The sequence below is a fragment of the Streptomyces rugosispiralis genome, assembly GCF_024505145.1.
Taxonomy (GTDB): Bacteria; Actinomycetota; Actinomycetes; order Streptomycetales; family Streptomycetaceae; genus Streptomyces; species Streptomyces rugosispiralis.
Map to the genome: position 1 here is coordinate 170,977 of NZ_JANIAA010000004.1, position 230,686 is coordinate 401,662.

General features: G+C 72.6%; 171 protein-coding genes, 5 pseudogenes and 2 riboswitches (2 of these 178 running past the window's edge). Of the genes and pseudogenes, 102 read left to right on the plus strand and 74 right to left on the minus strand.

The window, feature by feature from the left end:
- On the minus strand, positions 1-678 hold the 5' portion of the coding sequence (locus NP777_RS09480; protein ID WP_256649644.1) for a LysR family transcriptional regulator. 261 nt of this gene lie to the left of the window's left edge; the window shows 678 of its 939 coding nt (coding positions 1-678); the start codon lies at positions 676-678; its stop codon lies beyond the left edge, outside the window.
- A 144-nt stretch (positions 679-822) separates the two neighbouring features.
- Between NP777_RS09480 and NP777_RS09485 the strand changes: the two genes are divergently transcribed.
- Entirely contained in the window at positions 823-2,130 is a 1,308-nt protein-coding gene (locus NP777_RS09485; protein WP_256649645.1) for a CitMHS family transporter, read from the plus strand.
- A gap of 27 nt (positions 2,131-2,157) precedes the next feature.
- Positions 2,158-4,242 carry a D-(-)-3-hydroxybutyrate oligomer hydrolase gene (locus tag NP777_RS09490; RefSeq protein ID WP_256649646.1) on the plus strand — a complete coding sequence of 695 codons (2,085 nt, stop codon included), beginning with the start codon at positions 2,158-2,160 and terminating at the stop codon, positions 4,240-4,242.
- A 56-nt stretch (positions 4,243-4,298) separates the two neighbouring features.
- Here NP777_RS09490 and NP777_RS09495 read toward each other — a convergent pair whose 3' ends face one another.
- The 6 genes from NP777_RS09495 to NP777_RS09520 all read right to left on the minus strand — a co-directional run bounded on the left by NP777_RS09495 (position 4,299) and on the right by NP777_RS09520 (position 13,286).
- Positions 4,299-5,363: a zinc-dependent alcohol dehydrogenase family protein gene (locus NP777_RS09495; RefSeq protein ID WP_256649647.1), complete on the minus strand. Its 1,065-nt coding sequence runs from the start codon at positions 5,361-5,363 to the stop codon at positions 4,299-4,301.
- Positions 5,364-5,447: 84 nt separating this feature from the next.
- Positions 5,448-7,853, minus strand: a complete 2,406-nt coding sequence (locus tag NP777_RS09500; RefSeq protein ID WP_256649648.1) for a GH92 family glycosyl hydrolase — start codon at positions 7,851-7,853, stop codon at positions 5,448-5,450.
- A gap of 220 nt (positions 7,854-8,073) precedes the next feature.
- Positions 8,074-8,865: an SDR family NAD(P)-dependent oxidoreductase gene (locus NP777_RS09505; protein WP_256649649.1), complete on the minus strand. Its 792-nt coding sequence runs from the start codon at positions 8,863-8,865 to the stop codon at positions 8,074-8,076.
- 275 nt (positions 8,866-9,140) lie between these two features.
- Positions 9,141-10,319 carry an amidohydrolase family protein gene (locus NP777_RS09510; RefSeq protein WP_256649650.1) on the minus strand — a complete coding sequence of 393 codons (1,179 nt, stop codon included), beginning with the start codon at positions 10,317-10,319 and terminating at the stop codon, positions 9,141-9,143.
- 3 nt (positions 10,320-10,322) lie between these two features.
- Complete coding sequence (locus NP777_RS09515; protein ID WP_256649651.1) at positions 10,323-11,681, minus strand: glutamine synthetase family protein; 1,359 nt, start codon at positions 11,679-11,681, stop codon at positions 10,323-10,325.
- 390 nt (positions 11,682-12,071) lie between these two features.
- The gene (locus NP777_RS09520) at positions 12,072-13,286 is read right to left on the minus strand and encodes a CdaR family transcriptional regulator (RefSeq protein WP_256649652.1); all 1,215 of its coding nucleotides are present in this window, start codon (positions 13,284-13,286) and stop codon (positions 12,072-12,074) included.
- 169 nt (positions 13,287-13,455) lie between these two features.
- Here NP777_RS09520 and NP777_RS09525 point away from each other — a divergent pair, with 169 nt between their 5' ends.
- From NP777_RS09525 to NP777_RS09535, 3 genes are read left to right on the plus strand one after another with little or no spacing between them, the layout of a single operon-like run.
- Positions 13,456-14,853, plus strand: coding sequence for an MFS transporter (locus tag NP777_RS09525; RefSeq protein WP_256649653.1), 1,398 nt, complete (start codon positions 13,456-13,458; stop codon positions 14,851-14,853).
- A complete protein-coding gene (locus NP777_RS09530; RefSeq protein WP_256649654.1) occupies positions 14,850-16,136 on the plus strand; it encodes an NAD(P)/FAD-dependent oxidoreductase in 1,287 nt (428 codons plus the stop codon). Before NP777_RS09525 ends, NP777_RS09530 begins: the two co-directional genes overlap by 4 nt.
- A 27-nt stretch (positions 16,137-16,163) precedes the next feature.
- A complete protein-coding gene (locus NP777_RS09535; protein ID WP_256649655.1) occupies positions 16,164-17,309 on the plus strand; it encodes a glycoside hydrolase family 88/105 protein in 1,146 nt (381 codons plus the stop codon).
- Between the two features lie 55 nt (positions 17,310-17,364).
- On the opposite strand, the gene NP777_RS09540 is transcribed toward NP777_RS09535, so the two are convergent.
- The gene (locus NP777_RS09540; protein WP_256649656.1) at positions 17,365-18,444 is read right to left on the minus strand and encodes a PQQ-dependent sugar dehydrogenase; all 1,080 of its coding nucleotides are present in this window, start codon (positions 18,442-18,444) and stop codon (positions 17,365-17,367) included.
- 322 nt (positions 18,445-18,766) lie between these two features.
- Here NP777_RS09540 and NP777_RS09545 point away from each other — a divergent pair, with 322 nt between their 5' ends.
- The 7 genes from NP777_RS09545 (at position 18,767) to NP777_RS09575 (ending at position 25,466) form a co-directional block, all read left to right on the plus strand.
- Positions 18,767-20,602 (plus strand): discoidin domain-containing protein, encoded by a 1,836-nt coding sequence (locus NP777_RS09545; protein ID WP_256649657.1) that lies wholly within the window; start codon positions 18,767-18,769, stop codon positions 20,600-20,602.
- A 77-nt stretch (positions 20,603-20,679) separates the two neighbouring features.
- Positions 20,680-20,826: a pyrroloquinoline quinone precursor peptide PqqA gene (gene pqqA, locus NP777_RS09550; protein ID WP_256649658.1), complete on the plus strand. Its 147-nt coding sequence runs from the start codon at positions 20,680-20,682 to the stop codon at positions 20,824-20,826.
- A 10-nt stretch (positions 20,827-20,836) separates the two neighbouring features.
- Positions 20,837-21,736, plus strand: a complete 900-nt coding sequence (gene pqqB, locus NP777_RS09555) for a pyrroloquinoline quinone biosynthesis protein PqqB (RefSeq protein WP_256649659.1) — start codon at positions 20,837-20,839, stop codon at positions 21,734-21,736.
- Positions 21,733-22,512: a pyrroloquinoline-quinone synthase PqqC gene (gene pqqC, locus NP777_RS09560; RefSeq protein ID WP_256649660.1), complete on the plus strand. Its 780-nt coding sequence runs from the start codon at positions 21,733-21,735 to the stop codon at positions 22,510-22,512. Before pqqB ends, pqqC begins: the two co-directional genes overlap by 4 nt.
- On the plus strand, positions 22,509-22,793 hold the full coding sequence (gene pqqD, locus NP777_RS09565; RefSeq protein WP_256649661.1) for a pyrroloquinoline quinone biosynthesis peptide chaperone PqqD: 285 nt from the start codon (positions 22,509-22,511) through the stop codon (positions 22,791-22,793). Before pqqC ends, pqqD begins: the two co-directional genes overlap by 4 nt.
- Positions 22,790-23,896 (plus strand): pyrroloquinoline quinone biosynthesis protein PqqE, encoded by a 1,107-nt coding sequence (gene pqqE, locus NP777_RS09570; RefSeq protein WP_256649662.1) that lies wholly within the window; start codon positions 22,790-22,792, stop codon positions 23,894-23,896. The genes pqqD and pqqE overlap by 4 nt, the downstream gene beginning before the upstream one ends.
- Before the next feature lie 91 nt (positions 23,897-23,987).
- Complete coding sequence (locus NP777_RS09575; protein ID WP_256649663.1) at positions 23,988-25,466, plus strand: SDR family NAD(P)-dependent oxidoreductase; 1,479 nt, start codon at positions 23,988-23,990, stop codon at positions 25,464-25,466.
- Between the two features lie 81 nt (positions 25,467-25,547).
- On the opposite strand, the gene NP777_RS09580 is transcribed toward NP777_RS09575, so the two are convergent.
- Positions 25,548-26,810, minus strand: coding sequence for a glycosyltransferase family 4 protein (locus NP777_RS09580; protein ID WP_256649664.1), 1,263 nt, complete (start codon positions 26,808-26,810; stop codon positions 25,548-25,550).
- Positions 26,811-26,985: 175 nt separating this feature from the next.
- Here NP777_RS09580 and NP777_RS09585 point away from each other — a divergent pair, with 175 nt between their 5' ends.
- Entirely contained in the window at positions 26,986-27,690 is a 705-nt protein-coding gene (locus NP777_RS09585) for a response regulator transcription factor (RefSeq protein ID WP_256649665.1), read from the plus strand.
- Entirely contained in the window at positions 27,690-29,102 is a 1,413-nt protein-coding gene (locus NP777_RS09590; RefSeq protein ID WP_256649666.1) for a sensor histidine kinase, read from the plus strand. The genes NP777_RS09585 and NP777_RS09590 overlap by 1 nt, the downstream gene beginning before the upstream one ends.
- 166 nt (positions 29,103-29,268) lie before the next feature.
- Here NP777_RS09590 and NP777_RS09595 read toward each other — a convergent pair whose 3' ends face one another.
- From NP777_RS09595 to NP777_RS09605, 3 genes are read right to left on the minus strand one after another with little or no spacing between them, the layout of a single operon-like run.
- Positions 29,269-30,087, minus strand: a complete 819-nt coding sequence (locus tag NP777_RS09595) for an SAM-dependent methyltransferase (RefSeq protein WP_256649667.1) — start codon at positions 30,085-30,087, stop codon at positions 29,269-29,271.
- The gene (locus NP777_RS09600) at positions 30,084-30,380 is read right to left on the minus strand and encodes a DUF397 domain-containing protein (protein ID WP_137981375.1); all 297 of its coding nucleotides are present in this window, start codon (positions 30,378-30,380) and stop codon (positions 30,084-30,086) included. Before NP777_RS09600 ends, NP777_RS09595 begins: the two co-directional genes overlap by 4 nt.
- Positions 30,381-30,382: 2 nt before the next feature.
- Positions 30,383-31,240, minus strand: a complete 858-nt coding sequence (locus NP777_RS09605) for a helix-turn-helix domain-containing protein (RefSeq protein WP_256649668.1) — start codon at positions 31,238-31,240, stop codon at positions 30,383-30,385.
- Between the two features lie 225 nt (positions 31,241-31,465).
- Here NP777_RS09605 and NP777_RS09610 point away from each other — a divergent pair, with 225 nt between their 5' ends.
- The gene (locus NP777_RS09610) at positions 31,466-31,933 is read left to right on the plus strand and encodes an ATP-binding protein (RefSeq protein ID WP_256649669.1); all 468 of its coding nucleotides are present in this window, start codon (positions 31,466-31,468) and stop codon (positions 31,931-31,933) included.
- A 24-nt stretch (positions 31,934-31,957) separates the two neighbouring features.
- Here the strand turns inward: NP777_RS09610 and NP777_RS09615 are convergent, their stop codons facing one another.
- The gene (locus NP777_RS09615; protein ID WP_256649670.1) at positions 31,958-33,250 is read right to left on the minus strand and encodes an MFS transporter; all 1,293 of its coding nucleotides are present in this window, start codon (positions 33,248-33,250) and stop codon (positions 31,958-31,960) included.
- A gap of 237 nt (positions 33,251-33,487) precedes the next feature.
- Positions 33,488-33,826 (minus strand): winged helix-turn-helix transcriptional regulator, encoded by a 339-nt coding sequence (locus tag NP777_RS09620; RefSeq protein WP_256649855.1) that lies wholly within the window; start codon positions 33,824-33,826, stop codon positions 33,488-33,490.
- A gap of 142 nt (positions 33,827-33,968) precedes the next feature.
- On the opposite strand from NP777_RS09620, the gene NP777_RS09625 reads away from it, so the two are divergent.
- Entirely contained in the window at positions 33,969-34,853 is an 885-nt protein-coding gene (locus tag NP777_RS09625) for an NAD(P)-dependent oxidoreductase (RefSeq protein ID WP_256649671.1), read from the plus strand.
- A gap of 30 nt (positions 34,854-34,883) precedes the next feature.
- On the opposite strand, the gene NP777_RS09630 is transcribed toward NP777_RS09625, so the two are convergent.
- Entirely contained in the window at positions 34,884-35,921 is a 1,038-nt protein-coding gene (locus NP777_RS09630; protein WP_256649672.1) for a Glu/Leu/Phe/Val dehydrogenase dimerization domain-containing protein, read from the minus strand.
- A 112-nt stretch (positions 35,922-36,033) separates the two neighbouring features.
- Between NP777_RS09630 and NP777_RS09635 the strand changes: the two genes are divergently transcribed.
- Positions 36,034-36,498 carry an Lrp/AsnC family transcriptional regulator gene (locus tag NP777_RS09635; protein WP_256649856.1) on the plus strand — a complete coding sequence of 155 codons (465 nt, stop codon included), beginning with the start codon at positions 36,034-36,036 and terminating at the stop codon, positions 36,496-36,498.
- 66 nt (positions 36,499-36,564) lie between these two features.
- Here the strand turns inward: NP777_RS09635 and NP777_RS09640 are convergent, their stop codons facing one another.
- The 4 genes from NP777_RS09640 to NP777_RS09655 all read right to left on the minus strand — a co-directional run bounded on the left by NP777_RS09640 (position 36,565) and on the right by NP777_RS09655 (position 42,645).
- Positions 36,565-37,704, minus strand: a complete 1,140-nt coding sequence (locus tag NP777_RS09640) for a DMT family transporter (protein WP_256649673.1) — start codon at positions 37,702-37,704, stop codon at positions 36,565-36,567.
- Positions 37,705-37,801: 97 nt separating this feature from the next.
- Positions 37,802-39,361, minus strand: a complete 1,560-nt coding sequence (locus NP777_RS09645; RefSeq protein ID WP_256649674.1) for a bifunctional phosphatase PAP2/diacylglycerol kinase family protein — start codon at positions 39,359-39,361, stop codon at positions 37,802-37,804.
- Positions 39,362-39,474: 113 nt separating this feature from the next.
- Positions 39,475-41,799: a glycosyl hydrolase family 95 catalytic domain-containing protein gene (locus NP777_RS09650; protein ID WP_256649675.1), complete on the minus strand. Its 2,325-nt coding sequence runs from the start codon at positions 41,797-41,799 to the stop codon at positions 39,475-39,477.
- A 249-nt stretch (positions 41,800-42,048) separates the two neighbouring features.
- Entirely contained in the window at positions 42,049-42,645 is a 597-nt protein-coding gene (locus NP777_RS09655; protein ID WP_256649676.1) for a TetR/AcrR family transcriptional regulator C-terminal domain-containing protein, read from the minus strand.
- Positions 42,646-42,757: 112 nt separating this feature from the next.
- Here NP777_RS09655 and NP777_RS09660 point away from each other — a divergent pair, with 112 nt between their 5' ends.
- The 13 genes from NP777_RS09660 (at position 42,758) to cobM (ending at position 58,025) form a co-directional block, all read left to right on the plus strand.
- Positions 42,758-44,251, plus strand: coding sequence for an FAD-dependent monooxygenase (locus NP777_RS09660; RefSeq protein WP_256649677.1), 1,494 nt, complete (start codon positions 42,758-42,760; stop codon positions 44,249-44,251).
- Between the two features lie 181 nt (positions 44,252-44,432).
- Positions 44,433-44,603 (plus strand): hypothetical protein, encoded by a 171-nt coding sequence (locus NP777_RS09665; protein ID WP_256649678.1) that lies wholly within the window; start codon positions 44,433-44,435, stop codon positions 44,601-44,603.
- Between the two features lie 281 nt (positions 44,604-44,884).
- Positions 44,885-45,412, plus strand: a complete 528-nt coding sequence (locus tag NP777_RS09670) for a helix-turn-helix domain-containing protein (RefSeq protein WP_256649679.1) — start codon at positions 44,885-44,887, stop codon at positions 45,410-45,412.
- The gene (locus tag NP777_RS09675) at positions 45,399-46,061 is read left to right on the plus strand and encodes an ImmA/IrrE family metallo-endopeptidase (RefSeq protein ID WP_256649680.1); all 663 of its coding nucleotides are present in this window, start codon (positions 45,399-45,401) and stop codon (positions 46,059-46,061) included. The genes NP777_RS09670 and NP777_RS09675 overlap by 14 nt, the downstream gene beginning before the upstream one ends.
- Positions 46,054-47,238, plus strand: a complete 1,185-nt coding sequence (locus tag NP777_RS09680; RefSeq protein ID WP_256649857.1) for an MAB_1171c family putative transporter — start codon at positions 46,054-46,056, stop codon at positions 47,236-47,238. Before NP777_RS09675 ends, NP777_RS09680 begins: the two co-directional genes overlap by 8 nt.
- A gap of 194 nt (positions 47,239-47,432) precedes the next feature.
- Positions 47,433-48,692 (plus strand): cytochrome P450 family protein, encoded by a 1,260-nt coding sequence (locus tag NP777_RS09685; protein ID WP_256649681.1) that lies wholly within the window; start codon positions 47,433-47,435, stop codon positions 48,690-48,692.
- A 298-nt stretch (positions 48,693-48,990) separates the two neighbouring features.
- Positions 48,991-50,874, plus strand: coding sequence for a methylmalonyl-CoA mutase small subunit (gene mutA / locus NP777_RS09690; protein ID WP_256649682.1), 1,884 nt, complete (start codon positions 48,991-48,993; stop codon positions 50,872-50,874).
- Entirely contained in the window at positions 50,874-53,102 is a 2,229-nt protein-coding gene (gene scpA / locus NP777_RS09695; RefSeq protein WP_256649683.1) for a methylmalonyl-CoA mutase, read from the plus strand. The genes mutA and scpA overlap by 1 nt, the downstream gene beginning before the upstream one ends.
- Positions 53,102-54,154 carry a methylmalonyl Co-A mutase-associated GTPase MeaB gene (meaB, locus tag NP777_RS09700; RefSeq protein ID WP_256649684.1) on the plus strand — a complete coding sequence of 351 codons (1,053 nt, stop codon included), beginning with the start codon at positions 53,102-53,104 and terminating at the stop codon, positions 54,152-54,154. Before scpA ends, meaB begins: the two co-directional genes overlap by 1 nt.
- Complete coding sequence (locus NP777_RS09705; protein WP_256649685.1) at positions 54,147-54,905, plus strand: (2Fe-2S)-binding protein; 759 nt, start codon at positions 54,147-54,149, stop codon at positions 54,903-54,905. Before meaB ends, NP777_RS09705 begins: the two co-directional genes overlap by 8 nt.
- 122 nt (positions 54,906-55,027) lie before the next feature.
- Positions 55,028-55,912 carry an acyltransferase gene (locus NP777_RS09710; RefSeq protein WP_256649686.1) on the plus strand — a complete coding sequence of 295 codons (885 nt, stop codon included), beginning with the start codon at positions 55,028-55,030 and terminating at the stop codon, positions 55,910-55,912.
- A gap of 50 nt (positions 55,913-55,962) precedes the next feature.
- Positions 55,963-57,258: a precorrin-6y C5,15-methyltransferase (decarboxylating) subunit CbiE gene (gene cbiE, locus NP777_RS09715; protein ID WP_256649687.1), complete on the plus strand. Its 1,296-nt coding sequence runs from the start codon at positions 55,963-55,965 to the stop codon at positions 57,256-57,258.
- On the plus strand, positions 57,255-58,025 hold the full coding sequence (gene cobM / locus NP777_RS09720) for a precorrin-4 C(11)-methyltransferase (protein WP_256649688.1): 771 nt from the start codon (positions 57,255-57,257) through the stop codon (positions 58,023-58,025). The genes cbiE and cobM overlap by 4 nt, the downstream gene beginning before the upstream one ends.
- Before the next feature lie 105 nt (positions 58,026-58,130).
- Here cobM and NP777_RS09725 read toward each other — a convergent pair whose 3' ends face one another.
- Positions 58,131-59,279 (minus strand): cobalt-precorrin-5B (C(1))-methyltransferase, encoded by a 1,149-nt coding sequence (locus NP777_RS09725; RefSeq protein WP_256649689.1) that lies wholly within the window; start codon positions 59,277-59,279, stop codon positions 58,131-58,133.
- Between the two features lie 59 nt (positions 59,280-59,338).
- Between NP777_RS09725 and NP777_RS09730 the strand changes: the two genes are divergently transcribed.
- Complete coding sequence (locus NP777_RS09730) at positions 59,339-60,097, plus strand: cobalt-precorrin-6A reductase (RefSeq protein WP_256649690.1); 759 nt, start codon at positions 59,339-59,341, stop codon at positions 60,095-60,097.
- 34 nt (positions 60,098-60,131) lie between these two features.
- Here the strand turns inward: NP777_RS09730 and NP777_RS09735 are convergent, their stop codons facing one another.
- Genes NP777_RS09735 through NP777_RS09745 form a run of 3 tightly spaced genes read right to left on the minus strand, consistent with a single transcriptional unit; the run spans position 60,132 to position 63,963 of the window.
- Positions 60,132-61,763 carry a precorrin-2 C(20)-methyltransferase gene (locus NP777_RS09735; protein ID WP_256649691.1) on the minus strand — a complete coding sequence of 544 codons (1,632 nt, stop codon included), beginning with the start codon at positions 61,761-61,763 and terminating at the stop codon, positions 60,132-60,134.
- A complete protein-coding gene (locus NP777_RS09740; RefSeq protein ID WP_256649692.1) occupies positions 61,760-62,410 on the minus strand; it encodes a precorrin-8X methylmutase in 651 nt (216 codons plus the stop codon). The genes NP777_RS09735 and NP777_RS09740 overlap by 4 nt, the downstream gene beginning before the upstream one ends.
- On the minus strand, positions 62,407-63,963 hold the full coding sequence (locus tag NP777_RS09745; protein WP_256649693.1) for a nitrite reductase: 1,557 nt from the start codon (positions 63,961-63,963) through the stop codon (positions 62,407-62,409). Before NP777_RS09745 ends, NP777_RS09740 begins: the two co-directional genes overlap by 4 nt.
- A gap of 131 nt (positions 63,964-64,094) precedes the next feature.
- A riboswitch (cobalamin riboswitch) is annotated at positions 64,095-64,180 on the plus strand.
- 53 nt (positions 64,181-64,233) lie between these two features.
- On the opposite strand from NP777_RS09745, the gene cobN reads away from it, so the two are divergent.
- On the plus strand, positions 64,234-67,878 hold the full coding sequence (gene cobN / locus NP777_RS09750; protein ID WP_256649694.1) for a cobaltochelatase subunit CobN: 3,645 nt from the start codon (positions 64,234-64,236) through the stop codon (positions 67,876-67,878).
- 66 nt (positions 67,879-67,944) lie between these two features.
- On the opposite strand, the gene NP777_RS09755 is transcribed toward cobN, so the two are convergent.
- Positions 67,945-68,199, minus strand: a complete 255-nt coding sequence (locus NP777_RS09755; protein ID WP_256649695.1) for a hypothetical protein — start codon at positions 68,197-68,199, stop codon at positions 67,945-67,947.
- A gap of 319 nt (positions 68,200-68,518) precedes the next feature.
- On the opposite strand from NP777_RS09755, the gene NP777_RS09760 reads away from it, so the two are divergent.
- Positions 68,519-69,517: a cation diffusion facilitator family transporter gene (locus NP777_RS09760; RefSeq protein ID WP_256649696.1), complete on the plus strand. Its 999-nt coding sequence runs from the start codon at positions 68,519-68,521 to the stop codon at positions 69,515-69,517.
- Positions 69,518-69,552: 35 nt separating this feature from the next.
- On the opposite strand, the gene NP777_RS09765 is transcribed toward NP777_RS09760, so the two are convergent.
- Positions 69,553-69,681, minus strand: coding sequence for a hypothetical protein (locus NP777_RS09765; RefSeq protein WP_256649697.1), 129 nt, complete (start codon positions 69,679-69,681; stop codon positions 69,553-69,555).
- A gap of 167 nt (positions 69,682-69,848) precedes the next feature.
- Complete coding sequence (locus NP777_RS09770; protein WP_256649698.1) at positions 69,849-74,456, minus strand: cation-translocating P-type ATPase; 4,608 nt, start codon at positions 74,454-74,456, stop codon at positions 69,849-69,851.
- Between the two features lie 105 nt (positions 74,457-74,561).
- Between NP777_RS09770 and NP777_RS09775 the strand changes: the two genes are divergently transcribed.
- Positions 74,562-74,882 carry a hypothetical protein gene (locus tag NP777_RS09775; RefSeq protein WP_256649699.1) on the plus strand — a complete coding sequence of 107 codons (321 nt, stop codon included), beginning with the start codon at positions 74,562-74,564 and terminating at the stop codon, positions 74,880-74,882.
- 41 nt (positions 74,883-74,923) lie between these two features.
- Here the strand turns inward: NP777_RS09775 and NP777_RS09780 are convergent, their stop codons facing one another.
- Positions 74,924-76,369, minus strand: a complete 1,446-nt coding sequence (locus tag NP777_RS09780) for a lipase maturation factor family protein (protein ID WP_256649858.1) — start codon at positions 76,367-76,369, stop codon at positions 74,924-74,926.
- A gap of 297 nt (positions 76,370-76,666) precedes the next feature.
- On the opposite strand from NP777_RS09780, the gene NP777_RS09785 reads away from it, so the two are divergent.
- The 20 genes from NP777_RS09785 (at position 76,667) to ccrA (ending at position 131,303) form a co-directional block, all read left to right on the plus strand.
- A complete protein-coding gene (locus NP777_RS09785) occupies positions 76,667-77,707 on the plus strand; it encodes a 3-oxoacyl-ACP synthase III family protein (RefSeq protein WP_256649700.1) in 1,041 nt (346 codons plus the stop codon).
- 38 nt (positions 77,708-77,745) lie between these two features.
- A complete protein-coding gene (locus NP777_RS09790) occupies positions 77,746-79,464 on the plus strand; it encodes a 3-hydroxyacyl-CoA dehydrogenase family protein (protein WP_256649701.1) in 1,719 nt (572 codons plus the stop codon).
- A 633-nt stretch (positions 79,465-80,097) separates the two neighbouring features.
- Entirely contained in the window at positions 80,098-82,974 is a 2,877-nt protein-coding gene (locus tag NP777_RS09795) for a helix-turn-helix transcriptional regulator (protein ID WP_256649702.1), read from the plus strand.
- 216 nt (positions 82,975-83,190) lie between these two features.
- A complete protein-coding gene (rfbA, locus tag NP777_RS09800) occupies positions 83,191-84,063 on the plus strand; it encodes a glucose-1-phosphate thymidylyltransferase RfbA (RefSeq protein WP_256649859.1) in 873 nt (290 codons plus the stop codon).
- 13 nt (positions 84,064-84,076) lie between these two features.
- Positions 84,077-85,051 carry a dTDP-glucose 4,6-dehydratase gene (rfbB, locus tag NP777_RS09805; protein ID WP_256649703.1) on the plus strand — a complete coding sequence of 325 codons (975 nt, stop codon included), beginning with the start codon at positions 84,077-84,079 and terminating at the stop codon, positions 85,049-85,051.
- A 137-nt stretch (positions 85,052-85,188) separates the two neighbouring features.
- Positions 85,189-98,337 carry a type I polyketide synthase gene (locus tag NP777_RS47720; protein WP_391858475.1) on the plus strand — a complete coding sequence of 4,383 codons (13,149 nt, stop codon included), beginning with the start codon at positions 85,189-85,191 and terminating at the stop codon, positions 98,335-98,337.
- A complete protein-coding gene (locus NP777_RS09820; protein WP_449343545.1) occupies positions 98,334-103,331 on the plus strand; it encodes a type I polyketide synthase in 4,998 nt (1,665 codons plus the stop codon). The genes NP777_RS47720 and NP777_RS09820 overlap by 4 nt, the downstream gene beginning before the upstream one ends.
- Positions 103,332-103,392: 61 nt before the next feature.
- Positions 103,393-113,541, plus strand: coding sequence for a type I polyketide synthase (locus tag NP777_RS09825; protein WP_256649705.1), 10,149 nt, complete (start codon positions 103,393-103,395; stop codon positions 113,539-113,541).
- 38 nt (positions 113,542-113,579) lie between these two features.
- Positions 113,580-119,891: a type I polyketide synthase gene (locus NP777_RS09830; protein WP_256649706.1), complete on the plus strand. Its 6,312-nt coding sequence runs from the start codon at positions 113,580-113,582 to the stop codon at positions 119,889-119,891.
- A gap of 90 nt (positions 119,892-119,981) precedes the next feature.
- Positions 119,982-120,767, plus strand: a complete 786-nt coding sequence (locus NP777_RS09835) for a thioesterase II family protein (RefSeq protein ID WP_256649707.1) — start codon at positions 119,982-119,984, stop codon at positions 120,765-120,767.
- 35 nt (positions 120,768-120,802) lie between these two features.
- Positions 120,803-122,035 (plus strand): activator-dependent family glycosyltransferase, encoded by a 1,233-nt coding sequence (locus NP777_RS09840; RefSeq protein WP_256649708.1) that lies wholly within the window; start codon positions 120,803-120,805, stop codon positions 122,033-122,035.
- On the plus strand, positions 122,032-122,628 hold the full coding sequence (locus NP777_RS09845; RefSeq protein WP_256649709.1) for a dTDP-4-dehydrorhamnose 3,5-epimerase family protein: 597 nt from the start codon (positions 122,032-122,034) through the stop codon (positions 122,626-122,628). Before NP777_RS09840 ends, NP777_RS09845 begins: the two co-directional genes overlap by 4 nt.
- A 162-nt stretch (positions 122,629-122,790) precedes the next feature.
- Positions 122,791-123,705, plus strand: coding sequence for an ABC transporter ATP-binding protein (locus NP777_RS09850; RefSeq protein ID WP_256649710.1), 915 nt, complete (start codon positions 122,791-122,793; stop codon positions 123,703-123,705).
- 22 nt (positions 123,706-123,727) lie between these two features.
- Positions 123,728-124,465: an ABC transporter permease gene (locus NP777_RS09855; RefSeq protein WP_256649711.1), complete on the plus strand. Its 738-nt coding sequence runs from the start codon at positions 123,728-123,730 to the stop codon at positions 124,463-124,465.
- Position 124,466: 1 nt separating this feature from the next.
- Positions 124,467-125,729, plus strand: a complete 1,263-nt coding sequence (locus NP777_RS48065; protein WP_256649712.1) for a sensor histidine kinase — start codon at positions 124,467-124,469, stop codon at positions 125,727-125,729.
- Positions 125,726-126,388 (plus strand): response regulator, encoded by a 663-nt coding sequence (locus NP777_RS09865; RefSeq protein ID WP_256649713.1) that lies wholly within the window; start codon positions 125,726-125,728, stop codon positions 126,386-126,388. The genes NP777_RS48065 and NP777_RS09865 overlap by 4 nt, the downstream gene beginning before the upstream one ends.
- A 92-nt stretch (positions 126,389-126,480) precedes the next feature.
- Positions 126,481-127,464: an NAD-dependent epimerase/dehydratase family protein gene (locus tag NP777_RS09870; protein WP_256649714.1), complete on the plus strand. Its 984-nt coding sequence runs from the start codon at positions 126,481-126,483 to the stop codon at positions 127,462-127,464.
- Positions 127,464-128,450 (plus strand): aldo/keto reductase, encoded by a 987-nt coding sequence (locus NP777_RS09875; RefSeq protein ID WP_256649715.1) that lies wholly within the window; start codon positions 127,464-127,466, stop codon positions 128,448-128,450. Before NP777_RS09870 ends, NP777_RS09875 begins: the two co-directional genes overlap by 1 nt.
- Positions 128,444-129,850 (plus strand): NDP-hexose 2,3-dehydratase family protein, encoded by a 1,407-nt coding sequence (locus NP777_RS09880; RefSeq protein WP_256649716.1) that lies wholly within the window; start codon positions 128,444-128,446, stop codon positions 129,848-129,850. The genes NP777_RS09875 and NP777_RS09880 overlap by 7 nt, the downstream gene beginning before the upstream one ends.
- A gap of 112 nt (positions 129,851-129,962) precedes the next feature.
- Positions 129,963-131,303, plus strand: a complete 1,341-nt coding sequence (ccrA, locus tag NP777_RS09885) for a crotonyl-CoA carboxylase/reductase (protein WP_256649718.1) — start codon at positions 129,963-129,965, stop codon at positions 131,301-131,303.
- A 14-nt stretch (positions 131,304-131,317) separates the two neighbouring features.
- Here the strand turns inward: ccrA and NP777_RS09890 are convergent, their stop codons facing one another.
- The gene (locus tag NP777_RS09890) at positions 131,318-132,712 is read right to left on the minus strand and encodes a hypothetical protein (protein ID WP_308405072.1); all 1,395 of its coding nucleotides are present in this window, start codon (positions 132,710-132,712) and stop codon (positions 131,318-131,320) included.
- A 156-nt stretch (positions 132,713-132,868) separates the two neighbouring features.
- Between NP777_RS09890 and NP777_RS09895 the strand changes: the two genes are divergently transcribed.
- The 6 genes from NP777_RS09895 (at position 132,869) to NP777_RS09920 (ending at position 141,075) form a co-directional block, all read left to right on the plus strand.
- Positions 132,869-133,735: an Fpg/Nei family DNA glycosylase gene (locus NP777_RS09895; RefSeq protein ID WP_256649719.1), complete on the plus strand. Its 867-nt coding sequence runs from the start codon at positions 132,869-132,871 to the stop codon at positions 133,733-133,735.
- Between the two features lie 146 nt (positions 133,736-133,881).
- Entirely contained in the window at positions 133,882-135,093 is a 1,212-nt protein-coding gene (locus tag NP777_RS09900) for an FAD-dependent monooxygenase (protein ID WP_256649720.1), read from the plus strand.
- Between the two features lie 320 nt (positions 135,094-135,413).
- Positions 135,414-136,739: an NAD(P)/FAD-dependent oxidoreductase gene (locus NP777_RS09905; RefSeq protein WP_256649721.1), complete on the plus strand. Its 1,326-nt coding sequence runs from the start codon at positions 135,414-135,416 to the stop codon at positions 136,737-136,739.
- 17 nt (positions 136,740-136,756) lie between these two features.
- Positions 136,757-138,592, plus strand: a complete 1,836-nt coding sequence (locus NP777_RS09910; RefSeq protein ID WP_256649722.1) for a transketolase — start codon at positions 136,757-136,759, stop codon at positions 138,590-138,592.
- Positions 138,593-138,720: 128 nt separating this feature from the next.
- Positions 138,721-139,809, plus strand: coding sequence for an NAD-dependent epimerase/dehydratase family protein (locus tag NP777_RS09915; RefSeq protein ID WP_256649723.1), 1,089 nt, complete (start codon positions 138,721-138,723; stop codon positions 139,807-139,809).
- A gap of 198 nt (positions 139,810-140,007) precedes the next feature.
- Positions 140,008-141,075 carry a phosphatidylinositol-specific phospholipase C domain-containing protein gene (locus NP777_RS09920; RefSeq protein WP_256649724.1) on the plus strand — a complete coding sequence of 356 codons (1,068 nt, stop codon included), beginning with the start codon at positions 140,008-140,010 and terminating at the stop codon, positions 141,073-141,075.
- A gap of 7 nt (positions 141,076-141,082) precedes the next feature.
- Here the strand turns inward: NP777_RS09920 and NP777_RS09925 are convergent, their stop codons facing one another.
- Entirely contained in the window at positions 141,083-141,319 is a 237-nt protein-coding gene (locus tag NP777_RS09925; RefSeq protein ID WP_256649725.1) for a dodecin, read from the minus strand.
- 108 nt (positions 141,320-141,427) lie between these two features.
- On the minus strand, positions 141,428-141,889 hold the full coding sequence (locus NP777_RS09930; protein ID WP_137981408.1) for a universal stress protein: 462 nt from the start codon (positions 141,887-141,889) through the stop codon (positions 141,428-141,430).
- 106 nt (positions 141,890-141,995) lie between these two features.
- Between NP777_RS09930 and NP777_RS09935 the strand changes: the two genes are divergently transcribed.
- Both NP777_RS09935 and NP777_RS09940 read left to right on the plus strand, forming a co-directional pair.
- Positions 141,996-142,847: a metallophosphoesterase family protein gene (locus tag NP777_RS09935; protein WP_256649726.1), complete on the plus strand. Its 852-nt coding sequence runs from the start codon at positions 141,996-141,998 to the stop codon at positions 142,845-142,847.
- 218 nt (positions 142,848-143,065) lie between these two features.
- The gene (locus NP777_RS09940; RefSeq protein WP_256649727.1) at positions 143,066-144,358 is read left to right on the plus strand and encodes a cytochrome P450; all 1,293 of its coding nucleotides are present in this window, start codon (positions 143,066-143,068) and stop codon (positions 144,356-144,358) included.
- Here the strand turns inward: NP777_RS09940 and NP777_RS09945 are convergent.
- The 4 genes from NP777_RS09945 to NP777_RS09960 all read right to left on the minus strand — a co-directional run bounded on the left by NP777_RS09945 (position 144,321) and on the right by NP777_RS09960 (position 148,605).
- Entirely contained in the window at positions 144,321-145,091 is a 771-nt protein-coding gene (locus tag NP777_RS09945; RefSeq protein ID WP_256649728.1) for a bestrophin-like domain, read from the minus strand. The two genes, NP777_RS09940 and NP777_RS09945, sit on opposite strands and share 38 nt — an antisense overlap.
- Before the next feature lie 34 nt (positions 145,092-145,125).
- Positions 145,126-145,278: a hypothetical protein gene (locus NP777_RS09950; protein ID WP_256649729.1), complete on the minus strand. Its 153-nt coding sequence runs from the start codon at positions 145,276-145,278 to the stop codon at positions 145,126-145,128.
- Between the two features lie 820 nt (positions 145,279-146,098).
- Complete coding sequence (locus tag NP777_RS09955; RefSeq protein ID WP_256649730.1) at positions 146,099-146,962, minus strand: crotonase/enoyl-CoA hydratase family protein; 864 nt, start codon at positions 146,960-146,962, stop codon at positions 146,099-146,101.
- On the minus strand, positions 146,959-148,605 hold the full coding sequence (locus NP777_RS09960; RefSeq protein WP_256649731.1) for an acyl-CoA dehydrogenase family protein: 1,647 nt from the start codon (positions 148,603-148,605) through the stop codon (positions 146,959-146,961). The genes NP777_RS09955 and NP777_RS09960 overlap by 4 nt, the downstream gene beginning before the upstream one ends.
- A 102-nt stretch (positions 148,606-148,707) precedes the next feature.
- Between NP777_RS09960 and NP777_RS09965 the strand changes: the two genes are divergently transcribed.
- A complete protein-coding gene (locus NP777_RS09965) occupies positions 148,708-149,448 on the plus strand; it encodes a PaaX family transcriptional regulator C-terminal domain-containing protein (RefSeq protein WP_256649732.1) in 741 nt (246 codons plus the stop codon).
- A 33-nt stretch (positions 149,449-149,481) separates the two neighbouring features.
- Here the strand turns inward: NP777_RS09965 and NP777_RS09970 are convergent, their stop codons facing one another.
- The 3 genes from NP777_RS09970 to NP777_RS09980 all read right to left on the minus strand — a co-directional run bounded on the left by NP777_RS09970 (position 149,482) and on the right by NP777_RS09980 (position 152,966).
- Positions 149,482-150,486 (minus strand): LacI family DNA-binding transcriptional regulator, encoded by a 1,005-nt coding sequence (locus tag NP777_RS09970; protein WP_256649733.1) that lies wholly within the window; start codon positions 150,484-150,486, stop codon positions 149,482-149,484.
- Between the two features lie 58 nt (positions 150,487-150,544).
- A complete protein-coding gene (locus tag NP777_RS09975; protein ID WP_256649734.1) occupies positions 150,545-151,663 on the minus strand; it encodes an acyl-CoA dehydrogenase in 1,119 nt (372 codons plus the stop codon).
- Between the two features lie 76 nt (positions 151,664-151,739).
- The gene (locus NP777_RS09980; protein ID WP_256649861.1) at positions 151,740-152,966 is read right to left on the minus strand and encodes an acyl-CoA dehydrogenase family protein; all 1,227 of its coding nucleotides are present in this window, start codon (positions 152,964-152,966) and stop codon (positions 151,740-151,742) included.
- 75 nt (positions 152,967-153,041) lie between these two features.
- Between NP777_RS09980 and NP777_RS09985 the strand changes: the two genes are divergently transcribed.
- From NP777_RS09985 to NP777_RS10015, 7 genes are all read left to right on the plus strand, one after another.
- Positions 153,042-153,827 carry an SDR family oxidoreductase gene (locus tag NP777_RS09985; protein ID WP_256649862.1) on the plus strand — a complete coding sequence of 262 codons (786 nt, stop codon included), beginning with the start codon at positions 153,042-153,044 and terminating at the stop codon, positions 153,825-153,827.
- A gap of 87 nt (positions 153,828-153,914) precedes the next feature.
- A complete protein-coding gene (locus NP777_RS09990) occupies positions 153,915-154,559 on the plus strand; it encodes a TetR/AcrR family transcriptional regulator (RefSeq protein ID WP_256649863.1) in 645 nt (214 codons plus the stop codon).
- A 35-nt stretch (positions 154,560-154,594) separates the two neighbouring features.
- Positions 154,595-155,752 carry an acetyl-CoA C-acetyltransferase gene (locus NP777_RS09995; protein ID WP_256649735.1) on the plus strand — a complete coding sequence of 386 codons (1,158 nt, stop codon included), beginning with the start codon at positions 154,595-154,597 and terminating at the stop codon, positions 155,750-155,752.
- A 151-nt stretch (positions 155,753-155,903) separates the two neighbouring features.
- A complete protein-coding gene (locus NP777_RS10000) occupies positions 155,904-156,326 on the plus strand; it encodes a septal ring lytic transglycosylase RlpA family protein (protein ID WP_256649736.1) in 423 nt (140 codons plus the stop codon).
- Positions 156,327-156,339: 13 nt separating this feature from the next.
- Positions 156,340-156,975, plus strand: a complete 636-nt coding sequence (locus tag NP777_RS10005) for a cell wall protein (protein WP_256649737.1) — start codon at positions 156,340-156,342, stop codon at positions 156,973-156,975.
- Positions 156,972-157,832, plus strand: a complete 861-nt coding sequence (locus NP777_RS47730) for a MauE/DoxX family redox-associated membrane protein (RefSeq protein ID WP_305889562.1) — start codon at positions 156,972-156,974, stop codon at positions 157,830-157,832. The genes NP777_RS10005 and NP777_RS47730 overlap by 4 nt, the downstream gene beginning before the upstream one ends.
- Before the next feature lie 150 nt (positions 157,833-157,982).
- Positions 157,983-158,852: a ribonuclease BN gene (locus tag NP777_RS10015; RefSeq protein ID WP_256649738.1), complete on the plus strand. Its 870-nt coding sequence runs from the start codon at positions 157,983-157,985 to the stop codon at positions 158,850-158,852.
- A gap of 39 nt (positions 158,853-158,891) precedes the next feature.
- Here the strand turns inward: NP777_RS10015 and NP777_RS10020 are convergent.
- A pseudogene (locus NP777_RS10020) lies at positions 158,892-159,422 on the minus strand (acetate--CoA ligase family protein); the annotation flags it as partial.
- A gap of 151 nt (positions 159,423-159,573) precedes the next feature.
- Between NP777_RS10020 and NP777_RS48465 the strand changes: the two are divergent.
- The 4 genes and pseudogenes from NP777_RS48465 to NP777_RS10040 all read left to right on the plus strand — a co-directional run.
- Positions 159,574-159,639: pseudogene (locus NP777_RS48465) on the plus strand (aldehyde dehydrogenase family protein); the annotation flags it as partial.
- Between the two features lie 109 nt (positions 159,640-159,748).
- A complete protein-coding gene (locus tag NP777_RS10030) occupies positions 159,749-160,180 on the plus strand; it encodes an aldehyde dehydrogenase family protein (protein ID WP_256649740.1) in 432 nt (143 codons plus the stop codon).
- Between the two features lie 50 nt (positions 160,181-160,230).
- The gene (locus NP777_RS10035; protein ID WP_256649741.1) at positions 160,231-160,974 is read left to right on the plus strand and encodes a Mut7-C ubiquitin/RNAse domain-containing protein; all 744 of its coding nucleotides are present in this window, start codon (positions 160,231-160,233) and stop codon (positions 160,972-160,974) included.
- A 70-nt stretch (positions 160,975-161,044) separates the two neighbouring features.
- Positions 161,045-161,224 (plus strand): hypothetical protein, encoded by a 180-nt coding sequence (locus NP777_RS10040; protein ID WP_256649742.1) that lies wholly within the window; start codon positions 161,045-161,047, stop codon positions 161,222-161,224.
- 280 nt (positions 161,225-161,504) lie between these two features.
- Here the strand turns inward: NP777_RS10040 and NP777_RS10045 are convergent, their stop codons facing one another.
- From NP777_RS10045 to NP777_RS10055, 3 genes are all read right to left on the minus strand, one after another.
- Positions 161,505-162,350, minus strand: coding sequence for a glutathione S-transferase C-terminal domain-containing protein (locus NP777_RS10045; protein WP_256649743.1), 846 nt, complete (start codon positions 162,348-162,350; stop codon positions 161,505-161,507).
- 166 nt (positions 162,351-162,516) lie between these two features.
- Entirely contained in the window at positions 162,517-162,651 is a 135-nt protein-coding gene (locus NP777_RS10050; protein ID WP_256649865.1) for a cell envelope biogenesis protein OmpA, read from the minus strand.
- A gap of 38 nt (positions 162,652-162,689) precedes the next feature.
- A riboswitch (SAM riboswitch) is annotated at positions 162,690-162,835 on the minus strand.
- 122 nt (positions 162,836-162,957) lie between these two features.
- Positions 162,958-164,103, minus strand: coding sequence for a PP2C family protein-serine/threonine phosphatase (locus NP777_RS10055; protein ID WP_256649744.1), 1,146 nt, complete (start codon positions 164,101-164,103; stop codon positions 162,958-162,960).
- Positions 164,104-164,188: 85 nt separating this feature from the next.
- Here NP777_RS10055 and NP777_RS10060 point away from each other — a divergent pair, with 85 nt between their 5' ends.
- Positions 164,189-164,977 carry an Fpg/Nei family DNA glycosylase gene (locus NP777_RS10060; protein WP_256649745.1) on the plus strand — a complete coding sequence of 263 codons (789 nt, stop codon included), beginning with the start codon at positions 164,189-164,191 and terminating at the stop codon, positions 164,975-164,977.
- Between the two features lie 156 nt (positions 164,978-165,133).
- Here the strand turns inward: NP777_RS10060 and NP777_RS10065 are convergent, their stop codons facing one another.
- Together NP777_RS10065 and NP777_RS10070 are read right to left on the minus strand one after the other, a co-directional pair.
- On the minus strand, positions 165,134-166,111 hold the full coding sequence (locus NP777_RS10065) for a CU044_5270 family protein (RefSeq protein ID WP_256649746.1): 978 nt from the start codon (positions 166,109-166,111) through the stop codon (positions 165,134-165,136).
- A complete protein-coding gene (locus tag NP777_RS10070) occupies positions 166,108-166,704 on the minus strand; it encodes an RNA polymerase sigma factor (RefSeq protein WP_256649747.1) in 597 nt (198 codons plus the stop codon). The genes NP777_RS10065 and NP777_RS10070 overlap by 4 nt, the downstream gene beginning before the upstream one ends.
- Before the next feature lie 104 nt (positions 166,705-166,808).
- On the opposite strand from NP777_RS10070, the gene ctaD reads away from it, so the two are divergent.
- Together ctaD and NP777_RS10080 are read left to right on the plus strand one after the other, a co-directional pair.
- Positions 166,809-168,473, plus strand: a complete 1,665-nt coding sequence (gene ctaD / locus NP777_RS10075) for an aa3-type cytochrome oxidase subunit I (RefSeq protein ID WP_256649748.1) — start codon at positions 166,809-166,811, stop codon at positions 168,471-168,473.
- A 2-nt stretch (positions 168,474-168,475) separates the two neighbouring features.
- Positions 168,476-168,823 (plus strand): hypothetical protein, encoded by a 348-nt coding sequence (locus tag NP777_RS10080; RefSeq protein WP_256649866.1) that lies wholly within the window; start codon positions 168,476-168,478, stop codon positions 168,821-168,823.
- On the opposite strand, the gene NP777_RS10085 is transcribed toward NP777_RS10080, so the two are convergent.
- The 6 genes from NP777_RS10085 to NP777_RS10110 all read right to left on the minus strand — a co-directional run bounded on the left by NP777_RS10085 (position 168,810) and on the right by NP777_RS10110 (position 175,366).
- A complete protein-coding gene (locus NP777_RS10085; protein WP_256649749.1) occupies positions 168,810-170,684 on the minus strand; it encodes a transglycosylase domain-containing protein in 1,875 nt (624 codons plus the stop codon). The genes NP777_RS10080 and NP777_RS10085 overlap by 14 nt on opposite strands.
- A 138-nt stretch (positions 170,685-170,822) precedes the next feature.
- Positions 170,823-172,205: a sensor histidine kinase gene (locus NP777_RS10090; protein WP_256649750.1), complete on the minus strand. Its 1,383-nt coding sequence runs from the start codon at positions 172,203-172,205 to the stop codon at positions 170,823-170,825.
- Positions 172,206-172,207: 2 nt separating this feature from the next.
- A complete protein-coding gene (gene cseB, locus NP777_RS10095; RefSeq protein ID WP_256649751.1) occupies positions 172,208-172,963 on the minus strand; it encodes a two-component system response regulator CseB in 756 nt (251 codons plus the stop codon).
- Positions 172,960-173,802: a hypothetical protein gene (locus NP777_RS10100; protein WP_256649752.1), complete on the minus strand. Its 843-nt coding sequence runs from the start codon at positions 173,800-173,802 to the stop codon at positions 172,960-172,962. The genes cseB and NP777_RS10100 overlap by 4 nt, the downstream gene beginning before the upstream one ends.
- Positions 173,803-174,016: 214 nt before the next feature.
- Positions 174,017-174,637, minus strand: a complete 621-nt coding sequence (locus tag NP777_RS10105; protein WP_256649753.1) for a LuxR C-terminal-related transcriptional regulator — start codon at positions 174,635-174,637, stop codon at positions 174,017-174,019.
- A gap of 297 nt (positions 174,638-174,934) precedes the next feature.
- Positions 174,935-175,366 (minus strand): hypothetical protein, encoded by a 432-nt coding sequence (locus NP777_RS10110; RefSeq protein WP_256649754.1) that lies wholly within the window; start codon positions 175,364-175,366, stop codon positions 174,935-174,937.
- Between NP777_RS10110 and NP777_RS10115 the strand changes: the two genes are divergently transcribed.
- The 4 genes from NP777_RS10115 to NP777_RS10130 all read left to right on the plus strand — a co-directional run bounded on the left by NP777_RS10115 (position 175,365) and on the right by NP777_RS10130 (position 181,696).
- Positions 175,365-175,658 (plus strand): hypothetical protein, encoded by a 294-nt coding sequence (locus NP777_RS10115; RefSeq protein ID WP_256649755.1) that lies wholly within the window; start codon positions 175,365-175,367, stop codon positions 175,656-175,658. The two genes, NP777_RS10110 and NP777_RS10115, sit on opposite strands and share 2 nt — an antisense overlap.
- 78 nt (positions 175,659-175,736) lie before the next feature.
- On the plus strand, positions 175,737-180,242 hold the full coding sequence (locus NP777_RS47735; protein ID WP_305889563.1) for an HAD-IC family P-type ATPase: 4,506 nt from the start codon (positions 175,737-175,739) through the stop codon (positions 180,240-180,242).
- 92 nt (positions 180,243-180,334) lie between these two features.
- A complete protein-coding gene (locus NP777_RS10125) occupies positions 180,335-180,574 on the plus strand; it encodes a DUF6296 family protein (protein ID WP_201847968.1) in 240 nt (79 codons plus the stop codon).
- 123 nt (positions 180,575-180,697) lie between these two features.
- The gene (locus NP777_RS10130) at positions 180,698-181,696 is read left to right on the plus strand and encodes a sigma-70 family RNA polymerase sigma factor (protein ID WP_256649756.1); all 999 of its coding nucleotides are present in this window, start codon (positions 180,698-180,700) and stop codon (positions 181,694-181,696) included.
- On the opposite strand, the gene NP777_RS10135 is transcribed toward NP777_RS10130, so the two are convergent.
- The 4 genes and pseudogenes from NP777_RS10135 to NP777_RS10150 all read right to left on the minus strand — a co-directional run bounded on the left by NP777_RS10135 (position 181,598) and on the right by NP777_RS10150 (position 184,700).
- The gene (locus tag NP777_RS10135) at positions 181,598-182,014 is read right to left on the minus strand and encodes an STAS domain-containing protein (protein ID WP_256649757.1); all 417 of its coding nucleotides are present in this window, start codon (positions 182,012-182,014) and stop codon (positions 181,598-181,600) included. The two genes, NP777_RS10130 and NP777_RS10135, sit on opposite strands and share 99 nt — an antisense overlap.
- 102 nt (positions 182,015-182,116) lie before the next feature.
- Complete coding sequence (locus NP777_RS10140; protein ID WP_256649758.1) at positions 182,117-182,818, minus strand: glycoside hydrolase family 75 protein; 702 nt, start codon at positions 182,816-182,818, stop codon at positions 182,117-182,119.
- Positions 182,819-182,969: 151 nt separating this feature from the next.
- Positions 182,970-183,807: pseudogene (locus NP777_RS10145) on the minus strand (class II fructose-bisphosphate aldolase).
- Positions 183,808-183,910: 103 nt separating this feature from the next.
- A pseudogene (locus NP777_RS10150) lies at positions 183,911-184,700 on the minus strand (SIS domain-containing protein).
- Positions 184,701-184,833: 133 nt separating this feature from the next.
- Between NP777_RS10150 and NP777_RS10155 the strand changes: the two are divergent.
- The gene (locus tag NP777_RS10155) at positions 184,834-185,619 is read left to right on the plus strand and encodes a DeoR/GlpR family DNA-binding transcription regulator (RefSeq protein WP_256649759.1); all 786 of its coding nucleotides are present in this window, start codon (positions 184,834-184,836) and stop codon (positions 185,617-185,619) included.
- Positions 185,620-185,652: 33 nt separating this feature from the next.
- Here NP777_RS10155 and aroQ read toward each other — a convergent pair whose 3' ends face one another.
- Both aroQ and NP777_RS10165 read right to left on the minus strand, forming a co-directional pair.
- Positions 185,653-186,126, minus strand: coding sequence for a type II 3-dehydroquinate dehydratase (gene aroQ, locus NP777_RS10160; RefSeq protein WP_256649760.1), 474 nt, complete (start codon positions 186,124-186,126; stop codon positions 185,653-185,655).
- A gap of 77 nt (positions 186,127-186,203) precedes the next feature.
- Positions 186,204-188,027: a coagulation factor 5/8 type domain-containing protein gene (locus tag NP777_RS10165; protein ID WP_256649761.1), complete on the minus strand. Its 1,824-nt coding sequence runs from the start codon at positions 188,025-188,027 to the stop codon at positions 186,204-186,206.
- Positions 188,028-188,468: 441 nt separating this feature from the next.
- On the opposite strand from NP777_RS10165, the gene NP777_RS10170 reads away from it, so the two are divergent.
- The 3 genes from NP777_RS10170 to NP777_RS10180 all read left to right on the plus strand — a co-directional run bounded on the left by NP777_RS10170 (position 188,469) and on the right by NP777_RS10180 (position 192,579).
- Positions 188,469-189,641, plus strand: coding sequence for a DUF1996 domain-containing protein (locus tag NP777_RS10170; protein WP_256649762.1), 1,173 nt, complete (start codon positions 188,469-188,471; stop codon positions 189,639-189,641).
- Positions 189,642-189,723: 82 nt separating this feature from the next.
- The gene (locus NP777_RS10175; protein WP_256649763.1) at positions 189,724-191,472 is read left to right on the plus strand and encodes a discoidin domain-containing protein; all 1,749 of its coding nucleotides are present in this window, start codon (positions 189,724-189,726) and stop codon (positions 191,470-191,472) included.
- Positions 191,473-191,538: 66 nt separating this feature from the next.
- The gene (locus NP777_RS10180) at positions 191,539-192,579 is read left to right on the plus strand and encodes a LacI family DNA-binding transcriptional regulator (protein WP_256649764.1); all 1,041 of its coding nucleotides are present in this window, start codon (positions 191,539-191,541) and stop codon (positions 192,577-192,579) included.
- A 130-nt stretch (positions 192,580-192,709) separates the two neighbouring features.
- Here the strand turns inward: NP777_RS10180 and NP777_RS10185 are convergent, their stop codons facing one another.
- A complete protein-coding gene (locus NP777_RS10185; RefSeq protein ID WP_256649765.1) occupies positions 192,710-194,017 on the minus strand; it encodes an ROK family protein in 1,308 nt (435 codons plus the stop codon).
- A 182-nt stretch (positions 194,018-194,199) separates the two neighbouring features.
- Here NP777_RS10185 and NP777_RS10190 point away from each other — a divergent pair, with 182 nt between their 5' ends.
- The 7 genes and pseudogenes from NP777_RS10190 to NP777_RS10220 all read left to right on the plus strand — a co-directional run bounded on the left by NP777_RS10190 (position 194,200) and on the right by NP777_RS10220 (position 201,782).
- On the plus strand, positions 194,200-195,519 hold the full coding sequence (locus tag NP777_RS10190; RefSeq protein ID WP_256649766.1) for an ABC transporter substrate-binding protein: 1,320 nt from the start codon (positions 194,200-194,202) through the stop codon (positions 195,517-195,519).
- A 13-nt stretch (positions 195,520-195,532) separates the two neighbouring features.
- Positions 195,533-196,531, plus strand: a complete 999-nt coding sequence (locus tag NP777_RS10195; RefSeq protein ID WP_256649767.1) for a carbohydrate ABC transporter permease — start codon at positions 195,533-195,535, stop codon at positions 196,529-196,531.
- Positions 196,524-197,399, plus strand: a complete 876-nt coding sequence (locus NP777_RS10200; RefSeq protein ID WP_256649768.1) for a carbohydrate ABC transporter permease — start codon at positions 196,524-196,526, stop codon at positions 197,397-197,399. Before NP777_RS10195 ends, NP777_RS10200 begins: the two co-directional genes overlap by 8 nt.
- Before the next feature lie 89 nt (positions 197,400-197,488).
- On the plus strand, positions 197,489-198,853 hold the full coding sequence (locus tag NP777_RS10205; RefSeq protein WP_256649769.1) for a GH1 family beta-glucosidase: 1,365 nt from the start codon (positions 197,489-197,491) through the stop codon (positions 198,851-198,853).
- 190 nt (positions 198,854-199,043) lie between these two features.
- Positions 199,044-199,523, plus strand: a pseudogene (locus NP777_RS10210) (glycoside hydrolase family 16 protein); the annotation flags it as partial.
- 90 nt (positions 199,524-199,613) lie between these two features.
- Positions 199,614-199,976, plus strand: a complete 363-nt coding sequence (locus NP777_RS10215) for an L-rhamnose mutarotase (protein ID WP_256649770.1) — start codon at positions 199,614-199,616, stop codon at positions 199,974-199,976.
- 219 nt (positions 199,977-200,195) lie between these two features.
- A complete protein-coding gene (locus NP777_RS10220; RefSeq protein ID WP_256649771.1) occupies positions 200,196-201,782 on the plus strand; it encodes a S1 family peptidase in 1,587 nt (528 codons plus the stop codon).
- 113 nt (positions 201,783-201,895) lie between these two features.
- Here NP777_RS10220 and NP777_RS10225 read toward each other — a convergent pair whose 3' ends face one another.
- On the minus strand, positions 201,896-202,660 hold the full coding sequence (locus tag NP777_RS10225; protein ID WP_256649772.1) for a uracil-DNA glycosylase: 765 nt from the start codon (positions 202,658-202,660) through the stop codon (positions 201,896-201,898).
- Entirely contained in the window at positions 202,657-204,402 is a 1,746-nt protein-coding gene (gene polX / locus NP777_RS10230) for a DNA polymerase/3'-5' exonuclease PolX (RefSeq protein ID WP_256649773.1), read from the minus strand. Before polX ends, NP777_RS10225 begins: the two co-directional genes overlap by 4 nt.
- 131 nt (positions 204,403-204,533) lie before the next feature.
- Here polX and NP777_RS10235 point away from each other — a divergent pair, with 131 nt between their 5' ends.
- The 3 genes from NP777_RS10235 to NP777_RS10245 all read left to right on the plus strand — a co-directional run bounded on the left by NP777_RS10235 (position 204,534) and on the right by NP777_RS10245 (position 208,974).
- On the plus strand, positions 204,534-205,688 hold the full coding sequence (locus NP777_RS10235; protein ID WP_256649774.1) for a baeRF2 domain-containing protein: 1,155 nt from the start codon (positions 204,534-204,536) through the stop codon (positions 205,686-205,688).
- A 214-nt stretch (positions 205,689-205,902) separates the two neighbouring features.
- Positions 205,903-208,668 carry a glycoside hydrolase family 2 protein gene (locus tag NP777_RS10240; protein ID WP_256649775.1) on the plus strand — a complete coding sequence of 922 codons (2,766 nt, stop codon included), beginning with the start codon at positions 205,903-205,905 and terminating at the stop codon, positions 208,666-208,668.
- A gap of 147 nt (positions 208,669-208,815) precedes the next feature.
- Complete coding sequence (locus NP777_RS10245) at positions 208,816-208,974, plus strand: hypothetical protein (protein WP_198276654.1); 159 nt, start codon at positions 208,816-208,818, stop codon at positions 208,972-208,974.
- Positions 208,975-209,072: 98 nt separating this feature from the next.
- Here the strand turns inward: NP777_RS10245 and NP777_RS10250 are convergent, their stop codons facing one another.
- A complete protein-coding gene (locus NP777_RS10250; RefSeq protein ID WP_256649776.1) occupies positions 209,073-209,789 on the minus strand; it encodes an HdeD family acid-resistance protein in 717 nt (238 codons plus the stop codon).
- 149 nt (positions 209,790-209,938) lie between these two features.
- Between NP777_RS10250 and NP777_RS10255 the strand changes: the two genes are divergently transcribed.
- Positions 209,939-210,316 (plus strand): DUF2267 domain-containing protein, encoded by a 378-nt coding sequence (locus NP777_RS10255; RefSeq protein WP_256649777.1) that lies wholly within the window; start codon positions 209,939-209,941, stop codon positions 210,314-210,316.
- A 20-nt stretch (positions 210,317-210,336) separates the two neighbouring features.
- Here NP777_RS10255 and NP777_RS10260 read toward each other — a convergent pair whose 3' ends face one another.
- From NP777_RS10260 to NP777_RS10320, 13 genes are all read right to left on the minus strand, one after another.
- Positions 210,337-210,768, minus strand: coding sequence for a TIGR03668 family PPOX class F420-dependent oxidoreductase (locus tag NP777_RS10260; protein WP_256649778.1), 432 nt, complete (start codon positions 210,766-210,768; stop codon positions 210,337-210,339).
- A 16-nt stretch (positions 210,769-210,784) separates the two neighbouring features.
- The gene (locus NP777_RS10265; protein ID WP_256649779.1) at positions 210,785-211,612 is read right to left on the minus strand and encodes an LLM class F420-dependent oxidoreductase; all 828 of its coding nucleotides are present in this window, start codon (positions 211,610-211,612) and stop codon (positions 210,785-210,787) included.
- Between the two features lie 141 nt (positions 211,613-211,753).
- Positions 211,754-212,395, minus strand: coding sequence for a C39 family peptidase (locus tag NP777_RS10270; RefSeq protein WP_256649780.1), 642 nt, complete (start codon positions 212,393-212,395; stop codon positions 211,754-211,756).
- Positions 212,396-212,463: 68 nt separating this feature from the next.
- On the minus strand, positions 212,464-213,303 hold the full coding sequence (locus NP777_RS10275) for an SDR family oxidoreductase (RefSeq protein WP_256649781.1): 840 nt from the start codon (positions 213,301-213,303) through the stop codon (positions 212,464-212,466).
- 139 nt (positions 213,304-213,442) lie between these two features.
- Entirely contained in the window at positions 213,443-214,261 is an 819-nt protein-coding gene (locus NP777_RS10280; protein ID WP_391858476.1) for a SigB/SigF/SigG family RNA polymerase sigma factor, read from the minus strand.
- A 259-nt stretch (positions 214,262-214,520) separates the two neighbouring features.
- Entirely contained in the window at positions 214,521-215,441 is a 921-nt protein-coding gene (locus tag NP777_RS10285) for an AEC family transporter (protein ID WP_256649782.1), read from the minus strand.
- 193 nt (positions 215,442-215,634) lie between these two features.
- Positions 215,635-217,917: a beta-glucosidase BglX gene (bglX, locus tag NP777_RS10290; protein WP_256649783.1), complete on the minus strand. Its 2,283-nt coding sequence runs from the start codon at positions 217,915-217,917 to the stop codon at positions 215,635-215,637.
- A 213-nt stretch (positions 217,918-218,130) separates the two neighbouring features.
- Entirely contained in the window at positions 218,131-218,811 is a 681-nt protein-coding gene (locus NP777_RS10295; protein WP_256649784.1) for a GntR family transcriptional regulator, read from the minus strand.
- 160 nt (positions 218,812-218,971) lie between these two features.
- A complete protein-coding gene (locus NP777_RS10300; protein ID WP_256649785.1) occupies positions 218,972-220,459 on the minus strand; it encodes an aldehyde dehydrogenase in 1,488 nt (495 codons plus the stop codon).
- Positions 220,456-221,331 (minus strand): alpha/beta fold hydrolase, encoded by an 876-nt coding sequence (locus NP777_RS10305; RefSeq protein WP_256649786.1) that lies wholly within the window; start codon positions 221,329-221,331, stop codon positions 220,456-220,458. Before NP777_RS10305 ends, NP777_RS10300 begins: the two co-directional genes overlap by 4 nt.
- Before the next feature lie 76 nt (positions 221,332-221,407).
- On the minus strand, positions 221,408-221,959 hold the full coding sequence (locus NP777_RS10310) for an amino acid synthesis family protein (protein WP_256649787.1): 552 nt from the start codon (positions 221,957-221,959) through the stop codon (positions 221,408-221,410).
- Positions 221,956-222,564 carry an amino acid synthesis family protein gene (locus NP777_RS10315; RefSeq protein WP_044580908.1) on the minus strand — a complete coding sequence of 203 codons (609 nt, stop codon included), beginning with the start codon at positions 222,562-222,564 and terminating at the stop codon, positions 221,956-221,958. The genes NP777_RS10310 and NP777_RS10315 overlap by 4 nt, the downstream gene beginning before the upstream one ends.
- Positions 222,557-223,696, minus strand: a complete 1,140-nt coding sequence (locus NP777_RS10320; protein ID WP_256649788.1) for an LLM class flavin-dependent oxidoreductase — start codon at positions 223,694-223,696, stop codon at positions 222,557-222,559. Before NP777_RS10320 ends, NP777_RS10315 begins: the two co-directional genes overlap by 8 nt.
- Positions 223,697-223,916: 220 nt before the next feature.
- Here NP777_RS10320 and NP777_RS10325 point away from each other — a divergent pair, with 220 nt between their 5' ends.
- On the plus strand, positions 223,917-224,834 hold the full coding sequence (locus NP777_RS10325) for a flavin reductase (protein WP_256649789.1): 918 nt from the start codon (positions 223,917-223,919) through the stop codon (positions 224,832-224,834).
- 81 nt (positions 224,835-224,915) lie between these two features.
- Positions 224,916-226,343: a purine-cytosine permease family protein gene (locus tag NP777_RS10330; RefSeq protein WP_256649790.1), complete on the plus strand. Its 1,428-nt coding sequence runs from the start codon at positions 224,916-224,918 to the stop codon at positions 226,341-226,343.
- An 81-nt stretch (positions 226,344-226,424) separates the two neighbouring features.
- On the opposite strand, the gene NP777_RS10335 is transcribed toward NP777_RS10330, so the two are convergent.
- Complete coding sequence (locus NP777_RS10335; protein WP_046088239.1) at positions 226,425-226,919, minus strand: Lrp/AsnC family transcriptional regulator; 495 nt, start codon at positions 226,917-226,919, stop codon at positions 226,425-226,427.
- 99 nt (positions 226,920-227,018) lie between these two features.
- Between NP777_RS10335 and NP777_RS10340 the strand changes: the two genes are divergently transcribed.
- Complete coding sequence (locus tag NP777_RS10340; protein WP_256649791.1) at positions 227,019-227,483, plus strand: DUF2000 domain-containing protein; 465 nt, start codon at positions 227,019-227,021, stop codon at positions 227,481-227,483.
- Here NP777_RS10340 and NP777_RS10345 read toward each other — a convergent pair.
- Positions 227,455-228,423: a ketopantoate reductase family protein gene (locus NP777_RS10345; RefSeq protein WP_256649792.1), complete on the minus strand. Its 969-nt coding sequence runs from the start codon at positions 228,421-228,423 to the stop codon at positions 227,455-227,457. The genes NP777_RS10340 and NP777_RS10345 overlap by 29 nt on opposite strands.
- Before the next feature lie 55 nt (positions 228,424-228,478).
- On the opposite strand from NP777_RS10345, the gene NP777_RS10350 reads away from it, so the two are divergent.
- The 3 genes from NP777_RS10350 to sthA form a co-directional block, all read left to right on the plus strand.
- Positions 228,479-229,111: a CGNR zinc finger domain-containing protein gene (locus tag NP777_RS10350; RefSeq protein WP_256649793.1), complete on the plus strand. Its 633-nt coding sequence runs from the start codon at positions 228,479-228,481 to the stop codon at positions 229,109-229,111.
- Positions 229,112-229,280: 169 nt separating this feature from the next.
- A complete protein-coding gene (locus NP777_RS10355) occupies positions 229,281-230,009 on the plus strand; it encodes a YoaK family protein (protein ID WP_256649794.1) in 729 nt (242 codons plus the stop codon).
- Positions 230,010-230,094: 85 nt separating this feature from the next.
- Positions 230,095-230,686 carry the beginning of a Si-specific NAD(P)(+) transhydrogenase gene (gene sthA / locus NP777_RS10360; protein ID WP_256649795.1) on the plus strand. It continues 812 nt past the right edge of the window, so 592 of the gene's 1,404 nt are visible here — the first part of the coding sequence; it begins with the start codon at positions 230,095-230,097; its stop codon lies beyond the right edge, outside the window.

Genomic DNA, 230,686 nt, shown 5'->3' on the forward strand with positions numbered 1-230,686 from the left:
CACGTTCGACGCCTCGGCCGTCGGGTTCGCCTCCATCCCGGCCTGGGCGAAGGCCGCGTCGGTCATCCGGCGCACGCTGGAGTCGGTGCCCACCGCGAGGAACGGCTCCCGGCCCAGCTCCTCCCAGGTCACCTCCGCCCGCTCGGCCAGCGGATGGTGCTCCGGGAGCACCGCGTCGAAGCGGTCCCGCACCAGCGGCCGCAGCCGTACGCCCGGGGCGCGCCGCGCCACCGTGCTGACCGCGAAGTCGGCGTCCCCGTCGACCACCCGGTCCAGCACCGAGCGCTCCAGCCCGTCCAGCAGCCGTACGGTCATCTCCGGGCGCCGCGCGCGGAAGGCGGAGATCACCGGCGGGAGCAGCACGGCCGCGACCGAGGGCAGGGTCGCCAGGGCCACCGCACCGCGCTCACCGGCGCCGTACCGCCCCAACTGGGCCAGGCCCGCGCGGTGCGCGGAGAGGATCTGGTCGGCGATCCGCAGCGCCTCGGCGCCCGCCGGGGTGAGCCGCACATTGCGGGTGTCCCGCTCCAGCAGCCGCATCCCCAGCGTCCGTTCCAGATCGGCGACCGCACGGCTCAGCGACGACTGGGACACATGCAGTTCGGCGGCGGCCGCGGTGAAGCTCACGGCCCGTGCGACCGCCGCGTACGCGGTCAGCTGGCGCAGGGTGACGTCCATGGTCCGTGAGCGTAGGCGCGGCGGCCGGGCAGGGGAACTGTTGCGCGAAACGCATGGATAGATCTGTGTTCGATGCTGGACGCGGATCTTTCCCCGCTCGGAAACTCTTCGGCAGCACCCGACCGGACGAGGAAGCGAGCGGCCATGCTGGCAGCACTGGGGTTCTGCACGATCGGCGGCTTCCTGCTGCTCACCATGACCAAACGGGTCTCGGTGCTGGTGGCCCTCGTCCTCACGCCCGTGGTCACCGCGGTCATCGGCGGATACGGCGACGAGCTGGGCCCGATGGCGCTCGACGGTCTTTCCAAGGTCGCCCCGACCGGCATCATGATCGCCTTCGCGGTGCTCTACTTCAGCCTGATGATCGACGCGGGCCTCTTCGAACCGCTGATCCGCGGCATTCTCCGCGCTGCCAAGAACGACCCGGTACGGATCACCGTCGGCACCGCCGTGCTGACCGTATGCGTCGCGCTCGACGGGGACGGTGCCTCCACCTTCCTCATCACCATCTCCGCGCTGCTCCCCGTCTATCAGCGGCTCGGGATGAGCCGGCTGGTGCTCGCCGGGGTGGTCGGCCTGGGCGCGGGCGTGATGAACATGATCCCGTGGGGCGGGCCGACGGCCCGCGCCGCCGCGGCCCTGAAGATCGACACCTCCGACATCATCACGCCGCTGCTGCCCGCCCTCGCCGCCGGTATCGCCTGGGTGCTGCTCGCCGCGTATCTCATCGGACGCCGTGAGCGGCGGCGGCTCGGCGCCCTCGATCCCGCGCCACGGGCCGAGGTGGCGGTCGGGGACGGCCCCGGCACGCCGCGGGTCGCCGCCCGCCCCGGTCTCGCGCTCACCGTCTTCAATCTGCTGCTCACCGTGGCCCTGCTGGTCTGCCTGGTGCTGGAGGCCATGCCGCTGCCGGTGCTCTTCGTCTTCGCCTTCGTCCTGGCGCTGCTGGTCAACCACCCCCGCTGGGAGGACCAGCAGGAGCTGCTGGAGAAGCACGGCAAGAGCGTGGTGCTCGTCATCACCATGATCTTCGCGGCCGGGGTGTTCACCGGCATTCTCGGCGGCACCGGGATGATCGGGAAGATGGCCGAGGCGCTGGTCGACGTCATCCCCGACGGGCTCGGCGGCCATCTGCCGGTGCTCGTGGCCGTCACCAGCATGCCGCTGAGCCTCGTCCTCACCCCGGACGCCTACTACTTCGGGGTGCTGCCGGTGCTCGCCGGGACCGCCGACGCCTTCGGCACCGACCACGCCGAGATCGCCCGCGCGGCCGTCCTCGGCCAGATGACCACCGGCTTCCCGTTGAGCCCGCTCACCGCCGCGACCTTCATCCTCCTGAGCATGAGCGGCGTACAGCTCGGGGAGCACCAGCGCTTCATCTTCCGCTGGGCCTTCGGAACCACGCTCGTGATGACCGCCGCCGCCCTCGCGACGGGCGCCCTGCCGCTCTGACCCGCTCCGATCAGTGAGGACCCGTCCATGCCGTCCGCACCCCGGCTGTCCGCCCTGCCCCTGGCCATCGCCCTCACCACGGCCCTCGCCACCCCGCTCGCACACGCCGCCGGCCCCGCGCCGTCCGCCCTCCCCTCCTTCGCCGGCGAGTTGACGGCGCGGCGCTACGACGGGAGGAGCGACGATCTGCTCACCGCCGGACTCGGCTTCACCGGGCTGCGCGGGCCGATGCCGCGGGCCGCCGACCCCGACCGGCCCACCGCCGCCGAGCTGCGCCGCCAGGCCATCTGGGGTTCGGCCGGGCTGTCCGCGGGCTCCGGCGGCGGTCTCGGGCGGCTGTACGGGCCCGATGTCGACCGGGGCCGACCGGTGCCCGGTGACGGCAAGGTCGCGGGTGTCGAGTACCGGGCCGTGGCGGGCACCGGCGCCCACAGCGTGAGTTTCGTCGTCCAGGTCCCGGACGACATCGACCGCGACCGGCCGTGCGTCGTCGCCGCGCCCGCGACCGGGCTCGGCGGCGTCTACAGCATGGTCGGCACGGCCGGGGCCTGGGGTCTGCACCACCGCTGCGCGGTCGCCTACACCGACAAGGGGATGGGCCCGGCCTTCGACGACCTTCACTCGGGCACCGTCATGGCCTACGACGGAACCACCGGTCCACGCGCGGAACTTCGCGGCCGTACCGCCTTCGACGCCGGGCTGAGCGACGCCGAGCGCGCCCGCTTCGACGCGGCGCACCCGTACCGCGTCGCCTACAAGATGGCCCACTCAGGGGCGAATCCGCAGGCCACCTGGGGACGCGATGTGCTGCGCTCGATCCGGCTCGCCCTCGCCGTGCTGAACCGCGACTGGCGCGACGGGGCGCCCCCGGCGGGCTACACCCCCGCCTCCACCACGGTCCTGGCCACCGGGGTCTCCAACGGCGGCGGCGCGGCCGTCGCCGCGGGCGAGGCCGACCGCACCGGGCTCATCGACGCGGTCGTGGCCTCCGAACCGCAGCTGAACCTCGCCCCCCTGGACGGGATCCGGGTCCGTCAGGGCGGGCGGGCGGTACCCGCCGCCGGATTGCCCCTGATCCGGTACAACGCGCTGGCCTCACTCCTCCAGCCGTGTGCCGCGCTCGCCGAGCCCACCGCGCCCGGCTACGCGGGCGTGGACGTGTCCGCCGCGCGGCGCCGCTGCGCCGCCCTCGTCGGCGACGACCCGCGGCTGATCCCGCGCCGGGACGCCGAGCGGGCGGGCCCGGACGGGCTGCCGCGCCTCGCCCAGGACGCCCTGGTACGCGCCGGATTCCAGCCCCAGTCGGGGTATCTTCAGGTCTCGCACTACGATCCGCAGACCCCCGCCTCCTATGCGATGAGCTTCGCCCGCGCCTCGGTCGACGACGCGCTGTGCGGCTACGGCTGGGCCCGCACCGACTCCTCCGGCACCCCGGTGCCGTACCGCCGGGCGGAACTGGCCGGCGCCTTCGGCACCAGCTCCGGCCGGGCGCCCGCCCCGGGCGCGCTGATCGACGAGAACTCGCCCGGCGGACCCGTGGCCGACACCCACTCCGTCGGACCCGGCGGCGAGCACGACTACAACCTGCGGGGAGAGGCTTGCGTCTACCGGCTCGCCTTCCCCCGGACCGGGGCGCCGCGCGCCGAGCGGGACTGGGCGGCACGGCTCGCCGAGGGGCTGGACGAGACCCGGCGCGACGGCGATCTGCACGGCAAGCCCGCGCTGATCGTGCAGGGCCGCGATGACACCAGGGTGCCGGTCAACCACAGCTCACGCCCGTACCTCGGGCTCAACTCCCGAGCTCGGGGCGGGCCGGGCACCGTCAGCTATGTCGAGGTCACCCACGCCCACCACAGCGATTCCCAGGCGGCCGGGTTCGACAACCGGTATGTACCGCTCGGCTACTACTACCAGCAGGCGCTGGACCTGATGGGGGAGCGGCTGTGGGGGCGGGCCGAGCTACCGCCCAGCCAGGTCGTGCGCACGGTGCCACGCGGCGGTGAGCCGGGGCACGCCCCCGAGCTGACCCGGGCCAACGTCCCGCACATCGCCTCCGATCCGGCGGCCGGGGACCGCATCCGGGTGACCGGCGGGACGGTGTGGGTGCCCTGACCGGATCTTCCACGGGTCGTCGCGCGGGCCCGCGGCGGGGGCGCGGGGGCGTGTGGTCAGTCCCCGGCCAGGGGCGGGCGGTGCGGTTCGATGACCGTGACCCCGCCCCGGCCCCCGGAGGCCATCGTGGACAGCGCCTCCGGGACCGCGTCCAGCCCGATCACATCGGTGACCAGCAGATCCGGCCGCAGCGAACCGGCCTCGACCATCTCCATCATCGGGCCGTAGTCATGGGCGGCCATGCCATGGCTGCCCAGCAATTGCAGCTCCAGCGCGATGACCCGGTCCATCGGGATCATCGGGGTTCCGGCGGCCGGGGGCAGCAGCCCGACCTGGACATGGCGGCCGTGGCGGCGCAGGCTCTTGATGGACGCCGCGCAGGTCCGCGGGGAGCCCAGCGCGTCGAGCGAGACATGGGCGCCGCCGCCCGTCGCGTCCGCGACCGCCTCCGCCACCGAGCCCAGGGTGGACGCCACGTCCACGCACACCGCCGCGCCGAACCGGGCCGCGAGGGCGAGCGCCTGCGGCGAGATGTCCACCGCCACCACCCGGGCCCCGGCCGCGGCGGCGATCATCACCGCGGAGAGGCCCACCCCGCCGCAGCCGTGCACCGCGACCCACTCGCCAGGCGCCACCCGGCCCTGGGCGACGACGGCGCGGAAGGCGGTCGCGAAGCGGCAGCCCAGACCGGCGGCGGTGGTGAACGACAGCTCGTTGCGTATCCCGACCAGGTTCACGTCCGCGTTCTCGATCGCCACGTACTCGGCGAACGAGCCCCAGTGGGTGAAACCGGGCTGCGTCTGCCGCTCGCACACCTGCTGGGCGCCCTCCGCACAGGCGGCACAGCGCCCGCAGGCGCAGACGAACGGCACGGTGACCCGCTGCCCCGGGCGCCAGTTGAGGACGTCGGGGCCGACCTCCTCCACCACCCCCGCCAGCTCATGGCCGGGGACGTGCGGCAGCCGGATGTCCGGGTCGTGCCCCATCCAGCCGTGCCAGTCGCTGCGGCACAGCCCGGTGGCCTCGACGCGGATCACCGCGCCGCGCGGGGAGGGAGCGGGGTCCTCGACGCTCCGGACCTCGGGCCGGCGCCCGAACTCGTCGAACACCACAGCACGCATGGACACCGCTCCCTCGCTCGACCACATCCCCCATGGCCCGTGGGTCCAGGCGGGCCATAGAACCTACACCACAACCGGCCGGTATCAGCCCTTGCGGGTGGCGCCCACCGACGGCGGCTCCGCGCCCCGGCCGGTGCCCCAGGACGACGGCTCGGTGGACAGCCGGTGGGCCAGCTTTCCGCCGTGGGCCACCTGGTCCCAGTCCAGCCAAGTCCGCGCCACGTTCCGGCCGTTCAGCGAGACACTCCGGACATACCGCTTGGCGTCGCTCGCGCCCGGCGCGGTGACCGTGAGCGTGCCGCCCTGCCGGGTGCCGTAGTGCCCGATACGGACCACGGCCGAGGAGAACTGCGGGCTGGAGAGGGCGAGGAAGTCCCCGCCGCTCATCGTCGGGTACAGGCCCAGTGAGGAGAAGACGTACCAGGCCGACATGGTGCCGAGGTCGTCATTGCCGGTCATCCCGTCCGGCCCGGTGGTGAACAGGGTCATCGCCGCCCGCACCACGGTCGCCGCCTTCGCGGGCGCGCCCGCCCACAGATACATGTACGGGGCGTGCAGATCGGGCTCGTTGTTGGGGTTGTAGGTGGGCTTGCCGTAGTAGTCGTACGGAGCGGAGATCCAGTCCTCACGGGCGGTGCCCGCGGGGTCGGTGAGCAGCTTGCCGTAGGCGAAGAAGTCGTCGAGCCGCTTCTCGGTCGCGCTCCTGCCGCCCATCAGCCCCACGAGCCCGGCCGGGTCCTGCGGCACCAGCCACTGGTACTGGTAGGCGCCGCCCTCGTGGAACTGCCGGCCCGCCTCCACCGGGTCGTACGGGGTCACCCACGCGCCGTCGGCCGTGCGCGGCCGGAACTGCCCGATCGAGGCGTCCCACAGCGTGCGGTACGTCTGGCCGCGCTCGGCGAACATCCGGGCGTCGGCGCGGTGTCCGAGCCCGCGCGCCATCAGGGCGAGCGCGGCGTCCGCGGCCGAGTACTCCAGGGTGGCCGAGGCCGGGTGGACGCAGTCGTTGTCGCCGCCCTTGTCGGCGCAGTCGGTGCCCAGCTTCAGCCCCGAGGGGACGTAGCCCAGCTCGCGGTAATAGTCCACGCCGGAACGGCCGTTGTAGGGCGAGTCGGCGGGCGGGGTGCTGGTGGCGTTCTTCTTCAGCAGCGCGTACGCCTCGTCCTCGTGCCCGGCCAGCAGGCCCTTGGACCACGCCTCAACGAGGAACGGGGTCACCGGATCACCCGTCATGATGTTGGTCTCGCTGTTGGCCAGCGCCCAGCGCGGCAGCCAGCCGCCGTCCCGGCCGATGGCGACCACCGACAGCGCGACATCGCGGGCCACCCCCGGCTCCACCATCTCCAGGAACTGGTTCTGCGGCCGGTAGGTGTCCCACAGCGAGAAGTTCTGGTACGGGGTGTAGCCGGCGGCGGTGTGGGTCGCGCCGTCGAAACCGGTGTAGCGGCCGTCCACGTCGCCCGCCACATTGGGATGCAGCTGGGCGTGGTACAGCGCGGTGTAGAAGGCGCGCTGCCGCTCCTCGGTGCCGCCGCCGACCCGGATCGCGTCGAGCTTCTTCCGCCAGGTGTCGTGCAGCGCGGCGCGGGTGGCGTCGAAGTCGTAGGAGTCCCCGGTCTCCGCCGTGAGGTTCTTACCCGCGCCCTCGGGACCGGTGTACGACAGCCCGACCTTGACCACGACATCCCGGTCCTTGGTCGCGTCGAAGGTGGCCCAGGCGCCGTTACCGCCCTCGCCCGCCGCCTCGCGGGAGCCGGGGGCGGGGGTGGTGCCGCGCCAGGTGCCGTAGGAGGCGAAGGGGCGGTCGAAGGTGGCGGTGAAGTAGACGGTGTGCCGGTCCTTCCCGGCGCAGAAGTTCCCGGCCTCCACCCGGCCCTCGACGGTCCGGTCGCCGACCACGCGGATCTCGGAGCCGAAGACCTTCTGGTTGGCCTTGCCGGTGTTGAACAGCACATTGGCGGCGCCGGTGGCCGGGAAGGTGTAGCGCTGCCAGCCGGTGCGCTGGGTGGCGGTCAGCTCGGCGTCGATGCCGTAGGACTTCAGGCCCACCCGGTAGTAGCCCGGGGTGGCCTCCTCGTCGTCATGGCTGTAGGTGGAGCGGTAGTGGTCCGGGTCGACGTCGTCGACCGCGCCGGTCGTCGGCATGATGGGCAACTCGCCCGCCACCCCGCAGCCGACCCCGGACAGATGGGTCTGGCTGAAGCCGTGGATGGCGTTCTGGTCGTAGTCGTAGCCGCCCTGGCCGCCGGTGTCCGGGCTGACCTGGACCATGCCGAACGGGGCGCTCGCCCCGGGGAAGGTGTTGCCGAAGTTCTCGGTGCCCACGAACGGATGGACCAGCGAGGTGGGGTCGGCAGGAGGGGGCGCGGCCGAGGGGGCGGCCGCCGCGCCCGGCGGTCCCAGCAGACCGCCGCCCAGCAGCGCCGCCGCCATCACGCCCGCGACCGTGCCCGCAGTGCGCGCACGGATTCCACCGATCAGCGACCGCATGGGACGCACCTCCGTCTGACAACGTTGTCTACAGGGTCGCGAAACTCTGGCACGGGGGCTGGGCGGTGTCAATGACCCGGTCCGTCAATGACTGGGTCCGTCAATGACCCGTGCGCGGGCGGGTCATTGACGCGCCGGACCGGGCCGGGCCGGGCCGAGCCGGGCCGGTGCCGGCGCCCGCGCACAGGGCCGTGGCGTCCGTCCGTGGGCGCGGGAGGCGCTATCGCTTCTCGCGCTGCCCGTCGGCGAGCTGACGGGACGTCTCGCCGGCGCCCGCGCCCCGCTGGGCCCGCTCGGCGATGCTCGGGAACAGCCCACCGATGGCGCTGCCCAGGCGCAGCTCCAGCGGGGCCACGTTCACCTCGGCCCGGTTCCGCTCGATCGCCCGGATGGTCGCGGCCGCCACCCGCCGGGAGGAGATCGTGCGGACCCCGGTGGGCAGGGACGTGCCCGCGTCGGCGAACATCCCGGCGTCGCCCACGAATCCGGGCTGCACCAGCGAGACCCCGACCCCCGTGCCGTGCAGGTCCTGCCGCAGCCCGAGGGCGAAGCCGCGCAGCCCGAACTTGGCCGCGTTGTAGAGCGCCGCGCCGGGGGAGGCCGTACGGCCCGACAGCGAGCCGATCATCACCAGATGGCCGGAGCCCGCCTCCACCATGCGCGGCGCCATCAGCCGGGACAGCAGGATCGGCGCACGCAGATTGACATCGAGGGCACGGTCCAGCTCCTCGGGCCGGTAGTCCAGGACCGGGCCGCTGGAGGGCAGCGCTGCATTGGCGATGACGATCCGGGCGTCCGCGGCCTCCTCGACGAGCCGCTCCACATCGGACCGTTCGGCCAGATCGGCGACGATCCCCCGGCCGCCCAGCCGCTCGGCCAGCGGCCGCAGCACCTCCTCACGGCGCCCGGTGAGCAGCAGATTGGCGCCCTTGGCCGCGAACGCGCGGGCCAGCGTCTGGCCGATGCCGCCGGTGGCCCCGGTGAGCAGGACGGTCGTGCCGGCGATCCGCATGCGATCTCCTCCGGTTACGGTCGAGTACGTTCCGGGCACGGTACTGCGTATGCGCTCCGCGCTCGGCATGGGCCCCGCCCGTACGTGTCGGCGGCCGTGGCAGGGGCTTCGCCCCTGGACCCCGGACGCCCTTCGGACGTGTCCTCAATGGCCGGACGGGCTGACATCAGCCCCTCCAGGGGGCACCTCCCAGCGGTAGCTGGGGGAGTTTGAGGAGCGGGGTCTGGGTCGGAGCCCCAGTTGTGGAAGGGGCGGGGAGCGGCCCGTCGCAGGCGTCAGGCTCCTTGAGCCTCGCGGGGAGCCGGGGTGCCCAGGCCGTAGACGCGGCGGGCGTTGTCCGCGCCCAGCAGCGCGGCCACCCGGCGGGCGTCGCGGCGGGCCCAGGCGCCCTCCGCCACCCAGTGGGTCAGCAGCCCGGTCAGCGCCTCCCGGAAGAGCCGCGCCCCCACCACATACAGTTCGGGCAGCCCGTAGGCGTCGGTCGAGAAGAGCACCTTGCCGAACGGGGCGAGCTCCAGCATCTCGGCGAGCACCGCCCCGGCCCGCGCCCCGGTGTGCGACAGGGCCAGCCCCACATCCGCGTACACATGTGGGAAGACGGCGGCCAGATAGGCCGCGCCGCGGTGATACGGATAGCCGTGCAGCAGGATCAGCGTGCAGCCCGTGGGGCGCACGGCGCGGATGAAGTCGGTGAGGGCGAGCGGATCGCAGCGGTCCAGCCGCAGATCGGGATCGCCGAACCCGGTGTGCAGTTGCAGCGGCAGCCCGGTGTACGCCGCCGACCACAGCAGATGGCGCAGCAGCACGGGGTCGGTGACCCGGGCGGCGGCGGTGCCGCCCTGGGCGCGCCGGGCCAGCCACTGCTCGGCGGCGGTGTGGACGGCGCCGGGGCCCGGCGGATCGGGCTCGAAGTCCAGGCCGTAGCGGTAGGCGGCCACCGACTTGAAACCGGTCGCCGTACGGGCCGCCTCCCGGATCCCGTCCGCCACCCCGGCCAGGAAGTCGTCGGCGGTCAGCGAGGTGTCGGCGATCCGCTCCGCCAGCTGCTCAAGACGGACGATCTCATGGGCGGTACCGCCCGCCGCGAGGGCCAGCTCCTGCGGGGTGGTCAGATTGCCCGGCAGCCCGGTGTCCACCAGGAACTCGCTGATCCCGGCGGCGCCCAGCAGCCGCCGGTTCACCTCCCGCGCGCCCAGCTCGCGCCGCCGGGCGAGGTAGGGGGCGGGCGGGCAGTGCGGTTCGAGGTCCAGCAGCGGTGGACACCAGCGGCGCACCGCGAACCCCAGCTGGCTGTCGAAGAAGGTGGTGCCGAGCGCGGCGGGCGCGTCGGATTCGGTCAGGAACGCCTCGAATTCGGCCGAGCCCAGCTCGGAGCGGGCCACCCCATGGCAGTGGTGGTCCACCAGGGGCGGCAGCGGCGGCTCGGTCGGATCCGTCTGTTCGGCGGCCGCCATCGGTCAGTACCGCCTCCGGGTCGCGATGGCGATCTCGCGCGGGGACGACTTCTCGAACAGGGCGGACTCGGCCCGGCGCACCGCGGCGATGGACTCGAAGAGCGGTTCGCCCAGCGCCTCGCGCAGCACGGTCGAGTCCTCGAAGTGCTCCAGCGCCGTCAGCAGCGAGGTGGGCAGCCGCCGCTCGCGCCCCTCGACGGCCGGGTCCCCGGAGACGGGTGGGGGCAGGGAGAGCCCGGAGTCCATCCCGCCGAGGCCCGCGGCGATGACCGCGCCCGCCACCAGGTAGGGGTTGGCCGCCGGGTCGAAGGACTTGACCTCGGCGTTGGCGGCGCCCGGGTCGTCCGGCGCGCCGGTGATGAAGCGCACCGCGGCCTCCCGGTTCTCCAGGCCCCAGCACTGGTACGCGCCGGCCCAGCGGGAGGGTTCGAGCCGGAGGTAGCTCGCGGGGGAGGGGGCGCCGATGGCGAGCAGCGCGGGCAGTTCGCGCAGCACCCCGGCGAGGAACGCCTCGGCGGTCGCGGTCATGCCGTCGGGCCCGTCGCCGTCCCGGCACAGGTTGCGGTCCCCCTGCCACAGGCTCAGATGGAGGTGGGCGCCGTTGCCGACCCCGCCCGGGTCCACCACCGGGCCGAACATCGGGTTGAGCCCGGCCCGCCCGGAGCACGCCCGGATCGTCTCCCGTACCAGTACGGCCAGATCGGCGGCGCCGACCGGATCGGCGGGCGCCAGGGACACCTCGAACTGCCCGGGGGAGTACTCGGGATGGAGCTGGTGCACCTCGGCCCGCTGCGCGTCCAGCGCGCCCAGCAGATCGGCGAGGTAATCGGCGAGGTCGACCACTCGCGCCATGCCGTAGGCGGGGCCCGCGGTGGGGTACCGCGGCGGGTCCTGGTCCGGGTCGCCGGTGGTGACGACCCATTCGGTCTCGAACCCCATGCGCACGGTCAGCCCCCGCTCCCGCGCCCGCTCGGCCATCCGCCGGGCGAACAGCCGCTGGCAGACGGGGTGCGCGCGGCCCCGCTGGTCGTACCGGTCGACCGGGGCCCAGGCCCAGCCGGGCTGCGCGGCCAGCGGGGTGAGCCGGTCCAGGTCGGGGAAGAGCCGCAGATCCCCGTCCGGGCCGCCGACATGGCGGCTGGTGGTCATGGAGTCGTCCACGAGATAGACGTCGAAGACGGGGGACATCCCGACCCCGCGCCGCGCGGCATGCGGCAGCCGCGCGGTGGGCACGGACTTCACCCGGGTAAGACCCGCGTTGTCCACCCAGGTCAGCGCGATGGCCCGGATGCCGTTCGCGATGAGCCGCTCGGCCTCCTGCCGAGCCCGTGCGTATGCCTGCTCGCGATCCCCGGTCGCCATGGGCACCTCCTCAGCCACGTCCTGTACGCCGAGACTATTGCCTGCGGACGGTCTTGTGGTGACGCATTGTCCCGATCGCATACGGGGTGTGACGGTGGCTTATGCCGGTCGGAGGTTGACACGAGTGGCCGGGGCGTCGAGGGGGTGGGCTAGGGGGCTTCTGATGGATCTCCGCGGCGTCGCGACGCCCGGCACGCCCTCTCGCCGCACCGGCCGGAAGCCCAAGTACGCCCAGTACGAGGGGATCCGGCCGGCACGCCGAGAGCACGCTCCCCCAGCTACCGCTGGGAGGCGCCCCCTGACGCCGCTCCTTCCCCCACGAAGATCCATCAGAAGCCCCCTAGTCCGCCGAGGCGCCCGGTTTCGGCCACGCGGCGCAGACCGCCTACGTCACCTGGCCCCCTCCTGGAGGATGTCGGCGAGGGAGGCGAGATACATCTCGATCGCCTGGCCGGGCTCGCGCACCCGGCGGCCCGACAGCTTCCCGATCTTCTCCAGCCGGTACAGCAGGGTGTTCCGGTGGATGTGCAGCCGCTCCGCGACCCGGACCAGCGACAGGCCGCCCTCCGCCCAGCCGATCAGCGTCTCCCGCAACGTCGGCCAGTCCGGCTGCTCGCGCAGCCGCCCCAGCACCGCCTCGGTGAACCGGGTCCGGTCGTGCGGCGGTATCGAGCCCAGGAGCTGCGGCACCCGCAGCTCCGAGGCGATGAAGACCCGCTCACCGGGGAAGACCGCAGGTCCGGTGCGCAGCGCCGTCGCCGCGTCGCGATAGGAGTCGTGCATCCCGGCCGCCCCGGCCCCCGGCTCGCCGACGGCCATCCGGCCGTCCAGGCCATGGCGCTCCGCGAGCAGCGCCAGCAGGTGCTCGCATCGTTCGGGAAGCCGCTCCGGGGCCGTGCGCCCCTCATGCGCGGCGGCCAGCACCGCGTACCGCCCCGCGGTCTGCTCGCCCGCCACGTCCTGGCGGTCGCGGAACACCTCCCGCACCGTCCGCAGCACCGTCAGCCGGGACACCGCCGCGGGGCCCTCGTCCGCCCGGTGCGGGGCGCCCGCCGAGCGCACCTCCAGCAGCACCGCGCTCCGGGCCACCGCGGGCGAGAGCCCCAGCTCGACCGCGCGGGCGGCCACCGCCTCCGGGCCGACCACCTCGGGGTCGTAGAGCGCGATGTCCCGGACGAAGTCGTCGACCGCCCGCTCGTGGAGCATCCGCGAGCGCAGCAGCGCCGCCTCCTCCAGCAGGATCTCGGTCTGCCGCCGCACCACCAGGCCGAAGCGGTGCACCTCCTCGGGCACCCCGGTCAGACAGACGGTGCCGATCACCTCCTCCCCGACGGTGATCGGCAGGCTCATCCCGGGCCGTACCCCCCGCATCAGGCCCGCCTGCTCGGCGCTGTGGGTGGCGGGGCGCCCGGTGCGCACCACCTCCAGGGACGCCTCGTGGACGGTGCCGACGCGCGTGAGGTCGCCACAGCCGATGACGACCGCCCCGGGATCGGTGATCAGCACATTGAAACCGGTGATCCGCCCGATGTCGCGGGCGATCTCCTGCGCCAGCTCCGGCGTCAGTACGGGAGGGCCGCCGAGCGGGCCGCCAAGGTGGTCCATGGGCGGATCGTACAGATCCACTCGCTCTCAGGTCGATGTCTTCATACGCTTCGAACGATGACCAGGGGCTCGTCGCTGCCTACCGTCTTCCGTCAACACCACCGGGCGCCCCGCACCGCCCGGCCACCCGTCCCCTCCTCCCCAGGAGCCCTCCTCCCAGGAGACGGCCATGAGCACAGCATCCCTGGAGAAGTCCCGTCCCACCCGCACTCATTGGTTGATCACCCTGTACGCCGGCGGCGGCGAGTTCTGCGACGGCTACATCCTCAGCATCATCGGCGTCGCGCTTCCGCTCCTCACCGCCGATTACCACCTCGACTCCTTCGACGCCGGAGTGGTCGGCTCCGCCTCCCTGGTCGGCATGTTCGCCGGTGGCCTGGTCTTCGGCCATGTCACCGACCGGGTCGGGCGGCAGAAGGTCTATCTCTTCGACATCGCCGCCTTCATCCTGCTCTCCGCGGCCCAGTTCTTCGTCACCGATCCCTGGCAGCTCACCGTGTTGCGCTTCCTCATGGGCATCGCCATCGGCGCCGACTTCGCGATCGCGGGCACCATCGCCTCCGAGTTCGCGCCGCGGAACTCCCGGGGACCGCTGCTGGTCATCATGGTCACCATGTGGTCGGTCGGCGCCGCCGTCGCGTACGTCGTCGGCTGGGCGATGCTGTCCTCCGGCCACGACGACTGGCGCTGGATGCTCGCGAGCAGCGCGATACCCGCCGTCCTCATCCTCCTGCTGCGCTTCGGCACCCCCGAGTCCCCGCGCTGGCTGCTCAGCAAGGGCCGCGGCAAGGAAGCGGAGGCCGTGCTGAAGCAGATGCTCGGCCCGGCCGCGAGCCTGGACGACCTGGAGGCCGACACCGCCTCGCGGACCCGCTACGGCGACATCTTCCGCGGCGCCTATCTGAAGCGGACCGTTTTCGTCAGCGTCTTCTGGGCCTGTCAGCTGCTGCCGATCTACGCCATCACCACCTACGAACCCACCATCCTGTCCTCCTTCGGACTGGCCGACGGCGACGACTCCTACCTCGGCTCGGTCGTGGTGCAGATCTTCTTCGTGCTCGGCTCGCTCTCCGGGATCCTGGTCATCAACAAGGGGCGGCGCACCCTGCTCCTGTGGAGCTTCGGCCTCTCCGCGATCCCCCTGCTCGGCCTGGCCGCCTTCGCCCACCCCTCACCGGCCGTCGTGGTCGTCCTCTTCGCGGCCTTCGGGGTGGCGTGCTTCTCCAGCCAGTGCCTCCAGGCCATCTACCCCTCCGAGCTGTTCCCGACCGGGGTCCGGGCCACCGCCAACGGGTTCGCCACCGGCATCAGCCGGGTCGGCGCCGCCATCGGCACCTGGGGAGCGCCCGTTGTCCTCGACCACAGCACCCGGCTGGCCATGCTCCTCGGCGCGGTGATCTGCGCCGTCGGCTGGGGAACGTCGTACATCCTCGCCCCGGAGACCAGCGGGCTCACCCTCGCCGACGCCAGCGCGGCGGATACCGACCACGGCCCGCGCGGGTGGTCGCGTGCTCGCCGTGACACCTCCTCGACCACACCGTCCCCCGCGGTGAAGGAGCACTCATGACCTTTCCGGACACCCCGTCCGCCACGGTCACGATCGTCGGTGGCGGAGTCGTCGGCCTGGCCTGCGCCCACTACCTCAGTGGCGCCGGGCTGCGGGTCACCGTCCTCGAACGCGACCGGCTGGGCAGCGGCGCGTCCCGCGGCAACGCCGGGGAGGTCTGCCCCGACCTGGTCGAACCGCTGGCCGCGCCCGGTGTCATCGGTACGGCGCTGCGCGGACTGCGCCGCCAGGACAGCGCGCTGGCGATCCACCCCCCGGCCGGTGCCGAACTGCTGCGGTTCCTGGTCCGGTTCGGGATGCGGGCCACCTCGCGCCACTACGCGCGGGGGGCCGCCGCCCTCGGCGCGCTCGCGAGGGGCACCTTCGGGCTCTTCGAGGAGCTGGAGGCGGCCGGGGTGGACGGGGCGGCGCACAAGGACGGCTTCCTGTTCGCCTTCCCCTCCCGCGAGTACGCCGCCGAGGCGCTCGCCGCCTTCCGCCGGCTGGACGCGCCCGTCGCGCCCGGCGGTGTGCTGGAGGGGGCCCGCCTCGCGGAGGCGGAGCCCTCGCTCACCGAGGGCGCGCGGGCGGGGTTCGTGGTGGAGCGTCAGTGGTCCCTGGACCCCTCGCTCTTCGTGGACCGGCTCGCCGAGCGGCTGCGGAGCGACGGGGTGGAGCTGGTCGAGGGGGCGCGGGTGTCATCCATCGTGGACCGCTCCGGCGGGACCGAGGTCCGGACCTCGGCGGGCACCTTCCGCGCCGATGCGGTGGTCATCGCCGCGGGCATCGGCTCGCGGGAGCTGGTGCGGGGGCTCGGCAAGGACATCGATCTGGTGGCGGGCAAGGGCTACAGCTTCTCGGTGGCGGCCGAACCGCCGCCCTCCCGCCTGGTCCACCTCGGCGCGGCCAAGGTGGTGCTCACGCCGATGGGGAAGCGGGTCCGGGTCGCCGGGACGATGGAGTTCGAGCGCGACGCCGACCGGTTCCGGCAGCGGCGCATCGAGGCCATCGTGGCCGCCGCGCGCCCGTATCTGCGCCACGCCGACTGGGACGACCGCCAGGAGGAGTGGGTGGGGCCGCGGCCCATGACCCCCGATGGGCTGCCGCTGATCGGCCCGGTGCCGGGTCACCCCCGGGTGCTGCTGGCCACCGGCCACAACATGCTCGGGCTGATGCTCGCGCCCGCCACCGGCCGGCTGGTGGCCGGACTGCTGACGGGGACGGCGGATCCAGGGCTTTCCTCCACTTTCGCCCCGGTACGGAGTGTTCGTCGGTACTCTTGGCGTGTACATGGCGCTCGTTGAAGCGCCCTGACACCCAAGGAGCTTGCAGTGGTCAGTCGCAGAACCCTGCTCACGAGCACACTGGGCATCACCGGCGGCCTTCTCCTCCCCACGGCGGGCGCCGGCGCGGCGCCCGCCGACTGGTCCCGGGCGGTGGTGGACTCCACCATCGCCCGCAAACCGGACCCCAAGACCCTCGGGGGCTGGGGCTACACCCAAGGGCTCTTCCTGCTGGGCGCCTACCGCGTCTACCAGCGGGTCAAGGAGGCCTCGTACCTGGCGTACATCAAGGGGTGGGTGGACAACTTCGTCGACGCCGACGGCCATATGAGCCGGAGCTTCGACAACCTGGACGCGATGCAGTCCGGCAATCTGCTGCTGATCCTCCACCAGGAGACCGGCGATCCGCGCTATCGGACCGCCGCCGACCAGATCCGGGCCCGCATCACCACCTATCCGCGCACCGCGGACGGCGGGATGTGGCACGCCACCGGCAAGACCAATGAGCTGTGGGGCGACGGTGTCTTCATGGCCCAGCCCTTCCTGCTGCGCTACGGCATCGCCTACGGCGACGAGACGTTCGCGTACGAGGAGGTCACCAGGAACCTCTCGACGTACTTCCGCCACCTCAAGGCGGCCAACGGGCTGATCTACCACGCGTATGACGCCGACGGCGACGCCCCCTGGAAGCCCGACCCCACCACCGGCACCTCCGCCCACTTCTGGGCACGGGCCATCGGCTGGACCGCGATGACCCATGTCGAGGTGCTGGAGCTGCTCCCCGCGAACCATCCGCGCCGCGCCGAACTGCTCGGTAACGTACGGCACTTGGCGAAGGGCTTCACGCGCTACCAGGACGCGGCCACCGGCCGCTGGTTCCAGGTCGTCGACAAGGCGAGCGACCCCGGCAACTGGACCGAGACCTCCGCCTCCAGCATGTACACCCTGATGCTGCACGCCGCCCTGGAACACGGCTGGATCAAGGGCGGCGGCTACGCCTCGGCGGCCCGCAGGGGCTATCAGGGCGTGCTCGAGAAGGTGTCGGTCGGCTCCGACGGGCTGACGAACATCACCGACATCAGCGAGGGCACCAACGTCGGGGACCTGGCCTACTACCTCGGCCGCAAGCGCAATACGAACGACCTCCACGGTCTGGGCGCCTTCCTGCTGATGAACGAGCGGCTCGCGCACTGACCCGGGCGTACGGTCGCGGTCCGGCGGACCGCGACCGTACGCACCCGCGGAGCCGCTACTTCAGCTCGACCTGGAACACCTTGTCCGCGCCGTCCGGCTCCCCGCCGTTGTTGTCCGCGTTCGTCGTGGACAGCCACAGCGTGTTCTTGCCCGGCACGGTCTCCACGGTGCGCAGCCGCCCGTAGGAGTTGGTGTAGTACGCCTTCGGCGTACCCGCGTTCGTGCCGTCCACCGGGATCCGCCACAGCCGCTCACCGCGCAGCGCCGCCAGGTACATCGCGCCGTCGGCGTAGGTGACCCCGCTGGGCGAGGCGTCGCCGGTCGGCCACTGGCGCTTGGGGCTGGTCATCCCCGAGGTGGAGCACTCGCCCTCGCAGATCGGCCAGCCGTAGTTCTTGCCCGGCTCGATGAGGTTGAGCTCGTCGTACTTGCTGTTGCCGAACTCGGCCTCCCACAGCCGGCCCTGCGGGTCCCAGGTGATGCCCTGCGGATTGCGGTGGCCGTAGGAGTAGACGAGCGTGCCGAACGGATTGCCCGGGGCGGGTTTGCCGTCCGTGGTCATCCGCAGGATCTTCCCGTTGAGGGAGTTCTTGTCCTGGGCGAGATCGGGTGTCTGCGCCTCCCCGGTGGTGGCGTAGAGATACCCGTCCGGGCCGAACTTGAGGCGTCCGCCGTTGTGGTACTTGTTCTTCTTGATGCCGGTGACGATCGCCTTGTAGCCGCCGAGCGAGGAGCCGTCGTAGGTCATCCGGGCGATGCGGTTGCCGTCGGACGCGGTGTGCATCAGGTAGATGGCGTGGTCGGTGCTCCAGTTCGGGGAGACCGCGATGCCCAGCAGCCCGCCCTCACCGTCCGTGGTCACCACATTGGGCACCGTGCCGACCTGCGTCCTGGTGCCCGACTGGGTGAGCTTGTACAGCCGATACGAATCGCGCTCGGTGATCAGCGCCGAGCCGTCGGGCAGCCAGCTGAGCCCCCAGGGGATGCTCCAGCCGGACGAGACGGTCTTGATGTCCGAGGGAGCCGAATCGGCCCGCCCGGGGGCGGCGGTTCCGGTGCCGGCGGTCCCGATCAGCAGTCCGGCGGCGAGTGCGGTGGCGGCCGCCAGGGCGGCGGTGTTCCGGTACCTCTTCATCGCGTTCTCCTGTCTGATCCCCGTTCACATGCGGGGAACCGTAAAGAAGGTTTCCTAATGCGTCAACAGATTCGACGGGAGGAGCTTGTGCATCGCGGAAGGTAGGAGGTGTCTCTTGAGGCGTCAAGGATTGGTATGGGCCAGGAACTTGGCCACGTGGGCGGTTTCGCCCGTCCTAGGCTGTCGACCCGTCAGAGATCGGATGACCTTTTTGGTGCATGCTTCTTGACCGCGCCCGGACAGCTGGTAACCCTGCAACAGAACGGAACATCACCACGCTCCATCCCTCCATCGGCATTCACAGCTCGGAGAAGGAGCCCTCATGGGCCACAGATCGCGCCGCCGACTCGGCGCCTGGCTGGCCGCCGTGCTGTCGGCCGTCGTCACCCTCGCCCTCACTGGTCCCACCCCGGCGCGGGCCGAGGTCACCAACCCCCGGCAGCAGTGGCTGCGCCAGTCCCAGGCGGGGCTCTTCCTGCACTGGGGCATGCGCACCTCGCCCGGCTACACCAGCTGCTCCGCCTGGGAGAAGGCGGTCACCGACGGCGGCTGGGACGCCGGCTACTGGGTGGCGGAGGCCAAGAAGCTGCACGCTTCATACCTGGTGCTCGCCTCCTTCCACAGCCGTCTGGGCTATGCGCGGGCCTGGCCGTCCGCCATCCCCGGAAGCTGCTCCACCAAGCGGGACTTCCTCGGCGAGCTGATCGACGCGGCGAAGGCCCAGGGGCTGAAGGTCATGCTCTACATGACCGACGATCCGCAGTGGCACGCCGAGGGCGGCCACGAATGGCTCGACTCGGCGGCCTACTCGGCCCACAAGGGCCATGACGTCGACCTGACCACGCGCGACGGCTTCGGCGAGTACTCCTACGACAACTTCGTGGAAGTGATGCGGAAGTACCCCGAGCTGTCCGGGTTCTGGATCGACAACGACAACGACTACTGGATCGACCACGGGCTCTACGAGAAGATCCGCGCCGACCGTCCCGACTGGCTGCTGAGCAACAACAACGAAGACACGCCGATCATGGACACGGTCAGCAATGAGCAGAAGACCGGAATGACCCCGGCCTATGACTACCCCCAGGCCATCTGGACCCCGCAGCCCCGGCTCACCGAGGCCTGCTTCAAACTGCCCAGCAGCGGGGCCTGGTGGTACAGCGGCACCGACTCGGCGGTGGACCAGGGGCTCACCCTCGGCCGGCTGATCAGTAACTCCGGATCCTCCGTCAAATCCCTCATGGCCGAGACCGCCCAGGTGAACGGGCGCTTCCCCGGCAAACAGGAAGCGTTCAACAACTACGCCAAGACCTATCTCGACAAGATCTGGGGATCGCTGGGCGGCACCGAGGGCGGTGGCTACTCCTACGGCGGGCTCCAGCCCGGCGCCTGGAACGACGGCGCCCACGGGGTGACCACGGTGAGCACGGCCGACCCCGACCGCCACTTCGTGCACGTCCTCACCCGGCCCTCGGGCTCCACGCTGACCGTGCGGGACAACGGCTACAAGGCGACCGGTGTCACCGACTACCGGACCGGGAAGAAGCTCGACTTCCGCCAGGGCGACGGCCGGATCACCATCTCCGGCATCACCGACTGGGATCCGTACGACACCGTCCTCGCCGTCCGCACCGACGGCCGCCAGGGCATCGTTCCGCCCGGTTCCCTCACCGCGAGCGCCAGTGTCTCCGCGAGCGGCCACCCCGCCTCCGCCGTGCTCGACGGGGATCCGCAGACGTACTGGGACAACAACACCACCCTGCCCGCCTCGGTCACCCTCGATCTGCGGTCCGCCAAGAGCATCCGCTATCTGGCCGTGAACCAGCGGGAGTGGTCGGTCTCCTACGCCCGCTCCGACACCGAACAGTCCGCCCGCATCCGCGACTACCAGGTGCACGTCTCCGACAACGGACGCGACTGGGGCAGCCCGGTGGCCTCCGGAACGCTGCCCAGCGCCCGCGGTGTGCGGTTCATCGACATCCCCGCCACCACCAAGCGCTATGTCCGGCTCACGGTGAACAGCACCTGGGCCGCGGCCACCGACACCAAGCGCTATCGCAAGCTGCTGCTGGACGAGGTGCGCGTCGGATCCGCCTACCCCGGGAGCGGCCGCATCACCACCGACGGCGGGGCACCGCGGATCCGGGCCGCCCGCTGACGGCCCGTCCGCCCCGTCCCGTTGATCCATCCTCCACCTGATTCATCCCCCACCCAGATGGAAGGCAGGTCGAAGCCATGAACGACACCACACCGCACACGGCGCCCGAGGCGGCGGACCGCACCACCCGTACGGAGGCCGGCGAGACCGCCTGGCAGACGCCGGACTACGTGGTCGTGGAGACCGCGCTGGAGGTCACCGCCTACTCGCTGAACGCCCGCTGAGCTCCCCGCCATGCGCGTGCGCGTGCTCGGCACCGCGGCGGGTGGCGGCGTACCCCAGTGGAACTGCGCGTGCCCCGGATGCTCCGGGGCACGCGCCCACCCGGGATGGCGCCGCCGCCATGCCTCGCTCGCCGTCCAGGCCGACGAAGGCCGCTGGTATCTGGTCAACGCCACCCCCGACCTCGGCGACCAGGTCGAGGACTGCCCCGAACTGCACCCCGGGCCCGAACCGCGCCGGACCCCGCTGGCCGGGGTGATCCTCACCGACGCCGAACTCGACCACACCCTCGGCATCGCCCGGCTGCGCGAGGCGGCCGGCATCGAGATCGTGGCCACCGCCCCGGTGCGGCACGCCCTGCTGACCGGGCTCCACCTGGGCGAGATCCTCACCCCCTATACCCGGCTGGACTGGCGGCCCCTCGGCCCCGTGGACCGGCCGCTCACCGAAGGCTCGCCCCTCGCCGTCGGCGCCGTCCCCGTCTCCGCCAAACGCCCCCGCTACGCGGCCGGACTCGACGCCCCGGACGACGGCGCCTGGGTGGTCGCCCTGCGGCTGACCGACCTCGCCACCGGCCGCTCCCTGCTCTACGCCCCCGCGCTCGCCGCCTGGCCCGACGCCTTCCGGCGCGCCGCCGAAGAGGCCGACTGCGTGATCGTCGACGGCACCTTCTGGTCCGATGACGAGCCCCTCACCAGCGGCTTCGGCTCGCGTACCGCCACCGCCATGGGCCATCTGCCGATCGAAGGACCGGACGGCACGGCGCACCGGCTGGCCGCGCTCGGAGCACGCACCCTGTACACCCACCTCAACAACACCAACCCCCTCAACGACCCGGCCGCGCCCCAGCATTCGGGCCTGCGGAAGCTGGGCGTCGAGGTGGCCGCCGACGGGATGGTGATCGACCTGTGAGCACCCCACGGACACGGCTCGAGGAGCGGTTGCGCGCGGTCGCGCAGGAGCGCTACCACGACCGCCACCCGTTCAACGTACGGATGCACGCGGGCGAGCTCACCCCCGCCGAACTGCGCCGCTGGATCCTCAACCGCTTCCACTACCAGCGCCACATCCCCGTCAAGGACGCGCTGATCACCGCCAAGCTCGACACCTCACGGCTGCGCCGGATGTGGCTGCGGCGCATCCAGGACCACGACGGCGCCACCGACGGCGAGGGCGGTATCGAGCGGTGGCTGCGGCTCGGCGAGGCCGCGGGGCTGGACCGGGACCGGCTGCTGTCGGGTGCGGAGGTGGTGCCCGGGGTGCGGCTCGCGGTCGACGGCTATGTCAACTTCTGCCGGCTGCGCGACCCGCTGGAAGCCGTCGCCGCCTCGCTCACCGAGCTGTCCGCGCCCGGCATCATGCTCACCCGGATCGACGCCTTCGAGCGGTACTACCCCTGGATCGAGCGCGAGGGCCTGGTCTACTTCCGCAACCGGGTCGACCAGGGGCGCCGGGACAGCACCGAGGCGCTCGACCTGGTCCTGACCTGGGCGCGGAGCCCCGCGGACGAGGACCGCGCGGTGGCGGCGCTCGCCTTCAAATGCGATGTGCTGTGGTCGCTGCTGGACGCGGTCGACCACGCCGACACCAAGGACGGCCCGGGGACCGGCATCGACGACGGCCCGGGGACCGACCTCAAGGACGGCCCGGGGACCGACCTCAAGGACGGCCCGGGAGAGGCCACATGACCGGCCCCGGCCCCGGACCCGCCCCGGCCGGATGGCGGCCCGCGCTGTCCCCCGCCGTGAGCCTGCGCCACGACCGGGTGCGGGACGCCGATCTGCTGGTGCTGCCCGAGCGGGTGGTGGTGCTGCGTGGCAGCGCCGCGAAGATCCTTGGGCTGTGCGACGGCGACCGCGACCTCGACACCATCGTGGCGGAACTTCGGAGCCGCTTCCCCGGCGCGCCCGTCGCCGAGGACGTGCCCGCCTTCCTCGACCGGATGCGTACCCAGGGCTGGGTCCGATGACCGCCGCGCCCCGCCCCTGGGCCCTGCTCGCCGAGCTCACCCACGGCTGCCCGCTGCACTGCCCCTACTGCTCCAACCCGCTGGAGCTGGTCCGCCGCGCGCGTGAGCTGTCCACCGCCGAGTGGACGGAGGTGATGCGCCAGGCCGGGGAGTTGGGCGTGGTGCACACCCACCTCTCCGGCGGGGAGCCGCTGTTGCGCGGCGATCTCGCGGAGATCGTCACCGCCGCCGAGTCCGCCGGGATCTACACCCAGCTCGTCACCAGCGGGGTGGGCCTGGACGGCGCCCGGCTGACCACGCTGACCGCCGCCGGGCTGCGCAGTGTCCAGCTGTCCCTGCAACACGCCGACCCGGCCGCCTCCGACCGCATCGCCGGACACCGCTCGTACGCCGCCAAGGAACGGGCCGCCGCCCTGGTGCGCGCGGCCGGACTGCCGCTCGGGATCAATGTCGTCCTGCACCGCGACAACCTCGACGCGCTCGACGCCGTCATCCAGCGCGGCCTGGACTGGGGCGCCGACCGGATCGAGCTGGCCAACACCCAGTTCTACGGCTGGGCGCTGCGCAACCGCGACGTCCTGCTGCCCACCCGCGACCAGCTCGACCGGGCGCGGGACACGGTCCAGCGGTGGCGGGACCGGCTGGGCGGCGCCACCGACCTGGTGTGGGTCGTGCCCGACTACTTCGACGGCGTGGCCAAGCCCTGCATGGGCGGCTGGGGTGCGGTCTCGCTGACCGTCGCGCCCGACGGCACCGTGCTGCCCTGCCCCGCCGCCGCGAGCCTGCCGGACCTGGACCCGCCCAATGTCCGCGACCACTCCCTGGAATGGGCCTGGGACCACTCGGGCGCCTTCAACCGCTACCGGGGCGAGGAGTGGATGCGCGAACCGTGCCGCACCTGCTCCCGCCGCGCGGCGGACTTCGGCGGCTGCCGCTGCCAGGCGTACGCCCTGACCGGCGACGCCGCCCGTACCGACCCGGCGTGCGCGCTCTCCCCGGACCACGGGGTGATCCGCGCGCTGACCACGGGCACCGGGCGGCCGGGCGGAGCGGGCGACCCGGCGCCGACCGGCGGCTATGCGTACCGCAAGCCGGGAGGGTGAGGCCGGGCGCGGTTTGGCGCATACGGCCCCGCTTCCGTAAAGTTTCGCCGTTGTCCAGGGGAACAGGCGAACCAAGAAAGCGGCAGCGGCGATGACGGTGACTGACGAAGGCCGGGCCGAGCGTGCCCCGGCCGAGGGGCCGGGCATCGACCCGGAGCGGCTGGCGACCTGCCTGAGCGTCCTCGCGGAACTCGACCGGCTGCCGGTCGACCACCCCGACGCGATCATGGTCCGCCGGGCCACCTCCGGGATCTACCGCAGCGTGAAGCAGCGCAGGCGCCAGGAGCGGCGGGCCGCGAAGACCGCGAACGACAAGGCCGTGACCGAGGCCACCGCTACCGGTGCCGCCGATCGGATCGACGACGAGACGCTGGGCCGCGCGCTCACCAGCTCCGTCACCACCGAGATCGCGGGCATCCTGGAGCGCCCCCGCTCCTGCTACGTCTGCAAGACCCGGTATGTCGAGGTCGACGCCTTCTACCACCAGCTGTGCCGCGACTGCGCCGCCGAGAACCGGGCCCGCCGCGACGCCCGCACCGATCTCACCGGGCGCCGTGCGCTGCTCACCGGCGGCCGGGCGAAGATCGGCATGTATATCGCGCTGCGGCTGCTGCGTGACGGCGCCCACACCACCATCACCACCCGCTTCCCGGTCGACGCCATCCGCCGTTTCAAGGCCATGCCGGACAGCGGGGAGTGGCTGCACCGGCTCAAGGTCGTCGGCATCGACCTGCGCGACCCCGCCCAGGTGATCGGGCTGGCCGACGCGGTGAGCGCCGCGGGCCCGCTGGACATACTGATCAACAACGCCGCGCAGACCGTCCGCCGCACCCCGCAGGCGTACGCGGAGCTGATAGCGGGCGAGTCCGCGCCGCTCCCCGCCGGGGAGCTGCCCGAGTCCGTGGTGCTCGGCGCCTTCGGCAGCGGCGCCCAGGCGGCCCTGCCGGCGCCCCGCACGCCCCGGGACGGCGTCCTCACCCCGCAGGACCTCACCGCCCTCGCCCTTTACCGCGGCTCCGCCTCACCGGCCCGGATCGAGGCCGGGACCGCGATCGACGCGGGCGGTCTTGTGCCCGACCTGGATCCGAGCAACACCTGGGTGCAGCGGGTGAACGAGGTGGACCCGGTCGAGATGCTCGAGGTCCAGCTCTGCAATGAGACGGCGCCGTTCATCCTGGTGAGCCGGTTGCGCCCGGCGATGGCCGCCTCGCCCGCCCGGCGGAAGTACGTGGTCAACGTGTCCGCGATGGAGGGCAAGTTCGGCCGGGGCTACAAGGGCGCGGGCCATCCGCACACCAATATGGCCAAGGCCGCGCTGAACATGCTGACCCGTACCAGCGCACGCGAGATGTTCGAGTCCGACGCCATCCTGATGACGAGCGTCGACACCGGATGGATCACCGATGAGCGCCCGCACCCGGACAAGATGCGGCTGGCGGCCGAGGGCTTCCACGCCCCCCTCGACCTGGTGGACGGCGCGGCGCGGGTCTACGACCCGATCGTCCGGGGCGAGGGCGGCGAGGACCTCTTCGGCTGCTTCCTGAAGGACTACGCCCCGACGTCCTGGTAACGGCGTCCTGGTGACGACGCCCTGGTAAGGACTACGCCCCGCCGTCCTGGTGACGACGGGGCACCGCGGTCCGGCGTCGGGTCAGGCGCCGGCCCTGCTGCCGGCCGCCGGGGTGCGGCGGCCGGGCGAGATGCCGAAGCGCCGGGCCAGCCGCCCCAGGCGGGCGCGGGCGGCGACCCGGTAGCGCTCCCAGAGGCGGGCGAACCGGCTCGCGCGCAGCTCCTCGAAGAGCTGGTCGTAGCGCCGGGCGATCGGCTCCGGGTCATAGATCCGGGCGCTCTCCAGGGCGGCCGCGCCCATCGCCCGCCGGGCCGGGGCGTCGCCCATCAGCTCCATCAGGGCGCTCGCCAGCGCGTGCTTGTCCCCGGTGGGGACGAGCCGGCCGGTGACCCCGTCCTTGATGATCTCGGCGGGGCCGAGCGGGCAGTCGGTGCTCACCACCGGCACCCCGCAGCGCATGGCCTCCACGATCGTCATCCCGAACGACTCGGCGTCCGAGGCGACCGCGACCAGCGACGCCTTGGCGAACTCCGCCTCGATGGGGGAGCGGGGCCCCATCAGCTCCGCGCTCCCGGACAGGCCCAGCCGCTCGATGCGCTCCGCGAGCCGCTCCTTCTCCGCGCCCCCGCCGTAGATCCGCAGCCGCCAGGCCGGGAACTTCGCCGAGGTCTCCGCGAAGGCGTCGATCAGCAGGTCGAAGCGCTTGCCGCGGACCAGCCGCCCGGCCGCCGCGATCACCGGTTCGGTGCCCTCGGAGGGGGCGACGTCGGGCTGGGGGACGCTGTTGGGGATCGCCAGGGTCCGCACCCCCGGCATCGGCATCTTCTTGCGGTAGACGGCGGCGTCCGCCTCCGTCGTGGTGACCACGGCGTCCAGCGCCCGGTAGAACGGCGCCAGCTCCGCCCGCAGCTTCTTGCTGTGCGCCTCGTACCGCAGGTGCTCCTGGGCGATGCGCAGCGCGCGGCGCGGGGCGAAGCGGGATATGTAGACGTTCACCCCCGGCCGGGTGCCGACGATCACATCGGCGTCGCAGCCGCGCAGATACTCCGCGACTCGCGTGTCGATCAGGCGGTTGTACTGGTGGTTCCGCTTCTCGGCGGCCGGAAAGTCACGGCTGGGCTCGAAGAACAGCGGGTCCTTCGCGTCCGCGCTCTCCGGGCGCGAGTCCACCAGGGGGACCAGCCGCACCCGCGGGTCGAGGGCGAAACGCGGCGTCTCGCGGTGCCGCATCATCGAGACGATCTCCACCTCGTGGCGGTCGGCGAGCGCCGTCGCGAGGTTCATGGTCGTCCGGATCGTTCCGCCGATCCCGTAGGCGTTGTGCAGCAGGAATGCGATCTTCATGCGGTATTTTCTCCGGCCGGGTGCGTCTCCGGGGCGAGTTTCCCCCGGAAGCTGCCCGACACCTTGCCCACGTCCGGTAAGCCCACCGCGTGAAGAAGGTGAGAGCGGGGTAAGAAGCCCCGCTCAGGACCCCCGCCCGCCGCGAGCACCACTGTGGCCTTGGCAGACTCGGGGTGTGACCAACACCGTGCTGCTCGCCGAGGACGACCGTGCCATCCGCCAGGCGCTGGAACGCGCCCTGACCCTGGAGGGGTACCGCGTCACCGCCGTGCCCGACGGGATAGAGGCGCTGGCGGCCATCCACCGCGAGCGCCCGGACGTGGTCGTGCTGGATGTGATGATGCCGGGCGTGGACGGGCTCCAGGTGTGCCGGGTGCTGCGCGCCGAGGGGGACCGCACCCCCATCCTCATGCTCACCGCGCGGGTCGAGACCGCCGACCGGATCGAGGGGCTGGACGCCGGCGCGGACGACTACGTGGCCAAGCCCTTCGAGGTCGAGGAGGTCTTCGCCCGGCTGCGCGCCCTGCTGCGCCGCGCCGCCCCCGCCGAACCGGCCGCACCCGAGGACACCGCCATCGACGGGGTGCTGGAGGTCGCCGATCTGCACCTGGACTCCTCGGCCCGGCGGGTCTGGCGCGGCGGTACGGAGCTGGAGCTGACCCGGACCGAATTCGACCTGCTGGAGCTGCTGGCCCGTAACGCGGGCATCGTCCTGGACCACGCCACCATCTACGCCCGGATCTGGGGCTACGACTTCGGCCCCGGCTCGAAGAACCTCGCCGTCTACATCGGCTATCTGCGCCGCAAGGTCGATCCGGAGGGGCGCGCCCCGCTCATCCACACGGTGCGCGGGGTCGGCTACAGCCTGCGGGAGGAGTGATGGTGCGGCTCCCCCCGCTCCGCCGTGGCAGGCCCAGCCTGCGGACCACCTTCGGGCTGTCGTTCTCGGCGGCGGCCACCGTGGTCACCCTCCTGGTCGGCGGGCTCAGCTATGACGCGGCGGCCGGGCTGGTGCGGGTGGACCAGCAGTCGGCGTTCGACGACGTGATCCGCGATCTGCGCAGCCAGGTCCGCAGCGAGAAGGTGATCCTGCGGCAGTACCCCTCGGAGAGCGTCGTGCCCGTCCCGTACGACCTGCGGGACGATCTGCGCCGGATCAGCCGGATGGACGTCCAGGTGATCAACGGCCGGGGCACGATCTACGACGCGGGCAAGCCCCCGCTCCCGGTGGTCGACGACGACCGGACGACCGCCGCCTCCCGCACCCCGGGCACCGTCCAGCGGCGCGAGATCGACATCGGCGGGGAGCAGTACCGGATGGCCACGGTCGCCGTGGGCGACGGCATCGGCGCGATCCAGGTGGCCCAGCAGATCAGCGACACCGAGGATCTGCTGCGCGAGCTGCAGAAGCGCACCGCGCTGTTCGTGGTCGCCGTCATCCTGGCCGCCGGGCTGGCCGGCTGGTGGCTGGCCGGGCGGATCACCCGGCGGCTGGTGCGGCTGACCGGGGTCGCCGAGAGCGTGGCCGCCACCGGCCGGATGGCGGTGGCGGTGCCGGTCGCCGGGGACGACGAGGTGGGCCGCCTCGGGCGGGCCTTCGACGGCATGCTGGGACGGCTCGCGCGCTCCAAGGACGACCAGCGGCGGCTGGTCCAGGACGCCGGGCACGAGCTGCGCACCCCGCTCACCTCGCTGCGCACCAACATCTCCCTGCTGCGCCGCTTCGAGGAGCTGCCGGGGCCCGCGCGCGAGGATCTGCTGGCGGATCTGGCGGGGGAGACCCGGGAGCTGACCGATCTCGTCAACGAGCTGGTGGACCTGGCGGCCGGGCAGCGGGACGACGAACCCCGTACCGAGGTCTCGCTGGAGGAGGTGGCCACCACCGCCGTGACCCTCGCCCGGCGCCGTACGGGCCGGGAGATCACCGTACGGGCCGAGGGCGACACCCGGCTGACCGGCCAACCGGCCACCCTGCAGCGCGCGATCTCCAATCTGGTGGAGAACGCCGCCAAGTTCGACCAGGGCGGCACCGAGCCCGTCGAGGTGATGATCAGCGGCCGCCGGGTGGAGGTCCTCGACCGGGGTCCGGGCATCGCCGAGGAGGACCGCGAGCGCGTCTTCGACCGCTTCTACCGTGCGCCCGGCGCCCGTAGCCTGCCCGGTTCGGGGCTGGGCCTGGCCATCGTGCGCGAGGTCGCCCTCGCCCACGGCGGCACCGTCTTCGCCCGGCCGCGGCCGGGCGGGGGCGCGATACTGGGCTTCACGGTCGCCGACGCCCCCGAGGCGCCGTAACACCGCGCCTCGAGGTCCCGGCTGCCATGGGTGCCGCTGCGGCTACGGGGTGCCCGGGGGTTCTTTCCCCTCCCCGCCCCTTCCCGCAACTGGGGCTCCGCCCCGGACCCCGCTCCTCAAACGCCGGAGGGGCTGGAAGCGGGAGGGGAGCAGCCCGCCGCAGGCGTTACGGCTTGCGGGCCACTCCCGCCCACATGTTGATGTCCGCGCTGCGGATGGCCTCCGGCCGGTCCCCGGGGTCCGGGTTCCAGTGGTGGGGCTCCGTCACTCCCGGATCGATCAGCTCCAGACCGTCGAAGAAGGCCCCGACCTCGCTCTTGGAGCGGGTGGTGAAGGAGATCCCGCTCTCCTTGTAGACCTGGATGACGTTCCGCCAGGTCTCCTCGGAGAAGTCATGCGTGGAGTGGGTCAGCATCAGATAGCTGCCCGGCACCAACGGCGCCATCAGCTCGCGGATGATCTCGTACGGCTTGTCCTCCTCCGGAATGAAGTGGAAGAGCGCGTTCACGGAGATCGCCACCGGCTGGTCCAGGTCCAGCGTCTCATGCAGCTCGGCAGCGCTCATGATCCGCTGGGGATCGCGCACATCCGACTGCACATAGGCCGTACGGCCCTCGGGGGTGCCGACGAGCAGCGCCTGGGCGTAGGCCAGCACGATGGGGTCGTAGTCGGTGTAGACCACCCGGGCCTCCGGGGCGACCCCCTGGGCCACCTGGTGGAGGTTGGGCTCGGTGGGTATGCCGGTGCCTATGTCGAGGAACTGCCGCACCCCGGCCTCCCGGGCCAGCCAGCGGGTGGCGCGGTGGATGAAGGCGCGGTTGACGGTGGCGTTGAGCCGGACGGTCGGATAGACCTCGAGCACCCGCCCGGCGGCCTCCGCGTCGACCTCGTAGTGGTCCTTGCCGTTGAGGTAGAAGTCGTACATCCGAGCCGGGTGCGGCTTGGTGGTGTCGATCTGGTCAGGGGCGAGCCCGTTGTCGGTCACGCGGCCCTCCGTTCCGGTGCGGTACCCGCCGAGGTGGTCAGGTTTTCTGGACGTGTGAGCAGGAAGTCCGCGGCGCCGGCCTTGGCGCCCTGGATGAACTTCTCGATTTCGTGATGGGTGTAGATCAGGGCGGGGCCGTCCGGATCGGTCGACTGACGCAGGGCCACCCGACCGTCGTGCAGCCTCATGACCTCGACGCACGCACCGCCGTTGGGGCCGCTCCAGGGCTTGGCCCAGCCCTCGGTTCCCAGATGTTTGGCGGGCATGCCGTTGTACACATGTACCTGATCCACAGTCAGAGCTCCTTGCGAATCCCACGGAGAAAGTTCTCCGTCCGCCGCGCCGGTGTGGCCTGGGTGCCCATGCGGTCCAGGGCCTCCAGATAGGCGACCACATCGGAACGTTGGTCGAGATAGCCGGCGCCGGTCAGGCCCTCGGCATAGACGATGTCCGGCAGTTCCGGGATCTGGAACCGGAAGAGCTGGAAGGGTCCGCCCATGCCCGGGTGAGGGCCGGCGGAGAACGGCACCACCTGAAGGGTGATGTTCGGTCTTTGCACCGCTTCGATCAGATGGTCGATCTGGGCGCGCATCACCGGGGGACCGCCGATGGACAGACGGAGCACCGTCTCGTCCATCACGACCCACAGATGCGGTCCGTCGGGGCGGCTGAGCAGCTCCTGGCGCTCCATCCGCAGTGCCACACGGCGCTCGAGCTCACGGTCGGATCCGTGCGGGAAGCCGATGGAGAGCAGCGCGCGGGCGTAGTCCTCGGTCTGCAGCAGCCCGGGTATGAAGTGCGGCTCATAGGCGCGGATGCGGCTGGCCGCACCCTCGAGGCTCACATAGAGGCTGAACCAGTCCGGCAGCACATCGCGGAACCGGTGCCACCAGCCGGGCCGGTTGGCCTCCTCGGCGAGTGCGAGGAAGGAGTCGATCTCCTGCTGGTCGGCACCGTAGGTCTGCAGCAGCTTCTCGACGTAGGGGAGCTTCAGGCCGACTTCGGCCTTCTCCATCCTGCGCACGGTGGTCTGGTTGACGTGCAGCGCTCTGGCCGCCACGTCGTAACTGACGCCGGCTTTTTCGCGAAGGTCCCTCAGCCGCATGCCGAGGACCATCTGCCCGACGGTCGGGGCAGATCGCGCTTCACCCACGTCGTACCTCCTGGGACGGTCTTGTCAGGATCAGTGTGCCACGTACGAGGTGAGGGGAACAGAGTGCGCTGGCTATTCTGCATTTCGCAGATCGCGCCTTGCCAACTGGTGCTTGCAGCAACGATAGTGACGGGTGTGACCAGTCCAACGTGGCTGCTGTGTCGCGCACTTGCGGCATTCACGTACGGCATTCACGCCCCCACAGGTAGGACGGACGGAAGGCACATGGCCGTGGCATTGCGTCAGCGCTCGACGATGGCCCACCACCCGAGCTCCGGGAGCGTTGACTCCGCCCTCCGTCAGGAGAGGTTCCAGCTGCCCGCGAGAGGCACCTCGGTCGCGGTCGCCCGGCACCGGGTGCGGTCCCGGGCGCCGGAGTGGGGCTTTGCGGAGGATGTCTGCGAGGCCGCCGAACTGGTGATGTCCGAGCTGTTCACCAATGCCCTGGTGCACACCGGGAGCGAGCAGATCCTCTGTGTGCTGCGCGCCCATGAGCGGCGGATGCTCTATGTCGAGGTCGCCGACCAGGGCGGCGGACCGGCCGTTCCCACACCGCGGGAGGCCGGTCTTGAGGATGAGTGCGGACGCGGACTCGCGCTGGTCCGCGCCCTGGCCGACGCATGGGGGGACCGGCCGGGCGTGAACGGCGGACGGGTGGTCTGGGCCCAGATGAGCGTGACCGCCGGCCGCTGACGCCGGAACCGGCCCCTCGTCCCGTCACACCGCCGTCGTCCGCTGCTTCCCCGGGGTGGCCGGGTCGTCGGCGCCGCCCCGGGAGAGGGCGGCGTCCCGGGTCTCCCGCATGGTGAGGTACACGACGAGCGAGACCGCGGCACAGGCCGAGACGTACCAGTAGTACCCGGACTCCACACCGCCCTTCTTGAACCACAGCGCCACATATTCGGCGGTGCCGCCGAACAGCGCGTTGGCCAGCGCGTACGGCAGGGCGACCCCGAGCGCCCGGACATGGGTGGGGAACAGCTCGGCCTTCACCACGGCGTTGATCGAGGTGTAGCCGGTGACGATGATCAGCGCGGCGAGCGAGAGCAGCAGCGCCCCGGCGAAGCTGTCGGCGTGCGAGAGCGCGGTCATGATGGGGACGGTGCAGAGCATCGAGCCGATGCCGAAGGTGATCAGCAGCGGGCGGCGCCCGATCCGGTCCGAGAGCGCTCCGGCCGCCGGCTGCACCAGCATGAACAGGAACAGGGCACAGAAACTCACCAGCGAGGCGTCGGACTTGCTCATCCCGGCCGTGTTCGACAGGTACTTGGTGAGATAGGTGGTGTACGTGTAGTACGCGACCGTGCCGCCCATGGTCAGTGCGATGACCAGCGCCGCCTCCTTGCGGTGGCGCAGCAGCTCGGCGATCGTCCCCCGTTCCTGGTCCTGGCGGGCGTCCTCCTCGGTGTAGACCTCGGTCTCCAGCAGATTGCGCCGCAGCCAGAAGACCACGGCCGCGGCCACGGCGCCGACGACGAACGGAATGCGCCAGCCGTAGGAGTGCAGCGCGTCGTCGGACATGGTGTGCTGCAGCAGGATCTGCAGACCGAGGCCGATCAGCTGACCCGCCGTCATCGACACGTACTGGAAGCTGGAGACGAAGCCGCGGCCGCCGGGCCGGGACGCCTCGGTGAGATAGGTGGCGCTGGCCGCGTACTCGCCGCCCACCGAAAGACCCTGCAGCAGCCGCGCCACCAGCAGCACGAACGCGCCGAAGTAGCCGACCTGGTCATAGGTCGGGGCGATGGCGATGAGCAGCGCGCTGGCCGACATCAGCGTCACCGTCAGGGTGAGCGCCGCCTTGCGGCCGCGCCGGTCGGCGAACCGGCCCAGCAGCCAGCCGCCGACGGGACGCATGAAGAAGCCGACCGCGAAGATCCCGGCGGTGTTGAGGAGCTGCGCCGTGTCGTTGCCCTTGGGGAAGAAGGCTCCGGCGAAGTAGGTGGCGAAACTGGCGTAGACGAACCAGTCGTACCACTCGACGAGATTTCCGATCGAGCCGCCGAACACGGCTCGCCAGGGTGTGCGTGGTTGGCTCCGGGGAGCGCTGTCGGTCACGGGGCCTCCAGGGTGAGCGGGGTGATCCCCACACCCCTACCCCGTGAAGGGCCAGTTGGAAAAGAGTTTCCGCGGTGGGGTCGCGACCGTGGGCGTGCGGCCGCCCCGGCCGGACGGCGTACGGCCCGCTGTCGAATGGCATACGGCCCGCCGCCGGACGGCGTACGGCCCGCCCCTCCGGCCCGGAGGTCAGCCCTGCCCCGCCGCCTCCTCCAGCGCCGCCATCCGTCGCTTGCCCCACGCGCCCAGCGGGCCCAGCGCCGTGTTCAGCTCGTCGCCCAGCCCGGTCAGCGAATACTCCACCTTCGGCGGCTTCACGTCGTAGATCTCCCGGTGGACGATTCCGTCCGCCTCCAACTCCCTCAGCTGCTGCGTCAGCACCTTCTCGCTCACGCCCGGAACCAGCCGCCGCAATTCCCCGAAGCGGCACCGCTGGTGATTGAGCGCCCAGATGATCAGGACTTTCCACTTTCCGTCGATCACGTCCACGGCCGCGTCCAGACCGCAGACATAAGGCTGATTTCCCAACGCCCCGCCCGCCCCACTGACCTCAAGGTAAGTACGCACTATTTAGTGCGTACTTGCCCAGGCTACCGCCGGGGAACGAGCCTGTGATCGGCGCGCCGAACCCCTACGACCAAGCGGTATCGAAACCCCTGGAGCAACCGAAATGAGCGAATCCCCCGTGACGGTGCTGGGCCTCGGCGACATGGGCGCCGCGCTGGCCGGCGCCCTTCTGCGGGCCGGGCACCGGACGACGGTGTGGAACCGTACGGCGGCCAGGGCCGAGGCGCTCGCCGCCGAGGGCGCGCTGCCCGCCGCCACGGCCGGCGAGGCCGTCGCGGCGAGCCCCCTGGTGGTGGTCTGCCTGCTCGACTACGACTCCGTACGACAGGTGCTGGCCCCCCTCGGGGACGCCCTGTCCGGCAAGGCCGTCGTCAACCTCACCAACGGCACTCCGCGGCAGGCCCGTGAGCTGGCCGCGTGGGCGGCCGGACACGGTGCCCGGTACCTCGACGGCGGCATCATGGCCGTCCCGCCGATGATCGGGACACCCGTCGCCTTCCTCCTCTACAGCGGCTCGCCCGCCGCCTTCGCGGACCACCGGCCCGTGCTGGACCTGTTCGGCGAGAGCCACCATCTCGGCGAGGACCCCGGCCGCGCCCCGCTGTACGACATCGCCCTGCTCAGCGCGATGTACGGGATGTTCTCGGGCGTGCTGCACGCCTACGCCCTCGTACGGTCGGACGGTGTGGCGGCGGCCGATGTCGCCCCGCTGGTGGGGCGCTGGCTGACCGCCATGTCCGGCGCCGTGGACGGCTACGCGCGGCAGATCGACTCCGGTGACCACGCCACCGGAGTGGTCTCCAACCTCGCCATGCAGTCGGCCGCGTATCCCAACTTCACCGGCTCCGCACGAGACCAGGGCATCAGCCCCGAACTGATCGCCCCGATCGGCCACCTGATGGCCCGCCGGGTCGCCGACGGCCATGGCCATGAGGGCCTCTCGGGGCTGGTGGAGCTGCTCGGCCAGGGGCGGCCCGGCGTGGCCTAGTGCCCAGTGCCTAGTGCCGCCGTCGTGGGGTCACCTGGGTGCGGCGGCGCTCAGGCGGCGTGCGGCCAGTTCGTCGGCCGCCCGCGCCGGGGTCCGGCCGAGGCGTTGCGCGGTCTCCAGCAGGTCGCCGACGGTTTCCTCGATGGCGCCGACGCGTGCCTGGGCCGCGTCGGCACCGGCGTGGTGGAGTTCGGTGGTGATGGCGTTGATGACTCCGCCCGCGCTTGCGACATAGTCCGGCACCCAGATGATCCCCCGGTGGTGCAGCAGGTCCGCGACCTCGGGCGTGGCGAGCTGATTGTTCGCCGGTCCGACCACGGCCCGGCAGCGTAGCTCGGCCACGTTCTGCCCGGTCAGAATGGAACCGAGCGCCGAGGGAACCACGATGTCCACGTCCGCGGCGAGGATCTCGTCGGGCGCCCGCCAGACGGCGCCGAGCTCATCGCCGATCCTCCGCCGGTCCGGGTCGATGTCCGTGACCGTCAGGGCGGCGCCGTCCGCGGCCAGCAGGCGGGCGAGACCGGCGCCGACGCGGCCCAGACCTATCACGGCGAGACTGCGGCCGTTCAGGCTCGCGGTGCCGTACAGCCGTCGGCTGACGGCCCGCAGCGCGGCGAGCGTCCCCCGGGCGGTGTGGGGGGACGAGTCGCCGCTGCCGCCCAGCCGCGCCGGCCGGCAGAACACATGGGGGGTGGTCTCCCCGATCACCGCCATGTCGTCCGGGCCGGTTCCGACATCCGGCCCGGTGGCGTACGCCCCGCCGAGCGAGTCGATGACGTCCGCCACGTCGCGCAGCACCTCGCGGCGTCGGCCGGCATCGAGTTTCACCCCCTCCGGCAGGGCCACGACGGCCTTCCCTCCGCCGCTGGCCAGCCCGGCCACGGCGAACTTGGAGGTCATGGCGGCCGACAGGCGGAGGGCGTCGGTGAGGCCGTCCCGCCAATCCGCATAGTGCCAGAGCCGAAGGCCGCCGGCCGCCGGGCCGAGCGCCGTGGAGTGAACGGCCACGATCACCGGAAGCCGCGAGCGCGAACCGGTGTGGATCGTGACCCGCTCATGATCGAGCATGAGCCCGCCGTCCTTTCATCTGTTCGGTCAGGTGATGTCATGCTGCACGAACGATTCATGGGAGGGAGGCGGCGCCGAACGTTCGGGTGAATGTGGGATACGGTCGTCGGCCATGGACGAACTTGATTCGGAGATCGTGCGGCTTCTCCAGACAGATGCGCGGCAGTCCAACCGGGAACTCGCCAGGCAGCTCGGCATCGCCCCCTCGACGTGCCTGGAGCGGGTCCGGGCGCTCCACCGACGGGGCGTCATCCGCGGCTACCACGCCGACATCGACCTCGCGGCCCTCAACCGCGGCGTTCAGGCGCTCGTGTCAGTTCAGGTGCGTCCCCTCAGCCGCGTGGTCATCGATGCCTTCAAGGGCTTCGCCAGCGGCCTGCCGGAAGTCCTCCACGTGTTCGTCCTCTCCGGGGGCGACGACTTCCTGCTGCACGTGGCGGTGCAGGACCTCGACCACCTGCATGCCTTTCTGACCGACCGGCTCAGCAAGCGCGGTGAGATCACCGGCTTCCGCACGTCGGTCATCTTCCAGCAGGTGAGCGACACCGCCCCCGCACGCCTTGCCGCGCCCGGCTGATGCCGTGGCCGCATGGGATCCCCTATGCGGCCACGGCACTAGGCGTGGTGCCGCAGGACGACGGCACTAGGCGTGGTGCTGCAGGACGGCCTCGCCGCGGTCGGGCAGGCGCGGGTCGGACAGTTGGGGGTCGGGCTCCTCGTCGCCGGTGGGCTGACGGGGGATCGGGTGGGGGAGACGGAGCGACGGGCCGGGCTCGGCGGGCAGGTCGGGGCCGGCCGGCACCTCGTGCGGGCCGGGGCCGCCGGGCCCCTCCGGAATCTCCGGCCCGCCGGCTCCACCGGCTCCACCCGTGGTGTCGCGGCCGTCGTGTCCGGGGGCGTTCGGCTCCTCGACGGCCGTGGCCCCGGCCTCCTCGGCGGCCGCTTCGGCCTCCGCCTCCGCCTCGGCGTTGTGCACCGTCAGCATCACCAGGCCGGTGCTCGCGACGAGGGCCGCCACCAGGGCGAGCAGCGTGCCGGGCGCGCCGTGCCGGAAGTGCTCGCCCAGCGCGGCGAGGCCGACGGCCGTGGCGACCACGGGGTTGACCACGGTCGCCGTCGCCAGCGGCGAGGCGAGCCCGGCGCCCCGGTACGACGCCTGGGACAGCAGCACCCCGCCCGAGGCCAGCAGCCCGATCGCGACCAGGCCGGGCAGGTTGTCCTCCCACGAGTCCCAGGTCCACTCCACGGCCACGTTCTTGGTGACCACCGACGAGACGCCGAAGGCCGTCCCCGCGGCCGCCGCCAGCAGCACACTGCGGATCCCGGGAGACCGCATCAGACGAGCCGCCCCGATCAGCACGGCGATGACGGAGACCGTGATCACGATCAGCCAGAAGCCGTCCCGCTCGGCCAGCGCCCGGGCCCGTGAGGAGCCGGTCAGCGAGAGCAGCCCGGCGAGTCCGACGGTGGCCAGCAGCGCGCCCCGCCAGCCGGCCGCGCCGACCCGGCGGCGGACGAACACGGCCGCCATCGGCAGGGCGAAGACAATCGTGAGAGCCCCTAGGGGTTGCACCACGCTCAGCGGGCCGTAGGCCAGGGCGGCCACATGGAGGACCGCACCCGCACCGTTGAGGGTCACCGCGGTCCACCAACTCCCGCGCCGCAGCGGAGCGGACGCGAGGCGCGGCGTCGTGGCCGCGACATGCTCCTGGAGTATGGCTCCGGCGGCATAGCAGACCGCCGAGACCAGGGCCAGCAGCACAGACAGCGCGAGGGAGGTCACGTCGTGGCCCCCTGGGCCGATCGGTCTTCGTCCATGCCCTCATCCTTGACGGTGGGGTGTGCCCCCGTCGTCGTCCTTGAGCACAGACTTACGAGTACTACTTGCGTAGTAGGGCCCTCCACCAATGGGGTGCCTTCGCGGCCGCCGTACGGGCCCTTTGGAGCAACTCGTTCTGCGGCTCGGCGGGGCGGTAGACGGTGAGCGCCCCCGGCCACTTGTCGATGAGCAGCTTCTCCGCGGGGTCGGCGGCAACCTCTCCATCGTAGGCCCGGCTGTCCACGCCGTGGAGGCCCGACAGCCGCAGTTGGCGCATGCGCCGCGTCGTATAGACATGTGACCGGCCGAGTGTGCCGGTGAGCGCCGCGATCAGCAGCCGGGTGCGGGCCAGCCGCTCCTCGCCGTCGATCACCCGCACGTCGAGCAGCCCGTCGTCGAGCTGCTGACGGTAGGTGGGCGCGAAACCCTCCGGGGAGTAGACGCCGTTGCCGGCGAACAGCATCCACAGCCGCCGCTGCCGCCCGTTCACCTCGACCTCCATGGGGCTCGCGGTGCGCAGCACCCGGGTGAGCGCGACGGCGGCCGCGGGCCACTTGCCGAGCCGGCCCTGAAGGCTCTCCCGGATCCGCACCAGCTCCGGATAGAAGCCGAGGCTGAAGGTGTTGACGAAGTGGCTGGTCCCGCCGCCGCCGGCGAGGGGCGTGGCGCGGCCGAGGTCCACGGCCACCGCGTCGCCCTCGGTCACCGCGTGCGCGGTGTCCTCGAAGGCCGGTACGCCGAGGTCCAGCGCGAAGTGGTCGAGGGTGCCGCCGGGGAACACGGCGAGCGGCAGCCCGCGTTCGGCCGCGATCGTGGCGGCCGCGTTGACGCTGCCGTCCCCGCCGCAGATGCCCAGCGCCCCGGCCCGCTCGGCGGCGCGCTGGGCGCACTGCCGCAGCAGGCCCATGAAGTCGTCGTCCGGACCGCACTCCACGATGTCAGCGGCGGGCAGCAGCACCCGCAACTGCTCGGCGACCGTGAACCCGCCGGTGGGGGTTCCGGTACCGGCCCGCTGGTTGACCATGACCACCAGGCCGTCGCCCTTGGGCAGCGCGGGGGCCGAGATCCGCGGCCGGGCCTGCGCCGGGACCTCGGGGCGCGGCGGCCAGTAGCGGCAGGTCAGCGCGGCGGCCCCGGCACCGAGGGCGATACCGGCCAGCACATCGCTGGGGTAGTGGACGCCTACGTACACCCGGGAGACGGCGACGGCGGCGGCGAGCGGGGCGATCAGCAGGCCGTACCGGGAGGACTCCAGCGCCACCCCGGTGGCGAAGGCGGCGGCGGAGGCCGAGTGCCCGGAGGGGAAGGAGCTGGTCCACGGCTGCCGGCGCAGCCGGCGCACCAGGGGCACCGCGTCCAGGACCGGACGCTTGCGTTCCACGGTCCACTTGACCACGACGTTCGACACGAGCGAGGCGGCGGCGAGCGAGCCCACCCCGCGCAGCGCGGCCCGCCGCGCGGTGCGGCCGCCGACCGTGGCGAGCACCCCGGCCGTGCCGAACCACAGCCGGCCGTGGTCGGCGGCCCGGCTGAGCCGGGGCAGCAGCGGATGGGCGCCGCGGAGCCGGCTGTCCGCGACCCGCGCGAACAGCCGGCGGTCGAAGTCACTGATGTGTCTCATGCGTGATGGGTAACCCGGATCGGCGGTCGGCACGCGTCATCCGCGGGCGACCGGTGCCGGACCGGGCGACCGGCGCCGGGCCGGGGGACCGGGGACGCGGTTCGAGACGCGGTTCAGGACGCGGGGAGCCCCCAGCGCGGCGCCGGTTCGCCCGCTTCGACCGGGCGGACCGTCAGATCCGGGCGGTCGCCGCGCGCGGTGACGATCGCCTCCTGGCCCCTGGAGAGCGCGATCCGGATCGTGCCCGCGCCCACGGTCTCGTACGGCAGCCGCCGCCCGCGCCCGTCCCGCACCTCGATGGGCCCGTCCAGGGAGTGCCGTACGACACAGGGCGCGCCCGCCTCGCTGCGCAGCCGCACCCAGCGGGTCCGGCCGCCCTCGCGGGCGGCGCTCAGCAGGAACGCGCCCTGGGTGCGGAAGTCGTGGACCATCAGTTCGCCCCAGGCGGCGGGCAGCGCGGGGAAGATCCGGATCACTCCGCCCCAGCTCTGGCACACCATGTCGTGCAGCGACTGCGCGGCGGACAGCGGCGTCTCGATGACCGGGCCGGACTCCTTGTACATGGTGTTCGGCTGGATGAACCGGCGCATCAGCTCGCCCAGGTACTTGAGCGCGTCCGCACCGCGCCCCATCTGCGCGGACATCGAGGCGGCGCCGGTGAAGGTGTAGCCCTGGAGCGCGCCCTCGAAGCCGACCCAGTGGTTGAGGGAGGTCTCGATCAGCTCGCGCTCGGCGGGGTCCTCCCAGGTGACCTCGTACAGCGGATAGACGGCGAGCATATGGGAGTAGTGGCGGTGGGACTTGGCGAAGGGCACGCCCGCGCCGATCATGAAGCCGTTCTCGTCGACGGGGTACGGGGTGAGCTTGGCCAGCACCTCCCGCCAGCGCGGCGCGGACGGGTCCTTGACGCCGAGAATCCGGGCCGCGTCCAGGAGGGTGGCGCAGCCCCAGCGCAGCAGCATCAGGTCGTAGTTGCAGTCGGGCGCGTTGACGCCGTACTCGGGCGAGAAGGTGGCGGGCAGATGCAGCTTGCCGTCGCTGCCGGGGGTGAGGAAGTGGAGGTAGTAGGCGATTGCCTTGCGCAGCAGCGGATAGACCACCTCGCGCAGCACCGACTCGTCCATGGTGTGGCGGTAGGTCAGCCACACGTTGTGCAGCGCCCAGGTGAGATTGCCGACCTCGGGGGTGGGCGGGTCCTGGCCGGGGATGCCGACCGCGAAGCCGCCGCCCGCCACCGCGCCGCCGTTGACCAGATGGATGTCGGTGGTCCGGGGGATGCCCGCCGAGTCCTTGCGGTACGGCGCGTCGAGCTGGTTGGAGAGGTTGTCGCGGAATTCGCCGAGCGCCCGTGTCACCGCGTCGAGTTCGAGGTGGTTGGAGCCGTGGATCAGCCAGTACTCCAGCTGCACATTGAGGTTCCACCAGGTGGCGGGCCACGGGGTGGACTCCAGCCAGGGCCCCGAGGTGGCCATCACGGGGGCGTCGGCGCGTGCGGCCGCGGCCACCTTGTACAGCTGGATCCAGTAGAAGCGCTGCAGCCGGGCGTCGGGGAGGGAGAGGAAGCTCTTCCGGTAGTAGCCGTGCCACCAGGCGCGATGGGTGGGCGCGAGGGCGTCGTAGGGGAGCGCGGAGGCGGACCCGATGTCCTTCAGCGCGCGGTCGCGCGCGGTGCGCCTGGGGTGGGAGTGGGCCACGGTGACGTACAGCGTCCGCCGCCCGGCGCGGGTCCGCTCCCGCCAGGCCGTCACATGCTGTCCGCCGGCGAGCAGCGGCTGCACGGCGGCTTGGACGCCGTGGTGGTCCTCGACGACGGCCGGGGGGTTGCCGGTGTAGCCGTCGGGCACCGGTTTGAAGTCGACGCGCGGGCTGATGGCCTCGGCGGGGTGGAACACCCAGCGGAACGCGGTCTCACCGGCGCTCGGGGTCACCTCGATGGCCATGACGGAGCGTGAGTTGTGCACCAGGGCACGGAGGGTGAGGGTGCCCTGGTCGGTGGTGATGGTCCCGGTCAGCTCGGCGTCGCGCAGCCGCAGCCGCCAGTCGACGGCGGTGATGGCACCCACCGGCTCCAGGGTGAAGTACCCGATGGGCAGCCGCGCGAGCCCGAAGAGGGAGCCGAACTCCGGCCGGTGGTCCTGGACCTCGCTGTGCTGCACGTTGAAGCGCACCGCGTGTCCGTCGCCCGGCTCGGCGTAGATGCCCGAGCCCAGCAGGGCGTTCCCGAGGAAGGGGCCCTCGTACCAGGTCCGCGGCATCTTCTGCCACACCATGTCGGCGTCGGCGAGAACCGTGGCCCAGGGGTCCCCCGCGGGGCGGGCGGCCGCGGCGGGGGCCTGCGGCTCGGCGGCGTACGCGGTGGCCGTACCGGCGAGTCCGGCGGCGGCGCCCGCGGCCATGGCGGTGCCGACGACGGTCCTTCTGGTGGGTGCGGATGACATGACGCTCCAGGGGTGTGAACCGGGGTGCGGGCGTTCTTCGGCGGGGCGGCGGGGCGCGGCGGCGGTCACGTACATGCATGAGGTTCCTCGATCTGAACCCCTCGGGCATGATGCAGCCCCCATGGCGGAACCGGAACCCCTCGCGCGTCATAAACATCGGATGGACAGCGGGGATGGCAGGCGGAAATGGCGCCCGCGTGGGGTCAGGCGCACCGAGACCTCGGATCTCCGGACCGCTGGGCGGGCGGGTTACATGGTCGCCGCCCGCCCGCTGACGATCAGCCCGACGCCGTGCCGGAAGCGGTGCTCGAAGTCGCCGAAGTGTTCCGTGACCGCGGCGAGGGAGGGGAAGCGTTCGGCGGTGGCCGCCCGCAGCAGTGGCTCCATGCCGCCGATGCCCTGGGCGGCCTGCTCCTCCTGGGTCAGGCCGAGCGTGAAGTACACCAGCGACCAGGTCCGCCAGCCCGCCTCCGCGGGGCCGTGGCCACCGCTGAGGAACGCGCCCGTCATGGCGTCCGCGAAGCGCAGGGTGTGCTCCTCGGCGACATACGTCCCGGCCACGACCCGGGCGCCGTCGCGGCGGGAGAGCAGCGCGGCGCGATAGCGGTGGGCGAGCGTCCGCGCCCGTTCGTCCCAGCGCTCCGGGAGTGGCGCGTCGGCGCATCCCTCGAGCATCGCGTCGGCCATCAGCTCCAGCAGCCGGGGCTTGCTGGAGGCGTGCCAGTAGACGGTGTTGAGCTGCACGCCCAGCCGCTCGGCCACCTTGCGCATCGTGAGCTTGTCCAGCCCCGCCTCGTCGAGCAGTGCCAGCGCCGCCGTCACCACGGCCGTGCGGTCCAGGCCCATGCCGTCGCTCTCCCTCCGCTTGCGTCTTGATCGGGGATCAAGTCTACTGGGGCCAGTTCATTGATCCTGGATCAAGAGGCCGGGGCTGGAACCGAGCGAGGGAGATGGTGTGGTGAACGACGTCGTCGTGGTGGGGGCCGGGCCGGTGGGGCTGCTGCTCGCGGCCGAGCTGCGGCTGGTGGGCGTGGACGTCACCGTGATCGAGCGCGCGGCCGCCCGCAGCCCGCACTCCAAGGCGCTGACCCTGCATCCGCGCAGCCTGGAGGTGCTGGCGATGCGCGGTCTCGCCGAGCCGTTCGTCCGCGCGGGCGTGCCCGTGCCCACCGGGCACTACGGCGGGCTGCCGGTCCGGCTGGACTTCTCCGTGCTGGACACCCGCTTCCCGTACACGCTGGTCCTGCCGCAGCTCCGCACCGAGCGGCTGCTTGAGGAGCGGCTGCGGGCGCTGGGCGGGGAGATCCGGCGGCGGCACCGGGCGCTGGAGGTGCGCCAGGACGCGGACGGCGCCGAAGTGGACGTGGCGGGCCCCGACGGGACGTACACCCTGCGCACGGCGTGGGTGGTGGGCTGCGACGGGGCCGGGAGCGCCGTACGGACCTCCGCCGGGATCGACTTCCCCGGCACCCGGGCCACGACGACCGGCATCCTCGGCGATGTGGTGCTCGACGCGCCGCCGTCGGTCCCCTCGGTCGACAACGAGTACGGGGGCTTCCTGATCGTCCCGCTGGCCGACGGACACCACCGCGTCGCGGGCTCCACCAGGGAGTCCCGCACCATCCCCGCCGACCGGCCGCTCACCTTCGAGGAGCTGCGCGGCCATGTGCGCCAGGTCGCGGGCACGGACTTCGGGATGCGGGCACCCCGCTGGCTGTCCCGGTTCGGCAACGCGGCCCGGCAGGCGGCCCGCTACCGCGACGGCCGCGTCCTGCTCGCCGGGGACGCGGCGCATATGCACATGCCCATGGGCGGCCAGGGCCTCAATGTGGGGCTCCAGGACGCCTTCAACCTCGGGTGGAAGCTGGCCGCGGTGTGCCAGGGCCGCGCGCCCGACGGGCTGCTGGACACCTACCACGCCGAGCGTCACCCCGTGGGGGCCGCGCTGCTGGAGAACACCCAGGCCCAGACCGTGCTCGGGGCCACGTACACGCCCGACGCACGGGCCCTGCGCTCGGTCTTCGGCCGGCTCCTGGCCGCCCATCCGGCGGTGAACCGGCAGTTCGCCGGGGAACTGTCCGCGCTGGACGTGGCCTACCCGGCGGACGGGGCGGACGGGGCGGCCGACCGGCTCACCGGCACCCGGCCGGCCGACCGGCTCACCGGCACCCGGGCGCCCGACCTCGGGCTGGACGGCGCGCCCGAGCCCAGCCTGTACCCGCTGCTGGCCGACGGGCGCTTCGTGCTGCTCCGCCTCGGCCCGGACGGCGATACGGGACGCGAACCGGCCGACGCCCTCGCCACCGCCGCGGCGATCGCCGGGGGTCCGGACCGGATACGGGCCGTGACCGCGCGCCCGACCACCACCCATGACGGCTGGGCGGGGCCGCGCACGGTCCTGGTGCGCCCGGACGGCCATGTCGCCTGGGACACCGCGCTGTCCACCAAGTGAGACGCGTTCGGTGGGGCTCGTACGTACCAGCTCACCACGGATGGCTCCGCGCGGCCACCGGGTGCGGAACGCGGTCCCGGCGGCGGCTCGTTGTCCACTCCCTGAGAATCGGCGCGCGGAGCGTTCAGGCGCTGGTTAATCTGACGACAGATCCGGTTCAGCCGACACGAGGGAGTGTGCGGTGACCCCCGAACAAACACAGAGCGACGACGCGCGCCCCGATAACAGCGGGCGGTTCGTGCAGGCCGCGGAGGTGGGCAGTCTGGAGGTATGGGCGCGTTCCGCGCCGATTCGACTCGCCGGTTACGAGGACGACCTCGCCGAGCCGCACATCCTCCAGAGCGTGGACTGATGGGCCGGCGCATGCGCTGAGAGCGAGGGAGGACACCGGTCCGCGGGCCGCGGCCGCTGGCAACAAGCGGACATCCCGGCCCCCGGCCGGTCGCCTCCCTCGCCTGACGGATTCACTCTTCTGGCTCAGCTACCAACTGGTAGTTAAGTCCTCCACCCCCGTGATGTGGGACCGGGCTGGTGTGCCCCGCCGTGCACATGGCAGGATGCATCGCGCGGCATCGTCCGCCTTAACCAACCGTGAGGGTGTGCGAGCCCGGGAGCAGCCGTGAGGGGGCGCAGATGGCAGCGGGTGGAGACAGATCACCGGACGCCGCCGGCAGCCCGCTGGCGGACCGGCTCAACTACCTGTTCACCACCATGCACCCGCCGGGCGCGCCGTACACCAACGCCTATGTCGCCGAGGAGATCAGCGGCGGCGAGGAGTACGGCGGGGTGAGCCTGACCGAGCAGTATCTGTCGATGCTGCGCAACGGCAGGCGCACCAACCCCAGCCCGGATGTGCTGCGGGCGCTCGCCAGGTTCTTCGCGGTGCCGGTCGGTTATCTGCTGGGCGATCTGTCGCCTTCGCAGGCGGAGCGGGTCGAGGAGGAGGTACGGTTCCTCGTCGCCATGCGCGACAAGCGGGTCCGCAGCATCGCGCTGCGCTCCGTGGGCCTCCCGCCAGAGGTCCAGGACAGCCTCACCACGATCATCTCCCAGTTCCGGCAGCAGATGAACCTTCCGCCCGAGCCGCCCGGTACGAACGGCGCCGGAGAGGCGGACGGTTCGGGCGGTCCGGACGGCGAGGCGACGAATGGCCGTCGATGACCCGGAACTCTTCTCTTCCTGGCGGCGGACCGGAAACGAGGGTGGTACAGGCATGCGAGTGGGCCGGATACGGCGGCGGTGCAAGCAGCTCATCAAGGAGCTCGGGCTGCCCGCCTCGACCGACCTGCCCGGACTGTGCGACCTCGTGGCCCGCCGTGTCGGACGCCCGGTCCACCTGGTGCCGATGAGCCTGGGCGGTGTGGTCTCGGGGATGACCGCCTCCACCGACGAGGACTACTGGATCTTCTACGAGCTCAGGACGTCCCCCTGGCACCAGATCCATATCGTGCTGCATGAAATCGGCCATCTGCTGCTCGGACACGAGCAGGACCCGGCGGTCACCGAGGACGCGCTGCGGATGTGGACGCCGTCGGTCGACGTGACCACCGCGATGCGCCGCCTGGGGATGACCCCGGACTTCGCCCGCCACCACTGCTACGACAACCTCACCGAGCGCGAGACCGAGGTGCTGGGCACCCTCCTGATGGAGCGTGTGGTGCCGACCTCGCCGGACCACGGGCTACCGCTCGAGGGCCGGGCGGCCGAACTCGCGGCGGCGCTGGGCCCGGCGCTGCGCCATGTGCGCACCGACGGGGTCGGCCGTGCCGATGGCGCACGCGGTGAACCGGGCGGTGACACCGGTGTTTGACGTCGTCTATCTGTGCTTCGGCGCCGCCGCCTGGGCGATGGCCGGTTACAAGGCCCGGGCCTGGTTCCGCGACCGCGCCAACGGCGATCTCGGTCTGGCGTGCGTGATGACCGGGGCCGTGGCGAATGTGTTCCTGCTCTCCGCGCCCAGCGTCTACCGCTGGTTCGACGGTCTGGTGGGCGTCGCCAATCTCGCCATGGTCTTCCTCTACTCCTCCGTCGTGGTGTTCGCCACCGGCGCCCTGGTGCTGCTGCTGCGCTGGACGGGCTCCGCGGTGCCGCCCCGCGCGGTGGTCGCCGCCGTGGCCGTGGCGTGGACGGTGGCCGTCGTCGGCTTCGCGGTGGGCCGCCCGGACGCCGTGGAGCACCCCCGCGACTTCAGCACCGCCTACGCCGACGCCCCCGGAGTGGTCCTCTTCCTGGTGCTGTATCTGGCCATTTTCGGAGCCGGTCTGGCGGGACTCGGCATCCTGTGCCCGCGCTATGCCGCCAGTCTGGGCGGCTCATGGCTGGCCCGGGGGCTGCGGGTGCTGGCCGCCGGATGCTGGCTGGGGCTGACGTACTGCGCCTGCAAGCTGATCGGTTTCGGCTTCTCCTGGGCGGGCCATGAGCTGTACTGGCTCTCCAACGGAGTGGCCCCGCTGACCGCCTCGGTCGCGGCCATCCTGGTGCTGGCCGGTTTCGCCATCCCCGCCGTGGGCCCGCGGGCCTCCGCGTGGCGCCGCTTCCGGAGGCTGCGGCCGCTGTGGCGGGAGGTCACCGAGCGGGCCCCCGAGGTGTCCATGGGGCAGTCCGGCTGGACCGGCTGGTGGCCGTTCGCGGATCTGGAGTGGCGGGCCAACCGTCAGATGGCGGAGATCCGGGATGTCCAGCGCGGCGTACGCCGTCATGTGGAGGCCCGCGCGTTGGAGATCGCGCATGTCAAGGGCGGCGCGGCGCGACTCGACGATTGGCAACTTGCTGCCGTAGTGGAAGCAGTGGCCCTCAGACGCGGTTTGCTGAACCAAGCAGACGGACATGTGCCGGAGTCCGCGGCGGACAGCGTGGTGGTGACGACAGGGGCCGAACTGGTGGAGGAGCACGAGCATCTGGCCCGCGTCGCCGACGTCTACCACCTGCCGCTCGTCGACGAGGTGCTCGCGGAACTGAGGGAGGAGACCGCCGCCCGGCGGCGGTGATCGGGGGGATCACAGACGAGGTGGCCCTGGACGGGGGTCGGGGCCGCCCGTGGCACAGGCGGCGCCGGGGAGATTCAGCCCCGGCGCCGCCTCCCGGCCACGACTATTCACCACCGGCGTGCACATCGCCTGGACGGGCTGGAATGGTCCACCCGTCCAGGCGCGGGGGACGCCACGGCCTAGAGTCGGGATCCATGCAGAACACCGCGAACGCCGCCGGAACGGACGGCCCGGAGCTCGTTGACACCGCCCCGCTGATCGAGGACCTCTACCCGGCCCTGGCCAAGCTGCGCGAGGCCGGCCCGGTCCATCGGATCGCCGGCACCGACGGACGCCCCGCCTGGCTGGTGACCCGTTACGAGGACGTGCGGCGGCTGTTCGCCGATCCGCGCCTCGCCCTGGACAAGCGCCACGCCGCACCGGGCAACTACAGCGGCTTCTCCCTGCCGCCCGCCCTCGACGCCAACCTGCTCAACATGGACCCGCCGGACCACTCCCGGGTGCGCCGGCTGGTGGTCAAGGCGTTCACCCCCGGCCGCGTGGAGAAGATGCGCGAACCGGTCCGACGGGTCGCCGAGGAGCTGCTCGACGCCATCGAGTCCGACGGCCGCGCGGACCTCCTGGCCGCCTACGCCGGGCAGTTGCCCATCATCGTCATCTGCGATCTGCTCGGCGTCCCGCAGCGCGACCGGCGCGACTTCCGGGCCTGGAGCGACGCCCTGATCACCCCCGATCCGGCGCGGCCGCAAGCGGCGAAGGAAGCGGTCGGCAGCATGCTGCGCTTCTACACCGAGCTGATCGCGAAAAAGCGCGCCGAGCCCGCGGACGATCTGCTCTCGGATCTGATCCGGGTCCGTGACGACGAGGCCGGGGACGGCGGCGGAGCCGGGGACGGTGGCGGGGACGGCGGCGGCAGGCTCAGCGAGGACGAACTGACCTCGCTCGCCTTCCTCATCCTCCTCGCGGGCTACGAGAACACCGTCCACCTCATCGCCAATTCGGTGCTCACCCTGCTCGACAACCCCGCGGTCCTCCAGGAGCTGCGCGAGGATCCGAGCGGTCTCGCGGCCGCCTTCGACGAGCTGGCGCGGTACGAGGGCCCGGCGGCGCTGGGGATCCGCCGCTTCCCGCTGGAGGACATCGAGATCGGGGGTGTCACCATCCCCGCCGGGGAGACCGTGCTGCTGTCGGCGGCCTCGGCCCACCGTGACCCGGCCCACTTCAAGGATCCGGACGAGTTCAATCCACATCTTGGCCGGTCCGGTCACCTTGCGCTCGGCCATGGCATCCACTACTGCCTCGGCGCGCCGCTGGCCCGAATGGAGATCGAAACCGCTCTGGCCGCGCTGCTTCGCCGTTTCCCGGGGCTGCGGCTGGACGTCCCGAGGGATCAGCTCCGATGGCGGCGGACGATCCGCGCGCGTGGCCTGATCTCACTGCCTGTCGCATGGTGATCGGGGGAAGCGAACAGGTTTTTGATGCATAACCCCCCGCCGATGCGGTAAAAAGGTCTTCGAGCCCGCCCGGTGTGCATCCCCCGTCGCACCGGGCGGGTCTCTGTGTGTCCGGGGCGACGGCAGCGGACCGGGCACCCGGCCGGCGCCTGGCGGCGGGTCCGTCCGCCTCACCCACCCCGGCCGTGGACGGCCGTTACCCCGGAAATCCCTAGTGCTCACCCCTGAGATCACTAGAGAGTAAGCTCACAGCCCCAATCACTGCTCCGGCTTTAGCGGACCCCATTAGCCTCCTCCTATGACGGTCCTGCCCGACGGGCTTCCCCTAGCCGACGATTTCCCGGAAGTGACGCGAGACCAATGGCGCCACCTCGTCGAAGGCGTGCTGCGTAAAACCGGCACTTCGGACGCCGTGGGTGCCGAGGCCGAACAGGCCCTCGCGACCGCACTCGAGGACGGAATCACCGTCCAGCCTCTCTACACCGCCGACGACGCCCCCGAGGACGCCGGATTCCCCGGCTTCGCGCCCTTCGTGCGTGGCGGCCGGGCCGAGGGCTCCGCCGTATCCGGCTGGGACGTGCGCCAGCGCCACGCCCACCCCGATCCGGCCCGCACCAACCAGGCGATCCTCGCCGACCTGGAGAACGGCGCCGGTTCGGTCTGGCTCGCGGTCGGCGCGGCCGGGGTGCCCGTGGACGCCCTGCCCGAGGCGCTGAAGGGGGTCTATCTCGACCTCGCCACCGTCGCCCTCGACGCGGGCGCCGACTTCGAGGACGCCGCCCGCGCCCTGCTGCGGCTCTACGCCGACCGCGAGGTGCCGCCCGGCGCCGCGCTCGGCAACCTCGGTGCGGACCCGCTGGGCCTCGTGGCCCGCACCGGACGCGACGAGGGCCTGGCCGGACGGCTGGCCGCCGCCGCCGACCTCGCGCTGACCTGCGACCGCGACCACCCGGGGGTGCGGGCGTTCGCCGTGGACGCGCTGCCGTACCACGAGGCGGGCGCCGGGGCCGCCCAGGAGCTCGGCTGCTCCCTCGCCGCCGCCGTGGCCTATCTGCGCACCCTCACCGAGGAGGGGCTGAGCGTCGAAGCCGCCTGCGCGCAGCTGGAGTTCCGCTACGCGGCCACCGCCGACCAGTTCCTCACCATCGCCAAGCTCCGGGCCGCCCGGCGGCTGTGGGCGCGCGTGGCGCAGGCGTGCGGCGCGTCCTCCGAGGCGCGTGCCCAGCGCCAGCACGCGGTGACCTCGTCGGTGATGATGACCCGGCGCGACCCTTGGGTGAACATGCTGCGCACCACCGTGGCCACCCTCGCCGCGGGCGTCGGCGGCGCGGACGCGGTCACCGTGCTGCCCTTCGACAGCGCCATCGGCCTCCCCGACGACTTCGCCCGGCGCATCGCCCGCAACACCTCCACGATCCTGCTGGAGGAGTCGCATCTGGCCCGGGTGATCGACCCGGCCGGCGGCTCCTGGTACGTCGAGAAGCTCACCGACGACGTCGCCCGCGCCGCCTGGGCCTGGTTCCAGGAGATCGAGCGCGCCGGGGGCATGGCCGCAGCCCTCGCCTCCGGGCTGGTCCGCGACCGGCTCGCGGACACCTGGGCCCGCCGCGGCCGCGCACTGGCCCGCCGCAAGGAGCCGATCACCGGCGTCAGCGAGTTCCCGAACCTCGCCGAGCGGCCCGTCGAGCGCGACCCCGCGCCCGAGCGGCCCGGCGGCGGACTGCCGAGGGTGCGCCGCGACGAGGCGTACGAGGCGCTGCGCACCCGCTCCGACGCCCATCTGGCGGCCGAGAGCGGCCGGCCCAGGATCTTCCTGGCCGCGCTGGGCCCCGCCGCCGCGCACACCGCCCGCGCCTCCTTCACCGCCAACCTCTTCCAGGCGGGCGGGATCGAGGCGGTTCACGAGCCGGTCACCGTGACCGCGGAGACGGTCGCCGAGGCGTTCACCGCCAGCGGCGCCCGCGTGGCCTGCCTGTGCTCCAGCGACAAGCTGTACGCGGAGGAGGCGGCCGCCGTGGCCGAGCGGCTGAAGGCGGCCGGGGCGACCCGGGTCTACCTGGCCGGACGGCCGGGGGCACAACAGGACGAGTACGAGCGGGCCGGAGTGGACGGATACGTCTTCGCGGGCTGCGACGCGGTCGAGGTGCTCACCTCGGCTCTGGACACCATGGGGGTGGCGTGATGACGGGCTCTTCGCTGGAGCCCGGGAAGATCCCGGACTTCTCGGCGGTCGATCTGGACGGACCGGCCGAGGGCCCGGTGCCCAGCTCCGATGACTGGGCCGCCGCGTTCCAGAACGGTGCGGGCAAGGGCGTCGAGGACCTGGTGTGGGACACCCCCGAGGGCATCGGGGTCAAACCGCTCTACACCGCCGAGGACCTCGAGGGCGTCGACTTCCTGGGCACCTACCCCGGCGCCGCGCCCTATCTGCGCGGCCCGTACCCGACGATGTACGTCAACCAGCCCTGGACCATCCGGCAGTACGCGGGCTTCTCCACCGCCGAGGAGTCCAACGCCTTCTACCGCCGCAACCTCGCGGCCGGCCAGAAGGGCCTGTCGGTCGCCTTCGACCTGCCCACCCATCGGGGCTACGACAGCGACCACCCCCGGGTCACCGGTGACGTCGGCATGGCGGGCGTGGCCATCGACTCCATCTACGACATGCGGCAGCTCTTCGACGGCATCCCGCTGGACCGGATGAGCGTGTCGATGACGATGAACGGCGCGGTGCTGCCCGTGCTCGCGCTCTACATCGTGGCCGCCGAGGAACAGGGCGTACCGCCCGAGAAGCTGGCCGGGACCATTCAGAACGACATCCTCAAGGAGTTCATGGTCCGCAACACCTACATCTATCCGCCGCAGCCGTCGATGCGGATCATCTCCGACATCTTCGCCTTCACCTCGCAGCGGATGCCGCGCTACAACTCCATCTCCATCTCCGGCTACCACATCCAGGAGGCCGGGGCCACGGCCGATCTGGAGCTGGCGTACACCCTCGCGGACGGTGTGGAGTATCTGCGGGCCGGTCGGGACGCCGGGATGGACGTGGACGCCTTCGCGCCCCGGCTGTCGTTCTTCTGGGCCATCGGCATGAACTTCTTCATGGAGGTCGCCAAGCTGCGCGCGGCGCGGCTGCTGTGGGCCAAGCTGGTCAAGCAGTTCGACCCGAAGAACCCCAAGTCGCTGAGCCTGCGCACCCATTCGCAGACCTCCGGCTGGTCGCTGACCGCCCAGGACGTCTACAACAACGTGGCGCGCACCTGTGTGGAGGCCATGGCCGCCACCCAGGGCCACACCCAGTCGCTGCACACCAACGCGCTGGACGAGGCGCTCGCGCTGCCCACCGACTTCTCCGCGCGGATCGCCCGCAACACCCAGATCCTGCTCCAGCAGGAGTCGGGCACCACCCGGGTCATCGACCCCTGGGGCGGCAGCGCCTACGTCGAGAAGCTGACGTACGACCTGGCGCGGCGGGCCTGGCAGCACATCGAGGAGGTCGAGGCGGCCGGCGGCATGGCCAAGGCCATCGACGCGGGCATCCCCAAGCTGCGCGTCGAGGAGGCCGCGGCCCGCACCCAGGCGCGGATCGACTCCGGGCGCCAGCCGGTGATCGGCGTCAACAAGTACCGGGTCGACAGCGATGAGGCGATCGAGGTCCGCGCGGTCGACAACTCCGTGGTACGGGCCCAGCAGATCGAGAAGCTGCGGCGGCTGCGCGCCGAGCGCGACGAGGCCGGCTGCCAGGACGCGCTGCGCGCCCTGACCGCGGCCGCCGAGTCCGGTCCTGGCGCCGGTCTGGAGGGCAATCTGCTGGCGCTGGCCGTGGACGCCGCCCGCGCCAAGGCCACCGTGGGCGAGATCTCCGACGCGCTTGAGAAGGTCTACGGGCGCCACTCGGGCCAGATCCGTACGATCTCCGGTGTGTACCGAGACGAGGCCGGAAAGTCGTCCGGCGTGGACCGCACCCGCACGCTGGTCGAGGCGTTCGAGCGCGAGGAGGGCCGCCGCCCCCGCATCCTGGTCGCCAAGATGGGCCAGGACGGACATGACCGCGGCCAGAAGGTGATCGCCACCGCCTTCGCCGACCTGGGCTTCGACGTCGACGTCGGCCCGCTGTTCCAGACCCCCGAGGAGGTCGCGCGGCAGGCGGTGGAGGCCGATGTGCACATCGTCGGCGTGTCGTCGCTCGCGGCCGGTCACCTCACGCTGGTGCCCGCGCTGCGCGAGCAACTGGCCGAGGCGGGGCGCGAGGACATCACGATCGTGGTCGGCGGGGTCATCCCGCCGCAGGATGTCCAGACCCTGCACGAGGCCGGGGCCGCCGCGGTCTTCCTGCCGGGCACGGTCATCCCGGACGCCGCCCACGACCTGGTGCGGAAGCTGGCCGCCGACCTCGGCCACGAACTGTAATGCCACGGACGATCGACATCGAGGAGTATGCCAAGGGCGTGCTCGACGGCAAGCGCGCGTACATCGCGCGTGCGATCACGCTCGTCGAGTCCACCCGCCCCGACCATCACGACCTCGCCCAGCGGCTGCTGGTCGAACTGCTCCCGCACACCGGCGGGGCCCGGCGGATCGGCATCAGCGGGGTGCCCGGTGTCGGCAAGTCCACCTTCATCGACGCCCTGGGCACCATGCTCACCGGGGTCGGCCACAAGGTCGCGGTCCTGGCCGTCGACCCCTCGTCGACCCGCACCGGCGGCTCCATCCTGGGTGACAAGACCCGGATGGAGCGGCTGGCGGTCGATCCAGGCGCCTTCGTACGGCCCTCGCCCAGCGCCGGGACGCTGGGCGGGGTCGCCCGCGCCACCCGCGAGTCCATGGTCGTCATGGAGGCCGCGGGCTATGACGTGGTGCTGGTGGAGACTGTGGGCGTGGGCCAGTCCGAGACGGCGGTGGCCAACATGGTCGACTCCTTCCTGCTGCTCTCCCTGGCCCGCACCGGCGATCAGCTCCAGGGCATCAAGAAGGGCGTCCTGGAGCTCGCCGACGTCGTCACCATCAACAAGGCCGACGGACCGCACGCACGGGACGCGAAGTCGGCGGCCCGTGAACTGGCGGGCGCGCTACGGCTGTTGCAGCCCCCGGACGCGCCCTGGAACCCGCCGGTGCTCACCTGCAGCGCCCGCGAGTCCACCGGGCTCGATGTGGTGTGGGAGCGCCTGGAGCAGCACCGCCGGGTGCTGGATGCCACGGGCGCGCTGCGCACCAAGCGGCGCGACCAGCAGGTGGACTGGACCTGGTCGATGGTGCGCGACCAGCTGCTCGCGCGGCTGCACGCCCACCCCGAGGTGCGGCGGCTCGGGCCCGAGCTGGAGCAGCGGGTCCGCGAGGGCGCGCTGACGGCCACGCTGGCGGCGGACCGGCTGCTGGAGGCGTTCCAGGGCTCGGCCGACGGTGGCGCGTCCCAGATCCGGGCCGACGGTGGAACGTTCCGGGCCCCGGCCGACGGTGGATGAGGCGCCGCTGCCGGACGCGGCGCGGGTCGGACCGTTCTTCGCACTGCGCACCGGCAGCGGCGATCCGGGTGCGGAGGGGTACGCGCGGATCGGCGAGGCGTACCGGCTGACCGGCACGGGCGCCGCCGGACCGGTGCTGCGCGCCCGGGTCGAGGCGGTCGCCGCGAGTCTGCGCACCGATGAACCGAGGGTCGCGGCATCGCTCGTCTTCCAGGGGCTCGCAGCCCGGGTGTGGTCGCTCGCGCTCGGCCCGGCGGTCCTCTCCGGCGGGGTGCCCCACCTCCGGCCCGACCGGCTGTGGTGGAACCCCGGGCGTGTCGCCCCCGACGACCTGTGGTGGCCCGGCGCGCCGTCCGTGATGGGCGAACCGGGACGACTCGCCGGTCCGGTGGGCACCGCGGCATGCGTCCATCTGGTGCCGCTGCACCAGGCCATCGAGCGGGCCTACCAGGTCTCGGGGCGGCTGCTGTGGGGCAACGCGGCCTCGGCGCTGGCCGGTTCGCTGCGGGTGCTGCACGACTGGTGCCGGGCGCACGGCCGCGCCGAGGCGGCGGACCGGGCCGTCGAGCTGGCACGTGCCCAACTCGGCCACCCGCCGCTGCGCGACGCCGGCACCCTCAGCACCGCGCCCCTCGGCTATCGGCGCCGCAGTTGCTGTCTCTACTACCGGGTGCCGGGCGGCGGGTTGTGCGGCGACTGCGTCTTGCGCGAGGCGCCGGGGCGGGGGATTGGGCGTGGGACGCCGGGGTGAGGCGGACGTTTTCCCGAGGTAGCCGGTCTCTTGAGGTAGCCGGTCTCCCGGTGGGGACGGTCTCCCGGTGGGGACGGTCTCCCGGTGGGGACGGTCTCCCAATGGGCCGATACGGTGGGCGAATGCCGAAGAACGAGAACGTGTTCTCATCCTGGCGGGGCTGGTGCGGACGCGTCACTTCCCGTCTGGTCCACCGCGGCTGGCGTGCCGTGCAGCGGGCCGGCGCGGTGACCGCCGAGCGCCCCGGGCCGTACCGCTTCGGCCGCATCGGCGTCGGCACCCGGCTGGCGTTCCCCCAGGGCACCCTCTTCGGCGAACCGTGGATCGAGATCGGCGAGCACTGCGTCATCGGCGAGCAGGTGACCCTCACCGCCGGCATGATGCCCGATGTGGACCTCGGCCCCGAGCCGGTGCTGCGCATCGGCAACGGCGTGGTGCTGGGCCGGGGCAGCCATGTGATCGCCTCCGTATGCGTGGAGTTCGGCGACGATGTCTTCTGCGGTCCGTACGTCTATGTGACCAGCGACAACCACTCCTACGACGATCCGGACCAGCCCATCGGCCGTCAGTGGCCGCGCTCCGCGCCCGTCCACATCGGCCCCGGCAGCTGGCTGGGCGCGGGCGCGGTGATCCTGCCGGGGGCGCGGCTGGGCCGCAATGTGGTGGTCGCGGCGGGCGCGGTCGTACGGGGCGAGGTGCCCGACCACGCCGTGGTGGCCGGGGCGCCGGCCCGGATCATACGGCGCTGGGCCCCGGACGAGGGCTGGCAGCCGCCGCTGCGCACCCCGGCACCGGTGCCGATCCCGGAGGACATGACCGTGGAGCAACTGCTCGCACTGGCCGAGTTGGAGCGGGAACGGACGCGGGGCGGCGTGGAGTTGGAGCGGGAGCAGGAAAGGGCGCGGGCGCGGGGCGGCGTGGGGTCGGAGCGGGAGCAGGCGGGGGAGCGGGACGTCGAGGTGGCGGGGCAGGGGCTGGAGCGGGAGCCGGGGACCGGGGCGTCGTAGCAGGTCAGTAGAGTTCCGTGGACCGTCCCCGACCCGCGAAGGTGACCACCGTGAGCCCGCCGCCTCCCCCCGTGACCGTGATCGGCATCGGCGCCGACGGCTGGGCGGGGCTCGGCCCCGCCGCCCGCGAGGCGCTGCGCACGGCCGAGGTGGTCATCGGCGGACGGCGCCATCTGGGGCTGCTGCCGCCGGAGTGCCCCGGGGAACGGGTGCCCTGGCCGTCCCCGCTGCGCCCCGCCGTCCCCGGGCTGTTCGCCGCGCATGCCGGGCGGCGAATCTCCGTGCTGGCCAGCGGCGACCCCATGTTCTTCGGCATCGGCCGCACGCTCGCCGAACTGCTGGGCGCCGAGCGGCTGCGGGTGCTGCCCCATCCGTCGTCCGTCTCCCTGGCCGGTGCGCGGCTCGGCTGGGCGCTGGAGGAGACCGAGGTGATCAGCCTCGTCGGCCGCCCCCTGGCCACGCTGAGCCGTGAGCTCTACGCCGGCCGGCGGCTGCTCGTGCTCAGCGCGGGCGCCGACACGCCCGCCGAGGTGGCCGGGTTGCTCGGGGACCGCGGCTTCGGCCCGAGCCGGATGCGGGTGCTGGAGCGGCTGGGGAGCGCGGCGGAGCGGTGTGTGGAGGGCACGGCCGAGGAGTGGCCCCATCCGCCCGGCGACCCCCTCAACGTCATCGCCGTCGACTGCGCCCCGGCGGACGGCGCCCGGCCGCTGTCGCTCACACCGGGGCTGCCCGACGCGGCGTACGATCACGACGGTCAGCTGACCAAGCGCCATGTGCGGGCCGCCACCCTCGCCGCGCTCGCCCCCGCCCCCGGTGAGCTGCTGTGGGACGTCGGCGGCGGCTCGGGCTCCATCGCCGTGGAGTGGATGCGGGCCCACCGCACCTGCCGGGCGATCTCGGTCGAACGCGATCCGGCGCGTGCCGAGCGCATCGGCCGCAACGCCGCCGCGCTCGGTGTGCCCGGGCTGACCGTCGTCACCGGCGCGGCGCCCGACGCCCTGGCCGAACTGCCCACCCCCCAGGCGGTGTTCATCGGCGGCGGCCTGACCGCCCCCGGGGTACTGGAGGCGTGCTGGGCGGCCCTGCCGCCGGGCGGCAGGATCGTCGCCAACACCGTGACCCTGGAGTCCGAGGCGCTGCTCGCCGACTGGTACCGCCGTCACGGCGGCGACCTCGTCCGCCTCGCCGTCTCCCACGCCACCCCGGTCGGGGGGTTCACCGGCTGGCGGCAGGCGATGCCGGTCACCCAGTGGTCCGCCGGCAAACCGCTCGCTTCCCGGGGCCCTGGCGGGGACGCCGCCGATCCCGAGGGATCCGTCGAAGCCGCTCAAGGAGAAACACGATGACGGTGTACTTCATCGGCGCGGGCCCCGGCGCCGCCGACCTGATCACGGTGCGCGGCGCCCGGACCCTGGCCCGCTGCCGGGTGTGTCTGTACGCGGGCAGCCTGGTGCCCCGCGAACTCCTCGCCGAATGCCCGCCGGACGCCCGGCTCGTCGACACCGCCCAGCTCGACCTGGACCAGATCACCGCCGAGTTGATCGCCGCCCACGAGGCGGGCCATGACGTGGCCCGCCTCCACTCCGGCGATCCGTCGGTCTTCAGCGCCGTCGCCGAGCAGATGCGCCGCCTCGACGCGGCCGGCGTTCCGTACGACGTGGTCCCGGGCGTCCCGGCCTTCGCCGCCGCGGCCGCCGCGCTGAAGCGCGAACTGACGATCCCGACCGTCGGCCAGACCGTCATCCTCACCCGCGTCGCCCAGCAGGCCACCCCCATGCCGGACGGCGAGGACCTGGCCACCCTGGGCCGCAGCGGCGCCCTGCTCGTCCTGCACCTCGCCGCCCGCTACGTGGACCGGATCGTCGCCGAACTCCTCCCGCACTACGGCGCCGACTGCCCGGCCGCCGTGGTCGCCATGGCCAGCCGCCCCGACGAACTCGTCCTGCGCGGCACCCTGGACGACATCGCGGCCCAGGTGAAGGCGGCAGGCGTGGTCCGCACGGCGGTCATCGTCGTCGGCCGCACGTTGGCCGCCGCCCAGTTCCCCGACAGCCACCTCTACTCCCCGGCCAGGACCCGCCCCCGCGTCCCCGGCTCCCCGTCCACGACCTGAGCCCGTCGCCCCTTCGGGCGCCGTACGTGGTTCCGCGCGGGCCGCGCCGCGCACGGCGCGCCATGGCGTACCCGGGGCGTGTCGCGTCCCGTGCGCCGATGTGGGTCAGCGTGGCCGGGGGCCGCGGGGTTCCGCGCGGCCCACGATCGTGCCGGCGCGGTCGACGCAGATGACGTCCACCGCCACCGGCGCGCCGCGCAGCACCCCGAGGGCCGTGTCACGGGCCGCCGCCGCGACCAGGTCGCCGAGGGGGACGCCACGGGCGGTGCACAACTGCACCGTCTCCAGGCCGGTGTTGGCCGTGGCCACCGCCTTCGCGAGCTCCTCGTCGGCTCCTCCCCGGCGGGCGAGTTCCGCGAGGAAGCCCTTGTCCACCTGGGACCGGGAGGAGTGCAGGTCCAGATGGCCGGCGGCCAGTTTGGAGAGCTTGGCGAAGCCGCCGGCCACGGTCAGCCGGTCCACCGGGTGGCGGCGCAGATACTTCAGGACCGCGCCCGCGAAGTCGCCCATGTCCAGGAGCGCGTCCTGCGGCAGCCCGTGCACGGCCACCGCCACCTTCTCGGACGTCGAGCCCGTACAGCCCGCGACATGCGTGCGCCCCGCCGCGCGGGCGACGTCCACCCCGCGCCGGATGCTGTCGATCCAGGCCGAGCAGGAGTAGGGCACGACGATGCCCGTCGTGCCGAGGATGGACAGCCCGCCGAGGATGCCCAGGCGCGGATTCCAGGTGGAGCGGGCGATCTCCTCGCCGTGGTCCACGGAGATCTCGATCTCGACGTCACCGGTTCCGCCGTGCCGGGCCGCGACCGAGGCGATGTGGTCGCGCATCATCTGGCGCGGCACGGGGTTGATGGCCGGTTCACCCACCTCGAGCGGCAGTCCGGGCCGGGTCACCGTGCCGACGCCCGGACCGGCCCGGAAGACCACTCCGCTACCGGGCGGCAGAACCCGTACCGTGGCCCTGACCAGCGCGCCATGGGTCACATCCGGATCGTCCCCCGCGTCCTTCACGACCGCGGCCATGGCCCGGTCCGCCGTCAGCTCCTCGGCGGCGAGGGCGAAGGCGGGGCGCTGTCCCTTGGGCAGTTCGATGGTCACCGGATCGGGGAACTCCGCGCCCAGCAGCGCGGTGTACGCGGCCGTCGTCGCGGCGGTGGCACACGCCCCGGTGGTCCAGCCGTGCCGCAGTCCCGACCGCTCAAGCTGAGCGCCCCGCCCCCCGGCCGCCTTGGCCGTCGTCTCCGCCTCAGCCATGGCCGGGCCGCCGCGCATACGATGACGGGCGCACGGACGACGAAAGGCACCCGATCCCGATGAACAGCGCACCGGCGCGCCATGTGCTCATCCTCGGCGGCACCACCGAGGCGCGCCGCCTCGCCGAGGAACTCGCCGACACGCCCGCGCTGCGCGTCACCAGCTCCCTCGCGGGCCGGGTCGCCGCGCCGCGGCTGCCCGTGGGGCAGGTGCGGATCGGCGGGTTCGGCGGCGCCGAGGGCATGGCCCGCTGGCTCCGCGAGCACCAGGTGGACGCGCTCATCGACGCCACCCATCCTTTCGCCGACACGATCAGTTCCCACGCGGCCCGAGCGGCCGCCGACGTCCATGTTCCCCTGCTCGCCCTGCGCCGCCCCGGCTGGGTACCCGGTCCGGGCGACCGCTGGCACTCGGCCGGCTCGCTGGCCGAGGCCGCGCGGCTGCTGCCGGACCTGGGGGAGCGGATCTTCCTCACCACGGGACGGATGGGCCTGGCCGCCTTCGCCCATCTGACCGGGCAGTGGTTCCTGGTCCGCTCGGTCGACGCGCCCGAGCCGCCGGTCCCGCCCCGGATGGAGGTGATCCTCGACCGCGGCCCGTTCACCCTCGAGGGAGAGGCGGAGCTGCTGCGCCGCCATCGCATCGAGGTGCTGGTCACCAAGGACAGCGGCGCCCACGCCACCGCCCCCAAACTCGCCGCGGCCCGCGCCGCCGCCCTCCCGGTCGTCATCATCCGCCGCCCACCCGCCCCCCAGGGCATCCCGATGGCCGAAACCCCGTCCGAAGCCGCCGCCTGGCTGCGGACCACCCTGGCCTGAGCCCGGGTGCCGCACACCAGGAGCCTTCCGGGTGCTATGCCTCCGGGTAGCGGCGCGGGGTCCAGACGATGTCGGTGCCGTCGCCGCGCCGGACCGTACGGGTCTGGGAGGAGCCCACGAGGAGGATCGTGCGCATGTCGACCTGGGCCGGGTCGAGATCGGCCAGCCGGACGATCCGTACGCGTTCCCCGGAGCCGCCGATGTCGCGGCCCAGCACCACGGGCGTGTCGGGGGCACGGTGCTCCAGCAGGAGTTCACGGGCCTTGCCCACCTGCCAGACGCGGCTGCGGGAGCCGGGGTTGTAGAGGGCGAGCACCAGGTCGGCCGCGGCGGCGGCGCGCAGCCGCTCGGCGATGACCTCCCAGGGCTTGAGCCGGTCGGAGAGGGAGAGCACCGCGTAGTCGTGGCCGAGCGGGGCACCGGCCCGTGCGGCGGCGGCGTGGGCCGCCGTCATACCGGGGACGATCCGCACCGGGACCTCGCGATAGGGGTCCTCGCAGGCGGCCTCCAGGACGGCGGTGGCCATGGCGAACACGCCCGGGTCGCCGGAGGACACCACGGCGACACGCCGACCCCGCCGGGCGAGGTCGAGGGCGAACTCGGCCCGTACGGCCTCGACCTTGTTGTCGGAGGCGTGGCGCCGCTGGCCCGGCCGTACGGGCACCCGGTCCAGGTATGTGGTGTAGCCGACGAGGTCCCCGGCGGCGGCCAGCTCGCCGCGCGCCTCGGGGGTGAGCCACAGCGGACCGGCCGGGCCGAGGCCGACGACCACGACCTCGCCCGAGCCGCCGGACGCACCGCTCGGCGCGTCCGCACGGTCGGCGTTCGGCGTGGCCAAGCGGTCGGCGTGCGGTGTGGTCAGACGGTCGGCGTGCGGCGCGTCGCCGCGGTCGGCGCCCGGTGCGTCCCCGCCGTCGGCACGGTCGCCGCGCGGCGCGCCCACGCGGCTCGGCAGCACCGCCAGCGAGAAGTACGGCACCGACTCCGGATCCACCTCCGCCAGCGGGGCGGTCCGCTCCGCGCCCATCGTGGCGCGCTCCACATACCGCGCGTCCGCGAGCCGCCCCGACCGCTCCAGCGCCCGCCGCACCGTCGGGAAGGTCCGGCCGAGCTTCATCACGGCCGCCGCGTCCGCCGTCGCCAGCCGGGCCGTCAACTCCTCCTCCGGCAGCGTGCCGGGGAGGACCGTCAGCACCTCCTCGCCCTCCACCAGAGGTGTGCCGAGCCGGGCGGCCGCCGCGCTGACCGAGGTGACACCGGGGACGACCTCGGTGGGGTAGCGGTCGGCGAGCCGCTTGTGCATGTGCATGTACGAGCCGTAGAAGAGCGGATCGCCCTCCGCGAGCACCGCGACCGTGCGCCCCGCGTCCAGATGCGCGGCGAGCCGGGCGGCCGCGTCCGCGTAGAACTCCTCCATCGCGCCGCGATAGCCGCCCGGATGGTCGGTGGTCTCCGTGGTGACCGGGTAGACCAGCCGCTCCTCGATGTGGTCGGGCCGCAGATGGCGCTCGGCGATGGAGCGCGCGATGCTGCGCCCGTGCCGGGCGCTGTGGTACGCGATGACATCGGCCGCGGCGATGACCTCCACGGCGCGTACGGTCATCAGGGAGGGGTCGCCGGGGCCGAGCCCCACACCGTAGAGCCGGCCCGTCTGCTGCTCGCTCACTCTTCCTCGCTCGCTATCGCGTTGATCGCGGCCGCGGCGATGGCGCTGCCGCCGCGCCGGCCGTGCACCACCAGGTGGTCGAGCGCCGCCGGATGCCCGGCCAGCGCCTCCTTGGACTCGGCGGCGCCGATGAAGCCCACCGGCACACCGATCACGGCGGCCGGGCGCGGCGCGCCCGCCCCGCCTTCTTCGACCATCTCCAGCAGCCGGAACAGCGCCGTGGGCGCGTTGCCGACCGCCACCACCGCCCCCTCGAGCCGGTCCCGCCACAGCTCCAGCGCGGCGGCGCTGCGCGTGGTGCCCATGTGCCGCGCCAACTCCGGTACGGACGGGTCCGAGAGGGTGCAGATCACCTCGTTGTCGGCGGGCAGCCGCTTGCGGGTGATCCCGCTGGCCACCATGCGCGCGTCACAGAGCACCGGCGCGCCGGACCGCAGCGCGGCACGGGCGCGGGAGACCACCTCGGGGGTGTACGCGAGGTCCTTGACCAGGTCGACCATGCCGCAGGCGTGGATCATCCGCACCGCCACCTGGCTGACGTCGGCGGGGAGCCCGCCGAGGTCGGCCTCGGCGCGGATGGTGGCAAAGGACGCGCGGTAGATGGCCGCCCCGTCCTTCTCATAGTCGAACACGGTGTCCTCGATCATGTCGTTCCACGGGCCGCCGCAACGGCGTCGGCCAACTGCTCTGCTGTCACTTCCACGCCGTCCTCCGCCTCCGGCGTGTCCTCCCTCGCGCCGCCCCGCACGGTGACCCGATAGCCCGCGTCGCCGGTCGCCAGCGCGTCCACCCAGCGGCCCCCGGGGTGGCCGCAGCGCCGCTCACAGCCGGAGACGTACACCGGCAGCGGATCGGGCGCGGCTCGGCGGCCGTCGTCGGACGCCGAGCCGCGCATCGGCCGCGGCTCCGAACCGCCCGCGACCACTCGTCCGGCGTCCGGTACCACTTCCGCCGTGCCCGCGGCCTCGCACGCCGTGTCCGCCACCCCGTACGTCGTGTCCGCGGCCTCGTACGCCGTGTCCGCCACCATGCGCGTCGCGTGGGACCGCACATCCGCCAGGGACTTGGCGCAGCCGGGCCGCCCCGTGCACGCGCCGACCCCGAGCCACGGCGAGTCCGGCGTGGTCACCAGCCCCGCGTCGGACAGTTCCGCCAGGGCACCGCGCGTGTCGCCCGGCGCGAACCCGGGGAGCACCACGCCGCGCCAGGGTGTCATACGCAGCTCATCCGCCCCGTCCCGGGAGGCGAGCCCGGCGAGCAGCCGCCACTGTGCGGCGGTCACCCGGCCCAGCGGGAGGGCGACGGACAGCGCGTGGCGCCCGTCCGGACCGGGAACCGGCCCGGGGGCGGGGGGCGCGGCAGAGGCCACCGGCCGGTGCCTCGTCCGTACGGCCTCGACGCCCGCCTCGGCGAGTCGCGCGGCCAAGCCGTCGGCCGTCACGGCGTGTCGGGCGGGGAGTTCACGTACTCGCCACGCCCGGGTTCCGCTCTCCCGTGCCCTCGCCAGAAACTCCACCGCGGCCAGCGCGGCCGCCCGCGCCGCGTCCTCGCTCCGCACCCGGAGGTCGCCACCTCCGGCCGCCCCGCCCGTGGGGACGCCCGCCACGTCCACACCCGCCACCGGCCCCCCGACCCGCAGCACCGCTCCATCACCAGGCGTTGCGATCAATGTCACATCGGCGCCCAACGCGGCCACATCGCCACGCCCGTCGTCCAGTGCGAACAGAAACCTGCCCGACAAGCCCGACAATTCCGCATGCCCCAGCAAAGTGTCGTCGCACAGCACGGCGTCCAACTCCCGTACCCACGCCACCACATCGGCGTGCCCGCCGCCGTCCAGGCCGGAGAGTGGCGACGCCACGATGTTGCGCACCCGGTCATGGCGGTCCGAGGGAAGCAGTCCGGCGGCCCGCAGCCGGGCCGCCAGCTCCGCGCCACACCCCGCCGCCAGGCCGCGCACCTGCGCATTGCCCCGTGACGTGATGTCCAGCCGCCCGTCGCCCAACTCCTCGGCCACCCGCCCCAGCGCCCACGCCTGACGGCCCGTCAGCAATCCGCCCGGCACCCGGATCCGGGCCAGCGAACCATCGTCCGCCGGGTGCAGCCGCAGCGCGCCCGGACAGGCGTCATCGCGCCCGCGCACGGGGGTTTCATCCCCGGATGGGGTGGTTGTCGGGGGGAGGGGCATGGCGGCGAGCATACCGACGATCCGGTTCGGCCCACCGCCCCGGCCGAGCCGGAACTCACCGCCCCGTGGCAGGTCAGCAACGCTTACTATGCTCAGCGGTGGGTCGGTCCCGGCCCGCGACACGTACAAGACGGCACTCACGGTAGGAAGCCGGTGGAAATCCGGCGCGGTCCCGCCACTGTGAGCGCGGCGGCTGCCGAACGGCAGCCGCCGCGCGAGCCAGGAACTGCCGCCGTCTTCAACCCGCCCGGGGCGCGGACCCCGAGGAAGGCCTGCCGTCGCATGATTCTGCTGCTGTCGACGTCCGACACCGACCTGCTCAGCGCCCGTGCCGCCACGGGCCCGGTGTCGTACCGCCTCGCCAACCCGGCCCGCCTCGCGCTCGAAGACCTCCCCGGCCTGCTCGACGGCGCCGAACTCGTCGTCGTACGGCTCCTCGGCGGTATCCGCGCCTGGCAGGAGGGGCTCGACACGCTGCTCGCGGGCGACCTGCCCGTCGTGGTGCTCAGCGGTGAACAGGCGCCGGACGCCCAGCTCATGGAGGCGTCCACGGTCCCGGTCGGCATCGCGGCCGAGGCCCACGCCTACCTCGCCCACGGCGGGCCCGCCAACCTGGACCAGCTGGCCCGGTTCCTCTCCGACACCGTGCTGCTCACCGGGCATGGCTTCGAACCGCCCGCGCCCGCGCCCACCTGGGGTCCGCTGGAGCGCACCGCCCGCGCGGCCGACACCGGCGACGCCACCGGCCCGACCGTCGCGGTGCTCTACTACCGCGCCCACCACATGAGCGGCAACACCGCCTTCGTGGAGGCCCTGTGCCGCGCCGTGGAGGACGCCGGGGGCCACCCGCTGCCGCTGTTCGTCGCCTCGCTGCGGGCCCCCGAACCCGAGCTGATCGAGGCGCTCGGCGCGGCCGACGCCATCGTCACCACCGTCCTCGCGGCCGGTGGCACCCGCCCCGCCGAGGCGTCCGCGGGCGGCGACGACGAGGCGTGGGACGCGGGCGCGCTCGCCGCGCTCGACGTGCCCATACTGCAGGCGCTGTGCCTCACCTCGCCGCGCGCCGCGTGGGAGGAGAACGACGAGGGGCTGTCACCGCTGGACGCCGCGACCCAGGTCGCCGTCCCCGAGTTCGACGGGCGCCTCATCACCGTGCCGTTCTCGTTCAAGGAGGTGGACGAGGACGGCCTGCCGGTCTACGTCGCCGACGCCGAGCGCGCCTCGCGTGTCGCCGGAATCGCGGTACGACACGCCCGGCTCCGCCACATCCCCGCCGCCGACAAGCGCCTCGCGCTCGTCCTCTCCGCCTACCCCACCAAGCACTCCCGGATCGGCAACGCCGTCGGCCTCGACACGCCCGCGAGCGCCGTCGCCCTGCTGCGCCGGCTGCGCACCGAGGGCTACGACCTCGGCCCCGAGGACGGGCCGGACGCGCTCCCGGGCCTGGCCTCCGGCGTCGGCGACGAGCTGATCTACGCCCTCATCGAGGCGGGCGGCCATGACCAGGAGTGGCTCACCGAGGAGCAGCTCGCCCGCAACCCCGTCCGCATCCCGGCCGCCGACTACCGCCGCTGGTACGCCACGCTCCCGCGGGAGCTCCGGGACGCGGTCGAGGAGCACTGGGGCCCGCCGCCCGGCGAGATGTTCGTCGACACCAGCCGCGACCCCGAGGGCGAGATCGTGCTGGCCGCGCTGCGCCGCGGCAACCTCCTGGTGGTCATCCAGCCGCCGCGCGGCTTCGGCGAGAACCCCATCGCCATCTACCACGACCCCGATCTGCCGCCCTCGCACCACTACCTGGCGGCCTACCGCTGGATGGCCACCGCGCGGACGGACGGTGGCTTCGGCGCCGACGCCATGGTCCACCTGGGCAAGCACGGCAATCTGGAGTGGCTGCCCGGCAAGAACGCCGGACTGTCCGCCGCCTGCGGCCCCGACGCCGCGCTCGGCGATCTGCCGCTGATCTACCCCTTCCTGGTCAACGACCCGGGCGAGGGCACCCAGGCCAAGCGCCGCGTCCACGCCACCCTGGTCGACCACCTCGTGCCGCCGATGGCCCGCGCCGACTCCTACGGCGACATCGCGCGGCTGGAGCAGCTGCTGGACGAGTACGCGGCCATCTCCGCGATGGACCCGGCCAAGCTCCCCGCCATCCGCGCCCAGATCTGGACCCTCATCCAGGCCGCCCGGCTCGACCACGACCTGGGCCTGGAGGCGCGGCCGGACGACGACGGCTTCGACGACTTCCTGCTGCATGTCGACGGCTGGCTGTGCGAGGTCAAGGACGCCCAGATCCGCGACGGACTGCATGTCCTGGGCGGCGCGCCGACCGGCCCCGAGCGCGTCAACCTCGTACTGGCCATCCTCCGCGCCCGCCAGATCTGGGGCGGTACGTCCGCGCTTCCCGGTCTGCGCGAGGCGCTCGGCCTGGACGAGTCGGCCGCCACCCGCACCGGCGCCGACGAGGCCGAGGAGCGGGCCCGCGCGCTGGTCCAGGCGATGGAGGACGCCGCATGGGCCCCGGAGGCCGTCGAGAAGGCCGTCCTCACCCTGCCGGACGAGCAGCGCCCCGCGGTCTCTGCGGTCCTCGACTTCGCCGCCCGCGAGGTGGTACCCCGGCTGGCCGCCACGACGGACGAGATCGACCACGCCGTACACGCGCTGAACGGAGGCTTCGTCCCGGCCGGGCCGTCCGGCTCGCCGCTGCGCGGACTGGTCAACGTCCTGCCGACCGGCCGCAACTTCTACTCCGTCGACCCCAAGGCGGTGCCCAGCAGGCTGGCCTGGGAGACCGGCCAGGCCCTCGCCGATTCGCTCCTGGAGCGCTACCGCGCCGACAACGACGGTCAGTGGCCGACGTCCGTCGGCCTCTCGCTGTGGGGGACGAGTGCGATGCGCACCTCCGGCGACGATGTGGCCGAGGCGCTGGCGCTGCTGGGCATCCGCCCGGTGTGGGACGACGCCTCGCGCCGGGTGACGGGACTCGAACCCGTGCCCCTCGACCAGCTGGGCCGCCCGCGCGTCGATGTCACCCTGCGCATCAGCGGATTCTTCCGGGATGCCTTCCCGCATGTCGTCGGGTTGCTGGACGACGCCGTACGGCTCGCCGCCTCCCTCGACGAGAGCGACGGGGACAACTACGTACGGGCGCACACCCGCGCCGACCTCGCCGCGCACGGTGACGAGCGCCGCGCCACCACCCGGATCTTCGGCTCCCGCCCCGGCACCTACGGCGCCGGACTGCTCCAGCTCATCGACAGCCGCGACTGGCGCACCGACGCCGACCTCGCCGAGGTCTACACGGTCTGGGGCGGCTACGCCTACGGCCGTGGTCTCGAGGGGCGCCCGGCGCGGGAGGAGATGGAGAGCGCCTACCGCCGGATCGCGGTCGCGGCCAAGAACACCGACACGCGCGAGCACGACATCGCCGACTCCGACGACTACTTCCAGTACCACGGCGGCATGGTGGCCACCGTGCGCGCACTGAAGGGCACCGCGCCCGCCGCGTACATCGGCGATTCCACCCGCCCCGAGACGGTCCGCACCCGCACCCTCCACGAGGAGACCTCACGGGTCTTCCGGGCCCGGGTGGTGAACCCGCGCTGGATCGAGGCGATGCGCCGCCACGGCTACAAGGGCGCCTTCGAGCTCGCCGCGACGGTCGACTACCTCTTCGGCTACGACGCGACCACGGGCGTGGTCGCCGACTGGATGTACGACAAGCTCGCCCAGACCTATCTGCTCGACCCGGAGAACCGCGCCTTCCTGGAGGAGGCCAACCCCTGGGCGCTGCACGGCATGGCCGAGCGGCTGCTGGAGGCCGAGAGCCGCGGGCTGTGGGACGAGCCCGACCCGGAGGTGCTGGAGCGCGTGCGGGAGCTGTACCTGGAGACGGAGGGCGGCCTGGAGGGCGGGGACGGCGAGTAGGCGCGTCCGCCGCTTGTCGGGTGGGTCCGGGCGGGTCCGGTGGGTCCGGGCGGGTCCGGCGGTGGCTCAGTCGGTGGACGAGTGCGTCGCCGGGCGGGTCGCCGCCCGGATCCGGTCCGGCCAGGGGGGACAGTTGACCAGTTCGGTCCACTCGCGGTCGTAGCGGCCGGGCACCGCGCGCCCCGCGGAGGCCCAGCGCTCGACCAGCGCCGCGTAGATCGGTACGGATGTGGATGTGTGAACGGTCTGATGAACCGTTCCGTCGCCTTCGGTGCTCCGGTCCAGCGCTCTGCTCGGCTGCGAGAGAGAACGGCGTCGCATCGTCGTCGTCATATTCGGACAACGCGCCGTGCCCCGTCGGGTCACCTTCCGGACGCCGGTCTCACCCGCATCGGCGTGGTGTCGCACATGTCAGCGACTGCCGGGTGGCCTGGCCCGGCGGCGCCACGGCGGCCCGCCCGGACGAGACCGGGCCGTTCCTCTTTTCGCCCCGCGAAATGAAAAGCATTGCCGCATTCATAAGGCCCATTCGCCGCCGGGGCGAGAGTTTATTGATAACCGTGTCCATTGCCGCCTTTGGCGAATTCCGCTCGGGCCTGTTTCAATTGCGCTGTCCCGAAGACGATCCGAGGAGGAGTCGGTGGGAGCTCATGCGCACGGACCCGACGAGGGGCACGGCAGGCCTGGCCACGGCGGCCACACCCACGGGGTGGCGGAGAACGCCGACCGCCGGTGGCTGACCCTCGCCCTCGCGCTGATCAGCGGCTTCATGGCGGTGGAGGTCATCGTCGGGATCGTCGCCCGCTCCGTGGCGCTGTTGTCCGACGCGGCCCATATGCTCACCGACGCCGCCTCGATCGTTCTCGCCCTCATCGCGATCCGGCTCTCGGCGCGCCCCGCGCGTGGCGGATACACCTATGGGCTCAAGCGGTCGGAAATTCTTTCCGCCCAGGCCAATGGGCTTTCCCTGCTGCTGCTCGGCGCCTATCTCGGCTATGAGAGTGTGGGGCGGCTGATCGATCCGCCCGAGGTGACCGGTGGTCTGGTGCTGATCACCGCGCTGGCCGGTGTGGTGGTGAATCTCGCGGCCGCGTGGTGCATGTCGAAGGCGAACCGCTCCTCGCTCAATGTCGAGGGCGCCTTCCAGCATGTGCTCAACGATCTCTATGCCTTCATCGCCACCGCGATCGCGGGACTGGTGGTGGTGACGACGGGCTTCGCCCGGGCCGACGCGATCGCCGGTCTGCTGGTGGTGCTCCTCATGATCAAGGCGGGCGTGGAACTGCTGCGGGCCTCCGGCCGGGTGCTGCTCGAGGCCGCGCCCGCCGGTGTCGAGCCCGATGAGGTGGGCGGCCGGCTGGTCGCCCATGGGCTGGTGGCCGAGGTGCACGATCTGCATGTCTGGCAGATCACCTCGGGCGAGGTCTCGCTCTCCGCCCATGTCCTGGTGGCGGCGGGCGGTGACTGCCACGCCGTCCGGGAGGACCTGGAGGCGGTGTTGAGTAGCGAGTACGGGATCACCCACACCACGCTGCAGGTGGATCATCTGGACGAGCCCGCCGCGCGGGGGCGTGTCGACGGGGAGCACTGTCCGACCGCCCACGGTCCGGTGCACCGGGCCGCGTCGTACGGCCACTGAGCGGGGGTCCGGGAACGGCCGGCGGGTCGGCCGGGTCAGGCCGCGGCGGGGGCGGCGGACGGCCTGAAGGCGGCGGTCAGAAGCGTCTTCGCGAGCTGGGCGACCAACGCCTCCAGCGCGATCTGGGCCAGCTTGACCAGGACGGTCGTGAGAATGTCGGCCATGAGTACCTCACTGGATGGAACACGAGTGGAAGCGAGGCATCCGCTTCCGGTTCCATAGCCTGACCCGGGCCGGAAAGCGGGCGGCGCACACCGGGTAAGCGTCCGGTTAACGGACGGAAAGTTCTGGGTGAGAAACGCCCGGGATATCCCCTTCCCGGGCTCCATCCTCAGACCGCGAGCGGCACCCGCCGGGGGAACAGCAGCCGCGGCGCCACGGCCGCCCCCACGGTGGCGGCGGCCGAGCAGCCACCGACGATCGACCAGGCCATCGGGCCCAGCGGCGTACAGCCGAAGAAGTGGCTGACCACCGGCGTCTCCACGATGGCGAACAGCGTGGCCGCGGAGGCGACACTGGTGATCAGCACCAGGGGGCTGTGCCAGTCGGTCAGATACGTCTGGCCCAGCTGGGTGCCGACCAGCGCCGCGAGCCCCATGGTGCTCGCCCGCCGGGGCCGCCCGGTCATCCGCCCGCACTGCCAGGCCGCCGCGGCGCCCAGCGCTGTGGCACTGCCGCGCACCGCGAGGATACGGCCCAGATCCGAGCCGAACAGCGCGGACGACGGGCCGCCGACCAGCGGGTCCTCACCGGACTTGTGCTCCCGGGCCCGGGCCAGGGCCACCGCGAGCGCGGGCAGCATGTCGGTCAGCAGATTCACCAGCAGCAGCTGACGGGTGCCCAGCGGCGCCCGCCCGGCCACCGCCGCGCCCAGGAGGGTGAAGGCGACCTCGCCCGCGTTCCCGCCGACCAGGATCGCCACCGCGTCGCGCACACTGCGCCACAGCGCCCTGCCCTCCCGCAGCGCGTCGAGGATCCGGGTCGGGTCCGAGTCGGTGAGCACCAGGTCCGCCGCCGCGCGGGCCGAGGCCGAGCCGTGGGCGGACAGCCCGATGCCGATGTCCGCGAGGCGGATGGCGGCCGCGTCGTTCACCCCGTCCCCGGTCATGGCCACCACCTGCCCGGCCTGCCGCAGCGCCTGGACGATGCGGACCTTGTGCTCGGGGGAGACCCGGGCGAAGACGGTGGTACGGGCGATCCGCTCGACCCGCTCGCCCTCGGGCAGGGTGTCCAGCTCCGCCCCGGTGAGCACCGGCTCGGCGTCCGGGATGCCCAGCTCCCGGGCGATGGCGACCGCCGTGGTCGGATGGTCGCCGGTGACCATGGTGACGCGTACCCCGGCGTCCGTCAGCCGCTTGACGGTCTCGGCCGCGCCCGGCCGGGTGGTGTCGGCGATGGCGATGAAGCCCAGCAGGGTGAGGTCCCGGGCGATCTCGGCCACCTCCGCCGTCGGCGTGTCGGACGCGGCGGGCCGGGTCTCGGCCACCGCAAGCACCCGTAGCCCGTCCGAGGCCAGCGAGTACAGCAGGCGCTCGGTGGCGCGCCGCCGCTCCGGGGTCAGCGGCACGGTGTCGTCCGCCGCCCCCGGGCTCAGGGCGTAGGCGCACCGGGCGAGCACGATCTCGGGCGCGCCCTTGACGGCCAGGTGCGGGCGCCCGGACCACGTGCCCAGACACGCCGAGAATCCCCGGCTGGCCTCGAAGGGCAGCTCGGACACCGGACGCCAGGTGCCGTCGCCGTCGCAGTGCGCCGCCGCGGCGTCGATGACGGCCTGGTCGGTGGCGTGGGCCAGGGCCCGCCCGCCGTCCGGCTCGGGACACGCCCGGGCCGCCGTGCGCAGCAGCCGCTTGCCCAGCGCACCGCGGGCCGGCAGCTCCTGGTCGTACCCGGCGACCCGGGCCACGGCCAGCCGGCCCTCGGTCAGCGTGCCGGTCTTGTCGAAGCAGACGACGTCCACCCGGCCCAGGGCCTCCAGCACCCGCGCCGAGCGCGTCAGCACCCCGCGGTGCGAGAGCCGGCGCGCCGCGGCGGACTGCGCCACGGTGGCCACCAGCGGCAGCCCCTCGGGCACGGCGGCCACCGCGATGGCCACTCCGGTGGACAGCGCCTCGCGGACCGGCACCCCGTGCAGCAGCCCCAGCAGGGTGACGGCGGCGCCGCCCAGGCCGGTGGCGGGCAGCGCGACCTTGGTGAGCGCGGCCAGCCGGCCCTCGATCCCGATGGGCGCGGTGGCGCGCCCGGCCAGTTCGGCGGCGCGCCCGGCCTCGGTCTGCGCCCCGGCGGCCACGACCACGGCGTATCCGGTTCCGGCGAGCACCGTGCAGCCCTGGTAGAGCATGCAGGACCGGTCCGCCAGGTCGGCGCCCGGCGTGGCGGCCGGGTCCTTGGCGACCGGCCCCGACTCGCCGGTCAGCCCGGCCTCGTCCAGCTCCAGCCGGTCGCTCACCAGCAGCCGGGCATCGGCCGGTACGACGTCCGAGGGCCGCAGTGCGACGATGTCCCCGACCCGGAGCTCCTCGGCGGCCACCGTGTGCACCGGGGCGGTGGTCAGCCCCGCGAAGAACACCTCACGGTCCGCCGTCACCCCGTCCGCCAGGGACATCGCGGGCGCCCAGTCGACCAGCCGGCCGTTCATCCGCTCGCTCAGCAGCAGTCCGCGCAGCGAGCGCTCGGCCCGGAGCCGCTGTGCGCCGCTGATCACCGCGTTGCCCGCCATCACGCTGACGACGAGGAAGGAGTCCACCCCGGATCCCACCGCCGCGGAGGCCGCCGCGCCGAGCGCCAGCACCGGGGTGAGCGGATCGTGCAGCTCCTCGCGCACCGCGTGCACCAGCGAGACGGTGTTCCGGGTCAGGGCCGCGAACCGGGCGGAGGCGGACGCCGCGGCACCGGGCGCCCCGGCCCGTACGACCGTCCCGGCGGCCCACAGCGCCCCGGAGGTCCGCGCCGCGCCCGGGGCCCCGGGGCCCGCGCCGCGCGACGCGCCCGAGCCGTCGGGCAGCTCCGTCCCGTTCTCCCGGAACGCGCTCAGCACGCTCAGGGTCTCCCGCGCCCCCAGGGCGTGCCAGTTGCCGCGGACGCGGGGCGCCGGGGCCGGGCGGCGCTCCACCCGGCGCGCCGCGCCGATCCCGCCGAGCATGGCGAGGAACGCCGCGCTGTACACCGGGGAGGTGGCGAGCCCGGCCACCGCGGGCCGGGTGCCCGCCGCGGCGATGAGCGCGCCGAGCGCGGATCCGCCCATCGACAGCCGGGCCGACCGCCGGCTGACCGAACGCGCGTCCTCCAGGGCCCGCAGGACACGCCAGGCGTGGAGCAGCCCGGGGCCGCAGAGCAGATCGGCCGACCAGCACACCCGGCCCGCACCGCGCGCCGTGATGGCCACGCCGAGATCCGCCGCGCCCAGCGCCTCGTCGTCCTCGCCGCTGATCACCAGCACGCCGTGGTCCTCGATCTGCAGCCGGCGCACCGTGTCGGGGAGCGACGCGCCGAGGGGAAGCAGCTCATCGGCCCATGGCGCGATCTCGTCCGTGCTGGCGTGGCTGGTGAGCACCAGGCGCCGCGCACCGGAGCGGGCCGCCGCCACCAGGGCGTCGGCCAGCGGGTCGAGTTCGCAGCCGATCCGGATCCGGGCCTGCCGCCGGCCGTCCTCGCCGTGCAGATCCGCGGTCAGGGCCGGCGCGCTCGCCGGGAGCGCCGCGGGGAGCCCGGGGGGCCGCTCCAGCCGCCACGGGCCGCGCGTCCAGGGCCCCTCACCGGACAGCTCCCGCAGCGTGCGGCGGTCCAGGACGGACTGCGCGGCGCTCCACGCCTCGGCCTCCCCCAGGTCGCCCACGGTGGTGACCGCCAGCAGCCGCGGCCGTCCGGTACACAGCACCCGCGCGTCGATCAGCACCGCCGACACGCGGTCCAGCAGCCGCAGCGCGGTGCCGTCCATGGGCACCACGCCGTCGCGTGCCAGCACATCGCCCAGCCGGGCGGCGAACGCCTCCCGTCCCATGGCGGCCGCCTTCGGCACCGTGGCCAGCAGCGCCTTGGCGGACTGCTCGAGGTCGCGGGTCCACGCCAGCAGCCCGCCCACACCGGACAGCGAGGCCAGCGAGGTGCGGTCGACACAGGTCTCCACCGGCCCGGAAGGCAACGGCCTGGGCCGGCGGGTGGGCGGGTGCGAGTGCGCCGGCAGCCCTTCGCCGTCCGCCACCAACTCGGGCTCCCGGCGCTGCCATACGACCTGCCGGCCGCGGATCTCGGCGAGTTGCAGCACACGCTGCAGCGCGTCCAGGGCGAGCGGGGCCTCACCCCTGGTCAGGGCGTGCACCACGGCGTTCGACACGCCGATCAGGGTGTCGGCCTGGGCACGGCCCAGCCGGGACTCCAGCAGACCGCGCACCCGCGGCTGGAGCTCCGCCAGCACGGTCGGGATCCGCAGCGCGGGGGAGAGGGCGGGCCGCATCGCCACCCGCCGGATCGTGGCCGTCATCAGCCCCAGGCAGTCGGCGGCGAGCGCGGCCGCGGCCAGCGTCGCCGGAGCGGAGGCGAACGGCGGTTGCGGACGGCCCGCCGGGAAGGTGTCCGCGTCCGTCCCATGGGCCTCCTCGACGCGCTCGACCACCTCCAGCACGTCGTCGGGACCGAGCCGGTCCTCGTCGAAGTCGACCAGGACCTGGCCCAGCGCCGCGTTCACCCCGGCCCAGTTGACGCCCGCCAGCCGTCGCAGCGCGCCCTCCAGCTCCTGGACCAGCCGCTCATGGCCCTCGCCGTGGCCCGTCAGCCCGCGTACCTCCACATGAGCCCGGCCCGCCCGCGCCCACACCCTCCGCCCGGTGCGCCGGTCGCCGGTGTCCCGCAGGACGTCGGTGATGTCCGCGAGCCGCATCCGCAGACCGTTCATTCCGCGGGACGGTGCGGAGACGAGGCCCGTGAGCGTAGTGATGGGCAGCAAGGGCTGCTCTCCCCTCGGTCCTGATATGCCGGGATCCTTAAATCGGCCTATGCTTACCTAATTCCGTCATAAAGTAATCAAAAGGACGTCCGGTAGGAGGAAGGCGTGAGCGCAGCGACCACATCCAAGACGACCGACACCCGGAAGACGGGCGCGACTTCGGGGAAGAAGGGCGACCGCACGGTCACCTTCACCGTCCCCCGTGCCGCCATGGCCACGGCGAACGTCGCCACGATGCCGATCAGGACCGCACGGCGGGTCCTGCCCGCCAAGGGCGGGCTGCCGCTCTACCTCGGCCTCGGTGCGATGGGCCTCGCCGGAGTCCTGGAATGGCCGATCGCGCTGGGCGTCGGCGTCGGGTACGCCGTGCTGCGCAACCCCCCGCCGGGCGCCGAGACCCCGAACGCGAAGGGCGCCGCCGCCTGAGCCCGGACCACACGGCCGCCGGGACCCCGGCCCGCCCGGTATCACGCCCCTGACGAGCCGCGATCCTCCAGCCTGACCGGCGGCAGGAACTCGCTCAGCAGGGTGCGGTGCCACCAGGCCCCGGTGGCCCGCCGCTCCGCCCGGGTGGTGAAGCGGTAGAGATACAGCCGTGCGCGCAGATGGGTGGGCGGCGTCCCCGGGAACGGATTGGCACGCAGCAGCTTCACCGTCGCCCGGTCGTTGACCAGCAGCTTGCCGATCAGCGGGGTGAACCAGGACCCGGCGTAGCCCGGTGAGAGCCCCGCGAACCACATCATCCAGTCCAGCCGCAGGTGGTACGGGGCGTACTGGCGCGGCAACCGGCGCACATCGCCCGGCTTGCCCCGGAACTCGTAGTCCTGCCAGACCGTGTCCGGGGTGAGGACCGCGTCGTCGGTGCCCTGGATCACCACCTCCTGCCGACTGCGGTTGACGCTGCCGAACGCCCCGTAGGTGTTGACCAGGTGCACCGGATTGAACGAGAAGTTCATCAGCTGACGGCCCGACAGCAGATTGCGGGCCGGCCAGTAGCTGAGCACCAGCACCAGGGCGGTGGCGGCCAGCACCACCACCTCGTACCAGACCGGGGGAGCGGCGAGGTCCGGCGGTCCGGGCAGCCCCAGCACCTCGGCGGCCCGGCGGCCGTCGACCGCCGAGAACGCCAGCAGGATCGTCAGCCAGTTGAGCCAGGAGAAGTTCCCGGAGGCCACCAGCCACAGCTGGGTGACCACGACGATCCCCGCGGCCACGCTCGCGACCGGCTGCGGGGTGAACAGCACGACGGGCACGATCAGCTGCGCCACATGGTTGGCCGCCACCTCCACCCGGTGCAGCGGCTTCGGCAGATGGTGGAAGTACCAGCTGAGCGGCCCCGGCATCGGCTGGGTCTCATGGTGGTAGTACAGGCAGGTCAGGTCCCGCCAGCAGCGGTCCCCGCGGATCTTGATCAGCCCCGCGCCGAACTCCACCCGGAACAGCAGCCAGCGCGTCAGCCACAGGATGAGCACGGGCGGCGCGGTGCGCTCATTGCCCAGGAACACGGCGAGGAACCCCGACTCCAGCAGCAGGGACTCCCAGCCGAAGCCGTACCACACCTGCCCCACGTTGACGATCGACAGATACAGCAGCCACAGGGCCAGCCACGCCACCATCGCCACCGCCAGCGGCGCCCGGTCCGCCGCACCCACCAGCAGCGCGGCCGAGAGCGCGGCACCCAGCCAGGCGCAGCGGACGAAGAACCGGTCGGAGTAGTGCAGATGGAACAGGCTGGGCGCGCGGCGGAACGGCACCCGGTCCAGGAAGCGCGGCACCGGCGTCAGCCCCCGCTCGCCGAGCAGCGCCCGCCCCTGCCGGGCCGCCACCAGAAAGGCGATCAGATAGACGGCGGCCAGCCCCCGTTGGAAGACCAGCCGGCTCAGCCAGTAGTCGGATGAGGTGAACCACTCCATGGGGACCGCTCCCTGGGCCGGTGCGTCTTCGGCCTGCATGTATCCGGTACCACCTGCGACGGGTGCCCGTCATGCGCCGGGTCATACGGCGGACCGGGTTCATTCGGTAGGGGGCCTAGGGGGGGTGACGGGTTAGGGGTTATCCGTGCCGTGCCCGGTCCGTAGCGTCGAAGCCCGGCATGGATCCGGAGGGAACCACCCAATGCTTCTTCTCGAGCACCGCCGCACCCCGCGAACAGCGACGACAGCGATGGCACCGGTGACGGCGGCGGTGGCCGCGCGGGCCGGGAGATCCAGATGACCGGGCAGCCGGCCGGGACATCCGGCGGGCGGCCCATCGGGATTCTCGGCACCGGCTCGTATCTGCCCGCCGAGACCGTGTCCAACGAACTGGTGGCCGAGCGCGCGGGAGTGACCCCGGACTGGATCTCGGCGAAGACCGGGATCCACCGCCGCCGTTACGCCGCCGACCACGAGGCCACCTCCGATCTGGCCGTGGAGGCCGCCCGCGCCGCCCTCGCGGACGCCGGAATCCGCGCCGATCAGCTCGGCTGGATCGTGGTGGCCACCTCGACCCCCGATCACCCCCAGCCCGCCACCGCCTGTCTGGTGCAGCACCGGATCGGCGCCACCGGCGCCGCCGCCTTCGATCTCAACGCGGTCTGCAGCGGCTTCGTCTTCGCCCTGGTCACGGCGGCCGGGCTGCTGTCCGCCGGGTCCGGCGCCCCCGCCCCGTACGCCCTGGTGATCGGCGCCGATGTCTACTCCCGCATCATCGACCGCACCGACCGGCGCACCGCCGTGCTCTTCGGCGACGGGGCCGGGGCGGTGGTGCTGGGGCCCGTGCGTCCCGGCTACGGCCTCGGCGGATCGCTGCTCACCAGCGACGGCGCGCTCCACGAGCTGATCGAGGTGACGGCGGGCGGCAGCCGCGCCCCGGCGTCGGAGAAGACCCTCGCCGACGGGGGCCACTTCTTCCGGATGCGGGGCCGCGCGGTCAGCGAGTACGTCCTGACCGAGCTGCCGCGCGCGATCGGGCGTCTGCTGGCCGCGCACCGCACGGACCCCGCGAGCGTGGACCACTTCATTCCCCATCAGGCCAATGGCGTGCTGCTGGCCAAGGCGCTCGGCGACCTCGGACTGCCGCGGGCGCGCACTCATCTGACGGTGGCCGAGCACGGCAACACCAGCGCCGCCTCCATCCCGCTGGCGCTCGACGACGCACGGCGGCAGGGCGTGTTCGGCGACGGGGAGTTGCTGCTGCTCGCCGGATTCGGCGGCGGGATGTCGCTCGGCGCCGCGCTGCTCACATGGCAGGACGGCCACCGCGGTCCGTGACCAACCCAAGGTCCCAGCCAGCGAAAGGACTCATCGGCATGGCACAGCGCTTCCCCACCGTCGCGGTGTTCGGGCTCGGCACCACCGGCCGCCATCTCGTGGACGCCCTGGTCCGCGGTGGCCGGCGGGTGATCGCCGTGGAGCGGGACGAACCGGCCCTGCGGCGCGGCCGGGCGGGGGTGGCCGCGCCGGACTCCGCCGTCGAGTTCACCACCGACCCGGCGGCCGCCGCCCGGGCCGAGCTGGTGGTCGAGGCGGTTCCCGAACGATTGGAGACCAAGCGCGGGCTGCTCGCCCGCGCCCATGCCGACTGCCCGCCGGAGACGGTGTTCGCCACCACGACCACCGGGCTCCCGGTGACCGAGATCGCCGTCGGCTCCGGACGGACCGATCGCACGGTGGGGCTGCACCTCTTCCCGCTGGGCCCCGACCGCGAGCAGCAGGCGGTGGAGGTGGTGGGCACCCCGCTCACCGCGGACGCGGTCCTGGCCGACGTCCGGGAGCTGGTCCGCGACCTGGGCCGGATCCCGGTGCGGGTGGCCGACCGGCCGGGCTTCGTCGGGGGCGCGCTCACCATGGCGTACCTCAACAACGCGGTGGCCATGTACGAGCGGCGTTACGCCTCGCGCGACAGCATCGACACCGCCATGACCCTGGGCTGCGGACTGCCGATGGGGCCGCTGGCCCAGTTGGACGCCATGGGTCTGGACACCGCGCGGGACTCCCTGGAGGCGCTGTACGAGCGCACCGGCGACCCGCGGTACGCGCCCGCGCCCACCCTGGCCCATATGGTGACCGCCGGTCTGCTCGGCGTGAAGGCGGGCCGCGGCTTCTACGAGTACGAGGCGGGCGGCGCGGCGCGGGGCGGGGAGACGGACGGCCTGGGCGAACCCGTACCGGCCCGTGCGGTGCGGCGGATCGGGGTGGTGGGCTCGGGCACGATGGCCGTCGGGATCGCGGAGGTGTGTGCGCGCTCCGGCTATCCGACGGTGCTGGTGGCCCGGAGCGAGATACGCGCGAAGGAGGCGACGGCCGCCGTGGAGCGCTCGCTGGAGCGCGGGGTGCGGCGCGGCAAGCTGGCGCCCGAGTCGCTCACCGAGGCGATGGGCCGGCTGACCGCGGGCCGCGAACTCCAGGCGCTCGGCGCCTGCGATCTGGTGGTCGAGGCCGTGGCGGAGGACATCGACGTCAAACGGGCCGTCTTCGCCGATCTGGACCGGGTGTGCGCACCGGGCGCGGTGCTCGCCACCTCCACCTCCAGCCTGCCCGTCATCGAGTGCGCGATGGCGACGCGGCGGCCCGAGGACGTCATCGGGATGCACTTCTTCAACCCGGCCCCGGTGATGCGGCTGGTCGAGGTGGTGCACACCGTGCTGACCTCCAAGGAGGCGCTCGGCACGGCGCACGCGGTGGCCGCGGCACTCGGCAAGCGTGCGGTGGACTGCCAGGACCGGGCCGGTTTCATCGTCAACGCCCTGCTCTTCCCCTATCTGAACAGCGCGGTGGCGATGCTCGAGGAGGGCTGGACCACCGCCGATGACATCGACACGGTGATGGCGGCCGGGCAGGGCTATCCGATGGGCCCGCTGCGGCTGCTGGATGTGATCGGCCTTGATGTGTCGCTCGCCATCCAGCGCACCCTGCACGGCACCTTCCGGGATCCGGCCCTGGCCCCGGCCCGCCACCTCCGGCGGCTGGTCGAGGCGGGTCACCTGGGCCGCAAGGGCGGGCGGGGGCTGCACCTCCACGAGCGATAGCGGCGGGCAACGGGGGGATGCCGGGGCCGGGGACAGACCTCCCCGGCCCCGGCATCCGTATGCCCGCGGCGACGACAGCGGGTGCGAGGATGCCATTGGAATAGTCCAACGATGAGGTGTGTGGCTTCGGAATTCATCGGTACGGGAATAGGTATGCCGGCTCACTGTCCGCTTTATGGCATGAGAATTTCCGGCGAATCACTTGCGGTTACCAGCGGCAACAGACATAAGAACCGCATTGGCCATCAAAACGGGCAAATAAATGTTCGAAACGGATCCCGGGGTCCTGTGCGTATGACCACTTCGTGTCGGGGTCAAGGATGTCGGAAGTTTTCCCGGGTGCGGCTAGGGGGTCTCGTGTATGCTGGCCCCTCCGAGCAAATGCCCACGTGAACGGGGGTGGCGCAGGTTGTCGGGGCGTTGGTGCACTTCGGCCTCAGTGCGTTGCCCCACGTAGGGGTGTCCCGCTCGCATCGCTTTTGTCGATCGTCGGGCAGTCCGCTCAGAATTGGTAATTCGTTAACGATGATTTTACGTGCGGCGATGGTGGCGTGACCGGTGGGCGTATAGCTTACTGGGAGGCGTTCGGGCTGCCGTGAGCAGTGCTTCGCGTCGCATTCGGGGGTGCGAGCAATGGTGTTTTCATCGGCCAGAGCCAGACAATTCGACGCGCAATTCGAGAGACTTCGCCGGGCGTTTTCCAGATGCCTGTCCGGGGAGGCGGGCATCGTGCTCGTCGAGGGCGCGGTCGGTTGTGGCAAGACCTATACGCTCGAAGCCGTCACGGCCCATGCGGCGAAGGCCGGAGCCCTCGTCCTCAAGGCATACGGAACCTCGGCCGACCGCGCTCCGCTCGGCACGCTGCGCCAGCTTCTGGACTCGCCCCGGCTCCCCAAGGCGACCGCCGACCACCTGCGCCGGGCACTCGACCACGGCGCCCTCGACGCCGCCCCGCCCCGGGAAACCCCAGGTGGCGACCCCGCGAGCGCGAACCCCACCCATGTGCAGGGCGCCCGGGAGTTCCGCGCCGCCCTCCATGAACTCGCCTCCCGCGAACCGGTGGTGATCTGTGTCGACGAACTCCAGCTCGTCGACACGGCGTCACTTCAGTACCTGCTGTACCTGGCGACCCGTTCGCGCTCCGCCAAACTCCTCATGGTGTTCGCGCAGGCGACGGACAGCGAACAGAAAGACGCCGTTTTCAATACCGAACTGCTGCGCCAGCCCAATTTCCGGCGGCTGCGGCTGGAGCGGCTGTCCTGGGACGAGACGGCACATCTGCTCACCACTCGTCTGGGACTTCCGGATTCCACCGATGTGGCCTACACGTGGTATGAGGTGAGCGGCGGTAATCCGTTGTTGCTACGCGCGGTGATTGACGATTACCGCACCGCGGGGGCGCCCCCACGGCGCAGCCGCGCAGTGGAGCCCGTGGTGGGCGACATGTTTGTGCAGGCCGTGCTCACCTGTGTCTGCCGCAGCGGGCGCACCGTCTCCCGGCTGGCCGAGGGCATCGCGGTGCTCGGGGCGTCCGCCTCCCTCGAACTCCTCGGCCGGTTGCTGCGCATCGGCCCCGCCGGCACCCGCCGCGGAGTCGCGGCGCTGGACGCGGCGGGCCTCGTCGACGGCCTCGCCTTCCGCCACCCGTATGTCGAGGCCGCGGTGTTGGAGGACATGGACCCCGAGGTCCGGCTGGACATGCACCGGCGCGCCGCCGTCCTGCTGCACCAGGGCGGCGGGGCGACCCTCGCGGTGGCCCGCCATCTGCTCGCCGCCCAGGCCGCCGACGAGCCCTGGGCGGTGCCACTGCTCCGGGACGCCGCGCAGCAGGCGCTCGCCGAGGACGACGCCAAGCTGGCGGTGGCCTGTCTGGAGCTGGCGTACGCGGCCTGCGCGGACGAGGAGCTGCGGGCCGGGATCAGGATCGGCACCGCCGGGATCATGTGGCGGCTCAACCCCTCGGCGTCCGAGCGGATGCTGGAGGAGCCGCTGGCCGCGCTGTGCGCCGACCGGCTGCCCGCCTCCCATATCGGGCGGCTGATCGAGCTGTTGCTCGCCCACGGCCGGATCGAGGAGGCGCGCGGCGCCATCGGCCGGCTCAACGCCGTCATGAGCAACGCGGGACCCACCTCGATGTCCCAGTTCCGGCTGACCGCCCGCTGGGCCCAGGAGTCCGGTGCGCAGGACCGGCCCCCCGGGGCCACGGCGCGCCAGGGCGAGGACGGCGGCGCCTCCCGCGCGCAGCTCAGATCCCGCAGACCCTCCGCGCTGTCGACCATCACCGCGGCGTTCAGCGGCTTCTTCGGCCGCGGCGGGAGCGAGGAGTCACCGGTCGCCGCCGCCGAGAAGGTGCTCGATGTGTCGCCGCTCACCGACGCCACCTTCGAGCCCATCGTCAACTCGGTGAACGCGCTGGTGTACGCGGGCCGCCCGGACAAGGCCGCGCCGTGGTGCGACGCGCTGATGGAGGAGGCCGAGCGGCGCCGGGCGCCGGGCTGGCAGGCCATCTTCGCCTCGATCCGCGCCGAGATCGCCCTGCGGCAGGGCAACCTCGTGGAGTCGGCGGCCTACGCGACCACCGCCCTGGAGATCGTGCCCGGCCGCGACGGAAGCGTCTTCATCGGCGGCCCCCTGGCCAGCCAGATCCTGGCGTACACGGAGATGGGCAAGCATGACGCGGCGGCGCGGCATCTGAGCCGCCCGGTCCCGGAGGCGCTGTTCAAGAGCATCTACGGACTGGGCTACACCCGCGCCCGCGGCCGCTACTACCTGGCCACCAACCGCATCAACGCGGCGCTCGGCGAATTCCTGATGGCCGGCCGGCTCGCCCAGCTGTGGGAGCTGGATCAGCCGGCGCTGCTGCCCTGGCGCTCGGACGCCGCCGAGGCATGGCTGGAGCTCGGCGACCGCGAGAAGGCCGCCAACCTGGTCTCCGAGCAGCTGGCCAGGAACGGCGCCGGGGACTCCCGGGTCCGCGGCGTCTCCCTGCGGTTACTGGCCGCGGCGGGCGACATCGAGAACCGGTCCCGGCTGCTCGGCCAGGCCGTCGAGGAGCTGCAGTGTTCCGGCGACCGCCTGGAGCTGGCCCGGGCGCTGGACGATCTGGGTCGTACGCTGCGCGGTTCCGGGGAGCTGGGGCGGGCCGACGCCATCATGGGCCGGGCCTGGCGGATGGCCAAGGAGTGCGGCGCCGAGGAGCTGTGCGCCCGGATCCGCCTCGACTCGGGTCTGGAGGCCCACGATCCACGGCCGGTGGTGCGGCCGGTGTCCGGACCACTCGGCCCGAAACCGGCGGTGCCGCCGTCCCTGGGCACCAAGCTCAGCGAATCCGAGGCCCGGGTCGCCGCCCTGGCGGTGGACGGTTATACGAACCGGGAAATAGCCGCCAGCCTGTTCATCACCATCAGCACGGTGGAACAGCATTTGACGCGGGTGTACCGCAAGCTGAATATCAGGAGCCGGCAGCAGCTGCCGACCGCGCTCCGGGCCCAGGTGGACGAAATCGCCTGAAGACGGGGATCGCCTGAGCGAAGACGGGGATCGCCTGAGCGAAGACGGGGATCGCCCGAGTGATGGCGGGGATCGCCTGAGCGATGACGAGGGCGATGTCCCGCGGAAGGGGTGGCCGCATGCGGCCACCCCTGTTCCATGCCCACCCCTGATTACCCCCCTATCGCCGCGGCAGACCTGGAGTGCGGGCTGACCGCGTTGATAGCTTCTGGCCGCATGAAGGGCATAGTCCTCGCCGGAGGAAGCGGTACCCGACTGCATCCTTTGACACATGCGGTGTCGAAGCAGATCCTTCCCGTCTACAACAAACCGATGATCTATTACCCGCTGTCGGTCCTCATGCTCGGCGGCGTCAGGGAAATCCAGATCATCTCGACCCCGCTCCATGTGGAGCTGTTCCGCGCGCTTCTCGGCGACGGCGGCCGGCTGGGTCTTTCGATCGAGTACGCCGAGCAGCCCGAGGCCAATGGAATCGCCGAGGCATTCATCATCGGAGCCGAGTTCATCGGCGATGACCAGGTGGCGCTGGTCCTCGGAGACAATATCTTCCACGGGCCCGGTTTTTCGAAGATGCTGCACCATGAGGCAAGCCATGTCGACGGCTGTGTGCTTTTCGGCTACGGAGTCAAGGACCCGGAACGGTACGGCGTCGGGGAAATGGATGAGCGCGGGCGGCTGATCTCCCTCGAGGAGAAGCCGGCCGCCCCCAAATCCAATCTGGCCATCACCGGTCTGTATCTCTACGACAACGACGTCGTGGACATCGCCAAGAACGTACGGCCGTCCGGGCGCGGCGAACTGGAGATCACCGACGTCAACCGCGTCTATCTGGAACGCGGAAAGGCCAGACTGGTGGGGCTCGGCCGCGGATTCGCCTGGCTGGACACCGGAACCCATGACTCGCTGCTCCAGGCGGGCCAGTATGTGCAGCTTCTGGAGCAGCGCCAGGGAGTGCGGATCGCCTGTCTCGAGGAGATAGCCTTCCGGATGGGGTTCATCGACGCCGCCGCCTGCTATGAGCTCGGTGCGGAGCTCAGCAAGACGGAGTACGGACAATATCTGATGGATATCGCGGCCAATAACCGCTGAAGGGTTGTCTCCAGTGCGCATAGTTGTGACCGGCGGCGCGGGCTTCATCGGCTCCCACTTCGTCCGGCAGACCCTGACAGGGGCGTACGCGGCCTGGGCGGACGCCCAGGTCGTGGTGGTCGACAAGCTCACCTACGCGGGCAACGAGGCCAACCTGGCCGAGGTCGCCGACAGTCCCCGGCTGCGCTTCGTCCGCGGTGACATCTGTGACGGCGAGCTCGTCGGCGAGGTGCTGCGGGACACCGATCTGGTGGTCCACTTCGCCGCGGAATCGCATGTCGACCGCTCGATATCCGGCGCCGAGGAATTCGTGCGGACCAATGTCCTGGGCACCCACACCCTCCTCAACGCGGCCGCGAACGCGGAGGTCGGAAAGTTCGTCCACATCTCCACGGACGAGGTCTACGGATCCATCGAAAGCGGCTCCTGGAGCGAAGAGCAGCCACTCGAGCCCAACTCGCCGTATTCCGCCTCCAAGGCGTCTTCCGATCTGCTGGCACGGGCCTTCCACCGCACCCATGGACTGCCCGTCTGTGTGACCCGCTGCTCCAACAACTACGGCCCGTACCAGCACCCCGAGAAGGTCATTCCGCTCTTCGTCACTAACCTCATGGACGGCAGACCGGTGCCGCTCTACGGCGACGGCGGGAATGTCCGGGACTGGCTGCATGTGGACGACCACTGCCGCGGTATCGCGCTGGTCGCCGAGAACGGCCGCCCGGGAGAGGTCTACAACATCGGCGGCGGCACCGAACTGACCAATCTGGAACTCACGGAACGACTGCTCGAACTGCTCGGCGCCGACCGCTCCCTGATCGAGCGGGTGCCCGACCGCAAGGGCCATGACCGCCGTTACTCGGTGGACATCGCGAAAATCTCCGCGGAACTCGGCTACCACCCCGTGATGTCGTTCGAGAACGGCCTCGCGGAAACCGCCAAGTGGTACATGACACACCGGGGTTGGTGGGAACCGCTCAAGAAGATGTGACCACCCCTACGCCGAGGGTTAGGGGTGGATGCGGTTAGGGGTGGTTGAGTCGACTCCCGCCCCATACCGTCGACTTCCGGATCATGGTCAGTCCAGTCGCGTCGGAATCTCAACTGAGAGAAGAGTCTGAGGTCGTGATGTCGGAGAACTCCCTGATGCGTGACGGGCACATCGCGGTCGTCGGTATGGCATGTCGCGTGCCGGGCGCATCGACCCCGGATGAGTTCCGGCAGTTGCTGCGCAATGGAGAGAGCGCCATCACGGAGATCCCGGCGGACCGGTATGGCGATGAGCTCCGGGACGCCGGTATTCGATTCGGCGGGTTCGTCGAAAGGGCAGCCGAGTTCGATCCGGAGTTCTTCGGGATTTCACCCCGAGAGGCACGGGCGATGGACCCCCAGCAGCGGCTCGCGCTGGAACTGTGCTGGGAGGCCCTGGAAAACGCCGGACTCGTCCCCGCACAACTCGAGGGCAGCCGCACCGGCGTCTTCATCGGCGCCATCGCCGACGACTACGCGGCGCTGGTCCACCGCGGCGAACCGGCCGCCATCACCCAGCACACCCTCACCGGCCTGAACCGCGGCATCATCGCCAACCGGGTCTCCTACGCCCTCGGGCTGCGCGGCCCGAGCGTGGCCGTGGACACCGGGCAGTCCTCGTCCCTGGCCGCCGTGCACCTTGCCTGCGAGAGCCTGCGGCGCGGCGAGACCGGGACCGCCGTCGCGGGCGGCGTCCAGCTCAACCTCGCCCCCGACGGCTTCATCGCCGCCTCCCGGTTCGGCGCGCTCTCCCCGGACGGCCGCTCCTTCACCTTCGACGCCCGCGCCAACGGCTATGTGCGCGGCGAGGGCGGCGGCCTCGTCGTGCTCAAGCGGCTCCCGGACGCGCTGCGCGACGGCGACCCCGTGCTGTGCGTGATCCGCGGCTCCGACGCCAACAACGACGGCGGCGGCGACAGCCTCACCACCCCCGCGGCCCACGGGCAGGAGGCCATGCTGCGCGCCGCCTATGAGCGCGCCGGGGTCGACCCCGCCCGGGTCCAGTACGTCGAACTGCACGGCACCGGCACCAAGGTCGGCGACCCGGTCGAGGCCGCGGCGCTGGGCGCGGTCCTCGGCGCGGGCCGGGCGGAGGGCGCGCCGCTGCGGGTCGGCTCCGCCAAGACGAACGTGGGCCACCTCGAAGGCGCGGCCGGGATCACCGGCCTCATCAAGACGGTGCTCTCGCTCGCCCACCGTGAGCTGTTCCCGAGCCTCAACCACGAGACCCCGAACCCCGCGATCCCCCTGGACACCCTGGGCCTGACGGTCCAGACCGCCCTCGACGCCTGGGCCCCGGAGGCGGACACCCCACGGCTCGCGGGCGTCAGCTCGTTCGGCATGGGCGGCACCAATGTGCACATGGTGCTGGAGGAGGCACCCGCCCACGCCCCGGCCGCGGACCGCCCGACGGCCCTCGACACGGTGCCGTGGGTGGTGTCCGGACGTACCGAGGGCGCGTTGCGGGCCCAGGCGGAGCGGTTGCGGTCGTATGTGGTGGGGCGGCCGGAGCTGGATCCGGTGGATGTGGGTTACTCGCTGGCGTTGAGCCGGTCCGCCTTCGGTCACCGCGCGGCGGTTGTCGGCCGCGACCGTGCGGAGCTGCTGAGCGGTCTCGACCAGCTCGCCACGGGCATGGTTCCGGGCACGGTGACCGATGACGAGGGCAGGACGGCGTTCCTGTTCACTGGTCAGGGCGCGCAACGCGTGGGTATGGGGCGGGGGTTGTATGCCGCGTTCCCGGTGTTCGCGGTGGCGTTCGATGAGGTGTGCGCGGAGCTGGATGGTCATCTGGACGGTTCGGTGCGGGAGGTGGTGTTCGGTGAGGATGCCGGGGCGCTGGATCGGACGGTGTTCACTCAGAGCGGGTTGTTCGCTCTGGAGGTGGCGCTGTTCCGGCTGGTGGAGTCCTGGGGGCTGGCGCCGGACTTCCTGGTGGGCCATTCGGTGGGGGAGCTGGCGGCCGCTCATGTGGCCGGGGTGTTCTCGCTGGCGGACGCCTGTGCGCTGGTGGCGGCACGTGGCCGGCTGATGCAGGCGCTGCCCGGCGGCGGGGCGATGGTCTCCCTCCAGGCCCCGGAGGCCGAGGTGCTGCCACATCTGGCCGGTTATGAGGACCGGGTGAGTGTGGCGGCGGTCAATGGCCCGGCGGCGACCGTCATCTCCGGTGTGGAGTCGGCGGTGCTCGAGGTGGCGGAGGCGGTGGGGGTCAAGAGCAAGCGGCTGAGCGTTTCGCATGCGTTTCACTCGCCGTTGATGGAGGGGATGCTGGACGAATTCGCCGAGGTGGCGGGCCGGATCGGCTACTCCGCACCGCGTCTGGCGATCGTCTCCAACGTCACGGGGGAGTTGGTGGGCGAGGAGGTGTGCTCGCCGGAGTACTGGGTGCGCCATGTGCGTCAGGCGGTCCGCTTCGGGGACGGCATACGGTTCCTCGAGGCTCAGGGCGTCACTCGCCATGTGGAGATCGGCCCGGCCGGAGTGCTGTCCGCCATGGGCCGCGAATGCGTCTCAGGTCCGGCGGCGTTCGTCCCTCTGCTGCGCAAGGATCGTGACGAGGCCGAGGCGCTGCTGTCCGGTGTCGCCCAGGTGCACGCTCACGGTGGCGAGGTCGACTGGGAGCGGGTGTTCGCCGGGCGCGGTGCGCACCGGGTGGAGTTGCCCACGTACGCCTTCCAGCGGCAGCGCTACTGGCTGGGCACCGACCTGCCCGGCACCGAGGACACCGCCACCACCGAACCCCTCTCGTGGCATGAGGAGTTCGCGGCCCTCACCGACGCCGGCGAGCGCGAGCGCGTGGCGCTGGAGCTGGTCCGTACGCACACCGCGTGGGTGCTGGGCTCCCCGGGCCCCGACGCCGTCGACCCCGAGAAGATCTTCAAGGACCTCGGCTTCGACTCGCTGATGTCCGTCGAGCTGTGCAACCTCCTCAGCACCGCCACCGGAACACGGCTCGCCGGGACCGTCCTCTTCGACCACCCGACTCCGCTGGCCCTCTCCCACCACCTCCGGGACGTGGTGGTGGGCTCCCCGGCGGCGGTGGCCCCGCGCCCGGCCGCCACCCGGACCCTCACCACCGGCCACGACGACCCGATCGCCATCGTGGCGATGAGCTGCCGCCTCCCCGGCGGAGTGCGCACCCCCGAGCAGTTGTGGGAGCTGGTCAGCGAGGGCCGGGACGCCATCGCGGGCTTCCCGGCGAACCGGGGCTGGGACCTGGAGGGGCTCTACGACCCGGACCCGGCCCGCCACGGCACCAGCTATGTGCGCGAGGGCGGATTCCTCTACGAGGCCGACCAGTTCGACCCGGCCTTCTTCGGCATCAGCCCCCGCGAGGCCCAGGCGATGGATCCCCAGCAGCGGCTGCTGATGGAGACCGCCTGGGAGGCGTTCGAGCGCGCCGGGATCGATCCCACCACGCTCAAGGGCAGCGACGCCGGTGTCTTCGTCGGCGCGATGCCGCAGGACTACGGGCCCCGGATGGACGAGGCGTCGGAGGGGTTCGAGGGCTATCTGCTGACCGGTGGCACCACCAGCGTCGCCTCCGGCCGGATCGCCTACACCTGGGGACTCGAGGGCCCGGCGGTCACCGTCGACACGGCCTGCTCGTCCTCCCTGGTGGCCCTGCACATGGCCGTACGGTCGCTGCGCCAGGGCGAGTGCTCGCTGGCGCTGGCCGGGGGTGCCACCGTGATGTCCAGCCCCGGGATCTTCGTGGAGCTGAGCCGCCAGAAGGCGCTGTCGCCCGACGGCCGCTGCAAGGCGTTCTCGTCCGACGCCGACGGCACCGGCTGGGGCGAGGGCGTGGGCATGGTGCTGCTGGAACGGCTGTCGGACGCGCGGCGCAACGGGCACCAGGTGCTGGCGCTGGTGCGTGGCTCCGCCACCAACCAGGACGGCGCGAGCAACGGCCTCACCGCCCCGAGCGGCCCGGCCCAGCAGCGGGTCATCCGGCAGGCGCTGGCCGACGCCGGGCTGAGCGCGGCCGATGTGGACGCGGTCGAGGCGCACGGCACCGGCACCTCGCTCGGCGATCCCATCGAGGCGGGCGCGCTGCTGGCCACGTACGGTCGGGACCGTGCGGCGGACCGGCCGCTGTGGCTCGGCTCGCTGAAGTCCAACGTCGGCCACCCCCAGGCGGCGGCGGGCGTGGCCGGGGTCATCAAGATGGTGCTGGCGCTGCGCCACGGCGTACTGCCCCAGACCCTGCACGTACACGAGCCCTCGCCGCATGTCGACTGGTCGTCCGGGGCCGTGGAGCTGCTGACCGAGGCGAGGCCGTGGCCGGAGCCGGAGTCCGATCGGCCGCGGCGTGCTGGTGTGTCGTCCTTCGGCATCAGCGGCACCAACGCACACGCCATCCTGGAGCAGGCCCCGGCCGAACCGGCCACCGGCCACGACGAGCCGCGCCCGGCGGCCCCGGAGCCGCCCGTGCTTCCCTGGGTGCTGTCCGGGCGCACCGAACAGGCCCTGCGCACCCGGGCCGAGCAGCTGCGGGACCACCTGGCCGACCACCCCGGCACCGACCTCGCCGCACTCGGCCACGCCCTCGCCACCACCCGCACGGCCTTCGGCCACCGGGCGGTGATCCTGGGCCGCGACCGGGAGCGGCTCCTGGACGGCCTCGGCGCGCTCGCGCAGGGCACCCCGGCGCCGCATGTGGTCCAGGGCGCGGCGGGCGGCCGGCGGAAGACCGTGTTCGTCTTCCCCGGGCAGGGCTCGCAGTGGATCGGGATGGCACTCCCGCTGTGGGACGCCTCGCCCGTCTTCGCGGAGCGGCTGGAGGAGTGCGCCGACGCACTGGAGCCGTTCCTGGACTGGTCGTTGCGCGATGTGCTGCGCGGTGAGCCGGGCGCGCCCTCGCTGTCCCGCATCGACGTGGTGCAGCCCGCGCTGTTCGCGGTGATGGTGTCGCTGGCGGCGCTGTGGCGCAGTCACGGCGTCGAACCGGCCGCGGTGGTCGGCCATTCGCAGGGCGAGATCGCCGCCGCGTACGTGGCCGGAGGGCTCTTGCTCCAGGATGCCGCCAAGGTGGTGGCCCGGCGCAGCCAGGCCTGGGCCGAGCTGAGCGGCAAGGGCGGCATGCTCTCGGTGCTCGCGTCCGCCGGGACGGTCGCCGAGCGGCTGCGGCCGTGGAGCGAACGGCTCGGCATCGCCGCCGTCAACAGCCCCGCCACCGTGACCGTCTCCGGCGACCCGGAGGCCCTGGACGCCTTCATGGCCCAGCTCGCCGCCGACGGGGTGAAGTCCCGCCGGGTGCCGGGCGTGGACACCGCCGGACACTCCCCGCAGGTCGACGGGTTGCGCGAGCGGCTGCTGCGCGAGGTGGCGGGGGTGCGGCCGCGCGCCTCGCGGATCGCGTACTACTCCACGGTGACCGGTGGACCGCTGGACACCACCGAGCTGGACACCGACTACTGGTACCGGAACATGCGTGAGCCGGTGGACTTCGAGCGGGCCACCCGGGCGCTGCTGGCCGACGGCCACACGGCGTTCATCGAATGCGCCCCGCATCCCATGCTCGCCATGTCGCTCCAGCAGACCATCGAGGACGCGGGCGGGAACGCCGCCGTCGTCGGCACGCTGCGCCGGGACGAGGGCGACCCGGAGCGCTTCGCGGCCTCGTTCGCCGAGGCGTACGCGCAGGGTGTCGAACCGTCGTGGGACGCGGTGTTCGGGGGCGCGCCGGGGCGCGGTGAGCGTGCCCTGGAGCTGCCGACGTATCCGTTCCAGCGGCAGCGGTACTGGCTGGACAAGCCGGTCGCGGCGAGCGATGTGGCGGCGGCCGGACTCGACGCGGCCGGGCATCCGCTGCTCGGCGCCGCGGTCCCGCTGGCGGGCGCGGACGACCACCTGTTCACCGGCCGGATCTCCGCATCCGACCACCCCTGGCTGACCGAGCGCACCGGCCCGGACGCGGCCGTGCTGCCCGGCAGCGCCCTCGCCGAACTGGCGATCCGGGCGGGCGACCAGGTCGGCTGCGACCGGATCGAGGAACTGTCCCTGGACGCGCCGCTGGTGCTGCCCGAGAAGGGCGCCGCGGTGATCCAGGTGCGCGTCGGCGCCCCGGACGGCGGGGGCTCGCGCGCCCTCAGCGTCCACGCACGCGCCGAGGGCGCGGACTCCGACGAGCCGTGGACGCGGTACGCCACGGCGGTCCTGGGCACCGGTGCCCGGCCCACGGACATCGGCCTCGCCGCGTGGCCACCGGCCGACGCCGTCCCGGTGGAGACGGCCGGAGGCGCCGTCGCCGCCTGGCGGCTCGGTGCGGACCGCTACGCGGAGGTCGGGCTGACCGAGGCCGAGGAGGCCGACGCCGGGCGCTACGGACTGCACCCGGTGCTGCTGGAGTCGGCGCTCGACGCGGTGGAGACCCCGGGCGACGGCGGGACGCGGCTGGCCGCCGCATGGAGCGGTGTCGCCCTGCACGCCACGGGCGCCACGGCGCTGCGGGTACGGCTGACGCCGACGGGTCCCGATACGTACGCGGTCGTCGCGGCCGACCTGAGCGGCGCCCCGGTGGCCTCGGTGGACCGGCTCGTGCTGCGCGCGGTGGACGCGCCAGAACCGATCGGCGGCCGCTCCGCCCTTCACCCGTCGCTGTTCCGCCTGGAGTGGCCCGCGGTGCCCGCCGCGGACACCACCGCGACCGGGGCTCCGGCGAGCTGGGCGGTACTCGGCGACGACCCGCTCGGGCTCTCCGCGGCCGTGGACGCGGTGCCCTACGACGAGACGGCGGACGCGCCGGACGCGGTCCTGGTGGCGTGCGTCGCGGAGGGCGACGGCGATGTGGCGGAGGCGGCCCACGCGGCCACCCACCGAGCGCTGGCGCTGATCCAGCGCTGGATCTCCGAGGAGCGCCTCGCCTCCTCCCGGCTGGTGTTCGTCACCCGCGGCGCGGTCGCGGCCGCCCCCGGCGAGGAGGTCCCGGACGTGGCCCACGGCGCCGTATGGGGCCTGGTGCGCTCGGCCCAGTCGGAACACCCCGGCCGCTTCGTCCTCGTGGACCTCGACGCCGAACCGGAGTCGGCGACCGCCCTCCCGGCCGCGATCGCCTCCGGCGAACCCCAGTGCGCGGTCCGCGAGGGACTGGTGACGGTGCCCCGACTGGGGCGGGTGGCGAGGGGAACGGGGACCGCCGAGGCCACCGCTATGGGGGTCACCGCTATGGGGGTCACCGAGCCCGCCGAGGTCACCGCCACCCATGCCACCGGGCCGGCCCAAGGCCACCGACCGCTGGACCCCGAAGGCACCGTTCTCATCACCGGCGCCACCGGGACCCTCGGTGGGCTCGTCGCCCGCCATCTGGTGGGCGAGCACGGCGTACGGCATCTGCTGCTGGTCAGCCGGCGTGGGCCCGCGGCCGACGGTATGGATGAACTCCGCGCCGAACTGGTCGAGTTGGGGGCCGCCGTCACCGTCGCCGCCTGCGACGCGGCCGACCGGGAGGCGCTCGCCGGGCTTCTCGGTGCGATACCCGCCGCGCATCCACTGACGGCCGTGATCCACGCGGCGGGTGTGCTCGACGACGGCATCGTGGACGCGCTGAACCCCGACCGGCTGGACCGCGTGTTGCGGCCCAAGGTGGACGCCGCGTGGAATCTGCACGAGCTGACCGCGGGCCATGACCTGGCCGCGTTCGTGCTCTACTCCTCCGTCGTCGCCACCATCGGCAACGCCGGACAGGCCAACTACGCCGCCGCCAACGCCTTCCTGGACTCCCTCGCCCAGCACCGCGGGGCCCGCGGTCTGGCCGCCCAGTCCCTCGCCTGGGGCCTGTGGGAGCAGCGCAGCGGTATGAGCGGGCATCTGGACGACGCCGATGTGCGGCGCATGGCGCGCTCCGGTATCCGTCCGCTGCCCAGCGCGGAGGGCATGGAACTCTTCGACGCCGCGCGGGCGGCGGGCGACGCCACGCTCGTGCCCGTCCGGCTCGACCTGGCCGATCTGCGCAAGCGCGCCGCGAGCGCCGCCGCCACCCCCGGCCAGGACGCCGTACCGGCCTATCTGCGCGGCCTGGTCCGGACGCCGGTCCGCCGCGTCGTACGGGCCGGTGGCGGAGGCGGGGCCGCGGACACCGACGAGAGCTCGTTCGGGCGGCGGCTGGCCGCCCTGCCGGCGGCCGACCGGGACCCGTTCCTGCTGGACCTGGTGCGGGAACACGCGACGGGTGTGCTGGGGCTCGCCACTCCTGACGACATCGAGGCCACCCGCGCCTTCCGCGAGGTCGGCTTCGACTCCCTGACCGCCGTGGAGCTGCGCAACCGGCTGGGCGCCGCCACCGGGCTGCGGCTGCCGACCACCCTCCTCTTCGACTACCCGACCCCCGCCGTGCTGGTGGACCACTTGCGGCGCGAGGCACTGGGCGAGCAGGCGGAAGTGGCGGCCGTGGTCGCCGCCGTCCGCCCCGCCGACGACGATCCGATCGCCATCGTGGCCATGAGCTGCCGGCTGCCCGGCGGGGTCCGCGGCCCCGAGGACCTGTGGGAGCTGGTGGCGGACGGCCGCGATGTGATCTCGACCTTCCCGACCGACCGCGGCTGGAACGTCGAGGAGCTGTACGACCCCAACCCCGATACGCCGGGCAGGAGTTACGCCAAGGAAGGCGGCTTCCTCTACGACGCCTACGACTTCGACCCCGAGTTCTTCGGGATCTCCCCGCGCGAGGCGCTCGCCATGGACCCCCAGCAGCGGCTGCTGCTGGAGACCTCCTGGGAGGCGCTGGAGCGCGCCGGGATCGACCCGCACTCCACGAAGGGCAGCACGGCGGGCGTGTTCATCGGCTCCACCGGCCAGGACTACGCCTCGCGGCTGGGCGAGATCCCCGAGGACATGGAGGGGTATCTGCTGACCGGCAAGGCCGCCAGTGTGGTCTCCGGCCGTATCGCCTATTCGCTCGGCTGGGAGGGCCCGGCGCTCACCATCGACACCGCGTGCTCCTCCTCCCTGGTCGCCATCCACCAGGCGGCGCAGGCGCTGCGCCAGGGCGAATGCTCGATGGCACTGGCCGGCGGCACGACGATGATGTCGACGCCCAGTCTCTTCATCGAGTTCAGCAGGCAGCGCGGGCTCGCCCCCGACGGCAGGTCGAAGGCGTTCTCCTCCGACACCGACGGCACCAGCTGGGGCGAGGGCGTCAGCATGGTGCTCCTGGAGCGGCTGTCCGACGCGCGGGCCAACGGCCACGAGGTGCTGGCGCTCGTACGCGGCTCCGCCGTCAACCAGGACGGTGCCAGCAACGGCCTCACCGCGCCCAACGGCCCATCGCAGCAGCGGGTGATCCGGCAGGCGCTGGCGAACGCCGGGCTGTCGGCCGCCGAGGTGGACGCCGTCGAGGCGCACGGCACCGGCACCACGCTCGGCGACCCGATCGAGGCCCAGGCCATCCTCGCCACCTACGGCCAGGGCCGGGCGGCCGAACGGCCGCTGAGGCTGGGTGCGTTGAAGTCCAACATCGGCCACACCCAGGGCGCGGCCGGTGGTGCCGGTGTCATCAAGATGGTCATGGCGATGCGCCACGGTCTGCTGCCCAGGACGCTCCACGTCAAGGAGCCCACTCCGCATGTGGACTGGACGGCCGGGGCCGTCGAGCTGCTGACCGAGGCCAGGGAGTGGCCCGCGGGCGAGCGGGTGCGGCGTGCCGGGGTGTCCGCCTTCGGCATCAGCGGCACCAACGCCCACCTCATCCTGGAGGAGCCCCCCGCCGACCCGGTCACCGAACCGGAGCCGGAGCCGGAGCCGTCGGTGCGCACCGATGTGGTGCCGTGGGTGGTGTCCGGACGTACCGAGGGCGCGTTGCGGGCCCAGGCGGAGCGGTTGCGGTCGTATGTGGTGGGGCGGCCGGAGCTGGATCCGGTGGATGTGGGTTACTCGCTGGCGTTGAGCCGGTCCGCCTTCGGTCACCGCGCGGCGGTTGTCGGCCGCGACCGTGCGGAGCTGCTGAGTGGACTGGAGCAGCTCGCCACGGGCGTCGCCCCGGGCACGGTGACCGACGACGAGGGCAGGACGGCGTTCCTGTTCACCGGTCAGGGCGCGCAACGCGTGGGTATGGGGCGGGGGTTGTATGCCGCGTTCCCGGTGTTCGCGGTGGCGTTCGATGAGGTGTGCGCGGAGCTGGATGGTCATCTGGACGGTTCGGTGCGGGAGGTGGTGTTCGGCGAGGATGCCGGGGCGCTGGATCGGACGGTGTTCACTCAGAGCGGGTTGTTCGCTCTGGAGGTGGCGCTGTTCCGGCTGGTGGAGTCCTGGGGGCTGGCGCCGGACTTCCTGGTGGGCCATTCGGTGGGGGAGCTGGCGGCCGCTCATGTGGCCGGGGTGTTCTCGCTGGCGGACGCCTGTGCGCTGGTGGCGGCACGTGGCCGGCTGATGCAGGCGCTGCCCGGCGGCGGGGCGATGGTCTCCCTCCAGGCCCCGGAGGCCGAGGTGCTGCCACATCTGGCCGGTTATGAGGACCGGGTGAGTGTGGCGGCGGTCAATGGCCCGGCGGCGACGGTCATCTCCGGTGTGGAGTCGGCGGTGCTCGAGGTGGCGGAGGCGGTGGGGGTCAAGAGCAAGCGGCTGAGCGTTTCGCATGCGTTTCACTCGCCGTTGATGGAGGGGATGCTGGACGAATTCGCCGAGGTGGCGGCCGGTATCACCTACGCCATGCCACGCATCGCGGTCGTCTCGAACCTCACGGGGGAGTTGGCGGGCGAGGAGGTGTGCTCGCCGGAGTACTGGGTGCGCCATGTGCGTCAGGCGGTCCGCTTCGGGGACGGCATACGGTTCCTCGAGGCTCAGGGCGTCACCCGCCATGTGGAGATCGGCCCGGCCGGAGTGCTGTCCGCCATGGGCCGCGAATGCGTCTCAGGTCCGGCGGCGTTCATCCCTCTGCTGCGCAAGGACCGTGACGAGACCGAGGCGCTGCTGTCCGGTGTCGCCCAGGTGCACGCTCACGGTGGCGAGGTCGACTGGGAGCGGGTGTTCGCCGGGCGCGGTGCGCGCCGGGTGGAGTTGCCCACGTACGCCTTCCAGCGGCAGCGCTACTGGTTCGACCCCGCGACGCCGGGAACGCCGACGGTCGCCGCCACCACGGACGCGTCCTCCGTGGAGGCCCGCTTCTGGGAGGCGGTCGAGCGCGAGGACCTGGAGGCGCTGACCGCCACCCTGGAGATCGACCAGCAGACGCGGCTCGGCGACCTGCTGCCCGCGCTCTCCTCCTGGCGCCGGGGCCAGAGCGACCGTGCCACCGTGGACTCCTGGCGCTACCGGATCACCTGGTCCCCGGTGGCGGTCGAGGAGCGTACGGCGCCGCTGTCCGGCACCTGGTGGGTGGCCGTGCCCCAGGGCAGGGCGGACAGTGCGCAGGTCGCCGCCGTGGCGGCCGCCCTTGACCGACGCGGGGCGCGCGTCGTGCCCCTCACCGTGGCCACGACCGGCCGTGACGCGCTCGCCGAGTGGCTGCGCCACGAGGCGGACACCGGTGGCACACCGGCCGGTGTGCTCTCGCTGCTCGCCCTCGACGACGATCCGCACCCCGAACACACCGCGCTCTCCACGGGGCTGGCCCTCAACGTCGGGCTGATCCAGGCGCTGGGCGACGCGGGGATCGCCGCCCCGCTGTGGCTCGCCACCACCGGCGCCGTAGCGGTGAGCGGATCCGATCAGCTCGGCCGCCCCGCACAGGCCGCCACCTGGGGCCTCGGCCGGGTCGTGGCCCTGGAGCACCCCCAGCGGTGGGGCGGTCTGGTCGACCTCCCCGGGAAGCTCGACGAGCGGACGGCGGACCGGCTGTGCGCCGCGCTCTCCGGCATCGCCGGCGACAGCGGCCCGGAGGACCAACTCGCCCTCCGCGACGCGGGGGTGTTCGTCCGGCGGCTGGTCCGGGCGCCGCTGCGCACACCGGGCCGGGAGAGCTGGAAACCGCATGGCACCGTACTGATCACCGGCGGCACCGGCGGGCTCGGCGCCCAGGTGGCCCGCTGGCTGGCCCGCTCCGGCGCCGAACACCTCGTGCTCACCAGCCGCCGTGGCATCGCGGCGCCCGGCGCCGCCGAACTGCGCGACGAGCTGACCGCGCTGGGCGAGGGCGGTGTCCGGGTGACGGTGGCGGCGTGCGACGTCCGCGACCGCGACGAGGTGGCGGCGCTGCTGCGCCGGATCACCACCGGGGGCGACCCGGTGCACGCCGTCTTCCACGCCGCGGGCGTCGTGGAGTTCTCCCAGCTCACCGACAGTACGGTGGCCGACTTCGCGGAGATGGCCGACGGCAAGGTGCTGGGCGCCACGCATCTGGACGCGTTGCTGGACCAGGACCACCTCGAGGCGTTCGTGCTCTTCTCGTCCATCGCCGCCACCTGGGGGAGCGGCGGGCAGAGCGCCTACGCGGCCGCCAACGCCCACCTGGACGCGCTCGCCGAGCACCGCGAGGCCCGCGGTCTCCCCGCCACCTCGGTGGCCTGGGGCCCCTGGGCCGACCACGGCATGATCGAGCACGGCGAGGTGGCGGAGCACCTCAGCCGCCGCGGACTGCCCGCCATGGCACCGGAGTTGGCCGTGTCCGCGCTGAGCGAGGCGCTGCACACCGGCGAGACCTCCCTCGTCCTCGCCGATGTGCGCTGGGACCGCTTCGTCCCCGGCTTCACCGCGGCGCGCCCCCGGCCGCTGATCGGCGAGCTGCCGGAGGTGCGCGACGCCCTCGCCACCACAGCGGCTCCCGACACCACCGGGCCGGACGACACGGCGGACACCTTCCTGGCGAGCCTCGCGGGGCTGACGGGCGAGGACCTGGACCGCGCCCTGCGGGATCTGGTGCACGCCCAGGCGGCGGCCGTGCTCGGCCACTCCTCGTCCGACGCGGTGGCCGGCGGCCGCCCGTTCAAGGAGCTGGGCTTCGACTCGCTCACCGCCGTCGAACTGCGCAACCGGCTGGCCGCGGTCACCGGACTCGACCTGCCCGCCACTCTCGTCTTCGACTATCCGGCGCCCGTGCCACTGGCCGAGTACCTGCGCGGCGAGCTGCCGTCGGCCCGCCCGGCGGACGCGCGCACCCTCTTCGACGACCTGGACCGGTGGGAGTCCGCGCTGCCGGAGCTGATGGCCGACGACGGGGTGCGGGAACGGCTGACGGGGCGTCTGAACGACCTCATGGCCAAGTTGGGCGGCACGCCCGGGGAACACACCGGCGGGCCGTCCCCCGACACCGGCCTCCTCTCCGCTACCGCCGACGAGGTCTTCGACTTCATCGACAACGAATTCGGGGCTTCCTGATGGCGAACGAGAACGAAGAGAAACTCCTCACCTACCTCAAGCGGGTCTCCTCCGACCTCAAGCAGGCCCGTGACCGGCTGGAGCGGATCGAGGCCGACGAGCGGGAGCCGATCGCCATCGTCTCGATGGGCTGCCGCTTCCCCGGTGGTGTCCGCTCGCCGGAGGACCTGTGGCGGCTGGTGGCCGAGGGCCGGGACGCGATCTCGGAGTTCCCCGCCAACCGGGGCTGGGACGTCGAGGGACTCTACGACCCGGACCCGGGCAGGTCCGGCACCTGCAACACCCGCGAAGGCGGCTTCGTCCACGACGCCGACCAGTTCGACCCGGCCTTCTTCGGGATCTCCCCGCGCGAGGCGCTGGCCATGGACCCGCAGCAGCGGCTGCTGCTTGAGGTGTCCTGGGAGGCGATCGAACGCGCGGGCATCGACCCGCTCTCGCTGAAGGGCACCAGGGCCGGGGTCTATGTGGGGCTCGCCTCGTTCCAGTACGGCGGGGACCCGCAGTACGCCCCGCGGAGCGTCGAGGGCCATCTGCTGATCGGCAACGTCTCCAGCGTGGCCTCCGGCCGGATCTCCTACACCCTCGGCCTCGAGGGACCGGCCATCACCCTGGACACCGCGTGCTCGTCGTCGCTGGTGACCATGCATCTGGCGGCCCAGGCGCTGCGCCGCGGCGAATGCTCGCTGGCGCTGGCCGGAGGGGTGGCGGTGATGGCCACCCCCGGTGTCTTCGTCGAGTTCAGCCATCAGCGCGGGCTGGCCGCCAACGGCCGCTGCAAGTCGTTCGCCGCGGGCGCCGACGGCACCGGCTGGGGCGAGGGCGCGGGCATGGTGCTGCTGGAGCGGCTGTCCGACGCCCGCCGCAACGGCCACCCGGTCCTCGCCGTGCTGCGCTCCAGTGCCATGAACCAGGACGGCGCCAGCAACGGCCTCGCCGCGCCCAACGGCCCCGCCCAGCGCCGGGTCATCGAGGCGGCGCTGACCGCCGCCGGGCTCACGGTGGACGACGTCGACGCCGTCGAGGCCCATGGCACGGGCACCGCGCTCGGCGATCCCATCGAGGCGGGCGCGCTGCTCGCCACGTACGGCAAGGGCCGCACCTCCGGCCATCCGCTGTGGCTCGGCTCGCTCAAGTCCAACATCGGCCACACCCAGGCGGCGGCCGGGGTCGGCGGGGTCATCAAGACGGTGATGGCGCTGCGCCACGGGACGCTGCCGAAGACACTCCACGCCGAGCAGGCGTCCCCGGCGGTCAACTGGTCCTCCGGCGCGGTCGAGTTGCTGACCGAGGCCCGGGAGTGGCCCGAACGTGGCCGTCCGCGCCGCGCCGGGGTGTCCGCGTTCGGCGTGAGCGGCACCAACGCCCATGTCGTCCTCGAACAGGCCCCGGCCGAGGGGGAGGACGAGGAAGAGGGCGCGTCCGCGCTCGGCGCTCCCGAGCTCGCCGCCCCCGCGTACGACGCCCCCGCCCTCGACGGGACCGCGCTCGGCGGCTCCGCCGTCCCCTGGGTGCTCTCCGGCAGGAGCGAAGCGGCCCTGCGGGCGCAGGCGGAGCGGCTGCTGGCCCATCTGAACGAGCGCCCCGAGGCGTCCCCGGCCGATGTCGGCCACTCGCTCGCCACCGGGCGGTCGGCCTTCGAATACCGCGCCGCGGTGGTGGGCGCGGACCGCTCCCAACTGCTAGGTCACCTGGCGGCGTTGGCCTCCGGCAAGGTCTCCGCGGGCGTGGTGCGCGGCGAGGGCGCGGCGGTGCCGGAGGCCCGTCCGGTGTTCGTGTTTCCGGGGCAGGGGTCGCAGTGGGTGGGGATGGCGGTGGAGTTGCTGGATTCGTCGCCGGTGTTCGCGGGTCGGTTGGCGGAGTGTGAGGTGGCGTTGTCGGGGTTTGTGGATTGGTCGTTGACTGGGGTGTTGCGGGGTGTGGGTCCGGGGTTGGAGCGGGTGGATGTGGTGCAGCCGGTGTTGTGGGCGGTGATGGTGTCGTTGGCGGAGGTGTGGCGTGGGTGTGGTGTGGTGCCTGCTGCTGTGGTGGGGCATTCGCAGGGGGAGATCGCGGCCGCGGTGGTGGCGGGTGCGTTGTCGTTGGAGGACGGGGCGCGGGTGGTCGCGTTGCGTTCGCAGGCCATCGCCCGTGGGCTGGCCGGACACGGCGGCATGATGTCCGTGTCGCTCCCGGTCGATGAGGTGCGGGAGCGGCTCGCCGCGTGGGACGGTCGTATCTCGGTGGCGGCGGTCAACGGTCCGGGTTCGATCGTGGTGTCCGGTGATCCGGAGGCGCTGCGTGAGCTGCTGGCCCAGTGCGAGGCGGAGCAGGTACGGGCGAAGCTGATCCCGGTGGACTACGCGTCGCACTCCGCCCAGGTGGAGAAGATCCACGACGAACTGCTGCGAATCCTCGCCCCCATCCGGCCGCGCACCTCGCGGATCGTCTTCCACTCGACGGTCACCGGCGAACCTCTCGACACGGCTGGGCTCGACGCCGCCTACTGGGCGCGCAACCTGCGGGAGACCGTACGGCTCGAAGCGGCCACCCGGGCGCTGCTCACCAGCGGCCACCGGCTGTTCGTGGAGGTGAGCCCGCACCCCGTGCTGGCCGCCGCCATCGAGGCCACCGTCGAGGCCGCCGAGGGCTCGGCCGCCGTCATCGGCACCCTGCGCCGCGAGGAGGGCGGCCCGGAGCGGATGCTGCTCTCGCTCGCCCAGGGGTACGTCCACGGCGCCGAGGTGGACTGGCGGGGGCTGTTCGCCGGGCGGGGCGCCGGGCGTGTCGACCTTCCCACGTACGCGTTCCAGCGCGCCCGCTACTGGGTCGAGCCCCAGACCGGCCCCGTCGCCGAGGCGGTCACCGGCCCGGCGGAGGCGGAGTTCTGGACCGCGGTCGAGAAGGCCGACCTGGACGCGCTGACGGCGACCCTGGGCGCGGACGCCGACGCGCCGCTCAGCGAGGTGCTTCCGCTGCTCTCGTCGTGGCGGTCCCGGCTGAGCGACCAGGCGGCGCTCGACGCCTGGCGCTACCGCATCGGCTGGCAGCCGCTCGACGGACAACGGACCCCCGCGCTCCCGGGCCGCCTGCTGGTGGCCGTGCCCGCCGGGGCATGGGCTGTTGATACCGATGGCGCCGCTGACGGGGCCGGGGCCGCTGACTCCAGGGCCGTCATCGCCGGAGCCGTCGACACCGGGGCTGCCGAGGCCATCACCGCCGGGCTCGCCGCGCTCGGCGTCGAGATCGTTCCCGTACGCATCGGCCCGGACGACACCGACCGCGCCCGGCTCGCCGCCCGTATCACCGAGGCCCTCGGGGACTCCGGGGCGCCCAGCGGCGTGGTGTCTCTCCTCGCCCTCGACGAGACACCGCACCCGGAACACCCCGACGTCACCACCGGGTTCGCCACCACCCTCGACCTGGTGCGGGCGCTGGGCGAGGCGGGCGTCGACGCGCCCCTGTGGTGGGTCACCCACGGCGCCGTCTCCACCAGCGGCGCCGACCGCCTCGAGGCCCCCGCCCAAGCCCTCGTCTGGGGCCTGGGCGGTGCGGTCGCGCTGGAGCATCCGCAGCGCTGGGGCGGGCTGATCGATCTGCCCGGGACGCTCGACCAGGGTGCCCTCCGGGCCCTCGCCCGCGCCCTGACCGGCCAGGACGGCGAGGACCAGCTGGCCATCCGCGCCTCGGGCACCCTCGCCCGGCGGCTCCGGCGGGCCGGGGCCGGCCGCCCAGGTGAGCCCTGGCAGCCCCGCGGCACCGTGCTCGTCACCGGCGGCACCGGTGGCGTCGGCGCCCAGATCGCCCGCGGACTGGTCGACGCGGGTGCCGAACACATCGTGCTGGTCAGCCGCCGCGGGCCGCGGGCCCCGGGCGCGGCCGAGCTGGAGGCCGAACTGACCGCGCGCGGCGCCCGGGTGACCGTCGCCGCGTGCGATGTGGCCGACCGCGAGGCGGTGACACGCCTGCTGGACTCGGTCACCGGCGACGGCGCGGAACACCCGCTCACCGCCGTGGTGCACGCGGCGGGCGCGCTGGACGACGCCACCGTGGACGCGCTCACCCCCGAGCGGATCGAGGCCGTACTGCGCCCCAAGGTGGCGGGCGCCCGCCACCTGCACGAACTCACCCGGGACCTGCACCTGGACCTCGACGCGTTCGTCCTGATCTCCTCGATCGCCGGCACCGTGGGCGCCGCCGGACAGGGCAACTACGCGGCGGCCAGCGCGTATCTCGACGCGCTCGCCCAACTGCGCCGCGCGGACGGCCTGCCCGCCACCTCGGTGGCCTGGAGCGCCTGGGCGGGCGGCGGAATGATCGACGGCGAGGTGGCGGACCAGCTGCGCCGCCGTGGCGCGCCGCCCATCGACGGCGCGCGGGCGCTGGAGCTGCTGCGGCAGACGGTCGCGCAGGGCGACGGTTTCCTCGTCGCGGCCGACATCGACTGGGGCCGTTTCGTCCCCGCCCTGTCCGCCACCCGCCCACTGCCGCTGCTCGCCGACCTCCCCGAGGCGGGCGGCACCGGGCCGGACCCGGCCGGAGCGGACCGGGAGGAGGCCGGTGGCGCCGGCGCGCTGCGCACGCGGCTCGCGGAGCTGGGCCCGGCCGACCGCCACACCGCCCTGGTGGAGCTGGTGAGCGAGCAGGCGGCCGCGGCCCTCGGCTACGCCGACGCGGGCGCGGTCGAGACCGGACGGGCCTTCAAGGAGCTGGGCTTCGACTCGCTGACCGCCGTCGATCTGCGCAACCGGCTGAACGCCGCCACCGGGCTGCGGCTGCCGGTCACCCTCGTCTTCGACTACCCGACCGCCGACGACCTCGCCGTGCTGCTGCGGGAGGAACTCCTGCCATCGGGCGGGGAATCCGTGGACACCACGGCGCTCGCCCAGCTCGATCGCGTCCAGTCCACCCTCGCCGCCCTGGAGCTGGACGACATCGAATCGGCCACGGACGACGAGATGTTCGAGCTGCTCGACGGGATGTTCGAGCTGCTGGGCCGGGATCTGACGGCCTCATGAACCGCCGCGCCACCGCCCCGGCCGCCACCGACGTTCCGGCCCTCTTGAGGAGCTGACGACCATGGACAACGAGAAGAAGCTGCGCGACTACCTCAAGCGGGCCACCGGCCACCTCCGCGCCGCACACCGCCGGATCCAGGAGCTGCAGGCCCCCGAGCCCATCGCCATCGTGGCGATGAACTGCCGCTACGCGGGCGACATCCGCTCCCCCGAGGACCTGTGGCAGGCCGTGGCCGAAGGCCGGGACGGCATGGGCGACTTCCCGGCCGACCGGGGCTGGGACCTGCCGAACCTCTTCGACCCGGACCCCGACCGCGAGGGGCGCACCTACGCCCGCCAGGGCGGATTCCTCCAGGACGTGGACCAGTTCGACCCGGCGTTCTTCGGCATCTCGCCGCGCGAGGCCCTCACCATGGACCCGCAGCAGCGGCTGCTGCTCGAAGTGGTCTGGGAGACCTTCGAACGGGCCGGAATCGACCCGGGCACCCTGCGCGGCAGCGACACCGGCATCTTCATGGGCGCCACCGACTTCGACTACGCCCGCGATCTGACCGAGCTCCCCGAGGGGCTGGAAGGCCAGATGTCCATGGGCGCCTCGGGCGCCATCCTCTCCGGCCGGGTCGCCTACACCCTGGGCCTGGAGGGACCGGCCGTCACGGTCGACACCATGTGCTCGTCGTCGCTGGTGGCGCTGCACATGGCGTGCCAGGCACTGCGTCAGGGCGACTGCTCGATGGCGCTCACCGGCGGCACCACCGTGATGTCCACGCCGAGCGGCTTCATCGAGTTCAGCCGCCAGCGGGCGCTGTCCACCTCCTCCCGCTGCCAGGCGTTCTCCTCGACGGCCGACGGCACCGCCTGGGGCGAGGGCGTCGGGGTGCTGCTGCTGGAGCGGCTCTCGGACGCCCGCCGCAACGGCCACACCGTGCTCGCGGTGGTCCGCGGCAGCGCCATCAACCAGGACGGCGCCAGCAACGGCCTCACCGCGCCCAACGGCCGTGCCCAGCAGCGGGTGATCCGCCAGGCGCTCGCCAACGCCACCCTGTCCGGCACCGATGTGGACGTGGTCGAGGCACACGGCACGGGAACGTCGCTGGGCGACCCCATCGAGGCGAACGCCCTGCTCGCCACGTACGGCAGGAATCGCCCGGCCGACCGGCCGCTGTGGCTCGGCTCGCTGAAGTCCAACATCGGCCACACGGCCGCCGCCGCGGGGGTCGGCGGCGTGATCAAGATGGTGCAGTCGATACGCCACGGTGTGCTGCCCAGGACCCTGCACATCCAGGAGCCGTCGCCCAATGTGGACTGGACCTCGGGCGCCGTCGAACTGCTCACCGAGCCCCGGCCGTGGCCGGAGACCGGGCGGGTCCGCCGCGCCGGGGTGTCCGCCTTCGGCGCCAGCGGCACCAACGCCCACGCCATCATCGAGCAGGCCCCCGAGGCCACCGGACCCGCGGACACCTCGGACGAGGGCGCGGCACCGGTGGGCGGCGCGGCGGTGCCGTGGGTGCTGTCGGCCAAGACCGAGTCCGGTCTGCGCGGCCAGGCGGAGCGGCTGCTGGCACGCCTCGCGGAGGGTCCGGAGCCGTCCCCGGCGGATGTGGGCTTCTCGCTGGCCACCACCCGCGCCCGCTTCGACCACCGCGCGGTGGTGGTCGGTGGTGGCGTCGAGGACTTCCGCGCCGGGCTGACGGCGCTCACCCGGGCCGAGCCCGGTGGCCTCGTGGCCCAGGGTGTGGCGGGCCACGCCGGGAAGCCGGTGTTCGTGTTTCCGGGGCAGGGGTCGCAGTGGGTGGGGATGGCGGTGGAGTTGCTGGATTCGTCGCCGGTGTTCGCGGGTCGGTTGGCGGAGTGTGAGGTGGCGTTGTCGGGGTTTGTGGATTGGTCGCTGTCTGGGGTGTTGCGGGGTGTGGGTCCGGGGTTGGAGCGGGTGGATGTGGTGCAGCCGGCGTTGTGGGCGGTGATGGTGTCGTTGGCGGAGGTGTGGCGTGGGTGTGGTGTGGTGCCTGCTGCTGTGGTGGGGCATTCGCAGGGGGAGATCGCGGCTGCGGTGGTGGCGGGTGCGTTGTCGTTGGAGGACGGGGCGCGGGTGGTCGCGTTGCGTTCGCAGGCCATCGCTCGTGGGCTGGCGGGGCGTGGCGGGATGATGTCGGTGTCGGAGAGTGTCGATCGGGTGCGGGAGCGGCTCGCCGCGTGGGACGGTCGTATCTCGGTGGCGGCCGTCAACGGCCCCGGCGCCGTGGTGGTGTCCGGTGATCCGGAGGCGCTGCGTGAGCTTCAGGCCCAGTGCGAGGCGCAGCAGGTACGGGCGAAGCTGATCCCGGTGGACTACGCGTCCCACTCGGCCCATGTCGAGGAGTTGCGCGATGAACTCCTCGACGTCCTGGCCCCGATCGCGCCGCGCCGCGCCGAGGTGCCGTTCTGCTCGACGGTCACCGGCGACACCATCGACACCGCGGGTCTGGACGCCGGGTACTGGTACACCAATCTGCGGGAGACGGTCGAGCTGGAGTCGGCGGTGCGGGCCCTGTCCGCCGCCGGGTTCGGCACGTTCCTGGAGATGTCGCCGCATCCGGTGCTGACGATGCCGCTGCAGGCGACCGCCGAGGATGCCGTGGTCGTGGGGTCGCTGCGGCGCGACGAGGGTGGTCCCGAGCGGTTCCTGGCCTCGCTCGGCGAGGCGTTCGTCCGGGGCGTGGCCGTCGACTGGGCCGCGGTGTTCGCGGGTCTTGGCGCGTCCGTGGTGGAACTGCCCACGTACGCCTTCCAGCGGCAGCGCTACTGGCTCGAAGGCTCCTCCGCACCCGCCGAAGGCGAGGCGGTGGACGCCGACTTCTGGGACGCCGTCGAGCGCGAGGACCTGACCGCGCTGGCCGCCGCGCTGGAGGTGGACGCCGAGGAGTCGTCCCTGGCCATGGTGGTTCCGGCGCTGGCCGCATGGCGCCGGGCGCGCCGCGAGCGGTCCGTGCTCGACTCCTGGCGCTACCACGTCACCTGGAAGCCCCTGGGCGACGCCCTCACCTCCCCGCACGACCGGTCGTCGGCCGGTGCCACCTGGCTGATCGCCGCGCCCGCCGGAGCGCCGGAGGGCCCGCGCGTCGCGGAGGCGCTGCGGGAACGCGGCGCCCAGGTACGGCTGGTCGAGCTGACCGAAGCCGACGCCGTACGCGAGACGCTCGCCCGCGGGCTCGGCGAGGCCACGGCGGACGCGCCACCGACCGCGGTGCTCTCGCTCCTCGCGCTCGTCGAGGACCCGTACCGCGCGGGCGCGGCACAGCCGCTCGGCCTGGCCCTCAACCTCGCCCTGCTGCAGGCGCTCGGCGACACCGGGGCCGACGTCCCGGTGTGGTACGCCACGCGCGGCGCGGTGTCCGTGGGCCGCGCGGACGCGCTGGACCGTCCGCTGCAGGCGCTCAGCTGGGGCCTGGGCCGGATCGCCGCCGTGGAGTACCCGCGGCGCCGGGGCGGTCTGGTGGATCTGCCCGGCACCCTCGACGACCGCGCCGTCGCGCGGCTGTGCGGTGTGCTCGCGGGCCGGCTGCCCGATGAGGACCAGGTCGCGGTGCGCGCCTCCGGGGTCCACGGACGCAGGCTGGTCAGGGCCTCGGCGACGGCCGACGCCACCACGCCGTGGCGGCCGCGCGGCACCGTGCTGGTCACCGGCGGCACCGGCGGCCTGGGCGCCCATGTGGCGCGCTGGCTGGCCCGGGGCGGCGCCGAGCACCTGGTGCTCGCCGGCCGCCGGGGCCCCGACGCTCCCGGAGCGGCCGAACTCGCCGACGAGCTAAGGGAGTCGGGGGTCCGGGTGACCGTGGCCGCGTGCGACGCCGCCGACCGTGACGCGCTGGCCGACCTCCTCGCCACGCTGGACGCGGACGAGGCACCGCTCGACGCCGTCGTCCACACCGCGGGCGTCCTGGACGACGGGGTGCTCGACACCCTCACCCCCGAGCGCGCCGACGGGGTGCTGCGCCCGAAGGTGGACGCGGCGCTCCATCTGCACGAGCTCACCCGGGACCGCGAGCTGTCCGCCTTCGTGCTCTTCTCCTCGTTCGCGGGCACGCTCGGCGGTCCCGGCCAGGGCAGCTACGCGGCCGCCAACGCCTTCCTCGACGCGCTCGCACACGCCCGCCGCGCCCAGGGCCTCCCCGCCACCTCGGTGGCCTGGGGCGCGTGGTCCGGCGGTGGGCTGGTGGACGAGGCGGTCGAGGCGCGGCTGCGCGCCACCGGTATGCCCGCGATGGCGCCCGACCTGGCCATCGCGGCCCTCCAGCGCGCCCTGGACGTGGCCGACACCCAGGTGGCCGTGGCCGATGTCGAGTGGGACCGGCTCATCGCCGCCACCCCCTCCCTGGACGGGGCCGCCGTGCTCGGCGAACTCCCCGACGCGCGGCGGGTGGAGGCGGCGGCCGCCACCACGGGCGAGCAGGACACCCCGCTGGCCCAGCGGCTGGCCGGGCTGTCGCCGCAGGAGGCCGAGGAAGCGCTGGCCGGCCTCGTCAGCACCGAAGTGGCCGCCGCGCTCGGCTACGCCGACACCGCGGCCGTCGAGGCCGGGCGCGCCTTCCGCGAACTGGGCTTCGACTCGCTGACCGCCGTCGATCTGCGCAACCGGCTGAACGCCGCCACCGGGCTGCGGCTGCCGGTCACCCTCGTCTTCGACTACCCCACCGTCACCGCGCTGGCCCGCTTCCTGCTCGCCGAGAGCGGCGCCGGTGACACCGCGGCCACCGTCCCGGCGGGCCCGGTGCCCGCCGCCGTCGCGGTGGACGACGACCCGATCGCCATCGTGTCCATGAGCTGCCGCCTCCCCGGCGGGGTGACCACCCCCGAGGAGCTGTGGCGGCTGCTGATGGACGGCCGGGACGCCGTCTCGGACTTCCCCACCGACCGCGGCTGGGACATCGAGGGCCACTACGACCCCGACCCCGACAAGCCGGGCACCTTCTACGCCACCGGCGGTGGCTTCCTCCACCAGGCCGACCACTTCGACCCCGAGTTCTTCGGGATCTCGCCGCGCGAGGCACTCGCCATCGACCCCCAGCAGCGGCTGCTGCTGGAGACCGGCTGGGAGGCGTTCGAGCGGGCCGGGATCGATCCGGTCTCGGTGAAGGGCACCCAGGCCGGAGTCTTCATCGGCGCCAGCTACAACGACTACGGCTCGCGCTTCACCCGCGCACCCGAGGAGTTCGAGGGCTACCTCGCCACCGGCAGCGCCAGCAGCGTGGCGTCCGGGCGCATCTCGTACACCTTCGGCCTCGAAGGGCCCGCGGTCACCGTGGACACCGCCTGCTCGTCCTCGCTGGTCGCCCTCCACCAGGCGGCCCAGGCGCTGCGCCAGGGGGAGTGCTCGCTGGCGCTCGCGGGCGGCGTCGTGGTGATGTCCACGCTGGACACCTTCATCGAGTTCAGCCGGCAGCGGGCCATGGCCCCCGACGGCCGCTGCAAGGCGTTCTCGGCGGACGCCGACGGCGCCGGGTGGGCCGAGGGCGTCGGCATGCTCCTGCTGGAGCGGCTCTCCGACGCGCGGGCAAACGGCCATGAGGTGCTGGCGCTGGTGCGTGGCTCCGCCGTCAACCAGGACGGTGCCAGCAACGGCCTCACCGCCCCCAACGGCCCAGCCCAGCAGCGGGTGATCCGCCAGGCACTGGCCGGTGCGGGCCTGTCGGCCGCCGAGGTGGACGCGGTCGAGGCCCATGGCACCGGCACCCGGCTCGGCGACCCCATCGAGGCACAGGCCCTGATGGCCACCTACGGCCAGGGGCGGGACACCGACCGGCCGCTGTGGCTGGGCGCGCTGAAGTCCAACATCGGCCACACCCAGGCCGCTTCGGGCGTCGCCGGGGTCATCAAGACGGTGCTGGCGCTGCGCCACGGCGTGCTGCCCAAGACCCTCCACGCCGATGCGCTCTCACCCGACGTGGACTGGTCGGCCGGTGCGGTGGAGCTGCTGACCGAGGCCCGGGAGTGGCCCGAGATGGGACGCCCGCGGCGCGCGGGCGTGTCCGCCTTCGGCGTCAGCGGCACGAACGTCCATGTGGTGCTGGAGCAGGGCCCCGAGCACACCGCCCCGGTGGCCGAGCGGACCGTCGACTCCGATGTGGTGCCGTGGGTGCTCTCCGCGCGCGGCGAGACCGCGCTGCGGGCGCAGGCCGGGCGGCTGCGGGCCCATCTGGAGGAGCGGCCCGAGCTGCGCCCGGTGGATGTCGGCTACGCGCTGGCGACGGGCCGCTCGGCCTTCGGCCACCGCGCCGTGGTCGTCGGCGCCGAGCGGGAGGAACTGCTGCGGGGCCTCGGCGAACTGGCCTCGGGGACGGCACAGGAGACCGTGGCCGGCGCCGCCGGGAAGACCGCCTTCCTGTTCACCGGACAGGGCGCTCAACGGCTCGGCATGGGACGGGAGCTGTACGACACCTTCCCGGTGTTCGCGGCGGCGTTCGACGACGTGTGCGCGGAGCTGGACCGCCATCTGGACGGCTCCGTGCGGGAGGTGGTGTTCGGCGAGGATGTGGAGCCGCTGAACCGGACCGTGTTCACCCAGACCGCGCTGTTCGCCCTCGAAGTGGCGCTGTACCGGCTGGTCGAGTCCTGGGGCGTGACCGCGGACTTCCTGGTCGGCCACTCGGTGGGCGAGCTGGCGGCCGCCCATGTGGCCGGGGTGTTCTCGCTGGCGGACGCGTGTGCGCTGGTGGCGGCCCGGGGCCGGCTGATGCAGGCGCTGCCGGAGGGCGGTGCGATGGTGTCCCTCCAGGCGGCCGAGGCCGAGGTGCTGCCGCATCTCGAGGGCCACGAGGACCGGGTGAGCGTGGCGGCGGTCAACGGGCCGCGGGCGACCGTCATCTCCGGTGACGAGAACACCGTCCTGCGGATCGCGGAGGCGACCGGGGCCAAGAGCAAACGGCTCACCGTGTCCCACGCCTTCCACTCGCCGCTGATGGACGCCATGCTCGCCGAGTTCGGCACGGTGGCCGCCGGGATCGGCTACTCCGCGCCGCGCATCGCGGTGGTCTCCAACGTCACCGGTGAGGCGGCGGGCGAGGAGCTGTGCTCGCCGGAGTACTGGGTGCGCCACGTCCGCGGGGCGGTGCGCTTCGGGGACGGCATCCGCTTCCTCGCCGAGAAGAACGTGACCCGCTTCGTCGAGATCGGCCCGGCCGGGGTGCTCTCCGCCATGGGCCAGGAGTGCCTGGCCGAGACCGACACCGACACCGAGCCCGGCACCGAGACCGCGTTCGTTCCGCTGCTGCGCAAGGACCGCGGCGAGGCCGAGTCGCTGCTGGCCGGGGTGGGCCGGGTGCACGCCCACGGTGGCGCGGTGGACTGGGAGCGGGTGTTCGCGGGCCGTGGCGCCCGCCGGGTGGAGCTGCCCACGTACGCCTTCCAGCGGCAGCGCTACTGGCTGGACGCGCCCGCCACCGTGGGCGATGTGGCCTCGGCCGGTCTCGGCGCCGCCGGACATCCGCTGCTCGGCGCCGCCGTCGAACTCGCCGACAGCGAAGGCCTGGTGCTCACCGGGCGGCTGTCCACGCGCGGCCAGCCCTGGCTGGCCGACCACGCGGTCTCCGGTGTGGTCCTCTTCCCGGGCACCGCCTTCCTTGAACTCGCGATCCAGGCCGGTGACCAGGTCGGCTGCGACCGGGTCGACGAGCTGACCCTCCAGGCGCCGCTCATCCTCCCCGAGCGCGGAGCCATCACCCTGCAGTTGGTGGTGGACCCGCCCGAGGAGGACGGGCGGCGTGCGCTGAACGTCTACTCCCGCCCCGAGGGCGCGGACCGTGAGCTGCCGTGGACCCGGCACGCCACGGGTGTGCTGGCGGCCGGAGCCGCCGAGGGCTCGTACGACCTGGGCGGGGCGTGGCCGCCGCCGGGCGCCGAGCCGATCGAGGTCGAGGACCTGTACGAGCGGTTCGCGGCGGGTGGCTTCGGCTACGGCCCGTCGTTCCAGGGACTGCGCGCGGCCTGGCTGCGCGGCGACGAGGTGTTCGCCGAGGTACGGCTGGCGCAGGGGCAGCAGTCCGCCGCCACCGCGTACGGACTGCACCCCGCGCTGCTGGACGCCGCGCTGCACACCATCGCGCTCGGCCCGATGCTCCAGGCGGGCGAGGGCCGGCTGCCGTTCTCCTGGACCGGGGTGACGCTGCACGCCTCCGGGGCCGGTGAGGTACGGGTGCGGCTCACCCCGAGCGGCACCGACACGGTGTCCCTGACCGTGGCGGACACCATCGGACGGCCGGTGGCCACCGTCGAATCACTCGTACTGCGCAAGCGGCCCGAACGGCTCGGCGAGGCCGCGGGCGGCGACACGCTCTACCGGCTCGACTGGGTGGCCGCCGACACCTCCGCGGCCACGCCCGAACAAGCCTCCGGGCGCTGGGCCCTGCTCGGCGACGACGACTTCAAGCTGGTCGGGCTCGATGTGCGGACCTATCCGAACCTGGAGGCGCTGCCCGCCGACCCGGCCGCCGTGCCCGCCACCGTACTGGTGCCCTGCGCACCCGACCCCCAGGGCGTGGCCGACGCCGTACGGACCGCGACCCACCGGGCGCTGGCGCTGCTCAGGGCCTGGCTGACCGAGGACCGGTTCGCCGACTCCCGCCTGGTGTTCCTCACCCGGGGCGCGGTGGCCACCACGCCCGGCGCGGACGTACCCGACCTGGCGCACGCCGCCATGTGGGGCCTGGTGCGCTCCGCGCAGTCGGAGAACCCCGGCCGGTTCGTGCTCGTCGACCTCGACGAACACGAGGAGTCGGCGCTCGCCCTGCCGACCGCGCTCGCCCTGGACGAGCCCCAACTGGCCGTGCGCCAGGGCGACATCACGGTGGCCAGGCTCGCCACCACCCCCGCCCCCGACACCGCACCGCCCGCCTGGGATCCCGAGGGCACGGTGCTGGTCACCGGGGCCACCGGCACCATCGGCGGGGTCATCGCCCGCCATCTGGTGGCCGAGGGCGGAGTGCGGCATCTGCTGCTCACGAGCCGTCGTGGCCCGGATGCCGAAGGCGCGGCGGAACTCCGTGCGGAGCTGGCGGAGTTGGGCGCCCGGGTCACCCTCGCCGCCTGCGACGTGGCCGACCGGGAGGCGCTGGCCGCGCTGCTGGCCACCGTCCCCGCCGCCCATCCGCTGACGGCCGTCGTACACACCGCGGGCGTCCTGGACGACGGTGTGGTCTCCTCGCTCACCCCCGAGCGGATCGACCGGGTGTTGCGGCCCAAGGTCGACGCCGCGCTCACCCTGCACGAGCTGACCCGCGAGCTGGACCTGTCCGCGCTCGTCCTGTTCTCCTCCATCGCGGGCACCTTCGGCGGAATGGGCCAGGGCAACTACGCGGCGGCCAACGCCTTCCTCGACGCCTTCGCCCAGCACTGCCGCGCCCAGGGCCGGCCCGTCCAGTCACACGCGTGGGGGCTGTGGGCCCAGCGCAGCGAGATGACCGGCAAGCTGGAGGGCGCCGATCTGAACCGGCTGGCGCGCGGTGGCATCGTGCCGTTCTCCTCGGAGGACGGGGCCGGGCTCTTCGACGCCGCGCGTGCCGTCGACGCCGCCGTCGTGCTGCCGATGCGGCTCGACGCCGCGGGGCTCGGAGCGCGGTCCGGTGACGTACCGGCGCTGCTGCGCGGGCTGGTGAGGGCCGCGCCCGCCACCAGGGCCGCCCGGCGGACAGCCGCCGGAGCCGGGGCCGCGCCCGCGCGCACCGAGGGGCTCAAGGAGCATCTGACGAGCCTGCCGGAGGCCGAACGCGGCCGGTTCCTGCTGGACCTGGTCCGCACCACCGTGGCCGGGGTGCTGGGGTTCGAGTCGGTGGCGGCCGTCGAGGCGGAGCGCGGTCTGCTCGACCTCGGCTTCGACTCGCTCACCGCGGTGGAACTCCGCAACCAGCTCGGCAAGGCCACCGGCCGGCGCCTGCCGGTGACCCTGCTCTTCGACTACCCCACCTCCACGGCGATCGCCGCGTACCTGGAAGCGGAAATCGCCCCGGAGGCCTTCACCGCCGCGTCGATGACCTTCCCGGAACTCGACGCCCTGGAAGGCAACCTGGCCAAGGTGGCCGCCGACGAGGAGGCGCGCACCACGCTCGCCTCGCGCCTGCAGGACCTGCTGGTACGGCTCGGCCAGGGCCCGGAGGGCGTGGAGGACGTGGTCGCCGGCCGCATCGACGCCGCCTCGGACGACGAGATCTTCGACTTCATCGAAAACGAACTCGGCCTGTAGTGCACGGAGTTGGAATACACAGAGATGGGCGGTAAACGGTGAGCGAGGCAAAGCTCCGCGACTACCTCAAGCGAGTGACCACGGATCTGCACCGCACTCGCCAGCGCCTTCAGGAGGCCGAGACAAAGGACCACGAGCCCATCGCCATTGTCGGGATGGCCTGCCGCTACCCCGGTGGCGTGGCCTCGCCGGAGGACCTGTGGGAGCTGGTGGCGAACGGCCGTGACGCGGTCACCGAGTTCCCCGCCGACCGGGGCTGGGACCTGGAGGCCCTCTACGACCCGGACCCGGACAAGCCGGGCACGAGCTATGCCCGCGAAGGCGGCTTCGTCACCGACGCCGACCACTTCGACCCCGCGTTCTTCGGCATCTCCCCGCGCGAGGCGCTGGCCATGGACCCGCAGCAGCGGCTGCTGCTGGAGACCGCGTGGGAGGCCATGGAGCGCGCCGGGGTCGACCCGGCCACGCTGCGCGGCAGCCGCACCGGAGTCTTCGCGGGCGTGATGTACCAGGACTACGCCACCCGGCTGCGCCAAGTGCCCGACGATGTCGAGGGGTACGTGGGCAGCGGTGGCTCCGGCAGCATCGCCTCCGGCCGGATCGCCTACACCTTCGGTCTCGAAGGGCCCGCGGTCACCGTGGACACCGCCTGCTCGTCCTCGCTGGTGGCCCTGCACCTCGCCGCGCAGGCGCTGCGCCGGGGGGAGTGCTCCCTGGCCCTGGTCGGCGGGTCGATGGTGATGTCCACACCGGTGGCCTTCGTGGACTTCAGCCGCCAGCGCGGGCTCGCCGCCGACGGCCGCTGCAAGGCGTTCGCCGCGTCCGCCGACGGCACCGGCTGGGGCGAGGGCGTGGGCATGCTGCTCGTGGAGCGGCTGTCGGACGCGCGGCGCAACGGACACCGGGTGCTCGCGGTCGTCACGGGCTCCGCCACCAACCAGGACGGCGCCAGCAGCGGGCTCACCGCCCCCAACGGCCCCTCCCAGCAGCGCGTCATCCGGCAGGCGCTGGCCGACGCCGGGCTCACCCCGGCCGATGTGGACGCGGTCGAGGCACACGGCACCGGCACCCCGCTCGGCGATCCCATCGAGGCGGGCGCGCTGCTGGCCACCTACGGCCAGGACCGCCCCGAGGACCGGCCGCTGTGGCTCGGCTCGCTGAAGTCCAACATCGGCCACACCCAGGCCGCAGCGGGTGTCGGCGGGGTCATCAAGACGGTGCTGGCGCTGCGCCACGGCGTGCTGCCCAAGACGCTGCACGCCGACGAGCCGACGCCCAATGTGGACTGGGAGTCGGGCGCGGTACGGCTGCTGGCCGAGGCCCGGCCGTGGCCCGAGCCGGAGGCCGAACGGCCGCGTCGCGCCGCCGTGTCCGCCTTCGGGTTCAGCGGCACCAACGCCCATGTGATCCTGGAGCAGGCCCCCGCCGAGGAGACCGCGGACGAGACACCCGCCGACGAGACATCCGCGGAGACCGTGCCCGCCGCCGTGCCCGCCACCGTGTCCGACCTGGTGCCGTGGCCGCTGTCGGGCCGGACCGAGGAGGCCCTGCGCGCCCAGGCCGCGCGGCTGCGGTCCTACGCGGCGGACGCGCCCGAGCCGTCCCCCGTGGACATCGGCTACTCGCTGGCACTCACCCGCTCCGCCTTCGCCCACCGCGCGGTGGTCGTGGGCTCCAGTCGCGCCGAACTGCTCGCCGAACTCGACCAGTTGGCCTCCGGCGCCACCCCCGGCGCGGTGGCCGGCGCGGGCAAGACGGCGTTCCTGTTCACCGGGCAGGGCGCACAGCGGCTGGGCATGGGACGCGCCCTGCACACCGCCTTCCCGGTCTTCGCCGCCGCGTTCGACACCGTCTGCGCCGAGCTCGACCGCCACCTGGACGGCCATGTCAAGCACGCGGTGCGCGACGTGGTCTTCGGCGACGACGCCGAGCTGCTCGACCGGACCCTCTACACCCAGACCGGCCTCTTCGCCGTCGAGGTGGCGCTGTACCGGCTGCTGGAGTCCTGGGGCGTGACCGCGGACTTCCTGGTCGGCCACTCGGTGGGCGAGCTGGTGGCGGCCCATGTGGCGGGCGTGTTCTCGCTGGCGGACGCGTGTGCGCTGGTGGCGGCGCGGAGCCGGCTGATGGACGCGCTGCCCGCCGGAGGCGCGATGGTCTCGCTCCAGACCGCCGAGGCCGAGGTGCTGCCCCATCTGGCGGGCGAGGAGGACCGGGTGGCCCTGGGCGCGGTCAACGGCCCGGCCGCCACGGTGATCTCCGGCGAGGAGAAGGCCGTCCTGCGGATCGCGGAGGCGGTCGGCGCCAGGAGCAGGCGGCTGCGGATCGGCGTCGCCTCCCACTCGCCGCTGATGGACCCGATGATGGAGGAGTTCGCCAAGGTCGCCGGTGAGCTGACCTACGCCGCCCCCCGGATCGCGGTGGTGTCCAACGTGACCGGCGAGGCGGTGACCGAGGAACTGCGCTCGCCCGAGTACTGGGTGCGCCATGTGCGGCAGCCGGTGCGGTTCCAGGACGGGGTGCGGTTCCTCGAGGACCGGGGCGTGACCCGCTATGTCGAGGTCGGGCCGTCCGGTGTGCTCTCCGTGATGGGCCAGGAGTGCGTCGCCGACCCCGACACCGCCGCGTTCATCACCCTGCTGCACAAGGACCGCGACGAGGCCGAGTCGCTGCTGGCCGGGGTGGGCCGGGTGCACGCCCACGGTGGCGCGGTGGACTGGGAGCGGGTGTTCGCGGGCCGTGGCGCCCACCGGGTGGAACTGCCCACGTACGCCTTCCAGCGGCAGCGCTACTGGCTCGACGGCTCGGACCGGGCGGGCGATGTGACCTCGGCGGGGCTGGGCCCGGCCGGGCATCCGCTGCTGGGCGCCGCCGTCGAACTCGCCGACACCGACGGTCTGGTGCTCACCGGACGGCTGTCCCTGGCCGCCCAGCCCTGGCTGGCCGACCACGCCGTCTCCGGCACGGTCCTCTTCCCCGGCACCGCGTTCCTCGAGCTCGCGATCCAGGCCGGTGACCAGGTCGGCTGCGACCAGGTCGAGGAGCTGACCCTCCAGGCGCCGCTGATCCTCCCCGCGCGTGGCGCGCTCACCCTCCGGGTGACCGTCGGCGAATCCGACGAGAGCGGACGGCGCTCGCTGAACGTCCACACCCGTCCCGAGGGCGCCGGGTTCGGCGAGCCGTGGACCCCGCACGCCACCGGCACGCTCGCCACCGCCGCCCCGAGCGCCCCCGCCGAACTCACCGCGTGGCCTCCGGCGGACGCCACCGAACTCGACGTCAGCGACATGTACGAGCGGTACGCGGCGGGCGGCTTCGGCTACGGCCCGGCCTTCCGGGGCCTGCGCGCCGCCTGGCTGCGCGGCGACGAGGTGTTCGCCGAGGTCGGTCTGGCCCAGGAGCAGCGCACGGCCGCCGCCGGGTACGGGATCCACCCGGCCCTGCTCGACGCCTCCCTGCACGGCATCGCGCTCGGCACCCTCTTCGCCGGGGAGGACCCCGAGACGGCGCAGGGGCGGCTGCCGTTCTCCTGGACCGGGGTGTCGCTGCACGCCGCCGGGGCCGACGAGGTGCGGGTGCGGATCTCCCCGGCCGGGGAGGACACCGTGGCGCTCGCGGTGGCCGACCCCACCGGCCGCCCGGTGGCCACCGTCGAGGGTCTGCTGCTGCGGAAGATGACCGGTGATCAGCTCAGCGGCGCCCGCGCCGCGAGCAGCGAGTCGCTGTTCCAGCTCGACTGGCCCGCCCTCACCGGCTCCGACCGGCCCACCCCGCTCACCCGGGCCGCGCTGGTCGGCGACGACGGGCTGGAGGTCACCGAGAGCCTCTTCGCGGCCGGGGTCCACCTGGAGTCATATGTGGACCTGGAGTCGCTGGCCGCGGCCGTCGACGCCGGTACGGCCGCCCCCGCGGCGGTCCTGGTGTCCTGCGCCGCCGGGCCCGGCGCACCGGCCGACGCGGTACGGGACTCCCTGCGCACCGCCCTGGAGCTGGCCCAGAACTGGTCGGCCGATGAGCGGTTCGCCGACTCCCGGCTGGTGTTCGTCACCCGTGGCGCGGTGGCCACCGCGCCCGGTGCGGAGGTCACCGATCTGCCGGGCGCCGCCGTCTGGGGCCTGGTGCGCTCGGCGCAGTCGGAGAACCCCGACCGGTTCACCCTCGTCGACCTCGACGAGCACGAGGAGTCCGTACGGGCCCTCCCGGCGGTCCTCCCCACCGGGGAGCCGCAGCTCGCGCTGCGCGCCGGACAGCCGCACACCCCGCGGCTCGCCCGCGCCCAGGGCGCCACGGGCGCCACGGGCACCACCGACACCACGGACACCACGGACACCACCGGCGCCACGCGTGCGCTGGACCCCGAGGGCACCGTGCTGATCACCGGCGCCACCGGCACGCTCGGCGGGCTGCTCGCCCACCATCTGGTGACCCGCCACGGCGTCCGCCATCTGCTGCTGACCAGCCGCCGGGGACCGGCCGCCGAGGGGGCCGGTCGGCTGCGCGAGGAGCTGACCGCGCTCGGCGCGACCGTGACCGTGGCGGCGTGCGACACCGCCGACCGGGACGCCGTGGCCGCCCTGGTGGCCCAGGTGCCCGCCGACCGTCCGCTCACCGGGGTGTTCCACACCGCCGGGGTGCTGGACGACGGGGTGATCTCCTCGCTCACCCCCGAGCGGCTGGACACGGTGTTGCGGCCCAAGGTCGACGCCGCACTCCACCTCCACGAGGCCACCCGGGAGCTGGACCTGGCCGCGTTCGTGCTCTTCTCCTCGGCCGCCGGAGTGCTCGGCGGCGCGGGCCAGGGCAACTACGCGGCCGCCAACGGCTTCCTCGACGCCTTCGCCCAGGCCCGCCGGGCCCAGGGGCTGCCCGCCCACTCCCTCGCCTGGGGGCTGTGGGCGCGTACCAGCACGATGACCGGCACGGCGGACACGGCCGGGGCCGCCCGCTCGGGCGTGGCCGCGCTCTCCTCAGAACAGGGCATGGAACTGCTCGACACCGCCCTCGCCCTGGACACCCCGCTGCTGATCCCGATGCGGATCGACCTCGCGGCGCTGCGCGCGGGCGCCGGATCCGGCTCGGTGCCGCTCCTGCTGCGCGGGCTGGTGCGGACACCGGCGCGCCGGGCGGGCGCGACCACGCGCGGTGGCTCGCCGGGCGGCGGCTCCGCGCTGCGGGAACGGCTCGCCGCGCTGCCCGAGGCCGAACAGGACGCCGTACTGGTGGAGTTGGTGTGCGCGCAGGTGGCCACCGTGCTCGGCCACCCGGACCCGTCCGCGATCGGCCCGGCCCATGAGTTCGTGGACTCCGGATTCGACTCGCTCACCGCGGTCGAGCTGCGCAACCGGCTGAACGCGGCCACCGGGCTGAGGCTGCCCGCCACGCTGGTCTTCGACCACGAGACGCCCACCGATCTGGCCGTCCGGCTCCGCTCCGAACTGGCCGCGGCCCGGCAGTCGGGCCCGGCCGAGCAGACGCCCGCGGGCGCGGCGCCCGCCGCGGCGGGGGAGTCCACCACGCTGAGCACGCTGTACACCGAGGCGTTCGAGACCGGGAAGTGGAAGGAAATCTTTGACCTGCTGCACGCCACGGCGGCGCTGCGGCCCCGGTTCAGTGCCAGCTCCGACCTGGAGAAGCTGCCGATGCCGGTCCGGCTCAGCAAGGGCCCGGCCGAGCAGCACCTGTTCTGCTTCTCCTCGTGCCTGGCGGTCGCGGGCATCCACCAGTACGCGCGGTTCGCGGCCTCGCTGCGGGGCCGGCGCGATGTGTCGGCGCTCGCGCTGCCGGGCTTCGGCCGCGGTGAGCCACTCCCGGAGACGGCGGACGCGGTGGTGGCCGCGCAGGCCGAGGCGGTGGCGAAGGCCGCCGACGGGCAGCCCATCGTGCTCCTGGGCTCCTCGGCGGGCGGCTGGTTCGCCCACGCGGCGGCGGGACACCTGGAGCGGATGGGCATCAAGCCGACCGCGGTGGTCCTGGTGGACACGTACGTGCCCAAGAGCAGCATCCTCAACCAGTTCGGGCTCTCGCTCATGGACGGGATGACCGAGCGCGAGGGCGTGTTCGTCACCATGGACGACGCCCGGCTGTCGGCCATGGGGTGGTACCTCAACCTCTTCGGCGGCTGGGACCCCGAGCCGATCGAGACCCCCACCCTCCTGGTGCGTGCGCTGGAGCCGCTGTCCACCGGTTCGTTGAAGCTGGAGGAGCTGCCCGACTGGCGGTCCTTCTGGGAGCTGCCGCACGACATCGTCGATGTGCGCGGCAACCACTTCACCATGATGGAGGACCACTCCCTCCCCACCGCCCAGGCCATCGAGGACTGGCTGGAGCGACTGCCGCGCGACGGCGCCTGACCCCGCAGGCCCCCCCCGGACACCCCGCAGGACCCCGCTCGGACACCCCGCGGAGGCGCCCTTCCCGCATCGCGAAAGGAACGACGACCAATGGCGTTGCCCGTCACCGATGAGAGCCTGTGGTTCCGCAGGTTCCATCCGCGTCCGGAGGCCGAGGTCAGCCTGGTCTGCCTGCCGCACGCGGGAGGAGCCGCCAGCTTCTACTTCCCGATCTCCGAGCTGCTGCCGCCGACCGTGGAGGCGCTGGCCGTCCAGTACCCGGGGCGGCAGGACCGCCGCCATGACGCGCCCATCGAGGACATCCACGAGATGGCGCGCGAGATCTACGAGGCGCTGAAGCCGCTCACGGCACACCGGCCGATCGCGCTGTTCGGCCACAGCATGGGCGCTAGCGTCGGGTTCGAGCTGGCCAGACTGCTCGAAGGGGAGCTGGGGACGGTGCCCGTGGCGCTCTTCGCCTCGGGCCGGCCCGCGCCCTCCCACCATCGCAGCCTGGACATCCACCGGCGCGACGACGCCGGGCTCATCGCGGAGCTCCAGCTGGTCAGCGGGACCGACTCCCGGATCCTCGGCGACACCGAACTGCTGCGGCTGGCCCTGCCCGCCATCCGCAGCGACTACAAGGCGGCCGAGACCTACGCATACCGGCCCGGCGTCCGGCTGGCCTGCGACATCGTGGGGCTCACCGGCGACAGCGACATCCGCGTCACCGCCCCGGAAGTGGCGGGCTGGCGGGAGCACACCTCGGGCTCCTTCCGGCTGGAGGTCTTCTCCGGCGGCCACTTCTACCTGGGTGAGCAGAAGGCGGCGGTGGCCGGAGTCATCACGGACACCCTGCGGGCGGCCACCGCCCGCCCCCGACGACCCAACGACTGAGAGAGAAACCGACGATGCGTATCCTATTCGCGACGGTGTCCGAGAAATCGCACCTGTTCACCATGGTCCCGCTCGCCTGGTCGCTGGCCGCGGCGGGCCATGAGGTGCATGTCGCCAGCAACCCCGCGCTGACCGAGTCCATCAAGAGCACCGGGCTGACGGCCGTCTCGGTCGGCAAGGACCACAATCTCCACGAGATGCTGACGCAGAACCGCGAGTCGCTGGAGAACCCGCTCTCCGACTGGTCCACCCCCGAGCTCGATCAGCACTCCTGGGAACAGGTGCTGATGAAGTTCAAGGTCAGCGTGATGTTCGCGTACCAGACCTACAACGACTGCATGGTGCACGAGCTGGTGGACTACGCCCGCCACTGGCAGCCCGACCTGGTCATCTGGGACCCGGTCACCTACGCGGGCCCGGTGGCCGCCCGGGTCGTGGGCGCCGCCCACGCCCGGCTGCTCTGGTGCATCGACATCTACGCCAAGATGCGCGAGGTGTTCCTGGCCCGCCTCGCCGAGCAGCCCGAGGAGCGCCGCGAGGACCCGCTGGCCGACTGGCTCGGCTCCATTCTCGGCCGCTACGGCCACACCTTCGACGAGGAGGTCGTGGTCGGCCAGTGGACCATCGACCAGATCCCCACCAGCCTCCAGCTCCCGCTGTCGGTCCAGCGGGTCCCGGTCCGCTATCTGCCCTACAACGGCCCCTCCGACATCCCGGACTGGCTGCGCGAGACCCCCGAGCGGCCGCGGGTCGTGCTGACCTCCGGGGTCTCCGCGCGGGCGGCCCTGGGCGGCACCTTCATGCCGGTGGCCGACATGATCGACACCCTGGGGAGCATGGACATCGACGTGGTGGCCGCGCTGCCGCCCGAGGAGGTCGAGGCGCTGGCGAAGGTCCCCGCCAACACCCGTATCGTCGACTTCGTCCCGCTGCACGCCCTGCTGCCCGGCGCCTCGGTCCTCATCCACCACGGCGGCTTCGGCTCCTGGGGCACCGCACTGGTCAACGGCGTACCGCAGTTCATCCCCACCATCCGCTACGCCGACTGGTGGAACAAGGGCACCAGCCTCCACGAGGCCGGTGCCGGACTCGCCGTCCACGCCTCGGAGTTGACCGCCGAGGTGCTGCGGGAGGGTGTCGAACGGCTGCTGAAGGACGCGTCGTACAAGGAGACCGCCGAGCGGCTGCGCGCGGAGAACCTGCGCACCCCCACCCCGCACGACGTGGTGCCGGTGCTGGAGAAGCTCACCGTGGAGCACGGCCGATGAAGGTGCGCGAGCTGGCGGTGTCCGGCGCCTACGAGTTCAGCCCGGACGTCCACCGCGACGAGCGCGGCGCGTTCGTCGCCCACTACACCGACTCGGCCTTCTCCGCGGCCGTCGGCCATCCGCTGCGCCTGGGCCAGAACCACCACAGCGTCTCCCGGCGCGGCACCGTCCGCGGGGTGCACTACGCGGACGTGCCCCCGGGCCAGGCCAAGATGGTGACCTGCGTCAGCGGCGAACTCCTCGACGTGGTGGTGGACTTGAGAGTGGGCTCGCCCACCTTCGGCCGCTGGGACAGTGTGCGTCTCGACCCCGTCTCGTACCGGGCGGTGTATCTGGAGGAGGGCCTCGGCCACGCCTTCATCGCGCTGCGGGACGACACCGTGGCGGCCTACCTCAACTCGGAGGAGTACAACCCGGGCGCCGAACACGAGATCGACCCCTTCGACCCGGCGCTCGGCCTGCCCTGGCCCGAGGACCTGGAGTATCTGGTCTCCGAACGCGACCGGAACGCCCCCGGGCTGGCCGAGGCCGAACGGGCGGGTCTGCTGCCGTCCTACGAGGTCTGCCGGGCACTGCACCCCCGGCGCGGCTGACCCGCCCCGGCGGACCCCCATCCACCGATCGGTTGATGCGGCCGCTCGGCCGGTCGGTGGAGGGAGGATCAGCCCGGTGGGCAGCCGATGGGCCGATCCCCCGGGGATATCCGCCTCCTACGGTGGAAGAGTGAAGGAACCGAGCGAGGAGGACCCGGGCCGATGCCGCTGATCGAGGTCAGTAACCTGCGCAAGGAATACCGCAATCACGTGGCGGTACAGGACGTGTCCTTCTCCGTTGAGGAGGGCGAGATCTTCGGCATCCTCGGCCCCAACGGGGCGGGCAAGACCACCGCCGTGGAGTGCATCGAGGGCATGCGCAAGCGCGACGGCGGCGAGATCTCCGTGATGGGTCTCGACCCGCTGAAGGACAAGGACCTCGCCGAGCTGCGCGAGTCCATCGGCATCCAGCTCCAGCAGAGCGAACTGCCGCCCAAGATGAAGGTGTGGGAGGCGCTCGAGCTGTACAGCACCTTCTACCGCGACCCCGTCGACTGGCGCGAGCTCATCGAGGAATGGGGCCTGTCCAGCAAGGCCGACACCGCCTACGGATCGCTGTCCGGCGGCCAGCAGCAGCGGCTGTCCATCGCGCTCGCCCTCGTCGGCAAGCCCAGGATCGCCGTCTTCGACGAGCTGACCACCGCGCTCGACCCGCACGCCCGGCGCGAGACCTGGAAGCTGATCGAGAAGGTCCGGGAGCAGGATGTGACCGTGCTGCTGGTCACCCACTTCATGGAGGAGGCCGAGCGGCTCTGCGACCGGATCGCCATCATCGAATCCGGCCGGGTCGTCGCCCTCGACACCCCCTCCGGACTGGTGTCCCGGGTCGACGAGCAGCAGATCATCCGCTTCAAGCCGTCCGTCCCGATGGACGACGAACTGCTCACCTCGCTGCCCGAGGTGAGCAGTGTGACCCGGTCCAAGTCCCAGGTGACAGTGGTCGGCAAGGGCAATGTCGTCTACGCCGTGATCTCCGTCCTGGCCCGCAATCAGATCGTGGCGAACGAACTCCGCCTGGAGCAGGCGAGTCTCGATGACGCCTTCGTCGCCCTGACCGGCTCCAAGCCCGCCAACTAAAGCCGCCGAGGAGACTTCTGCCATGTCCGGGCGCACCAAGCTCACCTACGTCGAGAGCAAGCTGTTCCTGCGCGACCCCACCGCGGTGTTCTTCGTCATCGCGCTGCCGATCATGCTGCTCGCCATCTTCCACTTCGTCACCACCAAGTCCGACGACGACGCCGCCACCAAGGCGTCGATGGCCGCGTTCGTCCCCGCGATGGCCATGTCGCTGTGTCTGACGATGCTGGCCCTCAACCTGCTGCCCACGACCCTCGCGACCTACCGGGAGAAGGGCATCCTGCGGCGCATGGCCGCGAGCCCCATCCACCCGGGGAACCTGCTGCTCGCCCAGCTCTTCATCAACCTGGTCACCGCGGCGGTCTCCGCGGTGCTGGTGCTCATCGTCGGCAAGACCGCCTTCGACACCAAACTGCCCGGTGACATCCCCGCCTTCCTGGTGAGCTTCGTCCTGGGCACCTGGGCGCTGTTCTCCATCGGCCTGGTGATCGCGGCCGTGGCGCCGAGCAGCAAGTCGGCCACCGCGATGGGCCTGTCCCTGCTCTTCCCCAGCCTCTTCTTCGGCGGTGCGTTCCTCCCCAAGGAGGACCTGCCGGAGACGGTGTCCACCATCGGCGACTACACCCCGCTGGGCGCCGCGCTCCAGGCGCTGCGCGACTCCTGGGAGAACCAGTGGCCGCAGACGCTGCACCTGACCGTCCTCGGAGTGATCGCGGTGGCCGCCACCGCGGCCGCGGCCAAGCTGTTCCGCTGGGAGTGAGGTGAGCGCGTCCAAGGACGACGGCGGACGGTGGGAGCGGCACTCCGACATCCTGTTCGGAGGGCTGCCCTACCTTCTGCTGTTTCTGTCCACGGCCCTGAGTCTGGTCCACGGCCTGCCACCGGCCCGGCGGCTGCTCACCACGCTGGGCCTCGCGGCCGTGGCCGCCGGCTGGATCCTGGGCACCTACACCCTGCCCACGGGCCGCCGCAGCAGACAGCCGTACGGCACGGTGCGCACGGCCGTCTACTTCGCCGGGCTGCTCGCCCTCTCCGCCGCGCTGATGGCGCGGGACCAGGTGTTCATGCTGTTCGCCGCCACCGGGTTCCTCCAGGCGCTGGTGCTGCTGCCGACCGTCTGGGCGGTGGGGTCCGTGGCGGCCACCTCGTTCGTCGTCAACACCGTGCCGGACGGCTTCCCGAGGCCCACGACCGGCGCGGTGGTCGGCTATCTCGCCGCCATCGCCTTCCAGACCGTGGTGATCGGCTGGATCAACCTGCTGTCGAGCAGGCTCAACGAACAGCATCAGCGGCGCAAACGGACCGTGGCCGAACTCCGCTCCGCGCTCACCGAGAACGCCGGACTCCACGCCCAGCTGATCACCCAGGCGCGCGAGGCCGGAGTGCTCGACGAGCGCCAGCGGATGGCGGGGGAGATCCATGACACCCTCGCCCAGGGGCTGGCCGGCATCATCCGGCAGCTGGAGGCCGCCGAACACGCCGAAGGCGACCGCGAGGTGTGGCGCCGCCATCTCGTGGCGGCCAAGGACCTGGCCCGGGACAGCCTCGCCGAGGCGCGTCGCTCGGTGCAGGCGCTCCGCCCCGAGCAACTGGAGTCCCGGACCCTGCCGGACGCCCTGGAGTCGCTGGTCGAGGGGTGGTCACGGGAGCCGGAGCCGAAGGTGGCGTTCGCGACGACCGGGACCCCCATCCCGCTCCACGCCGAACTGGAGGCCACGCTCTACCGGGTGGCGCAGGAGGCCCTCGCCAACATCGCCAAGCACGCCCGGTCGTCGAAGGTGGGCATCACCCTGTCGTACATGGAGGACGTGGTGGTCCTCGACGTACTCGACGACGGCGTCGGATTCGACCCCGTGGCCGCGGCGGCCGAGGCCGGCACCTCCGGCGGCCACGGCCTGGGGCTGGTGGCGATGCGGCGCCGACTGGGCCGGGTCGCCGGTACGTTGGACATCGAAAGCGCGCGTGGCGAGGGCACCGCCATCAGCGCGGCGGTCCCCGTGATCCCCCAGGAAGCCGGTGCATGAGCGGAAACACCCATGGCGGCGACACCCCCGGTCGCAGCCCCATCCGTATCCTGATCGTCGACGACCACCCGGTGGTCCGCGACGGGCTGCGCGGGGTGCTGGAGCGGGACCCCGACTTCACGGTGATCGGTGAGGCCGGTGACGGTGCCGAGGCCGTCGAACTGTACGAGCGGCAGCCGGCCGATGTGGTCCTGATGGATCTGCGCATGCCCCGGCTGGGCGGCGTGGAGGCCATCAAACGGCTGCTGCGCGGCGACCCGGAGGCCCGGATCCTGGTGCTGACCACCTACGACACCGACAGCGACGTCATGGGCGCGCTGGCCGCCGGGGCGACCGGCTACCTCCTCAAGGACACCCCGCGCGAGGAGCTGACCCGCGCCGTGCGGTCCGCCTCCTCGGGCCAGTCCGTCCTTTCGCCCGCGGTCACCGGACGCGTGCTCGGCCAGGTACGCAAACCCACCCAGGGCCCACTGAGCGACCGTGAACTCCAAGTGCTCCGGCTTATCGCGGACGGGGCCACGAATCGACAGGCCGCGGCGGCATTGTTCATCAGTCAGGCGACCGTCAAGACGCATCTTCTGCATGTCTACGAGAAACTCGGGGTGAAGGATCGCGCGGCAGCGGTCAGCGAGGCCCATAAACGACACCTATTCGAATGACACCGCAGGTCGGGGCCGTGATAGGGGTGGCCGATAGGGGTGGCGGAGGGTAGGGGTTGTTCCGCTCGAAGCGGCGCCAATACGGTGGCGATATGGGCCACATCCGAGATCGGCAGGCCGTTGTCATCGGCGGCACCGGATTCATCGGGCGACATATCTGCAGAGCTCTCACCAAGCGCGGATATGAAGTCCTGGCAATCGCGAGAAAACCCGCCGAACCCATTCCCGGAGTCGTTTTTCTGGCACTTGACGCGGTATCCGCGCCGAGCGAGGACATCGTCCGGGCCGCACAGTCCGCCGATCTCGTCGTCAACGCCGCGGGCGACAGCTGGGAGGGCGACGAGGCGAGCATGACGGCCTCGCACATCCCGCTCGTGGACCGGCTGGTGGACGCCGTGGCGACCCTCCCCAGGCGGCCGCGGCTGGTCCATCTGGGCTCGGTGCACGAGTACGGGCCCGTCCCCGACGGGACCGCCATCGCCGAGGACCACCCCACCGCCCCCCGCACCCCCTACGCCCGCACCAAGCTCGTCGGCAGCCGGATCGTGCTGGGCGCCGCGGACGCCGGCCGCATCGACGGCTGCGTCCTGCGCGTCACCAACGTCTGCGGACCCGGCACCCCCCGGGGCAGCTTCCTCGGCGGGCTCGCCCACCGGCTGCGCCGCACCACCGAGGACACTCCGCTCGCCGTCACCCTCGTCGACGACCGGCGCGACTTCATCGACGTCCGCGATGTCGCCGAGGCCGTGGCGCTGGCCGCGAGCAGCCCGGTGACCGGCCGGGTGCTCAACATCGGGCAGGGCGACGCCTTCAGCATGCGCGAACTGGCCGGGCTGCTGATCTCCGCCTCGCAGGTCCCCGACCGTCTGGTGCGCGAGGAGAGCGGCGCCGTGCACAGCAAGGGCGGGAGCTGGACCCAGGCCGACATCCGCCTCGCCCGGCGGCTCATGGGCTGGTCCCCGAAGGTGGCCCTCAAGGAATCCCTCCACGACCTCTGGGCCGCCTCCGCCTCCGCCTCCGCCTCCGCCACCCCGAGCCGACCGGCTGCCGCGGCGGCCCGTACCGAAGGACACTGATGCAGTACACCTATCTCGGCCGCACCGCCCTCAAGGTGAGCCGGCTGTGCCTGGGCACCTTGAACCTCGGGGTCAGGGCGAGCGACGAGGAGAGCCACGCGATCCTGGACACCGCCCTGGACCGCGGGGTCAACTTCATCGACACCGCCAACCAGTACGGCTGGCAGAAGCACAAGGGCTACACCGAGGAGTTCCTCGGCGGCTGGTTCGCGAAAGGCGGCGGCCGGCGCGAGAAGGTCGTGCTGGGCACCAAGGTCTTCAACCCGATGACCGACTGGCCCAATGACTCGGGGCTGTCCGCCCGGCACATCATCGCCTCCTGCGAGGACTCGCTGCGCCGGATGGGCACCGACTGGATCGACCTGTTCCAGATGCACCACATCGACCGCCACGCCCCCTGGGAGGAGGTGTGGCAGGCGATGGAGACGCTGACCCGGCAGGGCAAGGTGCGCTACGTCGGCTCGTCCAACTTCGCCGGCTGGCACATCGCCGAGGCCCAGGAGGCCGCGGCCCGCCGCCACTTCCTCGGCATCGTCTCCGAGCAGAGCGTGTACAACCTCGTCACCCGCCATATCGAACTGGAGCTGATCCCCGCCGCCCAGCGGTACGGGGTCGGGGTGCTCGCCTGGTCGCCGCTGCACGGCGGGCTGCTCAGCGGGGCGCTGCGCAAGCTGGCCGAGGGCACCGCGATGAAGACCGCCCAGGGCCGGGCCGCCCAGGCGCTGGAGGTCCACCGGGACGCCGTCGGCGCGTACGAGAAGCTGTGCGACGGCCTCGGCGCCGACCCGGCCGAGGTGGGTCTTGCCTGGGTGATGGGACGCCCCGGCGTCACCGCGCCGGTCATCGGGCCGCGCAGCCTGGACCAGCTGACGGGGGCCTTCAAGGCGATGGAGCTGGCGCTGTCCGACGAGGTGCTGGCCGAACTGGACCGGCTGTTCCCGCCGATCGGCAACGGCGGCCCCGGACCGGAGGCGTGGGCGTGGTGAGCACGCTCCAGGAGCGGCTGATCCGCTCCGCCGCCACCGTCGACAGCTCGGTGACCCTGCTCGCCGACTTCCAGCGCTGGTTCCGCGAGCGCGTCGACGCCGACGAGTCCCGGATCGAGATCATCCCGTTCGAGGCGATGCGCGGCTGGGACTTCGCGCCGGACACCCACAACCTCGTCCATGAGACCGGCCGGTTCTTCACCGTCGAGGGCATCCGGGTGCGGATGCCCGGGGCGCCGGTGGAGGAGTGGCGCCAGCCGATCCTCCACCAGCCGGAGATCGGCATCCTGGGCATCCTGGTCAAGGACTTCGACGGCGTACCGCACTTCCTGATGCAGGCCAAGATGGAGCCCGGCAACCACGGCGGACTCCAGCTGTCGCCCACCGTCCAGGCCACCCGCAGCAACTACACCCGGGTGCACAAGGGCCGGGCGGTGCCGTACCTGGAGTACTTCCAGCGGATGGAGCGGCACCGGGTGCTCGCCGACGTCCGCCAGTCGGAGCAGGGCAGCTGGTTCTTCCGCAAGCGCAACCGCAACATGCTGGTCGAGGTGGCGCCGGACGAGGACATCGAGGTGCGCGACGGCTTCCGCTGGCTGACGCTGGGCCAGCTGCACCATCTGCTGGCCGTGGAGGACCTGGTGAACATGGACGCGCGCAGCGTCCTGGCCTGTCTGCCGCACTCCCCGCTGGACCCCGAGGAGACCTTCCCGGCCCCCGGAACACCCGGGACCGCGGAGCCGGAACGGCCGGTGCGGCACACGCTCCACCGCGACGCCGACATCCTCAGCTGGATCACCGGACTGCGCACCGAGCGCGAGGTGTTCACCGAGCGGATACCGCTGCGGGAGACCACCGGCTGGCATCGCAGCGCCCACCGCATCTCCCATGAGAGCGGGCGCTTCTTCAGCGTGATGGCCGTGGACGTGACGGCGGGCGGCCGTGAGGTCGGCGGCTGGACCCAGCCCATGATCGAGCCCCACGGGCCGGGCGTGGCGGCCTTCCTGCTGGCCTACGCCGACAAGGTGCCGCATGTGCTGGTGCAGGCCCGCGCCGAACCCGGCTACACGGACGTGGTGGAGCTGGCCCCCACCGTGCAGTGCACCCCGCGCAACTACACCCATCTGCCCGAGGCGGCCACCCCGCCGTTTCTCAGGGAGGTGGTGGAGGCACCGGCCGACCGGGTGCGGTTCGACACCGTGCTCTCCGAGGAGGGCGGCCGCTTCTTCCACGCCTTCAACCGCTATCTGGTCGTGGAGACGGACCTGGGCGCCGTCCCCGAGGAGCCGCACTACCGCTGGATGGCGGTGCGTCAGCTGCTCGACCTGATCCGCCACAGCCATTACGTCAACGTCGAGGCCCGCACGCTCATCGCCTGTCTGCACTCCCTGGCCGTATAGGGGGGCGCCTAGGGGGCGCGACCTGGGCGGAGCTAGGGGTTATTCGGATCGTGGCCGCTGCCATAGCCTCCGGGACACAGAGTGCCCGGAGCGGTACATCGGAGGACATGTCATGCAGGACATCATCAGCGCCGCGCTGGCAGAGGATGCGGTGGCCGCGGACTTCGCCGCCTTGGACCTTCCCGAGTCCTATCGGGGCGCGGTGATCCTCAAAGAGGAAGCCGAGATGTTCGAGGGCATGGCCACCAAGGACAAGGACCCTCAGAAGTCGCTCCACATCCGTGAGGTGCCCACGCCCGAACCCGGTCCGGGCGAGGCGGTGATCGCGGTCATGGCCAGCGCGATCAACTACAACACCGTCTGGAGCGCCATCTTCGAGCCGCTGCCGACCTTCGGCTTCCTGGAGCGCTACGCACGCACCGACGACCCCGGAGCGGCCCGCCACGACCAGCCCTACCACGTGCTCGGCTCCGACCTGGCCGGTGTGGTGCTGCGCACCGGTCCCGGGGTGCGCCACTGGAAGCCGGGCGACCGGGTGGTGGCCCACTGCCTGTCCATCGAGCTGCGCTCACCGGACGGCCATGACGACTCCATGCTCGACCCCGAGCAGCGCATCTGGGGCTTCGAGACCAACTACGGCGGGCTCGCCGAGCTCTCGCTGGTCAAGGCCAACCAGCTGATGCCGATGCCCGCCCACCTCACCTGGGAGGAGGCCGCCTCCTCCGGCCTGGTCAACTCCACCGCGTACCGGCAGCTCGTCTCCCGCAACGGCGCCCAGATGAAACAGGGCGATGTGACCCTCGTCTGGGGCGCGGCCGGTGGCCTCGGCTCGTACGCGACCCAGCTGGCCGTGAACGGCGGGGCGATCCCGGTGTGCGTGGTCTCCGGGCGGCGCAAGGCCGAACTCGTCCGCTCCATGGGGGCCGAGCTGGTCATCGACCGGGCCGAGGAGGGCTATCGCTTCTGGAAGGACGCGACCACGCCCGACCCCAAGGAGTGGAAGCGCTTCGGGGCCCGGATCCGCGAACTGACCGGCGGCGACGACCCGGACATCGTCGTGGAGCACCCCGGCCGGGAGACCTTCGGCGCGAGTGTGTTCGTGGCGCGGCGCGGCGGAACGATCGTCACCTGCGCCTCGACGTCCGGCTACCGCCACGAGTACGACAACCGCTATCTGTGGATGTCGCTCAAGCGCATCATCGGCACCCACTTCGCCAACTACCGGGAGGCGTGGGCGGCCAACCGGCTGATCGAGAAGGGCATGGTGCACCCCACGCTCTCCAAGGTCCATCCGCTCGAGGCGGTCGGCACGGCCACCCAGGACGTCCACCGCAACCGCCACTCCGGGAAGGTCGGCGTGCTGTGCCTGGCCCCGGAGGAGGGGCTGGGGGTACGCGACCCGGAGCTGCGCGAGCGCCATCTCCCGGCCATCAACCGCTTCCGGCAGGACTGAACGGGGCCGCCATCTCAGCCGACGACGGCCCCGGCCGTATCCGTACGCGCCACCGATGGACGGGGCGCGGCGGGGCGCGGCGGCGCCTCGGGCGTGTCGTCCCCCTCGACGAGGCCGAACCGGCGCAGCGTCCGGCCCAGCGCGGCCGGGTTGAGCAGCCCCAGCGGCGCCGGCAGCCGATGCCAGGGCACACACCGGTCGACCAGGCCGAAGGCCGCCCGCACCGGCAGGTCGAGGGCGGCGCGTACCGGCAGGTCGAGGGCGGCGCGCACCGGGTCGGGCAGCAGTGCGGGGGACCGCCGCTCGACGGTGGGGAGGCGCAGGCCGAGCCGGTGCGCCGCGGCGGCCTCGTACGCGGCCTTGCGGGCCCGGTTGAGGTTGCCGAGCGGACGGAACTCCTCGGTGGTGTGCCAGGGGTTGAACGCGAGCTGCTCGACCCGGCGGGCCGCCGACCGGGCCCGGGCGCCGTCCAGGTCCTGGCACGGCACGGTGAGCACCGCGACCGGGACGACCGGCGCGTCGCTCTCCCGCCACTCCACCGAACCGTCCTCGACCGGGGTGCGGCGGTCGTCCAGATAGCGCTGCACACACAGCTCGAAGGCGATGTCGCCGGTGGACAGCCGCATCGCCAGCTCACGGTGGAGATAGTGGGGGTCGCCGCCGTCGGGCGGGGGAGCGGGGGTGCCGCCGGGCGCCGGACGCAGCTGGTAGCGGACCGGACCGGCGGGGCCCCACAGGATCGCGCCCCGGCTCCAGAAGGTCTCACGGGCCAGCGAGCCCACCGTGTGACGGGTGGCGATCCGCATGTTGCGGCGCATCCGGTCGGCGGTGGCCCAGCCGACGGCCAGCGGCAGCCGGACGAAGAGCCCGAACGCCTTCTCCACGGTGCTTCCCGCGCCCGCCGTGGCCTTGGCGAAGGCGACGAACTCATGCGCGTCGGCCGCGTGGGACACCGGGAAGCTGGTGGCCAGCAGATCGTGGGTCTCCTCCGGACCGGCCTGGACCCGTACCGCCAGCCGGCGCAGATCGGGCGTGGCGCCGTACCCCTCGGAGCCGCTCGCGCTGGACAGCCGCACCACGGCCGGGTACTCGGCGCCCGGCCGGGCGTATCCCACGCACAGCTCCGGCGGAAGGTCGTCGCGGAATCGCAGCCGGGCGTTCTCCACGCCCAGCGCCGCCTTGCCGCGGAACGCGCGCAGCGGCCGCGGGGCGCCCGAGCCGTCGGTGCCGTCGGAGTACCGCTGCATCCGCATCAGCTCGTATGTCACCTTCTGGAAGCGCAGCCGCTCGGCCTCGAGGCTGCCGCCCTCGTACGCCTCATAGCCCTCGTACGCCGCACCTCCCGTACCGCCCGGCACCTCGTGCCGTGCCACCTCGCTGCGTACGGACTGCTGTCCGGTGTCGACCATGGGGAACGCTCCGTACGGGGGCAAGCAGGACGATAGGGAACAAATGAGACACTAAGGGAGAGGGTGCGGGGCCGCAGCCCGGAGCGGTGCACCGGGGGGAATCGGTCACCCGGGCCGCCGCGGTGGTTCCGCTCCGGCCTGCGGCACACTGGTGGCATGCCGGAGCTGCCCGAGGTGGAGGCCCTCACCGCGATCCTGGCCGAGCGCGCCGCCGGCCGGGAGATCGCCCGCGTCCTCCCCGTGGCGGTGAGCGTCCTGAAGACCTACGACCCGCCGCTGAGCGCGCTCGAGGGCCGCACCGTCACGGCGGCGGCCCGCCACGGCAAGTTCCTCGACCTGGCCACCGACGGCCCCCATCTGGTGGTCCACCTCGCCAAGGCGGGCTGGCTGCGCTGGCGGGACGGGCTCCCCGAGGCTCCGCCCCGGCCCGGTAAGGGCCCGCTCGCGCTGCGGCTGCTCCTGGCCGGTCCTGAGCGCTCCGGCTTCGATCTCACCGAGGCCGGGACGCGCAAGGGGCTCGCGGTGTACGTGGTCCGCGACCCGCGGGAGGTCCCCGGGATCGCCCGGCTGGGCCCGGACCCACTGGACGACTCCTTCACCCTGGAGGCGTTCGCCGGGCTGCTGCGCGGCGTACGCCACCGGATCAAGGGCGTGCTGCGCGACCAGGGCGTCATCGCCGGGATCGGCAACGCCTACTCCGACGAGATCCTGCACGCCGCCCAGATGTCGCCCTACCGGCTCGCCTCGGACCTCACCGAAGCGGAGATCGCCGGGGTGTACGAGGCGATGGGCACCACGCTGCGGTCCGCCGTCGAGCGCTCCCGCGGCCTGGCCGCCACCGACCTCAAGGGGGAGAAGCGCGGCGGTATGCGGGTGCACGGCCGCACCGGGCAGCCGTGCCCGGTGTGCGGTGACACCGTCCGCGAGGTGTCCTTCCGCGACTCCTCGCTGCAGTACTGCCCCACCTGCCAGACCGGTGGCAAGCCGCTCGCCGACCGGCGGCTGTCCCGGCTGCTCAAGTAGCGGGCCGCCGGGTTCCGCCCCAAATGCCGTCCGGTGCCCGTTAGTTGAAGTTTCCCGCTCTTGACCCGGGGAGCTCCGGGCCGCCATATGGTGCTGTCGCAATCCCACGACACGACACGACATCCCACGCCACGTCACGGAGCACCATGACCACAGCCCTGATCATCGGTGGCGGCATCGCCGGCACGGTGACCGCGATGGCCCTGCGGAAAGCCGGCATCGACGCGGTCGTCTACGAGACGTACCCCACGGACGCCATCGACGCCGGTGCCTTCCTCGTCGTCGCCGCCAACGGCCTGGAGGCACTGCGCACCATCGACGCCCATGAACCCGTGCTGAAGAACTCCTTCCCGGCCGGCCGCGTCGACTTCATCAGCAACACCGGCAAGCGGCTCGGCAACCGTCCGATGTCCAGATCGCAGGACGGTGGCCTCGGCTCCGTGACCCTCAAGCGCGCCACCCTCGCCCGGGTGCTGCGCGAGGAGGCGGTGCGCCGCGGAGTGCGGGTCGAGCACGGCAAGCGGCTGCTCGCCGCCCACACCAGCCCCGACGGCCGGATCGTCGGCTCCTTCGCCGACGGCGGGCGCGCGGTGGGCGACATGCTGATCGGCGCCGACGGCATCCACTCGCTCGTCCGCAGGTTCATCGACGCGGCCGCGCCCCGGCCCCGCTACACCGGACAGCACACCGTCTGCGGCTACACCCGCGACGCCGAATCGCCCCCGGACCCCGACGCCTACACGATGATCTTCGGCAAGCAGGCGTTCTTCGGCTGCACCACCGCCCCGGACGGCGAGGTCTGGTGGTTCTGCAACGCCCCGGCCGAGGAGATGTCCAAGGCCGAGCTCGCCGCCGTCACCTCCGAGCAGTGGCGGGAGCGGCTGCTGACGCTCTTCGCCGAGGACAACACCCCCGCCGCCGACCTGGTGCGCGCCACCGGTGACACCATCGTGGCCACCGCCGCGTACGACATCATCTCCACCCCCACCTGGTCCGAGGAGGCCATGGTCATCGTCGGCGACGCCGCGCACGCCTGCGCGCCCAACGCCGCACAGGGCGCCTCGATGGCCATCGAGGACGGCGTCGTACTCGCCAAATGCCTGCGCGATCTGCGCACGCCCCAGTCGGCCTTCGCGGCGTACGAGGCGCTGCGCCGGGAGCGGGTGGAGAAGGTCGCCGCGGCCGGCGCGGGCATGGCCCGCCGCACGGCGCCGGGGCCCGTGGCACGCGCCCTGCGCGATGTCACCATGCCGCGCAAGCTGGACCGGGCGGGCAACGGCTCCGCGGACTGGCTGACCGGCTACCGCATCGACTGGGACGAGCGGATCGACGCGCGGACGGCCACCCGGCGCCGCTGACGTACACGCCGCGTCCCCGGCGTACGCACCGCGTCCCCGGCGTACACGCCGCGTCCCCGGCGTACGCACCGCGTCCCCGGCGTACGCGCCGCGTTCCCGGCGTACGCGCCGCGTCCCGGCGTACGCGCCGCGTCCCCGGCGTACGCACCGCGTCCCCGGCGTACCCACGCCCCTGACGTCCCCCGGCCCCGCCCCCGAAACCGCAACCGGGAACCGCCCCGGAACACGGTCCGCGGGGCGGGGCCGACCTGGCCCCACGTTTGGTCCGGACTCTCACGGGCACTTGGACCTCCCTGGCCCCGTATGCCCGGGAGATTCGTGTGAGCCCAGTACGCATAGTGATCGTCGGTGCCGGATTCGCCGGTTACCAGACCGCCCGTACGCTCTCCCGCACCCTGCGCGGCGCGGCGGACATCGTCCTGATCAATCCGAACGACTACTTCCTGTATCTGCCCCTGCTGCCCGAAGTGGCGGCCGGGGTCCTGGAACCCCGGCGTGTCTCGGTCTCCCTCACCGGCACCCTGCCGCATGTCCGGCTGGTGCTGGGCGAGGTCCACGGCGTCGATCTGGATGCCCGAAAGATCTCCTGGCGGGACCCGGACGGACGGTCCGGCGAGATGGACTACGACCGGCTCGTCCTCTCCGTGGGCAGTGTCAACAAACTGCTGCCGATCCCCGGTGTGGCCGAGCACGCCCACGGCTTCCGCGGTATGCCCGAGGCGCTCTACCTGCGCGACCACATCACCCGCCAGATGGAGATGTCCGGCACCGCCGCCGACCCCGGGGAGCGGGCGGCCCGCCGCACCTTCGTGGTGGTCGGCGCCGGCTACACCGGCACCGAGGTGGCCGCCCACGGGGTGCTCTTCACCGACTCGCTCGCGCGGAGGAACACCTCGCTGCGCGAGGCGCCGCGGCCCCGCTGGATGCTGCTCGACATCGCCCCCCGGGTCCTCCCCGAGCTGGACAGGAAGCTGTCCCGCACGGCCGACCGGGTACTGCGCAAACGAGGTGTGGAGGTCCGCACCGGCACCACGGTCAAGGAGGCCACCTCGGAGGGCGTGCTGCTGGACGACGGCGAGTTCGTCGACACCCGGTCGCTGATCTGGTGCGTCGGGGTGCGCCCCGACCCGCTGGTGGAGCAGCTCGGACTGCCGACCGAACGCGGCCGGCTGAGGGTCGACCAGTATCTGGCCGTGCCCGGCTATCCCGACGTGCTGGCCTGCGGGGACGCCGCCGCGGTGCCCGATCTGACCCGTCCTGGCCAGTTCACCCCGATGACCGCGCAACACGCCCACCGGCAGGGCAAGGTCGCGGGCCACAATGTGCTGGCCTCCCTCGGGCGCGGCACCGCCAAGCCGTACAAACACCACGACCTCGGGTTCACCGTCGACCTCGGCGGTGTGCAGGCCGCCGCGGACCCGCTGCACATCCCACTGTCCGGGCCGATCGCCAACGCGGTCACCCGCGGCTACCACCTGATGGCGATGCCGGGGAACCGGGTCCGGGTCGCCGCCGACTGGCTGCTCGACGCGGTGCTGCCACGCCAGGGGGTACAGCTCGGGATGGTCCCGCCCTGGGCGGTGCCACTGGACACCGAGTCGCCCGAAGTCGCGCAGACCGCCCGCGCGGCGGCCGAACGCCGGTGAAACCTGGAAGGAGAACAATGCGACACGAACAGCTCAGCGAGCTAGGGCAGCAGCTCCGTGTGGACTCGGTGCGTGCCGCCGCGGCCGCCGGGTCCGGCCACCCCACGTCGTCGATGTCGGCGGCGGACCTGCTGGCCGTCCTGATGGGAAACCATCTGCGCTATGACTTCGAGCAGCCCGACCACCCGGGCAATGACCACCTGATCTTCTCCAAGGGCCATGCCTCCCCGCTGCTCTACTCGGTGTACAAGGCGGCCGGGGCCCTCCGCGACGAGGAGTTCATCACCTTCCGCAAGCGCGGCAGCAGGCTGGAGGGCCACCCCACCCCCCGGCTGCCGTGGGTGGACGTGGCCACCGGATCGCTCGGGCAGGGCCTGCCGTACGGCGTGGGCACGGCCATGAGCGGCAAGCGGCTGGACCATGTGCCCTACCGCGTCTGGGTGCTGTGCGGCGACAGCGAGATGGCCGAGGGCTCGATGTGGGAGGCGTTCGAGCACGCGGGCTACGAGCGGCTGGACAACCTCACCGCCATCATCGATGTGAACCGGCTCGGCCAGCGCGGGCCCACCCGCCACGAATGGGACCTGGACGCCTACGCCCGGCGCATCCGCGCCTTCGACTGGCACACCATCGAGATCGACGGCCATGACATCGAGGCCATCGACCGCGCCTACGCCGAGGCGCTGTCCACCGTGGGCCGTCCCACCGCCATCATCGCCCGCACCATGAAGGGCCGTGGCGTGGCCTCGGTGGAGAACCGCGAGGGCATGCACGGCAAGCCGCTGAAGAACGCGGACGAGGCCATCGCCGAGCTCGGTGGCGTACGCAACATGGCCGTACCGGTGCTCGGCCCGCCCTCGGTGACCCCCACCCGGCCCGCGTCCGAGGGCCCGCTGGCGCTGCCGCGCTACAACACGGGCGACTCGGTGCCCTGCCGTGACGCGTTCGGCGAGGCGGTGGCCGCCGTCGGCACCGCCCGCGGCGATGTGGTGGCGCTCGACGGCGAGGTGGGCGACTCCACCCGCCTGGAGTACTTCCACAAGGAGCACCCCGAGCGGTACTTCGAGTTCTTCATCGCCGAGCAGCAACTGGTGGCCGCCGCCGTCGGCATGCAGACCCGCGGCTGGAACCCGTACGTCGCCACCTTCGCGGCCTTCTTCAGCCGGGCCTACGACTTCATCCGGATGGCCTCCATCAGCGACGCTGACCTCAACCTCATCGGCTCCCACGCCGGGGTGGCCATCGGCGAGGACGGGCCCTCGCAGATGGGCCTGGAGGACCTGGCCGCCATGCGGGCGGTGCACGGCAGCACGGTGCTCTACCCGTGCGACGCCAACCAGACCGCCCAGCTGACCGCGGCCATGGCCGAGGAGTCCGGGGTCCGCTATCTGCGCACCACCCGCAGCGGAACGCCGGTCATCTACCCGCCCACCGAGAGCTTCCCCATCGGCGGCTCCAAGGTGGTGCGCTCCAGCGACGACGACCGGGTCACCCTGGTCGGCGCGGGCGTCACCCTGCACGAGGCCGTCGAGGCCGCCGACCGGCTCGCCCAGGAGGGCATCCCGGCCCGCGTCATCGACCTGTACTCCCTCAAGCCGGTCGACGCCGAGACGCTGCGCGCCGCCGCCGAGGCGACGGGCCGGCTGGTCACGGTGGAGGACCACCACCCCGAGGGCGGACTGGGCGACGCGGTGCTCGAGGCGTTCGGCGACGGCCGTCCGGTGCCCCGGATGATCCGGCTCGCGGTGCGCATGATGCCGGCCTCCTCGACCCCCGCCGAGCAACTGGGCGACGCGGGAATCGACGCGGACGCGATCGTCACGGCCGCGCGGCAGCTGGTCGGCAAGGGCTGAGGCCAGGCTGAAACCAGGACTGAAACCAGGACTGAAACCAGGACTGAAACCAGGACTGAAACCAGGGCTTGATCCAAGGGGGAAGGGACGGCTGAGGACGACACGACGCTGCCGGAAGGAGCGGACACATGGGTGTCAAGCACGGAATGCGCGTGGTGGTGGTCGGAGCCACCGGCAACGCTGGTACGAGCGTCGTCCGCACGCTCGGCGAGGCCCCGGACATCGAGTCGATCGTGGGCGTCGCTCGCAGGGTGCCCAGCTGGTCGCCGCCCAAGACCACCTGGGTACGCGCGGACATCGGGCGGGACGCCCGTGAGGAGGCCGATCTCGTACGGCACTTCGAGGGCGCCGACGCGGTCATCCACCTCGCCTGGCTGATCCAGCCCAGCCACCGGCCCGCCGTCACCTGGGACACCAATGTCCTCGGCAGCAAGCGGGTCTTCGAGGCGGTGGCACGGGCCGAGGTGCCGGTGCTGGTGTACGCCTCCTCGGTGGGCGCCTACTCGCCCGGCCCCGAGGACGGCCGCCCGGTGGACGAGTCCTGGCCCACCGACGGCTGGCCGGAGGCCGCGTACTGCCGCGAGAAGGCGTATGTGGAGCGGATGCTGGACGCCTTCGAACGGGAGCATCCGCAGGTCCGGGTGGTGCGGATGCGGCCGGGCTTCCTGTTCAAGGAGGAGGCGGCGGCCGAGCAGCGCCGGCTGTTCATGGGCCCGTTCCTGCCCCGGCGGCTGGTCCGCGCCACCTTCCTGCCCGCCGTCTTCGACCTGCCCGGACTGCGGCTCCAGGTCCTGCACACCGACGACGCCGCCGAGGCGTACCGGCTCGCGCTCGGCCGCCAGGTGCGCGGCGCCTTCAACCTCGCGGCCGAACCGCCGGTGGACGGTGGGACGCTGGCCGGGCTGCTGGACGCGCGGACGATACGGATCCCGCGCTTCGCCGCCCGCTCGGCGATGGCCACGGCGTGGCATCTGCATCTGCTGCCGCCCTCGCCCCAGCTGTTCGACGCCGCCCTGCGGCTCCCGCTGATGGACACCACCCGTGCCCAGGAGGAACTGGGCTGGCGGCCCCGGCACACCGCCGTCGAGACGCTCCAGGAGTTCCTCACCGGGCTGCGGCGCGGCACCGGGATGGACCAGACCGCGCCGCTGGCCCCCAAGCTGCCCGGTGGACGGCCGCGCGAGGCCGCGACGACCGGTGTGGGGGAGCGGCCCTGAGCGGATCCGGCCCCGGCCCGGAGCGGATCCGGCCTCCGGAGCGAACCCCAGCCGTGTGAGACGCGGCACATGAGACGGGCTCAGCGGCAGTACGCCGCCGGGCCCGTACCGCTGTGACCCACGGCCGCTCGTAACCCATGACGCGACTCCCGTACGCTTCTGCCCAGTTGGTCGAGACATCGACGAGGGTGGGGGCACATGGGCAGGGTGGGGAATCCGGCGCGCGGTCATGCCCGGCGCACGGGAACGATGGCGGTCGCCGCGGCGGCCGCCGCACTGTGTCTGACGGCACCGGCGGAGGCCCGGCCCGCCACCGCGGACGATCCGGCCTACTCCGCGACCACCTCGGTGGGGGTGCACAACGCCTACGAGAAGGCCAAGTACCCCTACTTCGCCGACGCGCTGGACTCCGGAGCCTCGCTCCTGGAGCTCGATGTGTGGACCAACGCCTTCGGCTCCGGCTGGCGGGTCTCGCACTCCAACCCGCTCGGCAACGACAACAACTGCGAGAACGCCGCGAACCCGGGCGAGCTGCGCACCAAGCCCCGCGACCAGAGCCTGGCCGGCTGCCTCGCCGACATGCGGGCCTGGCACCAGGCGCATCCGGGGCACCGTCCCATCCTCGTCAAGGTGGAGATGAAGGACGGCTTCAACGGCAAGAAGGGCCGCGGCCCGGCCGACCTCGACGCCCTCCTCGGCGCCACCCTGGGCGACGCGGTGCTGCGCCCGGCGGATGTGGTGGGCGGCCGTGCCACCCTCGACGAGGCGGTTCAGGCGGGCGGCTGGCCGTCCCGCTCGGCGCTCGCGGGCAAGTTCATCGTCGAGCTGATACCGGGCACGGTCGAGGAGAACAACCCCCTCGACACGCTGTGGACCGACCGCGAGTACGCCATCCATCTGCGGGACCTGTCCGCCGCCGGGAAGCTCGGTCAGGCCGCCGCCTTCCCCGCCGTCCACGGCGCCGCCTCCGGCGACCCGCGCACCCGCTACGCCGACGCCGCGCTCCGGCCGTGGTTCGTGCTCTTCGACGGTGACGCGTCCACGTATGTCACCAGCGGTATCGACACCGCCTGGTACGACGACCGCCACTACCTGCTGATCATGACGGACGCGCACAATGTGGCGCCCCCGATCGACGGCACCAACCCCACCGAGGCCCAGGCCCGGGACCGGGTGTCCCAACTCGCCGGCCGGCACGCCAGCTTCGCGACCGCCGACTGGTACCCGCTGCCGTCCGTGCTGTCCACCGTCGTGCCCCGTGGCTGAGCCGGGTTCAGCCGGCCCGGCCCCCGGACCCGGCGCCCGGGTCCTCGAGCCGGAATCCGACCTTCAGCCCCACCTGGTAGTGCGCGATCCGGCCGTTCTCGATATGCCCGCGGACCTGGCCGACCTCGAACCAGTCGAGGTTTCGCAGCGTCTTCGAGGCACGGCCGATGGCGGAGCGGATCGCGTCGTCGACGCTCTCGCTGGACGAGCCGACGATCTCGGTCACCCGGTAGGTGTGGGCCATGGCAGTCTCCCCGGTCCGTGGGGTGGTCCGTTCGCTTCTCCCACGGTGCCTCACCGCGTCGGGCTCCGCGAGCCGGACGGGCGGCCCCTACGGCGCCACGGTGACCGGCTACGGCACCACGGTGACCGGCCAGCGACCGGCCTTGACCAGCCGTACGGCCACCGAGCCGATGAAGCGGTGCCCGGCCTGCTCGGACGCGCCCACCACCACGGCGTCGGCCTTCAGCTCATCGGCCGCCTGGGCCAGGCCGTTGTACGGATCGCCCCGGAAGGTGTGGAACTCCCAGCGCACCTCGAAGACCCCGCGCAGCCGCTCGGTGGCCTCCCGCATCTCCCGCATCAGCTCCTCGGCGACCTCACCCGTGGTGTCGGCCACCGACGCACCGAGCGCCGCGCCCGCGGCCAGCACCGGCTGGATGTAGACCACGACCAGCAGCGCCTTCTGGCGTCTGGCCAGCCCGGCGGCGTAGGCCGTGGCGCGCCAGGAGGATTCGGAACCGTCCAGTCCGGCCACGATGACCTTCGGTCCGTCGGTTCCCCGTTCAAAAGACGGAGGGAGTTTGTCCACCACATCTGCGAGGCTAGCGCCAGGGACGGTCCGGTGATCACCCGGCCCGTCCGGCGGTGCTCGCGCACCGCCACCGCGTCATGACCGCCACCGTACGACAGGAGAGACAATGGGCGGCACCCACGGGGGCGAGCTCCTCGCCATCAGCGACCTTCATGTGGCCTATCAGGAGAACCGGGCGATCGTGGAGCGGCTGCGGCCGGGCTCCGACGACGACTGGCTGATCGTCGCGGGGGACGTCGGCGAGGTCTTCTCCGAGATCGAGGAGGTCCTCGGCCTGCTGAGCGAGCGCTTCGCCAAAGTCATCTGGTCACCCGGGAACCACGAGCTGTGGACCCATCCCAAGGACCCATTGGAAGTCCGGGGGGTGGCGCGCTATGAGGCGCTGGTGGAGATGTGCCGGGCGAAGGGCATCGTCACGCCCGAGGACCCCTACCCGCTCTGGGAGGGCATCGGCGGGCCGCTGGTCATCGCCCCGCTGTTCCTGCTCTACGACTACACCTTCCGTCTCGACGGCCTGACCACCAAGGAGGCCGCGCTGGCCCACGCCCACGAAGCGGGAGTGGTCTGCACCGACGAGCACTTCCTGCACCCCGACCCCTACCCCACCCGCGACGCGTGGTGCCGGGCCCGGGTCGCCGAGACCGAGGCGCGGCTGGCGGCCGTCGACCCGGAGCTGCGGACCGTGCTCATCAACCACTGGCCGATGACCCGGCTGCCCACCCGGGTGCTGCGCTACCCCGACTTCGCGCTGTGGTGCGGCACCGAGCTGACCGCCGACTGGCATGTGCGGTTCCGCGCCGAGACGGTCGTCTACGGGCATCTGCACATCCCCCGGACCACGGTGGAGGACGGGGTGAAGTTCCAGGAGGTCTCGGTCGGCTACCCCCGGGAGTGGAAGGCCCACGGCCGGCTGCCCGAGGACCCGCTGCGCCGGATCCTCCCGGTGCCGGTGGCGTAGGGGCCGCGCGGTGTCCGGTGGGCTCGGGGGCCCGGTGGCTCAGGGCGCCCTGACGGGCAGGGCGTCCTGACAGTCAGCCTCGTGCCGAGCGGGGCGCCCTGGGCGGGGCCTCGTGCCGAGCGGGGCGTCCTGATGGGCGGGGCCTCGTGCCGAGCGGGGCGTCTTGACGCGCAGGGTGTCTTGACGGGCCCGGAGGGCGGCGCCGTACGGTCTCGGCTGTGAACCCTGTCGAGGCGTTCCTCCCCGAGACCTACACCGCCGGTGTCCCGTACGCCCTGTTCGGCGAATTGCGGGCCACCCACCCCGTCTGCCGGATCGACGAGCCCGCGGTCGGGGCCTGGCCGGCCGGCCCCGGCTTCTGGGCGGTGTTCCGGCACGCCGACGTCAAACACGTCCTGCGCACCCCCGAGGTCTTCTCCTCCCACCTCGGGGCCACCCAGATCCGCGACCCCGACACGCCCGCCGATCTGGAGTTCGTCCGGGCGATGATGCTCAACCAGGATCCACCCGACCACTCCCGCAGCCGCCGCATCGTCGCGGCGGCCTTCACCCCGCGCGCCGTACGGGAGCTGGAGGCGGTCATCGAGGAGCGCGCGGCGGCGCTCGTGGACTCCGTGGCCGGGCGCGGCGAGGCCGACTTCGTGGAGCTCGCCGCCGATCTGCCGGTCTGGACCCTCGCCCATGTGATGGGCGTCCCCGAGGGCGACCGGCGGCTGCTGTTCGACTGGGCCAGTAGGGTCATCGGCTATCAGGACGCCGACTACGCCGGGTTGTCCACCACGGACCGCGAGGAGCTGAGCCCCATCGGGCGCGCCGCCCTCGCCCACCGGCCGGCCTCGGCGCCGCGCCGCCCCGACGGCCGGCCGATGAACCCGCGCTCCCGCGAGGCCCTGGCCGATATGTTCGCCTATGCCCACGCGCTCGCCGAGCGGCCGCGGCCGGGCAGTGTGATGGCGCGGATGCGGGAGGGCGGGCTGAGCCGGGACGAGTTCGAGAACATGTTCTTCCTCTTCGCCGTGGCGGGCAACGAGACGCTGCGCAACGGCATCCCCGGCGGGTTGCTCACCCTGCTCGACCACCCCGAGAGCCTGCGGCTGCTGCTCGACCGGCCCGAGCTGACCGGCTCCGCGGTGGAGGAGATGCTGCGCTACTGGCCGCCCGTCATCGACTTCCGGCGCACCGCCACCCGCGATGTGGAGCTGGGCGGACAGCTCATCCGGCGCGGTGAGAAGGTCGTCGTCTTCCACGCCTCGGCCAACCGCGACGAGACGGTCTTCGCCGACCCCGGCCGGTTCGACATCACCCGCGCCCCCAACGACCATCTGAGCTTCGGCTTCGGACCCCATGTCTGCCTGGGCGCGCATCTGGCCCGGGTCCAGATGCGGGCCATGCTGCGCGCCGCCCTGGACCGGCTGCCGGGGCTGCGCCGGGCCGGTGAGCCGGTGCGGCTCACCTCCAACTTCCAGAACGGGCTCAAGACCCTCCCCGTGCGCTGGGGAACAGATCGGTGAACGGCGTGGTCGAGTCGCCGACCGATCGGCCGAAGGGCTCGTCGAAGTCCCACACCAGGAAGAGCAGGAAGACGATGAGCGCGATGAACATCACCGCGAGCAGCAGTTCCCGGGGCGAGCGGCGGATCTGCAGGGTGAAGACCAGCCCGATCACCAGCGCCGCGCCGAGCACCAGGCCGAACCAGACCAGCGGGGGCATCGTGGGCCCCGCGCTCTGCTGCCGTGCGTTGCGCGCGTCGTCCACGGCGGCCACCTGATCCACCATCGGCTGATACGCCTGCGACTGGAGGTCGCTGTGCGGGGCCGCGAGGGTGACATCGCGGCGCAGGGTGGTCAGCAGCTTATCGCCGCGGTCGGTGAGCTCGCCCTTGTCGATCATCACCTTCCACTCGGTGTGCACCACATGGTCCACATACGCGTCCACGTCGTCGCGGATGCGGTCGCGTACCGGTCCCGGGTAGACGCTCGCCCGCTCGACCACCTCGTGCAGCGCCTGCGCCTCGGTGCGGACCCCGTCCTGCGCGGCGGAGCGCGCCTCCCAGACACCGGCGATGGCCAGGCCCAGCACGATCGCGTAGACCACGCCGATCATCATGATCATGTAGTCGAGGACATCGGGGGTCTCGTCCGGATTGTCATCCTCCCCGAGTCTGCGGGCGTTGAGGACCGCCCCGGTCACCACGACCGCGCAGGTCCCGGCCATCACCAGGGTCATAATCAGCCATTCGGGCATGGATGAACCTCCCAAGCGGTTCGGCGGTGGGCCGTCAGCCGCGCCGCCCGCCGCGCGTGCCGGAGCGCGAACGCGGACGGAGAGCGGCGGCCGCGAGGATCGCGGGCGCGGTGAGCAGCAGGGTGAAGGTGACCAAGGAGGTCCCGTTGTCGGGCTTCTTGCGCGCGGGTTTCTCGTACGCGTGCATCTCGACGGCACGGGTCCTGGTCGGTGCGGGAGCCGGCGTGGGGGGTGATGCCGGAGGCTGGGTGCGCGAGGGCGAGGGCGAGGGCGAGGGCGGCGGCAGCGCGGGCGCGCGTGTGGGCCCCGGCGTGGGGAGCCGCGGCGCGGGCGTGGGGGAGGGGGCCCGCGGTGTCGGGGTGGGGGTCGGCGTGGGTGTGGGCGTGTGGCTCGGCGTGGCGGACGGGCTGGGGGTGGGCGTCGAGGGCGGCGTCGGCGTCGGCGTAGGAGTCGGTGTGGGCGTGGGTGTCGGCGTCGGCGTGGGCGTAGGGGTCGGCGTCGGCTTGGGCGGCTTGGGCGGCTTGGGTGGTTTGGGGCACCAGCCGTATCGGGCGACGAGGCCGACCGGGCCCGCCGAGGCGGTGACGCACACACACAGGCCCGGACCGATCCGGATCCGCACCGAGGCGAGCGGTCCGTCGTCCGGGCCCCCGGCCCAGGACCGGGTATCGGCCGTCGGCCGAGGGGAGGCGGGCGCGGTCGCCGGACCGTCACCGTCCTCGTCGGCCAGGGCCGTCGCCCCCGCCGAGGTGAGGACAAGGGCAGTGGCCAGGACCCCCGCACGCCATGCGCGCTGCCATCGCTTCACGAGGAGATGTTCCGCCGAACGGGCGCCCGCCAGCCGTGTGACCATCCGGATTCCCTCGAATGGGGGAATAGGCACTGACATTGGCGCAACGAGGTTTAGCCGAGGACATTCCCCTCATGCACAGCTCGGCTGACCGGAGGCGGTCCCGCCAACGGGTCATGTCCCCGGCCCCGCCCCAGGTCACAGCCGGGCACGCCGGTCACGGCCCGCCGAAGCTCCCATGCCGTCCCGCGCCCGCGGCGAACCGCGCTGCGCCGTCCAGACCCTCCGCCAGTGCCGCCTGACCGCGACGCAGTTCCCGTGCCATGGCCTCGTCCTCCGCAAGCCCCTCCTGCTCCAGCAGCGAGGCCCGGTCCGAGCGCAGACACGTCTGCGGAAAGCGGGCGATCCCGGCCGCCAGCCGCTCCGCCTCCGCACGCGCCCGCCCCGGCGGTACGACGCGGTTGGCGAGCCCGATGGCGTACGCCTCGTCGGCCGGCACCGGCCGTCCCGTCAGCACCAGGTCCATCGCCCGGCTCGCGCCGATCAGCCGTGGCAGCCTTACCGTTCCACCGTCGATCAGCGGAACGCCCCAGCGGCGGCAGAACACCCCGAAGACCGCGTCCTCCTCGGCGACGCGCAGATCGCACCAGAGCGCCAACTCCAGTCCGCCCGCCACCGCGTGCCCGCTGACCGCCGCGATCACCGGCTTGGACAGCCGCAGCCGGGTGGGCCCCATCGGGCCGTCGCCGTCCTCGGCCACCCGGTTGCCGCGCGGTGTGCCGACCGACTTCAGATCGGCGCCGGAGCAGAAGGTGCCGCCCTCGCCCCACAACACCGCGACCCGCGCCTCGGGATCGGCGTCGAAGGCGCGGAAGGCGTTGGCCAGCGCCGTGGCGGTCGCGCCGTCGACGGCGTTGCGCACCTCGGGGCGGGCGAGCACGACCGTGGTGACCGGGCCCTGCCGCTCCGTGCGAACCGTAAGGCGCGCACCGGCCGCACCGGCCGCACCGGCCGCGTCCGCCGTTTCGCCCCCGTCCGCCGTTTCGCCCGCGTCGGCCGGGCCGTCCGTGGGCGTCGTCACCGTGCGTCCTTCGGGCGGGCCCGCTCCAGGATCGGGCCGGTGTCGGTGCCGGGCGGCAGGGTGCCGAACGCGTGCCCCCAGTCCCCGTCGAGCCGCGAGGCGCAGAACGCGTCGGCCACCGCCGGATGGCTGTACCGCACCAGCAGGCTGCCCTGGAGCACCAGCGTCATCTGCTCGGCCAGCCGGCGCGCCAGCAGCTGCGCCCGCTCGGGGTCGGTGAGCTGCGGCAGCAGTCCGCGCAGCCGGTGCACGGCCGCGTCCAGCCGGGCGTCGGCCCCGGCCGCGGCCTCGACCTCGGTGAAGAACGCCTCCAGGGCGCCGTTCTCCCGGCCCAGCGCACGCAGCACGTCGAGCGCCGCGACGTTCCCCGAGCCCTCCCAGATCGACAGCAGGGGCGCCTCGCGATACAGCCGCGGCATCCCGGACTCCTCCACATAGCCGTTGCCGCCCAGGCACTCCAGGGCCTCGGCGGCGTGGGTGGCGCCGCGCTTGCACACCCAGTACTTGCTCACCGCGAGCCCCAGCCTGCGCAGCGCCGCCTCGCCCTCGTCCCCGGCCTCCGCGTGGTCCAGGGCGGCCGCGAGCCGCATCGCGAGCGTGGTCGCCGCCTCCGACTCGACCGCCAGATCGGCGAGCACATTGCGCATCAGCGGCTGGTCCACCAGCTCGGCGCCGAACGCCCGGCGGTGCTCGGCGTGGTGCAGCGCCTGCCGCAGCCCGGCCCGCATCCCCGCCGCCGAGCCGATGACGCAGTCCAGCCGGGTGACGTTGACCATCTCCACGATGGTCCGCACCCCACGGCCCGGTTCGCCGACCCGCCAGGCCAGGGCGGACTCGTACTCGATCTCGGCCGACGCGTTGGAGCGGTTGCCCAGCTTGTTCTTGAGCCGCATCAGCCGCAGCGGATTGCGGCTGCCGTCCGGCAGCACCCGGGGCACCAGGAAGCAGGTGACCCCCTCCTCCGTCCGGGCCAGTGTCAGGAAGACATCGCTCATGGGCGCGGAGGTGAACCACTTGTGGCCGGTGAGCACGTAGCGGCCCGCACCGTCCGGTACGGCCCGGGTGGTGTTGGCGCGGACGTCCGAGCCGCCCTGCTTCTCCGTCATCGACATGCCCGCGATCAGGCCCCGCTTGCCGAGCGGCGGGCGCAGCCCGAAGTCGTAGGCGCGGGCGGCCAGCAGCGGCTCGTACCCGGCGGCGAGCTCCGGTTCGGCGCGCAGCGCCGGGACGGCGGCGTACGTCATGGAGATCGGGCAGCCATGGCCGGGCTCGGCCTGTGCGAACGCGTAGAACTTGGCCGCCCGCACCAGATGGGCGCCGGGGCGGGTCTCGCGCCACGCCGCCGCGTGCTGGCCGCTCGCCACGGCGACGCCCATCAGCTCGTGGTAGGCGGGGTGGTACTCGACCTCGTCGATCCGATGGCCGTAACGGTCGTGGGTGTGCAGCACCGGGGGGTGCTCCTCGGCCATCCGCGCCCAGTCCTGCACCTCGGCGGAACCGGCCCGCGCGCCCAGGTCCCGCACCTCCTGTTCGCCCCAGCCGCCGCCGTGCCGCCGCAGGGCCTCCAGCAGGGCGGGGTCGTCCGCGGTGCTGAAGCCGATGAGCGGCGGGGCCTGGTTGAGGACCTCGTGCGTGGCGCTCATGGCAGACATCTCCTCGTTCGCGGTGGGCTCCCGGGTCCGGCCGGGTCTTACACTTCCAGTATGCGCGACGCAGAACTGTAATGGATAGGGTTTCGCGTAACCATGGACGACACCGGAACGCTCACCCTGCGGCCGCTGACCGCCCGCTCGGTCGTGCTCAGCACCCTGCTGGGCCTGCACCCGCCCCAGCTGCCCGCCCGCGCCCTGGTGCGCGTCGGCGCGCTCTTCGGCACCGCCGAAGGCACCATCCGGGTCGCGCTCACCCGGATGGTCGCGGCCGGTGACCTGGAGCAGAGCGGTGGCACCTACCGGCTCACCGACCGGCTGCTGGCCCGCCAGGCGCGGCAGGACGAGAGCCGCGCCCCGCGCACCCGGCGCTGGGACGGCCAGTGGGAGATCGCCGTCGTCACCTCCGACCGGCGCGAGGCGGCCGAGCGCGCCGCCCTCCGCCAGGCCATGGCCGCCCTGCGCCTGGCCGAACTGCGCGAGGGCACCTGGATGCGCCCCGCCAACCTCGTCCACCCGCGCCCGGACGTCGCCGCCGAGCAGTGCGGCTGGTTCACCGGCGCGCCGGAGGGCGATCCGGCCGAGCTCGCCGCGCGCCTGTGGGACCTGGACGGCTGGGCCCGTCAGGCACGGCTGCTCGGCGCGGCGCTGGACGACGCGGAGGAACCGGCCGACCGCTTCACCGTCGCGGCCGCCGCCCTCCGCCACCTCCTCGCCGACCCCGTACTCCCCGACCGGCTCCTGCCGCGGGACTGGCCGGGTACGGAGCTGCGCCGTCGCTACGACGCGTTCGAACGTGACTTCCGGGCGTGGCTGCCGCGATACGCGGGCGGCTGACCACGCGGGTGTCCCCCAGGACGCCCCCGCCGGCTACGCCGATTCGCGGACCACCAGCTCCGTGGGGAGGACCAGCGCCGGTTCGATGGTCTCCCCGGCGGTCAGGCGCAGCAGTTGGCGGGCCAGACGGCGGCCGATGCCGTCTATCGGCTGGCGCACGGTGGTCAGCGGGGGTTCGGTGTAGCGCGCGGGCTCTATGTCGTCGAAGCCGACCACCGCCACGTCGTCCGGCACCCGCCGACCGGCCCGGCGCAGCGCCCGCAGCACTCCGATCGCCATCAGGTCGGAGGCCACGAACACCCCGTCCAGCCGGGGCTCCCGGTCCAGCAGCTCCCGCATCGCGACCGCCCCGGACTCCTGGGTGAAGTCCCCGACCGCGACATGCGCCGCCAGCCGCGCCCCGTCCAGCGCCGCCCGGTAGCCCGAGAGCCGGTCCATCCCGGCGACCATGTCCCGCGGGCCCGCGACCGTGGCGATACGGCTGCGCCCGGAGCGGATCAGATGCTCCACGGCCAGCGCCGCGCCCGCCGCGTTGTCCACCCCCACGTACGGCGGCGACGCCGGGCCCGGCACCCGCTCGTTGCAGACCACCGGGATGCCCATCCGGGCCAGCGCGGCGGGCAGCGGATCGGCGCCGTGCATCGACGCGACCATGACCCCGTCCACATGGCGGGCCAGCGCGAAGCGCTCGATACGGTCGCGGCTGGCGGCGGACCGGGCCATCATCAGCACCAGCTGCTTGTCCGCGGCCTCCAGCTCCTGGCTCACCCCGCGCACCACGCCCGGGAAGAACCGGTCGTCGGAGAAGACCCGGCCCGGCTCCTCGGGGAGCACCAGCGCGAAGGAGTCGGTGCGCTGGGTGACCAGGCTGCGGGCCGCCTGGTTGGGGATGTAGCCCAGCTCCTGGATGGCGCTCAGAACCGCCTCCCGGCTGTCCTCGCCGACCTTGGGCGAGCCGTTGACGACACGGGAGACGGTGGCGCGCGAGACACCCGCGCGCCGCGCCACGCTCTCCAGGGTGGGCCGGGGCCGGTGCATCCGCGCATACCTCGCTGTTCGCTCACTGATGGGTCGATACAGCATGGATCAAGACCGGTCAGGGCGCGAGGACGCGGGCGCGGCAAACCGACGGGGAGCCCCAGGCGGAGCGCAGGGCGCGGGCCTTGCGGATCCACAGCGAGAGGTCGTACTCGTCGGTGTAGCCGAGCGCGCCGTGCAGTTGGAGGGCGGTGCGCGCCGCGGTGTACGCGGCCTCGCCGGTGGCCACCTTCGCCGCGGCGACCGCCGCGCGGGCGCCGCCCTCGGGTCCCGACGCGAGCGCGCCGCCCCCGGGTCCGGACGCGTGCGCGGTGCCTGCGGGTCCGGACGCGTGCGCGGTGCCTGCGGGTCCGGATGCGTGCGCGTCGCCCCCGGGCCCCGACGTCAGCGCCACCGCGGCCCCGTACAGCAGTGGCCGGGCGAACTCCAGGCCGATCAGCGCGTCCGCCAGCCGGTGCTTCACCGCCTGGAACGAGCCGATCGGGCGGCCGAACTGGGTGCGCTGCGTGACGTACGCCGCGGTGCGCTCCACCAGCGCGAGCCCGGTGCCGAGCGACAGCGCGGCCGTGGCGAAGGCGGCCCAGTCCGCGGCGTGCGCGGCGGCCGCGGCCACGGCCGGGCCCCGGGCGAGCAGCTCGCCGCCGGGCAGTGGCCGGGCCAGCCGCCGGGCCGGGTCGAACGAGGGCTGGACCGGTCCGTGCCCCGGGGCCAGCCACAGCTCCTCGCCCGCGACGGCGAAGACGGCGTCGGCGGCGTCCGCGTCCAGCGCGTACGGCCCGCCGTCGGCCGCCGCGAGCGTCACCAGCGCCCGTCCGTCGGCGATCCGGGGCAGCCAGTCCTTGGCCGCCTGCCCGCTCCGCGCCGTGCCGCTCTCGGCGAGCGCGGCCAGCAGCACCGTGGCGGCGGCCGTCTCGGCCAGGGGCCCCGGCACGGCATGCCGCCCCGCCGCGACATACGCCACGCCCAGTTCGACGGGGAGCGGCCCGACGCCCTCGTACGCCTCCGGTACGGCCAGTGACATCACCCCGGCATCGGCGAGCCGCCCCCACACCGCGCGCCCCGCCGCGTGCTCGCCGCGAGCCCAGGCCCGGACGGCGTGCGGCGTGCCGGCCCCGCCGAGCATCCGGTCCACGGTGCGGCCGAAGTCCGTCTGCGCCTGATCCAGCATGAACCTCATCCGCGCGCCCCCGCGTCGGCCGATGGGCGCTCCCGGCGCCGCTCTCCGTACGAGGTCCGCGCTCCCCGAACCGCCCTCATCGGCGTCCCTTCGGCAGGCCCAGCAGTCGCTCGGCGACGATGTCGCGCTGGATCTCGTTCGTGCCCGCGTAGATCGGGCCCGCCAGGGCGAAGGTGTAGCCGTCGGACCACGGGCCGGGCGCGTCCGGGTCCTCGGCGGCGTCGGACAGTTCGCCGTGCGGGCCCAGCAGGTCCAGGGCCGTTTCGTGAAGGGCGATGTCCAGCTCCGACCAGAAGACCTTGTTCAGGCTGGACTCGGCCCCGAGCGAGCCACCGGCGGCCAGGCGGGAGGCGCCCGCGTAGGCGAAGAGCTCATACGCGCGGGCGCCGATCACCGCGTCGGCGACCCGGTCGCGCAGCGCGGCCGCCTCGACCCCCGCCCCGGCCCCCGCCCCGCTCCTCGCCCCGGCCCCGGCGTCGCTCCCGGCCTCGCCCGCCCGCTCCCGCCACAGCGCCGCCAGCCGCCGCGCCGCCGCGGTGAACCGGCCGGGGCTGCGCAGGGTCAGCCCGCGCTCGTTGCCCGCCGTGCTCATCGCGATGCGCCAGCCCTGCCCCGGCTCGCCGATGACGTCCTCGTCGGGGACGAACACCTCGTCCAGGAAGAGCTCGGCGAAGGCGGGCTTGCCGTCGAGGCGGCCGATGGGGCGCACGGTCACACCGGGCGCGTCCAGGGCGAACATCAGATACGTCAGCCCCCGGTGCGGTGCGCCCGCCTCCGGATCGCTGCGGAACAGGCCGAAGGCCCGGTCCGCGAAGGCGGCCCGGGACGACCACGTCTTCTGCCCGCTCAAGCGCCAGCCGCCGTCGGTGCGGCGGGCGGTGGAGCGCAGCGAGGCGAGGTCGGAGCCCGACTCGGGCTCGGACCACGCCTGGGCCCAGATCGTCTCGCCGCGCGCCATCGGCGGCAGGATCCGGGCACGCTGCTCGGCGCTGCCGTGCTCGAAGAGGGTGGGGGCGAGCAGGCTGATCCCGTTCTGGCTCACCCGGCCGGGCGCGCCCGCCGCGTAGTACTCCTCCTCGAACAGCAGCCACTCGATCACCGACGCGCCCCGGCCGCCGTACTCCTCGGGCCAGGTCACCGCCGACCAGCGGTCGGCCGCGAGGGTGCGCTCCCAGGCGCGGTGCGCCGCGAACCCCTCGGCGGTCTCCAGGGAGGGCAGCGGCACTGCGGGCGTATGCGCGGCCAGCCACCGCCGGGCCTCGGCCCGGAACGCCGACTGCGGCTCGGTGAGATCGAGGTCCATCGGCACGGCACCCCCTCCACCAGCTCCGTTTGCGGGTTCCCTAACAAGTGTTTGGTAGGTTACCGTGGCGGCGTGATGGACAACAAGGCGCCGTACGTCCCCGGCCATGGCCTCCTTACCGGTCGCACAGCCGTCATCACCGCCGCCGCGGGCACCGGGATCGGCGGCGCCACGGCCCGCCGGTTCCTCGAGGAGGGCGCGCGTGTCGTCCTCGGCGACGCCCATGAGCGCCGGCTCAAGGAGACGGTGGCCACGCTCGCCGGGGAGTTCGGCGCGGAGCGGGTCGCCGGACGCGTCAGCGATGTGACCGACGAGGCCCAGATCGCCGGGCTGTACGACCTCGCCGAGGAGCGCCACGGACGGCTGGACGCGGTGGTCAACAACGCCGGGCTCGGCGGCACCGCCCTGCTGACCGAGATGACCGACGCACAGTGGGACAAGGTCATCGACGTCACCCTGAACGGCACCTTTCGCTGCACCCGCGCCGCGCTGCGCCGGATGAAGGCGGGCGGCCACGGCGGCGTCGTGGTCAACAACGCCTCGGTCGTCGGCTGGCGCGCCCAGGCCGGCCAGGCCCACTACGCGGCGGCCAAGGCGGGCGTCATGGCGCTCACCCGCTGCGCCGCGGTCGAGGCCGCCGCGTACCGGGTACGGGTCAACGCGGTCTCGCCGAGCCTGGCCATGCATCCGCACCTGGTGAAGGTCACCACCCCCGAACTGCTGGCCGCGCTCACCGAGCGCGAGGCCTTCGGCCGGTACGCCGAGCCCTGGGAGGTGGCCAACGTCATCGTCTTCCTGGCCAGCGGCTACTCGTCGTACATGACGGGCGAGACGGTGTCCGTGAGCAGCCAGCACCCATGAGGCGAGAATGAGAACGTGCCGAATTCCACCAGGAACCGCGCTTCCACCGGAAACAGCGCGAAGAAGAACAGCGAGAAGAAGACGACCGTGACCCCGTCCCCCGAGCGACGGCGCGAACTGCTCTCCACCGCGGCGGAGGTCTTCGCCGCCCAGGGGTACAACGCGACCACCGTCCGCCGGATCGCGGACGAGGCGGGGATGCTCGCGGGCAGCCTCTATTACCACTTCGACTCCAAGGAGTCGATGGTCGACGAGATCCTCTCCACCTTCCTGAACGAGCTCTGGGCCGGGTACGACGAGGTGCTCGGCGCCGGACTCGGCCCCCGGGAGACCGTCGAGGCACTCGTCACCGAGTCCTTCCGGGAGATCGACCGGCACCGCGCCGCCGTCGCGATCTACCAGAAGGAGTCCCAACACCTGTCCACCCAGCCCCGCTTCGGCTATCTCACCGAATCGCGGGGGCGGTTCGAGCGGGCGTGGCTGGGCGCGCTGGAACGCGGAGTGGCCGAGGGGGTCTTCCGCGCCGACCTCGACATCCGGCTGGCGTACCGCTTCCTGCGCGACACGGTGTGGGTCGCCGCCTCGTGGTACCGGCCGGGCGGCCTGCACAGCCCCGAGGAGATCGCCCGCCAGTATCTGTCGATGGTCCTGGACGGCATCACTCCGCGAGAAGAACAAGCGCGTCGAGACCGGACGCAACGAAAGACACAACGACAGACACAACGACCGTAAGACCGTCATCACCTGAGCGATCTCAAGGAGCTGCCATGCCCGAGGCATACATCGTGGAAGCGGTAAGGACGCCGGTGGGGCGGCGGAAGGGCGGGCTCGCCTCCGTCCACCCCGCCGACCTCGGCGCCCATGTCCTGCGCACGCTGATGGAGCGCTCGGGCGCCGACCCGGCCGCCGTCGAGGACGTCGTCTTCGGCTGTCTGGACACCGTGGGCCCGCAGGCCGGGGACATCGCGCGCACCTGCTGGCTGGCCGCCGGGCTTCCGGAGGAGGTCCCGGGCGTGACCGTCGACCGGCAGTGCGGTTCCTCGCAGCAGGCCCTGCACTTCGCCGCGCAGGGGGTGCTCTCCGGCACCCAGGACCTGGTGGTCGCGGGTGGGGTGCAGAACATGTCGATGGTGCCCATCGGCTTCGCCAGCGGCAAGGCCAGTGAGTCCCTGGGGCTGACCGAAGGCCCCTTCGCGGGCTCGGAGGGCTGGCGGGCGCGCTACGGCGACCGGCCGGTCAGCCAGTTCTACGGCGCCGAGCTGATCGCCGAGAAGTGGGGCATCACCCGCGAGGCCATGGAGGAGTTCGCCCTGGGCTCGCACCAGCGGGCGCTGCGCGCCATCGACGAGGGCCGCTTCGACCGCGAGACCGTCCCGTTCGGGGACGTCTCGGTGGACGAGGGGCCGCGCCGGGACACCAGCTTGGAGAAGATGGCCGCCCTCAAGCCGCTCGTCGAGGGCGGACGGCTCACCGCGGCGCTCTCCTCCCAGGTGTCCGACGGCGCCGCGGCCCTGCTGCTCGCCTCCGAACAGGCCGTACGGGAGCACGGCTTGACCCCACGCGCCCGGGTGCACCATCTGTCGGTGCGCGGCGAGGACCCGATCCGGATGCTGTCCGCGCCCATCCCGGCGACCGCGCACGCGCTGAAGAAGACCGGGCTGACCATCGGCGACATCGACCTGGTCGAGATCAACGAGGCGTTCGCCCCCGTCGTCCTGGCCTGGCTGAAGGAGACCGGCGCCGACCCCGAACGAGTCAACGTCAACGGCGGCGCCATCGCCCTGGGCCACCCGCTCGGCGCCACCGGCGCCAAGCTGATGACGACCCTCCTGCACGAACTGGAGCGCACCGGCGGCCGCTACGGCCTGCAGACGATGTGTGAGGGGGGCGGCCAGGCGAACGTCACGATCGTCGAGCGGTTGTGAGGACCGTGGCCACGGGCTCGGCGGACGGAGTCCGGCGCGGGCGCCCGAAGCCCGTGAGGCCCGACCGGACGCCTTCCCGTGGCGACCGCGTCCGGCCCCACGGATGATGGTGCTGCTCCGAGGGCGGGACCGAGGCCGGGAGGACAGCGCCATGGCGTGCGGATCGACCAAGCTCTGGAACGGCGAGGCCACCTGGTTCTGTTGTGGCAGCGCCTGGGGTCCGTGCTCCAGCGCGGGCGGCGGCGCGTGCGGCACCTGCCGGTCCAGCGCACTGCAGGCCGCCTGGCCCAACGCCTCCAAGGCGTGCTGGGACATCACCCGGCCGGACCTGTGCGGCGAGGACATACCCCGGCGCGGCTGCGGCTCGGTGATGAAGGTGCGCCATGACTGCTCGGGCGCGAGCGTCTGCGTCACCGTCAGCGACTGCGGCCCGCGTACCCGCGGCTTCTGCTCCGAGTCCACCTGCTGCGACGGGATCTGCCGCACCAACCGGGTCATCGACCTCACCCCCGCCGCCTTCTCCGCCATCGGCAGCCTGAGCTCCGGCACCCTGCCGGTCTCCATCTTCGAATGAGGCGGGCCCGGTCATGAGCGCGTACCGAACCGGCGACCCCCTCGACCGCCGTCGCTTCCTCACCACCACCGCCCTGCACGGCGCCACCGTCATCGGGGCGACCGCGCTGGGCGCCGTGGACGCCGACGCCGCCTTCGCCGCGCCGATCCGGCCCCTGGACCCGGCGGTCGCCGAGAGCGCCTTCGCCGAGGGGCGGATCACCGCGATCAACGACGACGTCTTGGCGGTCGCGGGCTCCTACGGCGACCACTCACGGGTGCGGGTCACCGGCGCCACCAGCGTCTGGAAGGCCCGGGCCACCACCGCGGCCGACATCGAGACCGGCGACGGGCTCTACGCCCGCGGCGTCCCGCTGCCCGACGGCACCCTCGCCGCCGACGCGGTGTGGGTCAACATCGTGAACCTCCACGCCACCATCCGCGGTATCGAGAAGACCCGGCTGCATCTCGCCCACGGGCAGCACGAGATCGTCGGCAACCTCATGACGGAGGCCACCAGCGCCGCGTACGGCACCGCCTCGCCCACCGCCGATCTGTCCCGGCTCACCATCGGGCAGAGCGCCCAGGTGCTGGGCGCGTGGCGGCCGTCCGACGGCTCCGTGGACCTGGTCCGGGTCGCGGTCGCCCCCGGCGCGGGGAGGCGGCGATGAGCGCCCTGGTCCGCGACCTCGCCCCGCTGCTGCTCGCCGGGGTGCTGGGGCCGGCCGGTGCGGGCAAGCTGTTCGGCCGGGGCACCGCCCGGCAGGCGCCCCGTACCGCGCTCGCACGGCTGCTGCGCCACGGCGGCCGGGCCGCGCTCGCCCTCCGCGTCCTCGGCGCGCTCGAACTCCTCCTCGCCGCCGCGCTGCTGGCACCGCCCGTCACCCCGCTCCCGGGAGCGGCGGCCGCCCTCCTGGGCGCGGGCTTCCTCGGCTACCTCGGCTACGCCCGCGCCGCCGCGCCCGGCTCCTCCTGCGGCTGTACGGCGCGCCGGGACGCCCCCGTCACCTGGCGCGCCTTCGTCCGCGCCGCCGCGGTCCTCGTGGGCGGGGGTGCGGCGGCGGCGGCCCAGCGGCCCTGGTGGACCGCGGCGGGCCACCGTCCGGGCGCGGCGCTGTGCCTGGCGCTGGCCGCCGCGGTGGCCCTGACGGCGCTCTCCGCCGATCCCGACCGCCGCTGGCGGATGCCGCTGCGCCGGCTGCGGCTGCGGATCACCGGGCATCCGCTCGCCGCGACCGGAGCGCGGACGGCGGTCCCGATCGCCGCCACCGTCGAACTGCTGGAACGCTCGCGCGCCTGGCAGAGCGTCTCCCGCGTGGTGCGCTCCGCGCTGCTGGACCACTGGGACGACGGCGGCTGGCGCATCCTCCAGTTCGCCGGGGTGTACGGGGGCGGTCCGGCCGCGAGGCCCGTGCTGGTGCTCTTCGCGGTGGACGCCGGGGCCAGCCTGGACACGGTGCGCGAGCCCGCCGTCCGGGTGAGCGTCATCGACGCGGACAGCGGGGCCCCGGTCATGGCCACGGCGTGAGTCCCGCCGAGCGGGCACCGACGGCGCCCCGGACACCGCACATGTGTTCCGGGGGGACTCCCCGCGGAGCGCCCGGCGGAACGTCACCACCCCGAGTAGCCTGGACGGCACTGCCCAGGTCGAGCCGGTGGCGCGAGTAGGGGAGTGGGTATGTCCGAGAATCGGTCCGCGTCCGGCTCCCGAGGGCCCCGGTCCTGGCCCTGGTGGCGGCGGCTGGAGGACGCGTTCGACCGGTCCGCGATCGGACGCGGATGGCGCCGGGGCAGCGAATTCGAGCTGCTGCACCGTGCGATGGGCTTCGCCGCCCTGGGCTTTCTCACCCTGGTGCCCCTGCTGATCGTGGTCGCTGCGGCCGACCCGGTGAACCGGCTCGGGTTCGCCCAGTGGCTGGGCGAGGGCCTCGGGCTCACCTCGACCTCACGGGACGAGGTGCAACGGCTGTTCGCCCCGCCCAAGCAGGCGCTGGAGTCCACCACCGCCTTCGGTCTGGCCACCCTCGCCATCTTCGGACTGCGCTTCGGCACGGTGCTCCAAGTGGGCTACGAGAAGGTGTGGGAGCTGCCGGCTGGCCGCTGGCACACCGTCTGGCGCCATCTGGTGTGGCTCGTGGTGCTGATCTGCTATCTGCTGCTCTCCGCCCATCTGGCCCCCGGCGTCTCCCGGGTACTGGTGGCGGTGCTGGGCACGCTGCTGTTCTTCTGGTGGTCGCAGTATCTGCTGCTCGGCGGGCGGATCAGCTGGGGCGCCCTGCTGCCCGGCGCGCTGGCCACCAGCATCGGGCTGCTGGGGCTGCGGGTCTTCTCCCAACTGGTGTTCTCCCCGCTGATCGCCTCCAGCACGGTCTCCTACGGCCCGGTCGGCACCGTCCTGGTCGTCCAGTCCTGGCTGGTCGGCGTCGGTTACGTGGTGTTCGGCGGCGCGCTCGTCGGGCGGGTGCTGCACGAGGACTGTCTGCGGATGGTGGCTTGGCGCCGCAAGCGCCGCCGCGACCGGGCCAAGGCGGCCGGACCGCCGGAGTGACGCCCCGCCCGCACCCGCTCGCCCGCGACGGCCATGTGGTCAGGAGTCGCGCCAGGTGACGAGGGCGTCCAGCGCCTCGACGGTGGCGTCCTCCACCCACAGCGGATTGACCTCGAGGGACTCCAGGTCCTCCGCCACCGCGAGGGCGAGGTCCCCGATCCGCGCCACGGCGTCCGCGACCGCGTCGAGGTCGGCGGGCGCGTTGCCGCGTGCCCCCTGGAGCAGGGGTGCGCCGCGCAGGCCGAGGAGCAACTCGCGCGCGTGCGCCGGGGTGACCGGGAGCAACGCGAGCGCGGCGTCGTCGAGCACCTCCGTGAAGACCCCGCCGAGGCCGACCGCGAGCACCGGCCCCCACTGGCCGTCGTGGACGACGCCCACCAGAAGCTCCGTACCGCCCGTCCGCATCGGGGAGACGAGCACGCCCTCGACCGCCGCCCCGGGCACCCGGTCGGCACCGGCCCGCACCGCCTCGTACGCCGTCCGCACCGCGTCGGCCCCGCTCACCCCGAGGCGTACCCCGCCGATGTCGCTCTTGTGCGCGATGCCGGGGGAGACGACCTTCAGGGCGACCGGGCCGCCGAACCCGGCCGGCTCAGCTCGAGAGCGCGATCGAGGCCGCCCGCCGCGCCTTCACGACCTGGAGCGCGGCGCCCCTGGAGGAGCGCCGGGAGATGGAGTTCCCGGCCGAACGGTCGCCGAGAAGCTCTTCTGGGCCTGCTTCATGAACACCGGCCAGGTCTGCGTCGCCGCCAAGCGGGTGTACGTCCACGACGACGTCTACGACGCGTTCGCCCGCCGCTTCGCCGAGGTGACCGCCGGGGTGAAGGTCGGCGACGGCCGCGCGGAGGGCGTACAGATGGGACCCGCTGCGGAACCGCGCCCAGTACGAGAAGGTCGTGGCGCTCATCGAGGACACCGTGGCCTCCGGCGCGAAGTTCCTGGTCAAGGGCGATATCCCGGACGGCCCCGGCTACTTCGTCCACCCGGCCGTGGTGGACAACCCGGCCGACGACTCCGACATCGTCAGGCTCGAACCGTTCGGTCCCGTCGTACCGCTGCTGCGCTTCCACGACATCGACGAGGTCGTCGAGCGGGCCAACGCCTCCGAATACGGCCTCGGCGGATCGGTCTGGAGCGGCGACCCGGCGGCGGCGGAGCGGATCGCCGCACGCATCGAGACGGGCGTCGTCTGGACCAACGAGGGACCACGCCTCGCCCCCGACCTGCCGTTCGGTGGCCACAAGACCTCGGGACTCGGTGTCGAGAACGGGACGGCGGTCCTGCTCGAATACACGGACACACAGGTGCTCTGGTCCCGTACGGCCTGACCCCCGAAACGCCGTCGCCCCGGGCCGGGGCCGCCTGGCATGCTGGCGGTGTGAACGGACCCGAGATCCACCTCAGCCTCGCCCCTGAACTGCGATTTTTCGCCGTTCCCGAGCGTCGCCGCCCCTGGACGGCCGTCGCCACCGACGGCGTCTCCACGCTCGGCCATGTGGTCGAGTCGCTCGGGGTGCCGCTCACCGAGGTGGGCGGGCTGCTGGTGAACGGCGAGGAGGCCGCCGTCTCGCATGTGCCGGGGGCGGGGGAGACCGTGGAGGTCCGGCCGGTCGTCCGCCCGCAGCGGGTGCCGGGCGCGCCGCTGCGCTTCCTGCTCGATGTGCACCTGGGCACGCTCGCGCGGCGGCTGCGGCTGCTGGGCGTGGACGCCGCGTACGAGAGCGAGGACATCGGCGACCCCGAGCTGGCCGCGCGCTCCGCCGCCCAGCGGCGGGTGCTGCTCTCCCGCGACCGGGGGCTGCTGCGCCGCCGCGAGCTGTGGGCCGGGGCGTATGTCTACAGCGACCGCCCCGATGAGCAACTGCGCGACGTCCTCGGCCGGTTCACTCCGGGCCTGGCGCCCTGGACCCGCTGCACCGCCTGCAACGGGCCGCTGGAGGACGCCGACAAGGAGACGGTCCGGGAGCGGCTTCAGCACGGCACCCGGCGCACGTACGACGTCTTCGCGCGCTGCACGGTCTGTGAGCGGGTCTACTGGCGCGGTGCCCACCACGCCCGTCTGGAGGCCATCGTGGCCGGGGCGATGGGCGAGTTCGGCGGCGAGCGGGCCGCGCTGTCCTGAGCGCCGGGGCCGTTCGCCGCCGGCCCGGTGGGAGGAGGCGCGGGCGGAGCTGGAGTCCTACCGGGCGGGCATGACAGGGCCGCTGCGCATCGCGGGCTTCACCACCGCGATCAGCGGCCTGATCGCCCCCGCCGCCGGGCGGCTGCGGCCCAGCCACCCCGACCTGCTGGTGCGGGTGCGGATGGTGTGCGCGGCGCACGGGTTCTCACCGCGGATCGTGCACGCCGCCACCCACCGGTCGGCGGTCTGACTGGTCGCTGGTCGGGAACGGGCCGGGCGTCTCGCCCATCCCGCGGCCGGCCGAGGGCACGGCGGGCCGGGCGGTGGCCCGGGTGCCGGTGGCGGGCGAGAACATGCCGACGCGGCGGATCCTCACCTGTGTGCGCCGGGGCAATCGGCCGAACCCGCCGATCGACCTCGGGACGGGGCGCCGGAAGAGGCGGTGCGGCACCACCAGGGCCTGGACGGCTGGCCTCGATCCGCCGCCTGGCGGCTCGCCCACCACGACGCCCTCCTGGGGCACCTCCCGCTCAGGAGACCTCGTCCCGGAGGGCCTCCGGAAGCGTGGTGTGGAAGGCCGGATGGGCGTGCAGCCGCCGCACGTAGGCGCGCAGCCGCCCATGACGGGAGACCCGGTCGGCCGCGTCGGCGTCCAGCAGGAGCCGGTGCTCGCCGTCCAGCTGGACGAGGGCCACCCACAGGTCCACATCGGCGGCGGTCAGCTCCTCGCCCAGCGCGTACGGCGCCGCCGCCAGCCCGCGGTCGAGCCGGCCGAGAGCGGTCAGCAGCCGCTCCAGCGCCGCGTCCCGGCACTCCGCCTCGGATGCCGTCCCGGCCTCGCGCGCGGCGCGGGTGACGTCCGTGTCGAGAAGGTCCCGGAGGGCGTCGATGTCCGGGGCGAGGGCCGCCGGGCGCAGCCGGAGCCGTCCGGGCCCGCCGTGGTCGCTCAGGTGGCCGGCCAGGTCGCGCAGGATGTCGGGCGTGTGATTGCTGACGACACGTCCGGTCCAGCCGTCGCAAAGCGCGGGCGCGTCCACCGGTCCGTCGTAGTGGTGCCAGGTGGCCTCGTAGGCCCCGCGCAGTGCGCCGTACGCCTCCGGGGTGTCGTCCGGGAGCCCGACGAGGGTGGTGGCCACGGTGTCCCGCAGCCCGAGCAGATCGAGGGTGATGGAGACGCGCAGTGAGAGCGGACAGCTCGCGGAGAGGTAGAGCCGATAGCGATGCGGCACCGGATAGAAGCCACCGGCGAGATCGACGCCGATGCGGCTGCGGAAGCGGTGCGGTGGCACGGGCGGGGCGATCCGGGGGCGGGGCGAGCAGGGGTCGGGGTCGAGAAGAGCGGCGGGACCTGAACTGACCGGATACGTCTCGGACATGGCTCTCCAAGGCAGTGACGGAAGCCCCGGCCCCGCCGGTTGAGGGCGGCGCCGATGGCGCGACGGAGGGGAAGCCCGCGCGGGCGCCCGCCGGGGCGGCGCCGGGACACACCCGACACCCCGGCGCGCGGGGCCGCGCTCGGTGACCGTGTCGACTCGGGCCGACTCAGACGGCTGGACTGGCGGCGCTGCAGATGCGCAGCAGATCGATGTGCAGCCGTCTGGTCAGGAGGCGGCGGAGCGGGGACAACGGCCGGGGGCGCCGACGGGCGCCGTCCCGGTGGCTGTCGGTCCTGGGCATCTCCACCGATCCCATCCTCGGGGGCTCGCGAGGCAGCGAGACCGCGCTTGTCCCGTCCACGCCGACGGAACCTGGTCGTCACCCGGGGGCACCCCGTCGCGGTGGAAGGGTTGCCTGTCAGCGAGCCGGGGCCGATGACCCACCTGAGCGGGGTTCCGCACGGTGGGCGCTGACAATCGTGACCGTCCCTGACAGTGTCGTCGCGCTCCGCGAGGGCGTCAACCCATGCCGAAGTGGCCAACACCGGCCGACGGCACGGCGGATGTACGGCGCCCCGGCGCGACCGGCTCGGGCGGCGCGACCGGCTCAGCGGAACGGCCGCTCCGCGCCGCCGACGTCCCGCTCGATGAGGACCATGGCCGCGTCGTCCGCCAGCCGTCCCTCGGCGTGCCGGACCAGGGCGTGGCGCAGCCGGTCCAGGTACTCGGACGGGGTGGCGCCGTCCAGCGTCTCCATGGTCCGGCACAGCGGGAAGAACTCGTTGCAGTGGTTGCGGGCCTCCACCACCCCGTCGGTGTGCAGCAACAGCCGGTCACCGGGCAGGAACGGAAAGGTCTCGACGCCGATCGCGGGAGGGCCGAGGAACTCCTCGAGGCCGAGCGGCGGCAGCGGGCGCTCCGGGTCCAGGGAGCGCACCTCGCCCGCGCGCATCACCAGGGGCGGCGGATGGCCGCGGTTGATCAACTGGACCAGTGAATCGTCCGTCACCTGGGCGAGGAGCACGGTGACGAACTGCTCCTCGAGCTCCTGCGGATCCCGCAGTTGGGAGCGGTCCAGCAGTTCGTACTCGCGGGCCAGCGCGGCCGCGCAGCGGCGCATCACCTCGGCGAGGTCCCGCTCGTAGTGCACCGCCTCCCGGAAGGCGCCCACGACGGCCGCGGCGGACCGCACCGCGGCCAGCCCCTTTCCCCGCACATCGCCGACGATCAGCCGCACTCCGTAGCGGGTGCACATCGCCTCGTAGAGGTCCCCGCCGATCTGCGCACCGCGCTCGGCCGCCAGATAGACGCTGGCGGTGTTCACCGCGCCCATCCGGGCGGGCAGCGGCCGCAGCACCACGTTCTGGGACACCTCGGCGATCCGGCGGACATGGGCCAGCTCGCGGTCCCGGCGCACCCGCACCGCGCAGGTCGCCACGCTCGCCACCGCCACCACCAGCAGGGCCAGGAGATTCGCGTACGGCTGCGGGGTGCCCCAGGCGTCGTTGTGGATGGCGGTGATCACGCTGATCACGCCCGCCAGCACCGCCACCCCGGCGGTGCCGACCGGCCCCATGGTCACCGCCGCCAGCGCCGGCGCCGGGGAGAGCAGGGGGCCGGTGTAGAGCGTGTGCGCGGGGGAGAGCTCGATGCCGAGCACCGCCGCCAGGACCAGGAACGGCAGACACCGTGTGATCGCGAACAGCGTCTGGCTGCGACCGCTCACCCCCGGGGCGGCGCGCATGAATCGCATAATTGCGTACTTTATCCGATGAAGACCCCCGAACGGGGGCGCTCTCCACAACGCGCGACGGAAGTCCCGGACGTAGCCTGACGCTATGCCCGAGCTTCCGGACGTCGAGGGGTTCCGGCGGACGCTGGCCTCCTGCGCCCAGGGCCACCGCGTGGCGCGAGCGGAGGTGGCCGATCCGGGGGTGCTGCACGGAGTGACCGCGCGGCGGCTGAAGCGCGACCTCGAGGGCCGCCGCTTCGCGGCACCGCGCCGCCACGGCAAGTGGCTGATCGCCCCCACCGACGGGCCCACGGTGGTGCTGCACTTCGGCATGACCGGGCGGCTGGTCTGCGGTGCGGACTCCGAACCGGCCGGCCGGTTCCAGCGCGTCGCCTTCGACCTCGACGACGGCCACCGCCTCGGCTACGAGGACCAGCGCAAACTCCAGGGCATCTGGCTCGCCGCCACCGACGACGACATTGACCGGATCATCGGCGATCAGGGCCCGGACGCGCTCTCGCTGAGCCGCGCCGATCTGGACCGGCTGCTGGCGGGGCGGCGCGGCCGCGTCAAGGCCACGCTGACCGACCAGGCCGTGATCGCCGGGCTCGGCAATCTGCTCGGCGACGAGATCCTGTGGCACGCCCGGATCCATCCGCGGCGGACGGTGAACTCGCTGACCGACGACGAGCGCGATCGGCTCCACACCGCGCTGCGCGAGGTGCTGCGTGCCTCGGTGCGGGCGGAGCGGGTGCCGGACGACCCGGACTGGCTCACCGGGCGGCGCGACGATCCGGATCCGCACTGCCCCCGCTGCGGCAATCCGCTGCGCCGCGGCCGGATCGCGGGGCGGACCAGCCTGTGGTGCCCCCACTGCCAGCGTGAGGACGCCTGACGGACGCCCGCGCCACCCGCGCTCCGTGCCTCGCCTACGCACCCGTGCCTCGTCTATGCCCCTCCGCCTCGTCCGCGCTCCCGTGCCTCGTCCACGCACCCCCGCCTCGCCCGCGCCACTCGCCTCCCCGCCCGCCTCTCCCGGCATGGCCGGTGATCAGGAGATGTAGGCCGTGTAGGACATCACATCGCCCGCCTTCACCCGGTACTCGGGGTCGGCCTTGGTGATCGTCTCCTCGATGTCCAGCACCCGGCCGTCGTCCGGGTCGAGGACGATCAGATAGCGGCTCGCCGGGGCGCTGGTGAACCGGAACCCCTGCCCCTCCCGGCCGAACCGGTCGGCGACCGTGCCCGCCGGGCGAATCCCCTCGATCCCGGAGAGCAGGGTGACGATATCCGCCCGCTGGCGCGGTCCCGGGGTCCACACCGTGAGGAAGGACTGGACGGCGGAGAGCAGCTCCGCCGGGTCGCGGTCCGCGCCCGGGGACCAGACGGCGAGATACGCGCGCAGCGCCGAGGCACCGGCCGGCGGGTCCTCGAAGTAGTCCTGGTTCGCGCTGTTGATCCCGGGTGGGTAGCGCTCCTCGCTCAGCACCTTGCCCTCGTGGACGGTGCGCGGCGGGGGACCGTCCTCGATCACCGGGCGGCCCGGATGACGCGGATCGGTGGCCACCTCCAGCGCGAAACCGCTGCCGTCCGCGTTCCACCGGGTCAGCGACTCCCGGGGCAGCGTCACCGGGTCCTCGCCCGACTTCATGCTCGGCGCCCAGCTCTGGAAATGGCTGCCCCGCTCGCTCTTCCCCGGGGACTCCTCGGCCGCCGTCCGCGCCCGCCGGACGATCTCGGCGAGCGATACGTCCGCCCGGGAGGCATGCGCCACCAGCGGCAGTGGTCTGGACGCGGCCACCGCGGAGGAAGGGGTGCCCGAGACGGTCAGCGCGAGGGCGAGGACCGTCGCGGCCGCGGCGGCCTCCAGGCTCCAGACCACGCGTCGGACGGTGCGGCGCCCCCGGTCCCGGGACGGCAGCTGCCGCAGCAGCAGCTCGGCACGCGCGTTCAGCGGCCGGTCCCGCCAGGGGCCGGTGTCGGCGGACACGGGGTTGGCCTCGCGGAGCAGATCCAGTTCGTCGGTCATGCGTGTCCATCCTTGTGGGCCTTCTCGGCCCTGTCAGAGCTATGGGCCCTGTCGCCCTCGCCGCTTGTGCACCCCACTGAGACCCGGTCGTCCCGGCGCAGGGTCTCTATCTGCTCCCGCAGCCGCCGTCGCGCCCGGTGCAGCCGCATCGCCGCGGCGGACCGGCCGCATCCCAGCACGATGCCGAGCTCTTCGACGGTCAGCTCCTCCCATGTCGTCAGCCGCAGCACCTCCTGGTCGGCCTCGGCGAGCCGGGACAGCGCCTCCAGCACCCAGGAGCCCGGCCGCTCCGCGTCCGGGCTCGCCACGGTGCGCCCTTCGCGCGTCACCTCGTAATGGCCCAGCTTGGCCAGCAGTCTGCGGTAACGGCCCTTGCCGCGCACGGCGTTGGCCAGACAGTGCCGGGCCACCCCGTACAGCCACGGCAGGGGTGACTCGGGCAGTTCGGCCCGGCGCCGCCAGGCCACCGAGAACACCTCGGCGACCACTTCCTCGACCTCCCATGACTGGCCGTCCAGCCGCCGTGCCACAAAACGGCTGACCGCCCAGTAATGCTCACGGTAGGCGTCGTCGAAGGCGTCGTCGGTGCTCATGATCCGAAGGTGTCCGGCATGCCGCAGATCATCACACCCCGGCCCGGGAAATTTTGACCGGCCGTCGGAGTGACGATCCACGGGGTGCCGGACACCTTCGGATCATGAGGAACAACACCGTTGTCGCGGCGGCGCCGGCCGCCCCGCCGTCGCGCCGCCCCGGGCCCGGGGCCACGGCCGTGAAATGGCTGACCACCACCGATCACAAGACGATCGGCACGCTCTACCTGATCACCTCGTTCGCCTTCTTCTGCATCGGCGGGGTGATGGCGCTGCTGATGCGCGCCGAACTGGCCCGTCCGGGTATCCAGATCATGTCGAACGAGCAGTTCAACCAGGCGTTCACCATGCATGGCACGATCATGCTGCTGATGTTCGCCACCCCGCTGTTCGCGGGGTTCGCCAACTGGATCATGCCGCTGCAGATCGGTGCGCCCGATGTGGCGTTCCCGCGGCTGAACATGCTGGCGTACTGGCTGTATCTCTTCGGCTCGCTGATCGCGGTGGGCGGGTTCCTGACCCCGCAGGGCGCGGCCGACTTCGGCTGGTTCGCCTACTCCCCGCTGTCGGACGCGGTCCGCTCACCCGGCGTGGGCGCGGACATGTGGATCATGGGTCTGGCCCTGTCCGGCTTCGGCACCATCCTCGGCTCGGTCAACTTCATCACCACGATCATCTGTATGCGCGCCCCCGGCATGACGATGTTCCGCATGCCCATCTTCACCTGGAATGTGCTGCTGACCGGTGTGCTGGTGCTGCTGGCCTTTCCGGTGCTCGCGGCGGCGCTCTTCGCCCTGGAGGCGGACCGCCAATTCGGGGCGCATGTCTTCGACGCGGCCAATGGCGGGGCGCTGCTCTGGCAGCATCTCTTCTGGTTCTTCGGCCATCCGGAGGTCTATATCATCGCGCTGCCGTTCTTCGGCATCATCTCCGAGGTCATTCCGGTGTTCTCCCGGAAGCCGATGTTCGGCTATGTCTCGCTCATCGCGGCGACGATTTCCATCGCGGGTCTTTCGGTCACCGTCTGGGCGCACCACATGTATGTCACCGGCGGTGTGCTGCTGCCGTTCTTCTCGTTCATGACGTTCCTCATCGCGGTGCCGACCGGTATCAAGTTCTTCAACTGGATCGGCACGATGTGGAAGGGGTCGCTGAGCTTCGAGACCCCGATGCTCTGGGCGGTCGGCTTCCTCATCACCTTCGTCTTCGGCGGTCTGACCGGCGTGATCCTGGCCTCGCCGCCGATGGACTTCCACGTCTCGGACACCTACTTCGTGGTCGCCCACTTCCACTACGTCATCTTCGGCACCGTGGTCTTCGCGATGTTCGCCGGATTCCACTTCTGGTGGCCCAAGTTCACCGGCAAGATGCTCGACGAGCGGCTGGGAAAGATCACCTTCTGGACCCTCTTCCTCGGCTTCCACGGCACGTTCCTGGTGCAGCACTGGCTCGGCGCCGAGGGAATGCTCCGCAGAATTCCCGACTACCTGGCGGCCGATGGTTTCACCACCCTGAACACCATCTCGACCATCAGCTCCTTCGTCCTCGGCCTGTCGTTCCTGCCGTTCCTCTACAACGTCTGGAAGACTGCCAAGTACGGCGAGAAGGTCGTCACCGACGATCCCTGGGGCTATGGACGTTCGCTGGAATGGACGACCTCCTGTCCGCCGCCGCGCCATAACTTCGTCAGCCTGCCGAAGATCCGCTCCGAATCCCCCGCGTTCGATCTGCACCATCCCGATGTCGGCCAGAAGGAGAGTGTGGCGTGAGTATGGCCAGAGCCGCCGAGCCCCCCGGTGTCGCCGCCGGAATCAACCAGATCGAGGGCTATCTGCTGCTGCAGAGCGAGCGGGACGCGGCCCGGGAACGGGCCCGCCGCCTCACCGGCCGGCTCGACTGGCTGACCTCCGCCCAGCGGGCGGAGGTCGAGCGGGTCTACGTCCAGGACCAGCTGGCCGTCACCGAGCAGACGCTGCGCACGGTGGTGCGGCGCTGCGAGGAGCTGCGGGCGGAGTACCAGGAGGTCTACCGCACGCTGCGCCGCCGGCTGTTGCTGACCTGCCTCCTCGGGGCCGCGGCCGTCGCCGGCGGCCTCGGCGCCGCCCTCACCGTGCGATAGGCGCCGTCTGGGTCGGGATCGGAACCGCCCCCGGGCTGAAGTCGAACCAGGCCGGGGGCGTATCGCCCAGCGCCTGGCCGGTGTAGTGGTTCCAGAGCTCGGCGACCCGCTGGACACGGGCGTTCTTCAAGGGGATCTGCTTCCGCTTCTCGGCGTCCTCGCCGAACAGGGCGACCGCGGTGACCAGGTCCGGGGTGTAACCGACGTACCAGGCGGCCCTCTTGTCGTCGGATACCCCGCCCTTGCCCGCCGAGGGCCGTTTGACGGCGCGTACCGCGGTCGCTCCGCCGTCCTCGATGAGACTCCGGGTGATCAGCTGGGCGGCCGCCGGGGTGATCGCCTGGTCGCCCACCGCCTTCGGCACTTCGGCCGTCTCGTCGCCGCGCCGCGCGGACTTCACGATGCTCGGGGTGACCCGCTTGCCCTTGTGGTCGAACGTGGCGTAGACACCGGCCATCCGCAGCGGGCTCGAGCCCATCAGCCCCAGCCCGACCGACTCCTTGGTGGCGAAGCCGCCGCCGTCGGTGTCCATGCCCAGGGCCCTGGCGGTCCGCTTGACCTCCGGCAACCCGCCGGCGGTGGCCCGGTCCCGCGTCTTTCCGTCCAGGGCCGCGGCGGTGGAGACCGGTTCGAAGACGGGGCCCACCTGGTAGTCGCCGCGGGTCGCGTTGGACAGATAGTGCCGGGTGTAGTCCCGGCCGCCGTAGAGCGCGACGATCCGCCCGTTCCTCGGGTCCACCGACACCGCCCCGCCCTGGGTGGCCGCCGCGTCCGCACGGGCCCGCTTGCCCTTGGCGGAGCCGTCGAGGCCCTGGTGCATCGTCTCCTCGAGCGCCCGCTGCTTGGCCGGATCGACGTTGAGGGTGATGGTCCAGCCGCCCGCGGCGAGTTCCTGCTCGCCGACGCCCGAGGCGATCAGCTCGTTGCGGGCCGCGTCCACGAGATACCCGGCCTGCCCGCCGAGGCCGGGGGCGGGCTCGGGCGCCACCGGCACGGGGAAGCGCATCCGCTTCCGCTGTGCGGGGTCCAGCCAGTGCATGTCCACCATGTTGTCCAGCACATAGTTCCAGCGCCGGGTGACCAGGCGCTTCGCCTTGGGGCTCGCGACGGCCCAGTCGTACTGGCTGGGGGCCTGCACCAGCGCCGCCAGATACGCGCCCTGCTCGACCGTGAGGTCGTCCACGTCCTTGTCGTAGTACGCGCGGGCGGCGGCCTGGACGCCGTAGGCGACCCGGCCGAAGTAGCTGGTGTTCAGATACCCCGCGAGGATGTCCTCCTTGGAGTTGCGCTGGTCGACCTTGAGGGAGATCACCAGCTCCTTGATCTTGCGGGTGGCGGTCTGCTCCTGGCTCAGGTAGTAGTTCTTGACGTACTGCTGGGTGATGGTCGAGCCGCCCTGAGTGCCCTTGCCCGTCACGGTGTTCACCAGCCCCCGCAGGATGCCCATCGGGTCCACGCCGGAGTCCTTGTAGAAGGACTTGTTCTCGGCCGCCACGAACGCGTGCTGGACGCCGGTGGGCACCCGGCCGAGGGTGACCATCTCGCGGTTGATCTCGCCGGTGCGGGCGAGGATCGTGCCGTCGCTGAACTTGTAGACGTTGCTCTGCGCCTTCGCCTGGGCGTTCGCCTTGGGGATGTCGATCGAGTAGTAGAGCACCGTGAACGCCCCGATCAGCAGCGCGCACAGGCCGGCCACATAGGCGAGCAGCTTCCGCCAGGTGAAGAACCGCCGGATGCCGGTGCGCTTCCGCTTGCCGCGCCCCCTCGCTCCGCGCCGCCGGCCCGGGGGTCTGGTGTCCCGCGGCGTCTGCTCCGAGTCCGGTGTGAACCGTACGCGTAGTGCCGTCAGGGGACCTGCCATGCCGATTGCTCCTCCGTCGATCCCGGCCGCGAGGTTTCGCGCGGGTCGGCGCCATCCTCCTCAGCGAAGATCTTCGGAACCGCTACGGGCGGTCTCGGCGAGGGCTCGGCCAGGTCTCGGCTTCCGCTCGACGATGTATCAGTCGTGTATCGGTCCGGGCTCCGGCGATTCGGGCTGCTCCGGTCGCTCGGGCAGGCGCAGCGTGGCGACCGCGCCGCCGTCCGTTGCGTTGCCGAACTCCAGCGTGGCGCCGATGACCTGAGCCTGGCCGACCGCGATGGTCAGCCCGAGACCGTGGCCCCGGCCGCGTTCCCGGACCCCGGTGCGGAACCGCTGTGGGCCCCTCTCCAGCAGATCGTCCGGGAAGCCGGTGCCATGGTCGCGGACCGTCACGGTCCGGCCGTCCGCCGCCACCGTCACCTCGACCGGTTCGCGGCCGTGACGATGGGCGTTGACCACGAGGTTGGCGACGATACGGGTCAGCCGGCGGGGGTCCGTCCACACCTTCGGGCCGTCCGGGACGTCCCACTGCCCGGCGGCCTCGCGGTCCTGTTGCGCGGTGTCCTCGCGGCCCCGCTGCCCGGCGGCCTCGCGGTCCCGCTGTCCGGTGTCGTCGCGGTCCCGCTGTCCGGCGTTGTCCGCCGGGCCGGTCCACAGCCGCGCCGACAGCCCGGTGCCCGCGATGGCCTCCTCGAGCACCGGCCCCAGGGGGCAGGGGGACAGATCGGCCTCCTCCGCCCCCGCGTCCAGCCGGGAGATCTCCAGCAGCTCCTCGACCAGCGTGCTCAGCACCCGCACCCGGTCGCGCACATACCCGGCCGCCTCGCCCGGCGGGAGCAACTCGGCGGCGGTGACCAGGCCCATCAGCGGAGTGCGCAGCTCATGCGCCACATCGGCGGTGAATCGCTGCTCGTCGAGGAGCCGCTCCTGCAGCGCGGCGGCCATCGAGTCCACGGCCCCGGAGATCTCGGCGATCTCGTCGTGCGGGCGGGTGGCGGGGGAGATCCGGGCGTCCAGGTCCCCGGCCGCGATCCGCCGCGCGGTGGCCGCCGCCAGCCGCAGCCGCCGGCTCATCCGCTCGGCGGTCAGCACGCCCAGCGGCAGCACCACGGCCGTGGTCATCAGCCCGGCCAGGATGATGTTGGTGTCCAGCGCGCCGATGTCGCGCATCGTGGTGCTCATGTCGAGGTGTACGGAGAGGACTTGGTCGTCGGCGGGCCGGGCCGCCCACATCGCGGGTCCGCCCGAGCCGGTGGTGAACTCGGTGCCCTGATGGCCCTTTTCCACCAGGCGCCGGAGATCCCGGGGGAGTCCGGGCGCGTCCAGCACCGCGCCGGAGCCCTGGACGGCGCCGGTGCGGGCGTAGATGACCGCGGCGCGGTCGAGCGTGGTCCGCGCCCCGTCGCGCGCCTGGGACAGCTCACGGTCGCGCGAGGCGTGGTGCACCAGGACGCCCACCGCTGACGCGGCGGCACATGTCGCCGCCGCCACCAGGGCGACGATCCGCCATCTCAGCGTCATCGTCAGCGCCGCAGCTTGTAGCCGAAGCCGCGGACCGTCTCGATCCGTTCGGCGCCTATCTTGGCCCGCAGCCGCTGCACATGGAGGTCGACCACCCGGGTGTCCCCCTGCCACGCGTGGTCCCAGACCCGGCTGAGCAGCGTACGGCGCTCCAGCACCACACCGGGCGAACCGGCGAACTCCAGCAGCATCCGAAGTTCGGTGGGGGTGAGGGCCAGCGGCTCTCCCGCGCGGCGCACCTCCATGCCGCGGGTGTCGATGGTCAGATCGCCGAAGACGAGGGTGTCGGCCGCGCCGTCCGCCTCCGCGGCCCCGCCGCGCGCCTCGTCGCGTGGGGCGCGGGCCACGGGGGTGAAGGAGGCGCGGCGCAGCAGCGAGCGGATTCGAGCCACCAGGACCGCGCTCTCGCACGGCTTGACGACGTAGTCGTCGGCGCCCGCCTCGAGACCGGAGACCACGTCCAGGGAGTCACCGCGCGCGGACATCATCAGGATCGGCGCCAGGCTGAACTCGCGGACCCTGCGGCACAGTCCGATGCCGTCCAGCTCGGGCAGCATCACATCCAGCAGCAGCAGATCGGGCTGTCTCTCCCGGAAGAGCTCCAGCCCGGTGAGGCCGTCGCCCGCGGTGGACACGGTGAAGCCGTACCGCTCCAGGGCCATCCGCACCGTATTGCGGATCACCTCGTCGTCCTCGACGAGCAGCAGATGCGCCTCGGTCGGGGAGCCCGGACCGGGCGGGGTGAAGGCGGTGGTCATCGCGTCGTCCTCGTCTCCGTACGGGTACCCGTGTCCGCCGCTGTGCCGGTGCTGCGCGGCACGGCCTCCGGTGCCACGCCGGGGGCGGCGGTCCGGGCGGGAGCCCCCTCCTCCGGGATGGGGGGCCGGATGGCCCCGCCGTCGTCCGGGACAGGGGTCCTGGTGGCCGTGGTGCCCTCGGGTGTCACGGCCGCCATGACGGTGCCGTTCCAGCGGAAGCGGGTGGTGACCCGGCCGTCCCCGCCGATCGCGGAGATCAGCAGATCGCGGCCGAAGGTCTCGCCGGTGAGGCCGGGCGGGCCCCAGTAGATCAGCGCGGGGCGGACCGTGCGGCCCGAGGCGGTGTAGACCTGGAGCAGCGTCCGCTCGAACCCCGGCAGATCGGCCGCCACCACCAGTTCGTCCCGGCCGTCACCGGTCAGATCGCGGTGGACGGTGTCCCGTAGCGGGCAGTTGTCACTGTCCGGGCACAGGGAGACCTCCTTCTGCACCACCGCCGGCACATTGGGGTCGTGGAGCAGCAGGTTCTTCGCGGACAGGGCGGCCAGCCCGCCCGCGGGCACCTTGACCTTGTCCACCGGCAGATAGCGGGTGAAGTCGGACTTCTCGTGAGGCGTGGCCACGGCCGTGGGGGTGTACCGGGGCCACAGCGGAACCGCGCTGGCCGGTGCCGAGAGCGAGGGCGCCGCGCCGTCGTCCCGCACTCCGGCCTGGGCCGCGCACCCCGCGGCGGTCATCACGGCGGCGCACGCGGCCACCACGGTGGGCAGGAGGCCGCGGGGCAGCCTGGGGCGGGGGCGTGGTCGCGCGGTGCGCGATCCGGTGGGGAGTGAACGCATGGCCGTCTCACCTTACTGAGCGGCGGAGGCGTGCCACGCGGGGCCCGTGAGGTATCGGCCGGGCCGGGGGTGTCGGCCGGGCCGGGGGAGCCGTGACGTATCGACCGGGCCGCGGTATCGGCCGGGCCGCCGAACACGACAGGCCCGGGGCGGCACTGCCCCGGGCCTGTTCCGTGTGGCGCGGTGTCACATGACGGACGTCACTTGATGGACGTCACTTGATGAATTCCGGGCGAACGCGGGCCGGCCAGGTGCCGACGGTCAGCATGCCCGCCGCGTAGGCGCGCGAGACCAAGGCCGCCCGGTTGGATGCCTTCATCTTCCGCAACATGGATCCCACGTGGTATTCGACGCCCTGTCTGCTGAGATAGAGCTTGGCGGCCATCTGCACGGTCGACGCGCCGGTGGCCACGCCCTCGAGTATCCGGGCCTCCAGCGGCGACAGCAGCTTCTGGCTGGTGGGGGTCGGTTCCTCCTCTGGTCGTTCGTCATCCGGTTTGACCATCACGACGATGGCCGCGAGTCGGTCGGACCGGCCCTGGATGGCCGTGCCGGTCAGCTTCCCCGAGAACACCTGGCCCCGTGAGTGGTAGCCGAGGACGCGCTCGGTGAAGCGGGTGCGCCGCCCGTCGTGCAGCCGCGAGAAGTGTTCCCGCAGGACGGAGGGGGTGCTGGGGTGCAGCAGGTCGAACAGGCTGCGGCCGCACAACTCGGCGGACGAGGCGCCGAAGTGCCGGAAGAAGTCCTCGTCCCCGGCCACCACATGGAGGTCGGGGGCGAGCGTGGCCATTCCGGTGGCGTGCCGCGAGGCGGCGGACACTGCCTGTCCGGGCACTCGAGGGGCACTCTGAGCGCTGTGGGGGAGGGCCAAGAGGAGTCACCGCTTTCGGTCGGTTCGTGACGGAGTGGTCAGTCCGTCTCGGTTGAACCCCCAGGTGACGGAGGGTCGGCGCATCGCGGCCACGCAATGCGCCGGACCCCAGGGGGAATTCAGTGACGGGTGTTAGGCCCGCTTCCTGGTGTATACCAACGCTACGGTGACTGTGGGGTGCCCGGATCCAACAGAGTTGTGCCCGTTCCGTGACCGCTTTGCGGGCGGAATCGATGCGGCGGGAAGCCGCTGGTCGAAACGCTACGTCGCGGCCTTGGCGGATCTACGCGTTTGCGAACGGCTCCCGGAACGGGCACGCTTCGAACTCGATCGGTCCGCCGTGCGACCCTCGCCGCGGCCTGCGCCGCGCTCCTTGGGTGGCTCGGCCATGATGCCGCCCTTGCGCAGCACCGCGTAACCGACCCCGATGCCGAGGGCCACCGGCCATTCGATGACCTCCACGGCACCCAGCGCGCCGAGCCCCACGTACAGCGGGAGTCCGCCCTTGGCCGGCAGTACCCGGCGGGCCATCTCGATCGGCTTCATCGCCACCCTCGCCGCGCCGCCCGTCGCACGGGTGGTGGCGTGGCCGACCGTCCCGAAGGTCTCCTTCGTGGCGTGGCCCACGGTGTCGAGGGTTTCCCTGGTGGCGTGCCCGACGGTGTCGAACCCCTCCTTCGTGGCGTGGCCCATGGCGTTGAACGTCGGCACCGTGACGGTCAGGCGGCGCCGGCCGTCGCTGCGCGAGGTCTCCAGGGGGCCCTTGGCGGCCTTGGCCGTCCGTTGCCGCTGTGTGGTCTTCGACGGCCTGGTGGCCTTCGTCGACCTCTTGGCCTGTGAGGGCTTCGAGGTGGCCGACGTGGTCTGGGACTTCGTCGTCGACTTGCCGCCGCGCGCCGGTGATGCCGTCTTCTTCGCGGCGGTCGAGGAACTGCGCTTGCGTGAAGTAGCGGGAGTGGTCACTGGTCTCACGTCCACACGGTGATGACGGATGGAATCTTCTTCCTTTTTCAGGGTAATAGGGATGAACCGGGCAGGCCGCCCGGAGAGCGGAGGTCCCTCGATGTCACCGCTGCCGTCGCTGTCAGCACTGCGCCTGCCCCTGCCGCCTTCGCTGCTGCTCGCGCCCATCAAAAGCGGTGTGGCCGCGGGCGTGCGGGACGCCGCCGGAGCCGTCGGGCGGCTGGTCCGGCCCTCCGAGCGCGGGATCTGGTCCTACCCGGGGCGGTACTACATCGAGGTCCGCGGGGTGCACGGCATCGGCGGCGAGCAGGTGGCCCGCCGGGTGGAGCGGGCGCTCGAGGAGCATCCGCGGGTGCGGTGGGCCCGGGTGAACGCGCCCTCCGAGCGGGTCGTGGTGGCCGTGGGCAAGCCGCCCCCGTCCGAACAGGACCTGATCGCCCGGATCGAGCGCGCGGAGGTCCAGGAGCCCGTCGCGCCCACCGAGGAGTTCGACGAATGGGCACCCGAGCCCCGCCACCCCTCCGGCGGTGCCAGGGAGTCCCAGTCGCTGGCCGTCGTGGCCGCGGACGTCGTGGGGCTGGGCGTGGCCACCGCCCTGCGACTGGCCCCCTGGCTCAAGCTGCCCACCGAGGTGGCCGCCGCCATGTCCGTCATCCAGAACCACCCCCGCCTGCGGCGCCTCGCCCTGGCCATCACCCGCGGGCAGCCGACCGAGGCGGCACTGCCGGTGCTGAGCGCGCTGACCCAGGGCGTGGCCACCCGGGGCGGGGGGCTCGCGCTCGACCTCATCCAGCGGATGGCCCTGTGGCGGGAGGCGGAGGCGGAGGGCCGGGCCTGGGCCGCGATGGAGCCGCACCTGGTGCACGGCCCCCAGGACGTGATGGCCGAGCCGATCGTGGTCGAGCGGCCCGGACCGTCCCCCCAGGACACCGTGGAGCGCTTCGCGGAGCGCTCCATCGCCGCGGGGGCCGCGGCCGGCGTCCTCACCGCGCCCTTCGCCGGCCCGCGCCGCGGGTTCGCCGTCGGGTTCTCCTCCGTGCCCAAGGCGCCGGGGGCGGGCCGGGAGGGGTTCGCGACCAGCCTCGGCCGGTTCCTGGCGCTGCGCGGCGTCCTGGCCATGGACCGCAGCTCGCTGCGGCGGCTGGGCCAGGTCGACACCGTGGTGCTGGACGAGGCGGCGCTGCGTGGCGACCGCTACGAGCCCATCGACCTGGAACTCCTCGGTGGCGCCGACCCCGAGCGGACCGCCGAGCGGCTCTTCGACCTCTTCGACTCCGATGCGCCCCTGGAGACCCGCCGCGACAACGGATGGGTGCTCGGTCCCCTGGACCGGCTGGAGCTTACGGGCCGCACCGGGCAGCAGACCGCGGCGCGGCTCCGCCGCAGGGGCAGCGAGCGGGTGCTCGGTCTGGCCCGGGGGAGCAAGCTCCAGGCGGTGGTGGGCCTCGCGCCACAGACCGTGCCGGGCGCCGAGGCCGTGGCGGCCGCCGCCCGCCGGGCGGGGGCCCGCATCGTCCTGGCCACCGACCGCGAGCGGCCCACGGACATCACCTTCGCCGACGCGGTGGTGCCCTCCGGCGGCCGCCTGGTGGCCTCCGTACGCGCCCTCCAGGCCGACGGCGCCGTGGTGCTGCTGCTCTCCGGCAACCGCCGGGCCCTGGGAGCCGCCGACTGCGGCATCGGCGTGCACCGCGACGGCGAGCCCCCGGCCTGGGGCGCCCATCTGCTCGTCGGCGCCGACCTGGAGTCCGCCGGGCTCATCGTGGACGCCGTCGGCGTGGCCGCGCGGGTCGACCGGGAGAGCGCCCTGCTGTCCGCCGGCGGCAGTGCCATCGGCGCGGTGGCCGCCCTCCAGGCGTCTCCGGACCAGGCCACCGCGCGTGCCGCGGCGTCGGGCACCAGCGCGGGGACCCTGGCCTTCGCCCTGGGCAACTGGCGGGCCCGCCAGCTCCTCGCCCGCCCCATGGACCCGCCGGTGACCACCACCCCCTGGTATCTGATGCCCGTCCCCCGGGTGCTGGAGCGGCTGCGGACCGGGCCCGGCGGGCTGGCCCCGGAGGAGGCGGCGTCCCGCACCGCGCAGGGGCCGCGCCGGGGCGAGCCCACCGGCACCACCCTGCCCGCCGCGTTCATCGAGGAACTCGCCAACCCGCTCACCCCGGTCCTGGCCGCCGGCGCCGCCCTGGCCGCCGCCGTGGGCTCGCGCACCGACGCCGCGCTGGTGGCCACCATCACCGGCATCTCGGCGCTCGTCGGCGGATTCCAGCGGGTCAGGACCGAGCGGGCGCTGTCCGAGCTGTTCGCCCGGTCGGCGATCGGCGCCCGGGTCCGCAGGGGCGGTACGGAACGCCTGGTGACCGCCGGGGACCTGGTCCCCGGCGACATCGTCGTGCTGGGCCCGGAGGACGTGGTGCCCGCCGACTGCCGGGTGCTGGAGGCCGAGGGGCTCGAGGTCGACGAGTCCTCGCTGACCGGCGAGTCGCTCCCCGTGCACAAGTCCCCGGTGCCGGTCGTCGGCGCCCACATCACCCAGCGCCGGTCGATGCTCTACGAGGGCACCACGGTCTCCGCGGGACGGGCGGAGGCCGTCGTCGTGGCCACCGGACCGGCCACCGAGGTCGGCCGCAGCCTGGCCACCGCCCGCCAGGCCGCCCCGGTCACCGGTGTCGAGGCCCGGCTGACCGCGCTCACCCGGTCCAGCGTGCCCATCGCGGTCGGGTCCGCCGCCGCGGTCGCCGGTGCCGGACTGCTGCACGGCCTGCCGGTCACCGAAAACCTCGCCTCCGCCGTCAACCTCGCCGTGGCGTCCGTCCCCGAAGGGCTCCCGTTCCTGGTCAACGCCGCCCAGTTGGCCGCCGCCCGACGGCTGGCCGACCTCGGCGCCCTGGTCCGCAACCCGCGCACCATCGAGGCGCTCGGCCGCGCCGACGTGCTGTGCTTCGACAAGACCGGGACCCTCACCGAGGGCACCCTCCAGCTCGCGGCCGTCAGCGACGGCGGCGGCCCGCTCCCCGCCGAGCGCCTCGACGCGCCCCGTAAGGCCGTGCTCGCCGCCGCCCTGCGCGCGACCCCGCCGGCCCGCCAGGCCGAGCCCATGGCGCACCAGACCGACCGCGCGGTGAGCGTCGGGGCCCGCCGGGCCGGGGTCGGGGTGCGGCGCGGAGCGCCCCGCTGGCGCCGTACCGACTCGCTGCCGTTCGAACCCTCCCGCGCGTACCACGCCACCGCCGGGCGCACCCCGCACGGCGCGCTGCTCAGCGTCAAGGGGGCGCCCGAGGGCGTCCTGGAGCGGGTCGCCCGGCGGCGCGTACCGGGCACCGGACGGGCCACCCCGCTGGACGCGGAAGACATCAAGAAGCTGGCCGACGCCGCCGAGGAGCTGGCCGGAGCGGGGCGGCGGGTGCTGGCGGTGGCCGAGCGCCCGATGCGGGAGGGCGAGGACCTTACCGACGACACCGTGCGGGACCTGGACTTCCTCGGCTTCATCGCGCTCGCCGACCCCGTCCGCACCAGCGCCGGCCCGGCCACCGAGCGGCTGCGCGAGGCCGGGGTGCAGACCGTGATGCTCACCGGCGACCACCCCGCCACCGCGGACGCCATCGCGGCCACCATCATGGACATCCCCGAGCCCAGGGTGAGCACCGGTCCTGAGCTGGACGAGATGGACGACGAGCGGCTGGACGAGCTGCTGCCCACGGTGGACGTGATCGCCCGGTGCAGCCCGCACCACAAGGTCCGCATCGTCCAGGCGTATCAGCGCCTCGGCCGGGTGGTCGCCATGACCGGCGACGGCGCCAATGACGCGCCCGCGATCCGGCTCGCGGACGTCGGGATCGCCCTGGGACGGCGCGGCACCCCCGCCGCGACCGCCGCGGCGGACCTGGTCGTCACCGACGACCGCCTGGAGACCATCGTCTCGGCCCTGATGGAGGGGCGCGCCATGTGGGCCTCGGTCCGTGCCGCCCTCGCCATCCTCATCGGCGGCAACTTCGGCGAGGTCACCTTCAGCGTGGCCACCTCCGCCCTGACCGGCTCCACACCGCTGAGCGCGCGTCAGATCATGCTGGTCAACCTGCTGACCGACCTCGCGCCCGCGCTCGCCATCGCGGTGCGCGAGCCCACCGGGCACACCGGGGAACGGCTGCTCAAGGAGGGCCCCAGCCGCTCGCTGGGCGTGGCGCTCACCAAGGAGATGCTGTTGCGGGGCGTCATCACGGCCGCCGGGGCCGGACTGGCGTGGACCGGCGCGCGGGTCACCGGCCGGGGCCGCCGGGCCAGTACGGTGGCGCTCGCCGCCCTGGTCGGCACCCAGCTTGCGCAGACCCTGACCACAGGCGGCCTGGACCGGCACGTCCTGATCGCCGGCCTGGGCTCCGCCGCGGTGCTCGCCGCCATCATCCAGACCCCGGGCGTCAGCCAGTTCTTCGACTGCACCCCGCTCGGCCCGTTCGCCTGGACCATCACCCTGGGCTCGATCACCGTGGCCACCTTGTTCGGCCCCGTCCTTGCGCCGATGCTGCACCTCGACCGGACGCCGCTCGAGGAGGAGGCGGCGGAGGAGCGCGCGGACGCCGCGGCCGGGCCGGAGGCCCCCGCACCGAGGTGAGGGCCGAACCTCTTGCGCCGCCCGGCCCGAGCGATAGTGTTGAATGTCCCGGTTTGAGATGACGGGGGCGGGTCGGTGCGGAGGAGGGCGTGATGCGGAGCCGAGAGAGGTATGAGCTGGTCTTCGTGGATACGGCCGCCCCGGACCCGGGAGCAGAGGACGTCGTGGTGGTGCACCGCACGGAGAGCAGCGGTCCGGGCGGCCATCCCGTGTACGTGGACGACACCGGCATCGTGCGGGCGGAGATCAGCGACCGGGCGGAGGTACGGATGATCGCCAGCGGCGGTCATCAGGTGCACGCCGCCGCGGTCAGTGCCCGCCCGGTGTCCTGAGTCACCCGTCCGGCGCCCCCGCCCGTCTGTCGTTTCCGCAGGTCGGCGCCGTTGTCAGTGGGGCCCGTTAGGTTTGGCGCCAATGGGAGTCCGAAGAGCGATCGACATGATCGAGGTGCGGCGATGAGTGATGTGGCGGCGGTGGACGGCGCGGCCGGTGTCGAGCTCCAGTTGGAGCCGTACCGCACGCAGCTGACCGGTTACTGCTATCGGATGCTGGGCTCGGCCTTCGAGGCCGAGGACGCGGTGCAGGAGACGATGGTGCGCGCCTGGCGGGGGCTGGACCGCTTCGAGGGCCGGTCCGCGCTGCGGTCGTGGCTCTACCGCATCGCCACCAATGTGTGCCTGGACATGCTCAGCGGGAGCAAGCGGCGGGCCCGGCCCATGGATCTGACCTCCGCCGCCACCCCGTTCCCGGCCACGCTCGCCGAGCAGCCGGAGGCCACCTGGATCGGCCCGGTCCCGGACGGCCAGGTGCTGTCGGACGGGGGAGACCCCGCCGAGGTGGCGGCCCAGCGGGACGCGGTGCGGCTCGCGTTCATCGCCGCGCTCCAGCATCTGGCCCCCCGCCAGCGGGCGGTGCTGATCCTGCGCGAGGTGCTGGCGTGGAAGGCGAGCGAGGTCGCTGAGCTGCTGGGCACCACCGTCGCGTCGGTCAACAGCGCGCTGCAGCGCGCTCGGGCCACCCTCGCCGCGAGCCAGGTCAGCGACTCCGACCCGGTCAGGCCGCTGGACGAGGAGCAGCGTGCGCTGCTGGCCCGCTATGTGGACGCCTTCGAGCGCTATGACCTGGACTCCCTCACCGCCCTGCTGCACGAGGACGCCACGCTCTCCATGCCGCCGTACGAGCTGTGGCTGCGCGGCCACGAGGACATCCGCCAGTGGCTGCTGGGCCATGGCATCGGCTGCCGCGGCTCCCGTCTGCTGCCGACCGTGGCCAACGGCATGCCCGCCTTCGGTCAGTACCGGCCGGGCGGCGCCGACGGCCGCCATGAGCCCTGGGCGCTTCAGGTCCTGGAGATATCAGGGGGCCGGATCACCGGGCTCAACTCCTTCCTGGACACCGAGCGCCTCTTCCCGCTGTTCGGCCTCCCCGCCTGGCTCGGGCCCGAGGTGGCCTAACGCCGCGGGGGCCGTCAGGGCCTCGTCCAGCCCCGTCCAGGCGAGCAGCCGCCGCAGTTCGGCGCGGGCGTTGCGGAGCTGGATCCCGCGCCCCAGCCGGGCGGCGGTCAGCCGCAGCCGGGCCAGGGCCTCGACCACGGCCAGGTCCGGCCGTCCCACTCCGCCCACATCCACGGTGACCGGCCCCGGACCGGCACGGCGCGCCAGCGCGGCCAGCCGTTCGCACAGCCGCGCCACCTCGGCACGGGTGACCGGCTGGGCCAGTACCAGCACGGCCGGGGACGGCGTGGGCGGGTTCTCGGGCTCGGGACCGGTCAACGTCCACCTCCTGTCGCGGCGTTCACCGGTGCAGACCGCCCGGCCCGGGAAAAGTCATCGGAGAACGTGCGGCTGTGCCGCGCGTTCTCCGATGCGGGCGGGTCAGTTGTTCTGGACGAACTGCTGCGCCAGGCCGTCGCCGACCGACACGGCCTTGCTGTGGTTCTCGATGGGGGAGACGGAGGAGTTCTTGAACAGGATGTACGTCACCCCCGACTCCGCGCCGCCGGTCTCCGGGTCGGGGTCGATGCCGAGCGCGCCGGCCGTGGCGTAGGACGCCTCACCGATGATCTTGGTGGGCCCGGTGTCGCCCACCACCGCGTACTCGACCTTGTTGTTGTAGATGACCGCGACCACACCGCCGCCCTTGATGCCGGCCTGCCGGTAGTCCCAGGTGGAGCTGGGGCTCGGCACCACGACATACGGCAGCTTGTCGGCGATGAGGGGCTTGCCGTCCGACTGGTGGAAGGCGGTGTCGTCCTGGAACCACGGGTCGGTGTCCTCGTTGCACCGCGAGGTCACCTGGCCATCGCAGTCGACGTCCATGTCGGCCTTCCAGAAGACCGCCCCATTGGCGCCGCAGACCGGGACGGTGGCCGATGTCTCCTCGTCGGTGCGGTACTTGCCGCTGGAAATCTGGGAACAGCTCTGCACCTTGGCGAGCAGCTGCGCCGCGGTGACCGTGCCCTCCTTGGTGGACGCGGGGGCCGGCGCGGGGCCCCGGGTGGTGGCGTGGGCGCCGGCGGTGACGGAACCGGCCAGCAGACCGGCCGTGGCGAGCACGAAAGCGAAACGCTTGCGCATGGGACACCCCTTTGTTAGGAACCTTTCCTAACCTCGACTGGGGCATCTTGGGCGAGTTGATAGGCTCATGTCAATACACATGCACTGCGGGAAGCCGATGCGCATTGCCGCTCGAATCCGCGGCGTTCGCAGCAACTTCCCGCAGGCACTCTCAGTGCGTGGCCCGCACCAGCTTCAGCAGCCGCGTCACCTCACGCGCCACCGCGTCCCGTCCGGCCGCGACATACCGGCGGGGGTCGACCACCTCGGGGTGGCCGGCCAGATGGTCGCGGATCGCCCGGGTGTAGGCCACGTTCAGATGGGTGGCGATGTTCACCTTCGTCAGCCCCGCCTCCACCCCCCGGGTCAAATCCGCCTCGGGCACCCCGGAGGAGCCGTGCGGCACCAGCGGTACCGGCACGGCCGCGCGCAACGCCGCGACCAGCGGCAGATCCACCACCGCGGCCTTGACGACCATGGCGTGCGAGGTGCCCACCGCGACCGCGAGCGCGTCCACACCCGTGGCCGCCACATAGGCCGCGGCCTCGGCCGGTTCGGTCCTGGCGCCCGGCGCGTGGACGCCGTCCTCGCCGCCCACCTCGCCCAACTCGGCCTCCACCCACACCCCGTGGGCATGGCAGTCGGCCGCCACCTCGGCGGTCGCCGCCACATTACCGTCGTAGTCCAGGGCCGAGGCGTCGAACATCACCGAGCCGAAGCCGAGGTCCACCGCCTCCCGCACCAGCTCCGGCCCGGTGGCGTGGTCCAGATGCACGGCCACCGGCACCCCCGCGGCGCGGGCCACCTCCACGGTCGCCCGCCCGATGGCGGCCAGGGCGCCGTGATACCGCACCGCGTTCTCGCTGATCCGGAGGATCACCGGCGCGCCCGCCGCCTCCGCCCCGGCCACGGTGGCCTGGGCGTGTTCGATCTGGATGACATTGAACGCACCCGCGCCGAGCCCGGCCCGTGCGGCCCCCGACGATCTCTCCGGTGGCCACCAGCGGCATCTACCGGCTCCTTCCGCCTGTTCCCGTGTTCCGGCCCTGTCCCATGTCCCGCCCCCTGTCCCTCGATCCGCCCGTACCCGCGCGGCTCGTGGCCCCGCCCCGCTCAGCCGAGGATCACCGAGCGGGTGAGATGGCGCGGCTCGTCGGGGTCGAGCCCGCGCGCCACGTCCGACGCCCCCTCGCCCAGCCACCACACCACGCTCCGCGGCCCGGTCACGCTGATCGGGCCGTGCCGGTACTCCTTGGCCGGATACGCCTCGGTCCACGCCCCCGCCGCCTCGCGCATCTTGAGCGCGGCCTCCTGGGCGACCCCATGGGTCCAGCCCCGCCCGAGGAAGGTGAACTGCCCGGCGTCCACGAGCGGTCCGGGCAGCGGCTCGGCGAGCGCCGCCTCCCCCGTCCGCCTCCAGGCGGTCCAGTGACGCCCCCAAGTGGGCACGCAGCAGCGCGAGTTCGGTGGTGGCCCAGCGGGTCTGCACCACCGATCGCTCATCGGCGAAGTCGAGCACCACCGCGGCGTCCGCGGCGCCCACGACGGGTGAGTCGGGGACCGCCGTGACGACGGTGGTGGGCACCCGGCCGCGCACCGCGCCGAGCAGTTCCAGCACCTCGGTCGTGGTGCCGGACCGGGACAGCGCGACCACCCGGTCGTAGGCGCGGCCGAGCGGCATCTCCGACGCCGCGAACGCGTCCGTCCCGCCCTGGCCCGCCGCCTCCCGCAGCGCCGCGTACGACTGGGCGATGAACCACGAGGTGCCGCAGCCGACGACGGCGACCCGCTCACCCGCCCGGGGCAGCGCCGCCCGTACGGGCCCGTCCGGATCCCGGGCCAGGGCGATGGCGCGCCGCCAGCAGTCGGGCTGGCTCGCGATCTCGGCCTCGGTGTGGCTCATGGGGCTCCCCTCGTCGCACGGATGATCCGAGCGGTATGGATGCTCGGAGTTGTTTCTTGCGGGTTGATAAAGCGCAGCATCACGCACGGAAGTCCAGAGCGGATGTGCGCGGGAGCGGGGTAGGGTGATCGGCGTGAAACGGCCCGAGCGCTGGAACGCCCTGCTGGATCTGCTGGCCAGGGACGGCAGAATCGATGTCGAGGAGGCGGCCGCCGAGCTGGCGGTGTCCGCCGCGACCATCCGGCGTGACCTGGATGAACTCGCTCAGCAGCAGATGCTGACGCGCACTCGCGGCGGCGCGGTCGCGCACAACCTCTCGTACGACCTACCGCTGCGCTACAAGACCGCCCGGCGCGCCTCGGAGAAGCAGCGGATCGCCGCGGCCGCGGCCCGGATGGCCGAACCGGGCTCGATCGTGGGGCTCAACGGGGGGACGACCACCACCGAGGTCGCCCGCGCCATCTCCACGCGCGGCGACCTCTCCGCGCCGGGTGGCGGCCCGGCCGTCACGGTCGTCACCAACGCCCTGAACATCGCCAATGAGCTGGCGGTGCGGCCCCAGGTGAAGATCGTGCTCACCGGCGGGGTGGCCCGTCCGCAGTCCTTCGAGCTGATGGGGCCGCTGGCCACCGGGGTGCTGGACCAGGTGTCGCTGGACCTGGCGATCCTCGGTGTGGACGCGCTGGACACGGTCCAGGGCGCGACCGCCCACCATGAGGGCGAGGCCAGCATCAACCGTCTGATGGCCGGCCGGGCCACCCGGGTGGTGGTCGTGGCCGACAGCTCCAAGCTGGGCCGCCGGGCGTTCGCCCGGATCTGCGCACTGGACCAGATCGATGTGCTGATCACGGACACCGGCGCCGATGAGGAGCTGGTCGCTCCGTACACCGAGGCCGGTGTCCGCGTGATCAGGGCCTGAACTCCGCTCAGAAGGACCCGAGGCGTCGTACGCCTACGCCCTGGCGGCGGCCAGCAGGGCCGCCACCCGCTCGACGGCGAACGCGTAGCCCTGGACACCGCATCCGGCGATCACCCCGTTGGCCAGCGCGGAGACATAGGAGTGGTGCCGGAAGGCCTCCCGCTGGTGGATGTTGGAGATGTGCACCTCCACGATCGGCAGACCGTCGCAGGTGGCCAGGGCATCGCGCAGGGCGACGGAGGTGTGGGAGTACCCCGCGGGGTTGATGATGACCGCCGCGTGGCGCTCCCGGGCCTCATGGATCCAGTCGATCAGCTGGCCCTCGTGGTTGCTCTGCCGGCAGTCGGTCGTCAGACCGTGCGGCGCGGCCGTCTCGGCCACCAGCTTCTCGATGTCGGCCAGCGTGTCGGTGCCGTAGATCTCGGGTTGCCGGCGGCCCAGGAGGTTCAGGTTCGGTCCGTTGAGCACCATGATCGTGGAGCGGTCGCGCACGGGGGTGGTGGTCATGGCGTGTGGTCCTTCCTGGGCGGTCGGCACTTCGAGGGGCGGTTCACCGGGGGCACCGACCCGCGAGGAATCGTAGATCAGGGATATGACACCACGGTGGACGGCACGGTGGAGGTGCCCGAGGTGGGAGATCCGCTGTCATTGATGACGCGCTCGTACTGACCCTGGCCGCCGAGCGAGACGACCAGCAGATTGTGGAACTTCACCCCCGACGTGTTCGGCGCGGCGAAGCCGTGGTGCTGCACGATGCTCGGGTCGACGTTGTAGTAGCAGTAGCTGCCGAGCCCCCACCCCTCGTGCGTGGTCACCGAATCGGCCACCTTGTAGGCGGCGTACCCCTTGATGGAGCCGTTCTGGATGGCCGCCTGGTTGGGGGCGTCGTACGCCTTCTCGTTCTGGAAGAAGATGGTTCGGCCCCGCTGCCCGAACCACTGCACGTCGTACTTGTTGAAGTGCTCCACGAACAGCCCCGTGGCCAGCACGTCGTCGCCGTTGACCCGGACACCGTAGTCGGCGCGGTTGGTCTCCCAGCCGACCCCGTCGCCGTGGTCGGCGCGCCAGACCCAGGTGTGGTCGACGATGGTGTGCCGGCTGTTGATGACCATGCTGGTGGTGGCCTTGCCGGGGCCCGCGCCACCGATGCGGATGAACACGTCCTGGACGGTGGTGGGGTTGGCCGAGTGGTCGGCCGAGGCCCCCTGCGGGCCGACTTCCAGCAGCGTGGCGGAGTTGACCGGTCCGGCGTCGATGAGGAAACCGGCCAGCCGCACCCCGTCGACATCGGCGACCTTCAGCGCGGTGACGCCGTTGTCGGGGATGAGCGTGGCGTAGCCGAGCCCGAGGACGACGGTGTTCGCGCGGTTCACCTGGACCGGCCGGTCCAGGTGGTAGATCCCCGGGGTGAACAGCAGATGCAGCCCCTGGGTGAGCGCCTCGTTGAGGGTGGCCGCGGTGACGCCGGGCTTGGCCACGTAGAACTGCGACAGCGGCAGCGAGGTGCCTCTGGGGGTGCCGTTGCCCCAGGTGACACCGCGGGCGTTGGTGCGCTTCTCGGGCAGGAAGACCCGGTACTCGCCGCCGTTGAGGTACAGGAAGGGCTTCTCCCGGGAGATGGGGGTGGTGTTGAGCGTGGTGTACGGCGGGTTGGGGAAGCTCTGTCCGGGCGCGCCCTCTACACCGGAGAACACCATGTTCCACACGCCGTTGAGCCAGCCGCCGACCGCGCTGTCGCGGGTGTACCACTGCTGCTGGGAGTACGGTCCGACCTGGCCGTCGATGCGGCTGTCCGCGATGTAGCCGCCGCTCGCCCAGCCGTAGCCGTTGGGGGCGAGGTTGAGCCCGCCGCGGACGTGCATCCGCCGGAAGGGGGCCGCCTGCGCCACGGCCCAGCGGTTGGTGCCGTTGACCGGTACGACCGCGAGGTTCTCCGCCGAGCGCCAGAAGTTCTGGGTGGCATTGCCGTTGAACCATCCGGCGTCCACCGTGATGTCGCCGTTGATGGTCGTGTCGTCGGGGGAAAGGCCCAGCCCGGCGATGGAGGTGTAGAAGCCGATCTGGGCGTTGAGCCCGCTGTAGCTGCCGGGCTTGAACAGCAGGGCGTAGCGCCCGGTGCCGAACTGCGCCGACTCCTGCTTCTTGAACACCTCGTCCAGCTTCGCCTGGATGCCGGGCGTGGACGGGTCGAAAACGATCACGTTCGGGCCGAGGTCGCCACCGCCGGGCAGGGCCTTGGCGCTCCTGCCCCGGCGCGAGGGGGCGGCGGCCGCGGGAGTGGCCAGGCCGCCGAGGGCGGGGGCCGATGCGACGGCGGCCGCGGCGCCGAGCACCGCCCGGCGGCCGACCGCGGAGCGGCCGGAGGAGGAAGGGGAGGAAGAGGAGGAAGACGTGGGGGAAGGCGTCATGGGGGCGTCTCTCCTGGTTCAGTAAATGAACGGGATGGGGGGTGAGGGAGCGCTCTCTTGCCGTCGCATGCTTCATCCATGTGAACGACTCGTCAAGAGTTGTGACCGCAGTCCTTGCATGTTGTTGTTTTTTGAACGTCAACTGCCCTGGTGGAACGGCGGGTTCAGGTGAAGTTGGGGAGATTTGTGGTGGGCACGTCTTCGGCGGTTGTGTTCAAAAGGGAAAGGAGAACTGGCGTCTGATCCTTTCCGCGCGACGCCTTGACACCTTTGTGTCCCCGCCCGGACACTCCCATCTCGGAGAGCGCTCTCCCATTGTTGTCGCGGGCCGGTGACGGCCCGTCATGCGGGCGGCCCGGCCCGCACCACGGCGTCGCGAGTCCTCGCCGTGCGAGGGCCGCCCGGCCACCTTCACCCTCTCTCCATGTGGCAGGAGTCTCCATGGCACGGAGATCGAAGATCGTTTCATCCACCCTGATCACGGGCGCGCTGCTGCTGACCTCGCTCGGGCTCGGTGGTATCGCGATGAGCGCCGAGACACCCGCGGCGAAGTCCGCGGGCGGCGGTGTCACGGCGGCCCACGCGGCCCAGCCGGGGCACGCGGCCCAGCCGGGGCACGCGGCCCATGCGGGGCACGCGGCCCATGCGGGGCACGCGGCCCAGCCGGGGCACGCCATGGCGGCGTCGGCCGCCTCCTCGCCCGAGGACCCGGACGGCGACGGCTACATTCCCGCGAACCCGCCGGTCACCGGCGTCACCCCGTCCACGAAGGAGCCGCCCCACCGCTACTTCCACGAGTTCCAGGCCAACTGCTCGGTCAGCCACACCAAGGCGGACGACCCGATCGTGTATCCGCAGCGGCCGGGCGCGTCCCATGACCACACCTTCATGGGCAACACCACGACCGACGCGGCCAGCACCACGGCCTCCCTCGACGCCGGCCGCACCACCTGCAAGGCGCCGGGGGACAAGTCGGGCTACTGGATGCCCACGCTCTTCAACGGCGACAAGCCGGTGCTGCCCATCGGCCCGCAGACCATCTACTACAAGGCGGGCGTGACCGACTACACCAGTGTCCGGCCGTTCCCCAAGGGGCTGCGGTTCGTGGTGGGCGATCCGGCGCAGACCGCCGAGGAGTTCCGCCGTCACCCCGGCTTCGTGGAGGGCTGGGAGTGCGGCGACAGCTACTTCAACGTCGCGTTCCCCAAGGACTGCCCGAGCCGTCCCGAGGTCCAGCTCAACATCCGTTTCCAGGCGCCCAGTTGCTGGGACGGCAAGTACCTGGACACGCCCGACCACCGCAGCCATATGGCCTACCCGGTGGTCAACCCCGGCACGAACAACAACGTGTGCCCCGCCGACCACCCGGTGGCGCTGCCGATGGTCGAGTTCAAGATGGCCTTCCCGGTCAACGGCGACCTCTCCCGGGCGAGGCTGGCCAGCGGCCCGAGCTGGTCGTTCCACTACGACTTCTTCAACGCCTGGGACGCGCCCACGCTCAAGGCGCTCGTCGACCACTGCGTGGTCGGGGCGCTGCAGTGCGACGCCCGCGGCTATGACCAGACCCACCCCGAGGCCGGAGCGGCCCTCGACGAGAACTACGAGCTGCCGTGAAACGTGCGGCCCGGCCGCCGCGGACACCGTGGCGGCCGGGCCGCACGCACCCCACCCCCCCGACACACCGAAAGACACCACCATGACCCGGACCCGTACCGCCCCACGCCGTATCGCGGCGCCCCTCGCCGCCGGTCTGCTGGCCGCCGGTGCCCTCGCGCTGCCCGGCCAGCAGGCACACGCCGCCGGAAGCGTCGTCAAGGTCACCGGCGCCCAGGGCGACTGGCGGCTGACCGTGGACGGCCAGCCGTATCAGATCAAGGGCCTGACCTGGGGCCCCGCCATCGCGGACGCCGATCGCTACCTCCCCGATCTGCGGTCGATGGGCGTGAACACCATCCGCACCTGGGGCACCGACGCCACCAGCAAACCGCTCTTCGACTCGGCGGCCGCCCATGGCATCAAGGTGATCGCCGGATTCTGGCTGCAGCCCGGTGGCGGCCCGGGCAGTGGCGGCTGTGTGAACTACCGGACGGACACCGCCTACAAGGATCAGACGGCCGCCGAGTTCACCAAGTGGGTCTCCGCCTACAAGGACCACCCGGGCGTACTGATGTGGAACGTGGGCAACGAGTCGGTGCTCGGCCTCCAGAACTGCTACAGCGGCGATGAGCTGGAGCGGCAGCGGGACGCCTACACCACGTTCGTCAACGACATCGCCAAGAAGATCCACGCCATCGACCCCGGCCACCCGGTGACCTCCACCGACGCCTGGACCGGCGCGTGGCCGTACTACCGGAGGAACGCCCCCGACCTCGATCTGTACGCCGTCAACTCCTACCACGCCGTCTGCGACATCAAGGCCACCTGGGAGCAGGGCGGTTACACCAAGCCGTACATCGTCACCGAGACCGGCCCGGCGGGGGAGTGGGAGGTCCCCGACGACTCCAACGGTGTGCCCGAGGAGCCCACCGACCAGGCCAAGGCCGCGGGCTACACCAAGGCGTGGAACTGCGTCACCGGCCACAGGGGGGTCGCGCTCGGCGCCACGATGTTCCACTACGGCACCGAGGACGACTTCGGTGGCGTCTGGTTCAATCTGCTGCCCGCCGGCCAGAAGCGGCTGTCGTACTACGCGGTGAAGAGGGCGTACGGCGCGGACACCTCGCGCGACAACACACCGCCGGTCATCTCCTCGCCGGCCGTGGAGGGCGACGCCGCCAAGGTGGAGGCGGGCCGTGCCCTGACGCTCGCCGTCAAGGCCACCGACCCCGACGGCGACGCCATTTCCTACCAGGTGCTGGGCAGCACGATGTACCTCGACAAGGACAAGAGGCTCATCCCGCTGCCCGCCACCGACCTCGGTGGCGGCCGGCTGAGGCTCACCGCGCCGGACCGCCCCGGGGTGTGGAAGGTGTACGTCAAGGCCACCGACGGCAAGGGCGACGTCGGCATCGGGACCCGTTCCGTACGGGTCGTCCCGCCCGCCGTGAACGGCACCGATGTGGCCCTCGGCAGGCCCGCCACCGCCTCCTCGTACCAGACCGGTGGCGGCGACTGCCCCTGCACCCCGGACAACGCCGTGGACGGCAAGGCGGACACCCGCTGGGCCGCCGACTGGAGCGATCCGCAGTGGCTCCAGGTGGACCTCGGCGCGTCCACCTCCTTCACCCACGTCCAGCTGGTGTGGGAGGCGGCCTACGCCAAGGCGTACACCATCCAGACCTCCGACGACGGCCAGAACTGGCGCACCGTCCGCGAGGTGACCGACGGCAACGGCGGTGTCGACGACTTCGACATCTCGGGCACCGGGCGCTACGTCCGCGTCCACGGCACGGCCCGTGGCACCGGCTACGGCTACTCGCTCTACGAGTTCGGCGTCTACCGCTGAGCCACTGAGGAGGGGGCCGGGAGAGCGCTCTATGCCCCCGGGACACGCTGCCACTAGGGTGCGGACATGAACCGACAGGCCCCGACCTTGGAGGATGTCGCCCGGGAGGCCGGTGTCTCCCGGGCGACCGTGTCCCGGGTCGTCAACGGCGTCCGCAATGTGGATCCGGCCATCCAGGACCTGGTCCGGCTGGCGATCGAGAGGACCGGCTACGCGCCCAACCGGGCGGCCAGATCGCTGGTGACCCGGCGCACGGGCACCGTGGCGCTCGTCGTCTCCGGGGCCGGGGACACCTCGGAGGAGGAGCAGAACGCCTTCGCCGCGCGGGTGTTCGCGGACCCGTTCTTCGGCCGGGTGGTCGGTGGCGTGGTGGGGTTCCTGCGGCCGCGCTCGATGCATCCGGTGCTGATGTTCGCCGAGTCCCCCGAGGCCCGGCAGGAGGTGGTGAGGTATCTGCGGCAGGGGAACGCGGACGGGGCCCTCGTGGTGTCCACCCACCCCGACGATCCACTGCCCGCGCTGCTGGCCGAGGCCGGACTGCCCGCCGTGCTGTTCGCCCGGCCCGTGCGGCCGGTGGCGCTGAGCCATGTCGACCTGGCGCACTGGGACGGTGGCCGTCTCGCCGCCGAGCGCCTGCTGGCCCGGGGGTGCCGGAAGGTGGCCACCGTGTCGGGGCCGTGGGCCGTGGCGGCGAGCCAGGAGCGGCTCGCCGGGTTCCGCGACACCATGGCCCGCGGTGGCCACCCGTACGTTCCGGTGGCCGAGGGCGGCTTCACACTGGACAGCGGAGTGGCGGCGATGACCACGCTGCTCGCCCAACACCCCGATGTGGAAGGGGTGTTCGCGGCCAACGACCTGATGGCCCAGGGGGTCTGCCAGGTGCTGAGGGAGCGCGGGCGGCGGGTGCCCGAGGACGTCGCGGTCGTCGGCTTCGACGACTCCAGCGTGGCCGCCACCTGCCGGCCGCCGCTGACCTCGGTGCGCCAGCCGGTGGAGGACATGGCGGCGGCGATGGCCCGGCTGCTCGACGAGCACGTCCGGGGCCTGCGCACCGATCCGGTCGCGGTCCTCTTCGAACCGGAGCTGGTGGTACGGGAGTCGGCGTAGCGGCACGGGGAGGAGGCGGCGTAGCCCCGGCCCCGGACGTCTGCGTAGCGCCCGCGCCGGACGTGTGCGCAGCGCCCGCGCCGGAGACGTGTGCGCCGCCCCTCCGCGCCACCACCCACATACCGCGCCCCTACGCCAGCCGCGCGCCCAAGGAGGTGCGCCACGCGGGGGACGGCTCCGGCGAGGGCCCGGCGGGCAGGCGGCGCCCGCCGCGGGCGAAGAAGTCCGCGAGCGGCAGGATCGCGGCGCCCACGGTCACGGCGTCCGGCCCCAGCGCCCCCAGGTCGATGCCGACGCGTCCGGACGGGTACGGCAGCGCGTACGAGAGCGCGTGGTGGCGCACCGAGTCCAGGAAGCGGGCCCCGAGCTGGAGCCCGGCCCAGCCGCCGACCAGGATGCGCTCGGGCTGGAAGAGATTGATCAGATCGGAAAGACCCGCGCCCAGGTACTCCGCCGTCTCGGCGAGGACAGCGGCCGCCACCGGGTCCGGGTCGCCACCGTCCGCGGGGTACGCGGCTGCCAGCATCGCCGTCAGGGCGGTCTCCTCGTCGGTGTCGGACGGCGGCCGCCCGCCCGCCTCCTGCCAGCGCTCCAGCAGCGCCTCCGCGCCCGCGTACGCCTCCAGGCACCCCAGCGCCCCGCAGCGGCACCGGCGGCCCCGCACCCGCACCGTGAGATGGCCCCACTCCACCGCCCGGCCGTGCTCGACGTCGTCGGTGACGACGCAGGCACCGACGCCCGAGCCGAAGAGCACCACCACCGCGTTGCGCGCACCGCGCCCGGCGCCGAACCACATCTCGGCCTGCCCCAGCGTCTTGGCGCCGTTCTCGACGAAGTACGGGACCTCCTGGGGGAGATGGCCCGGCCGGCGCAGCATCCGCTCCAGCGGGACCGCCTCCCAGCCGATCGGCTGGCAGTGCACCACCGCACCGCCCTCCTCGGAGTGCTCGACGATGCCGGGGACGCCGATGCCGACGCCGAGCAGCCGGTCGGGGGCGAGCCCGGCCGTCTCCAGGACCTCGGCGATGGCGTCGCGGATATGGCCCGCGATCAGCTCGCTGTCGTAGCGGTCCCGGTGCCCGGCGCCGCGCATGGGCAACGGCCGGTCGGCATGGGCCCGTTCGGCCAGCGCGAGATCGAACAGCTCGACGCGGACCCGGGTCTCGCCCACGTCCACCCCGATCATGTGGCCGCTGTGCGGGGCGATCCGCAGCAGGGTGCGGGGGCGGCCGCCGTCGGAGTCCACGCTGCCGGCCTCCTCCACCAACTCCTCGGCGAGGAGTTCGGCGACCACATTGCTGATGGAGCCTGAACTCAGCCCGGTCGCGGGGGCCAGCGAATAGCGGCTCATCGGCCCGTCGAAGTACAACCGGCGCAGTACGGCGGCACGGTTCTCCCGCCGCAGGTCACGAACCGTACGGCCGTTGTTCGCCGCCACCTGGCCTCCTCAACTCCGGGCTCCGCGCCGCAAGATACCTCCGCCGGATCTCTTGACGCGACCTTCTCTTGAGGTTTAACTCACGTCCTAAATTAAGCCGTGAGAGGCTTCGGGAGTTGAACGCGGTCGCGTCCCCGGGCCCTTCTTGGCATTCACCACTCCCGGAAGGGACACCAGGAGCCATGCGCAGCATCCGAGTCGCGGCCATAGGCGCCGTCACCTTGTCACTCGCCCTCGCCGTCTCGGCCTGCGGAGGCGGCTCCTCGACGGGTGGCGGCGGATCCAACGACTCGCCGAAGACGCTCACGTACTGGGCCTCCAACCAGGGCGCCAGCATCGCGGTGGACAAGAAGGTCCTGAAGCCCGAGCTCGACAAGTTCGAGAAACAGACCGGGATCAGAGTGAAGCTGGAGGTCATCCCCTGGTCCGAGCTGCTGAACCGGATCCTCACCGCGACCACCTCCGGCCAGGGCCCCGATGTGCTGAACATCGGCAACACCTGGAGCGCCTCGCTGCAGGCGTCCGGGGCGCTGCTGTCGTGGGACGACAAGAACTTCGGCGGCATCGGCGGCAAGGACCGCTTCGTGGACTCCGCCCTCGGCTCGACCGGGGTGAAGGGCGAGGACCCGGCCGCGGTGCCGCTGTACTCGATGGCGTACGCGCTCTACTACAACAAGAAGATGTTCGCCGACGCGGGCATCGCCAAGCCGCCCGCCACCTGGGACGAGGTCGTCGCCGACGGCAAGAAGCTCTCCAAGGACGGCAAGTGGGGCCTCGGCGCCGAGGGCGCGAACCTCTCGGAGAACATCCACCAGGTGTTCGTCCTCGCCAAGCAGCACGGCGCGGACTTCTTCACCGCCGACGGCAAGCCCGACTTCACCTCGGACGGCGCGGTCACCGCGATCAAGCAGTACGTCGACCTGATGGCGAAGGACAAGATCATCGCCCCGGGCAACGCCGAGTACGCGCAGAACCAGTCCCTCAGCGACTTCGCCAAGGGCAAGACGGCGATGGTCCTGTGGCAGACCGCCTCCGCCACCTTCGCCTCCCTGGGCATGAAGGACGACGAGTGGGGCGTGGCGCCGGCGCCCGTACGCTCCGGCACCCCCGGCACCGGTACCGCCGTCAATTCGATGGTGGCGGGCATCAACCTGGCCGTCTTCAAGAACACCGACAACCACGACGGCGCCGTGAAGTTCGTGAAGTTCATGACCGGCGACGCGGAGCAGAAGATCCTCAACAAGGCGTACGGCTCCATCCCGCCGGTCAAGGCCGCCCAGTCAGACCCCGCGTTCAACACCCAGGCGACGGCCGCCCTGCGGGACACCCTCGCCAAGAGCGCCGAGGCGCTGCCGCAGGTGGCCGACGAGTCGCAGTTCGAGACGTCCGTGGGCACGGCCGTCAAGGAGCTGTTCGCGGACGCCGCCGCCGGACGCCCGGTGACCACCGCATCGGTGAAGGCCAAGCTGGAGAAGGCCCAGCAGCAGATGCCGGCGAAGTGAGCGCGGACACCTCATGACCACCACGACCGCCAACGCCGAGGCAGACCGGCGGACCGTGTCGGGGAGCACCCCCGGGGCGGCGCGAGGCCCGCGCCGCCCCGGGCGGATCCGCCGCGTCGGACTGCCGTATCTGCTGCTCCTGCCCGCCCTGGTCCTCGAGCTCCTGGTCCATCTGGTGCCGATGGTGATGGGCATCCTGATGAGCTTCAAGGCGCTCACCCGGTTCTCCATCCGGGACTGGAGCGCCGCCCCCTGGTCCGGCTTCGACAACTACAAGATCTCGGTGGACATCAACGCGCCGGCCGGTGAGGCGCTGCTCCACTCGTTCTGGGTCACCTGCGGCTTCACCGTGCTGTCCGTCGGACTGTGCTGGCTGCTCGGCACCGCCACCGCCATCTTCCTCCAGGACACCTTCCGTGGCCGGGGTGTGCTGCGCACCCTGTTCCTGATCCCGTACGCCCTGCCCGTCTACACGGCCGTCATCACCTGGGCGTTCATGTTCCAGCACGACAACGGGCTGGTGAACCACGTCCTCCACGATCAGCTCGGCCTCACCGACAAACCCTCGTTCTGGCTGATCGGCGACAACAGCTTCATCGCGCTGCTCACCGTGTCGGTGTGGAAGGGCTGGCCGTTCGCGTTCCTCGTCGTCATGGCCGGTCTGCAGAACATCCCCAAGGAGCTCTACGAGGCGGCCGCCCTCGACGGTGCCGGGATGTGGCAGCAGATCCGCCGCATCACCCTGCCCACGCTGCGCCCGGTCAACCAGGTGCTGGTGCTGGTGCTGTTCCTGTGGACGTTCAACGACTTCAACACCCCGTATGTGCTGTTCGGCAAGGCAGCGCCGGAGGCCGCGGACCTCATCTCGATCCACGTCTACCAGACGACGTTCGCCACCTGGAACTTCGGCACCGGGTCCGCCATGTCCGTCCTGCTGCTGCTCTTCCTGCTCGTGGTGACGGGCCTGTACCTCCTGCTGACCTCCCGACGAAGGAAGACGGCCGATGTCTAGCACCTCCCCGGCGCGGCCCCGCTCACCGATGGCCGCCCCCCGGTCCTTCCTCTGGGCCCGCCGGATCTTCCTCACCCTGCTGACCGGGTTCGTCCTGCTGCCGGTGTACGTCATGGTCTCCAGCTCCCTGAAGCCGCTGGAGGATGTCTCGGGGACGTTCCGCTGGCTGCCGAGCGGGCTGACCATCCGCCCCTACATCGACATCTGGTCGACGGTCCCGCTCGCCAAGTACTTCATGAACTCGGCCCTCGTGGCGGGCGCCGCGACCGTCTGCTCGGTGGTGATCGCCGTCTTCGCCGCGTACGCGGTCAGCCGGTACCGCTTCCGGGGCAAGCGGGTGTTCACCGTCACCGTCCTGTCCACCCAGATGTTCCCCGGGATCCTCTTCCTGCTGCCGCTGTTCCTCATCTACGTGAACATCGGCAACGCCACCGGTATCGCCCTCTTCGGCTCCCGGGGCGGCCTCATCCTCACCTATCTCACCTTCTCGCTCCCGTTCTCGATCTGGATGCTCATCGGGTACTTCGACTCGGTGCCACGCGATCTGGACGAGGCGGCGCTGGTGGACGGCTGCGGACCGCTGGGCGCGCTGTTCCGGGTCGTCGTCCCGGCCGCGATCCCCGGCATCGTCGCCGTCGCCGTCTACGCGTTCATGACCGCCTGGGGCGAGGTGCTCTTCGCGTCGGTGATGACCAACGACACCACCCGCACCCTCGCCGTGGGCCTCCAGGGCTACGCCACCCAGACCGAGGTGTACTGGAACCAGGTCATGGCCGCCTCGCTCGTCGTCAGTGTCCCCGTGGTCGCGGGCTTCCTGCTGCTGCAGCGCTATCTCGTGGCCGGACTCACCGCCGGAGCCGTGAAGTGACCGGCCTGCCCCCCGCCGACCTTCCCCCCGCTGACCTTCCCCCCGCTGACCTTCCCCCCTCCGACCTCCCCACCTCTGAAAGGACGTACGTGTCCGAACTCCTGGACCTCACAGCCTTCCCGCACGACTTCCTGTGGGGCACGGCCACCTCCGCCTACCAGGTCGAGGGAGCCGTCGCCGAGGACGGACGGTCGCCCTCGATCTGGGACACCTTCTCGCACACCCCCGGCAAGGTGGCGGGCGACGACCACGGCGATGTGGCCTGCGACCACTACCACCGCTGGCGCCAGGACATCGGGCTGATGAAGCGGCTGGGCACCAACGCCTACCGGCTGTCCATCGCCTGGCCACGCGTGGTGCCGGGCGGCGACGGGCCGGTCAACGTCAAGGGCCTGGCCTTCTACGACGAGCTGATCGACGGTCTCCTGGAGGCGGGCATCACCCCGTCCGTCACCCTGTACCACTGGGACCTGCCGCAGGTGCTCCAGGACCGGGGCGGCTGGCCCGAGCGCGACACCGCGGAACACTTCGCCGCGTACGCCTCGGTGGTGGTCGACCGCCTCGGCGACCGGGTGCACCACTGGACCACCCTCAACGAGCCGCTGTGCTCGGCCTGGATCGGCCACCTCGAGGGCGTGATGGCGCCCGGGTTCACCGATCTGACCGCGGCGGTCCGCGCCTCGTACCACCTGCTGCTCGGCCACGGCCTCGCCGCCCAGGCGATCCGGGCCGCCGCGCCACGCGCCGAGGTCGGCATCGTCAACAACCTCAACACCGTGGAGGCGGCCACCGACCGGCCGGAGGACCGGGCCGCCGCGCGGCGCATGGACGGCCACACCAACCGCTGGTGGCTGGACCCGGTGCACGGCCGTGGCTTCCCCGCGGACATGCGCGAGGTGTACGGGGTCGAACTGCCCGAGCGCCCCGGCGACCTGGACACCATCGCCGCCCCCCTGGACTGGCTGGGCCTGAACTACTACTTCCCGGCCACCGTCACCGACGACCCCACCGGCCCGGCCCCCCACGCCCGCGCCGTCCGCCGCCCGGACGTCCCCCGCACGGGCATGGACTGGGAGATCGACGCCGGGGGTATCGAAACCCTGCTGCTGCGCCTGACCGGCGAATACGGCGCCCGCAAGCTGTACGTCACCGAGAACGGCTCCGCCTACCCCGACGCCGTACGCCCGGACGGCACCGTGGACGACCCCGAGCGCCAGGACTACCTCGTCCAGCACCTCGCGGCCTGCGCCTCGGCGGTGCGCAAGGGCGTCCCGCTGGCCGGGTACTTCGCCTGGTCGCTGCTGGACAACTTCGAGTGGGCCTACGGCTACGACAAGCGCTTCGGTCTCGTCCACGTCGACTACCGCACGCAGGTCCGCACCATCAAGGGGACCGGCCACCGCTACGCGGAGATCATCCGCGACCACCGGGGCCGGGCCCGCCGAGCCGCCTAGGGGGTGTTCGAGGGGGCTTGACGCCTGCGGCGGGCTTGTTCCCCTCCCCGCCCCTTCCCGAAAACTGGGGCATCCGCCCCAGACCCCGGACCGGGGGTTCCGTCTCAGACCCCGGACCGGGGGTTCCGCCCCTTCCCGCAGCATCGATATGCGGCTCCGCCGCGTGGCGAGGCTCCGCTCGAGACCCCGGGAGCTGGACTTCACCTACGGGCGGGTCAGCGCCCGGATGAAGCTGCCGGTCGGCGACGGCTACTGGCCCGCGTTCTGGCTGCTGGGCAGCGATGTGGACGATCCCTCGGTGTCCTGGCCCTCCTCCGGCGAGACCGACATCATGGAGAACATCGGCTATGCCGACTGGACCAGCAGCGCCCTGCACGGCCCCGGCTATTCGGCGGACGGCAACATCGGCGCTCGCCAGATCTACCCGGGTGGCGGCCGAGCCGACCAGTGGCACACCTACGCGGTGGAGTGGACACCCACCGGGATGCGCTTCCTCGTCGACGACCGGGTGGTTCAGGAGACGAGCCGTAACAAGCTCGAGTCCACCCGTGGCCAGTGGGTCTTCGGCCACAACCAGTACGTGATCCTCAACCTCGCCCTGGGCGGGGCGTACCCGGCCGGGGGAGTGCAGGCGGACGTGGACTGGGTGCGCGTCGAGCAGAAGGGGTGAGCGCTGCATCATGGATCGTTGCCGGGCGGCCGCCGTGGCCGCCCGGCAACGGAAGCAGCGGATGCAGCGGAAGAAGAAGGAGGAGCGCCGATGCGGGTGGCGTTGCACTCGGTTCTCAAGGAGGGCCAGGAGTCCGGTTACGAGCAGGTGCACGCCACGGTCCCGGAGGACCTGCTGGCGGCGCTGGGCCGGGCCGGGATCACCAACTGGCGGATCTGGCGCAGCGGGCGCCATCTCTTCCACCTCGTGGACTGCGAGGACTTCGCGGCCGCGATGGCGGCGCTGGACGAGGACCCGGCCAATCAGCGCTGGCAGGAGTTCATCGGCGAGTACGTCGACCACTTCGAGGACACCGGCGGTACGCCCGCCGAGGCGGAGCGGATGGCGCTCGGCGAGGTGTGGGAGCTGCGCGCCCAGGCCGAGGCCGAGGCCGAGGCCGCGGAGCGCGGCTAGCCGTACGGCTGGGAGGGATCGGCCGAACCGGCGGAGCCTACCGATCCGGATCGTTCGGCGCAGCGATTCATCAGACCTTGAGTACGGATGAGATCGGGGCGAACGCGTCCACGTACGACGTGGTGGCCCCGCGCGGGGGCGTGGCGGAACGCGGCAAGCGCTCCGCACACGCCGGCCGCGCATCCCCGACTGGAGGTCAGTGAGTTGAGCCACCGACGTGTGAACAAGCGGACCCTCGCCATTTCCGGAGCCGCCATCACCGCGCTCGGGGCAGCCGCCATTCTGCTGCCCAACGCGAACGCGAACCCGGACGAGACGTCGGGCGCCAAGACCTTCTCGTCCCCGGCCGCCGTGAAGCTCGCGAGGAGTCTCGCCTCGGACCTCGGTGACAACGGCGCGGGCTGGTACTACGACAACGGCAACCGCCAGCTGGTCATGAACGTGGTGGACGAGGACTCCGCCGAGTCCGTCCGGGCCAAGGGCGCCGTGGCGAAGGTCGTCCAGAACAGCATGGCCGATCTGAAGGCCGCCACCCGGACACTGAGCAGCGACGCGTCGGTGCCCGGCACCGCCTGGTCGATCGACCCGGTGACCAACAAGGTCCAGGTGACCGCCGACCGGACGGTGACCGGCACGAAGTGGGAATCGCTGACCAAGGCCACGGACCAGATGGCGGACACGGTCAGCGTCAAGCGCAGCAAGGGCGAGTTCAAGAAGTTCGACGGTGAGGACGCGGCCCGGCCCGGCGACAACGGCGGCGCGGGCGCCGGGGACGCGGCGGGTGACGCGGGCGCCGGGGACGTCGCCGGTGCGGCGGGCGGCGCGGGCGGCGCGGGTGACGCGGGGGCCGGGGCCGCAGGCGGCGCGGGCGACGCGGGGGGTGCGGGGGACGCCGGTGCGGGTGGTGCCGGTGATGCCGCGGGCGGTGCGGGTGATGCCGCTGGTGGTGCAGGTGGTGCCGGTGACGCCGGGGGTGGCGGGGACGCCGCGGCCGGTGGGCTCGACGGCGGCGATGCCATCTTCGGGGGTGGCGCCCGCTGTTCGCTGGGCTTCAACGTCAGCGTGGACGGCGCGCCGGGCTTCCTGACCGCGGGCCACTGTGGCAACGCATCCCAGACCTGGACCTCGGACGAGGCCGGGGCCCAGCAGGTGGGCACGGTGCAGGACTCCAAGTTCCCCGAGAACGACTTCGCACTGGTGATGTACGACGACGCCACCACCCAGCCATCCAGCACGGTCGACCTCCAGAACGGCAACACCCAGGAGATCGGGCGCGCCGTCGAGGCGAGCGTGGGCCTGAAGGTGCAGCGCTCCGGCTCCACGACCGGGGTCACCGACGGCACGGTCACCGGCCTCAACGCCACGGTGAACTACGGCAACGGCGACATCGTCAACGGCCTCATCCAGACCGATGTGTGCGCCGAGCCCGGCGACAGCGGTGGCGCGATGTTCGCCGAGGACGCGGCGGTCGGGCTGACGTCCGGCGGCAGCGGCGACTGCACCCAGGGCGGCGAGACGTTCTTCCAGCCGGTGACCGCCGCGCTGGAGGCCACCGGCGCGGTCATCGGCGCGGACGGCGGCGGCGCCGGTGGCGGTGACGCGGCGGGTGGTGCCGGTGATGCGGCTGGTGGTGCTGGTGACGCGGCTGGTGGTGCCGGTGACGCGGCGGGCGCGGGCAACGCCGGTGCCGGTGCCGGTGACGCGGGTGCCGGTGACGCGGGCGCTGGCGACGCGGGTGCCGGTGACGCGGGTGCCGTCGCCGGGGCCGGTGACACCGGCAGCGTCGCGGGCCAGGGTCTCAACTGACCCGGCCCATCCCATGAACGAGGTCCCGGGCGCCCTCCTGCCCCAGTGCCCGGGGCCTCCCCTTTCCCTACGGCCCACGGCCCACGGCCCACGAGACCTGAGAGCCTCCGGCCCTAACCGGAGACCGGAACCCCCGCCGCCTCCGCCGCCGCGCCGAGCACCTCGCGCAGCATGGCCGGGGTGAGCCGTCCGGTGAAGGTGTTCTGCTGGCTCACGTGGTAGCAGCCGAAGAGCGTGAGCGGCGGCCCGTCGTCGGCCGCCCGCAGCGTGGCCCGCGCGCCGTGTCCGAACACCGGCCGGGGCCGGGGCACGACCCATCCGGCCGCCTCCAGGGCGGGCAGCACGGCCTGCCAGCCGAACGCGCCGAGCACCACCGCGGTCCGCAGCGTCGGCCGCAGCAGCCGCAGCTCCCGGGCCAGCCACGAGCGGCAGGTGTCCCGCTCCTCGGGGGTGGGGCGGTTGGCGGGCGGGGCGCAGTGCACCGGCGAGGTGATCCTGACCCCGGACAGCTCCAGACCGTCGCCGCGGTGGGTGGCGGTCGGCCGGCTGGCCAGCCCCAGGTCGTACAGCGCCGCGTACAGGAAGTCCCCGGCTCGGTCGCCGGTGAACATCCGGCCCGTGCGGTTCCCCCCGTGGGCGGCCGGTGCGAGTCCCACGATCGCCACCCCGGCGTCCGGTGGCCCGAACCCGGGCACCGGCCGCCCCCAGTACTCCCAGTCGGCGTAGGCCCGGCGCTTGGTGCGGGCGGTCTCCTCCCGCCACTGGACCAGCCGGGGGCAGGCACGGCAGTCGACGACCCGTGCGTCCAGCTCGGCGAGGGTCTCGGCGCCGGGGGCCTGACGGGCGGGGTAGGAGCGGTCGGTTTCGGAAGTGGTCATGTTGGGGGCTGGTGCCCCGTGTCCTTGCGCAGAAAACGCCGTAGCCGGGTGAGCGACCAGGTGTTGATGACATCGTCCGGGGTCAGCCAGCCCCGCTGGGCCATGCCCACCCCGTACCGCATGTTGTCCAGATCCCGGGTCGAGTGGGCGTCGCTGTCCAGCGCGAACACCACCCCGTGCGACTTGGCCCGCAGGATGTTGTCGTCCGACAGATCGAGCCGGTCCGGATGTGCGTTGATCTCCAGCGCGGTGCCGGTGCGGGCGCAGGCGGCGAACACCTCGTCCAGGTCGGCGTCGATACCGGGCCGTTTGCCGATCAGCCGGGTGGTCGGATGGCCGATGACATGGACGTACGGGTTCTCGCAGGCCCGCACCAGCCGCCGGGTCATGGCCTTGCGGTCCAGGCCGAACTGGGTGTGCACCGAGGCCACGCACAGATCGAAGTCCTCGAGGAAGCCGGGCGGCCAGTCCACGTCCCCGTCGACGTCGATGTTCAGCTCCACGCCGTGCAGCAGCCGGGTGTCCCCGCGGCCGCGCCCCCGGTCGAGTGCGCGCACCCGCTCCCGCTGGGCCAGCATCTTCTCCTCGGTCATCTGCTGCATATACAGCTTGGGCGCGTGATCGGTGATGGCGTAGTACGCGTAGCCGCGCCGCTCCGCCTTGGCGATCATGTCCTCGAGCGATTCCAGCCCGTCGGTGAGGTTGGTGTGGGTGTGCAGATCGCCCCGCAGATCGGACTCCTCGACCAGCCGGGGGAGTTGCCCATCGAGGGCCGCCTTGACCTCGCCCCGGTCCTCGCGCAGCGTCGGCGGGATCCAGTCCATGCCGAGCCGGGCGTAGACGTCCTCCTCGCTCCGCGACGCGATGGTCTTGCCGCTCTTGGTCTCGAAGAGGCCGTACTCGGAGAGCTTGAGGCCATGGCGCACCGCGATCGCGCGGATGCGGATGTTGTGCGCCTTGGAGCCGGTGAAGTAGAGCAGTCCGGCGCCCCAGGAGTCCAGCGGCAGGACCCGCAGATCCACCTGGAGCCCCTTCGTGGTGCGGATCGACGTCTTCTTCTGGCCGTGGGCGATCACCTCGGAGGTGAGCGGCAGCCGGGTGAACGCCGCCATGAACGGGCCGGATTCCTCCGCCGCCACCAGGATGTCCACATCGCCCACGGTCTCCCTCATCCGGCGCAGCGACCCGGCGTACGCGCACCGCCGGCAGCCGGGCACCTTGGACAGGGCGGAGACGATGTCATCGGCCACGTCCATCGCCTCGTCGAGCGGGATGCGGTTGCCCGCGGCACGCATCAGCCCGATGCCGTGCAGGATGTTCTCCTCGGACTTCGGCCCGAAGCCCTTGAGGTCGCGCAACTGGTGGTCCTCGATGGCCTGGGCCAGCTGGTCGATCGAGGAGATCTCCAGCTCCTCGTAGAGGAGCATGGCCTTCTTCGGCCCGAGCGCCGGGATGGCGGTCAGCTCCCGCACCCCGGCCGGGATCGCGGCGCGTGCCTCCTCGACGGCGGGCATGGTCCCGGTGTGCAGATACTCGACCACCTTGTCGGCGATCGACCGGCCCACATTGGGGATGTCCCGCAGCGCCTTCGCGTCGAACTGCGAGATGTCGGCCGCATGGCCGCCGATCGCTCGGGCGGCCTTCTCGTACGCACGCGCCCGGTACGCGTCCCCGCCCGTGATCAGGAGCAGATCGGCGTACTCGCGCAGGAGGGCTTCGACCTCCTCGTTGGAGCGAGCCATGAGAGCGATTTTAGTCGGCTCTGGCGATCCCGGTGAGGTGGAGGGATCCTGGTGTCAGGAGCGAAACGGCGATCCGCGCGAGTCGGGTCGACCGGTTTCTGCCGTGTGTTTCCCCGGGTTTGGGGGAGGTCATGGACGTTGGATTCCTGAAGCCGTTGTTCGACCGCCCCGGTCCATGGGCGGGCGTGTACATGGACACTTCCCGCAGCACGGAGGACGCGCCCAGGCGGCGCAGGCTGCGGGAGCGGTTCGTGGCGGATCAGCTGACCGGCCAGGGCGCCGACCGCGCCACCTGTGACGCGGTGGTCGAGCGGCTGGCCGGTGAGCAATGGGCCATGGCGTCCGCGGGACGGGCGCTGTTCGCCACGGACGGCGAGGTGGTGCTCGACCTGCCGCTGGCCACGTCCCCGATCGATGTGGTGACGTCCTGGTCGATGCTGCCGAGAGTGGCGCCGCTGGCCGCGTTCCGCGGTGAGTGGCCGGCCTGTCTGGTGGCCTTCGTCAACCAGGCGGGGGCCGATCTGGAGCTGCGGGACGACACCGGTACCCGCCCGGCGGGCCGCGCCGCGGGCCGGAGAGCGCATGGCCGCGGCCACCGGTCGATGCCCGCCGACCGCTACGAGTGGCACTACCGCAACCGGATCGGGAACACCTGGGAGCAGACCGCCGACCGCGTGGCCGACGAGCTGATGCGGCAGTGGACGGACGGCGAGGCCGATCTGCTGATCCTGGCCGGTGATCCGCGCGAGCGCCGGGCCGTACGCGACCGGCTGCCCGAGCCGCTGCGGGCCAGGACGGAGGAGACCCGCCACGGCAGCCGCGCCGCCGGCTGCTCCGAGCTGCTGAACGCGGAGATCGACCACGCCAGGGCGGAGTACGCCCGCGCGCATCTGGAGACGGTCCTCGACCTGTTCCGCGCCGGGCGCGGCCGCCCCGGCGGACCGGCCCTGGGCGGACATGACGGCACCGGGCCGCCGAGCAGCGGGGCGGCGGAGGGCGTACCGGCGGTGGTGGAGGCCATGCGCCGCCACCAGGCGGCCACGCTGCTGCTGGGGCACGCGGGCGGCGATATGCGCCATGAGGTGTGGATCGGGCCTGACGCCGATCAGGTGGCCGTACAGCGCTCCCAGGCGCGTGCCATGGGCGTCAGAACACCCGAGCCCGCCCGCGCGGACGACGCGCTGATGCGGTCCGCGACGGTGGCCGACACGGAGGTGCTGGTGGTGCCCGAGGGGCTCCAGGGACCGGCCGGGGGCCTGGGCGCGGTGCTGCGCTGGCACGCCTGAACGAACCGCGGGGACCAGGCGCGGAGCGTCAGCGCTCCGCGCCCGGACGCGCATGACGGCGGCGTCGCGCCTCACCGGGCCGCACCGCACCGTGCGCCCGGACGGGCCATTTCCCGGTGGGGCTGGTTGACATGGCTCGCTCAGCTCTCTACGGTCCGTTGGTTGTTAGGAAACCTACTTAACCAATGCTCTGCCTGCCCCCAGGGAGACATCCGTGGTCCTCCGTCCGGCACCACTCCGGCGGCGGGCGCGAGCCCGCGTCCGACGCGCTCTGACCGCCTCGCTCGCCGTCGGCGGCCTGCTCCTCACCGTCTCCCTCACCACGGGCGCCGCGCCCCCGCGCGGCGGACCGGCGGCGGGCGGCCCGACCCCGGTGACCCGGGTGGGCGCGGCCCCCGGCACCGCGACCCCGCTCGCGGGCTTCGCCACGCAGTCCTCGGCCAAGGTGTCCGACACCCCCGAGGCCATCTCCACCCCCGGCTACCCCGCGACCGGCTGGCACCCGGTCGGGCCCCGGTCGACGGTCCTCGCCGGGCTGCTCGCGGACGGCACGTACCCGGATCCGTTCTACTCGACCAACCTCAAGAAGATCCCCGCGGCCGACTTCACCGTCCCCTGGTGGTACCGGGGCGACTTCACCGTGGCCGACCCCTCCCGCCGCACCTATCTGGACGTCAGCGGTGTGGTGTCCGCCGCCGATGTGTATGTCAACGGCGTCCAGGTGGCCACCGAGGACCGGATCGCCGGCGCGTACACCCGGCATGAGCTGGACGTCACCGACCTGGTCAGGGAAGGCACCAACACGGTGGCGTTCCGGGTCCAGCCCAACGACCCGCGCAAGAACCTCACGATGGGCTGGATCGACTGGCTGCAGCCCCCGCCCGACGAGAACATGGGCATCGTCCGCGATGTGCTGGTACGCCGCGGCGGCCCGGTGGCCCTGCGCGACGCGCATGTGACGACCCGGCTGGACACCGAATCGCTCGCCTCCGCCGAACTCACCGTCAAGGCGCGGGTCCGCAACGACTCCGCCTCGCCGGTCACCGCCACGGTCTCCGGCACGGCCGGCCCCGCGGCCATCAGCCGCACGGTGTCGCTCGCCCCGCACGAGACCAAGGCCGTCGCCTTCACCCCCGCCGACTTCCCCCAGCTGCGCCTGGACCGGCCCAGGGTGTGGTGGCCCGCCGGGATGGGCGACCAGCCGCTGTACGACCTCGACCTCACCGCCACCGTCTCGGGTACCCCCTCCGACACCGCCCACCACAGCTTCGGCATCCGTGACGTCAAGGCGCCGCTCAACGCCGACGGCGCCCGCCGGTACCGCGTCAACGGACGCCCGCTGCTGATCAAGGCGGGCGGCTGGTCCCCCGATGTGTTTCTGCGCTGGGACGCCCGCTCGGTGGAGGACCGGCTGAAGTACACCCTCGACCTGGGGCTGAACACCGTCCGCCTCGAAGGTCATATCGAGCCGGACGAGTTCTTCGACCTCGCCGACCGCCACGGCGTTCTGACCCTCCCCGGCTGGGAGTGCTGCGACAAGTGGGAGGGCCAGGTCAACGGCGATGAGACGGGGGAGAAGTGGACCCCCGCCGACTACCCGGTCGCCAAGGACTCGATGGCCGCCGAGGCCGCGCGGCTGCGCGACCACCCCAGCGTCATCTCCTTCCTCATCGGCAGCGACTTCGCCCCCGACGCCACCATCGAGAAGAACTACCTCGATGCCCTCGAGGCGGCGGACTGGCCGAACCCGGTGATCCCCGCCGCCTCCGCCAAGTCCTCCCCGAGCCTCGGGAAGTCCGGTATGAAGATGACCGGCCCCTACGACTGGGTGCCGCCGGACTACTGGTACGCCAAGCGGGAGGGCGGCGCCACCGGCTTCAACTCCGAGACCAGCGCCGGACCCGACATCCCCACCCTGGACACGCTCCGCCGCATGATGTCCCCGAGCGAACTGGAGACCCTGTGGCGGGACCCGTCGGCCAAGCAGTACCACCGCTCCCCGTCCGCCACCTTCGGCGACCTCAAGCTGTTCGACAACGCGCTGATCGGCCGCTACGGAAAGCCGACCGGGCTGACGGACTACGTGCGCAAGGCGGGGCTGGCGCGGTACGAGGCGGTGCGCGCCCAGTTCGAGGCGTACGCGCGCAACTTCTCCGACGCCTCCCGGCCCGCCACCGGTGTCGTCCACTGGATGCTGAACAGTGGCTGGACCTCGCTCCACTGGCAGCTCTTCGACCGCTACCTGGACCAGGGCGGGGCCTACTACGGCGCCAAGAAGGCCAATGAGCCGCTGCACATCCAGTACTCCTACGACTCCCGCTCGGTGGTCGTGGTCAACGGCGAGCACACCGCCGCCACCGGTCTCACCGCCCGGGTCAGCCTCTACACCCCCGACGGCACCCGGAAGTTCGACACGAGCGCCACCGGTCTCCGGGTGCCGGGCGACGGTGGCAAGGCCACCGCGCTCACCGTCCCGGCCGAGGTGAGCGGGGTGTCCGGCGCCTATCTGGTCAAGCTCCAGCTCACCGATGGCGCGGGCAAGGAGGTCAGCCGCAATGTGTACTGGCTCTCCACCGAGAAGGACGTGCTCGACTGGGACAACACCGACTGGTACTACACCCCCACCACCTCATACGCGGATCTGACCGGGCTCGACGACATGGCCGAGGCGCCGGTGTCCGCCACCGCCACCACGACCGGCGGACCGGACTCCACCGCCACCACGACCGTCACCCTGCGCAACACCGGGAGCGGCCGCACACCGGCGCTGCTCGTGGACGCCCATCTGGTGAACGGCTCGGGCAAGCCGGTCCTGCCCGTTCGCTGGTCGGACAACGAGGTGAGCCTGTGGCCGGGCGAGTCGGTGACGCTCACCGCCACCTATCGCACCGCGGACCTGGGCGGTTCGGCCCCCTCGGTGCGGATCTCGGGCTGGAACACCGCCACCCGCACCGTCCCCGCGGCCGCCAAACCCCGCTGAGCGGCCATGTCCTGAAATCGTGTCGAAAGGAATTTTTTCGGCGAGTCCGATGCATGGAGCAAGTTCACACTTTTGTATGCTTTCTCCAGCGCGTCGTTCCCTAGTGTCGGACAGTCACTGTCCGTACGCTCACGAAAGGGGCTCCATATGCACACCATGGAGGTTCGCCCGCCGGTACCCAGCCGTTCCAGCAGCAGATGGCGGCGATACGGCCGACTCGCCGCCGCCAACTTCGTCCGGGGTGCCTCGTATGCGTCCGGCACCGCGGCCATCGGTCTGATGGCGTGGTGGGTGCAGACCCGCTGACCCGCCCCACGCCATCGCCACGTCCCGAGCCGGAGCCCCTGACCCTGATCGTCCGCGGTCCGCCGCGACGGCCACTCACGGCCGTCGCGGCGGCCGGACTACGCCTGTGGATGCGGCTGCGAGCGGAAGCGGGGGAAGTGCGCCCCCCGGTGCTCGGCGCGGGGAGCGCCGGGTCCGCCGAGACTGCTGCGCAACTGGATGCCGTGCATGATCTCGATGATGCCCAGCGCGAGCAGCCAGATACCGGCCACCACGGTGAGCGCCGTGATCGAGCCGAAGGGCGCCACGATCAGGATGATCCCGCCCAGGATGGTGAGCGCACCGAGGAACAGCTGCCAGCCCCGGGCGGGCATGCCCTCACCGGAGACCGCCATGGCGGTCATCATCACGCCCCGGATCAGCCAGGCGAAGCCGATCCACAGCGCGAGCAGCAGAATCGACTGGGCCGGTCCCCGGAAGCAGAGCAGTCCCAGCAGCACGCTCAGCGCGCCGGTGACGAAACTCAGCACCCGCAGCTGCCTCGGGACATGCGAACCGAAGGCCCCGGCCAGTTGGAAGATCCCGCTGATCAGCAGATACGCGCCGAACAGGACGCCGATGACGACCAGGGAGGGACCCGGCCACGCCAGCACCATGATGCCGAGCGCGATCGCCACCAGACCCGCGGTCACCAGGACCTGCCAGGTGGTGTTGGACAGCATGTTCTGCATCGTGGCGTAGGGGTTGCCCTCATCGGAGGGCCGCTCTCCCGGCCGGCCGTAGGGTTCCTCTCGTGGCTGCCCGGCACCATGCGGACTGTCGGAGGGGTAAGTCATGGTCGTCCACCTCCTCGGGGGGACAGGATGGCCGTAGCCCACAGATCCATCGTCCCTCCGTGCCGGTTCCAGCGCCTCGCGGGCGGTGGAACCGCATGGCAAGGTGGTGGTGAGGCCGTGTCCTGGTGCGTGTCATAGGGAGGCCCGACATGGACGACCGGGAGTTCTTCCAGACGGTGGCGGACCGCACCCAGCTCTCACGGCAGGAGGCGGCCGATGTCACCCGCGCCACGCTCGAGACCCTGGCGGCCCGCCTGAGCGCGGGCGAGGCCCGCGAACTCGCCCGGGAGCTGCCCGGACACCTCCGGGAGTCCCTTCGGCGCGGGCCGGAGGAGATGGAGATCTTCGACCCCGAGGAGTCGGTCCGCAGGGTGCACGAGCGCACCGGGCTGTCCGAGCCGGAGGCCGACCGGGGTGTCCGGGCGGTCCTCGCCACGCTCCGGGAGGCCGTCTCCGCGGAGGAGTACGGCCACGCCATGTCCCAGCTGGGCGCCGAGTTCGCGAGGATGGCGGAGTCCGCGCGCTGACCCCCTCACGGGCGCCGGGTTCATCCGGCCCGCCAGCCGCTCCACCGCCCGACGGTGATCTCCACGACCGGCCCGCGCGGCGGCCGGTCCCGGTACTGGGCCGGGTAGGTGTCCACCAGCAGCCGGACATAGTCCGAGGACACCGCCGACTCCTCGGCCGGTGGCAGGACGCGGGCCGTGCCATCGGCGCGTGCCCACCACAGGTGGTCCCAGTTCTCGTCGTAGTCGTCCACCAGGAGGCATACGGCGGGGTGGGCGCGGATGTTGTCCAGGCGCTTCAGCCGGGTCGTCCGCTTCGGCTTGTGGTCGACGGCCGTCACCACCGTGTCGCCGGTCAGCGCGAAGACCACCGGCACCAGATGCGGACGGTCCTCGGCGCCGACCGTGGCCAGCCGGGCCAGCCTGGCCCGCGCGAAGCGCTCCCGCGCCCGCTCGCTCGTCAGCCGCGGCATCGCGACCCCCGGCGGCTCACTGGAACCGGGCGGCGATCCGGGCCATCGAGTCCAGCCGTGCGATCGACTCCGCCTCCGGCATCGTCGGCAGATAGAACAGTGCCCGCTCCACACCGATGCGCTGATACTCCTCGGCCACCTCGGCGTCCTCGGGCATCACGTACAGCGTCACCGGCACCTCGCGGCCGGCCACCTCGCGCATCCGCTCGATCTGCGGGCGCAGCTCCTCGGGTGATCCGCTGTTGGCCAGCCAGGCGTCGCCGACGGCGGCGATCCGCCGGAACGCGGCGTCGCCGCCACCGCCCACATAGATCGGCGGATGCGGTTGCTGGACCGGCTTGGGCCACTGGAAGACGGGGTCGAAGTTCACGAACTCCCCGTGGAACTCGGCCTTCTCCTTGGTCCACAGTTCACGGATGGCCCGCAGCCGCTCGTCCATCAGCCGGCCCCGGGTGGACGGATCCGTCCCGTGGTTCTCCATCTCCTCGCGGTTCCAGCCGGCGCCGACCCCGAAGACGGCCCGTCCGTCCGAGATCAGGTCGAGGGAGGACACTTCCTTGGCGGTGGTGATCGGGTCCCGCTGCACCAGCAGGGCGATACCGGTGCCCAGCAGCAGACGCCGGGTGGCCGTGGCGACCGCGGCCAGCGTCACGAACGGGTCGAGAGTGCGGTAGTAGACGTCCGGCAGGTCCCCGCCACCCGGATAGGGGGTACGGCGATCCACCGGGATATGGCTGTGCTCCGCGATGAAGAGCGCGTCGAAACCGCGCTCCTCCAGGGCCCGCCCCAAGGGGGCGGGCCGGATTCCCTGGTCGGTGACGAACGTGGATACGCCGAACTTCACTGCGGCTCCCTGGGACGGTGCGTGGATGAGCTACGGGAACCACATGGGTACCCGGCCGCGTGGCGACCGCAACGGTGCGCACGAGTGACACGGCCGGGCGGCGGGCGGACCGGGCGTCGGCGGATCGGGTGGCGCCGAGCCCTACGACCGGGGCTCGCCCGGACCGAGCAGGACACCGCGCTCCGCGTAGAACCGCCCGAGGTCGCCCCAGGGGACCTCGGCGAAGCGCTGGGAGCCGTCCGGGAAGCCCGATGGATTGTGCACGAGGAGATGGTCCGGGGTGGCGCCGACGGCCAGCACCAGATGGCCGCCCCGGTGCGGCGGCCGCGGGTCCAGGGTGCGGAGGGAGGGGTGGACGGACAGCATCGCGAGCCGCCCGGCCGCGAGATGTCCCGGCAGCTCCTCGGCCGGAAGCCTTGGCCGGGACTCGGCGAACAGCTCCCAGCGCCGCTGCGCGTAGTCGGCGAACGGGGCGTAGACGAGCCCGTCCACCCGGTCCGGGTGGCGCACATACGCCCCCGCCTCGACACACTCCTCGGCGAGTGTCACCGCGGGTGGCGCGGTGCCCCGCCAGTGGTCGAGCGCCATGCGCAGACACGCCATCCCGCACAGCCGCCACGACCAGAACGCGTACTCCTCCGGGCTCGCGGCCCCGGACTTCTGCCACAGCGGATCGTCGGCCGCCGACAGGGTGCCCGCGATGATGTCGGGCACCAGGCCGGGCGACTCCCACTGGGCGTAGTAGGGCACGGGGTGGATGAGGGAAACCGGGGTCTCGGGCATGCGTGCCAGTCTTCCCGAACTCCGCCCGCCGCGCCCCGGACACCGCCGGCCGCGCCCCGGCCTCCGGCTCAGCCACCCGTGGCGAAGCCCGGGAAGAGGGTCATGCCACCGTCGACGTAGAGGGTGCTGCCCACTACGTAGTCGCACAGGTCGGAGGCCAGGACGACGGCGGCGTTGGCGATGTCCAGGGGGTCGCCGACGCGGCCGTACGGGATGAGCCGCAGGAGCGAGTCGCGGGCCTCGGGGGTCTGCCAGGCGCTGCGGTTGATCGGGGTCTTGATGGCACCCGGCGCGATCGCGTTCACCCGGATCTTGTGGGGGGCGAACTCCTGGCCCAGGGTCTGCGTCAGCATCGCCACGCCGCCCTTGGAGGACGCGTAGTTCACATGGCCGCCCCAGGGGATGGTCTGGTGTACCGAGCTCATGCAGATGACCTTCCCGGCCGCCCGCGACACCTCCGGGACCACACCGCGCCGCAGGAACTCCTTGATGGCCTCCCGGGCGCACAGGAACTGGCCGGTGAGGTTGACGGAGATGACCTTCTCCCACTGCTCGAGCGTCATCTCGGTCGTGGGCGCGTCCCGCTGGAGGCCCGCGTTGGCGACCAGGATGTCGATGGTGCCCAGACGGTCGACCATGGTGGACACCATGTCGATGACCTGGTCCTCCTGGGACACATCCGCCTGATGGGCGTAGGCGCGCACACCGTGGTTCTGGATCTCGGCGACGACGGCCTCGGCGGCCGGCCGGTCGCTGGCATAGTTGACCACCACATCGGCGCCGGACCGGCCGAGCGCGATCGCGGTGGCCTTTCCGATCCCCGAGTTCGCCCCGGTCACCAGCGCCTTCTGCCCCTTGAGGAGTTCCGGGACGTGCACCGGAGGAGGACGATCGGGATTGCTGTTCACTGGCTCGGTCTCCTTCGTTGGTCCGTCACCCGCCGCCCCGACCCTCGCAGCCCGCCGGGGGAGCCGTAGCCCCCCACGGCGCCACGGTCACCCGCTGAGGCGATGCACATCGTTCCAGCGGCGCAACGCGGCGACCGGCTCAGTTGGCCTCGGCCAGCGCCTGCGCCCGCAGAGTGGAGCAGGTGCGGTTGATGAGCCGTGAGACGTGCATCTGGGAGATGCCCAGGTGCTCGGCGATCCGGCTCTGCGTCATATCGCAGAAGAAACGCATGTAGAGGATCTGCCGCTCCCGGTCGGGGAGCCGGCTGAGACCGGGGCGCACGGCCTCGCGGTCCACCACCCGATCGTACGCGGGCTCCTGGGCGCCGAGCGTGTCGGCCAGCGAGTAGCCGTCGTCAGCGCCGGTCAGCTGGGCGTCCAGGGAGAGCGGGGTGAAGCTGCCCATGGCCTCCATACCGGCGCGCACCTCCTTCTCGCTCAGCCCGGTGCGCTCGGCGATCTCCCGGGTCCGCGGCGGCCGGTCGTCCGCCCCGTGGGACAGCTCGCGGTGGGCGGCCCGCACCCGGTTGCGCAGGTCCTGGACCCGGCGGGGGACATGCAGCACCCACAGATGGTCCCGGAAGTGGCGCTTGATCTCGCCGACGATCGTGGGCACCGCGAACCCGGCGAAGGCGGTGCCGTGTTCCGGGTCGTACCGCTTGACGGCCTTCACCAGGCCCAGCGCGGCCACCTGCTGCAGATCCTCCAGGGATTCGCCGCGGTTGCGGTACTGCCGGGCCAGCCGTTCGGCCATCGGCATCCATGCCTCCACGACCCGACGGCGCAGCGCCTCCTTCTCCGGCCCGTCGGGGAGCCGGGCGATTTCCGCGAACTCGGCGCCGGTGTCCGGCGCGTCGTCATGCGGGTGCTTCGCGGGGCCGGTCTGGGGCCGTGTCATGTCCTGCGTCGCGGTCGTCACGGAACACACCTCCTGCGATGGGCTGACGGGTCACCTGGGACCGGGGGTGCATCGCGGAAGGTTCACGGGGACGTGCTGACCGGCGCGCCGCCGCGGTCTGGAGCGTCGCAGACTGCTCCCGCGGTGCGTGCCTACGGTCCGAAGCACGAATATCCGCCTGCCCTGGGCCTCCAGGGGCAAACAAAGTTCTTCCGTACCGGTTGACGGCGCGGCACATCGGTACGAACGACCGGTCCGGGTGTGCGCCGTGGGACCGGGCTCACCCCAGCAGCGCGGCCACCGTCATCAGCACCGGCGGCGCGAGCAGCGTGGACAGCAGGATCGACTCACGGGCCAGGACGGTGGCGGTCTGATACCGGGAGGCGTAGGTGAACAGGTTCTGAGCCGCCGGTAGCGCGGAGGTGACGACGGCGGCGAACAGCGCCGGACCGCTCAGCCGGAACACACCCGCCGCGATGGCCCACGCCACCACCGGCTGGGCGAAGGACTTCAGCGCCACCGACAGCAGCACCGGCCCGCGCTCCTCGCCACGGCCGGGGAGCCGACTGCCCGGCAGCGAGATCCCGAAGGCCAGCAGTACGGCGGGTACGGCCATGCCGCCCAGCAGCGAGAGCGGTTCCACGACGGGCCCGGGGACCCGCCAGCCCGCGGCGGACACCAGGACACCCGACAGCGAGCCGATCACGATGGGGTTCCGGAACGGGCTGGTCAGCCTGCGGATCAGCGAGGGGCGCAGATCGGGGCGGGAGAGGTCGATGACCGTCAGGGCGATCGGGGTCATGACGAGTTGCTGGAAGAGCAGCACCGGGGCGATCAGGGTCGTGTCGCCCAGGACGTACATCGCGATGGGGATGCCGAGATTGCCCGCGTTCACATAGCTCGCGCACAGCGCGCCGATCGTCGTCCGGCCGACGCTCCACCGCCGTACGGCGCCGACGGCCACGAACGTGCCCGCGACCACGAAGGTGGACAGGGCCGTCACCAGCAGCGGTGTGGAGACGACGACGGAGAGGTCGGCCCGGGAGAGCGTGATGAACAGCAGCGCGGGGGAGGCCACGTCGAACGAGAGCTTGGTGAGCACCTCGCGGCCGTGGTCGCCCAGGGAGCGGCGGCGCCCGATGACATAGCCGGTGACGATGATGGTCGCGATGACACCGAATCCGGTGATCACACCGCCCACTGGGCCTCCACCCCACCGTGGCCGGAGCCGCCCGTCCGGGGTGCCGCGGGGTCTCGTCCGCTCGTCGTGGTGGTCGAGGGCCAGGGCGCGGCGGTCATCAAGGGCGTCTTCCGGGTGCGTAGGGTCAGCATGCACCCTACAAGTAATCCGGCCGCCGCGCTGTGATGTCGCTGACGGGCGGGGGTATCCGGGCTCAGGTGATGGTGAGGGTGCGGCCCCGGTCGGCCAGCGAGCTGTTGCCCGCGAAGACCCGGATCTCGCCCTTCTGGAGCAGGAACCGGCCGTGCGGATCCTGGGTCCAGAAGCCCAGCTCCTCGGCGCTCAGCCGGAACCGGACCGTGGTGGCCTTCCCGGGGCCGAGGCTGACCCGGCGGAAGCCACTGAGCCTGCGCACCGGTTGCACGATGCTCGCCACCGGATCGCGGATGTACAGCTGCACCACCTCATCGCCCGTGCGGCGCCCGGTGTTGCGCACCGCCACCGCGACCTCGACGGTGTCGCCCTTGCGCAGCGCCTCGGCCCGGATGCGGCTGACGCTGAGCCGGGGTTCGCCGATGTCGAAGGTGGTGTAGCCGAGGCCGTGGCCGAAGGGGAACTGCGGTCCGTAGGCCAGGTCGAGGTACTTGGAGGTGTAGTGGTTGGCCCGGTCGTAGGGGCGCCCGGTGTTCTCGTGGTTGTAGTAGATGGGGATCTGGCCGACCGTGCGCGGGAACGTCACGGGCAGCTTGCCACTGGGGTTCACGGTGCCGAAGAGCACATCCGCGATGGCGTTGCCGCCCTCGATCCCCGGATGCCATGCCTGCAGCACGGCGGGCGTGCGGTCCAGCCAGCCCTCCATCGTCAGCGGACGTCCGCTGAGCAGCACCACCACGAACGGCGCGCCGGTGTCCGCGATCGCGGAGATCAGCCGCTCCTGATGGCCGGGCAGGCCGAGGTCGCTGCGCACGGACGCCTCCCCGCTGAGCGTCGCCGCCTCCCCGACCACCACCACGGTCACATCGGTCGCCCTGGCCGCCGAGGCCGCCCGTGCGATGCCCCGGGTGTTCCGGCCGGACGCGTCCACGCCCTCGACATGGCTGATCCGGGCCTTCGGCGCCGCGTCCTTGACCGCGTCCACCACGGTGACCGGGCGGAACTTCTCGGCCCAGGGCCCGGCCCAGGAGCCGCGCAGATCGGTGGAGTCGGCGAAGGGGCCGACGACCGCGATGGAACCCGATCTGCCCAGCGGGAGCGTGGACTTCTCGTTCTTCAGCAGCACCATGGTGCGCCCGGCCGCCGCACGGGCCGCCGCCCGGGACGCCTTCGTGGGTCCGGCGATCGCCGTCTCCTCGTCCGCGTAGGGGTGCTCGAAGAGCCCGAGCCGGAACTTCAGCCGCAGCACGCGGGCCACCGCGTCGTCCAGCCGCTCGGTGGTGATCTCACCTCTGCGCAGCAGCCGCTTGCCGTACTCGTTGATGGTGGTGCTGGCCATCTCCATGTCGATCCCGGCGTTGAAGGCGAGCCGGGCGGCGTCGGAGCGGTCGGCGGCATAGCCGTGGACGATCATTTCCTGAACGCCGTTGTAGTCGCTGACCACGAAGCCGCCGAAGTCCCACTCCTCCTTGAGGATCTCGGTGAGCGCATGCCGATAGCCGTGGGCGGGGACCCCGCTGACGGTGTTGAAGCTCGCCATCACCGTGGCCACCCCCGCGTCCAGCGCCGCCCGGAACGGGGGGAGGTACAAGTTGCGCAGCCGGGCCTCGGAGACATCCACCGTGTTGTAGTCGCGGCCGCCCTCGACACCCCCGTAGGCGATCATGTGCTTGGCGCAGGCCGCGAGGTGGCGCCGGGAGCGGAGGTCGTCGCCCTGGTAGGCGCGGGTCTTGGCGGCCGCGAGCCGCGCCGCCAGATACGGGTCCTCGCCGTCACCCTCGGCGATCCGCCCCCAGCGCGGTTCATGGGTGACGTCCATCATCGGCGAGAACGCCCAGTGCACCCCGTTGGAGCGGGCCTCCCGCGCCGACACCTCCGCGTCCCACTCGGCCACCGCGGGATCGAAGGCGGCGGCCTGGGCGAGGGGGATGGGGAAGGTGGTCCACATGCCATGGATGACATCGAGCCCGAAGACCAGCGGAATGCCCAGCCGGGACTCCTCGACGGCCATCCGCTGCAGCGTGTTGGTGGTGCGGGCCCCGTAGATGTTGAGCACGGAGCCGAGCCTGCCCCTGCGGGCCGCCCGCTCCGCGGCGGCGGTCTGCCCGCCGCCCGGCCCGGTGGCGCCGGTCCAGGCGAGCTGCTGGAGCTGGCCGAGCTTCTCGTCGACGGACATCCGCGCCATCAGGGCCTGGATCCTGGTCTCGTACGGACCGGGCTCCCGCCCCGGGCGGGGCTGGTCGGCGGCGGCGGGCGGGGTCTGGGCACGGGCGGCCGCGGCCTTGCCCGCGATGGCCGTCCCCCCGGCCGCGGCGAGCACCGTACGTCTGCGCACATCGTTCATGGTCTTCGTCCTGGTCTTCGGCGATCGGCTCTCCCCGAGCCCGGTTTCCTCAAGACCATGCCGGTCACGACCCCGCGCGGTACGTGGGCCGCCACCCGGGTCTTCTGCCAACGTACGACAGGATCGCCGTCCGGGCCCCCGGTAGGTCCGGGGCCGCGTGCGCTCATCGTGTCCGGACGGCCGCGCCCCGGCACCCACGAATGAACCGCCCGGTCAGGCCCGGCGCTCGTCCATGCCCGCCATCAGGGCCTGGTGGCTCATCCGCACATGCTCCCGCATCACCCGCTCCGCACCGTCGCCGTCCTTGGCCCGGATCAGATTGAGGACGCGATGGTGCTCGTCGTCGGACTCGTCCAGCCGACCGGGCCGGGACAGCGAGGTGCGCACCAGCCGGGCGTAGGCCAGCTGGTTCATCAGGGTGCGGTAGTGCGCCTCCAGCTTGCTGTTGTCCGCGCCGACCACGATCAGATCGTGGAACTCGTGGACCAGCGCCGCGTACTGCTCGGCGTCGCCGTCCCGGACGGCCGCGTCGGCCGCCTTCATATTGGCCTCGAGCCGATCCACTTCCGGTACGTTCCCGCGGAAGGCGAGCAGCCGGGCGGCGGCGCCCTCCAGCAGCTCCTTCATCTGGAACAGCTCGGTGAGCTCGCGCCGGGACGGTACGGCGACGAACGTGCCGACCCGTGGCCGCACCTCGACCAGGCCCTCGATCTGGAGCTGTTTGAGGGCCTCGCGGATGGGCGTCCGGCTGACGCCGAAGGTCTCGGACAGCGCCATCTCGGAGAGGCTGGAGCGGGGCGGCAGCTCACCACTGATGATCATCTGCCGCAGCTCTTCGGCGACCCTCGCCTGCATGCTGGTCTGCTGAAGCCGCTTCCCTGTGGGTCGTTGCATGGCACGTGACCCTAGGTGTGGCCATTGCCTCCCGTCAACTGCGGGAACGCAGGTGTGTTGTGCCATACAACAACCCTTCCTCGGTCCAGGGCGCCGGGGACCTCAGAACCTTCAGGAGCCCAGGGCCCAGGAGCTCAGGAAGCCCAGGCAGTCCAGGTGCTCAGGACCTCAGAATGAAGGGATCCCCGGCGGGCTCCTCGCTGGTGTTGATCCAGACGCTCTTCAGCCGGGTGTACTCCCGGATCACCTCCGTGCCGTGCTCGGTCCCCATCCCGCTGGTCTTGAACCCGGCCCGGGGCGACATCGGCGACATCGAGCGATAGGTGTTGGCCCACACCGTCCCGGCCTCCAGCCGCGCGGCCATCCGGTGCACCCGGTTCACATCCCGGGTCCACACGCCCGCCGCCAGGCCGTACGCGGAGTCGTTGGCGATCGCCAGGGCCTCCTCCTCGGAGCCGAAGGGCATGACGGTCGCGACCGGCCCGAAGATCTCCTCCTGGCAGATCCGCATCCCGTTGTCGGTGCCGGTGAAGACAGTGGGGGAGTAGAAGTACCCGTCGAGACCGGTCTCCGGCCGCCTGCCGCCGCAGACCACCTTTCCGCCCTCGGCCTGCCCCAGCTCGACATACGACTCGACCTTCTCCAGCTGCTCCGCGATGGCGAGCGGGCCGAGCTCGGTGGTCTCCGCCAGCGGATCGCCGATGCGGATCGTGGCCGCCCGCGCCGTCACCCGCTCCAGGACCTCGTCGTACACCTCCCGGTGCACCAGCACCCGGCTGCCCGCCACACAGGTCTGGCCCGCGGCCGCGAAGACGCCCGCGATCACGCCCATGGCGGCCGAGCCCAGGTCGGCGTCCGGGAAGATGATGTTGGGCGACTTCCCGCCCAGTTCCAGGGTGCAGCCGATCAGCCGGTCGGCGCAGATGCGGGCGATCCGGCGGCCGGTCCCGCTGGAGCCGGTGAAGGTCACCTTGGACACGCCGTCGTGCTCGGTCAGCGGCCCGCCCGCCTCCGGGCCGTACCCGGTGACCACATTGACCACCCCCGGCGGGAACCCCGCCTCCTCGAAGAGCGGCGCGAGCGCCAGCAGCGAGGCCGAGGTGTGCTCCGAGGGCTTGACCACCACCGTGTTCCCCGCGGCCAGGGCCGGGGCCAGCTTGGTGGTGGTGAGCAGCAGCGGGGAATTCCAGGGGGTGATGGCGCCGACCACCCCCACCGGTTCGCGCAGGGTGTAGTTGAGCAGCTCGCGGCCGGCCCCGGGGATCACCTCGCCCTGGATCTTGTCGGCGAGTCCCGCGTAGTAATAGAAGTACTCGGGCAGCCCGGCCAGCTGGGCCCGCATCTCGCGCAGCAGCTTGCCGTTGTCGAGGGTCTCGGTGCGGGCCAGCCGCTCCGCGTGCTCACCGATCAGATCGCCCAGGTTCCGCAGCAGCCGACCGCGCCGGGTCTGGCTCAGATCGCGCCAGCGCGGATCCTCGAAGGCGGTGCGGGCGGCGCCCACCGCACGGTCCACATCGGCGGCGGTGCCGCGCGCCGCCTCGTACCAGGGCTCGGCGGTGGCCGGGTTGACGCTCGCGAAGTAGCCGCCTTCGGCGGGGGCGGTCCACTCGCCCGCGATGTAGTGGTCATGGCGCGGCAGGGGGTTCATGAGCGGTGGGACTCCTGTCCGGTGGGGGCTCCGGGGTGGGTTCCGGCATGGCTTCCGTGGGTGCCGGGATGGGTTTCGGCGTGGCTTCCGTGGCTTCCGTGGCTGCCGGGGTGGCTTTCGGCGTGGCTTCCGGTCTGGGTGAGGATCACGTCGGCGAGTTCCCGGGGGCACTCCAGCGGCAGCAGATGGCGGGCGCCGGGCACGATCACCGCCCGGCCGCCGGGGATCCGCTCGGCCAGCCGGTGCGACATGGCCGGGGTCGAGCCGGGGTCCCGCTCGCCGGTCACCGCCACGGTGGGTGCGGCGATCCGCGGCAGCCACCGCCACAGCGCGGTGTCGGCGGTCCCGAACACCCGGTAACACGCCAGGTAGGAGGCCCGGTCGTTGGCCAGCAGGGTATCGAGCACCTGCCGCGCCAGCTCGGGGTCCTGGGCCCGCCAGGCGGGCGAGAACCAGCGGTCGACCGCCGCCCACGCCGCCGCCCCGAAGTCCTGGGCGGCCAGCTCCTGGCGGCGGGCCACCGCCGCCCGCTCCTCCTCCGACCGGCCCGCGACCGAGCTGACCAGGGTGAGCGAGGCGGTGAGCTCCGGCCGGTCAAGACCCAGCCGCTGGGCGACCAGGGCGCCGAGCGAGAAGCCGACCACATGCGTGGGGCCGCTCAGCAGCGCCCCCACATCGGCGGCCAGCTCGGCGAGCGACACCCCGGCCGCCGCGGCCGGGGAGGCGCCGTGGCCGCGCAGGTCGACCAGCGTCACCCGGTGCCGGGCCGCGAGGGCCGGGAGGCACCGGTCCCACATGCGGCGGTCGAGGCCGACGCCGTGCAGCAGCACCAGCTCCGGGCCGTCGCCGTGCGTTTCGTGGCTCAGCGCCACCGGGGCACCGTCCCGGGACGCCGGGACAGGCACCCGCGTGCCCGCGTCGGACCTGGCCTTGTCACTCACCGTTCGCTCACCGCTCCGTCGACAGCGGCGCCAGCCGGGCCTGGGGGCGGCCCTGGGCGGCCGCCGCGAGCCCGACGACGATCTCGTCGGCGCGTGGCCCGTCCGCCACCCGCACCTCGATGCTCTGGTGGTGCGAGCGGATGGTGGCGTCGGTGATGTGCTTGAGCGGGATGTCGAAGACCGTGCCCGCGGCGGCCCGCTTCTCCACGGCGGGGAGCAGCGTGGTGGCGTTCGCCGCGCGGCGGAAGTGGTCGCCGAACTTGAGGGTGTGGATCAGCGCGGAGCCGTGCTCGACCTCCCCGTCGAGCCCCACGATCGCGGCCTTCCCGTACGCCTCCACCGGCGCGCCCAGCGCCTCGACCACGCGCGGCGCCAGCAGCTCGCCCAGCTTCGGCGCCACCTCGTCGATCCCCGGCAGCAGATCCGCCACGAAGCCCCGACCGGCCCAGGGGTTCTCGATGACGGCGAGCACCACGGCCGTACGGGCGGGCGGGTCCACCGGGCGGCCGCCCTCGCTGTGGATGTCCTCGGTGAAGGTGATGATCTTGCGGATGTTCACGTCACGGTCTCCAGGTCGTCCAGATCGGCGAGGCGGATGAGGGGGTCGGTGGCGCGGTCCCCGATCCGGGCGTTGGGCCGGGGGCCGGACGCCCCGGCCGCGATGACGACGATCTCGTCCGGGCGGGGCGCGTCGGGGATGCGGATCTGGCAGGTCTGGTAGTGCGAGCGGGTCGCGGCCGCGGTCTTGTGCCACAGCGGCACGGTCAGCGGCTCACCGGCCGGAAGCCGGTCGTCGCTGAAGACGATGATCGAGGTGCCCTCGGTCAGCTCGCGGAAGACATTGCCGAAGAACGGGGTGTGGATCAGCGCGCCGCCGTGCTCGATCTCCCCGTCCAGGCCCACGATCGCGGCCTTGCCGAAGGACTCGATCCGGTCCACCCCGCCCAGCGCCTCGCTGATCCGGTCGGTGAGCAGCCGGGCCAGCCCCGGTGCGATCCGCTCGACCTCGGGCCCCAGGTCGGCGACGAAGCCGCCGCCGGCCCAGGGGTTGCTGATCACCGCGGCCGCCGCGACCCGGCGCACCGGCGCCGCGACCGGGCGGCCGAGCTCGAGCAGCAGCTCATCGGCGACGGTGACGACCTTGCGCAGCCGTGCCTCAGCCATGACCGCCACCGGTGGTGAACCGCGGCATGACCTTCTCGGCGAACAGCTCCAGGCTGCGCATCGCGTTGCGGTGCGGCAGACCGGGGTGGGTGGTCCACAGCAGCAGATGCTCCAGGCCCACCTCGTCCCGCAGCTCGGCGATCTTCTCCGAGACGTACTCGGGGGTGCCGACCAGCAGATTGCGCCCCTGGAGGAAGTCGAAGGACAGCTCATGGGCGTCGGTGAGCTCCTCGCCCGCCTCCATGAGGTTGGACAGCCCCCGCCAGTGCATGATCCACCGGTAGGTGGTCATCAGCGCCTCTTCGAACTCGGCGCGTGCCTGCTCCATGGTGTCGGCGACATACACGTCGCGCACCAGGCCGATGCCCTCGCCCAGCGCGTACTCGCGCCCGGACGCCTGGCTCGCGGTGTCCCGGTACAGCTCGAACCGGTCCTTGAGCGCGGAGACCGGCGGCAGCCAGAAGAGCCCCTGGACACCGTCGGCCGCGGCAGACTTGATCGAGCGGGGGCTGTCGATCACCTGCCACAGCGGAGGGTGCGGCCGCTGCAGCGGAAACGGCGTGACCTGCATCTTGGTGATGACACCGGCATCCGTGTACTCCGCCGTGGCGGGGGAGAGGGGGTGGTTCCACTTCACCCCGGGGGCGGGGAACTCGTAGAACCGGCCCTGGTGCGAGAAGAACTCGCCGCTCCACGCCTTGCGCAGCACCTCCACGGTCTCGTCGTACAGGGCGCGGTTCTGCTCCTGGTCGCGCGGATCGGCCAGGGCGTTGAGGTTGAGCGCCTCGCGGCCGTACAGCCCCCGGCCGAGGCCGACCTCGACCCGGCCCCCCGAGAGCTGGTCGAGCATCGCGATGTCCTCGGCGAGCCGCAGCGGATGCCAGAAGGTGGCGATCGAGGCCGCCTGGCCGATCCGGATGTGTTCGGTACGGGCGGCGATGTCCGCCCCCATCAGCACCGGGTTCGGGGTGATCTCGATCGCCTCGTGCCCGAAGTGGTGCTCGGTGTACCAGGTGGACCAGAAGCCCGCCCGGTCCGCGGTGACGGCGAACTCCCGGGCCTCGTCCATGACGTCGGCGTACTCGCCGAGACGGCCCGGGGCACCGAGGTTGTGGAATATCGAAAAGCGCATTCAGCGTCCGTCCTGTTCTTCCGGCTCACGCTGTGCCATGGCAGGGAGGCTAGGAGTCCATATCGGGCCCGTCAAGGGTCAACGGCAGGGAAACAACCTTGACCTGTGCCTTTGGTGAGCGCTCGGAACTTTCTCGGCTCATCTGTCCCAAGGTGTTGACAGTCGCCGATGGCCTTTCTACGGTCCTCTGCCATACAAGAGCTGACTGAGGGAAGACGTCATGACGCACACTCTTGACCGCACCGCCCGCATCCGCTCCACCTGGCAGGCGGTCTGGGACCGGGGCCAGGTCGACGCGCTCGACCAGTTGCTCAGCCCCGCCTATGTACGCCGCCGCGGGCCCGCCGCGGCCCCCCAGGACCGGGAGCAGTTCAAGGAGTCCATCCGCGCCATCCGCCAGGCGTTTCCCGATCTCCGCACCGAGATCGAGGACATCGTCGAGGACGGCGAGTCGCTGGCGATCCGCTGGCGCAGCACCGGCAGCCACACCGGCGACTTCCTCGGGGTCCCGGCCACCGGCAGGCCGGTCGAGGTCTCCGGCGCCACCTTCACCCGCTTCGACCACGGTGTGGTCAGCGAGGAGTGGGTGACCTGGGACCCGCGCCAGCTGCTGGAGGCGCTCGGGATCATCACCACCACCCAGCGGGCGGCCGTCGACGCCGATGTGGTCCGTGGTGTGCACCGCAAGTTCATCACCGGTGTCACCGTCGTGACCTGCGACGACGACGGCAAGCCCCGGGGGCTCGCGGTGAACGCGTTCGCCAGCATCTCACTGGATCCTCCCATGGTGCTGGTCTGCGTGCAGCGCACCTCCACGACCCACCCCGCGCTGCACCGGGCGAGCCATCTGGGGATCAACATCCTCGCCGCCGGCCAGCTCGATGTGGCCAAGACCTTCGCCTCCAAGGCGGACGACAAGTTCGCCGGGCTGTCCTGGACCCCCGGTGAGTTCGGCGTCCCGCTGATCGACCGGTCCTGCGCCCAGCTCGAGGTGGAGATCGGCGAGCGGCTGGAGGCCGGCAGCCACACCGTCTTCACCGGCCGGGTGGTGTCCGCCCGCCATGAGGAGCTGGCCCCGCTGGTCTACAGCGGTGGCGGCTTCTTCGACATCTCCCAGACCGCGCCGCTGCCGTGGTGAGACACCGCCACCCCGATCCGCGGCGCCACCGGCCCCCCGCCACCCCCTGACGCCCACTCCTCCCGTCCCAGGAGCACGCCCATGACCCACGACGACACGGCGCCGGTGTACGGCAGCGCGGTCACCAAGGTGGAGCCCTTCGGGGTCGACCACATCCCCGACAACGAGCGGCACGGCAAGCCCAGTTCGCAGTTCTTCGTCTGGTTCGCCGCCGGTCTCAACTTCCCCATCATCCTGCTCGGGTTCAGCGCGGTCGGGCTCGGCCTCAGCTTCGGCGCCGCCGTCGCCGCCATCGTGGCCGGCGCGGGTCTCGGCTCGCTGCTGATGGCCGTGATGTCCCGGATGGGCGTACGGCTGGGGGTGCCCCAGCAGATCCAGGCGCGGGGCCCGCTCGGCTTCTTCGGCAACTTCCTGCCGGTGGCGTACATCAATGTGTTCGCCGGGGTCGGCTGGGCCGCCGTGACCGTGATCCTCGGTGGCAAGGCCATCTCCGAGCTGACCCATCTGCCCTTCTGGGTCTGCGGACTGGCGCTCACCCTGGTCGAGCTGGTGGTGTCCATCTACGGCTACAACATGATCAATTTCCTGCAGCGGGTGCTGACCTACATCCTCACCCCGCTGTTCGTGATGATCACGGTGGTGGCCCTGGTGCGGGGCGCGGGCACCTTCGACGCCAATCCGAAGGCGGCGGACTACGTCGGCTCCACCGGCGGCTGGATCACCTTCTGCGGCTGGTTCCTGTCCTTCCTCGTCGCCTGGGCGCCGTTCGCCTCGGACTACTCGCGCTATCTGCCCGACTCGCCGGGCGTGGTGAAGCGCACCGCCTGGTACACCGGGCTCGGCAACTTCGTCACCATCTGCTGGCTCGGCATCCTCGGGGTGCTCCTCGGCTCCAATGCCACCAGCACCGACTCCATCACCGCCCTGCACCAGCTGACCGGGCCGTTCGCCATCCCCGCCCTGATCGCCATCGGGCTCTCGGCGCTCGCGCAGAACTTCCTCAATGTCTACGGCGGCGCGATCTCCGTCCAGACCCTGAAGGTGCCGGTCACCCGGACCCAGGCCGTCACCCTGATCTGCGCGCTGGCGTATGTGATCAGCCTGTGGGGGCACTCCGGGGTCGAGGACAAGTTCTCGGTGTTCCTCAACCTCACCGCGTACTTCATCGCGCCGTTCGCCACCGTGCTGCTGCTCGACTACCACCTGGGCGGCCGCTCCGACGCCGGCCGGATCGCCGAGCTGTACGACCGCGGACGGGTGCTCTCCTGGGGCTTCGTCGCCTGGGTCGGCGGGGTGCTGGCCTCGGTGCCGTTCTGGCAGTCCGACCTCTACACCGGGGCGTTCGCCTCGGCGTATCCGCACGCGGGCGATCTGAGCATGCTCGTAGCGGCGGGCGCCTCGGCGGTGTTCTATCTGCTGACCTACCGGCTGCGGCCGCTGTGGACGCGGGACACCCCCGCCACGGCCGAGCCCCAGCCGGAGAAGACGGCGGCGGTGGCGGGCTCCTGACGCGGCGTCGGCGAACCGGGGCGGGCGGTGTCGCGAACGGCGGTGCCGCCCGCCCCGGTTCGCGCCACCGGCCTCGCCCCGCTACCGCCTCCGGCGCGAGGGCGCGGGGCGCTCGGCGGGGGCGGGGTCGATACAGCGCGACTGGGCGTGTTCGTACACCATCGTGCTCTGCACATCCGCCACCTCACGGCGCTCGGTGAGGCGGTCGATGACGAACGCGTACAGCCCATTGGTGTCCGGCACCGCCACATGGATGAGGAAGTCATGGGGGCCGGAGGTGACGAACAGCCCGATGGTCTCCGGCAGCTGCGCGGCCCATTCCCGGAACCCCTCGATGACCGGCCGGGACGGCGGGCGGATCCGCACCGAGATCAGCGCCTGCACGGGGCGGCCGACCGCCTCCAGGTCGACGGCGGCGTGATAGCCGCTGATGATGCCGCGCTCCCGCAGCGCCCGGACCCGCTCCAGCGAAGTCGACGGCGAGACTCCCGTGCGCAGGGCCAGCTCGCGATTGGTCTGGCGTGCATCGTTCTGCAGCTCCCGCAGAAGAGCGCGGTCGAGTGCATCAAGTTCCACGAAAGCGCTTCCTTGCCTGAGAAAATTCGGCGAGCCATGCTCCGGCTCGGATGGATGGGTACCGTCCACCACATTAGCCATCGACAAGGAGCAGCGCTGATGTCCGTTCCCCAGCTGTCCGACGAGGATGTACGCACCGATCAGTCCACCCGGCAGGCGAAGCTGAAGTGGGTGATCGTCGTGGCCGAGGAGCTGCCCGCGGGCCGGGCGGTGAACGCCGCCGCCTGCATGGCCGCGGCCGTCGGCCGGGCGATGCCGGAGCTGCTGGGGCCGGACGGCAGGGACGGCTCCGGGGCCGGTCACCCGGGGCTGCCGTGGGCCGGCTGCTCGATCCTGGCGGCCGGCCTGGAGGCACTGCGCGAGCTGCGGGCCAAGGCCGCCGGGAAGGACGATCTGTTCCTCGTCGACATGCCCGGACAGGCCCAGACCTCACGGGTCTACGACGAGTACCTCGACAGCCTGGCCGGCACCAAGACCGAGGATCTCGACTACCTCGCGGTCAGCATCGTCGGCCCGCGGAACAGGGTCAGCAAGCTCATCGGGAAGCTTCCCCTGCTGCGCTGACCCCCGCGCCACCCGGCGTGGCCGGATCGCCCAGCGCGTAGGGGGCGAGGATGTCGGCGATGGCCCGGTTGCGCGGGGTGGCGACCCCCAGCTCGGCGCCGAGTTCGGCCACGGCCCCGCTGAGCCAGCTCAGCTCCAGGCGGTTGCCGCGCAGGAGGTCGTTGTGCATCGAGGACGTCATCGTGGCGGGCAGCGTGTCGCAGAAGGCGAGCCGGTCGTCGGCGAATCCGGGGTCCAGGTGCACCCCCTTTGCCCGTCCCACGGCGACCACCTCGTGCATCACGTCGCGCAGCAGAGCCCGTGACCCGGGATTCCCGCGGACCACGCCGATCGGCTGCCGCACCGCCGAGGTCGTCCCGGAGAGGCCCACCAGGAAGACGAACTTCTCCCAGATGGTGCGCTCGATGTCCCCGCTGATCTCCGCGTCGACACCGGCCGCGAGGCAGCGATCGAGGAACTGGCGGGCGCGCGGGGACTCCTTGCGGTCGTACTCGCCGAACACCAGCCGCTGCAGCGTGCCGTTGTGCACCACCACCCCGGGCTCCTCGATGAACGCCGAGATATAGCCGACCCCGCCGAGGACGGACCCGGCCGGCAGATGGCGCCGCAGCTCCGCGTCCTTCTGGACCCCGTTCTGGAACGACACGACCGCGGCGCCGCTCTCGGCGAGGGGCGCCAGCCGCCGGGCGACGTCCTCGGTGTCCCACAGCTTCACCGCCACCATGACGAGGTCCGGGGCCTCGAGGTCGGAGACCGTCCCCACGACCGCCTCGGACGGCACCCGCAGATCCCCCAGCGGGCTGCGCACCGTCAGCCCCCGCTCCCGGATCGCCGCGAGATGGCGGCCCCGGGCCACGAAGGTGACCTCGTCCCCCGCCGCGGCGAGCCGCGCGCCGAAGTATCCGCCGACGCCACCCGCGCCGATGATCGCGATCCGCATGATGTCCCCTCGTCCTCAGCCGCTTAGTAACCCTTCAGGCGGTTACTATATTCACATGGATTCCTCGACGGAGCAGGTCCCGCGGGCGCGGGTCACCGCTGGGCTGCGGGCACTGCGCTTCGACGCCGGCGGCCTCGCCTTGAACCTCGTCGCCTCGCTCGGGCGCCGTAGCAGCACCCCGATCGAGCGCCTCGGCACCCTCGACCGGCTGCGGGAGTGGTGCGACGGCGTCGGGTTGCGGCTCCAGGACGAGGCCGTCACCGAGGAGCTCCGCACCGAGCTGCGGACGCTGCGCGAGGCGGCGTACGACGCGGTGGCGGCGGTCGTCCACGGCCGGGCCCCGGCCGCCGCGTCCGTCGCGTTGCTCAACGAGCGGGCGCGCCCCGCCCCGCCGCAGCCGCTGCTGAGGGCCACCGGCGCCGGGGTCGAGGTGGACGGCGCCGATCGCCCGCTGACCGGGCGGGAGCTGCAGTCGGTCGTCGTCCGCGACCTCATAGCGGTGCTCGGGGACCCCGAGCGGCGCGGGGCGCTGCGGGCCTGCGACTCCTCGCTGTGCACCATGATCTACCTCGACCCCACTCCGGGCAGAAGGCGCCGGTGGTGCTCCATGCGGCTGTGCGGGAACAGCGCCAAGGCCGCGAAACACCGGCAGCGGCAGCGGGCATCCGCCGCACCGGCCGAATCCTGACGCCCCGGCGTGTCGGGCGGGTTCTGACGCCCTGGCGTTCGGGCGGGTTCCCGGCGTGTCGGGCGGGCCTGACGCCCTGGCGCCCCGGCCGGGTCCTTGCGCCCCGGCGCTCCCGGCCGCTGTTTCCGGTGGGCCGCCCGGGGCACTCGGGGTGGCCGGAGGATTGCCGATGGCCGAAGAGAGCGACACCGACCCCGTACCGAAAGCACGGCGCCCCGGGCGGGCCTGCGGCTCCGGGGGAGCGGCGGCCGCCGTCGCGCTGACCGTGGCGACCGGGGCGATGGACGCGATCAGCTTTCTGGCCCTGGGCGGCGTCTTCACCAGCGTCATGACCGCCAATCTCTCCCTGCTCGGCATGTCGACCGCGTCCCTGGACGCGGCGCTCGCCCGGGACTCCGCGGTCGCCATGGGCGGATACATGGTGGGCGCGCTGGTCAGCGGCCGGATCGTCCGCGGCTCCCGGCCGGCCCTGCGGGCCCGGTGCGCGCTGGCGGTGGAGCTGCTCGTGCTCGGCGGGCTCTGGGCGGTGTGGGCGTCAGCCGACGGCCACCCCGCGGGCGGCCTGCAGCTGGGGCTGCTGGCGGTGGCCGCGCTCGCCATGGGAGGCCAGAGCGGTCTGGTGCGGGCCGTCGGGCCGCCCGGCTTCTCCACCACCTATCTCACCGGCACCCTGACCGGGGTGCTGGTGGACGCGGTGCGCAGCGGAACGGTGCGCCGGCTCAGCCTCGCGCTGCTGGGGGGTCTGGTGGTGGGCGCCGCGGCCGGCGGGCTGCTGGTGGCCCACGCCGCGCGGGCCGCGCCCGCCCTGCCGACCGGGCTGGTCGGCCTCGTTCTGCTGGCGTCCCTGACCTCGCTGGCCCGGGACGCCCAGGGCCATCTCTGGCCCCATGCCGAGTAGCCCGCCCCAAGACCGTCCGCGCCGCGGCGGGTTGACCGGTGATTCACTCTTCCAGCGGGGCATCATCCGATGCCAGACTCGGCCCGTGACCGACTTTGACATGCTTGTGATCGGGTCCGGGCCGGGTGGCCAGAAGGCTGCCATCGCCGCCGCGAAACTCGGTCGCCGGGTAGCCGTCGTCGACCGTAAGGAGATGGTGGGCGGGGTCTCCCTGCACACCGGAACCGTTCCGTCCAAGACCCTGCGCGAGGCGGTGCTCTATCTCACCGGACTGACCCAGCGGGATCTCTACGGCCAGAGCTACCGGCTCAAGGAGGAGATCACCGTCGCCGACCTGACGGCCCGCACCCAGCATGTGGTCGGCCGTGAGGTGGATGTCGTCCGCAACCAGCTGTCCCGCAACCGGGTCGCGATGTTCTCCGGCACCGGGCGGTTCGTGGACGACCACACCGTGGCCGTCACGGACGCCACCGGCCAGGAGCAACTGCTCACCGCCCAGCACATCGTGATCGCCACCGGCACCCGCCCGGCCCGCCCCGCGAGCGTGGAGTTCGACGAGCGGACGATCATGGACTCCGACAGCGTCCTCAATATGGAGCGGGTGCCGCGCTCCATGGTCATCGTGGGCGCCGGGGTGATCGGCATCGAGTACGCCTCGATGTTCGCCGCCCTGGGCA

Excerpts from the sequence above, each read along its gene's own strand:
- NP777_RS10260 (WP_256649778.1), bottom strand. The coding sequence starts at position 210,768 with ATGCCGCGGCTGACGAGCGAGCGGGCGCGGGAGCGCTTCGCGCGGGCC.
- NP777_RS09630 (WP_256649672.1), bottom strand. The coding sequence starts at position 35,921 with ATGCTCGATCATGAGCGGGTCACGATCCACACCGGTTCGCGCTCGCGG.
- cseB (WP_256649751.1), bottom strand. The coding sequence starts at position 172,963 with ATGACCACCGCCTTCACCCCGCCCGGTCCGGGCTCCCCGACCGAGGCG.
- NP777_RS09485 (WP_256649645.1), top strand. The coding sequence starts at position 823 with ATGCTGGCAGCACTGGGGTTCTGCACGATCGGCGGCTTCCTGCTGCTC.
- NP777_RS09740 (WP_256649692.1), bottom strand. The coding sequence starts at position 62,410 with ATGATCGAGGACACCGTGTTCGACTATGAGAAGGACGGGGCGGCCATC.
- NP777_RS10235 (WP_256649774.1), top strand. The coding sequence starts at position 204,534 with ATGGACGTTGGATTCCTGAAGCCGTTGTTCGACCGCCCCGGTCCATGG.
- NP777_RS10350 (WP_256649793.1), top strand. The coding sequence starts at position 228,479 with ATGGATTCCTCGACGGAGCAGGTCCCGCGGGCGCGGGTCACCGCTGGG.
- NP777_RS10355 (WP_256649794.1), top strand. The coding sequence starts at position 229,281 with ATGGCCGAAGAGAGCGACACCGACCCCGTACCGAAAGCACGGCGCCCC.
- NP777_RS09875 (WP_256649715.1), top strand. The coding sequence starts at position 127,464 with ATGCAGTACACCTATCTCGGCCGCACCGCCCTCAAGGTGAGCCGGCTG.
- NP777_RS09945 (WP_256649728.1), bottom strand. The coding sequence starts at position 145,091 with ATGCCCGAATGGCTGATTATGACCCTGGTGATGGCCGGGACCTGCGCG.
- NP777_RS10000 (WP_256649736.1), top strand. The coding sequence starts at position 155,904 with ATGGCGTGCGGATCGACCAAGCTCTGGAACGGCGAGGCCACCTGGTTC.
- NP777_RS09590 (WP_256649666.1), top strand. The coding sequence starts at position 27,690 with ATGGTGCGGCTCCCCCCGCTCCGCCGTGGCAGGCCCAGCCTGCGGACC.
- NP777_RS47730 (WP_305889562.1), top strand. The coding sequence starts at position 156,972 with ATGAGCGCCCTGGTCCGCGACCTCGCCCCGCTGCTGCTCGCCGGGGTG.
- NP777_RS10245 (WP_198276654.1), top strand. The coding sequence starts at position 208,816 with ATGCACACCATGGAGGTTCGCCCGCCGGTACCCAGCCGTTCCAGCAGC.
- NP777_RS10125 (WP_201847968.1), top strand. The coding sequence starts at position 180,335 with ATGCGGAGCCGAGAGAGGTATGAGCTGGTCTTCGTGGATACGGCCGCC.
- NP777_RS09745 (WP_256649693.1), bottom strand. The coding sequence starts at position 63,963 with ATGCTCGCCGCCATGCCCCTCCCCCCGACAACCACCCCATCCGGGGAT.
- NP777_RS10065 (WP_256649746.1), bottom strand. The coding sequence starts at position 166,111 with ATGACCGACGAACTGGATCTGCTCCGCGAGGCCAACCCCGTGTCCGCC.
- NP777_RS09625 (WP_256649671.1), top strand. The coding sequence starts at position 33,969 with ATGAGCGAATCCCCCGTGACGGTGCTGGGCCTCGGCGACATGGGCGCC.
- NP777_RS09795 (WP_256649702.1), top strand. The coding sequence starts at position 80,098 with ATGGTGTTTTCATCGGCCAGAGCCAGACAATTCGACGCGCAATTCGAG.
- NP777_RS09920 (WP_256649724.1), top strand. The coding sequence starts at position 140,008 with ATGGGCAGGGTGGGGAATCCGGCGCGCGGTCATGCCCGGCGCACGGGA.
- NP777_RS47735 (WP_305889563.1), top strand. The coding sequence starts at position 175,737 with ATGTCACCGCTGCCGTCGCTGTCAGCACTGCGCCTGCCCCTGCCGCCT.
- NP777_RS09610 (WP_256649669.1), top strand. The coding sequence starts at position 31,466 with ATGGCCGTGGCATTGCGTCAGCGCTCGACGATGGCCCACCACCCGAGC.
- NP777_RS09505 (WP_256649649.1), bottom strand. The coding sequence starts at position 8,865 with ATGCGGATCGCCGGCACGACCGTCCTGCTCACCGGGGCCACCGGCGGC.
- scpA (WP_256649683.1), top strand. The coding sequence starts at position 50,874 with ATGACGGGCTCTTCGCTGGAGCCCGGGAAGATCCCGGACTTCTCGGCG.
- NP777_RS09580 (WP_256649664.1), bottom strand. The coding sequence starts at position 26,810 with ATGAAGATCGCATTCCTGCTGCACAACGCCTACGGGATCGGCGGAACG.
- NP777_RS09850 (WP_256649710.1), top strand. The coding sequence starts at position 122,791 with ATGCCGCTGATCGAGGTCAGTAACCTGCGCAAGGAATACCGCAATCAC.
- pqqA (WP_256649658.1), top strand. The coding sequence starts at position 20,680 with ATGAACGACACCACACCGCACACGGCGCCCGAGGCGGCGGACCGCACC.
- NP777_RS47720 (WP_391858475.1), top strand. The coding sequence starts at position 85,189 with ATGTCGGAGAACTCCCTGATGCGTGACGGGCACATCGCGGTCGTCGGT.
- NP777_RS10090 (WP_256649750.1), bottom strand. The coding sequence starts at position 172,205 with ATGACGCTGAGATGGCGGATCGTCGCCCTGGTGGCGGCGGCGACATGT.
- NP777_RS10340 (WP_256649791.1), top strand. The coding sequence starts at position 227,019 with ATGTCCGTTCCCCAGCTGTCCGACGAGGATGTACGCACCGATCAGTCC.
- cobM (WP_256649688.1), top strand. The coding sequence starts at position 57,255 with ATGACGGTGTACTTCATCGGCGCGGGCCCCGGCGCCGCCGACCTGATC.
- NP777_RS10055 (WP_256649744.1), bottom strand. The coding sequence starts at position 164,103 with ATGCGATTCATGCGCGCCGCCCCGGGGGTGAGCGGTCGCAGCCAGACG.
- NP777_RS09935 (WP_256649726.1), top strand. The coding sequence starts at position 141,996 with ATGGGCGGCACCCACGGGGGCGAGCTCCTCGCCATCAGCGACCTTCAT.
- NP777_RS09650 (WP_256649675.1), bottom strand. The coding sequence starts at position 41,799 with ATGTCATCCGCACCCACCAGAAGGACCGTCGTCGGCACCGCCATGGCC.
- NP777_RS09710 (WP_256649686.1), top strand. The coding sequence starts at position 55,028 with ATGCCGAAGAACGAGAACGTGTTCTCATCCTGGCGGGGCTGGTGCGGA.
- NP777_RS10130 (WP_256649756.1), top strand. The coding sequence starts at position 180,698 with ATGAGTGATGTGGCGGCGGTGGACGGCGCGGCCGGTGTCGAGCTCCAG.
- NP777_RS09780 (WP_256649858.1), bottom strand. The coding sequence starts at position 76,369 with ATGGAGTGGTTCACCTCATCCGACTACTGGCTGAGCCGGCTGGTCTTC.
- NP777_RS09980 (WP_256649861.1), bottom strand. The coding sequence starts at position 152,966 with ATGGACCTCGATCTCACCGAGCCGCAGTCGGCGTTCCGGGCCGAGGCC.
- NP777_RS09970 (WP_256649733.1), bottom strand. The coding sequence starts at position 150,486 with ATGCACCGGCCCCGGCCCACCCTGGAGAGCGTGGCGCGGCGCGCGGGT.
- NP777_RS09910 (WP_256649722.1), top strand. The coding sequence starts at position 136,757 with ATGCGACACGAACAGCTCAGCGAGCTAGGGCAGCAGCTCCGTGTGGAC.
- NP777_RS09520 (WP_256649652.1), bottom strand. The coding sequence starts at position 13,286 with ATGGACCACCTTGGCGGCCCGCTCGGCGGCCCTCCCGTACTGACGCCG.
- NP777_RS10040 (WP_256649742.1), top strand. The coding sequence starts at position 161,045 with ATGACAGGGCCGCTGCGCATCGCGGGCTTCACCACCGCGATCAGCGGC.
- NP777_RS09865 (WP_256649713.1), top strand. The coding sequence starts at position 125,726 with ATGAGCGGAAACACCCATGGCGGCGACACCCCCGGTCGCAGCCCCATC.
- NP777_RS09525 (WP_256649653.1), top strand. The coding sequence starts at position 13,456 with ATGAGCACAGCATCCCTGGAGAAGTCCCGTCCCACCCGCACTCATTGG.
- NP777_RS10050 (WP_256649865.1), bottom strand. The coding sequence starts at position 162,651 with ATGCCCAGGACCGACAGCCACCGGGACGGCGCCCGTCGGCGCCCCCGG.
- NP777_RS10250 (WP_256649776.1), bottom strand. The coding sequence starts at position 209,789 with ATGACTTACCCCTCCGACAGTCCGCATGGTGCCGGGCAGCCACGAGAG.
- NP777_RS09995 (WP_256649735.1), top strand. The coding sequence starts at position 154,595 with ATGCCCGAGGCATACATCGTGGAAGCGGTAAGGACGCCGGTGGGGCGG.
- cobN (WP_256649694.1), top strand. The coding sequence starts at position 64,234 with ATGATTCTGCTGCTGTCGACGTCCGACACCGACCTGCTCAGCGCCCGT.
- NP777_RS09975 (WP_256649734.1), bottom strand. The coding sequence starts at position 151,663 with ATGAGGTTCATGCTGGATCAGGCGCAGACGGACTTCGGCCGCACCGTG.
- NP777_RS10190 (WP_256649766.1), top strand. The coding sequence starts at position 194,200 with ATGCGCAGCATCCGAGTCGCGGCCATAGGCGCCGTCACCTTGTCACTC.
- NP777_RS10255 (WP_256649777.1), top strand. The coding sequence starts at position 209,939 with ATGGACGACCGGGAGTTCTTCCAGACGGTGGCGGACCGCACCCAGCTC.
- NP777_RS10200 (WP_256649768.1), top strand. The coding sequence starts at position 196,524 with ATGTCTAGCACCTCCCCGGCGCGGCCCCGCTCACCGATGGCCGCCCCC.
- pqqE (WP_256649662.1), top strand. The coding sequence starts at position 22,790 with ATGACCGCCGCGCCCCGCCCCTGGGCCCTGCTCGCCGAGCTCACCCAC.
- NP777_RS10060 (WP_256649745.1), top strand. The coding sequence starts at position 164,189 with ATGCCCGAGCTTCCGGACGTCGAGGGGTTCCGGCGGACGCTGGCCTCC.
- NP777_RS10070 (WP_256649747.1), bottom strand. The coding sequence starts at position 166,704 with ATGAGCACCGACGACGCCTTCGACGACGCCTACCGTGAGCATTACTGG.
- NP777_RS09915 (WP_256649723.1), top strand. The coding sequence starts at position 138,721 with ATGGGTGTCAAGCACGGAATGCGCGTGGTGGTGGTCGGAGCCACCGGC.
- NP777_RS10175 (WP_256649763.1), top strand. The coding sequence starts at position 189,724 with ATGACCCGGACCCGTACCGCCCCACGCCGTATCGCGGCGCCCCTCGCC.
- NP777_RS09725 (WP_256649689.1), bottom strand. The coding sequence starts at position 59,279 with ATGGCTGAGGCGGAGACGACGGCCAAGGCGGCCGGGGGGCGGGGCGCT.
- NP777_RS09675 (WP_256649680.1), top strand. The coding sequence starts at position 45,399 with ATGGCCGTCGATGACCCGGAACTCTTCTCTTCCTGGCGGCGGACCGGA.
- ctaD (WP_256649748.1), top strand. The coding sequence starts at position 166,809 with ATGAGGAACAACACCGTTGTCGCGGCGGCGCCGGCCGCCCCGCCGTCG.
- NP777_RS10325 (WP_256649789.1), top strand. The coding sequence starts at position 223,917 with ATGACGCACACTCTTGACCGCACCGCCCGCATCCGCTCCACCTGGCAG.
- NP777_RS09575 (WP_256649663.1), top strand. The coding sequence starts at position 23,988 with ATGACGGTGACTGACGAAGGCCGGGCCGAGCGTGCCCCGGCCGAGGGG.
- NP777_RS09900 (WP_256649720.1), top strand. The coding sequence starts at position 133,882 with ATGACCACAGCCCTGATCATCGGTGGCGGCATCGCCGGCACGGTGACC.
- NP777_RS10215 (WP_256649770.1), top strand. The coding sequence starts at position 199,614 with ATGCGGGTGGCGTTGCACTCGGTTCTCAAGGAGGGCCAGGAGTCCGGT.
- NP777_RS09500 (WP_256649648.1), bottom strand. The coding sequence starts at position 7,853 with ATGCGGTCGCTGATCGGTGGAATCCGTGCGCGCACTGCGGGCACGGTC.
- NP777_RS09545 (WP_256649657.1), top strand. The coding sequence starts at position 18,767 with ATGGGCCACAGATCGCGCCGCCGACTCGGCGCCTGGCTGGCCGCCGTG.
- NP777_RS10225 (WP_256649772.1), bottom strand. The coding sequence starts at position 202,660 with ATGACCACTTCCGAAACCGACCGCTCCTACCCCGCCCGTCAGGCCCCC.
- ccrA (WP_256649718.1), top strand. The coding sequence starts at position 129,963 with ATGCAGGACATCATCAGCGCCGCGCTGGCAGAGGATGCGGTGGCCGCG.
- NP777_RS09855 (WP_256649711.1), top strand. The coding sequence starts at position 123,728 with ATGTCCGGGCGCACCAAGCTCACCTACGTCGAGAGCAAGCTGTTCCTG.
- NP777_RS09890 (WP_308405072.1), bottom strand. The coding sequence starts at position 132,712 with ATGGTCGACACCGGACAGCAGTCCGTACGCAGCGAGGTGGCACGGCAC.
- NP777_RS09635 (WP_256649856.1), top strand. The coding sequence starts at position 36,034 with ATGGACGAACTTGATTCGGAGATCGTGCGGCTTCTCCAGACAGATGCG.
- NP777_RS10085 (WP_256649749.1), bottom strand. The coding sequence starts at position 170,684 with ATGGCAGGTCCCCTGACGGCACTACGCGTACGGTTCACACCGGACTCG.
- NP777_RS10170 (WP_256649762.1), top strand. The coding sequence starts at position 188,469 with ATGGCACGGAGATCGAAGATCGTTTCATCCACCCTGATCACGGGCGCG.
- aroQ (WP_256649760.1), bottom strand. The coding sequence starts at position 186,126 with ATGACCACCACCCCCGTGCGCGACCGCTCCACGATCATGGTGCTCAAC.
- NP777_RS09540 (WP_256649656.1), bottom strand. The coding sequence starts at position 18,444 with ATGAAGAGGTACCGGAACACCGCCGCCCTGGCGGCCGCCACCGCACTC.
- pqqD (WP_256649661.1), top strand. The coding sequence starts at position 22,509 with ATGACCGGCCCCGGCCCCGGACCCGCCCCGGCCGGATGGCGGCCCGCG.
- NP777_RS09965 (WP_256649732.1), top strand. The coding sequence starts at position 148,708 with ATGGACGACACCGGAACGCTCACCCTGCGGCCGCTGACCGCCCGCTCG.
- NP777_RS09490 (WP_256649646.1), top strand. The coding sequence starts at position 2,158 with ATGCCGTCCGCACCCCGGCTGTCCGCCCTGCCCCTGGCCATCGCCCTC.
- NP777_RS10110 (WP_256649754.1), bottom strand. The coding sequence starts at position 175,366 with ATGGGCCACGCCACGAAGGAGGGGTTCGACACCGTCGGGCACGCCACC.
- NP777_RS10330 (WP_256649790.1), top strand. The coding sequence starts at position 224,916 with ATGACCCACGACGACACGGCGCCGGTGTACGGCAGCGCGGTCACCAAG.
- NP777_RS10315 (WP_044580908.1), bottom strand. The coding sequence starts at position 222,564 with ATGGCTGAGGCACGGCTGCGCAAGGTCGTCACCGTCGCCGATGAGCTG.
- NP777_RS09790 (WP_256649701.1), top strand. The coding sequence starts at position 77,746 with ATGGCACAGCGCTTCCCCACCGTCGCGGTGTTCGGGCTCGGCACCACC.
- NP777_RS10345 (WP_256649792.1), bottom strand. The coding sequence starts at position 228,423 with ATGCGGATCGCGATCATCGGCGCGGGTGGCGTCGGCGGATACTTCGGC.
- NP777_RS09685 (WP_256649681.1), top strand. The coding sequence starts at position 47,433 with ATGCAGAACACCGCGAACGCCGCCGGAACGGACGGCCCGGAGCTCGTT.
- NP777_RS09960 (WP_256649731.1), bottom strand. The coding sequence starts at position 148,605 with ATGAGCGCCACGCACGAGGTCCTCAACCAGGCCCCGCCGCTCATCGGC.
- NP777_RS09730 (WP_256649690.1), top strand. The coding sequence starts at position 59,339 with ATGAACAGCGCACCGGCGCGCCATGTGCTCATCCTCGGCGGCACCACC.
- NP777_RS10080 (WP_256649866.1), top strand. The coding sequence starts at position 168,476 with ATGGCCAGAGCCGCCGAGCCCCCCGGTGTCGCCGCCGGAATCAACCAG.
- NP777_RS10115 (WP_256649755.1), top strand. The coding sequence starts at position 175,365 with ATGGCGTTGAACGTCGGCACCGTGACGGTCAGGCGGCGCCGGCCGTCG.
- NP777_RS09845 (WP_256649709.1), top strand. The coding sequence starts at position 122,032 with ATGAAGGTGCGCGAGCTGGCGGTGTCCGGCGCCTACGAGTTCAGCCCG.
- NP777_RS10045 (WP_256649743.1), bottom strand. The coding sequence starts at position 162,350 with ATGTCCGAGACGTATCCGGTCAGTTCAGGTCCCGCCGCTCTTCTCGAC.
- NP777_RS09655 (WP_256649676.1), bottom strand. The coding sequence starts at position 42,645 with ATGGGCCTGGACCGCACGGCCGTGGTGACGGCGGCGCTGGCACTGCTC.
- NP777_RS09825 (WP_256649705.1), top strand. The coding sequence starts at position 103,393 with ATGGACAACGAGAAGAAGCTGCGCGACTACCTCAAGCGGGCCACCGGC.
- NP777_RS10300 (WP_256649785.1), bottom strand. The coding sequence starts at position 220,459 with ATGAACCCCCTGCCGCGCCATGACCACTACATCGCGGGCGAGTGGACC.
- mutA (WP_256649682.1), top strand. The coding sequence starts at position 48,991 with ATGACGGTCCTGCCCGACGGGCTTCCCCTAGCCGACGATTTCCCGGAA.
- NP777_RS09950 (WP_256649729.1), bottom strand. The coding sequence starts at position 145,278 with ATGCACGCGTACGAGAAACCCGCGCGCAAGAAGCCCGACAACGGGACC.
- NP777_RS09895 (WP_256649719.1), top strand. The coding sequence starts at position 132,869 with ATGCCGGAGCTGCCCGAGGTGGAGGCCCTCACCGCGATCCTGGCCGAG.
- polX (WP_256649773.1), bottom strand. The coding sequence starts at position 204,402 with ATGGCTCGCTCCAACGAGGAGGTCGAAGCCCTCCTGCGCGAGTACGCC.
- NP777_RS10195 (WP_256649767.1), top strand. The coding sequence starts at position 195,533 with ATGACCACCACGACCGCCAACGCCGAGGCAGACCGGCGGACCGTGTCG.
- NP777_RS10320 (WP_256649788.1), bottom strand. The coding sequence starts at position 223,696 with ATGCGCTTTTCGATATTCCACAACCTCGGTGCCCCGGGCCGTCTCGGC.
- NP777_RS09645 (WP_256649674.1), bottom strand. The coding sequence starts at position 39,361 with ATGAGACACATCAGTGACTTCGACCGCCGGCTGTTCGCGCGGGTCGCG.
- NP777_RS10005 (WP_256649737.1), top strand. The coding sequence starts at position 156,340 with ATGAGCGCGTACCGAACCGGCGACCCCCTCGACCGCCGTCGCTTCCTC.
- NP777_RS09985 (WP_256649862.1), top strand. The coding sequence starts at position 153,042 with ATGGACAACAAGGCGCCGTACGTCCCCGGCCATGGCCTCCTTACCGGT.
- bglX (WP_256649783.1), bottom strand. The coding sequence starts at position 217,917 with ATGAACGATGTGCGCAGACGTACGGTGCTCGCCGCGGCCGGGGGGACG.
- rfbA (WP_256649859.1), top strand. The coding sequence starts at position 83,191 with ATGAAGGGCATAGTCCTCGCCGGAGGAAGCGGTACCCGACTGCATCCT.
- pqqB (WP_256649659.1), top strand. The coding sequence starts at position 20,837 with ATGCGCGTGCGCGTGCTCGGCACCGCGGCGGGTGGCGGCGTACCCCAG.
- NP777_RS10100 (WP_256649752.1), bottom strand. The coding sequence starts at position 173,802 with ATGCGTTCACTCCCCACCGGATCGCGCACCGCGCGACCACGCCCCCGC.
- NP777_RS09785 (WP_256649700.1), top strand. The coding sequence starts at position 76,667 with ATGACCGGGCAGCCGGCCGGGACATCCGGCGGGCGGCCCATCGGGATT.
- NP777_RS10140 (WP_256649758.1), bottom strand. The coding sequence starts at position 182,818 with ATGCGCAAGCGTTTCGCTTTCGTGCTCGCCACGGCCGGTCTGCTGGCC.
- NP777_RS09495 (WP_256649647.1), bottom strand. The coding sequence starts at position 5,363 with ATGCGTGCTGTGGTGTTCGACGAGTTCGGGCGCCGGCCCGAGGTCCGG.
- NP777_RS10015 (WP_256649738.1), top strand. The coding sequence starts at position 157,983 with ATGTCCGAGAATCGGTCCGCGTCCGGCTCCCGAGGGCCCCGGTCCTGG.
- NP777_RS10180 (WP_256649764.1), top strand. The coding sequence starts at position 191,539 with ATGAACCGACAGGCCCCGACCTTGGAGGATGTCGCCCGGGAGGCCGGT.
- NP777_RS09670 (WP_256649679.1), top strand. The coding sequence starts at position 44,885 with ATGGCAGCGGGTGGAGACAGATCACCGGACGCCGCCGGCAGCCCGCTG.
- NP777_RS09510 (WP_256649650.1), bottom strand. The coding sequence starts at position 10,319 with ATGGCGGCCGCCGAACAGACGGATCCGACCGAGCCGCCGCTGCCGCCC.
- NP777_RS09530 (WP_256649654.1), top strand. The coding sequence starts at position 14,850 with ATGACCTTTCCGGACACCCCGTCCGCCACGGTCACGATCGTCGGTGGC.
- NP777_RS09925 (WP_256649725.1), bottom strand. The coding sequence starts at position 141,319 with ATGGCCCACACCTACCGGGTGACCGAGATCGTCGGCTCGTCCAGCGAG.
- meaB (WP_256649684.1), top strand. The coding sequence starts at position 53,102 with ATGCCACGGACGATCGACATCGAGGAGTATGCCAAGGGCGTGCTCGAC.
- NP777_RS09835 (WP_256649707.1), top strand. The coding sequence starts at position 119,982 with ATGGCGTTGCCCGTCACCGATGAGAGCCTGTGGTTCCGCAGGTTCCAT.
- NP777_RS10295 (WP_256649784.1), bottom strand. The coding sequence starts at position 218,811 with ATGCAACGACCCACAGGGAAGCGGCTTCAGCAGACCAGCATGCAGGCG.
- NP777_RS09755 (WP_256649695.1), bottom strand. The coding sequence starts at position 68,199 with ATGCGACGCCGTTCTCTCTCGCAGCCGAGCAGAGCGCTGGACCGGAGC.
- NP777_RS10165 (WP_256649761.1), bottom strand. The coding sequence starts at position 188,027 with ATGACGCCTTCCCCCACGTCTTCCTCCTCTTCCTCCCCTTCCTCCTCC.
- NP777_RS10270 (WP_256649780.1), bottom strand. The coding sequence starts at position 212,395 with ATGCCCGAGACCCCGGTTTCCCTCATCCACCCCGTGCCCTACTACGCC.
- NP777_RS09765 (WP_256649697.1), bottom strand. The coding sequence starts at position 69,681 with ATGGCCGACATTCTCACGACCGTCCTGGTCAAGCTGGCCCAGATCGCG.
- NP777_RS09870 (WP_256649714.1), top strand. The coding sequence starts at position 126,481 with ATGGGCCACATCCGAGATCGGCAGGCCGTTGTCATCGGCGGCACCGGA.
- NP777_RS09515 (WP_256649651.1), bottom strand. The coding sequence starts at position 11,681 with ATGGCGACCGGGGATCGCGAGCAGGCATACGCACGGGCTCGGCAGGAG.